The 230,686-nt window shown below is 33.2% G+C and carries 199 protein-coding genes, 5 tRNA genes and 1 pseudogene (2 of these 205 cut by a window edge); 101 read left to right on the forward strand and 104 right to left on the reverse strand.

Annotated features, from left to right (window positions below):
- Both ACT53I_RS01910 and ACT53I_RS01915 read left to right on the forward strand, forming a co-directional pair.
- Positions 1–1,198 carry the 3' portion of a hydroxymethylglutaryl-CoA synthase family protein gene (locus ACT53I_RS01910; protein ID WP_476079363.1) on the forward strand. Its footprint begins 128 nt before the window's first position, so the window shows 1,198 of its 1,326 coding nt (coding positions 129–1,326); the start codon falls outside the window, past its left edge; its stop codon occupies positions 1,196–1,198.
- A 96-nt stretch (positions 1,199–1,294) separates the two neighbouring features.
- Positions 1,295–5,740 (forward strand): T9SS type B sorting domain-containing protein, encoded by a 4,446-nt coding sequence (locus tag ACT53I_RS01915; RefSeq protein WP_476078199.1) that lies wholly within the window; start codon positions 1,295–1,297, stop codon positions 5,738–5,740.
- Between the two features lie 47 nt (positions 5,741–5,787).
- On the opposite strand, the gene ACT53I_RS01920 is transcribed toward ACT53I_RS01915, so the two are convergent.
- Positions 5,788–7,461 carry a glutamine--tRNA ligase/YqeY domain fusion protein gene (locus ACT53I_RS01920; protein WP_476079364.1) on the reverse strand — a complete coding sequence of 558 codons (1,674 nt, stop codon included), beginning with the start codon at positions 7,459–7,461 and terminating at the stop codon, positions 5,788–5,790.
- 200 nt (positions 7,462–7,661) lie between these two features.
- Between ACT53I_RS01920 and ACT53I_RS01925 the strand changes: the two genes are divergently transcribed.
- The 6 genes from ACT53I_RS01925 (at position 7,662) to ACT53I_RS01950 (ending at position 12,521) form a co-directional block, all read left to right on the forward strand.
- Entirely contained in the window at positions 7,662–8,195 is a 534-nt protein-coding gene (locus ACT53I_RS01925; RefSeq protein WP_476078200.1) for a hypothetical protein, read from the forward strand.
- Positions 8,196–8,384: 189 nt separating this feature from the next.
- Positions 8,385–9,014 carry a response regulator gene (locus tag ACT53I_RS01930; RefSeq protein WP_274779769.1) on the forward strand — a complete coding sequence of 210 codons (630 nt, stop codon included), beginning with the start codon at positions 8,385–8,387 and terminating at the stop codon, positions 9,012–9,014.
- A 21-nt stretch (positions 9,015–9,035) separates the two neighbouring features.
- On the forward strand, positions 9,036–9,857 hold the full coding sequence (locus tag ACT53I_RS01935; RefSeq protein WP_476078201.1) for a hypothetical protein: 822 nt from the start codon (positions 9,036–9,038) through the stop codon (positions 9,855–9,857).
- A gap of 59 nt (positions 9,858–9,916) precedes the next feature.
- Positions 9,917–10,543, forward strand: coding sequence for a hypothetical protein (locus ACT53I_RS01940; RefSeq protein ID WP_476078202.1), 627 nt, complete (start codon positions 9,917–9,919; stop codon positions 10,541–10,543).
- A 3-nt stretch (positions 10,544–10,546) separates the two neighbouring features.
- On the forward strand, positions 10,547–11,338 hold the full coding sequence (locus tag ACT53I_RS01945; protein ID WP_476078203.1) for a sensor histidine kinase: 792 nt from the start codon (positions 10,547–10,549) through the stop codon (positions 11,336–11,338).
- 334 nt (positions 11,339–11,672) lie between these two features.
- Complete coding sequence (locus tag ACT53I_RS01950; RefSeq protein ID WP_476078204.1) at positions 11,673–12,521, forward strand: hypothetical protein; 849 nt, start codon at positions 11,673–11,675, stop codon at positions 12,519–12,521.
- Between the two features lie 132 nt (positions 12,522–12,653).
- Here the strand turns inward: ACT53I_RS01950 and ACT53I_RS01955 are convergent, their stop codons facing one another.
- The 3 genes from ACT53I_RS01955 to fbp form a co-directional block, all read right to left on the reverse strand.
- A complete protein-coding gene (locus ACT53I_RS01955) occupies positions 12,654–13,718 on the reverse strand; it encodes an o-succinylbenzoate synthase (protein ID WP_476078205.1) in 1,065 nt (354 codons plus the stop codon).
- Complete coding sequence (locus ACT53I_RS01960) at positions 13,719–13,892, reverse strand: PLDc N-terminal domain-containing protein (RefSeq protein ID WP_476079365.1); 174 nt, start codon at positions 13,890–13,892, stop codon at positions 13,719–13,721.
- Positions 13,893–14,025: 133 nt separating this feature from the next.
- The gene (fbp, locus tag ACT53I_RS01965) at positions 14,026–15,042 is read right to left on the reverse strand and encodes a class 1 fructose-bisphosphatase (RefSeq protein ID WP_476079366.1); all 1,017 of its coding nucleotides are present in this window, start codon (positions 15,040–15,042) and stop codon (positions 14,026–14,028) included.
- Positions 15,043–15,169: 127 nt separating this feature from the next.
- Between fbp and ACT53I_RS01970 the strand changes: the two genes are divergently transcribed.
- From ACT53I_RS01970 to ACT53I_RS01990, 5 genes are all read left to right on the forward strand, one after another.
- The gene (locus tag ACT53I_RS01970) at positions 15,170–16,408 is read left to right on the forward strand and encodes an aspartate kinase (protein ID WP_371463051.1); all 1,239 of its coding nucleotides are present in this window, start codon (positions 15,170–15,172) and stop codon (positions 16,406–16,408) included.
- Between the two features lie 6 nt (positions 16,409–16,414).
- A complete protein-coding gene (locus tag ACT53I_RS01975; RefSeq protein WP_476078206.1) occupies positions 16,415–18,229 on the forward strand; it encodes a lysophospholipid acyltransferase family protein in 1,815 nt (604 codons plus the stop codon).
- A 123-nt stretch (positions 18,230–18,352) separates the two neighbouring features.
- A tRNA-Phe gene (locus ACT53I_RS01980) sits at positions 18,353–18,425 on the forward strand.
- A 544-nt stretch (positions 18,426–18,969) separates the two neighbouring features.
- Positions 18,970–20,946, forward strand: coding sequence for a DUF2075 domain-containing protein (locus ACT53I_RS01985; protein WP_476078207.1), 1,977 nt, complete (start codon positions 18,970–18,972; stop codon positions 20,944–20,946).
- A gap of 30 nt (positions 20,947–20,976) precedes the next feature.
- Positions 20,977–21,624 (forward strand): DUF6266 family protein, encoded by a 648-nt coding sequence (locus ACT53I_RS01990; RefSeq protein ID WP_476078208.1) that lies wholly within the window; start codon positions 20,977–20,979, stop codon positions 21,622–21,624.
- 12 nt (positions 21,625–21,636) lie between these two features.
- Here the strand turns inward: ACT53I_RS01990 and ACT53I_RS01995 are convergent, their stop codons facing one another.
- Both ACT53I_RS01995 and ACT53I_RS02000 read right to left on the reverse strand, forming a co-directional pair.
- Positions 21,637–23,856 (reverse strand): cation-translocating P-type ATPase, encoded by a 2,220-nt coding sequence (locus ACT53I_RS01995; protein ID WP_476079367.1) that lies wholly within the window; start codon positions 23,854–23,856, stop codon positions 21,637–21,639.
- On the reverse strand, positions 23,754–24,110 hold the full coding sequence (locus ACT53I_RS02000; protein ID WP_476078209.1) for a cation-transporting P-type ATPase: 357 nt from the start codon (positions 24,108–24,110) through the stop codon (positions 23,754–23,756). The genes ACT53I_RS01995 and ACT53I_RS02000 overlap by 103 nt, the downstream gene beginning before the upstream one ends.
- Positions 24,111–24,387: 277 nt before the next feature.
- Between ACT53I_RS02000 and ACT53I_RS02005 the strand changes: the two genes are divergently transcribed.
- The 3 genes from ACT53I_RS02005 to ACT53I_RS02015 are packed head-to-tail and all read left to right on the forward strand — an operon-like array spanning position 24,388 to position 26,339.
- Positions 24,388–25,560, forward strand: a complete 1,173-nt coding sequence (locus ACT53I_RS02005) for a thioredoxin family protein (protein ID WP_476078210.1) — start codon at positions 24,388–24,390, stop codon at positions 25,558–25,560.
- 4 nt (positions 25,561–25,564) lie between these two features.
- Positions 25,565–26,131: a DUF3575 domain-containing protein gene (locus ACT53I_RS02010; protein WP_476078211.1), complete on the forward strand. Its 567-nt coding sequence runs from the start codon at positions 25,565–25,567 to the stop codon at positions 26,129–26,131.
- A 1-nt stretch (position 26,132) separates the two neighbouring features.
- Positions 26,133–26,339 (forward strand): hypothetical protein, encoded by a 207-nt coding sequence (locus ACT53I_RS02015; RefSeq protein WP_213189641.1) that lies wholly within the window; start codon positions 26,133–26,135, stop codon positions 26,337–26,339.
- Between the two features lies 1 nt (position 26,340).
- On the opposite strand, the gene ACT53I_RS02020 is transcribed toward ACT53I_RS02015, so the two are convergent.
- Complete coding sequence (locus ACT53I_RS02020) at positions 26,341–27,126, reverse strand: sulfite exporter TauE/SafE family protein (RefSeq protein WP_476078212.1); 786 nt, start codon at positions 27,124–27,126, stop codon at positions 26,341–26,343.
- Between the two features lie 10 nt (positions 27,127–27,136).
- On the reverse strand, positions 27,137–28,396 hold the full coding sequence (locus ACT53I_RS02025) for an exo-beta-N-acetylmuramidase NamZ family protein (RefSeq protein ID WP_476078213.1): 1,260 nt from the start codon (positions 28,394–28,396) through the stop codon (positions 27,137–27,139).
- Between the two features lie 6 nt (positions 28,397–28,402).
- On the opposite strand from ACT53I_RS02025, the gene ACT53I_RS02030 reads away from it, so the two are divergent.
- Together ACT53I_RS02030 and ACT53I_RS02035 are read left to right on the forward strand one after the other, a co-directional pair.
- Positions 28,403–29,632, forward strand: a complete 1,230-nt coding sequence (locus tag ACT53I_RS02030; protein ID WP_476078214.1) for an ABC transporter permease — start codon at positions 28,403–28,405, stop codon at positions 29,630–29,632.
- A 98-nt stretch (positions 29,633–29,730) separates the two neighbouring features.
- A complete protein-coding gene (locus ACT53I_RS02035) occupies positions 29,731–30,714 on the forward strand; it encodes a PLP-dependent cysteine synthase family protein (RefSeq protein WP_476078215.1) in 984 nt (327 codons plus the stop codon).
- 72 nt (positions 30,715–30,786) lie between these two features.
- On the opposite strand, the gene ACT53I_RS02040 is transcribed toward ACT53I_RS02035, so the two are convergent.
- From ACT53I_RS02040 to ACT53I_RS02090, 11 genes are all read right to left on the reverse strand, one after another.
- Positions 30,787–31,428: a DUF2202 domain-containing protein gene (locus tag ACT53I_RS02040; RefSeq protein ID WP_476078216.1), complete on the reverse strand. Its 642-nt coding sequence runs from the start codon at positions 31,426–31,428 to the stop codon at positions 30,787–30,789.
- Between the two features lie 45 nt (positions 31,429–31,473).
- The gene (locus ACT53I_RS02045; protein ID WP_476078217.1) at positions 31,474–31,839 is read right to left on the reverse strand and encodes a hypothetical protein; all 366 of its coding nucleotides are present in this window, start codon (positions 31,837–31,839) and stop codon (positions 31,474–31,476) included.
- An 8-nt stretch (positions 31,840–31,847) separates the two neighbouring features.
- Positions 31,848–32,513, reverse strand: coding sequence for a DUF2202 domain-containing protein (locus tag ACT53I_RS02050; protein ID WP_476078218.1), 666 nt, complete (start codon positions 32,511–32,513; stop codon positions 31,848–31,850).
- A 139-nt stretch (positions 32,514–32,652) separates the two neighbouring features.
- The gene (locus tag ACT53I_RS02055; protein WP_476078219.1) at positions 32,653–33,246 is read right to left on the reverse strand and encodes a DUF2202 domain-containing protein; all 594 of its coding nucleotides are present in this window, start codon (positions 33,244–33,246) and stop codon (positions 32,653–32,655) included.
- Position 33,247: 1 nt separating this feature from the next.
- Complete coding sequence (locus tag ACT53I_RS02060) at positions 33,248–34,600, reverse strand: glycosyltransferase family protein (RefSeq protein ID WP_476078220.1); 1,353 nt, start codon at positions 34,598–34,600, stop codon at positions 33,248–33,250.
- A gap of 44 nt (positions 34,601–34,644) precedes the next feature.
- Positions 34,645–35,313, reverse strand: coding sequence for a hypothetical protein (locus ACT53I_RS02065; protein ID WP_476078221.1), 669 nt, complete (start codon positions 35,311–35,313; stop codon positions 34,645–34,647).
- A gap of 52 nt (positions 35,314–35,365) precedes the next feature.
- Positions 35,366–37,933 carry a YfhO family protein gene (locus ACT53I_RS02070; RefSeq protein WP_476078222.1) on the reverse strand — a complete coding sequence of 856 codons (2,568 nt, stop codon included), beginning with the start codon at positions 37,931–37,933 and terminating at the stop codon, positions 35,366–35,368.
- Positions 37,934–38,044: 111 nt separating this feature from the next.
- Complete coding sequence (locus ACT53I_RS02075) at positions 38,045–38,278, reverse strand: hypothetical protein (protein ID WP_185097657.1); 234 nt, start codon at positions 38,276–38,278, stop codon at positions 38,045–38,047.
- Between the two features lie 3 nt (positions 38,279–38,281).
- A complete protein-coding gene (locus ACT53I_RS02080) occupies positions 38,282–39,334 on the reverse strand; it encodes a DUF6263 family protein (RefSeq protein ID WP_476078223.1) in 1,053 nt (350 codons plus the stop codon).
- A 246-nt stretch (positions 39,335–39,580) separates the two neighbouring features.
- Positions 39,581–40,309, reverse strand: coding sequence for a 23S rRNA (guanosine(2251)-2'-O)-methyltransferase RlmB (gene rlmB, locus ACT53I_RS02085; protein ID WP_476079368.1), 729 nt, complete (start codon positions 40,307–40,309; stop codon positions 39,581–39,583).
- Between the two features lie 284 nt (positions 40,310–40,593).
- The gene (locus tag ACT53I_RS02090; protein WP_069797034.1) at positions 40,594–41,064 is read right to left on the reverse strand and encodes a DinB family protein; all 471 of its coding nucleotides are present in this window, start codon (positions 41,062–41,064) and stop codon (positions 40,594–40,596) included.
- Positions 41,065–41,354: 290 nt separating this feature from the next.
- On the opposite strand from ACT53I_RS02090, the gene ACT53I_RS02095 reads away from it, so the two are divergent.
- The 9 genes from ACT53I_RS02095 to ACT53I_RS02135 all read left to right on the forward strand — a co-directional run bounded on the left by ACT53I_RS02095 (position 41,355) and on the right by ACT53I_RS02135 (position 49,823).
- Positions 41,355–42,359 carry an AAA family ATPase gene (locus ACT53I_RS02095; RefSeq protein WP_213195561.1) on the forward strand — a complete coding sequence of 335 codons (1,005 nt, stop codon included), beginning with the start codon at positions 41,355–41,357 and terminating at the stop codon, positions 42,357–42,359.
- Positions 42,360–42,433: 74 nt separating this feature from the next.
- Positions 42,434–43,297 carry a DUF58 domain-containing protein gene (locus ACT53I_RS02100; RefSeq protein WP_476078225.1) on the forward strand — a complete coding sequence of 288 codons (864 nt, stop codon included), beginning with the start codon at positions 42,434–42,436 and terminating at the stop codon, positions 43,295–43,297.
- 121 nt (positions 43,298–43,418) lie between these two features.
- On the forward strand, positions 43,419–44,318 hold the full coding sequence (locus ACT53I_RS02105) for a BatD family protein (protein ID WP_476079369.1): 900 nt from the start codon (positions 43,419–43,421) through the stop codon (positions 44,316–44,318).
- A gap of 1 nt (position 44,319) precedes the next feature.
- A complete protein-coding gene (locus ACT53I_RS02110; protein ID WP_476078226.1) occupies positions 44,320–45,303 on the forward strand; it encodes a VWA domain-containing protein in 984 nt (327 codons plus the stop codon).
- A 9-nt stretch (positions 45,304–45,312) separates the two neighbouring features.
- Entirely contained in the window at positions 45,313–46,320 is a 1,008-nt protein-coding gene (locus ACT53I_RS02115; RefSeq protein ID WP_476078227.1) for a vWA domain-containing protein, read from the forward strand.
- Between the two features lie 122 nt (positions 46,321–46,442).
- Positions 46,443–47,234: a tetratricopeptide repeat protein gene (locus tag ACT53I_RS02120; RefSeq protein ID WP_476078228.1), complete on the forward strand. Its 792-nt coding sequence runs from the start codon at positions 46,443–46,445 to the stop codon at positions 47,232–47,234.
- A 3-nt stretch (positions 47,235–47,237) separates the two neighbouring features.
- Positions 47,238–48,950 carry a BatD family protein gene (locus tag ACT53I_RS02125; RefSeq protein WP_476078229.1) on the forward strand — a complete coding sequence of 571 codons (1,713 nt, stop codon included), beginning with the start codon at positions 47,238–47,240 and terminating at the stop codon, positions 48,948–48,950.
- A 45-nt stretch (positions 48,951–48,995) separates the two neighbouring features.
- On the forward strand, positions 48,996–49,592 hold the full coding sequence (locus tag ACT53I_RS02130; protein WP_374449645.1) for a MarC family protein: 597 nt from the start codon (positions 48,996–48,998) through the stop codon (positions 49,590–49,592).
- Positions 49,593–49,625: 33 nt separating this feature from the next.
- Complete coding sequence (locus ACT53I_RS02135; RefSeq protein ID WP_069797026.1) at positions 49,626–49,823, forward strand: hypothetical protein; 198 nt, start codon at positions 49,626–49,628, stop codon at positions 49,821–49,823.
- Between the two features lie 30 nt (positions 49,824–49,853).
- On the opposite strand, the gene ACT53I_RS02140 is transcribed toward ACT53I_RS02135, so the two are convergent.
- From ACT53I_RS02140 to ACT53I_RS02165, 6 genes are all read right to left on the reverse strand, one after another.
- Positions 49,854–50,822 carry a chorismate-binding protein gene (locus ACT53I_RS02140; RefSeq protein WP_476078230.1) on the reverse strand — a complete coding sequence of 323 codons (969 nt, stop codon included), beginning with the start codon at positions 50,820–50,822 and terminating at the stop codon, positions 49,854–49,856.
- The gene (locus ACT53I_RS02145) at positions 50,822–51,247 is read right to left on the reverse strand and encodes a PaaI family thioesterase (RefSeq protein WP_476079370.1); all 426 of its coding nucleotides are present in this window, start codon (positions 51,245–51,247) and stop codon (positions 50,822–50,824) included. Before ACT53I_RS02145 ends, ACT53I_RS02140 begins: the two co-directional genes overlap by 1 nt.
- A 21-nt stretch (positions 51,248–51,268) precedes the next feature.
- Positions 51,269–51,835: a 1-acyl-sn-glycerol-3-phosphate acyltransferase gene (locus ACT53I_RS02150; protein WP_371487475.1), complete on the reverse strand. Its 567-nt coding sequence runs from the start codon at positions 51,833–51,835 to the stop codon at positions 51,269–51,271.
- Between the two features lie 344 nt (positions 51,836–52,179).
- Positions 52,180–53,919: a PspC domain-containing protein gene (locus ACT53I_RS02155; RefSeq protein ID WP_476078231.1), complete on the reverse strand. Its 1,740-nt coding sequence runs from the start codon at positions 53,917–53,919 to the stop codon at positions 52,180–52,182.
- Between the two features lie 10 nt (positions 53,920–53,929).
- Positions 53,930–54,259, reverse strand: a complete 330-nt coding sequence (locus ACT53I_RS02160; protein WP_069797022.1) for a PadR family transcriptional regulator — start codon at positions 54,257–54,259, stop codon at positions 53,930–53,932.
- 128 nt (positions 54,260–54,387) lie between these two features.
- Entirely contained in the window at positions 54,388–54,666 is a 279-nt protein-coding gene (locus tag ACT53I_RS02165) for a PspC domain-containing protein (RefSeq protein WP_476078232.1), read from the reverse strand.
- Positions 54,667–54,942: 276 nt separating this feature from the next.
- On the opposite strand from ACT53I_RS02165, the gene ACT53I_RS02170 reads away from it, so the two are divergent.
- From ACT53I_RS02170 to ACT53I_RS02185, 4 genes are all read left to right on the forward strand, one after another.
- Positions 54,943–56,583, forward strand: coding sequence for a CoA-disulfide reductase (locus ACT53I_RS02170; protein ID WP_476078233.1), 1,641 nt, complete (start codon positions 54,943–54,945; stop codon positions 56,581–56,583).
- Positions 56,584–56,820: 237 nt separating this feature from the next.
- The gene (locus ACT53I_RS02175; RefSeq protein WP_476078234.1) at positions 56,821–58,455 is read left to right on the forward strand and encodes an NAD(P)-binding protein; all 1,635 of its coding nucleotides are present in this window, start codon (positions 56,821–56,823) and stop codon (positions 58,453–58,455) included.
- A gap of 13 nt (positions 58,456–58,468) precedes the next feature.
- Positions 58,469–62,044, forward strand: a complete 3,576-nt coding sequence (nifJ, locus tag ACT53I_RS02180; protein WP_476078235.1) for a pyruvate:ferredoxin (flavodoxin) oxidoreductase — start codon at positions 58,469–58,471, stop codon at positions 62,042–62,044.
- Positions 62,045–62,132: 88 nt separating this feature from the next.
- A complete protein-coding gene (locus ACT53I_RS02185) occupies positions 62,133–62,729 on the forward strand; it encodes a hypothetical protein (protein ID WP_476078236.1) in 597 nt (198 codons plus the stop codon).
- A gap of 61 nt (positions 62,730–62,790) precedes the next feature.
- On the opposite strand, the gene ACT53I_RS02190 is transcribed toward ACT53I_RS02185, so the two are convergent.
- The 3 genes from ACT53I_RS02190 to sqr form a co-directional block, all read right to left on the reverse strand.
- The gene (locus tag ACT53I_RS02190; protein WP_069797016.1) at positions 62,791–63,309 is read right to left on the reverse strand and encodes a DsrE/DsrF/DrsH-like family protein; all 519 of its coding nucleotides are present in this window, start codon (positions 63,307–63,309) and stop codon (positions 62,791–62,793) included.
- 105 nt (positions 63,310–63,414) lie between these two features.
- Complete coding sequence (locus ACT53I_RS02195; RefSeq protein ID WP_069797015.1) at positions 63,415–63,723, reverse strand: TusE/DsrC/DsvC family sulfur relay protein; 309 nt, start codon at positions 63,721–63,723, stop codon at positions 63,415–63,417.
- Positions 63,724–63,802: 79 nt separating this feature from the next.
- Positions 63,803–65,050 (reverse strand): type III sulfide quinone reductase, selenoprotein subtype, encoded by a 1,248-nt coding sequence (sqr, locus tag ACT53I_RS02200; RefSeq protein WP_371462477.1) that lies wholly within the window; start codon positions 65,048–65,050, stop codon positions 63,803–63,805.
- 168 nt (positions 65,051–65,218) lie between these two features.
- Between sqr and ACT53I_RS02205 the strand changes: the two genes are divergently transcribed.
- Together ACT53I_RS02205 and ACT53I_RS02210 are read left to right on the forward strand one after the other, a co-directional pair.
- Positions 65,219–65,806, forward strand: coding sequence for an HD domain-containing protein (locus tag ACT53I_RS02205; protein WP_371462480.1), 588 nt, complete (start codon positions 65,219–65,221; stop codon positions 65,804–65,806).
- Positions 65,807–65,867: 61 nt separating this feature from the next.
- A complete protein-coding gene (locus tag ACT53I_RS02210; protein WP_476078237.1) occupies positions 65,868–66,815 on the forward strand; it encodes an isopenicillin N synthase family dioxygenase in 948 nt (315 codons plus the stop codon).
- A 152-nt stretch (positions 66,816–66,967) separates the two neighbouring features.
- On the opposite strand, the gene ACT53I_RS02215 is transcribed toward ACT53I_RS02210, so the two are convergent.
- On the reverse strand, positions 66,968–68,164 hold the full coding sequence (locus ACT53I_RS02215) for an MFS transporter (protein WP_476078238.1): 1,197 nt from the start codon (positions 68,162–68,164) through the stop codon (positions 66,968–66,970).
- Positions 68,165–68,248: 84 nt separating this feature from the next.
- Positions 68,249–70,399 (reverse strand): endonuclease MutS2, encoded by a 2,151-nt coding sequence (locus tag ACT53I_RS02220; RefSeq protein WP_476078239.1) that lies wholly within the window; start codon positions 70,397–70,399, stop codon positions 68,249–68,251.
- Positions 70,400–70,483: 84 nt separating this feature from the next.
- Here ACT53I_RS02220 and ACT53I_RS02225 point away from each other — a divergent pair, with 84 nt between their 5' ends.
- Positions 70,484–71,173, forward strand: a complete 690-nt coding sequence (locus tag ACT53I_RS02225) for a hypothetical protein (RefSeq protein WP_476078240.1) — start codon at positions 70,484–70,486, stop codon at positions 71,171–71,173.
- Positions 71,174–71,226: 53 nt separating this feature from the next.
- Positions 71,227–71,874 (forward strand): annotated as a pseudogene (locus tag ACT53I_RS02230) (uracil-DNA glycosylase); the annotation flags it as partial.
- Between the two features lies 1 nt (position 71,875).
- On the opposite strand, the gene ACT53I_RS02235 reads toward ACT53I_RS02230, so the two are convergent.
- Together ACT53I_RS02235 and ACT53I_RS02240 are read right to left on the reverse strand one after the other, a co-directional pair.
- The gene (locus ACT53I_RS02235; protein WP_476078241.1) at positions 71,876–72,355 is read right to left on the reverse strand and encodes a hypothetical protein; all 480 of its coding nucleotides are present in this window, start codon (positions 72,353–72,355) and stop codon (positions 71,876–71,878) included.
- A gap of 3 nt (positions 72,356–72,358) precedes the next feature.
- On the reverse strand, positions 72,359–72,844 hold the full coding sequence (locus ACT53I_RS02240) for a DUF456 domain-containing protein (RefSeq protein ID WP_476078242.1): 486 nt from the start codon (positions 72,842–72,844) through the stop codon (positions 72,359–72,361).
- A gap of 178 nt (positions 72,845–73,022) precedes the next feature.
- Between ACT53I_RS02240 and ACT53I_RS02245 the strand changes: the two genes are divergently transcribed.
- The 4 genes from ACT53I_RS02245 to ACT53I_RS02260 all read left to right on the forward strand — a co-directional run bounded on the left by ACT53I_RS02245 (position 73,023) and on the right by ACT53I_RS02260 (position 76,555).
- Positions 73,023–74,162: a mechanosensitive ion channel family protein gene (locus tag ACT53I_RS02245; protein ID WP_476078243.1), complete on the forward strand. Its 1,140-nt coding sequence runs from the start codon at positions 73,023–73,025 to the stop codon at positions 74,160–74,162.
- 87 nt (positions 74,163–74,249) lie between these two features.
- The gene (locus ACT53I_RS02250; RefSeq protein WP_476078244.1) at positions 74,250–74,969 is read left to right on the forward strand and encodes a pyridoxine 5'-phosphate synthase; all 720 of its coding nucleotides are present in this window, start codon (positions 74,250–74,252) and stop codon (positions 74,967–74,969) included.
- Between the two features lie 43 nt (positions 74,970–75,012).
- Positions 75,013–75,669 (forward strand): hypothetical protein, encoded by a 657-nt coding sequence (locus ACT53I_RS02255; protein WP_476078245.1) that lies wholly within the window; start codon positions 75,013–75,015, stop codon positions 75,667–75,669.
- A gap of 112 nt (positions 75,670–75,781) precedes the next feature.
- Positions 75,782–76,555 (forward strand): alpha/beta fold hydrolase, encoded by a 774-nt coding sequence (locus ACT53I_RS02260; RefSeq protein WP_476078246.1) that lies wholly within the window; start codon positions 75,782–75,784, stop codon positions 76,553–76,555.
- Here ACT53I_RS02260 and ACT53I_RS02265 read toward each other — a convergent pair.
- Complete coding sequence (locus tag ACT53I_RS02265; protein ID WP_476078247.1) at positions 76,552–78,222, reverse strand: ArnT family glycosyltransferase; 1,671 nt, start codon at positions 78,220–78,222, stop codon at positions 76,552–76,554. The two genes, ACT53I_RS02260 and ACT53I_RS02265, sit on opposite strands and share 4 nt — an antisense overlap.
- Positions 78,223–78,307: 85 nt before the next feature.
- On the opposite strand from ACT53I_RS02265, the gene ACT53I_RS02270 reads away from it, so the two are divergent.
- The 5 genes from ACT53I_RS02270 (at position 78,308) to ACT53I_RS02290 (ending at position 82,703) form a co-directional block, all read left to right on the forward strand.
- Positions 78,308–79,321 (forward strand): NAD-dependent epimerase/dehydratase family protein, encoded by a 1,014-nt coding sequence (locus ACT53I_RS02270; RefSeq protein ID WP_476078248.1) that lies wholly within the window; start codon positions 78,308–78,310, stop codon positions 79,319–79,321.
- A gap of 120 nt (positions 79,322–79,441) precedes the next feature.
- Positions 79,442–80,488: a diphosphomevalonate decarboxylase gene (locus tag ACT53I_RS02275; protein WP_476078249.1), complete on the forward strand. Its 1,047-nt coding sequence runs from the start codon at positions 79,442–79,444 to the stop codon at positions 80,486–80,488.
- A gap of 117 nt (positions 80,489–80,605) precedes the next feature.
- Complete coding sequence (locus tag ACT53I_RS02280) at positions 80,606–81,634, forward strand: LLM class flavin-dependent oxidoreductase (protein ID WP_476078250.1); 1,029 nt, start codon at positions 80,606–80,608, stop codon at positions 81,632–81,634.
- 10 nt (positions 81,635–81,644) lie between these two features.
- Positions 81,645–82,022 carry an SMU1112c/YaeR family gloxylase I-like metalloprotein gene (gene gloA2 / locus ACT53I_RS02285; protein ID WP_476078251.1) on the forward strand — a complete coding sequence of 126 codons (378 nt, stop codon included), beginning with the start codon at positions 81,645–81,647 and terminating at the stop codon, positions 82,020–82,022.
- Positions 82,023–82,274: 252 nt separating this feature from the next.
- Positions 82,275–82,703 (forward strand): nuclear transport factor 2 family protein, encoded by a 429-nt coding sequence (locus tag ACT53I_RS02290; protein WP_476078252.1) that lies wholly within the window; start codon positions 82,275–82,277, stop codon positions 82,701–82,703.
- Here the strand turns inward: ACT53I_RS02290 and ACT53I_RS02295 are convergent.
- Positions 82,700–83,794, reverse strand: a complete 1,095-nt coding sequence (locus ACT53I_RS02295) for an endonuclease/exonuclease/phosphatase family protein (RefSeq protein ID WP_476078253.1) — start codon at positions 83,792–83,794, stop codon at positions 82,700–82,702. The two genes, ACT53I_RS02290 and ACT53I_RS02295, sit on opposite strands and share 4 nt — an antisense overlap.
- 85 nt (positions 83,795–83,879) lie before the next feature.
- Here ACT53I_RS02295 and ACT53I_RS02300 point away from each other — a divergent pair, with 85 nt between their 5' ends.
- Positions 83,880–84,989, forward strand: a complete 1,110-nt coding sequence (locus tag ACT53I_RS02300; RefSeq protein ID WP_476078254.1) for a 5-(carboxyamino)imidazole ribonucleotide synthase — start codon at positions 83,880–83,882, stop codon at positions 84,987–84,989.
- Positions 84,990–85,054: 65 nt separating this feature from the next.
- Here the strand turns inward: ACT53I_RS02300 and ACT53I_RS02305 are convergent, their stop codons facing one another.
- Positions 85,055–85,987, reverse strand: a complete 933-nt coding sequence (locus ACT53I_RS02305; protein ID WP_476078255.1) for a DMT family transporter — start codon at positions 85,985–85,987, stop codon at positions 85,055–85,057.
- Positions 85,988–86,071: 84 nt separating this feature from the next.
- Between ACT53I_RS02305 and purE the strand changes: the two genes are divergently transcribed.
- A complete protein-coding gene (gene purE, locus ACT53I_RS02310; RefSeq protein ID WP_476078256.1) occupies positions 86,072–86,572 on the forward strand; it encodes a 5-(carboxyamino)imidazole ribonucleotide mutase in 501 nt (166 codons plus the stop codon).
- Between the two features lie 175 nt (positions 86,573–86,747).
- Here purE and ACT53I_RS02315 read toward each other — a convergent pair whose 3' ends face one another.
- The 10 genes from ACT53I_RS02315 to ACT53I_RS02360 form a co-directional block, all read right to left on the reverse strand.
- Positions 86,748–87,299, reverse strand: coding sequence for a hypothetical protein (locus tag ACT53I_RS02315; RefSeq protein WP_476078257.1), 552 nt, complete (start codon positions 87,297–87,299; stop codon positions 86,748–86,750).
- Between the two features lie 134 nt (positions 87,300–87,433).
- Positions 87,434–88,258, reverse strand: a complete 825-nt coding sequence (locus ACT53I_RS02320) for an alpha/beta hydrolase (protein ID WP_476078258.1) — start codon at positions 88,256–88,258, stop codon at positions 87,434–87,436.
- Between the two features lie 6 nt (positions 88,259–88,264).
- Positions 88,265–89,107, reverse strand: a complete 843-nt coding sequence (locus ACT53I_RS02325) for a prephenate dehydrogenase (protein ID WP_476078259.1) — start codon at positions 89,105–89,107, stop codon at positions 88,265–88,267.
- A 14-nt stretch (positions 89,108–89,121) separates the two neighbouring features.
- A complete protein-coding gene (locus ACT53I_RS02330; RefSeq protein WP_104793433.1) occupies positions 89,122–89,358 on the reverse strand; it encodes a hypothetical protein in 237 nt (78 codons plus the stop codon).
- 6 nt (positions 89,359–89,364) lie between these two features.
- Entirely contained in the window at positions 89,365–89,736 is a 372-nt protein-coding gene (locus tag ACT53I_RS02335; RefSeq protein WP_476078260.1) for a hypothetical protein, read from the reverse strand.
- 30 nt (positions 89,737–89,766) lie between these two features.
- Positions 89,767–90,957 carry an alanine dehydrogenase gene (locus ACT53I_RS02340; protein WP_213195601.1) on the reverse strand — a complete coding sequence of 397 codons (1,191 nt, stop codon included), beginning with the start codon at positions 90,955–90,957 and terminating at the stop codon, positions 89,767–89,769.
- Between the two features lie 83 nt (positions 90,958–91,040).
- The gene (gene tsaE, locus ACT53I_RS02345; protein WP_476078261.1) at positions 91,041–91,454 is read right to left on the reverse strand and encodes a tRNA (adenosine(37)-N6)-threonylcarbamoyltransferase complex ATPase subunit type 1 TsaE; all 414 of its coding nucleotides are present in this window, start codon (positions 91,452–91,454) and stop codon (positions 91,041–91,043) included.
- A 109-nt stretch (positions 91,455–91,563) separates the two neighbouring features.
- Positions 91,564–92,013, reverse strand: a complete 450-nt coding sequence (locus ACT53I_RS02350; RefSeq protein WP_476078262.1) for a hypothetical protein — start codon at positions 92,011–92,013, stop codon at positions 91,564–91,566.
- 100 nt (positions 92,014–92,113) lie between these two features.
- A complete protein-coding gene (gene porX / locus ACT53I_RS02355; protein ID WP_476078263.1) occupies positions 92,114–93,655 on the reverse strand; it encodes a T9SS response regulator signal transducer PorX in 1,542 nt (513 codons plus the stop codon).
- A 456-nt stretch (positions 93,656–94,111) separates the two neighbouring features.
- A complete protein-coding gene (locus tag ACT53I_RS02360) occupies positions 94,112–96,640 on the reverse strand; it encodes an AAA family ATPase (RefSeq protein ID WP_476078264.1) in 2,529 nt (842 codons plus the stop codon).
- Positions 96,641–97,230: 590 nt separating this feature from the next.
- Between ACT53I_RS02360 and ACT53I_RS02365 the strand changes: the two genes are divergently transcribed.
- The 8 genes from ACT53I_RS02365 to ACT53I_RS02400 all read left to right on the forward strand — a co-directional run bounded on the left by ACT53I_RS02365 (position 97,231) and on the right by ACT53I_RS02400 (position 104,938).
- Positions 97,231–98,445, forward strand: coding sequence for an HD domain-containing protein (locus ACT53I_RS02365; protein WP_069798092.1), 1,215 nt, complete (start codon positions 97,231–97,233; stop codon positions 98,443–98,445).
- A 58-nt stretch (positions 98,446–98,503) separates the two neighbouring features.
- Positions 98,504–99,538 (forward strand): UDP-3-O-(3-hydroxymyristoyl)glucosamine N-acyltransferase, encoded by a 1,035-nt coding sequence (gene lpxD, locus ACT53I_RS02370; protein ID WP_476078265.1) that lies wholly within the window; start codon positions 98,504–98,506, stop codon positions 99,536–99,538.
- On the forward strand, positions 99,531–100,931 hold the full coding sequence (locus ACT53I_RS02375; protein ID WP_104793443.1) for a bifunctional UDP-3-O-[3-hydroxymyristoyl] N-acetylglucosamine deacetylase/3-hydroxyacyl-ACP dehydratase: 1,401 nt from the start codon (positions 99,531–99,533) through the stop codon (positions 100,929–100,931). Before lpxD ends, ACT53I_RS02375 begins: the two co-directional genes overlap by 8 nt.
- The gene (gene lpxA, locus ACT53I_RS02380; protein ID WP_104793444.1) at positions 100,928–101,716 is read left to right on the forward strand and encodes an acyl-ACP--UDP-N-acetylglucosamine O-acyltransferase; all 789 of its coding nucleotides are present in this window, start codon (positions 100,928–100,930) and stop codon (positions 101,714–101,716) included. Before ACT53I_RS02375 ends, lpxA begins: the two co-directional genes overlap by 4 nt.
- 29 nt (positions 101,717–101,745) lie before the next feature.
- Positions 101,746–102,309, forward strand: a complete 564-nt coding sequence (efp, locus tag ACT53I_RS02385) for an elongation factor P (protein WP_069798084.1) — start codon at positions 101,746–101,748, stop codon at positions 102,307–102,309.
- A gap of 71 nt (positions 102,310–102,380) precedes the next feature.
- Complete coding sequence (locus tag ACT53I_RS02390) at positions 102,381–103,283, forward strand: UDP-3-O-(3-hydroxymyristoyl)glucosamine N-acyltransferase (protein ID WP_476078266.1); 903 nt, start codon at positions 102,381–102,383, stop codon at positions 103,281–103,283.
- Between the two features lie 59 nt (positions 103,284–103,342).
- Positions 103,343–104,215: a succinate--CoA ligase subunit alpha gene (gene sucD / locus ACT53I_RS02395; RefSeq protein ID WP_069798080.1), complete on the forward strand. Its 873-nt coding sequence runs from the start codon at positions 103,343–103,345 to the stop codon at positions 104,213–104,215.
- A 78-nt stretch (positions 104,216–104,293) separates the two neighbouring features.
- Complete coding sequence (locus tag ACT53I_RS02400) at positions 104,294–104,938, forward strand: outer membrane beta-barrel protein (protein ID WP_476078267.1); 645 nt, start codon at positions 104,294–104,296, stop codon at positions 104,936–104,938.
- 59 nt (positions 104,939–104,997) lie between these two features.
- Here the strand turns inward: ACT53I_RS02400 and ACT53I_RS02405 are convergent, their stop codons facing one another.
- The 13 genes from ACT53I_RS02405 to proS form a co-directional block, all read right to left on the reverse strand.
- Positions 104,998–105,363, reverse strand: a complete 366-nt coding sequence (locus ACT53I_RS02405) for a DUF1304 domain-containing protein (RefSeq protein WP_476078268.1) — start codon at positions 105,361–105,363, stop codon at positions 104,998–105,000.
- A 20-nt stretch (positions 105,364–105,383) separates the two neighbouring features.
- A complete protein-coding gene (locus tag ACT53I_RS02410) occupies positions 105,384–107,216 on the reverse strand; it encodes a hypothetical protein (protein WP_476078269.1) in 1,833 nt (610 codons plus the stop codon).
- 167 nt (positions 107,217–107,383) lie between these two features.
- Entirely contained in the window at positions 107,384–108,700 is a 1,317-nt protein-coding gene (locus tag ACT53I_RS02415; RefSeq protein WP_476078270.1) for an ABC transporter permease, read from the reverse strand.
- Between the two features lie 21 nt (positions 108,701–108,721).
- Positions 108,722–109,639: an ABC transporter ATP-binding protein gene (locus tag ACT53I_RS02420; RefSeq protein ID WP_476078271.1), complete on the reverse strand. Its 918-nt coding sequence runs from the start codon at positions 109,637–109,639 to the stop codon at positions 108,722–108,724.
- 277 nt (positions 109,640–109,916) lie between these two features.
- On the reverse strand, positions 109,917–110,915 hold the full coding sequence (locus ACT53I_RS02425; protein WP_476078272.1) for an isoaspartyl peptidase/L-asparaginase family protein: 999 nt from the start codon (positions 110,913–110,915) through the stop codon (positions 109,917–109,919).
- A gap of 56 nt (positions 110,916–110,971) precedes the next feature.
- On the reverse strand, positions 110,972–111,571 hold the full coding sequence (locus tag ACT53I_RS02430; RefSeq protein WP_476078273.1) for a hypothetical protein: 600 nt from the start codon (positions 111,569–111,571) through the stop codon (positions 110,972–110,974).
- Between the two features lie 89 nt (positions 111,572–111,660).
- Complete coding sequence (gene dnaJ, locus ACT53I_RS02435) at positions 111,661–112,788, reverse strand: molecular chaperone DnaJ (protein ID WP_476078274.1); 1,128 nt, start codon at positions 112,786–112,788, stop codon at positions 111,661–111,663.
- A 1-nt stretch (position 112,789) separates the two neighbouring features.
- Positions 112,790–113,041, reverse strand: coding sequence for a hypothetical protein (locus ACT53I_RS02440; protein WP_476078275.1), 252 nt, complete (start codon positions 113,039–113,041; stop codon positions 112,790–112,792).
- Position 113,042: 1 nt separating this feature from the next.
- Positions 113,043–113,582: a nucleotide exchange factor GrpE gene (locus tag ACT53I_RS02445; protein WP_104792404.1), complete on the reverse strand. Its 540-nt coding sequence runs from the start codon at positions 113,580–113,582 to the stop codon at positions 113,043–113,045.
- A 90-nt stretch (positions 113,583–113,672) separates the two neighbouring features.
- Positions 113,673–114,410, reverse strand: a complete 738-nt coding sequence (locus tag ACT53I_RS02450; RefSeq protein WP_476078276.1) for a transporter — start codon at positions 114,408–114,410, stop codon at positions 113,673–113,675.
- A complete protein-coding gene (locus ACT53I_RS02455; RefSeq protein ID WP_476078277.1) occupies positions 114,410–115,729 on the reverse strand; it encodes an Nramp family divalent metal transporter in 1,320 nt (439 codons plus the stop codon). Before ACT53I_RS02455 ends, ACT53I_RS02450 begins: the two co-directional genes overlap by 1 nt.
- Positions 115,730–115,845: 116 nt before the next feature.
- Positions 115,846–117,078 carry a DUF937 domain-containing protein gene (locus ACT53I_RS02460; RefSeq protein ID WP_476078278.1) on the reverse strand — a complete coding sequence of 411 codons (1,233 nt, stop codon included), beginning with the start codon at positions 117,076–117,078 and terminating at the stop codon, positions 115,846–115,848.
- Positions 117,079–117,181: 103 nt separating this feature from the next.
- Positions 117,182–118,657, reverse strand: a complete 1,476-nt coding sequence (gene proS, locus ACT53I_RS02465) for a proline--tRNA ligase (protein ID WP_371463184.1) — start codon at positions 118,655–118,657, stop codon at positions 117,182–117,184.
- Positions 118,658–118,799: 142 nt separating this feature from the next.
- Between proS and ACT53I_RS02470 the strand changes: the two genes are divergently transcribed.
- Complete coding sequence (locus ACT53I_RS02470; protein ID WP_476078279.1) at positions 118,800–119,765, forward strand: hypothetical protein; 966 nt, start codon at positions 118,800–118,802, stop codon at positions 119,763–119,765.
- A gap of 29 nt (positions 119,766–119,794) precedes the next feature.
- Positions 119,795–121,186 (forward strand): OmpP1/FadL family transporter, encoded by a 1,392-nt coding sequence (locus ACT53I_RS02475; protein ID WP_476078280.1) that lies wholly within the window; start codon positions 119,795–119,797, stop codon positions 121,184–121,186.
- A gap of 73 nt (positions 121,187–121,259) precedes the next feature.
- On the opposite strand, the gene ACT53I_RS02480 is transcribed toward ACT53I_RS02475, so the two are convergent.
- From ACT53I_RS02480 to ACT53I_RS02495, 4 genes are all read right to left on the reverse strand, one after another.
- Entirely contained in the window at positions 121,260–121,952 is a 693-nt protein-coding gene (locus tag ACT53I_RS02480; protein WP_104792412.1) for a ZIP family metal transporter, read from the reverse strand.
- Between the two features lie 49 nt (positions 121,953–122,001).
- Complete coding sequence (locus ACT53I_RS02485) at positions 122,002–122,757, reverse strand: class I SAM-dependent DNA methyltransferase (RefSeq protein ID WP_476078281.1); 756 nt, start codon at positions 122,755–122,757, stop codon at positions 122,002–122,004.
- Between the two features lie 97 nt (positions 122,758–122,854).
- Positions 122,855–123,853 carry an adenosine deaminase gene (locus tag ACT53I_RS02490; RefSeq protein WP_476078282.1) on the reverse strand — a complete coding sequence of 333 codons (999 nt, stop codon included), beginning with the start codon at positions 123,851–123,853 and terminating at the stop codon, positions 122,855–122,857.
- A 68-nt stretch (positions 123,854–123,921) separates the two neighbouring features.
- Positions 123,922–124,926, reverse strand: coding sequence for a glycosyltransferase family 2 protein (locus ACT53I_RS02495; RefSeq protein WP_476078283.1), 1,005 nt, complete (start codon positions 124,924–124,926; stop codon positions 123,922–123,924).
- Positions 124,927–124,994: 68 nt separating this feature from the next.
- Between ACT53I_RS02495 and folP the strand changes: the two genes are divergently transcribed.
- Positions 124,995–125,840, forward strand: coding sequence for a dihydropteroate synthase (gene folP, locus ACT53I_RS02500; RefSeq protein WP_476078284.1), 846 nt, complete (start codon positions 124,995–124,997; stop codon positions 125,838–125,840).
- A 29-nt stretch (positions 125,841–125,869) separates the two neighbouring features.
- Here the strand turns inward: folP and ACT53I_RS02505 are convergent, their stop codons facing one another.
- The 5 genes from ACT53I_RS02505 to dnaG all read right to left on the reverse strand — a co-directional run bounded on the left by ACT53I_RS02505 (position 125,870) and on the right by dnaG (position 131,053).
- A complete protein-coding gene (locus ACT53I_RS02505) occupies positions 125,870–126,259 on the reverse strand; it encodes a four helix bundle protein (protein ID WP_213195645.1) in 390 nt (129 codons plus the stop codon).
- Positions 126,260–126,321: 62 nt separating this feature from the next.
- Positions 126,322–127,791, reverse strand: a complete 1,470-nt coding sequence (locus ACT53I_RS02510) for a M28 family metallopeptidase (RefSeq protein WP_476078285.1) — start codon at positions 127,789–127,791, stop codon at positions 126,322–126,324.
- A 115-nt stretch (positions 127,792–127,906) separates the two neighbouring features.
- Complete coding sequence (locus tag ACT53I_RS02515) at positions 127,907–128,143, reverse strand: hypothetical protein (protein WP_476078286.1); 237 nt, start codon at positions 128,141–128,143, stop codon at positions 127,907–127,909.
- 246 nt (positions 128,144–128,389) lie between these two features.
- Entirely contained in the window at positions 128,390–129,064 is a 675-nt protein-coding gene (clpP, locus tag ACT53I_RS02520) for an ATP-dependent Clp endopeptidase proteolytic subunit ClpP (protein ID WP_069798035.1), read from the reverse strand.
- A 72-nt stretch (positions 129,065–129,136) separates the two neighbouring features.
- Positions 129,137–131,053 carry a DNA primase gene (gene dnaG, locus ACT53I_RS02525; RefSeq protein WP_476078287.1) on the reverse strand — a complete coding sequence of 639 codons (1,917 nt, stop codon included), beginning with the start codon at positions 131,051–131,053 and terminating at the stop codon, positions 129,137–129,139.
- A 120-nt stretch (positions 131,054–131,173) separates the two neighbouring features.
- Between dnaG and ACT53I_RS02530 the strand changes: the two genes are divergently transcribed.
- Both ACT53I_RS02530 and ACT53I_RS02535 read left to right on the forward strand, forming a co-directional pair.
- Positions 131,174–131,806 carry a VTT domain-containing protein gene (locus ACT53I_RS02530; RefSeq protein ID WP_476078288.1) on the forward strand — a complete coding sequence of 211 codons (633 nt, stop codon included), beginning with the start codon at positions 131,174–131,176 and terminating at the stop codon, positions 131,804–131,806.
- Between the two features lie 5 nt (positions 131,807–131,811).
- Positions 131,812–132,471 (forward strand): DedA family protein, encoded by a 660-nt coding sequence (locus tag ACT53I_RS02535; RefSeq protein WP_476078289.1) that lies wholly within the window; start codon positions 131,812–131,814, stop codon positions 132,469–132,471.
- Between the two features lie 26 nt (positions 132,472–132,497).
- Here ACT53I_RS02535 and prfB read toward each other — a convergent pair whose 3' ends face one another.
- Positions 132,498–133,610 carry a peptide chain release factor 2 gene (prfB, locus tag ACT53I_RS02540; protein WP_476078290.1) on the reverse strand — a complete coding sequence of 371 codons (1,113 nt, stop codon included), beginning with the start codon at positions 133,608–133,610 and terminating at the stop codon, positions 132,498–132,500.
- An 86-nt stretch (positions 133,611–133,696) separates the two neighbouring features.
- Between prfB and ACT53I_RS02545 the strand changes: the two genes are divergently transcribed.
- Positions 133,697–134,164 (forward strand): thermonuclease family protein, encoded by a 468-nt coding sequence (locus tag ACT53I_RS02545; protein WP_476078291.1) that lies wholly within the window; start codon positions 133,697–133,699, stop codon positions 134,162–134,164.
- 19 nt (positions 134,165–134,183) lie between these two features.
- On the opposite strand, the gene ACT53I_RS02550 is transcribed toward ACT53I_RS02545, so the two are convergent.
- The 15 genes from ACT53I_RS02550 to ACT53I_RS02620 form a co-directional block, all read right to left on the reverse strand.
- Positions 134,184–136,637 carry a DUF5686 family protein gene (locus ACT53I_RS02550; protein ID WP_476078292.1) on the reverse strand — a complete coding sequence of 818 codons (2,454 nt, stop codon included), beginning with the start codon at positions 136,635–136,637 and terminating at the stop codon, positions 134,184–134,186.
- A 129-nt stretch (positions 136,638–136,766) separates the two neighbouring features.
- Positions 136,767–139,424, reverse strand: coding sequence for an alanine--tRNA ligase (alaS, locus tag ACT53I_RS02555; RefSeq protein ID WP_476078293.1), 2,658 nt, complete (start codon positions 139,422–139,424; stop codon positions 136,767–136,769).
- A 106-nt stretch (positions 139,425–139,530) separates the two neighbouring features.
- A complete protein-coding gene (locus tag ACT53I_RS02560) occupies positions 139,531–140,160 on the reverse strand; it encodes a hypothetical protein (RefSeq protein WP_476078294.1) in 630 nt (209 codons plus the stop codon).
- 99 nt (positions 140,161–140,259) lie between these two features.
- Positions 140,260–141,087 carry a 50S ribosomal protein L11 methyltransferase gene (prmA, locus tag ACT53I_RS02565; RefSeq protein WP_476078295.1) on the reverse strand — a complete coding sequence of 276 codons (828 nt, stop codon included), beginning with the start codon at positions 141,085–141,087 and terminating at the stop codon, positions 140,260–140,262.
- A 431-nt stretch (positions 141,088–141,518) separates the two neighbouring features.
- Positions 141,519–142,280 carry a triose-phosphate isomerase gene (gene tpiA, locus ACT53I_RS02570; RefSeq protein ID WP_424305848.1) on the reverse strand — a complete coding sequence of 254 codons (762 nt, stop codon included), beginning with the start codon at positions 142,278–142,280 and terminating at the stop codon, positions 141,519–141,521.
- 202 nt (positions 142,281–142,482) lie between these two features.
- Positions 142,483–142,830 carry a TerB family tellurite resistance protein gene (locus tag ACT53I_RS02575; RefSeq protein ID WP_476078296.1) on the reverse strand — a complete coding sequence of 116 codons (348 nt, stop codon included), beginning with the start codon at positions 142,828–142,830 and terminating at the stop codon, positions 142,483–142,485.
- Positions 142,831–142,847: 17 nt separating this feature from the next.
- Entirely contained in the window at positions 142,848–143,972 is a 1,125-nt protein-coding gene (locus ACT53I_RS02580; RefSeq protein WP_476078297.1) for a BT_3928 family protein, read from the reverse strand.
- A gap of 39 nt (positions 143,973–144,011) precedes the next feature.
- Complete coding sequence (locus ACT53I_RS02585) at positions 144,012–144,557, reverse strand: DUF1599 domain-containing protein (protein ID WP_476078298.1); 546 nt, start codon at positions 144,555–144,557, stop codon at positions 144,012–144,014.
- A gap of 133 nt (positions 144,558–144,690) precedes the next feature.
- Positions 144,691–145,851 carry a THUMP domain-containing class I SAM-dependent RNA methyltransferase gene (locus tag ACT53I_RS02590; protein ID WP_476078299.1) on the reverse strand — a complete coding sequence of 387 codons (1,161 nt, stop codon included), beginning with the start codon at positions 145,849–145,851 and terminating at the stop codon, positions 144,691–144,693.
- A 1-nt stretch (position 145,852) separates the two neighbouring features.
- Positions 145,853–147,199, reverse strand: coding sequence for an AAA family ATPase (locus ACT53I_RS02595; RefSeq protein ID WP_476078300.1), 1,347 nt, complete (start codon positions 147,197–147,199; stop codon positions 145,853–145,855).
- A 41-nt stretch (positions 147,200–147,240) separates the two neighbouring features.
- Positions 147,241–148,455, reverse strand: a complete 1,215-nt coding sequence (locus ACT53I_RS02600; protein WP_476078301.1) for a glycosyltransferase — start codon at positions 148,453–148,455, stop codon at positions 147,241–147,243.
- Positions 148,456–148,580: 125 nt separating this feature from the next.
- Positions 148,581–148,835, reverse strand: coding sequence for a GIY-YIG nuclease family protein (locus ACT53I_RS02605; RefSeq protein ID WP_476078302.1), 255 nt, complete (start codon positions 148,833–148,835; stop codon positions 148,581–148,583).
- 181 nt (positions 148,836–149,016) lie between these two features.
- Positions 149,017–149,090: transfer RNA gene (locus tag ACT53I_RS02610), tRNA-Arg, on the reverse strand.
- A 106-nt stretch (positions 149,091–149,196) separates the two neighbouring features.
- A tRNA-Pro gene (locus tag ACT53I_RS02615) sits at positions 149,197–149,271 on the reverse strand.
- A 13-nt stretch (positions 149,272–149,284) separates the two neighbouring features.
- A tRNA-Ser gene (locus tag ACT53I_RS02620) sits at positions 149,285–149,369 on the reverse strand.
- A 133-nt stretch (positions 149,370–149,502) separates the two neighbouring features.
- Between ACT53I_RS02620 and ACT53I_RS02625 the strand changes: the two genes are divergently transcribed.
- Both ACT53I_RS02625 and ACT53I_RS02630 read left to right on the forward strand, forming a co-directional pair.
- The gene (locus ACT53I_RS02625; RefSeq protein ID WP_476078303.1) at positions 149,503–150,504 is read left to right on the forward strand and encodes an N-acetylmuramoyl-L-alanine amidase; all 1,002 of its coding nucleotides are present in this window, start codon (positions 149,503–149,505) and stop codon (positions 150,502–150,504) included.
- A gap of 18 nt (positions 150,505–150,522) precedes the next feature.
- Entirely contained in the window at positions 150,523–153,393 is a 2,871-nt protein-coding gene (locus ACT53I_RS02630) for a M16 family metallopeptidase (protein WP_476078304.1), read from the forward strand.
- Positions 153,394–153,598: 205 nt separating this feature from the next.
- Here the strand turns inward: ACT53I_RS02630 and ACT53I_RS02635 are convergent, their stop codons facing one another.
- Complete coding sequence (locus ACT53I_RS02635; RefSeq protein ID WP_476078305.1) at positions 153,599–155,737, reverse strand: S46 family peptidase; 2,139 nt, start codon at positions 155,735–155,737, stop codon at positions 153,599–153,601.
- A 147-nt stretch (positions 155,738–155,884) separates the two neighbouring features.
- Between ACT53I_RS02635 and ACT53I_RS02640 the strand changes: the two genes are divergently transcribed.
- Positions 155,885–156,361, forward strand: a complete 477-nt coding sequence (locus tag ACT53I_RS02640) for a hypothetical protein (protein WP_476078306.1) — start codon at positions 155,885–155,887, stop codon at positions 156,359–156,361.
- Positions 156,362–156,437: 76 nt separating this feature from the next.
- Here the strand turns inward: ACT53I_RS02640 and ACT53I_RS02645 are convergent, their stop codons facing one another.
- Positions 156,438–158,003 (reverse strand): SulP family inorganic anion transporter, encoded by a 1,566-nt coding sequence (locus ACT53I_RS02645; RefSeq protein ID WP_476078307.1) that lies wholly within the window; start codon positions 158,001–158,003, stop codon positions 156,438–156,440.
- A 353-nt stretch (positions 158,004–158,356) separates the two neighbouring features.
- Between ACT53I_RS02645 and ACT53I_RS02650 the strand changes: the two genes are divergently transcribed.
- Together ACT53I_RS02650 and ACT53I_RS02655 are read left to right on the forward strand one after the other, a co-directional pair.
- The gene (locus tag ACT53I_RS02650) at positions 158,357–158,536 is read left to right on the forward strand and encodes a hypothetical protein (protein WP_476078308.1); all 180 of its coding nucleotides are present in this window, start codon (positions 158,357–158,359) and stop codon (positions 158,534–158,536) included.
- 7 nt (positions 158,537–158,543) lie between these two features.
- Positions 158,544–158,972 (forward strand): hypothetical protein, encoded by a 429-nt coding sequence (locus tag ACT53I_RS02655; RefSeq protein ID WP_476078309.1) that lies wholly within the window; start codon positions 158,544–158,546, stop codon positions 158,970–158,972.
- A 320-nt stretch (positions 158,973–159,292) separates the two neighbouring features.
- On the opposite strand, the gene ligA is transcribed toward ACT53I_RS02655, so the two are convergent.
- Entirely contained in the window at positions 159,293–161,299 is a 2,007-nt protein-coding gene (ligA, locus tag ACT53I_RS02660) for an NAD-dependent DNA ligase LigA (protein ID WP_476078310.1), read from the reverse strand.
- A gap of 252 nt (positions 161,300–161,551) precedes the next feature.
- Between ligA and ACT53I_RS02665 the strand changes: the two genes are divergently transcribed.
- The 4 genes from ACT53I_RS02665 (at position 161,552) to bglX (ending at position 167,295) form a co-directional block, all read left to right on the forward strand.
- Entirely contained in the window at positions 161,552–162,331 is a 780-nt protein-coding gene (locus ACT53I_RS02665) for a hypothetical protein (protein WP_476078311.1), read from the forward strand.
- Positions 162,332–162,535: 204 nt separating this feature from the next.
- Entirely contained in the window at positions 162,536–163,636 is a 1,101-nt protein-coding gene (locus ACT53I_RS02670) for an SGNH/GDSL hydrolase family protein (RefSeq protein WP_476078312.1), read from the forward strand.
- Complete coding sequence (locus ACT53I_RS02675; RefSeq protein ID WP_476078313.1) at positions 163,629–164,999, forward strand: sialate O-acetylesterase; 1,371 nt, start codon at positions 163,629–163,631, stop codon at positions 164,997–164,999. The genes ACT53I_RS02670 and ACT53I_RS02675 overlap by 8 nt, the downstream gene beginning before the upstream one ends.
- 10 nt (positions 165,000–165,009) lie before the next feature.
- Positions 165,010–167,295: a beta-glucosidase BglX gene (bglX, locus tag ACT53I_RS02680; RefSeq protein WP_476078314.1), complete on the forward strand. Its 2,286-nt coding sequence runs from the start codon at positions 165,010–165,012 to the stop codon at positions 167,293–167,295.
- 86 nt (positions 167,296–167,381) lie between these two features.
- On the opposite strand, the gene ACT53I_RS02685 is transcribed toward bglX, so the two are convergent.
- The 7 genes from ACT53I_RS02685 to ACT53I_RS02715 all read right to left on the reverse strand — a co-directional run bounded on the left by ACT53I_RS02685 (position 167,382) and on the right by ACT53I_RS02715 (position 175,975).
- The gene (locus ACT53I_RS02685) at positions 167,382–168,674 is read right to left on the reverse strand and encodes a glycoside hydrolase 5 family protein (RefSeq protein ID WP_476078315.1); all 1,293 of its coding nucleotides are present in this window, start codon (positions 168,672–168,674) and stop codon (positions 167,382–167,384) included.
- Positions 168,675–168,683: 9 nt separating this feature from the next.
- Positions 168,684–169,886, reverse strand: coding sequence for a glycoside hydrolase family 26 protein (locus ACT53I_RS02690; protein WP_476078316.1), 1,203 nt, complete (start codon positions 169,884–169,886; stop codon positions 168,684–168,686).
- Positions 169,887–169,889: 3 nt separating this feature from the next.
- On the reverse strand, positions 169,890–170,921 hold the full coding sequence (locus ACT53I_RS02695; RefSeq protein WP_476078317.1) for a carbohydrate binding domain-containing protein: 1,032 nt from the start codon (positions 170,919–170,921) through the stop codon (positions 169,890–169,892).
- Positions 170,922–170,935: 14 nt separating this feature from the next.
- Positions 170,936–172,120 (reverse strand): AGE family epimerase/isomerase, encoded by a 1,185-nt coding sequence (locus ACT53I_RS02700; RefSeq protein ID WP_476078318.1) that lies wholly within the window; start codon positions 172,118–172,120, stop codon positions 170,936–170,938.
- A 62-nt stretch (positions 172,121–172,182) separates the two neighbouring features.
- Entirely contained in the window at positions 172,183–173,376 is a 1,194-nt protein-coding gene (locus ACT53I_RS02705) for a glycoside hydrolase family 130 protein (RefSeq protein WP_476078319.1), read from the reverse strand.
- Positions 173,377–173,405: 29 nt separating this feature from the next.
- Positions 173,406–174,827 (reverse strand): MFS transporter, encoded by a 1,422-nt coding sequence (locus ACT53I_RS02710; protein WP_476078320.1) that lies wholly within the window; start codon positions 174,825–174,827, stop codon positions 173,406–173,408.
- Positions 174,827–175,975: a glycoside hydrolase family 26 protein gene (locus ACT53I_RS02715; RefSeq protein WP_476078321.1), complete on the reverse strand. Its 1,149-nt coding sequence runs from the start codon at positions 175,973–175,975 to the stop codon at positions 174,827–174,829. Before ACT53I_RS02715 ends, ACT53I_RS02710 begins: the two co-directional genes overlap by 1 nt.
- Positions 175,976–176,171: 196 nt before the next feature.
- On the opposite strand from ACT53I_RS02715, the gene ACT53I_RS02720 reads away from it, so the two are divergent.
- The 6 genes from ACT53I_RS02720 to ACT53I_RS02745 all read left to right on the forward strand — a co-directional run bounded on the left by ACT53I_RS02720 (position 176,172) and on the right by ACT53I_RS02745 (position 185,160).
- Positions 176,172–177,050, forward strand: coding sequence for a helix-turn-helix domain-containing protein (locus ACT53I_RS02720; protein ID WP_371486230.1), 879 nt, complete (start codon positions 176,172–176,174; stop codon positions 177,048–177,050).
- Between the two features lie 225 nt (positions 177,051–177,275).
- A complete protein-coding gene (locus ACT53I_RS02725; protein WP_476078322.1) occupies positions 177,276–180,242 on the forward strand; it encodes a SusC/RagA family TonB-linked outer membrane protein in 2,967 nt (988 codons plus the stop codon).
- Between the two features lie 12 nt (positions 180,243–180,254).
- Positions 180,255–181,847, forward strand: a complete 1,593-nt coding sequence (locus ACT53I_RS02730) for a RagB/SusD family nutrient uptake outer membrane protein (RefSeq protein WP_476078323.1) — start codon at positions 180,255–180,257, stop codon at positions 181,845–181,847.
- An 11-nt stretch (positions 181,848–181,858) separates the two neighbouring features.
- Entirely contained in the window at positions 181,859–182,911 is a 1,053-nt protein-coding gene (locus ACT53I_RS02735) for an IPT/TIG domain-containing protein (RefSeq protein WP_476078324.1), read from the forward strand.
- A gap of 66 nt (positions 182,912–182,977) precedes the next feature.
- Positions 182,978–184,201 (forward strand): glycoside hydrolase family 27 protein, encoded by a 1,224-nt coding sequence (locus ACT53I_RS02740; protein ID WP_476078325.1) that lies wholly within the window; start codon positions 182,978–182,980, stop codon positions 184,199–184,201.
- Entirely contained in the window at positions 184,198–185,160 is a 963-nt protein-coding gene (locus ACT53I_RS02745) for a glycoside hydrolase family 5 protein (RefSeq protein WP_476078326.1), read from the forward strand. Before ACT53I_RS02740 ends, ACT53I_RS02745 begins: the two co-directional genes overlap by 4 nt.
- A gap of 36 nt (positions 185,161–185,196) precedes the next feature.
- Here the strand turns inward: ACT53I_RS02745 and ACT53I_RS02750 are convergent, their stop codons facing one another.
- Positions 185,197–185,541: a phosphomannose isomerase type II C-terminal cupin domain gene (locus ACT53I_RS02750; protein WP_476078327.1), complete on the reverse strand. Its 345-nt coding sequence runs from the start codon at positions 185,539–185,541 to the stop codon at positions 185,197–185,199.
- Between the two features lie 282 nt (positions 185,542–185,823).
- On the opposite strand from ACT53I_RS02750, the gene ACT53I_RS02755 reads away from it, so the two are divergent.
- Together ACT53I_RS02755 and ACT53I_RS02760 are read left to right on the forward strand one after the other, a co-directional pair.
- Positions 185,824–186,234 (forward strand): hypothetical protein, encoded by a 411-nt coding sequence (locus ACT53I_RS02755; RefSeq protein ID WP_476078328.1) that lies wholly within the window; start codon positions 185,824–185,826, stop codon positions 186,232–186,234.
- 394 nt (positions 186,235–186,628) lie between these two features.
- Complete coding sequence (locus tag ACT53I_RS02760; RefSeq protein WP_476079371.1) at positions 186,629–187,969, forward strand: ammonium transporter; 1,341 nt, start codon at positions 186,629–186,631, stop codon at positions 187,967–187,969.
- Positions 187,970–188,088: 119 nt separating this feature from the next.
- Here the strand turns inward: ACT53I_RS02760 and ACT53I_RS02765 are convergent, their stop codons facing one another.
- The 3 genes from ACT53I_RS02765 to ACT53I_RS02775 form a co-directional block, all read right to left on the reverse strand.
- Positions 188,089–188,664, reverse strand: a complete 576-nt coding sequence (locus ACT53I_RS02765) for a Crp/Fnr family transcriptional regulator (protein ID WP_476078329.1) — start codon at positions 188,662–188,664, stop codon at positions 188,089–188,091.
- 4 nt (positions 188,665–188,668) lie between these two features.
- Positions 188,669–190,747 carry an alpha-ketoacid dehydrogenase subunit alpha/beta gene (locus tag ACT53I_RS02770; RefSeq protein WP_476078330.1) on the reverse strand — a complete coding sequence of 693 codons (2,079 nt, stop codon included), beginning with the start codon at positions 190,745–190,747 and terminating at the stop codon, positions 188,669–188,671.
- Positions 190,748–190,847: 100 nt separating this feature from the next.
- Entirely contained in the window at positions 190,848–192,947 is a 2,100-nt protein-coding gene (locus tag ACT53I_RS02775; protein WP_476078331.1) for a S8 family peptidase, read from the reverse strand.
- A 126-nt stretch (positions 192,948–193,073) separates the two neighbouring features.
- Here ACT53I_RS02775 and dnaE point away from each other — a divergent pair, with 126 nt between their 5' ends.
- From dnaE to ACT53I_RS02815, 8 genes are all read left to right on the forward strand, one after another.
- Positions 193,074–197,678: a DNA polymerase III subunit alpha gene (gene dnaE / locus ACT53I_RS02780; RefSeq protein ID WP_476078332.1), complete on the forward strand. Its 4,605-nt coding sequence runs from the start codon at positions 193,074–193,076 to the stop codon at positions 197,676–197,678.
- A gap of 121 nt (positions 197,679–197,799) precedes the next feature.
- Positions 197,800–198,414 carry a TetR/AcrR family transcriptional regulator gene (locus ACT53I_RS02785; RefSeq protein WP_476078333.1) on the forward strand — a complete coding sequence of 205 codons (615 nt, stop codon included), beginning with the start codon at positions 197,800–197,802 and terminating at the stop codon, positions 198,412–198,414.
- The gene (locus ACT53I_RS02790; RefSeq protein ID WP_476078334.1) at positions 198,398–199,699 is read left to right on the forward strand and encodes a TolC family protein; all 1,302 of its coding nucleotides are present in this window, start codon (positions 198,398–198,400) and stop codon (positions 199,697–199,699) included. The genes ACT53I_RS02785 and ACT53I_RS02790 overlap by 17 nt, the downstream gene beginning before the upstream one ends.
- 42 nt (positions 199,700–199,741) lie before the next feature.
- Positions 199,742–200,983, forward strand: a complete 1,242-nt coding sequence (locus ACT53I_RS02795) for an efflux RND transporter periplasmic adaptor subunit (RefSeq protein ID WP_476078335.1) — start codon at positions 199,742–199,744, stop codon at positions 200,981–200,983.
- Positions 200,984–201,056: 73 nt separating this feature from the next.
- Positions 201,057–204,542, forward strand: a complete 3,486-nt coding sequence (locus tag ACT53I_RS02800; RefSeq protein WP_476078336.1) for an efflux RND transporter permease subunit — start codon at positions 201,057–201,059, stop codon at positions 204,540–204,542.
- A 155-nt stretch (positions 204,543–204,697) separates the two neighbouring features.
- Positions 204,698–205,576 (forward strand): hypothetical protein, encoded by an 879-nt coding sequence (locus tag ACT53I_RS02805; protein WP_476078337.1) that lies wholly within the window; start codon positions 204,698–204,700, stop codon positions 205,574–205,576.
- A gap of 159 nt (positions 205,577–205,735) precedes the next feature.
- Positions 205,736–206,530, forward strand: a complete 795-nt coding sequence (locus ACT53I_RS02810) for a threonine/serine exporter family protein (RefSeq protein ID WP_476078338.1) — start codon at positions 205,736–205,738, stop codon at positions 206,528–206,530.
- Between the two features lies 1 nt (position 206,531).
- Entirely contained in the window at positions 206,532–207,044 is a 513-nt protein-coding gene (locus tag ACT53I_RS02815) for a threonine/serine exporter family protein (protein WP_104792783.1), read from the forward strand.
- Here the strand turns inward: ACT53I_RS02815 and ACT53I_RS02820 are convergent.
- Together ACT53I_RS02820 and ACT53I_RS02825 are read right to left on the reverse strand one after the other, a co-directional pair.
- Positions 207,041–207,751 carry an ABC transporter ATP-binding protein gene (locus tag ACT53I_RS02820; RefSeq protein ID WP_476078339.1) on the reverse strand — a complete coding sequence of 237 codons (711 nt, stop codon included), beginning with the start codon at positions 207,749–207,751 and terminating at the stop codon, positions 207,041–207,043. The genes ACT53I_RS02815 and ACT53I_RS02820 overlap by 4 nt on opposite strands.
- 145 nt (positions 207,752–207,896) lie before the next feature.
- A tRNA-Arg gene (locus ACT53I_RS02825) sits at positions 207,897–207,970 on the reverse strand.
- Between the two features lie 45 nt (positions 207,971–208,015).
- On the opposite strand from ACT53I_RS02825, the gene ACT53I_RS02830 reads away from it, so the two are divergent.
- The 3 genes from ACT53I_RS02830 to ACT53I_RS02840 are packed head-to-tail and all read left to right on the forward strand — an operon-like array spanning position 208,016 to position 211,793.
- Complete coding sequence (locus ACT53I_RS02830) at positions 208,016–209,062, forward strand: ABC transporter substrate-binding protein (RefSeq protein WP_476078340.1); 1,047 nt, start codon at positions 208,016–208,018, stop codon at positions 209,060–209,062.
- Positions 209,063–209,107: 45 nt separating this feature from the next.
- Complete coding sequence (gene mtgA, locus ACT53I_RS02835; protein ID WP_104792454.1) at positions 209,108–209,752, forward strand: monofunctional biosynthetic peptidoglycan transglycosylase; 645 nt, start codon at positions 209,108–209,110, stop codon at positions 209,750–209,752.
- Between the two features lie 13 nt (positions 209,753–209,765).
- Positions 209,766–211,793, forward strand: a complete 2,028-nt coding sequence (locus ACT53I_RS02840; protein ID WP_476078341.1) for a recombinase — start codon at positions 209,766–209,768, stop codon at positions 211,791–211,793.
- Here the strand turns inward: ACT53I_RS02840 and ACT53I_RS02845 are convergent.
- From ACT53I_RS02845 to ACT53I_RS02860, 4 genes are read right to left on the reverse strand one after another with little or no spacing between them, the layout of a single operon-like run.
- Positions 211,771–212,061 carry a hypothetical protein gene (locus ACT53I_RS02845; RefSeq protein WP_104792456.1) on the reverse strand — a complete coding sequence of 97 codons (291 nt, stop codon included), beginning with the start codon at positions 212,059–212,061 and terminating at the stop codon, positions 211,771–211,773. The genes ACT53I_RS02840 and ACT53I_RS02845 overlap by 23 nt on opposite strands.
- Before the next feature lie 59 nt (positions 212,062–212,120).
- Positions 212,121–212,555 (reverse strand): hypothetical protein, encoded by a 435-nt coding sequence (locus ACT53I_RS02850; protein WP_476078342.1) that lies wholly within the window; start codon positions 212,553–212,555, stop codon positions 212,121–212,123.
- 41 nt (positions 212,556–212,596) lie between these two features.
- The gene (gene recF / locus ACT53I_RS02855; protein ID WP_476078343.1) at positions 212,597–213,676 is read right to left on the reverse strand and encodes a DNA replication/repair protein RecF; all 1,080 of its coding nucleotides are present in this window, start codon (positions 213,674–213,676) and stop codon (positions 212,597–212,599) included.
- 9 nt (positions 213,677–213,685) lie between these two features.
- On the reverse strand, positions 213,686–214,426 hold the full coding sequence (locus tag ACT53I_RS02860; RefSeq protein ID WP_476078344.1) for a UbiA prenyltransferase family protein: 741 nt from the start codon (positions 214,424–214,426) through the stop codon (positions 213,686–213,688).
- A gap of 112 nt (positions 214,427–214,538) precedes the next feature.
- Here ACT53I_RS02860 and ACT53I_RS02865 point away from each other — a divergent pair, with 112 nt between their 5' ends.
- The 13 genes from ACT53I_RS02865 to ACT53I_RS02925 all read left to right on the forward strand — a co-directional run bounded on the left by ACT53I_RS02865 (position 214,539) and on the right by ACT53I_RS02925 (position 229,901).
- Positions 214,539–220,526, forward strand: coding sequence for an alpha-2-macroglobulin family protein (locus ACT53I_RS02865; protein ID WP_476078345.1), 5,988 nt, complete (start codon positions 214,539–214,541; stop codon positions 220,524–220,526).
- Positions 220,527–220,652: 126 nt separating this feature from the next.
- Positions 220,653–222,059 carry a TolC family protein gene (locus ACT53I_RS02870; protein ID WP_476078346.1) on the forward strand — a complete coding sequence of 469 codons (1,407 nt, stop codon included), beginning with the start codon at positions 220,653–220,655 and terminating at the stop codon, positions 222,057–222,059.
- 36 nt (positions 222,060–222,095) lie between these two features.
- Positions 222,096–223,055: an HlyD family secretion protein gene (locus ACT53I_RS02875; RefSeq protein WP_476078347.1), complete on the forward strand. Its 960-nt coding sequence runs from the start codon at positions 222,096–222,098 to the stop codon at positions 223,053–223,055.
- 23 nt (positions 223,056–223,078) lie between these two features.
- On the forward strand, positions 223,079–224,275 hold the full coding sequence (locus ACT53I_RS02880) for an ABC transporter permease (RefSeq protein WP_476078348.1): 1,197 nt from the start codon (positions 223,079–223,081) through the stop codon (positions 224,273–224,275).
- 91 nt (positions 224,276–224,366) lie between these two features.
- The gene (locus ACT53I_RS02885) at positions 224,367–224,927 is read left to right on the forward strand and encodes a Crp/Fnr family transcriptional regulator (protein ID WP_424305924.1); all 561 of its coding nucleotides are present in this window, start codon (positions 224,367–224,369) and stop codon (positions 224,925–224,927) included.
- Positions 224,928–225,034: 107 nt separating this feature from the next.
- The gene (locus ACT53I_RS02890) at positions 225,035–225,490 is read left to right on the forward strand and encodes a DUF1569 domain-containing protein (RefSeq protein ID WP_476078349.1); all 456 of its coding nucleotides are present in this window, start codon (positions 225,035–225,037) and stop codon (positions 225,488–225,490) included.
- A gap of 2 nt (positions 225,491–225,492) precedes the next feature.
- Positions 225,493–225,945 (forward strand): VOC family protein, encoded by a 453-nt coding sequence (locus ACT53I_RS02895; protein WP_476078350.1) that lies wholly within the window; start codon positions 225,493–225,495, stop codon positions 225,943–225,945.
- Positions 225,946–226,006: 61 nt separating this feature from the next.
- Entirely contained in the window at positions 226,007–226,453 is a 447-nt protein-coding gene (locus ACT53I_RS02900) for a VOC family protein (protein ID WP_476078351.1), read from the forward strand.
- A 61-nt stretch (positions 226,454–226,514) separates the two neighbouring features.
- Positions 226,515–226,937 (forward strand): SRPBCC family protein, encoded by a 423-nt coding sequence (locus ACT53I_RS02905; protein WP_476078352.1) that lies wholly within the window; start codon positions 226,515–226,517, stop codon positions 226,935–226,937.
- Positions 226,938–227,020: 83 nt separating this feature from the next.
- The gene (locus tag ACT53I_RS02910) at positions 227,021–228,040 is read left to right on the forward strand and encodes a glutaminyl-peptide cyclotransferase (RefSeq protein WP_476078353.1); all 1,020 of its coding nucleotides are present in this window, start codon (positions 227,021–227,023) and stop codon (positions 228,038–228,040) included.
- A 59-nt stretch (positions 228,041–228,099) separates the two neighbouring features.
- Positions 228,100–228,861, forward strand: coding sequence for a hypothetical protein (locus ACT53I_RS02915; protein WP_476078354.1), 762 nt, complete (start codon positions 228,100–228,102; stop codon positions 228,859–228,861).
- Positions 228,862–228,866: 5 nt separating this feature from the next.
- Complete coding sequence (locus ACT53I_RS02920; RefSeq protein WP_274779466.1) at positions 228,867–229,481, forward strand: deoxynucleoside kinase; 615 nt, start codon at positions 228,867–228,869, stop codon at positions 229,479–229,481.
- 78 nt (positions 229,482–229,559) lie between these two features.
- Complete coding sequence (locus ACT53I_RS02925; protein WP_476078355.1) at positions 229,560–229,901, forward strand: ArsC/Spx/MgsR family protein; 342 nt, start codon at positions 229,560–229,562, stop codon at positions 229,899–229,901.
- 52 nt (positions 229,902–229,953) lie between these two features.
- Here ACT53I_RS02925 and ACT53I_RS02930 read toward each other — a convergent pair whose 3' ends face one another.
- A protein-coding gene (locus ACT53I_RS02930) for a TIGR01777 family oxidoreductase (protein WP_476078356.1) crosses the window boundary here: on the reverse strand, positions 229,954–230,686 show its 3' portion. The gene runs 167 nt beyond the window's last position; only the last 733 of its 900 coding nucleotides appear in the window; its start codon lies beyond the right edge, outside the window; its stop codon occupies positions 229,954–229,956.

Consider the following 230,686-nt stretch of genomic DNA (forward strand, 5'->3'; position numbering starts at 1 on the left):
TTTTCCCGATGTACACGAAGACGCTGCCACTTTTGCCGCAGAAGCACTTTTAAAACTCATACAAGATTATAAAATAAACCCCAAAGAAATTTCTAGAATTTATTTAGGAACAGAATCTTCGCTAGATGCTGCAAAACCTACTGCTACTTATGCCATGCAAATGGTAGAAAAAGAACTAGAAAAAGAATTTGGAGTGAGATGTTTCAAAAATTGTGACGTAGTAGATATGACTTTTGCGTGTGTAGGTGCTGTAGATGCGTTGCATAATTCTCTTGATTTTGTAAGAGCAAATCCTGAGAAAAAAGCCATTGTAATTGCTTCTGATTATGCGAAATATGAATTGGCTTCTACTGGAGAATATACGCAAGGTGGTGGTGCAGTTGCAGTTTTGGTATCGGCAAATCCTACATTGTTGGAAATTGAAAATAAATTTGGAGTCGCTACAGAAAGTGTTTTTGATTTCTTTAAACCAAGAAGAGAAACGACTAAAAATTTGGTACAGAATTTACCAGACAGTTTCGCCGAAAAAGTAGAAATTTTTACAGATGAACCTGTTTTTGATGGTCAATATTCTAATCAATGTTACCAAGATAGAATTAGAGAAGCCTACCAACATTACAAAGAAGAAAGTGGAAGAGAAAAGCCTTATGAAAATTGGCGATTTCTGATTTTCCACCTTCCTTATGCATTCCACGGGAAGCGATTATTTACTGAAATTTTTGGCTTAGAAAACGGAATGAATGCCACCACTTCTGAAGATATAAAAGCCATCGCTCAAACCGATGAATATAAAAATTTAGTTGCCGAAAAAATAGAAATTACGCAACGTGCAAGTTCAGAAATTGGGAATATGTACACCGCTTCTATTTTTATGGCATTGCTTTCTGCTTTCCAAGTTTCTTATGGAAATGGGGAAGAATTAGCAGGAAAAGAACTAGGGTTTTTAGCCTACGGAAGCGGAAGTAAATCTAAAGTTTTTGCTGGGAAAATAGGGCGCGAATGGAAATCTGTGGTAGAAAAATGGAATATTTTTGAAGTGCTGAATCAGCGCAGAGCAATAGATTTTGATACGTATGAAAATCTCCACCGAAAAAAACTCAATACTTCTGTAAATCCAGATTGGAAAGGATTTGGATTGGTAAAAGTAGAAAAAGAAAGCCCAGTTTTAGTGGGAGCAAGATATTACGAAAGAAGATAAAAATGAGCCGAGAATTTTCTCGGCTTTTTTTACGCAAAATATTGTAGTAGATATTTCGTTATATTTTTTTAAATTTGATAGGAATAAAAAGTGAAAATGAGACTGAATAAGATTTTACTATTCTTATTGGTGTTATTACCTTATGCAGTAATAAAATCTCAGTCATGTCCATCGATTAAAGATGCTTTAGGAAATTCTGATGTTACTATTACTTGTAGCTATCCGCTCAATTCTTCAAAATGTTTTCCGCTGAATATTACTTTTCCTGATATTAGAGATACCAATCAATATTCGGTTTCTGCCATCCCTTTTCCAGCAATTGATACCAATACAGGAACGGTTTTAGGCTATAAAGACGATGAATATTTAGCTAAAATAGCTTTTAATGATGCTTCTATTTTTGGAAATAAGCCTTTTTCTTTTAATTATTATGGCGAAAATGTACAGTCTTTAATCATCAGTAGTAATGGTTTTGTAAGTTTCAATGAAAACTATTCAGTTGGTGATTACAGTGCTGCAGATATTACAGGAAAACAAATTCCCAATACCTATTTGCCTACAAAATCTATTTTTGGAGTATATCAAGATTTAGATTTTACAGACAGAGTAGGAAATGTAAGTTATCGAGTAGAAGGTGTTTCGCCATGTAGAAAATTAATTATCAATTTTAACAACGGAGAAATTACCAGAACTACACAGAGAAGCACTACGCAGATTGTGTTATATGAATTGACGAATGAAATAGATGTTTATGTTGCAGAAAAACCTTTGCCAGATGTTTCAGCGACGGTTAGAGAATCACTTATTGGGATTAATAATGCTTCAGGAAACGGAATTGCGCCCATTAATAGAAATACAGGAATTTGGTCAGCTACTCAAGAAGCCTACAGATTTTCACCTTCGGGAAATGTTATCAAACCACAACGTATTATTTGGAGCGGTTCTGCTACACAAGCTTTACCTACTGCTTTTAATACTAATTATAGTTCAATAGATTTATGTTCCGTGCAGAACGAAACTATTACTGCTACTGCTTATTATACGCTTTCTAATGGTGTAGTGATTACGCATTCAGATGATATTCGGATTACTTTTGATCCGAGTTATCCTCAAGCCAAAGATTTTGTAAAACCAGTTTGTAATTCTTCTACGAATATTTTTTATCAAGCAGATATTAATCCAGATTTAACCATTCATGGCGCAGCAATTTCTCCATTTGTTTTTAAATATTATCTCGATGGAGCCGATGCTTTTGCTGGAAATGCTAATTTTTTAGATGCTAGTTTGCCTTTAGATGTTACGCAGAAATATTTTGTACGAGTAGAAAGCGCTACCAATTCAAGTTGTTTTACCATTTCTAATTTAAGTTTTTTATTGCTCAATAATATTTTGCTCAAAAACACGGTAGAAATTTGTGATGTCAATAATGATGGGATGGAGAGAAATTTTCAGTTGTCTAGATTAAATTGTCAATTATTTGATGCCAATTTTGCAGGATCAGTAAGTTTTACCATAGACAATAATCATGCAGAAGTAACCAGTGCAGACCTCACTTCGGCTTCTAAAATTTATGTAAAATATAACACAGCTCAATGTGGTACACAGATTTTTGGACCGATTTCTGTAGTTTTTACTAGTGCTCCAACATTGGTTTCTACGCCAGTTCAGATGAATTCTATTCATGAAATTTGTGATATTATTTCTAGCAACAATCCTATTTATATTGAGCCTTTCGAATGGGAAAAAGAACTTAAAAATCGGGGAATTGTCTTTTCTAATGACCCAAATATTTTTAAAATTAGCGTTTTTGAAACAGAAGAAAATGCTTTACAAAATGTAAATCCTTTAGATTTTATCAGAGAAGGTCAAGAGTTGCAAGATTACACTTATGATTTGTTTGCGAGAATAGAATATCAACAAACAGATGCTTGTAAAGGAACTTGTTTTTCGGTACTGAAATTTACTGTTAAAGTGATTTTTGACAGAATTGTTTTAAATGTAAATGATGCAGATACTGATGTTGTCCCAGATTCTCCAACGGTTTATGATACCGAAGATGCGGATATTTATCTCTGCGAAAAAAATAGAGATGAACTCGTGAATTTGAAAAATGATGCAGATGCAGTCATCAAAGTGATTACACCTACTTCTGGAATCACTCAAACTTTTCATGATAATACGAGTACAGCTAATGATGTAACCAATTCTGGATTGACTACCGCAGAATTAGACCAAATCTTACCAGATAACATCACCACGAAAGAATTTTTTGTAAGATATTTGGTTCACGACAGTTGTTATGTGGTAAAAAAATTAAATTATCATATTCTCAAACCTATTGCAGAGAAGAAAAAGCTATTTGTCTGTGCCACCAATAGTCCTGGAAATGCAAATATTACGTTAAGCAATTATGATATAGAAATTTTGGGAACACAGTGGAATCAAAATCCGAAGCCTACTGTTACGTATTACAGTGATGCAGCACTTATCAATGTGATTACTACGCTTAATGTTACCAATACTCCCGTTTCTGTTTACGCCGTGATTAATTCTGCTTTAGCGCCTTCTTGCTCTAATGTGGAAGAAATTACGTTTCAATTGTCAGAAATTCAAGGAATAATTACGGATAATTTGGTTGTCAGTTTGAAGTGTGACCATTTTAACAATAATGAAGAAAAAGTAAAACTAACCGATTATTATTCACAGTTTTTTAATGGAAACTTAGCCAATTATAAATTCGAGTGGTTTAGAAATTATTTCCCAGTTTCTGGCGTGTTTAATTCACTGATTGCAGACCCGTCTCAACCGATTACCATTACTGGAAATACCACTTTTTATCTCAGAATTTCTACTTTAGATGGAAGCAGTTGTCTTAAAAAAGTAGAATTGCGTTTTGTGTTTGATTTTTCAGCGTATACTCAAGTGAAGTTAGCCCCATCTACCACCATTTTGAGATGTGATGCGACTGGAACGCAAACCATGAGTTTTGATTTAAGAGAAGCGATTCCTAAACTATACGAAAATCAAGGAAATCCTAATTTTGCAGATTTTATAAGAGAAGTTCGATTTTTTGAAAATCAAAATGACGCTTTTGACATTGCGAATACTAATTATTTAAGCGATGCAGACGTGCAAAATTATTTATTACCAGCTACCACACCTTTTAAAACAATTTATGCAAGATATCAATCCATCAATGGTTGTTTTTATGTGGGCGAAGTTGTTTTGAAAATTATTGGAAATATAAAATTTAATGTCATTGAAGATATTTCAGTATGTGATGATAATTTAGATGGAGTTTACACTTTTAATCTTATAGATTGGCTCAATCGTTTGAATACCGATGCTAATCTCGATAATGATATTCTCACCAATTCTGAAGCAGCACAATATGCAACTTATACCTTTTATGAAAATGGAGTAGCGCTTACTTCCGCTCAAGCGATGAATTATACCATTAATAATGCTCAACCAAATATTACTTTGAAAGCAGTAATTAATGGAAATTGCGAAGAGTCTACGACGGTTAATTTCGTGTTGCAACCTTTTGTAAATAAAGGAAGTTTTACGCTTTCAGTTTGTGATACTGCAAATGATGGCAAAGAAACCATTAATATTACCGTTTTTGAAAATCAATTAAAAACTAGTGATGAAACTTTCGAATATTATCTTTCTTTCTCTGATTTAAAAGCTGGTTCCACAAAGAAAATCGGGAATCCAAATGCTTATTCGTTTAACGAAAATTCAGGAATTTTTAAATTTTTTGTCAAAATTATTTCAAGTACAACTTGTCCGAATTATGCGGAAATTAATTTGGTTTTAAATAAAGTTCCAGCATTTGATATAGCGAATTTCTGGATTTGCCCGAAAGATGTTTTACCGTTTTTACAACCAGATTTTTCTTCTTATCCTTTTAATTTAGTCGCTTATGAATGGAAAAACGCTGCTGGAACAGTTATTTCTAGCAGTAATGCGGTTATTAATTTAGCCGCGGGTAAATATACACTTACCATTACAGATGATAAAGGCTGCTCTTTTACGGATGAATTTGAAGTGCTAGAAAAGGAAATTCCTGTCATCACAAAATTAGAAACCAATGGAAATGATTATACTGTAATTGCGACAGGAAGTAAGAAAATTTTATATTCTATAGACGGAATTTCTTGGCAAGAAAGCAATCTTTTTACCAATTTACCGAAAGGAAAAGTTACTTTTTATGTTAGATTTGAAGATGATAACTGCATCGGCGAAACTAAGGATGGTTTGGTTCTTCAATTTCCTAATTCTTTTACTCCAAATGGTGACGGAATTAATGATGTTTGGATGATTACAGACGTAGCGTTTTTCGGTGCAGAGAAAAGTGTTTTGAGTATTTATGACCGCTACGGAAATTTGGTTTTCAGACAAGATAAATCAGGGATTTTGAGTTGGGATGGATTGTCTAATGGCAGAAAATTACCTACAGCTTCTTATTGGTTTCACATTGCGTTACCAGATGGTAGAGATTTTAAAGGTTGGGTTCTCCTCAAAAATAGAAATTAAAAAAAGCTTCACGATGGTGAAGCTTTTTTCTTTATAACTTAAAATTTTTAATCAATTTTAAAACTGTCTTTCAGCGTAACCGTTCTGTTGAAGATTAATTGGTCTGCTGTAGAATCTTTATCAGGAGTAAAATAACCAATTCTTTGGAACTGATAATGGTCTCCTACTTTTGCGTTTTTAAGGCTTGGTTCAGCAAAACCTTGAACTTTTTTCAGAGAATCTTTATTCACGAATTCCATGAAATCTGTTTCTTTTTCAGCATCTGGTTGTTCGTGAGTAAATAATCTGTCATAGATTCTTACTTCAATCGGTAAAGCATGTTTTGCAGAAACCCAGTGAAGCGTTCCTTTTACTTTTCTCATACTTGCCTCAGTTCCGCTTCCAGATTTAGATTCTTCATCATAAGTAGCGTAAATAGTGGTAATCTCCCCATTTTCATCTTTTTCTACTCTGTTCGCTTTGATAATGTAAGCAGATTTTAGTCTTACTTCTCCACCAATGGTTAATCTGAAGAACTTTTTCGGTGCTTCTTCCATGAAATCTTCTCTTTCGATGTAAAGCTCTCTGCTGAAAGGTACTTCTCTAGTTCCTGCATTTTCATCTTCAGGATTATTCTCTGTTTCTAGCCATTCTTCGTTATCCTCAGGATAATTTTCGATGATGAGTTTTACTGGATTTACCACAGACATTACTCTGGTAGAAACTTTGTTGAGGTCTTCTCTTACACAGAATTCTAGCAACTGAATATTGATGAGGTTTTCGCGTTTTGCAACGCCCACTCTGTCAATAAATTCTCTGATGGCTTTTGGAGTGTAACCCAATCTTCTCATACCGGAAATAGTAGGCATTCTAGGGTCATCCCAGCCTGTTACTACGCCTTCTGCTACTAATCTTTGTAATTTACGTTTAGAAGTTACCATGTAAGTAACGTTCATTCTCGCAAATTCTCTTTGTTTATTTCTTACTTTTCCATCTTCATAGACTTGGTCTAAATACCAATCATAAAGAGGTCTGTGATTTTCGAATTCTAATGAACAAAGGGAATGTGAAATTTGCTCTAAATAATCAGATTCACCATGAGCCCAATCGTACATAGGATAGATTTTCCATTTTTCACCAGTTCTGTGGTGTGGTCTTTTCAGAATTCTGTACATAACAGGGTCACGCATGTTCATATTCGGCGAAGTCATGTCTATTTTAGCTCTTAGAGACATTGTGCCTTCTTCGAACTCTCCGTTTTTCATTCTTTCGAATAAATCTAGAGATTCTTCTATAGGTCTATTTCTGTATGGAGATTCTATTCCTGCTTCGGTAGGATTTTTTCTTTGTTCTGTAATTACTTCAGAAGGCTGTTCATCTACATAGGCTTTTCCTTGTTTAATCATTTCTACAGCCCAATCATACAACTGCTGGAAGTAATCAGAAGCGTATAACTCTTGGTCGTATTTGAAGCCAAGCCATTTAATATCTTCTTTGATGGCATCTACGAATTCTTGCTCTTCTTTTTCAGGATTAGTGTCGTCAAATCTTAAATTAACAGGAGCACCATATTTTTCTCCTAAACCGAAGTTGATGCAAATCGCTTTGGTATGTCCTACGTGTAAATAACCATTAGGTTCTGGTGGAAATCTAAAACGCAATTTAGATTTATCTAAACCATTTTCTAAATCATTTTCGATGATTTGTTCAATAAAATTGAGCGGTTTTTTTTCTTCTTCCATAATCAGTTCTTGAATCATGCAAATTTAAGAAAAATTAAATTCTTATTTAAATTTAAAAATATTCTAATAATCGATTATGTTAATAAATATTTATATAAAAAGTGTTAAAATTTTGATTTCATGATAATTTTCATGTAAGAAAAAAATATGATATTGAAAAATTATATATATTTGAACCAATAATCTAAAAAGAAAGAAAAATGAAAAACATTATTACTATTTTAGGAATTTCTATTTTAGGAATTCTTACTTCTTGTACAACAGACAGAACTGAATCAGGTCTTGGTTTAGAAAAATCAACAGGAATTACTGATGGAACAGGCTCAGATGGAGAAATTTTCTCTACTCCAGCATTTGCAGGACAGACCATAGAAGTAGGCAAAGTTTCAGCCACTATGGATTCAGAATACTTAAATATTACATATACTTTGACTGGGGATTGGTATCTTTCTGAAACTCACCTTTGGGTAGGGCAGTGTGATCAGTTACCTGTGAATTCTCAAGGAAATCCTGTAATTGGAAGTTTCCCGTATCAAACTACTCATGATGGGAATATTACTACTTATACTTATCAAGTCCCATTATCTTCATTGCCAGAAGGAGGGTATTGTATTTCTGCACATGCTATTGTAGTGAGAAAAGTAGATGGAGTAGTGGTGCAAAAAGAAACAATGTTTGCTTATGGTACTGATTTCGAGGGGAAAAGATGGGGATGGTATTACCAGTATCAATAATTCAAAATAAATAGTATATCTCTACTAAATTGGAAATAATAAATCACATTTTTTAAAAAATGTGATTTATTTTTATTTTGTATTGAAAAAAAGAGTATTTTTATTTACACAAACTTAGTTACACAAAAGTGTAATTGGTTGTTACAATATTTCTATTGAAATTTGTAATTAACAAACGATGAAAATATTATGTCAATCTCAGTAGCTATCGTAGAAGACGAGAAGCATTACAACAATGCGCTCAAAAAGATAATTGATTACGATGCCGATTTGCATTGTGTAGGTCAATTTTATTCTGGTAAAGCAGCTCTTGTTTCCTTACAAGAGATTCACCCCGATGTGGTTTTAATGGATATTAAACTTCCTGATATGAGCGGGATAGAAGTCATCGCCCAAATATTAGATACATTGCCTGCTACTCGATTTATGATGTGTACGAGTTTTGAAGATGACTTGCACATTTATGAAGCGCTAAAAGTAGGAGCCACAGGTTATCTAATAAAAGGAGAAAGCATGGATAAGATTATTGCCTCTATTAAAGATGCCTATAAAGGCGGTGCTCCGATGAGTTTCGGGGTGGCAAAAAGAGTTCTGCAATATTTTAGAGAAGAAAAAACCAATTTCAATAATCATCTGAATGAACTTTCTAAAACAGAGCATGATATTCTGGATCTTTTAGCGAAAGGTCATCTTTATAAGGAAATAGCAGATATAAAAGAAGTTACACTAGATACTGTAAAAAAACATGTAGGAAATATCTATAAAAAGCTACATGTAAATAATAAAGTAGAAGCCATAAACCTGTTTAAAAATCAATAATTAATAACTAAAAATCGAATTATGAAAAAGAAGACTACTCTCTCTTTATTAGGGTATATTGTAGTATTTTTCTTGTTGTTTTCCTGTGGAGACAAGAAAAATTTGTCTAAAGAAGATTTACTATTGGCGCATGTACCTATGCCAGTAAAATTAGATTCTGCAATGAGACACAGTTTTGATACCGTAACGTATAAAATCCTTAAAAGACTGAATCCTAAAAATGTAAAATCATTTAAAGTAAGCAAAGAAAATTATTTAAAAATGATTGATCAAATTCCTGTGAATGCAGACAGAGTAGCATTCAGTTTTGTTCAATTTAATAAGGTGAAGTTCCCGAATAAATACCAAGAATTAACTAAATTTGATGGTTCCCTTTATTTGTTGTATTATTATATGGATAAATCTGGCAATAATGTAGGGAATAAAGCTTATGCAATGCTAGATGTAAATAACATAGTGGAAGTTTCTGAGGCTGATTACCAAATCATGGAAAATGATTATATCCAAAATATTAAACCTCAAATAGATGCAGTAGTACAAGGTGCTCAAGGAAATACGCTAAGAGTAAAAATTACCAAAGATGAATTGTTAGCTTACAAAAATAAAGTAACAGCTAAGGCAAATGTCAAAAATTTTAAAATTACACTTGCACAGTGGGTAAATTATGAAACCTTGCTCACCTCAACCGAAGCTAATATTTTGAGGAAAAAATTAAAATTGTATAATGATGAAAGTGTTGGTCAAATGACTTTTATTACAGACTGTCAAAACGCTCAAGGGAGTGATGTAGAAAGTTTGTCTGGTTTTGATTTGAATACTTTTTGTCCTAATGATTGCCCATAATGTTGATATTGATAGATAAAATTTTAGATTATACGTATGACATTGTTGTGGCCATAGCAATGATATACTCTATTTATTTATGGGTGAAAAAAGGATATACTGCCAAACAAAAATATTTTTTCCTCTATTTAGTGGCGGTATTTATTGTAGATGTTTTAGGGCTTGTATTTATAAGAAAAGCTTTTAAGATTCATCAGACTTATTTGTTTTTCCCATTTATCATATTTTCCATACTGTATTTCAGATATTTTTATATCCAAGATTATAAAACAAAGAAGGACCATTATTTTTTAAATGCTATTGCGGCTATTTCTGTAGGAATGTCATTATATTTCCAATTTTCTATTGGTTTCCCAAAATTCAATAATAATGTATTTCTCATGATGATTCTGTTTTTCTTATTAGCGAGTTTACAGTGGTTTTTATACATTATTAGATTTGTAGATGAGCAGAATATCACAGTAAAACAATCATTTTGGGTAAGTTTTGCTCTACTTTTTTGGAGTATTTTTGCTTTGTTCAGAATGTATCTTGGAACATGGTTATATAATTATAATCAAGATATTTTTAATGTGATTAATTTTTTATTTAGTATTTGTAATATCATGATGTATTCCTTTTTTATAAAAGGTTTAAGATGTGTAGATTATAATGTTTTACGTACGTTTAACTCCTTTAAAAAATAAATTTTGACTCAAATTCTACCAGACCCAGTATTATTGGTACTTATTTTTGCAATCATTATTTTATTAATGTTTGTAGGGTTTATTATTTTGGTAGTGATGGTGTACAAAAAAAAACAAGCAGCATTCATTAATGAAAAACTGCTTCAGGAGATAGAACATCGTAACGTAATTCTTGAAAAAGAATTAGAAATTCAGAAAAAAATTCAAGAAGAAAGAGAGAGAATCTCTCACGATATGCATGATGATTTGGGTGCAGGAATTTCAGCGCTGAAACTTCAAGCAGAATTTTTAAAACAAAAAGTGGGAGAACAGCATCTCAAAGAAGATATAGATGATTTACTTAAGACTTCAGAAGAAATGAACCTCTCGATGCGAGAAATGCTTTGGAGCCTTAATTCTAGTAATGACAATCTGGGAAATTTTATGCAATATGTATCGCTATATGCTGAGAATTTTTTCAAGAAAACAGATGTTAAAATCAATATTACCAGAAAAGTAGAACTTCCTGATACTAAATTGAATGCAGAAATCAGAAGAAATTTCTTCCTCTGTGCTAAAGAAGCGCTAAATAATGTCTATAAACACAGTAAAGCTCAAAATGTAGATATTCTTTTTACATTAAAAGATCAACGTTTCACCATGGAGATTATAGACGATGGAGTAGGATTAGGAGAGAGTTTAACTTCAGGAAATGGTCTTAATAATATGCAGCGCAGAATTCAAAATTTATGTGGAAATTACACCATTAAACCAAGTGAAAAAGGACTGCATTTAGTCTTTGAAATAAAATTGTGATATTACACAAAAGTGTAATTGACTTGTTTTGCATGGTTCACTACTTTTGTCACGGTAAAAACAATCATGAAAACATTCTAGAAACACAAGTGAAAAAAACTAACAACCAAACGTCTTAGCAATAAGGCGTTTTTTTATGTGTTTAGCATGATTTTTGTACTAATAAATATGAATTCTTATTTCTATATTTTTAATTAACACTATTGTATAGCAAAGAATTCATTTTAGCTTCTGTCTTTAGCAGAAGCTTTTTTTGGTTTTATGACAATTATCACGGTCAATAAAAAAAAAGCTACAAGCAATAATCCTAACTTTGAATAGTAAAACAATAAAAATGAAAAAATTATATTTTCTTTTTTTAATTTTTGTTGTACAAATCAGTTTTGCACAAGATTTTTTTTATAAAAAAGACGCTTCATCTATTCCCATTGTAGGCGAAGAATCCCTTGTGATTTTTGAAAAGCCTCCCGTAAATAAATACGAAGAATTAAATGCTGAAAAAAGCATTGGTCCTAGCTTTCTTCGTTTTTTCGATACCAATCTTAATACGTTTGTGAATTTAAGCTACAAAATCATTAAAAATCAAATTGATAGAGATGTGCTTAAGTATACCGATTCCTTTTCTGCAAAAAGAACCTACCTTTTTGACCAAAGAATTCCTGCTTTTAAAGTGAAAAGAGAAATCGTTACCAAAAATCAAAAGGAAAGATTAACAGCATTCTCCGCACAATTTATTCCTGAAATCGTAAAAGGAAATGCATTGGTGTATCAACTTCACCATATAGAATGCAATGCAAGTGGTGCTAAAGTCTGGGAAAAAACCAATTTCAATAATTACGAAATCAAAATTAATATCGCTTATCAATCTGGAGGAAAAAAAGAAATCTTCGCTTTCCAAAATGTAAAAGTTCCGCTCGTGGAAATAGGAAATGCAGAGCAATTTAATGTTTTGGATGAGAATAATGACTATAAATACATTACCGATTTCTTCGTTATTCCAGATGATTTTGTTTTGTTAGAAGTTTTTATAAGTGTTCAGGAAACCAGCGCTTCAAAAGTGAAAGCAGATAAAGTTCAAAGGCTTAAAAATGAATATTCAGATGATTCTAAACAAATCGTAGATAAATTGATAAAATATTTAAGAGATAATAAAAAATTACAGAAAGAAGGCAGTCCTGACTAAAATGAAAAACGCTAAGAGGAAATTACTATTAATCATTAAAAAATGGATAGATGAACTTTTCATAGATACAGTTTAATCTTTCCATGACTATTAAAACTACTATGTAGAAACCTTGAAAATTATTTCAAGGTTTTATTTTTTATGCCACATTTGGTCGCCTTCTAATTGCAAATGAGTTTCAAAATTATTCGTGAAAAGTGCGCCTGTTCCCAATCCTTGAGGTAAAGGATTTTTCTTGGTGTAAGTGTACTGGCAAATCGCGTTCAAACCAATATTGCTTTCTAAAGCAGAAGTACTCCACCAATTGATTCCTAAACTTTCTGCAAGGACAATCCATTCATCAGAACCCGAAAATCCGCCCACTAAAGCTGGTTTTAGAATAATGTATTGTGGTTTAATGGTTTCTAAAAGTTTCTTTTTTTCTTCAAAATCGATTACGCCGATAAGTTCCTCATCTAAAGCAATAGGAGTAGGTGTTTCTGCGCATAATTTAGCCATGTCATTCCAAGGAACAAAGCAATCCGTTGAATTTATTTCATCTGTTTCTTGGCTCTTTTTAGTTTTTACTTGGCTCTTTTTTATCGGTTGTTCAATCGAATGAATTCCTAAATCAGCCAATTCTTGTAAAACAATTCTAGCTTCTTCATAAGAAAAAGCACCATTCGCATCTACTCTGAGTTCCAATTGTTCTTTCGGGAATTTTTCTCTGAGTTTTTTGATGATTTCTTTTTCAGATTTCCAATCTACCCCGATTTTTAATTTGATGCAGTCAAAACCTTTTGCTAATTTTTCTTCAATTTGAGATTGCATAAAATCTGCATTTCCCATCCAGATGAGTCCATTGATTTTTATAGAATCTTTACCATCAGTAAAATCACTCGGAAAATACAAATCTTCGCCATGCTGAAGGTTAAGAAGCGCTTGTTCTAACCCAAAAATAATAGAAGGATAATGCAGTAGTTCTTTTTTTAAAACTTCAAAATCCGAATTGATGTTTTCGCAAAGCCAAGTGAGTTTTTCTTCATAATCAGGTACATCATCATAGCTCAGTCCTCTGAAAATGGCACATTCGCCAATTCCTTTTTTATCATTTTCAGAAATTTCTAAAAGATAAGTTTCCTTAGTGGTAAGAACTCCTCTAGAAGTTCCACTTGCTTGTTTAAAGATGAGGTTATGTTGGGTAAATTGAGCGTTCATTTAATTTGCTTTTTGTTGGCCTCCAAAAATAAAATACAGAATAGAGCCTAAAACGGGCAACAAAAGTACAATTAAAACCCAAATAATTTTATTTGTTGAATCCTTAAAGTTGCTTTTTAAAATGTCAATAATGGCAAAAATCCATAAAACAGAAGGTAAAAGAATAATGAACAAAATGAAAGCCAAGTGCAGAATAGACAAGGACAAAAAAGTGAGAATCATGATGGTATTTTGATATAAAAATAATAAAAAAATCGTAAAATCAAGAGAGACTTTACGATTTTATAATAAGCAATTTTATAAATTTCTAAGGTTTTAAAGCTTTTGCCATAAATTCTTCAGCTTTGGTTACCATTGCAGCACTTCCGCAGAAGAAAGGTACTCTTTGGTGCAATTCTGTAGGTTCTATTTCCAGAATTCTTCTGTAGCCATCACTCGCTTTTCCGCCAGCTTGTTCTGCCAATAATGCCATTGGATTGCATTCGTATAATAGTCTAAGTTTTCCTTTTGGAGATTGTGAGGTTGAAGGATAGATGTAAATTCCACCTTTAATCATATTTCTGTGAAAATCTGAAACCAATGAACCAATATATCTAGAAGTATAAGGTCTGTCTCCTTCTTCTAACTGACAATATTTAATGTAATCTTTCACACCTTGAGGAAATTTAATGTAATTTCCTTCGTTAATGGAATAAATTTTACCCGTAGTTGGGAATTTCATATTCGGGTGAGAAAGGTAATATGTACCGATAGAAGGGTCTAAAGTGAATCCATTCACACCATTTCCTGTGGTGTAAACAATCATAGTAGAACTTCCGTAAACTACATAACCAGCTGCTACTTGTTTTACGCCTTTTTGTAAAAAATCTTTGAGTTGAACAGGTGTTCCAGGCTCCGTAACACGTCTGTAGATAGAGAAAATGGTTCCTACTGAAACATTTACATCAATATTAGATGAACCATCTAAAGGATCTATTAAAACCACATATTTATTAAGGTGAGCGTTACTTGTCGCTCTAATTTCTATAAAATCATCACTTTCTTCAGATGCAATTCCGCAGACTACTTCACGCTGAGAAAGTGCTTCTATAAAAAGATTGTTGGCTAAAACATCTAGTTTTTGTTGGTCTTCACCTTGTACATTCTGGTTTCCGGCATGACCGATGATTTCTGCGATTCCCGCCTTGTTTACTTCTCTATTCACTACTTTAGAAGCCAATCTAATGGCACTCAAAAGTCTAGAGAGTTCCCCTGTGGAATATTTAAAATCGTCTTGTTTGTCAATGATAAATTCACCTAAAGTTTGAAAAGTTTGTTCAGACATTTTTTTGGTATTTGCTTGTTTGTAAATTTCGTAATTTTTAGTCATATTTCCCAAAAAATATTCAATTGATTCATATGGAAATAATTTAATAAATTTGAAGGTTTGAATTGATTTTAGATAAAAGAAGATGAAAATTTTTAAATTCGGAGGAGCATCAGTAAAAGATGCAGAGAGTGTAAAGAATGTAGCGAAAGTGTTAAACTCGCAAGGTTTCGAAAAATGCCTATTAGTAGTTTCTGCCATGGGAAAAACTACCAACGCATTAGAAAAAGTAGTAGAATACTATTTTAAGAAGGAAGATTACCAAAATGAAGTAGAAAAAATAAAACAATCTCACTTAGAAATTACCAAAGGTCTTTTTGCCGAAAATCATAAAATTTTTGGTGAAGTAGCTTTGTTTTTTGATGATTTAGAAGCTTTTTTGAGAAGAAATAAATCGCCAAATTACAATTTTGTGTATGATCAAGTGGTGAGTTGTGGGGAAATGATTTCGTCTAAAATTCTCAGTGAGTATCTTAATGACATAAACTTTAGCAATGCTTGGCTAGATGCTAGAGATTACATTAAAACAGACGACACGTACAGAGAAGGCGTAGTAAACTGGCAAGAAACCGAAAAGAATATTAGCGGTCTAGACCAGAATCAATCGTATGTTACACAAGGTTTCATCGGTTCAGAAGCCAATAACTTCACCGTAACTTTAGGAAGAGAAGGTTCAGATTACTCTGCGGCGATTTTTGCCTATTGTTTAAATGCTGAAGCCATGACCATTTGGAAAGATGTTCCAGGTGTGATGACAGGTGACCCTAGAAAATTTGAAAACGTAACCTTGCTTTCTAATATTTCTTACGAAGAAGCGATAGAAATGGCATATTATGGAGCTTCGGTAATTCACCCGAAAACCTTACAACCGCTGAAACAAAAGCATATTCCTTTTTATGTGAAATCTTTTGTAGAGCCAGAAAAACCAGGAACCAAAGTAGGAAATTCTGATGTCAACCAAAGCGAAGAAAGTTATATCCTAAAAGAAAATCAAGTATTAATGAATATTTCTACGAGAGACTTTTCTTTCATTGCAGAAGACCACATCAGTCAGATTTTTAATCTTTTGGCAAAACATAAAATCAAAGTTTCTATGATGCAGAACTCTGCGATTTCTTTGGCGCTTTGTCTGGAAGATAAATTCGGGAAAATTGATGAGGTTAATCAATCCTTGACTCAACAATTCAGCACGGATGTTGTGAAAAATGTTTCATTATACACTGTAAGAAATGCCAATATGGACGAGCTTTCTAATTTCTATGCTGACAAAAAAATCCTTTTAGAACAAATTTCAAAAAACACAGTACAAATCGTTACGCAATAACCAAACATGAGCCTCATTTCTAAACAAGATTTTATCAAAGCAGCAGGATTGCAGAAATTCGGATTTATTAAAAGTCCGATTGCTTCTACCATTATGGGACTTACCAAATTGAATGATGTCAATAGATTGTATGACAGCATAAAACACCATGAAGGAGTAGCTTTTTTTGATGCTTTTCTCAAAAAATTAGAAATCCAATACGTAGCCTTCGAAGAAGATTTGGCTAAAATCCCTAAAACAGGACCTTTCATTTTGGTAGCCAATCATCCTCTAGGAGCGATTGATGGAATTCTGATGTGTAAAATCCTTACAGAAATTAGGCCTGATTTTAAAATCATGGGTAATTTTCTTTTGCAGAAAATAGAGCCTATGAAAGATTATGTGATTCCTGTGAATCCTTTTGAAACCAGAAAAGAAGCATACAGCAGTATTTCTGGAATGCGTGATACATTGAAACACCTTCAGGAAGGCGGTTGTATCGGTATTTTTCCTGCGGGAGAAGTGTCTAATCGTAACAATGTTTTTGATGAAGTTCTGGATAAAGAATGGGAAATTCCAGCGCTTAAATTGATAAAAAAAGCAAAGGTTCCAGTGGTGCCTATGTATTTTCATACCAAGAATTCGAGCAAGTTTTATAGCATTGCCAAAATTCATGCAGATTTACAAACGCTCTTGCTTCCGTCTGAAATGATGAAGAAAAGAGACAAACCGATTAGAATTAGAATAGGAAAGCCTGTTTCGCCAAAAATTCAAGAAGAACATGAATCGGTAAAAGAATTAGGCGATTTCTTGAGAAAGAAAGTCTACATGATGAAATCTTATTATGAAAGGAGAAAATCTATTGCAGCGCTTTTTAAACTGTCTAATTTGCCGATTAAATTTCCGCTTAAATCAGGTCAAGAAGTGATTCAGAATATCATAGACGAAACGCCTCATGAAGACATTTTAAAGGATATAGAAAATCTTAAAAAGAAAGATAAACTCTTATTCTCCAACTCTAATTACGAAGTGTATTTCACCGAATATGACGAAATTCCTTCGATGATGAGAGAAATCGGAAGACAGCGTGAGTTAACCTTCCGAGCAATAGGAGAGGGAACCAATCTGCCTTTTGATTTAGATGAGTATGATAAGCATTACCATCACCTCATTCTTTGGGATAATAGTGCTCAAAAAATTGCGGGAGCTTATAGAATGGCATTAGGAGCTCAAGTCATGAAGAAATTCGGAATTAGCGGCTTTTATACGAGTTCATTGTTTGAATTTGACCAAGAAATTCAACCTTTCTTTAGAAAAGTGATAGAAATGGGTCGTGCTTATGTAAATTTGGAATATCAGCAAAAACCATTGCCACTATTCTTGTTGTGGAGAGGAATTGTGCATGTTTGCCTCAAAAATCCTGAACATAAATTCTTAATGGGTGGAGTGAGCATCAGTAATAAATTCTCAGATTTTTCTAAGTCTTTGATGATTGAATTTATGCGTTCGCATTATTATGATTCTGTGGTGGCGCAATACGTGCATCCTAAAAACGATTTTAAGGTAAAACTTAAGGTAAAGGAAAAACACCTCTTTTTCGAAGGTTTAGACAATGATTTGAACAAGTTTGATAAACTCATTGATGATTTAGAGCCAGAAATGAGAATGCCGGTTTTAATAAAAAAATATATCAAGCAAAATGCTAAGGTTATCGCATTTAATGTAGACCCTAATTTCAATGATGCGATAGATGGACTCATGTATATCAGAATAAGCGACCTTCCAGAAAGTACGATTAAGCCCGTTTTAGAAGAAATGAGCGAACAATTAAAAGAAAGTTAAAAAAAAATGAACTTGAAAATCAAGGAGTTCAAAAAAAAATGTAAAATTCTTTTGAAAAGACTTGCGTCATATAGATAAAGTGCTTACTTTTGCACCACTTTAACACAGTGATGAAACAAAAAAGGTTTCTTAGCTCAGTTGGTAGAGCAACGGATTGAAAATCCGTGTGTCCCTGGTTCGATTCCTGGAGAAACCACAAACCGCTTCTTTCGAGAGGCGGTTTTTGTTTTTTATAGACTTAAGAAAGCTTCTTTTTTTTAATTTCCCCATTATTATTTATTCTAAGTTTTTGGTATTGTCTTGTCTTTGTCAACCACAAAGCGATTACAAGTTTTAGCGCCCGAAAGTTTTATCCAAGAACTAAAAGCAGAGGTAGAAATCATGCTGAAAAATTTTTCTGTGTAAGCACTGTTTTTAACTCCATATCTTCGAGTCAAAGTTGGGTGAAATTCGGGTTTTCTGTGGGGTTTGTTCGTGGTTTGTTCGTGTTTCCTTCGAATCAGCCTCGGAAAAGTACCATAAATTACGAACAAACCACGAACAAACCTAAAACTTGAGTAGAACTTGACCTTAACTTGATTGGGAGAAAAATGATGGGGTTTTATGATTTTTATTGCAATACGTTTTTCCGTAATGATGTTTGAAAATGAATTGATATATTTGTTTGAACTAATCAATGAAAACTTTAATTAAAAGAACATTATCTTTTCTTTTTAGATTCAAAACTCTTAACCTATTTTATGCTGAATTACTATTATTCTGATACAATTTCTGATTTTCTTGAGAAATCAACTGAAACTATTATTGGCGAAATTTCTGTTAATGGAAGATTGGGTCATATTCATACTGAATTATACGCTTGGGAATTTCAAATAAGTCTTTTAAAAGATATTTTAAAAGATTTTAAGGGGCATTTATTTTTTGAATTTTCGATTCCAAGAATGGGTAGAAGAGTAGATTGTATATTAATTATCAAGAATATTGTTTTTGTAATAGAGTTTAAGGTAGGTGAAAAGGAATTTTTAAATCATAATATTGAACAAGTTTGGGACTATGCTTTAGATTTGAAAAATTTTCACAAACCGAGTCATGAGCTTTTACTTGTTCCAATTTTAGTTGCAACCCATTCTAAAAAAATTCCTTTAGAAGTAGTTTTTACAAGTCATAATGATAATTTAACCAATCCAATAAGAACTAATGCCGAAAATCTGGAATTAACAATTCAAGAGGTCATCAATTTTTATCAATCTACAGAAGAAATTAATCCTAATGAATATTTAAAAGGAAGTTATTCTCCTACTCCAACGATTATTGAAGCGGCAATAAGTTTATATAATAATCATAATGTAGAAGCAATAACCAGAAATGATGCTGATGCTGTAAATTTAAATTATACTTCAAATTATATTTCTGAAACAATAGATTATGCTAAACAAAACAATAAAAAAGTAATTTGTTTTGTTTCGGGTGTTCCTGGCGCTGGAAAAACTTTAGTTGGATTGAAAGTAGCAACTGAACACTTAGATAAAGAGAAGGGAAATACAAGTGTTTTTCTATCGGGAAATAAGCCTTTGGTAGATATTTTACAGGAAGCATTAGCACGAGATAAAATTGTGCAGGAGAAATTAAAAGGCAATAAAATAACCAAAAAAAGTGCAAGAGAAAGTGTAAAAGCTTTTATTCAAATCATTCACCATTATCGTGATGAATATTTGAGAGATCCTAAAGCTCCTTATGATCATGTTGCTATTTTTGATGAAGCTCAAAGAGCTTGGACTAAAGAGCAAACTGTAAAATTCATGCATCAAAAGAAAGGAATTGCTAATTTTCAATATTCTGAACCAGAGTTTTTAATTTCTTGTTTAGATAGACATGAAGACTGGGCTGTAATTGTATGTTTAGTAGGTGGTGGCCAAGAAATTAATACGGGAGAAGCTGGTATTTCTGAATGGCTTTCAGCGGTTAAAAATAAATTTGAAGATTGGGAAACAAGAATTTCCCCTAATTTGATTGATACCGAATACAACGCGCAAGAATCAATAAAAGAATTAGAATTAACTAATAAAGTTGTTTTTGATGATAAATTACATTTGTCTGTTTCCATGCGTTCTTTTAGAGCAGAATATTTGTCAAAGTTTGTCAAAGAGATTTTAGATTTTGATGAGAATGCAAAAGAAACTTTAAAAAAATTAAATGGTAAATATCCTGTTGTAATTACTAGAGATGTAGAAAAAGCTAAAAAATGGCTTAAGGAGAAAGCTAGAGGAAGCGAAAGGTATGGTATTGTCGTTTCTTCACAAGCTTATAGATTAAAACCATTAGCAATAGATGTGAAAACTCCAATTAATCACGTCAATTGGTTTTTGGATGATAAGGATAATATTCGTTCATCTTATTTTTTAGAAGATGTAGCAACGGAATTTCAAGTGCAAGGTTTAGAATTGGATTGGGTTTGTGTGACTTGGGATGCAGATTTAAGATACTCTAACGAAGGTTGGAAAACATATTCTTTTGTGGGGAACAAATGGCAAAATATTCATAAAAGTATAAGAAAAAAGTATCTTATTAATGCTTACAGAGTATTACTTACTAGAGCAAGACAAGGGATGATTATTGTTGTTCCCGAAGGAAATATAGATGATCATACAAGACAACCGGATTTTTATAGTCCTACATTTAATTATTTAAAAAGTTTAGGAATTGAAATTGTAGAATAAAAATAAATGATACCCAAAAACTAACCAACCATGGCCATTGCAAAAGACGGAATTCTAGGAGGCTTTTCTGGGAAAGTAGGCAATATTGTAGGACTTACTTTAAATGGGGTTCCTATTATGCGAGCCGCTCCCAAAGCTTCTCAAAAACCACCCACAGAAAAACAACGCTTGCAGAGACTGAAGTTTTCTCTAGCGATAGAATTTACCAAGCCTTTTCTAGAAATTACCCAACAGTTCTTTAACCAAAGTGCTTTTTCGGGGGAGAGAAGAAATCTTTTGATTTCTTATACGTTGCAAAATGTCATTCAGGTGCAAGATGATGAGTTTACGCTGCTTTGGAACAAGTTTTTAGTTTCTAGTGGAGATTTAAGCGGTTTTCATCACTTAGGCGTTACACTACAAGATGATGCGCTGCATCTTACTTGGCAAGACAATAGTTCACAAGGATTTGCGCAACCCAATGATGAGGTGCATCTTCTCCTAGTGAGCGAAAACCTAGAGCAGGTAGATTTTTTAGAAAATATCGCCCATAGAACTAATACACAAGTTACGGTTCCTTTGCCAGATTGGACGGTAGAACATCCTGCCCATTTCTATATTTTTATGAGCAATACTGCACGCAATCAATCGTGCAATAGTTTTTATCTCGGGAAGCTAGAGCAGGGTTTATTTCGCTAAGCTTTTATCTGTTTACAATGGGTGTTTTAATTTCAATAGTTTAATCATTTCTAAGATAAATAAAAGACTTACCGCTCCTATGATAGAAGTAATAAAATGTTGATGACCAGGATATTCAAAACTGAAAATCTTTTGCAGCATTGGGTTTCCGATGGTGAGAAATAACAAGGTAAAGGCAATTGTAGAAATAATCACCAAAGCTTTATTGTTCTCTAAAATCACTGAAACAAAATTTCTAGTATCAGATAAAGAAGTGAGAATGAGAAATACATTTCCTAAAATTAGTGAAGAAAATGTGATGGCTCTCACCGCGTTATCAGAGTGCTCTTCTTTTAGAGAAAGAAAATAAACCACTACTACCATTGCGAGGAGTAAAAATCCTTTCACTAGGCTAAAAGCAATTTTTCGCCAACCGAAAAAGAGTTCATCTGGATCTCTTGGCGGTCGGTTCATAATGCCTCTTTCTTCTTGTTCAGATTCAAAAGCGATAGAACAAACGGGGTCGATAATCAATTCCATAAAAACAATATGCATCGGCATCAGTAGAATAGGCAGTGAAGAATAAAAAGCAGGCAATAATACCAAACCAATAATCGGAACGTGAATAGCGAGAATATAAGACATGGCTTTTTGAAGATTGTCAAAAATTCTTCTTCCAGAACGAATGGCGTAAACAATAGACGCAAAGTTATCATCCAATAAAACCAAGGAAGATGCTTCTCTGGCTACATCTGTTCCTTTCATTCCCATTGCAATTCCTATGTCAGCAGCTTTCAGCGCAGGAGCATCATTTACACCGTCTCCAGTCATCGCCACCACTTCTCCATTGGCTTTTAAGGCTTTAATGATTTGGAGTTTTTGTTCGGGAACAATTCTTGCGAAAAGATGGGTAGTTTTTATTTTCTCTTTTAGCTCTGCATCACTCATATTTTGGAGTTCAGCACCCGTTAAAACTTGGTCATTGTGCTGTAAACCAATTTGATTGGCAATACTTTTGGCAGTGGCAGGAAAATCTCCCGTAATCATAATCACTTTAATTCCTGCTTTGTTGCATTCGCTGATGGCTTCTGGAACTTCTTCACGAATCGGGTCTTCAAAAGCAACTAATCCGCTAAAAATAAAAGGAAATTCTTCTTGTTTTTCGGGAAGTTCATCAGAAGTTATTTCACAATGAGCTGCAGCAAGAACTCTATAACCACTTTCTGCCAATTGGTGAACCAATTGAGTATAACGAGCGTTTTCTTCTTCAGAAAAATGGCACAATTGGAAAATCGCTTCAGGAGCACCTTTGCAATACGCATGACTTTGTGGATGGTTTTTAGATTTCATCACGCGAGTCATGGCAAATAATTCTTTGCTGAGTGGATATTCTTTTACCAAATCTAACTCCTCTTTTGTGAGATGCAACCTGCTGATTTCATTGCCAATCGCTTTTTCCATTGGGTCAATCGAATGACGCTGAGAAGCGTGAACTAAAACCGTTAAAACCTCTTGAATATTTTCTAAAGAATGTTTAAAATCTTTCTTGTAATAGAATTTTTCGCCTGAGTAAAGCGCAGCAACTTCCATTTTGTTTTGGGTAATGGTTCCTGTTTTATCACTGCATAATATGGTGGCAGAACCAAGTGTTTCTATAGCAGAAGGTTTACGGGTTAAAACATTATTTTTGGATAATCGCCAAGCTCCTAATGCTAAAAAAATAGTCAATACTACAGGAAATTCTTCAGGTAAAATAGACATAGCAGAAGCCAGACCATTCAGTAAAGAATTAAGGAAATTACCTCTCGTGAGGTAAAAAGCCAGAATCACGCCAATACTGATGGCGATTCCCATAAGAAACAGACTTCTAATGAGTCTTTTCATCTCTTTTTGCAGTCGGGTGCTTTCTTGTTCTATATTTTGTAGCGAAACGCCAATTTTTCCGAATTGTGTTTCGGAACCAGTATGCGTCACTTTTGCTTTGCCTTTTCCTTGTACGATGAGTGTTCCGCTGAAAACATGAGCTTCTTTTTCTTCGGTTTTAATCACCGGAACAGATTCGCCAGTTAATAAAGATTCGTCTATGGTAAGGTGTTGACTTTCCAATAAAATAGCATCTGCAGGAACTCGGTCTCCTTCATTTAAAATCACTACATCTTCTGGAACGACTTCTCTTCCGGAAATTCTAATTTCTTGCCCATCACGAACACCAAAGCTCGTGGAGAAGACAATTGTCTCAATGCTTCTAAAGATTTTTCGGTTTTTCTGTGTTGATAAAAAGTGATGAAAATAATGACGAAAACCCAACACAACAGAATCATTCCTTCGGTATAATCTCCCAATAAAACATAGACGAGACCACAAAACATAAGTAAGATAAACATGGGCTCTTGAATCACTTCTAGGGCAATTTGCCAAACGTTTTTCGGTTTTGCAGAAGGGAGTTCATTGAAGCCGAATTGTTTCAAAAGTTCTGCTGCTTTTTTTTGAGAAATTCCTTGTGTCATGGCATTTCCTTTTTAAGATGAGAATAAATCACGGGAAAAAATGGCTGATTTTAATTGGTTTTTAATCAGTCTTTTATTCAGTTAAAGTTAAGAAAATTTTATGATGAGAAAAAGGTTTTAGAGCTGATATATAAGAGGTGATGTTTTATCTATTCTTTCAGAATTTATATTTCGGAAAAATGCCTAATTATAGAGATTTTAAATTGGTATTATTTTGGTTATTAATTTTTTGTTCCCTCAAAAAATTTTATCTTCGTAGCTCAATTTTTAAATGATAATGAAAAAAATTATACCGTTCCTTTTCTTGTTGATTTCTACCATGCTTTTTTCTCAAGATGGAATAAAATTCGGAAAACAGTCTTTTGCTAAAACCTTAGAACAAGCCAAAAAAGAAAATAAACTCATTTTTTTAGATGCTTTTGCTTCATGGTGTGGTCCGTGTAAATTGTTAGACAAAAATGTATTTCCTAAAAAAGAAGTGGGAGATTATTTCAATGCCAATTTCCTGAACCTTCACATTGACATGGAAAAAGGAGAAGGAATAGAAATTGCAAAAAAATACAGCATTTATTCTTATCCTACATTGCTATTCATAAATGGAGATGGAAAAGTGGTCTACAAAGCTGCAGGTTATATGAGTCCGCAAGAACTCATCAGTATTGCCAAAGAAGCCGTGAATCCAGAAAATACTTTAGAAAATAAAATAGCGAAGTTTGAAGCGGGAGAAAAAGACCCAGAATTTTTAATGGGATTGATTAAAAATACGTATGCAACTGATTTTTCATTGGCTCAAAAAGTGGCTACCCGTTATTTCCAGACGAGAACAGACGCTACTTATTCTAAAGAAGAAGCAGGAATGTTGCTGTTTTTCACCAAAACCATAGATGATGATTTGTATAAAATCTTCACGGCAAAAAAGGCAGAACTTTCTACGCAAATTCCAGAAAGTTATTTGGCGGAATATGATAAGCAACTCAAACTGAACACGGTTTTACAAAAATCTTTCGATGCCAATACGCAAAGCATTAATGAATCCACTTTTTTAGCTGAAGGAACAAAAATTTATGGTGAAAAAGAAGCAAAACAACTTTTGAATAAGATCAATATGGATTTATTTTTTACTCAAAAAAAATATGATGATTACGCAAAATCTGCATTGAATTATTATCAAAATCCAAAAGATTTTGCCACCGATGAACTCAATAATGTCGCTTGGAATTTTTACCTCTACGTTACAGATAATACTTTGTTGACTCAAGTGACGCAATTGTGTTTAGAAGGTATTAAAAAAGAAGAAAATAGCCAGAATACAGATACATTAGCCAATATTTATTATAAATTGGGAGATAATAAAAATGCTAAACTTTGGGCGAAAAAATCTATCGAAATTGCTAAAGCGAAAGGAGATGAATACGCATCAACTGAAGAATTATTAAAAAAGATAAAGTAAAACGATGGCGTTTAAAAAAAATTTCTTCCTCGTTTTCATGAGTTTATTTGTTCATCATAATGCTCAAACTTATGTAAAAGTCAATGGTTTCACTTTGCCTGCTCTGATGTTAAATGCAGGAATAGAAACGAAACTTACAGATAAAACCACTTTTCAAGCAGATGTTTTTATTTCTCCTTGGAAATCTGTTTTTGGAAATAGAATGCTTTTTGCTATTGGTACTTTAGAATATCGTTATTATTTTACCGAAAGTTTTAAAAATTGGTATGTGGCTGCTAATACAGGAGTAGCGATTTATAGAATGCAAAAGTATAACCATCTTAATTTGGGAATTCATCAAGAAGGGTATTCTATACTTTTAGGCGGAACTGTAGGTTATGTAGTGAAAGTGAATGATAAAATTAATTTAGATATCTTTTTAGGAGGAGGAAACGCTCAGTCTTTTTATAGGTCTTATTATAATGCTTTCCCAGACATAAGAGCAGACAAAGAAGAAGGTGCTTCCATCAACAGAAGTGGAGAATGGATTCCTTATAAAGGTGGCGTAATGATTTCTTATCAAATTAAATAATATGGAAATAAAAAGTGTAAAATTTTTAGTGGTTTTGGTGATTACTTTCGTCATCGTGTTTTTGATGAATTACATTGGGAATACACAACCAGACAAATTACAAAGTGCTTTACTAAACGGACTTGGCGGAATGGTGGGACTTACCATCGGGATGATGATTTATAACCGAAGTAAAAATGACCAATCAGGCCCGCAACATTTCGATTAAATTAAGTCCAAAAAACTTCTTTGCTGTATCGTAAAATCATCAGCATTACGATAATTAAAAATACAATTCTGATAAATCCATTGCCTTTTTTAAAGGCAATTTTTGTTCCTAGAAAGTTTCCTAAAACATTGAAAACAGCCATTAAAATAGCCAGTTCTAACAAATAATTTCCGTGGTTCACGAAAACCAAAAGCGCAGAAATATTGGTGATGCAGTTCACCACTTTAGCATAAGCAGAAGCCGAAAGAAAATCAAATCCTAAAATCACCACGAAAGCCAAAACAAAGAAACTTCCTGTTCCCGGTCCGAAAAACCCATCGTAGAAACCAATCACTGCTCCAATCAAAGCTCCGAAAATCATCTTTTTGGTGGTGCTTAAATCTTTGGTCGCAACATTTCCTAAATCTTTTTTGATGAAAGTATAAATCGCAATCGCAATCAGAATAATTAAAATTAAAGGTTTTAATGCTTCAGAATCCAAGTAACTCACTGTTCTCGCTCCCAAAAACGAAAACAAGAAGGAAAAAAGCGAGATAGAAAGCAAAACTTTCCAGTTGAAGCGTATTCTTTTGGCATATTGTACCGCTGCAATGCTGGTTCCAGAAAGCGCGGCGATTTTATTGGTTCCAAAAAGTGTAGGCAATGCCAATTGAGGAAACTGAATCAACAAAGCGGGCAATTGTATCAAACCACCACCGCCAACTATTGCATCTAAAAACCCCGCAATAAAGGCAAATGCAGCTAAAAAGAATAGCGTGTAAAGACTGTAATCAGAGAAAAAATCCATTTACAATTGACTAGTTTTCGTAGAGAATATATTTGCGACGGATTTTCTCGAAGTTTTCTAAATCTTTTTGCCAAGATTTTCTAATTTCTACTTCTGGAGTTCCCGAAATAATTTGTTTGCGCAATTCATCTGTTCCTGCCAAAGTATCAAACCAAAGGTTTTTTAAGAAGAAATCTTGAGCTTTTTTGTCAAAATTTTGATATGCATCAATAACGAAACTTAAATCTAATTTTCTTTTAATTTCTGGGAATTGGCGCAAATCTTTTCCAAAGCATATTTTACCATTCAAGAAAGGATCTTTTGCACCTGAAGTTGGTTTCGGAGTGAAAGAAAATTCCTGATTTTTTAACCAAGGACTTCCATACACTTGAAAAGGAAAATCTGTTCCTCTTCCTACAGAAACCTGCGTTCCTTCGAAGAAACAAAGACTAGGATAGAGGTTGATGGATTGATCATTGGGTAAATTAGGTGAAGGTTTTTCAGAAATAGGATATCTTTTATTTTTATGATAATTCAGCATTGGGATGAGCGTATATTTTACTTGTACTGCATTTTTCATCCATTTTTCGCCATTTACCATTTTTCCGTATTCGCCAATCGTTAATCCATATACTACAGGAACTTTGTGCAATCCTACGAAACTAGTCCATTTTTCTTTTAAAACAGGTCCGTCTGTATAACCATCATGAGGATTCGGGCGGTCAAGAACAATGATTTCTTTACCATTTTCTGCGGCAGCTTCCATTACGTAAGTGAGTGTAGAAATGTACGTGTAAAATCTTACACCCACATCTTGAATGTCAAAAAGTACAATATCTACGCCTTGTAATTGTTCAGGTTTTGGTTTTTTATTGTCGCCGTAAAGCGAAATAATTGGCAAACCTGTTTTGGTGTCAATTCCGTTTTTGACATGTTCACCAGCATCAGCAGTTCCACGGAAACCGTGTTCTGGTGCGAAAATATGTTTGATTTTGATATTATTTTGAACCAAAAAATCTACCAAATGGGTTTTGTCTGCTAATAAACTCGTTTGATTGGCAACTATTGCAACAGTTTTATTTTTCAGAAGTGGCAAATAGAGTTCTGGTCTGTCTGCAGCGTTTTTAAAACAGTTTTCTTCTTTATTTTTTGGTTTTTCTAAAGCAATTTCTGCAGTTTTTACAGGTTCTGGAGTGGGATTTGCATTGTTTTTTTGAGTGCTACATCTTTGTAACCCAAAAATCATTAGCATAATAAGAACTAAATCTTTAATTTTGACACTTAAATTCATTTGATTTTGAAATTTCCAATATATTTTTCTAAAAAAATAGCGTTCTCCAAAGATAACAAAAATAATCTTTCACGCGTGATTGTCTTTATCGGAAGGCTTTCTGTAGCGCTGGGAATTATTGTTTCATTGGTGACGGTTTCTACAGGTTTAGGCTCCAAAAAAGCCATTAAAAATCGTATGGCAGATTTTGTGGGACACATTTCTGTGAAATCTACCAAAAGCAATTCCTCTTATAATTCTTCGGTACTTCACAAAGAAGGATTAAATGTAAAAGGTATTCAAAATCTTCTGGACGTTTCTAACACGCAATCTTATGCTACGGTTTCTGGGATTCTGAGAACCGAAGAAAACTTTGCAGGCGTTATTCTAAAAGGTGTTGCCAAAGATTTTGATGCAGAGCGTTTTCAGAGTTTTATGGTAGCTGGAGAAGTTCCAAAATTTACCGAAGAAGGCTATAACAATCAAGTTATTCTTTCTGATAAAATTGCCAATGATTTGCATTTAAAACCCAAAGACAGCATTGTAGCGATTTTTTCTAAAGAAGACCAACAACCCATTTACAGAAAATTTGAAATTTCTGGAATTTATAAAACAGACATCAAAATGATAGATGATTTGTTTATCATCGGCGATATTAATCACGTGAGAAAAATTCAAGATATGGCAAAAACGGAAGTGGGAGGAATTGATATTTTCTTGAAAGACAGTGATGATATAGATGCTGTTTATCCGACAATTGAAAAGCTAATAGGTTACAAAAATTACGCTGAAAAAGCGACGGATAAATATCCTCAAATCGTAGATTGGATTAATATTTTTGATACCAACATCGGACTGATTATCACGATTATGCTGATTGTAGTAGTTATTAATATCATTATGGTTTTGCTTATTCTCATAATTGAGCGCACCAATTCTATTGGGATGCTCAAAACATTGGGTGCAACCAACGGACAAATTCGAGCGATTTTCATCAACTATACTCTGCTGATTATGATTCCTGGATTAATTATGGGGAATGTAATCGGTTTAGGATTTTTGGTGCTTCAAAAAATCTTCGGATTTATCAAACTCAATCCAGAGAATTACTATGTAAGCACGGTTCCTGTAGATTTAAACCCTGTTTACATTTTGGGAATTTCTGTTGGGATTTTGGCGATTTCTGCATTCGCTCTTATTTTGCCAAGTTATCTGATTTCTAAAATTTCTCCTGTAAAAGCGATTAAGTATAATTAATTATTTTCTAAAATTTAATCAATAGTTAAAGGTCAGGTTTTAATTTTTGGTCATTTTCTAAAAATAAAAATCGTATTTTTGCGGCTCAAATTTTTACAATGAACTACGCAAAAAATATTTTAGAAACGATAGGAAATACACCGCTGGTAAAGCTAAACAAAGTTTTAGGAGAAGATTTTCCTGCATTGGTTTTAGCGAAAGTAGAAACCTTCAATCCTGGGAATTCTGTAAAAGACAGAATGGCACTTAAAATGATTGAGGATGCTGAAAAAGACGGTCGTCTGAAACCTGGAGGAACCATCATCGAAGGAACTTCTGGAAATACAGGAATGGGATTGGCTTTAGCAGCAATTATTAAAGGTTACAAGTGTATTTTCGTGACTAATTCTAAACAATCAAAAGAAAAAGCAGATATTTTACGTGCTTTAGGTGCAGAAGTGGTGATTTGTCCTACTGCTGTAAAACCTACCGATCCACGTTCTTATTACCAAACTGCAAAAAGATTAACCGAAGAAACTGAAAACGCTTGGTATGTAAACCAATATGATAATCTTTCTAACAGAGCAGCGCATTATGAATCTACGGCACCAGAAATTTGGGAACAAACTGAAGGGAAATTGACTCATTTTGTAGTAGGAGCAGGAACTGGAGGCACGATTACAGGTTGCGGAACTTTTTTCAAAGAAAAAAGTAAAGACATCAAAGTCATTGGTGTTGATACTTATGGTTCTATTTTGAAAGAAATTCATGAAACGGGTGAAATTCACTTAGAAAATGCTTACACTTATATTACAGAAGGAATTGGCGAAGATATTTTGCCTGAAAACTATGACATGTCTGTGATAGACCATTTCGAGAAAGTTACCGATAAAGATGGTGCGATTTATGCAAGAAAATTAGCTAAAGAAGAAGGAATTTTCTGTGGTTATTCTGCAGGAAGTGCGATTGCTGCGATTAAGCAAATGCAAGATCAATTTACCAAAGATGATATCATAGTAGTTTTGCTTCATGACCACGGCTCTAGATATGTAGGAAAAATCTACAATGATGACTGGATGAAAGAAATGGGTTGGCTAGATTAATAAGAAATAATCTATTCAAAATAAATAAAATCGGGAAGAGCAATCTTCCCGATTGTTCATATCAAATCAAAATTAATTTCCACAATTTTCATTTGGCGAATGAATGATAGCGTCATAATCTGCCTGTGAAATAAACTGAGGAACATAAATTACATTTTGGAGTTTTAAGGCACTAGAAAATGCTCTGAGATGATTTCTAGAACTACACATTAAATTACTGTACACTTTTAATATTAAAGTATTTGTAGTAGTCTTGCTTAAATTTTTCAAGTCATTAATGTCTACATCTTCTATGGTTGCTCCTACTTTTAATGCTTCTATAGCACTGTTGTTTCCTTGCAGAATAAGTTGGTTATAAAGATTTTGTAAATCTTGATTTTGAAATTGACCAACTGCTAATTTAGGATAATCAATTTTATATTTTATAAGAAGATTTTCTACGGCATTCATGTGTGACTGTTCACTTTTCTGAATGTTTTCAAACTCTACCAATTGCCATTTCTGATACAAATATAAATAAGTGTCTCTTGCCATTTTTTCTTCTTCATACATAAAAAGTAAGTTGCTTTTTTCATCAGTATTTATCGAAGGAATTATGGTTCCAATATTACGTGTTTCATCATTTAGAGAAATATTATCGCTATCATTTCTGCTGCATTGAGTTAAACTCAAGAAAGCGACAACTATAGTTAGGCTTTTTATAAATGTTTTCATTTTATAAATGTTTAAAAATTAAATAGTATTGTAAATTTTTTAATGTTATAATTTCCACATCGGAGGATGAAAAAACTTAACATAAAATTTTTGAGGGGAAAAAGAACATTTATTTGTAATTAGATGGTTATCAATGTTTTCAATAAATTCTCTAATTTCAAATTCAAAAATTTTGTTAGTCACAAATAAATCTAATAATTTTAATTTAAGAACTTCATTATCAGTGTTATGTTCTGTTTTTGCCAGTTCTTTTTTGATATAACATATTCCATTACATAACAATTCAGGACGATTTTTATTTATACAAAGTACTGTAGTAATGTATTTATAATTAATCATATAATCAATTATTGGTAAGAATGAACGAACCGAAATAGTTATGATTAATAGTATGGAAATGATTGCTTTCACTTTTTTATTTATAATTTATTCATGCAATTTCCTCTTCCTCTATTTCCTCTACCTTTTCCTTGATTTTGGCATTGCATACCATTTTGAAGACCACATTGTTCATGTTCTGCATTGATGATTTTTTCGTAATCATTTTTAGAAATATACTGAGGAACATAATTGGCATTTCTCATTTCTAAATTACGTGAAAAGGCTCTCAAATGATTTCTAGAAGCACATTCTAGAAATTTGTAAACATTGGCGATGTCTTGGTTTTGAGTTTCTTTGGTTAATCTTTGCAAGTCGTAAATATCTACATCTTCTATCGTTGCTCCTGCTTTTAAAGCTTCAATTTCTGAAACTTTTCCTTTTGTAGTAAGTTCATTGTATAATTTTTGAAGATTTTGATTTTTAAATTTTCCTTCAGGAAGAATTTCGTAAGAAATTTTATTTTGGTCTAAAAGTTCTTGTACTTTTTGCATATGCACTTTTTCACTTTCCTTGATATTGGCAAAAGGTCTAGTTTCCCAATTTGAATACAAAAAAGTGTACACATCATGTGCTAATTTTTCTTCTTCTAGCATGAAAAGGAGAGAAGAAGCATCTGTTTCTTTAGTGTTTTTAGAAGTGTAATTGGTGAAAATTACCATTCCAAAAATCACAAGAATAACTAAGGTGAAAGATTTGGATTTCATTTCTGTGAGATTTTTATATTAGACAAAAATTACAACAGAAAGTTAAGTCGAATCTTGATTAAAATGAATGTAAAGTGCTATTAATCAATAAATTTTACCATTATTGGATGAAAATTTACCAATGAGAAAATAAAGAATTTTAGTCGTATTTTATGCTGCAATAATTCACAGAACCATTCACAACATTTTTAAATTTTTTGCCCGAAATGTATTGATGGGTGTATTTTTCGCCTTTTTCTCTCAATGCTCTGTAATAAACAAAAAGATGATTTTTAGTGCCGCATTCTATACCATTTGCCGCTTCTCTAATGCTTGGTTTTTGGCTGTTTTTTCTTACGACATAGAGGTCATTGAGATTTAGCTCTTCTATTTTTATAGCAGTTTTCAGCGCCGAAGTTTCATCTATCGCCTCCGAAAGTAGTTGATTTTTAAGGTTTTCTGTTTCTTCTAAACTTTCATTTTCTAGAACGGTGATATTCTGTTTTTCAAGAATGTTTTTCCAAATTTCAATATGTTTTTGCTTTCTTTTGGCAATATTTCCGAAAAGATTATTTTGATATTGTGCATAAAAATTTTCGTAAACTTCTTTTGCAATTTTCTCTTTGCCAATGAGTTGCGTAATTGTAGTGATTTCTTTTTCAGAAAGCTGAGATGTAGTTCTAGCTGTTCTCGGTTGCATCAATGAACACGAAACTAAAAATAGCGAAAGTAAAAAAGCAAATACAAATTTCATTTTAAAACCATTTATTCATTAAATCGACAAGTTTCTGAGTCAAATTTTTTCTAGAAAATTGCTCAATGTTTACAGCGTTTTTGTTCAGCGTTCCAGATTTCCAATTTTCGTAAGATTCTAAAATAAATTTCTTTAGATTTTCTTTTTCCTCGTAGCCAAAATGTTTTCCAGCTTTGGTTTCGTTCAAGATTTTTTCTACATCAGCATCTTTTGGACCGAAAGAAAGAATGGTTTTTCCCGTTGCTAAATACTCGAAAATTTTCCCTGGAATAATCCCTTTTGAAGATTCTTGAGGGAAATTAGTCATCAATAAAACCGTTGAATCTTGCATGTGTTTTAAGGCAACATCATGTGTTTGATAACCCAAATTGGTTAAGTTATTTTTAAGAGCTGAACTTTCTATTTTTTGTAATATTTTATCGTCTAATCTTCCTACAAATTTCAGTTGAAAATCGTTTTTGAAGTCTGCATTTTCTTGAACTAAATCATTTAAAGTTTCCCACAGAATTTCAGGATTTCTGAGTTGTTCTAAAACACCAATGTAACTTAATGTGAATTTTTCTGTAAAGTCGTTAAGTTGCGAAGTCGTTAAGTCGTTTTTATTATCAACCGATTCTACAAATTCACGAATCTGCGACTTTACTTCAGAGTCAAATCCATTCGTAATGCAAAAAGCATTTGCGCCTTTTTTTCTGAAATTTTCAGCATCGGTATAACTTGTTGCCAAGGTAATATCTGCATTTTTGAACACTTCAGATTCTAATTTTCTATGCTTTTTATCGGCAATTTTAGTTAGTTTCAAGTGTTTGTAATACGAAATTTCAGTCCATGGATCACGGAAATCTGCAATCCATTTTAAGTCTGGAAAAATTTTCTTTAAACCTAACCCAATCAAGTGCAACGAATGTGGTGGGCCAGTTGTCACCAAAACATCATAGTTATTGGCTTTTAGGTATTTTTCTAAAAACTCTACAGAAGGTTTCACCCAAAAAACACGTGCATCTGGAATAAAGAAATTGCCACGAACAAAAATCGAAAGTTTGGCTTTCCAAGATTGATTTTCGCCTACATCAAACTGTCCCGCTTTGAATTTTTTATTGTCTTTCCCAAATTTTTCTGCCAATTGATAAGGTTCCCAAATTTTGGTTTTAATCATTTTCAGATTTTTGGGAACATCTTTCTGCAAAGTTTCATCTACAATAGGATAACTCGGGTTCTCTGGAATAAAAACCGTAGGTTCCCAACCGAAATCTGGTAAATATTTTACAAATTTTAACCAACGCTGAACTCCTGGTCCTCCAGCTGGAGGCCAGTAATAAGAGATGATTAATATTTTTTTTGTTTCAGGTTTCATTTTTTGTAGGGACAAGTCGAGACTTGTCTAAAAATCATAGATTTTTATAAAATAGTTTCGTGGTGAATTTTTGATTTTTCAATATCTAGAGAATCAGAAAAAATTTCTTTAATGATGTCTTTTACTTCTTTTGGATTGTAAGTTTCAGGATTTCTTCTTGAGTTTTTATAGTTTTTAATTTTAAGAGTAGTAGTTAGCTCTCTTAAATTTTTGAATAAAAAATTATTCTTTTTCATTTCTTCAGATAAAATTTTCCCAATCACTAAAAAAAATAATCCGTAGAAAAAATTTGTAAACAAAAAGTAAATCGAAGTTATAAAAATTATAGTTAAGATAATGAATTGTTCTTTACTGAATGTTAAAATTTGGTTTTCTAATTTTAGTGATCTTTTTAATTTTTCGATTTCATTGTTCCTTTTATTTTTGGGAAAAATCTCAGTTAATTTAGTGTTTAAATTGATTTTACTATAAGGAATTTTAAATTCTTCTACTAAAATTTTTCTTAAATTATAAAAGGTTTGTTGAGAAGTACAATCACTAATTTCAATTCCTTGAATTTTATCTAGAACTAATTTTTCAAATTCACCATAAGTTTTTACTTTTTCAAAATCTTTTTCATCGAATTTTATATGAAAAGTTTTTTCAATAGTAATAATTACTTCGTCAATGTCCAGTGAATCGTAGCTTGATAAAATTCCTTTTTCTTTTTTCATAAATATAAATTTATGTCAATTTAATTTAGAGAAGTATTTTTGAGAAAAATATCTAAACAGATTCTTCACTGCGCTTTGCTTCGCTCAGAATGACAGAATATTTATTTTTATACAACCAAAATATCCCTGCCAAAGAAAGCGATACAAACAATCCAAAAGCAATTAAGGAAATGGTTTTTCCTTTGGCTATCACTTCTGGTTCGAATATCATTTTTACCGTGTGAGTTCCTGCTGGAACGTAAACAGCTCTCAATAAATAATCAGCTTTGATATATGGAACTTCTTTTTCGTCTACAAACATTTTCCAACCTTTTGGATAATAAATTTCTGAAAAAACAGCCAATTGTGGAGTTTTAGACTGTGTTTTATATTCTAATTCATCGGCTTGATATTTCGTTAAATTTACAAAGGCAGTAGAATCAGTTGCTAAAGTTTTTCCTTCGAAATATTTTTTATCATCCTTCGAAATAACCGCCGTTTTTTTAGAATCTATATTTCCTATTTCATCTATTTCTTCATTAGGCGTATTCACAAATTTAATATCAGAAACCAGCCAAGCATTTCCATTCGCATTCGGATTGATTTGAACTTGAGGTTGTTCCAAAGTTCCACCAACTACATATTTGGTGTTCAATAAATTGAGAATTTGCTGAATTTGAGCAGACTTCACACTATCTTCAGCATAGAAATAATGATTGATTAAATCGTCATACCTTCTCAATTTCACAGCGTGATAACCACCAACAGAAGCTTTGTAATAAGAAGTATTGGTTTCATTAAAAGGTCCTAAAAGTTGGTTGAAAATTCTATAATGTGTTTTATCTTTTTCAGTGATTTCTTCTAAAGTTTTATTCATATTTGCTCTAGAAAGCAAATCATTTAAAAGAGGATTTTCGCCTGCTTTTCCAGCTAAATAATCTGAATTTTCGGTCACAAATGGAGTTTGTGCAAAAGCTTTATCTACAAAATTATCGCTGTTTAAATAGCGTTTGTTCACAGACCATAAATCAAATAAACTTACCAATCCTATAATGATTAAAGCAATGTTTTGAGATAATTTTTTCTTCAATGCAAAATAAAGTGCTAAAGCAGTGATTGAAACATAAATCATGGCTTTAATGGCATCTATTCTAAACATCGTGAAACGTTCGCCAACCAGATAATCTAATAAATATGGAGGCAAATAGGCGGTTTCGTTTGAAGTAGCAAATCCGAGTAAACTTTTCCCGAAAATTACCAATAATAAAGTAATTCCGAGTACAGAAGCACTTCCGTAAACTAAAACTTTTTGTTTGTATTCTTCGGTAAGTTTTTCGTCATTGAAAAATCTGTATAATCCAATAATTGCGATCAATGGGAACAATAATTCTACAACAACTAAGATAGAACTTGGTGCTCTAAATTTATCGTAAAACGGAACAAATTTGATGAATAATTCAGACAACGGCATGAAATTACTTCCCCAAGCTAAAAGCACAGAAAGTACAGATGCGCCTAAAATCCAATAACGGTATTTTTTCCACCCGAAGAAAAATCCTAAAATGGCTAAAAATACCACGATAGCTCCTTGATAAGCTGGTCCAGATGTTCCTGGTTGGTCTCCCCAATAGGTTAAACTTCCTCCAAATCCTTTAGAAATTTGGTCATATTCTTCTTGAGAGGTTACATTTTCTTGTACTAATTCTTGAACTTTTTTCATCATCTCATCTGAACCTTCTTCATCGCTTGCTCCTCCCATTGCTCTTGGAATGAATAAGTTCAAAGTTTCTAGTTTTCCATAGCTCCAGTTCAGAATTTCTTGTTTTTTCATTCCGTCATTATCTGCAGCATTGTGCTCAGATTTCAGAATTTGTTTTCCACGAACGGTTTCTTTCACATATTCAGAATTGGCAAGAAGTCTCTGACTGTTCATTCCAATTCCAAGAATCATCGCCAAAGCCAAAATTCCCGAAGAAATGAAAAAATGTTTCCATGGTGTTTTTCCTGTAGCTGCTCTTACCAACTCAGACAAGAATAAAAATCCTAATGCCAAGAAAAGGTAATACGTCATTTGTGGATGGTTTGCAGCAATTTGCAATCCCATGAAAAGTGCAGTGACAATAAAGCCAAGAATATATTTTTTACGAATATAGACGAGTGAAATTCCCGCTAAAAGTGGTGCGAAATAAGTTAAAGTGGCAACTTTACCATTATGACCAGCTGCGATGATGATGTAGAAATACGTGGAAAGTCCAAAAAAAGTGGCGCCTAACAAAGCATATTTCCAATTTTTAGTGGCAACATAACCGAGTAAGAAAAATCCAGCAAAAAGCAGAAAAATAAAATTCGCAGGTTTTGGCAAAAAGTTCAGCGTGTCATCTATTTTTTTGATGATATCACCTCTAAACTGCGAACCCGACTGATAAGTAGGCATTCCGCCAAACATCGCATCACTCCAATAAGTTTCTTTGCCGTTTTCGGCTCTGTAGTCTAGTAGTTCTTTTGCGCCACCTTTGTATTGTACAATGTCATGTTGCAAAAGTTGTTTCCCAGAAATTATAGGACTGTTGTAAACTAAAGCTAAAACTACAAAAATCGCCAATGAAATGACGATGTAAAGAATGTTTTTATTTTTCAGCATATTTTGCAAAAATTAATTTATTTCATTTTTTCTCGGAATAAATTCCAAATTGTTTTTGAATTTTTATAGGACACTTTACCTCTACCTCTACCTCTACCTCTACCTTTACCTTTACCTCTGATTTTTCTCCTCTACTTCTTCATATTCCACAGTTTCTGCATCCCATTTTACTTGCTCTTTAGTAGGTTTTGCAGGTTTGGGCGAAACGTTTTCTCTGTTTCTAGGATTAAGACTAGGGAAATTTTTATAAAATTGATTAAAGAATATCCTTTTCAAAATATTCCAAACAAAGAATATAATGATGGTTGCTAAAACTAATTCGAATAAATATTTAACCAGTGCCATTTTTTAAAATTTATAACTAGGATTGATTGTAACTAAAGAGTTGGTCTTTTTAGACATGCTTTGAGATTGTTTTCCGTCGCTCAAACTTTCTTTTTCTGTAGTGTTCATTTGGATTTTAGAGCCTAGAATCCAACCAGAATTGGCGTCTATTTTTATGGTTCCCGTTTGTACACCTTCTATGCTTACAGAATGCGTCATTCCGTTTTTAGACTGTGTTTTTGCTTTTCTAGGGATTCCTCCTTTTATGGTAATTTCTGCAATTCCGTCTTCTACTTTTGCTAGAGTATAAGTGGTATTTATTTTTACACTTCCATCTGGAGTTACATTGTCAGACTGTGTCCATGTTCCGCCTAATTTTACGCCTTTTGCTGGAAGAATATTTAGGTTTTTTCCAAATTGTTCTTTTAAAAATTTCTCGTTGAAACTCAATTTAAATCCTTCCATGAAATTTTTAAGTTGAGCAGCATCTTTAATCACCGAAGCAGCCGCATCATTGGTTTTTTTATAAATAGGTTCAAAACCTTTAATCGAAAGAATTTTCCCAGTTTTGTCCATGGTAATTTTTAATTTATTACCTGTTTGTGCTTTTTGTACCGCCCACATAAATTTTTGTTGAGCATCTTCAGGAGCGTTTCCTTTCGTATCTATCGCTTGGGTTTTTCCTTGAGAAGTTGCAGACATTCTTTTCCCAACCAGCGTCATAGAAATTTCGTAGTTTCCTTTTGCATCGATATTATCTACGGTAAACGTCATTTCGTCTGTAGATTCATTCGTTCCAGAAATATTTTGTTTCCCGTCAGAAAGCGTTTGCACATCTCTTTGGTAAGTGCTGAAAGGATACGTTTTTCCTTTTTCTAATTTAAAAGTTGCGTGGTAAACACCTAAAGAATCTTTAATGGCAGGATTTTCTACTTTTGCCGTTTCTTTATCTTCCACAGGAACTTCTACAGTGATGGTTTTTCCAGTTTTAGGGTCAACTTTGGTTACGGTTTTTGTTTCTTTTTGACATGAAACGATTGCTATTGAAAGCAGCGCAATTGCTGTAATTTTTTTCATTGATTTTAATTATTTTGTATCATTTGAAGCAAGAATCTTGCCTTTTTATTCACTTTTAGTCCTGCTTTCGCGACTCGCTTTTTTGTTTTTTTATCATATTGATCAGAGTGGAAACATCTGAAAAAAACAAAAAGAGCTCAAACACATCGCTCAAACCCAACGAAGTGGTTCGACGATTTTAAGGAGTCAATCAGGGCTATAATTCACGGTTTGGTTTTTTTAGGAATTTTTGAAAATTCTTTATTTCTACAATTCTCCTATCATTTTCTGTCTTACTGCTTCATAAAGAATCGCTCCACAAGCTACAGAAACGTTCAGTGATTGTGTTTTTCCAGTGATTGGCAATTTTATTTTTTCATCAGCATGATGCATTACTTCTTTAGAAATTCCTGTTTCTTCATTTCCCATTACGATAGCGCAAGGTTCAGAAAAATGAGCGTCATAAATCATTTTTTCTGCCTTTTCAGTGGCTGCAAAAACGGTAACTCCTGACTGCTGAAGAAAATCTACTACATGAGCCAAATTATTTTCTTTGCAGATTTTTACATTGTAAAGCGCTCCCGCCGAAGTTTTAATGGCGTCAGAATTGATAGGAGCAGCTCCTTTGTCTGGAATTACAATTGCGTCTATTCCTACACATTCTGCAGTTCTGGCGATGGCTCCGAAATTTCTTACGTCTGTTAAACGGTCTAAAATCAATAAAAACGGAACTTTTCCTTCCTCAAAAATCTGTGGCAACAAATCCTCGATTTTATAGAACGGAATTTCTGAGATAAATGCTACTACACCTTGGTGATTTTTTCTCGTAAAACGATTCAGTTTTTCTATTGGAACCGTGTTAGGTCTGATGTTGTGTTTTTTCAGTAATTTTTTTAATTCTGAATAAATCTCACCTTGTAAACCGCCTTGCACAAAAATTTTGTCAATGGTTTTTCCAGCTTCTATCGCTTCCATTACAGGTCTCAAACCGAAAATGAAATCTTCTTTTTCGTTTTTAGATTCGTTATCTGAATTTCGATTGTTCTCAAAACGAGGTTTTCTATCGAAATTTTTTGGACCAAAACTTCTTCTCTCGCCTGAGTTATATTTTTTATTAAATTCTCCCAATTTTTTGATTTTTAAATTTGAATTCTATTTGTGTCGTTCCTACGGAACTCAAAATGATATTTTTCTACTGTATTCTACAAACTTTTTGCTCTCACAGAGCAAGATTTAAATTTTGCCTTTACCTTTACCTTAACCTTAACCTTAACCTTAACCTAAAACTGTTCTCCAGCTAAAGCACGTTTTTGAGCCATTGCGTATCCAAAATGTAAACTTTCGTGCATATTGTTGAAAATAATTGCATCTTGAATATTTTTTAAATCAATTCCAAAACTTGTAGAATAAGCGGTGTAATCTGGGAAAAAATCATCATCATAATCTTTCATCAGAATTTTAGAAGTCTCGATAAGTAGGAAACCTAAATCTTCCACTTCAGATTCAGAAACATCCAGATTAGGAAGAGTGCCTTTTTTGTAAGTATCTACCCAATATTTGTCTATTCTAAAAGGATTTCCGCTTAAATAATAACACAAAAGTTGCTGAGTAGCTACGCAATGTGCAATATTCCAATAAATATTATTGTTAAAACCATCTGGAATGGTCAACAAGTCTTTGTGAGACGTATTTTGTAGAATATTCAGAAGGTTTTTTCTTACTGCTCTATGATTTTGAAAATGAGTATTCATTTAAAATTGATTTTAATCTCCAAAAATACTGAAATTGAACGGAAGATGGAAGATGGAAGATGGAAGTTTTTTATAAAATATTCTTAAAGTTTTTTTGTTGTTTTAATTTATTGAAAATCAATATTTTAATGATTGTTTTTGTGCGGAAAAAGATTGTCAATTTTTTAACTTCTGACTTCTGACTTCCGACTTCTATCTTTTTTTAACAAACTTTAACCAAAATTTGGCATTAATTGTGTTGCCAATTCCTTGAAAATCGTGAAATTTACAGTCTAATTTTTCAAAAAATTATGCAAGAACTTAATCAAGCCGAAGATATTAAACAACTCACCGAAAAAGTAAAAGAACAGAACGTTTACTTTTCACTTTTGAAAAAGGAAATTAACAGAGCAATTATCGGACAAGAATACATGGTAGATAGACTTTTGATTGGTCTGCTAGGAAATGGTCACGTTTTGCTGGAAGGTGTTCCTGGTTTGGCAAAAACTTTAGCCATCAAAACCCTTTCAGAAGCGGTTCATGGAGCGTTTTCTAGAATTCAGTTTACGCCAGATTTATTGCCTGCAGACGTTATCGGTACGCAAATTTATAATGTGAAAGAAAACGATTTTTCCATTAAAAAAGGTCCTGTTTTTGCAAATTTTGTTTTGGCGGATGAAATCAACCGTGCTCCTGCAAAAGTGCAATCTGCACTTTTGGAAGTGATGCAAGAAAAACAAGTGACGATTGGTGATGAAACCATGAAATTGCCAACACCTTTTTTGGTTTTAGCAACTCAAAACCCAATTGACCAAGAAGGAACTTATCTTTTGCCAGAAGCACAAACTGACCGTTTTATGCTGAAATGCAAAATTGATTATCCAGAGTTTGAAGAAGAAAGACAAGTCATGAGAATGGTTTCTACTTCGGATATTCCTCAAATAAAACCAGTGATTTCTTTGGAGCAAATTGTGGAAGCTAAAAAAATCATCAATCAAATTTATCTAGACGAAAAAATAGAAAAATACATTCTTGATATGGTTTTTGCGACCAGATTTCCAGAGAAATATGGACTTTCTGAACTGAAAAATTACATCAGTTTCGGGGCTTCACCTAGAGCTTCTATTAATCTAGCGATTGCTTCACGAGCTTATGCTTTCTTGAAAGGTAGAGCTTTTGTAATTCCTGAAGACGTGAAAGCGATTGCAAAAGATGTTTTGCGTCACAGAATTGGTCTCAGCTTCGAAGCGGAAGCAGAAGATGTAGATGCAGACGCAATTGTAGATAAAATTTTAGGGAAAGTTCAAGCGCCGTAATTTAGTTGTCAGTTAATAGTTGTTGGTTGATTGTAATTTCTGACAACTATCAACCGATAACCAACAACCATATTATGCAGATTAAAGATATTGTAAAAAAAGTAAAACAAATAGAAATCCGTACTAGAAAAAGAACGGAAAATACTTTGATGGGGCAATATCACAGTGCTTTTAAAGGTCAAGGAATGGCTTTTGCAGAAGTTCGTCCGTATCAATTTGGAGATGATATTCGCAGAATTGATTGGAACAAAACCGCACGTTTCAAAGAGCCTTATGTAAAGGTGATGGAAGAAGAACGTGAACTCACCATGATGATTTTGGTAGATATTTCTGCTTCCATGAATTATGGAACAAAAATTCAACTGAAACGTGAATTGGTAGCAGAAATTTCGGCAAGTTTAGGATTTTCGGCGGCAGGAAATAATGATAAAGTGGGGCTTATTTTGTTTGCGGATAAAGTATATAAAGTCATTCCGCCACAGAAAGGCAGAAAACATATTTTAGCCATAATTTCCACGATTTTGACCGCAGATTATATGCAGGCAGAAACCAATATAGATGCGGCTTTAGAATATATGATGCATGTTTTCAAAAAGAAATCTCTAGCGTTTCTTTTTTCTGATTTCGCTGATGAGTTTGACGAAAAATTATTGAAAATCGCTTCCAAAAAACATCAATTATTAGGCTTGAGAGTTTTTGATGAAAAAGACAATGAAATTCCAGATGTAGGTTATGCTTTCTTCAGAGATATAGAAACAGGAAAACAAATTTGGGTAAATACGTCTAACCAAAGATGGCGTTACAATTATGCAGAAGCTCAGAAACAAAAAATAAGACACCTGAGAGAAGCTTTTGAGAAAAGTTCTGCAAGTTTTGTAGAAGTGAAAGCAGAGGAAGATTATACCAAGGTTTTGTATAATTATTTTCAGAAAAAATAGAAAATAGCAATTAATGAAGAAAAATTTTTTAAAAATTTTCAATCAATATATAGACAGACAACTCGATAAAGTTTCGCCAAATCTGAAAAGGTTTAAATGGCCTTTTGTTGCTTTTGGAGTGATTAAAAAATTGGCTTTGTTGTTTGTTTTTGTTGCTCAATGTTTTTCTGCGCAGACGCTTTCTTCTAATTTATCTAAAGAAAAAATTGCGCTAGGCGAAAAAGCAACCTTTCGAGTAACCATCAATGGTTTAGAAGGAAAAGATGTGATTTCTAAACCTAAAAATGAACTCTTGCCTTTTCATTTAGAAGAAACAAAAGACGAAATCAATAAAACTTACGATCAATACACCAGAACTATAGAGTTTCAGGTTTTTGAAGAAGGGAAATTTACCATTCCAGAACTTGAATTTTCTATAAATGGAACGGAATCCATCAAAACGATTCCCTATGAAATCACGGTTTATAATCCTGTAAATGCAGATGATCAAATCAACGATATAATGAATAATAAGCAAGTTGATTTGGGTTTCAGCGATTATTGGGAAATGTACAAATGGTATATTTTAGGAGGTTTGGTGATTTTTACTTCCCTGTTTTTATTTTTAAGTTTCTTTAAAAATGGCGTTTTCAGAAATTCAGGAAAAGAGAAAAGTCCGATTCATAAAACATTGCAAGATCTAAAAAATCTAGAAAAGAAGAAATACGCAGAAAAAGGCAATTACAGAATGTTTTATGTAGAATTGATAGACATAACAAGAGCTTTTTTGGTAAAACAATATCACATTCCTGCAGATGTTTTACTGACCGATGATTTAATCGATGTGATGAAACATACCAATAAAATTTCGCCTGAGAATGAAAAAATAGTGGAGGAGGTTTTTCTAAGAGGAGATTTGGTGAAATTTGCCAAAATACTTCCGAATCAAGAATTGATGGAGCGTGATTTTATAGATATTTACGAATTTGTAGAGCGTTCGGTTACAGATATTGAAGCAGAACATTTAAGAGAAGTGCATTAAGATGAATTTTCAGATAGATAGTCCATATTTTTTATTGCTCTTTTTGCTTTTTATTCCGCTTTTGATAAGGGATTTTAGCAAGAAGAAAAATTCGGGAATCAATGTTCCGACTACCCGAAATATGTCTGTAGCAGGAAGTTTTTCTTGGGTTCAAAAATTTTTACAATTTTCTAAATACATCATTCTTTCTACGCTGATTATTGCTATGGCAAGGCCTAGAACTTACACCATTTTTAGCGATAGAGACGAAACCAAAGGCATTGATATTTTCTTAGCGATTGACATTTCGCCCAGTATGTTGGCCAAAGATTTAGAGCCTGATAGAATTACAGCTTTGAAAAAAATAGCAACGGATTTTGTCAAAAAAAGGGAAGGCGATAGAATAGGAATTGTGGAATATTGGGGAGAAGGAATTACAAAAGTTCCACTCACTTCTGACCATCAAGTGGTTTTAGATGAAATTAGAGACATGAGTCCGAGTGAAGAACTTACAGGAACAGCAATTGGAGAAGGACTTTCTGTAGCAGTAAATCATTTGAAAGACAGTAAGTCAAAGTCTAAAATCATTATTTTAATGACTGATGGTGTAAATACGGTTCCGAATGCGATGCCACCACAATTTGCAGGCGAATTGGCAAAATCTTACGGAATTAAAGTGTACACGATAGGAATCGGAACGAATGGTTTCGCATTATTTCCGCAGATTACATCTTTTGGAATACAATTTTTCGAGCAAGAAGTGCAGATTGATGAAGCTACGCTTTCTGAAATTGCGACTTTAACAGGTGGAAAATATTACAGAGCCACTTCTAATACTAGTTTAGAAAATGTATATAACGAGATTAATTCTTTAGAAAAATCGAAAATTAAAACCAATAAAATTTACAATTACGAAGAATATTTCAGGGTTTTTCTTTGGATTGCCTTGGTGTTTTTATTGATAGATGCAGTTTTAAGATGGAGAATTTTCAGGATTTTTAATTAAAAAATAGAAATGAATTTTAGTCTAGGAAATATTTGGTATTTATTGTTGTTATTGCTTTTGCCAGTAATAGCGTGGCTTCTTTTTGGTTTCAAAAAATGGAAATCAGAAAGGAGAAATATTTTTGCTGAAACTCAATTTCAAGAAGATTTGTTTCCAAAAAATTATCAATTTTCTAAATTTTTCCCAGTTTTATATTTGTTGGCTTTTGTGTTTTTGATTTTAGCAATGGTAGATTTTCTAGGAGGAAAAGAAGAGATGAAAATCCAACAAAAAGTAAATTCTGTGATTTTTTTGCTAGATGTTTCTAACTCTATGAACGCGCAAGATGTGCAACCTTCTCGATTAGAACAAGCCAAAAACATTTTGATTAATACCATACAAAATTTGGGCGATGACAAAGTAGGAATCGTAGTTTTTGCAGGAGATGCACAATCTATAATGCCTTTGACTACAGATTATTCTGCTGCCGAAACGTATATTGGAGCGATAGAAACCACTACGATTGGGAAACAAGGGACAGATTTTCTAAAAGCAATAGAAGTAGCCACAGAAAAATTTAAAAATGTTCCGAAAGGTGCTAGAAAAATCGTTTTAATTAGCGATGGCGAAGATAATGAAGGAAATGACAAAGCGGCGATAGATGAAGCATTGAGACAAGGAATAACCATCAATTCCGTAGGAATAGGAAAAGAAGATGGAGCGCCAATTCCTATTTATGAATTTGGGCAATTAATGGGTTACAAAACTGATATTCTCGGCGAGACAATTATTACCAAAAGACAAACGGAAGCATTGATGTCTCTCGCTTTTGATACTAACGGAGAATATGTAGACGGAAATGATATGGAAGGAGCAGTCAATAAAATTGTTTTGCAACTCAGAAACCAAAAAGGAGCTACTGAAACATTGGTAAATACACAATCTGCGGTGCATTATTACCCATGGTTTTTGGGCGTTTCGCTTTTTATATTTGTCATTATTTTTCTTTTTAATCCTAAAAAAGATTTCAATTTTTAAAAATGAAAACTTTAGAAAACGCAAAACCTTGAATTTTAGTCTCAAAAAACTATTTTTTATCAATTATTTAACATTTTTAGGATTTAATTTTAACAATTAAAGCGATATTTTTGTACCAACAAATGTTGAGAAAGTTTTTTGTACATATTAGCTTATTTTTTCTTGGTCTAATTGCCGTTAAGGCCCAAGAAAGTTTAAACACCCTAATCTTCAGAGGAAACCGAAGCTTCGACAAACAAAAGTATGGCGAAGCTACTTCCACATTTTCGGAAGCGGTGAAAAAAAATGAAAAAGATTTTGGTGCGCATTATAATTTGGGCAATTCTTTGTATAAAATAAAAAAGTACGATGAAGCGATTGCCGAATATCAAAAAGCTCAAAAAAACACCAATAATAAAGATGAAAAAGCAGCTTCTTATTACAACGAAGGAAATGCTCATCTTCAAAATGGTGATGGCGAAAAAGCAGTCAATGCTTATAAGAATGCTTTGAAATTCGATCCAGATAATGAAGCGATTTTAAAAAATTTACAAATTGCAAAGAAGAAGCAAAAGCAAAAAGACAATAAACAAAATCAACAAAACCAACAACAAAATCAACAAAATAACCAAAATAAAAACCAAGATAATAATCAAAATCAGCAAGGAGATCAAAATCAAGAAAATAAAAATAACAATACCAAAAATCAACCGAACGGTAATATAGGTGACCAAAATAAAGGAAAAGGAAATCAAGGAGCGGAAAAACAAAATCAGAAAAACGAACCGCAAAATCCTAATGACCCAAATAAAATTCCTAAAGATTTGCAAAAATTAATTCTGCAAAGAAGTGCAAATCAAGAAAGAGAAACCGCTAAAAAGTTACTCAATAAAAATGGTTACTATTCACCAGAAAGCAATACAAAAGACTGGTAATTAATGCAAAAAATTCTCAACATATTATTTTTTGTAATGTCTGCAATTTCTTACGGACAAGTTACCGTTTTGACTGATGTCAACACCAAAGAACCGAAGCAAAATGAACCCGTTGTTCTCACCATTGTACAAGAAGTGGTAGGCGAAAACATGGAACAGCAGAGTCCGCTTCGTCTTCCTGATTTATCAAAATTCGATATTGTAGGAAGTGCTTCCGAACAAAATACATTCATTGACCAAAAAAGAGGAATTAGAGTAAACCAAATCATTTATCAATTATATCTTCAGCCAAAAGTTACGGGAAAAGTGAAAATAGGCTCGGCTTTACTTACCGTAAATGGTAAAATCTATAAGTCTGAACCTTTTGACATTCTGGTGAAAGAAACGTCACGAGCTGAAACAGAATATCTTTCTAAAGACGTTTATCTGAATGTAGAAGTTCAAGATAAGGAAGTTTATGAAAATCAGCCAACTGTAGCGGTTTTAAGAGCTTATAGCAAGAATTATGATAACTTCAGAAAGTTAGAAAATATAAAATTTCCGCAACAGAATAATGCGAGAATTAAGCCTATCAGTTACAAAAAACAAGACATAGAAAATGTAAATGGCGAAATGGCTTCGCAAGTGATTGCTATGTTTATTATTTTCCCAGAAGAAGCGGGTAATGTAGAAATAGAGCCAGTTTCGGCAATGGTGAAAACTCCAGAAATCAGTAAAATTGTTTCGAATAAGGTTAAAATTAATGTAAAAACTTTGCCGAAAGATTCTCCAGAGAATTTTAAAAATGCGGTAGGTAAATTTCATGTTTCCATTAAAGAAATTGCAAAAACAGAACCTCTGGAAGTAAACAAACCGATTGACGTTTTGGTGAAAATTTCTGGTTTAGGAAATTTAGACGAAGATAAATTGCCGAAATTAATAGAATCTAAAGATTATACTTTTTTCAAACCTCAGATTATAAGCAAATTATCTACCAATAAAGAAGGAGTGAAAGGTTCAATTACTGCAAAATATGTGGTGATTCCTAAGCATGAAGGGAAAATCAATATTTCTACTGAACCATTTTCGTTTTTCAATCCAGAACTGAATCAGTACATTGATTTGGGTGTGAAAAGTATTGTGTTGAATGTCCTAAATTCAGCTCAAATTGCAGCGCAGAAATCAACTATTGATATTGTGGATGATTATACTGCCAATGTTTTAAATAGCGTTCCTTTACCTGTTATTGAAAAAGAAAAACATACACAGTCTTACCGTTTTAATTTTAAAAATTTATTTTCTGGTTTGGCAGTTCTTGTAATGGGAACTTTCCTTTTCTTCTTGTGGATTAGACCTAAGAAAAAAGCTCTAGTTACTGTTGAAAATAAACCCATTACTACCATTAGAGAAGAAGAAGAAAAAATTAAAAATCTTCTAAAACCAGGCTTTGAAGCTAATTTAGAATATCTGAAAACGCTTTTGTCTAACAGAGACTATTCAGCATTTTTTGCTACTTATGAAGAGTTGCAACAAGATGCAGAACAGCATATTCAGCAAAAATTTGGAATGGGATTGAAAGCTTTTTTAGAAAATTACAAAGGTTCTCAGTTCACCGAAGATTTTAGAAATCTAGAACAACAAATTTCAATAGAAAAATACTCGCCTATTCATGACGACTACCATTTAGAAGAGCTTTACAATTCCATAGCTGCGATATATACTGAAATTATGGAATAATAAAAGTATTTCATACTTTTGTGAAAATAATAAAAAAATCACACTATGTTAGAATCGTTTTCTTTTAAAGAAACCTTGACTTGTTTTATGGTTTTGTTTGCAGTAATCGATATTTTAGGTTCTGTTCCTATTATTGTTTCTCTTAGAAAGCAATTCGGGCATATTGATGCAGAAAGAGCGTCGATTGTTTCAGGAGTATTGATGATTGTTTTTCTTTTTGTAGGAAAAGAAATGCTAAAATTCATCGGGATAGACGTGAATTCGTTTGCGATTGCAGGTGCTTTGGTTATTTTTATTATTGCTTTGGAAATGATTTTGGGAATAGAAATTCACAAAGTAGAAAATGTGAAGGCAGCTTCTATCGTTCCGATTGCGTTTCCTTTAGTAGCAGGAGCTGGAACACTAACTACAACGTTATCACTTCGTGCAGAATTTCATGTAGTGAATATTATTTTAGGGATTTTGCTCAATACCATTTTGGTTTACATCGTACTAAAATCTGCCAATTTCTTAGAAGAAAAAATAGGAGATGCTACGCTGATGATTTTCAAAAAAGTTTTTGGAATTATCCTTTTAGCGATTTCTATTAAATTATTTACCGCTAACTTTGCGCAGTTATTTTCTACTTACGTACAATTTTAAAATTATCAATATTAAATCATAAATCTCATACCAATGACAACGTTTTACAAAGTTTTTTTAGTGCTTTTTATTATATTTTTAGGAGTTAATCTTTATGCAATCGACTGGAATTTAGGTTTTATGCATTCAGAAAACAATAAATTCTTATTCTCTATAGTCGCATCTATTATAGGAATTTTAGTTACTCTGGTTATGAACACTTGGAAAAAACTTTCGCAGAAAAATAGTTAATGAAAAATCCGCTTCTAGAAGCGGATTTTTTTATTGTAAATGATGAAGAATAGCTTGAGATTTCAGTTCGGTTTCTCGCCATTCTTTTTCTGGCGAAGAAAGTGCCGTAATTCCGCCACCTGCAAAAGCGATTACTTGATTTTTGTAAATTTTTGCACATCTAAGATTCACAAAGTAATAAATTTCTTCCTCGGTTTCTATTTTAATGTAACCTGCGTAAAATTCACGGTTATATTGTTCGATTTCTATAATTTTTTCTTTGCAAAAATCTTTTGGAATTCCACAAACTGCAGGAGTAGGGTGGAGTTCTTCAATTAATTCTTCAAGCCTATTATCTCCAATTTTTGCAGTGAAATCAGTTCTGAGATGCTTAATATTCCCCGAAATATGATTGTATGTTTCACTCTGTGCAATTTCAACAGCATATTTTTTTAAAATTTCAGAAATATAATGGGTAACAGGTTTTTGTTCTTCGATTTCTTTCTCGCTCCATTCTTCATCTACGGGAAGTGTTCCTGCCAAACTCATGGTGAAAAACTCATGTGTTTTTTTATTGAATTTTCCTAAAATTTCTGGTGTTGCACCGATCCAAATTTCTTCATCAGTAATGAGAAGATAACAAAGTGTATTGGGATATTTTTTGCAAAGCAGTTGGTAGGTTTCTTCTAAATTGATGGAAGAAATTTCTTTAGCAATAGGTCTAGAAATAACCAATTTTGGCAAGTTATTTTGCTTGATGATTTCAATCGCTTTGTCTAATTTTTGGAGATATTCTTCATGCTGAGGAATATTTAGTTCAGCATTCATTTCAGGAAAATTTTCTACCTCAAAAAAGGAAGATTCGAGTTCTTCTGAAGTACAAACTTCTAGATTTTCTGCTTGTAAATGAATGGTTTTCCCATTGGTAAAAGGAAAAAAAGAAGCCACATTTCTTGCAGCTTCATGATGATGTATTAGGATAAATTTTTCGTCAAAAGGTAATCTGAAAATAGCTTTCATTACTTTTCTATTTTTCGGTTAATCACCATGTTTGTCATCGTAGAATGACACAGTAAACTTCCGTTTTCGTCTTTTATTTCTATTTCCAGAAAATGGAGGGTTTGTCCTTTTCTAATCATTCTAGCCGTTCCTGTAACGGTTCCTTCGGTTTTACTTTTCAGGTGATTAGAATTGATATTGGTTCCTACAGCAGCTTTTCCTTCTTGAGCTACCAAAATATTAGAAAGACATGAGCCTAAACTTTCTGCAAATGCAATATTAGCGCCACCATGTAATAAACCTAATGGCTGATGAACTCTAGAATTTACGGGCATAGTTCCTACCAAATAATCGTCTCCCAAATCGGTGAAAACGATTTCTAAAGTTTCCATTAAAGTGTTTTTATTCCAAAGGTTGAGCTGTGCTAATTTTTCTTCGTTGGTCATCATAAAAATTCAACTTTTAGATTAGTAGATTTTTGGATTCCACTTTTCTGGATATTTTGGAGTAATTTTTTTGTAATATTCTTGTAATTCTTCCATGATGCTTTCGTAGCTTCTGGTCTGAATGTCTTCAACAGAAATTTGTTTACCTAAATGAATACTTTTGGTTTTAAAATCTCCAGCAGCAATAACGATAGGAACGTTTGATTCTTTTGCCATATGATAGAATCCTTTTCTCCATTTGTTAACAAGACTTCTGGTTCCTTCTGGTGTAATTACTAAGCTGAAATCATCTTTGGCAAATTCATTTTTTACAAAATTTACCAAGTCATTTCTTTGGCTTCTATCGATTCCAACTCCGCCCAATGCTTTTACAATAAAACCGTACCAAGCCTTTGTGTGAGCATCTTTTATGATAACTTTTAGTTTCTTGTCCAGAACCCAATAAGCTAGATTTCCTAGAATGTATTCATCATTAGCAGTGTGTGGAGCTACTACTAAAACGCAACGGTCTAAATTACTTGCGGGACCTTCTAACACAATCTTCCAACCCCAAACCCAAAGGATAAACTTTGCGATAATTTTCTTAATAAATTTCATATTTTTCTCTTTAAAAAACAAAACAAGTAACCCTAGCAAAAAGGTTACTTGCAAATATAATTATTTTATAGATTATAATCTTTCTAAAATAGACTGCTGATGAACTCCATTATTTTCATCACGATTTCTAAGACAAATTGTATCATAATTTCAAGTGTTTTTTGTTTGTTTTATGTGAGTTTCATTCACTTAGCGAAGGTATTAATTATTTTTAATTTTAAAATATTTTAAATGTTAAAATTTTATAAAATATCTTTTCACTTCGGCTACTTAGTTTCTAGTGTAGGGTTGCGGAAGTTTCTGTTGTTATCATCAGCAACCCAACTAAACTAGAACTATTTATTTTTGGTGTTAATTTCTATTTTAGAATCGCCATCTTTAATTGAAATATTAAGGTCTTTTAAATTTTCTAAATCTTTCAGACTGTTAATATTTTTGACGTCTTTTTCTAAAATGCTGTCTGCAACTTTTTTAGGATATTTTTTTCCGTTGATAATTACACTGTCAGCATTTTCAGAATCGTATTCTATTGTAGTTCCGTTGATATTGATTTTATTTTTTTCGTTAATGATATCTCCATTTTCATTGTTGTTATTTTCATCGTCATCATCTATTCCGTTTGCATTAAGGTCACCGTTTACATTAAGATGTTCGTTTCCTTTTGCAACTTTCATATCTTTCGGAACCACCAATTCATAATCTACACTGTAATGTCTGAATCTGTATTGGTAAGGATAACTTACGAAATTTGGTAATAAAATTTTGTTGCCTACCACTTCTACAGGAACATTAAGTTCTAGAGGTTTGTTATAACCTTCCGCATATTTTTTAATGATGAGGTAAGGCTGAGTAATATTAGCATTTCTTACGACTTCTACGTTTGGATAATCTTCTTCGAAAACCATTTTCTTGTCAGAGAAAATATCATCATCATAAGCAGTATAATTCGCTGGAATGTTTACTTGTTTTTTGTCAATGATAAGGCTATCAGTTGGCTGAACATTGATAGAAATATTTTCGGTTTCTTCTTTGTCGCCTTTATAAGACATATCTATTTTTGCCATGTTTACTCCGAAATAAGTTCCTAAAAGCACAATTGCTAAGAATAAACCACCCAATACATATCCTAAATTTCTTAATTTAGTTTTAGGAGATAATAATTTGATGCTTATTAAGCTGAAAAGAACTGCTGGAAATAATGTTCCGAGTACAATGAGTGAAGAAAGGATATATTTCATTCCGCCATCGTCAAACAAGAAATTCATTTTGCTTACACCAGGAAAATCTGGATTTCCAAATAAATTGAAAAAGAAGAATAAACCGATGATTGCTCCAAGTGCTAAGAAAGCGAAAATAGCACCGAAAAGAACTCTTAAAACGTTTAGCAATCCGCTACCAGCATAAGTTACTACAGGTTTAGCTTCATTGTACATTTCACCCACTTTTGCAGTAGATTCATTGGCAAATTTTACGATATTGCTAGATTCTTCTTTTAAATTGTCAAAATTCAAGGGTTTACCTTTCATTTTAAGAAAATCTGCTGCAGTTTCTGCTTTTGGAAGGATAATCCAAAATACTAAATATAAGAATACGATGAGGGTAGTAGAGATTCCAGCGGTGAACAGTCCTAAAAATGCAACACCAAACCAAATAACTCTCATCCAAGTTACGTCCATCCCGAAATAAGCAGCCAGACCAGAGCAAACACCTGCTAATTTCATATTTTCTGGATCACGGAACAGTTGTTTTTGCTGTGCCGAAGAAAATGAAGGTCTTGATTTTTTATTGGCAGTTTTATCAGAAAAATAAGCTTCTTCTTGTTCTTCTATTACTTCTGGTTTACCAATTTGGGCAATTACTTTTTCTATATCATCATCATTTACCACTTCTCTTTTTCCCATGTTATCTTTTAGAATTTCTACAATTCTAATTTCGATATCATGCATAATTTCGTCTGCTTCTGATTCCTCTAGAGAACTTCTCAGTGCAGCGAGGTAGTCACTCAGTTTTATGTATGCGTGTTCTTCTATTACGAAAGAAAAACCAGCAAGTCCTATTGATAATGTTTTGTTCATAGTTTAGTTTTTATGATGTTTTGGTGATTTGGTTTACAGATTCTGTTAATTCATTCCAAGTATTTTGTAATTCTGCTAAAAAGGTTTTTCCTTTTTCAGTGATTTGGTAGTATTTTCTTGGCGGTCCACTGGTAGATTCTTCCCATCTGTAAGCAAGAAATTCTCCATTTTTCAATCTTGTAAGTAGCGGATAAAGAGTTCCTTCTACTACATCTAGCTTTCCTTTTTTGAGTTCGTCTATTAAATCAGAAACATACATTTCTTTATTATTGATAAGGCTCAAAATACAGAACTCTAGAATTCCTTTTCGCATTTGCGCTTTGGTATTTTCTGTGTTCATGTTTTTTAGTTATTAGTGGTTTTTATAATTTGTTATAACATTCATTTCACGAATTTTTTTCTGTTGAACAAAAATAGGTATTTTTTAGTAATATGCAATGCAAAGTAGTAATGCAAAAAAATATATTACTATTTTCTTTCTTCGAAATAGTGAATCGTTCTCGTTTTTGGTAAAAGTAACCAAAGTAAAAAATAGACAAATACGACCATAAACGTAGAAATTCCCGCCGAAAATATTCCGAAGAATGCCAGTAAGAACCATGCAACTCTTACTAAAGAGACATCTATCCCGAAATATCTTCCAAGTCCTGAACAAACCCCAGCGATTCTTCTATTGTCTCCATCGCGAGTTAGTTTTGCTCTACAACCAGTGTAAAATTGGTTTTCATTTTGTTGATAAGTTTTCATTTTAATGATTTTTGTGATTTTCTTATGCAAAGATATATATAAAATTTAGTATTATGCAATACAAAGTAGTAAATTTTTTTTAATTATTTAGTTAAGTCATTGATAGTCAGTTATAAAAATTTCAAGTGTAAATTTTAATAATTTTTGTTTTTGACAAAAATCACGTTTTCATTGTAACATCTGTTACCGAAATTGGTGAAAACCAACCGTAATTTTGCAGTATCAATTTTGTTTCACTTTAGAAATGAAGTTTTTTAATCCATTAAAGATTTATAGATGAAAATACTAATAGTAGGAGGAGTTGCAGGAGGCGCAACAGCAGCAACCAGATTGAGAAGACTCTCAGAAGAAAACGAAGTTATAATTTTTGAAAAAGGACAATATGTAAGCTTTGCGAATTGTGGTTTGCCTTATCATATTAGCGGAACGATTGACAAGAGAGATGCTCTTTTATTACAAACCCCCGAATCCCTAAAAGAAAGATACAACTTAGATGTAAGAGTTTTTACAGAAGTTTTATCTATTTATACAGTCGATAAAAAAGTTTCAGTAAAAAATTTACAAACAGGCGAAATTTACTTAGAAAGCTATGATAAATTATTGCTTTCTCCAGGTGCAGAACCTATAAAACCTCCTTTTGAAGGAATTGATTCTGATAAAATTTATACGCTCAGAAATATTCCTGATATGGATAAAATTGTAGCAAAAACCAAAAATGCTCAGAATTTTGTAGTTGTTGGCGGTGGTTTCATTGGTTTGGAAGTTGCCGAAAACTTGATTGAAGCTGGAAAGTCTGTGAAATTGGTAGAATTGGGCAATCAAGTAATGGCGCCTGTAGATTTTGATATTGCCAGTTTCGTTCACGAAAAAGCAAAACAAAAAGGGCTTGAATTGTTGTTAAACGTTGGCGTAGAAAAATTTAACGATAAAGGCGAAACCATAGAAGTATTCTTAAACAATGGAACTTCTGTAGAAACGGATGCTGTAATTCTCGCAATCGGAGTAAAACCAGAAACCAAATTAGCAGAAGAAGCAGGTTTGGAAATTGGTGAAACTCGTGGAATTTTGGTGAACGAATTTATGCAAACCTCTAATCCTGATATTTATGCAGTGGGAGACGCAATAGAAGTAGCGCATTACATCAACAATAAAAAAGTGTTGATTCCTTTAGCTTGGCCAGCAAACAGACAAGGTAGAATAGTAGCTGACAATATCGTTCTAGGAAATCAATACAAATATACAGGAAGTTTGGGTTCATCAATTTTGAAATTTTTTGAATTTTCTGTAGCTTCCACTGGTTTGAATGAAAAAACTTTGAAAAAATTCGGAATTCCTTATAAAACTGCCATTGTAACTCGCGGTCATCACGCGGGTTATTATCCTGGCGCTAAAAATATGGTTCTAAAAGTTATTTTCGATGAAAATGGTAAAATTTTCGGAGCGCAGGCTGTTGGCGAAGCTGGAGTTGATAAAAGAATTGATGTCATTGCAACGGCAATCAAAGGAAATCTCACGGTTTATGATTTACCAGAAATTGAAATTACTTATGCTCCGCCTTTTAACTCGGCGAAAGATCCTGTAAATATTGCTGGTTATGCTGCAGAAAATATTTTGAAAGGAGATTTAGAAATGGTGAATTATGATGAATTTTGGGATTTTGTCAAAGAGAATGATGCGGTAATTTTAGATGTAAGAACTTCAAAAGAATTTTCAGGAGGAGCAATTGAAGGAGCAATTAATATTAACGTAGATGATTTACGAGCAAATCTCGAAAAATTAGATAAGAATAAAACGTATGCCATTTATTGCCAAGTTGGTTTGCGAGGTTATTTAGCGAATAGAATTATGAGAAATAACGGTTTCCGAGCCGTGAACTTAAACGGAGGGTATAATCTTTGGTCAAAAGTTCAATCATAGTAATAGTTTTTTGTTAACAAGAAGGCTTCAATTTTTATTGGAGCCTTTTTTGTTTTCAATAATTGTTCAATAATAATATGATTTTAATCAGAAATCTCCAAAACATGACAAAAGTATGCTTATAAAACTCAAAGTTCTTATGCTTTAATTAATAATTTTGTTAATTGAACTTTTGTGACCAATCTTTTCTAAAAGTCACTTTTTATAAATGTAGATAACATCAAATAAACACATAAAATGAGTTTTATTAAAACGGATTTAACCAAACTTGCAAACCTTAATAAAAGCAAGGGAACTGGTTCTATTAGGAAAAGCAAACCAGAATACGTTGATTTTTTTCCACCTTGTAATAACGCTTGTCCAGCTGGCGAAAATATTCAGGCTTGGCTTTCTCTAGCTCAAGAAGGAAAAATAGAAGACGCTTGGAGAAAATTGACCGAGCAAAATCCTATGGCTGCAATTCATGGGAGAGTTTGTTATCATCCTTGCGAAAATTCTTGCAACAGAAAAGATTTAGATTCTTCGGTGAGCATTCACGCGGTAGAAAGATTCTTAGGAGACGAAGCATTAAAAAATAATTGGCAATTTTATCCCCCAAAAACACTTACCGGTAAGAAAATTATGATTGTAGGTGCAGGTCCTTCTGGACTTTCGGCGGCATATCATCTTAGAAAATTAGGCCACGAAGTCACTATTTTCGAAGCTGGCCCAGTTGCTGGTGGAATGATGAACTTTGGGATTCCTGCGTACAGAATGCCTAGAAATATTCTTCAAGCTGAAATTAAAAGAATTGAAAATTTCGGAGTAAAGATTGTCCTCAATTATAAAGTTCAAGATATTCTCCAAGAAAAAGAAAATGGTGGTTTCGATGCGGTTTTTGTAGCTATTGGAGCTCATTTAGCCAAAAAAGTAAATATTCCAGCACAAGAAGCGAGTAAAATTTTAGATGCCGTTTCTTTCTTGAAAGAAGCAGATGAAAATAGTGAGAATAAACCACTTTTAGGAAGAAGAGTTGCGATTTATGGTGGTGGAAATACCGCAATGGATGCAGCGAGAACTGCGAAAAGATTAGGTGCAGATGAAGCCATGATTATTTACAGAAGAGACCGTGAACATATGCCTGCTCACGAATTTGAAGCAGATGAAGCTTTAAGCGAGGGGGTAAAAATCCATTGGTTGAGCACCATTAAAAATATGGAAACTTCTTCTATCACCGTTGAAAAAATGCAAGTGGTTAATGGAAAAGCCGTTCCAACTGGTGAATACGAAACTTTGGAAGCAGATTCATTAATTCTAGCTCTTGGCCAAGAAGCAGATACAGATTTCTTAAAACATATTGAAGGAATTACCTTCAAAGAGGATGGAACAACCGTTGAAGTAAATCCGTCAATGATGACAGGTTATCCCGGAATTTTTGCAGGAGGAGATATGGTTCCTAGTGAAAGAACGGTAACGATTGCAACGGGACACGGTAAAAAAGCAGCCAGAAATATTGATGCTTGGCTTAGAAATACCACTTACGAAAAATCAGCCAACAATCCTTTAGTTACCATCGAAAAACTACAAATTTGGTTCAAAACAGATGCTGAAAAGAAAGCACAACAACATTTAGAAATTGAGAAAGCAGTAGAAACTTTTGATGAAATTGTTGCAGGTTATACTACTGAAGAAGCAGTTTACGAAGCACAACGTTGTCTCTCTTGCGGAAATTGTTTCGAGTGTGATAGTTGTTATGGAGCGTGTCCGGAAGGTGCGATTTCCAAAAACGGAAAAGGAGAAGGTTACACCATCAATTACGATTTGTGTACAGGTTGTGGCGTTTGCGCAGAACAATGTCCATGTCACGCTTTAGATATGGTTTTAGAACATTAATCAATTGAAAAAAATGAAAAATCAAAATAAAATAATAGCAACCATCGACGGCAACGAAGCTGCTGCGTACATCGCGTACAGAGTAAACGAAGTTTGTGCCATTTATCCTATTACGCCATCTTCTACTATGGCAGAATTGGCAGACGAATGGGCGTCTAAAGGAATTAAAAATATCTGGGGAAACGTTCCCGAAATTATAGAAATGCAAAGTGAAGGGGGTGCTGCTGGTACAGTTCACGGTTCGCTTCAAGCTGGTGCTTTAACAACAACTTTTACCGCATCTCAAGGGTTAATGTTGATGCTTCCAAATATGTACAAAATTGCAGGAGAACTTACGAGTGCAGTTTTTCATGTGGCAGCACGTTCTTTGGCAGCACAAGCTTTGTCGATTTTTGGTGATCATCAAGATGTAATGGCGGCTAGAACTACTGGTTTTGCAATGCTTTCTTCTGCAAGTGTTCAAGAAGCGCATGATATGGCGCTCATTGCACAAGCTACCACTTTGAGAGCGAGAATTCCCTTTATTCATTTCTTTGACGGTTTCAGAACGTCTCACGAAGTGAACAAGATTAATCTTTTAAATGACGACCAAATCCGTGCAATGATAGATGATGAATTGGTGATTGCACATAGAAATAGAAGCCTAAATCCTGATAAACCTTTCGTAAGAGGAACTGCTCAGAATCCTGATGTTTATTTCCAAGGAAGAGAAACTTCTAATCCTTTTTATGCTAAAATTCCTACCATTTTAAAGGAAGAAATGAAGAAATTCTCTGAAATTTCGTGTAGAAATTATGCTCCTGTTACATATTACGGACATCCAGAAGCAGAAAATGTTATCGTAATTATGGGTTCTGGAGTAGAAACCGTGATTCCAACTTCAGAATTTTTGAATAAAAATGGAGAAAAAACAGGTGTTCTTAAAATCTCGTTGTTCAGACCATTTCCTAATGAAGATTTCATTTCGGTTTTACCAAAATCTGTGAAAAAAATTGCCGTTTTAGATAGAACCAAAGAGCCAGGAAGCAATGGTGAACCGATGTATCAAGACGTTTTGGTTTGCCTTACAGAAGCACTTACGAATGGAACTTTAGATAAAATGCCTAAAATTATTGGTGGTAGATACGGACTTTCGTCTAAAGAATTTACTCCAGCAATGGTAAAAGCGGTTTATGATAATTTAAAAACTGAAAATTCTAAAAACCATTTTACGGTAGGGATTACAGATGATGTAAGTTTTACCAGTATCAATGTAGATTATAGTTTCAAATTAGATGATTCTGGATGGAACCAAGCTCTATTTTTCGGTTTGGGAGCTGATGGAACTGTAGGTGCAAATAAAAACTCTATTAAGATTATAGGCGAAAATACAGAACTTTCAGCGCAAGGATATTTCGTTTATGATTCTAAAAAATCTGGAGCGAAAACCGTTTCTCACCTTCGTTTTGGGCACGAACCGATTGAAGCGCCTTATTTAATTTCAAAAGCAGATTTCATCGCTTGTCATTTCTTCAAATTTTTAGAAAATGAAGATATGCTCAGTTTTGCTAAAAATGGAGCGAAATTTTTATTGAATTCACCTTATTCTAAAGATGAAGTTTGGGATAAATTGCCTTACCAAGTTCAGCAACAATTGATTGAAAAAAATATTAGATTTTTTGTGATAGATGCCAATGAAGTTGCCGAAAATACAGGAATGCGAGGCAGAATTAATACCATTATGCAAACGTGTTTTTTCAAACTTTCAGGAGTTTTGCCAGAGGAAGAAGCCATCAAACAAATCAAAAAAGCGATTGAAAAAACGTATATCAAAAAAGGTCAAGCTGTAGTAAACAAAAACTTTGAAGCGGTAGACCAAACTTTGGCGAATTTGTTTGAAGTTAAAATTCCAACTGCGGTAACTGTCGAAAAAGGAGAGGAGCAAACTGTTGACGAAAATGCACCAGATTTTGTGAAAAATATCACCTACAAAATGATGATTGGCAAAGGTGATGATTTACCTGTAAGTGCTATTCCTGCTGATGGAACTTATCCTAATGGAACTACAAAATGGGAAAAACGTAATATTTCTGAAAAAGTAGCCCATTGGAATTCAGACATCTGTATTCAGTGTGGTAATTGTAGTTTTGTTTGTCCTCATTCTGTCATTCGTTCTAAATTTTATCACAAAGATTTATTGACTGAAGTTCCAGAAGGTTTCCAATCTGCACCAATTAATGCAAGAGGTTTCCCTGAAACCAAGTTCACGCTTCAGGTTTATGAAGAAGATTGTACTGGTTGTAAATTATGCTACGAAGCTTGTCCGGTTATCGACCAAGAAAATGAAGAATTGCGTGCGATTAATATTTTACCAAAAAATCCAGACCTTAAAAAACATAGAAAAGTGATTTCTTATTTCGAGAAATTACCAATTCACGATAAAAATATGGTGAATTATTCCACAGTTCACGGCGTACAATTCTTAGAACCAATGTTCGAGTTTTCTGGAGCTTGTGCAGGTTGTGGAGAAACACCTTACATTAAAGTGCTCACTCAACTTTTCGGTGATAGATTAATGGTAGCCAATGCAACGGGTTGTTCATCAATCTACGGAGGAAATTTACCAACTACACCTTGGAGTTCTAATTCTAAAGGAAAAGGACCAGCTTGGAGCAATTCTCTCTTTGAAGATAATGCCGAATTTGGTTTGGGAATGAGACTTTCTGCGGATAAGCAATTGCAAATGGCTCATTATTACGCCGAAAAATTAAAACCAGAATTGGGCGAAGATTTCATCAATGAAATTATCCATGCACCACAAAAATTAGAAAGTCAAATCATCAAACAAAGAGAAAGAGTAGAAATTCTAAAAAATAGATTGCAATTTTCTGAAAATCCAGATGCGAAACATCTTTATTCTCTTGCAGACCACTTGGTTCATCGTGCTGTCTGGCTCATTGGTGGTGATGGTTGGGCTTATGATATAGGAAGTGGAGGTTTAGACCATGCACTTTCTACAGGTAGAAATATCAATGTTTTGGTTTTAGATACTGAGGTTTACAGTAATACAGGAGGACAAAGTTCTAAAGCTACGCCAACTGCTGCTTCTGCGAAATTTGCAACTGCAGGAAAACGTGTTGGCAAAAAAGATTTGGCGATGCAAGCCATTTCTTACGGAAATGTTTACGTAGCAACTGTTGCGATGGGAGCAAATCCTCAACAAACATTATTGGCGATGCGTGAAGCAGAAGCTTATGACGGACCTTCATTAATTCTAGCGTACAGTCATTGTATTGCACACGGAATTGATATGGAAAAAGGTTTGAATCAACAAAAAATGGCGGTTTCTAGTGGTTATTGGCCATTGATTAGATTCAATCCTGTGTTGAGAAAAAACAATAAAAATCCGTTTATCTTAGATTCTATTCGTCCTACAATTCCGTTTGAAGAATATGCGTACAACGAATTGCGTTACCGAGTTCTAAAACAAACGCAACCGCAAGATGCAGAACATTTAATGCAATTAGCACAAGAAATTGTAGATTTAAGATGGAAAACGTACGAAGATATGGCTTCACTCGGAGCTGAAAACTTCCAACCGACTTTTTAATTGAAAGTTGAAAATTGAAAATGAAAACCTTGCTGAATTTCAAAATCAGTAAGGTTTTTTTTAATAAATTTGATATAAATAAATTTAAATGAAAAATCTAATAACCACATTTTTTCTTTTTCTTGGAATCGTTGCTTTTTCACAGGAAAAAACCTTTGATACTGTTTCTCAGCAATTAAAAAATTCATCTAAAATTGATAATAGCGATAAAAAAGTAGCTAATCTTTTGCAAAGATTTTATACCGAAGCATTACAGTCTGACAAAGGCGAGTTAAGTAATGATACTCCTGAAATAATTAATAAAACTTTTGAGGATAATAATTTAAAAAATGGATATATACTTTTTGTATTTTTCATGTATCAAGATTATATTTCTAAAACAGCAGCGATAGGTAAACCTACAAACTCAAAATATCAGGTTCAAGTGATGGATTTTTTATACAAAGAGAGTAAGGAGATTTGGGATAGAGTTCCTGCAATTATTTATATTTATGGATATGAAGCCCTTGAAAATGATAATAAAATAGAAGAATCTACAAAAATGATTTCCGAAGGATTGAAAGAGTATCCTGATTCTGTTCCTTTAAAGGTTTATCAGTACCTTAAAACAAAAGATCAACTTTTGAAAGAGGATTTAATTAAAAATCATGCTAACCATTGGATGGTTTTGCAATATAAACTTTAATGCAAACAAAAAATCCCTACCGAGAAATTGGTGGGGATTTTTTCAACACAAAAGTTTTTATTTAGATAAAAATAATTTGAGTGCCTTCTCCAGCTGCTCTTGCGTAGAAATCTCCTACAGTTAATATGCCTTCCACTTCTGGAGTTAAGTCTTCTTCTTTTAAATCAAACATTTCAAAAGCCAATTTACAAACCCAAAGTCTGCAACCAGAAGCGGATAAAATTTCTATAAATTCATCAATTGGCGGAATATCTAATTTTTCCATTTTAGATTTCATCATTTTGGTAGCGAGAGCTTCCATTCCTGGTAAACCTCCCAACATGGTAGGCATGTGCATTGCAGGATTTCCTACAGTAGCCACGTGAATGTCTTTTAGTCTGTCTTTAATTACAGCATCTAGTCCGAAGAAAGTAAAGAAAATTTCTGCTTCCATACCTTCCATTCTCGCTCCGTTTGCCAAAATAAAACCTGCGTAAACACTTTCTAAAGTTCCTTTAGAAATGATTACCATTACTTTTTCTATAGGTTTTAGAGATTTATCTAAATCTGCTAATGGATTTTTTAATAATGTAGTTTCCATATTTTTTGTTTTATTTATTGAGGGATTAGGTTTGAGGGATTAGGTTTTTAGTATTTGAAAAAAAATCAATTTACTAATCCCTTCATCCTAATTCCTAAATCCTTTTTAAATACAAGATTTTGGTTTAGAAATTCCTGCCAATCTACTAGAGATTTTTAGAGGTCCTTTTGGGAATAATTCATAGAATTCTTTAATGTCTACTACACCAGATTTTCCTACGCCTCTTATGGTTAATGCTACATCTTTTTTCTGTTGGTCTCTTAAATATTCTAACACGTCGAAATGTCTGTTTCCTAGTTCTAAACCGTCTTCTTTAGCCATTTCTTTAGCTACTTCGTGATTCCATTGGTTCATGTCTGTAAGGTATCCCTCGTCGTTTACATTGATTGTAAAACCTGCATAAGTTTTTTCCATTTTGATAATATTTTTTTGTTAATTTTTTTGAAATTTTAGAAATTCACCGTTCACAGTTCAGCGAATTCATTAATCACTTTTATACTGTTTCCTTGTCAAATTTCTTTCCTGCTCTGCTCATAGTAGGCGTTACGAAAGGTATTTTTCTGGCTGGGAGAAGCATATTCCAATATACCCATTTGAAAGCCATTTTTCCGAAGTGGTTAAAAGCACTTTCTTCTAATAAATTAAGTGGACCGATTCCAGCAAATGGGAATTTTCCTTTTAATGGTTCTACGTCATAATTGAAATCTATGAGTAATGCTTTTCCTTTTCCCGTTTCTATGAAACAATTGGCGTGACCGTCAAATTCTGGATTAAGTGGTTTTCCTTCTATATATTTTAGAATATTTTCAGTAAGAATTTCGGCTTCGAAATGCGCTACAGAACCAGCTTTAGAAGCAGGAACATTCGTAGCATCACCGATTACGAAAATGTTTTCTTTTACTTTACTTTGTAAGGTATTTTTATCAGTAGGAACGTAGTTTAGATCATCTCCAAAACCAGAACGAAGAATACATTCGTCTCCCATATTGGTTGGAATGGTAACTAATAAATCAAAATCTACCACTTCGCCACCGTAATCGAACATTTTTCCGTTTTCTCCTTCTATATGTTCTACTGCGAAATCTGGAACAATTTTTATATTTTTTTCCTCTAATAAATAATTGAGCGTTTCAGTAGTTTTAGGCTTTGTAAATGCGCCAGAAAGTGGAGTAACGTAAGAAATTTCTACTTTGTCTCTCATTCCTTTTTTGGTGAAGTAATCATCTGCTAAAAAAGCAAATTCTAGCGGAGCAACAGGACATTTTATTGGCATTTCTGTAATGTGAACTACTAACTTTCCTCCTGGCCAAGTTTCTAATTTTTTAGCCAAAGCACAACTTCCCTCAAAAGTATAGAAATCGAAAATATTTTTTTGCCAAGTGTCTCCTTTCATTCCCGGAACTTCTTCTGGAGCGATTTTACAACCTGTAGCAATGATGAGAATGTCATATTTTACATTTCTTCCGTTTTCTAAAATAACGGTATCTGTATCTTTATCTATTCTGTCGATTTTTTCACGAATAAGTTGAATTCCTTTTGGTAAAAATTCATCAATCGTTCTTTTTACATCTTCTGGTTGATAGGTTCCAAAAGGAATAAATAAAAATCCTGGCTGATAGTAATGAGACTTAAATTGGTCTACCAAAGTAATTTGCCAATCTTTTTTATTCAGTTTTTTTACTAGGTGATTCGCCATCATGGTTCCGGCGGTTCCTGCTCCTAAGATTACTAAGTTTTTCATATTTTTAACTTTGCAAGAATGAGTAATTCTTAATTTTCTTGTACAAAGTTACATCAGCGCAAAATGGACTTGTGTAACTTATATTACACAACCTCAATGACTTTTGTCATTAAAATCGAAATAAAATCCGTTATTTTTATTTGACTTAAATTTGTAAAAAATTAGAAAATGTACTTAGAAAAAGAGATAGAGTTCATCCTTACTTTAGACCAACTCAAAAATGTAATCCGTAGAAATTTTAATCATGACAATTCTAGAAGAGAAAATACAGCAGAACATTCATGGCAAGTGATTGTTTTTGCACAGATACTTTTTCCCTATGCTCGAAACAAAGAAAAAATAGATTTAGGAAGAGTAATTAAAATGCTTTCTATACATGATGTGGTAGAAATAGATGCAGGAGATACATTTTTCTATGATGAAAAAGCAAATGAAGGGAAATTCGAGCGTGAACTGGCTTCTGCTGAAAGAATTTTCGGGATTTTGGCAGAACCTATGAAATCAGAATTTATGAACCTTTGGTTAGAATTCGAAGCTGGGGAAACAGAAACCGCCATTTTTGCAAGTGCTGTAGACAGAATGATTCCTTTTGTGATGAATTGTTTTAACAATGGTTTGAGTTGGATAGAAGCAGGAGTAGAGTTCGAGAAGGTGCAAAAAATGCTTCGCCCGAGAATAGAATTGGCTTCAGAAGATATGCTTGACACCTTTGATGTGTTGATTAGAAAGGCTTTTGACGAAGGAAAACTTTTATAGCACTTATTCAATAAATTTCTTTATTTTCGCATCCCGGAGATTAACGATTAATTATTTAAAAATGAATAAAATTCCTAGCGTAGACTTACGCGATTTTCTTTCGGGAGACGAAACAAGAAAACAAAAATTTGTAAACGAAATTGGTAAAGCATACGAAGAAATAGGATTCGTAGCGCTTAAAGGTCATTTCTTAGACCAAAATTTAGTAGACCAATTGTACGCCGAAATCAAAAACTTCTTTAGCCTTCCTGTAGAAGTAAAATCAAAATACGAAATTCCTGGAATTGGCGGTCAAAGAGGTTATGTAGGCTTCGGAAAAGAAACTGCAAAAGGATTCAAAAAGGCTGATTTAAAAGAGTTTTGGCATTTCGGACAATATTTACCAGAAGGTTCTAAATATTTAGCAGAATATCCAGAAAATGTAGAAGTTGCAGAAGCGCCAGAATTTAACAAAGTAGGAAAAGAAGCCTATAAAATGTTAGAAAAAACTGGAATTTATGTATTGAGAGCTTTAGCAATATATGTAGGCTTAGATGAGTTTTATTTCGATAAATTCGTAGCAGAAGGAAACAGTATTCTTAGACCAATTCACTATCCACCAATTACGGAAGAGCCAAAAGATGCAGTAAGAGCAGCAGCTCATGGTGATATCAATTTAATCACTCTTTTAATGGGAGCTCACGGAAAAGGTTTACAAGTGAGAGACCACGAAGGAAATTGGGTAGATGCGATTGCGCAACCAGACGAATTGATGATAAATGTAGGCGATATGCTTTCTAGACACACCAATAATAAACTGAAGTCTACGATTCACCAAGTGGTAAATCCAGAGAGAGAATTATGGGGGACTTCTAGATATTCTATTCCGTTTTTCATGCATCCAGTAAGCGAAATGCCGTTAAACTGTTTAGAAAATTGTATTGACGAAGACCATCCTAAATTATACGAAGACACCACTGCTGGAGAATTCCTGCACGAAAGGTTAGTAGAATTAGGATTGATTAAATAAAATTTAATAAAATCTTAGATTTAAAAAGATGAAGCGTTCGCTTAAAAACGAATTAATTCGTTAAACTTTGCTCACTAAAATAATGAGCAAGTTTTTATTAAATCTTTGCGTTTCAAAAAAATAAATAATAAAATTTAAAAATCGAATCTTTTTTAAGGTTCGATTTTTTCTTTTTTAAAAACAAAAATCAAATAAATGATTCCGAAGATTACAGTCAGAAAAACTAAGAAAATTCGCCAATCTAATTTCTGTAAAATCACTCCGCTGAAACTTCCTAAAGCACTTGCGCCAATGTAATAAAGCAGCAAATAAAACGCAATCGTTACCGTTCTTTTTTCTTTTGAAAAATTCCCCACTGATTTACTGCAAACGGTATGCGCTACAAAAAAACTATACGTGAAAACGGCTAATCCTACAATCACAGCTATCGTATTTTGCAGGAAAAAGAAGAGAATTCCTAGAATTCCTACTAAACTCATGGTTTTTAAAACATTTTCAGAATTTTTGAGTTTTCTTTCCCAAAAACTGACATTCATAGAACCAAAAACGCCAGAAATATAAAGCACGTAAACATAAGAAATCCAACTTCTGGAAATGTTAAATGGTGCTTTGACCAAGAAAAAAGCCATGTAATTGTACAAACTTACAAACGTTCCTAGCAAAAGAAATCCTGTAATGTAATAAGGCAGTAATTTTGGGTGAGTAATGAGCTTGAAATTCGGTTCTATTAAAGTTTTAAAAGATTCTTTCTTTGGTTTGAAGTTTTGTGATTTTGGAGCGAGTATAAAAAATAAAATCGCAAAAATAAGACACCAAATTCCAATAAATTCTGAAGCAAATTGCCAAGATTTATAATGCGAAACCTGAGATGAAATCACTCTTCCTATCATTCCTCCCACTGCATTTCCTGCAATGTAAAATCCTGTAATTCTCAATTTTCTGTTTTCTGAAACTTCTTCTGCGATGTAAGCCAAACAAACCGAAGTAGCACCCGAAAGCAAAAATCCTTTCAAGAAATTAAGCGCAATTAATACGTTGAAATTTTCAGAAAATGAAGAGGTAAAAGCTAAAACTGCTGATGCAAATAAACAATATCCGATGACTTTTTTTCGGCTGTATCGGTCTGCTACGAAAGTGGAAGTAATTAAACCAAGAGCCATTCCAAAAGTCGCCGAAGAAACCGCAAAACTGCTTTTGGCTTTATTGATTTTGAAATATTCTACCAAATCAGGAAGCAACGCTTGATAATAATACAACAATCCAAAACATGATAATCCCGCCAAAAATACTGCAATAGCAATTTGTAAATCACGATTTTTGATGGTGTTTGATTTCATATTAATGTTCATGCAGATTTTAGTAATCATGCATATTATTGGAAAAATTAATCTGCCCAATTCGCTTAATCAGCGAGAGTTTTCAATTTTTCATTATTAAATTCTCTCCAGTTCGTCTTTGGAAATTTGCGTTTTAAAAAGTCCGTAATTCACGGTAACTTTTCCGTTTTTGTGAATGGTTTCTATGGTTCCCACAGAAGTAGAACCTGCAATACGAACTCGTTGACCAACTTTCATCCAAACGGCGCGTTCTTTTTGCGTTTTTTCTTCCAATTTTTGGTTGGTTTCTGCAATTTGAACTTGTATATTTTCCTTCTTGAGTTGTTGTTCTACTTTTCGTTTGGTAACTTTCAGTTTCTCAGATTCTGCTTTGTCTGAACCCAATTTTCGGAATTTTTCCTGCTCCAGAATTTTCACAAAATCTTTTACGATATCTTTTCTTGATTTTCCTTTCAGATAACCATCAATAAAGGCTTCTATCTTATTTCCGAACTGTAATTTTCGGTGTTCTTCTTCATATAATTTTTGGAAATTATACAGTTTTTGTTGAAGTTGCTCATTCAGTTTTTGCAGATTTTCGCGTTTATCTTCTACCGATTCTTTTTGCTCGACAAGGTTGGATTTCAGTTTTTCAACCTCAAATTTTTCTTGTTGCAATTTCACGATGGTTTTATCGAGATTTACCACGTCTTTTTCTACTTTAGAACGAGCATTTTTAATGATAAATCTTGGAATTCTATTTTTTTCTGCCACTTCAAAAGTGAAAGAACTTCCAGCTTGTCCCACTTCTAATTTGTACAAAGGTTCCAATGAATATTCATCGAAAAGCATCGCAGCATTTGTTGCATTGGGCAATTGTTCTACCACCAATTTAATGTTGGTGTAATGCGTGGTAATAATCGCGAAAGATTTTTTTTCGTAGAAAAATTCCAGAAAACTTTCTGCTAAAGCGCCACCTAATTCTGGATCAGAACCCGTCCCAAATTCATCAATCAAAAGCAAGGTGTTATCATCTGCTTCACGAATAATTCCAGACATTTTTTTAAGGCGAGAACTATACGTAGAAAGATGGTTTTCAATGGATTGATTGTCACCAATATCCGTTCTAATTTTTTCAAAAAAGAACATTTCAGATTTCGGATGAACAGGAACCAGAATTCCACTCTGAATCATCAGTTGAAGCAAACCAACGGTTTTCAGTGTGATGGATTTTCCACCAGCATTTGGTCCAGAAATACAGAGAATTCGGTTATGCTCTGTCAAAGTCAATGTTTGCGGATAGATTTCCTTTTTTTCTTCTCGGTTTCTCAATAAAAGTAACGGGTGAAATGCGTTGACCAATCTCATAGTTTTATGACGATTGATTTTGGGCAAAACGCCGCCAATTTTTTCTGCAAATTTGGCTTTTGCTCTGGTGATATCTAAATCGAAAATATATTTTTGATATTCTTCTAATTCTGGAGCAAAAATGGCAATTTCTGCCGTGAGTTTTCGCAGAATTTTATCCACTTCTTTCTTTTCTTCTTCTTCCGCTTCACGAAGTTTAAAGTAATGTCTAGAGACACTTTCTGGCTGAATGTAGGTGATAGAACCTGTTTTAGAAACGCCTAAAACTCTACCGGGAACACGTTTTTTGAAGCCAGATTTTACTGCCAAAACTCTTTGGTCATCAATCACGGTTTCTTTAATTTCATCTAAAAAATCGGTGGAGGAAAGATGAGAAAGTGTTTTGCTGAAATTCTCTTGAATATGTTTTTTGGCGTGCTGAATTTCGGTTCTCAAAGATTTTAAAATGGGTGAAGCTTCAGATTTTACTTCACCAAAACGATTAAAAACTTTGTCGATTTTATCTACAATTTCCTTCTTGAAATCCAATTGCATCACTTCTTCCAGCAAAATAGGGAAGGTTTCGGCAAGTATAGGAAAGAATTTCTGCAATTTCCCGATTTGTTCCGTTAGGTTTTTAATCTTGATAAAAGCAGCGTTTTCTAACCTGAAATTTTCGATATGCATCACCTTCAGTTCTGCTTCTATATCTTCATATTCACTAAACGGAATTGCGTTTGAACTCTCATAACTTGTGAGATATTCGGCAGTTTTTTTCAAAGTAATTTCTGCTTCATCTATTTTTAAAAGTTTGAGATGAAGGATTTTTTCTGCCACTTTTGGCGAATACGCATAAGGAGAAATTTCCGCGAGCAATTTCGGGAATTCTAATTCTTGTAAATTTTCTTTGGTTACTTGCACAATGCAAAGATAATGTAAAGTCGTTGAATTGTAAAGTTGTAAAATCGTTCCGATGATTTTTGTAAATTTGAGGAAATGGATTTTATGAAAAAACTAATAACAATTTTCACTGTTTTAAGTTTGATTTCTTGTAAAAAGGAAGTTCCAAAAACTGAAATAAAAAAAGAAAAAGTACCAGAAACAAAAGTTTGGGTAAGTAAAAATCAAAAATTTTTAGACCAATTTAAAACTGTAGATTTTGATACGCTTAAAGTATATTCTGGAGAAGAAATTTATAATGAAAATTTCGAATTTTTCGGGAAGAAAATTGATAGTTCAGATGTGAAATTATTTCCAAAACAATATAATGCTTTTGATAATGGCAAAGTAGAAACCTATGCAGTTTATAAGTTCAATATTGATGAGAATAATTTAGGTTTAATTGCTAGAACTCCTTCTGAATATTGGCCAACATCTTTGAAATTTTTTGTTTACAACAAAAGCCAAGAAAGAATTATAGATTTTACAGAAATTGCTGAAAGTTGGGGAGATGCAGGTGATCGTCTCATCAAAAAATCGTGGATTTATAAAGATAAAAATAATCAACTGAATTGCTTTCTTTGGTTGTATTATGCGCACGATGATAGCATGGACATAGATAATGAAACGCCAAGTTTTATGGAAAATTATTACTTTCTATTACAATTCAATAATGGAAAATTAGACACGATTAGTAAAAATAATGAACAATTAGAAAAACAATTTTCTAAAATTATTAAGAAAGAAAGTTTGTAGTTTTTTGCAAAAAAAATGCAACTTTACAACCCAACAAATTCACAACTTTACAACAAAACATGACTTGGACAGAAATTCTTGCCTCAATAAAAAATACAGAATATTTTGAAACGCTTTGGCAAAAAGTGAAAAATGAATATGCTACCACAAAATGTTTTCCGCCAAAAAATCAGATTTTCCGAGCGATTGAACTTACGCCTTTTGATGAGGTAGAAGTGGTAATTATTGGTCAAGATCCGTATCATAATGATTTTCAGGCAAATGGTTTGTGTTTTTCGGTTTCTGATTTGGTAAAAGCGCCACCTTCTTTGAAGAATATTTTTACAGAACTGAAAGACGATTTGGGAATTGTAAAAACCAGTAACGAACTGGATTCTTGGGCAAGACAAGGTGTTTTATTGCTCAATGCTACGCTTACCGTTCGTGCGCATGAACCCAATTCTCACAAAGATTTAGGCTGGGAAAAATTCACAGATTTTATCATCAAAGAAATTTCTGAGAAGAAAGAAAATGTGGTTTTTGTTTTGTGGGGCGCTTTTGCACAAAAAAAAGCTTCGCTCATAGATGAAACGAAGCATTTTATTATTCAGTCGGCGCATCCATCTCCGTTTTCGGTGTACAGAGGTTTTTACGGAAGCAGACCTTTTTCTAAAATTAATGAATATCTGATTTCTAAAAATAAGAAACCGATTAACTGGTAAATTATTCTACTTTAATATCTACCACATATTTTCCTTTCAGTTTTTCAAAGTTTACTTCTGTAGAATTGGCAGGATAAAAATTAACAAGCGTGTATTTGTGACCATTAAAAACGAAAGAATTTTTAAGGTTTTTTCCAGCATCATCTATCGTAGAAACGATGAATTTTCTAGGTCTAGAATGCACACTCATCACTTCTATTTCTGCAGAAGCATAACCTGCCCAAACACAACGAGCGTTCATCGGACATCTGTTGTCTTCGGTCACTTTATTGAAGGTGATGTTTACTTTTTCTTTTTCTAAAAAGATATTTTGTTTTTCGATCAAACGAGTAACGCCAGATTCTGGTTTTTCTGTAGGATAGGTAGAATTTACTTCTTGAGAGCTGGTTACAGGCATTTTCATTTCTGTAGATTTTTGTTGGCAAGTGCATTGAGTTACCACAAAGGTAGCTGCTGCTAATATTAAGAATTTAGTGTTCATATTTTAAGAATTGAAGATATTTATAATTACTACCAAAAACATTGCCAATCCTACCATAAGATTAAAACCTGTTCCGTAGATAAAGCCAATGAAAGCAGCTTTGGTCGCTTTGAGTGCTTTTTGTTTATCATTTCTGTCATGCAAAAGTTCGCCTAAGAAAACACCTAATAACATGCCAATTAAAAAACCAAGTGGAGGAAAAAATAAACCTACAATCGTCCCGATAAAACCTCCGTATTTTCCGTAATTGCTGCCGCCATATTTCTCGGTGGTTTTGATGGGAATAATGTAATTAAGCACCAATGAGATGAGTGTTAAAATCCCAAAAATGACAATATACCAAATAGAAAAATCTGGATTTGCGCCGTATTTGTAAAGAATTAATCCTACAAAACTCACAGCTAATCCTGGTAAAACAGGCAAGAAAGTTCCTAGAATTCCTATTCCTATGATGATAAGTGAGACAATGGTAATAATATTTTGCTCCATAAATCCTTAATTAGTTTGGTTAAAAGTAATAAATAAAAGCAAATTCCCAATGATATTTTTTATTTTTGCGTAAATTTCTAATATGGGATTTCTAAAAAGTTTTAGTGAGCAGATTCATTTTTTTGTGAAAGAAAATTTCACAGATAGCCTTATTTTACCCTTTCAAATTGGGTTAAAAATGCTATTGCTCTTTGCGTTTTTTTTCGTGATTGACATTCTTTTGAGATTGATTATTACTCTCATCTCTAGAATTTTGGTCAAAATTTCTAATAATGAATTTTTAAAATTTGCCTACAAAGCTAAGGTTCAAAACTCTATTGCACATTTATTTTCATTAGCATTTTGTTTTTGGCTCATAGATGATATTTTTTGGCGTCATCCTAAAAGTTTTACTTTTTTTGAAAGGCTATTAATGTTTGGACAAGTTTTAGTTTTTGCAATGCTTACTTACAGAATTGTTAAAACTTTTGAGGCCTATTATACACACAAAGAAGATCGATACAGGATTACAGCAATTAAAGCAATTTCTGAAAGTTTAAGAATTTTTGGAATGGTCATTTTCGCCATTATCGGAATTTTTGTAATTTTTGGAATTAGTCTCAATACGGTAATTACCTTTTTAGGAGCAATTACAGCCGTTATTCTATTGGTGTTTAGAGATACCATTTTGGGATTTGTAACAGGAATTCACGTTTCTACTTCTAAAAATATGAAAGTTGGTGACTGGATTGGAATTCCGAAGTATAATATTGAAGGAAATATTCAAGATATCAACTTATTGACGACAAAAATTGTCAATTTTGACAAAACCATTTCCACGATTCCTACCTATGATTTGCTTTCTACGGAAATCAGAAATCACCAAGTAATGTACGAAGGAAGCAGCCGAAGAATTAAGCGTTCGATTTATTTTAATATCAAGTCTTTCAAATTTGTGGATGATGAATTTTATGAAAAAGTAAAAGACATCAACTTGATTTCTGAATATATGGATAGAAAACTCCGCGAAATTGCAGAAAGTAAGAAGAATATTCCACATGCTGAAAGAATTATCAATGGTCAACAGTTAACCAACATCGGACTTTTTAGAAATTATGTGTTGAATTACCTCAAAAATAATCCAAAAGTAGATCAAGACGAAATTGTTTTGGTTCGTCAGTTAGAAATTTCACCTCAAGGAATGCCTTTAGAAATTTATTGTTTTGCCAACAAAGCAGAATTGGTAGATTACGAAAGAATTCAGGCAGATATTTTTGACCATATTCTTACCGCAGCACAAGAATTTGACCTTGAAATCATGCAAATAAGTAAAGCATAATATAAAATTTTAGAAATAGGATTATAGAAGTGGGACGAATTTTGTCAAAATCTAAAATCTAAAATCTAAAATCTAAAATCTAAAATAATGACAAAATTATCAGTAAATATCAATAAAATAGCGACCATCAGAAATGCAAGAGGCGCAGAAACTCCTAGTGTAACCGAAGCGGCGATTAAAATTCAGGAATTTGGCGGACAAGGAATTACCATTCATCCAAGACCAGACGAAAGACATATCACTAGAAAAGATGTGTACGATTTGAAACCTTTGGTGTATACAGAATTTAATATTGAAGGGAATCCTCATCGTCCGTTTATTGATATGGTTTTAGAAGTAAAACCAGAGCAAGTTACCTTGGTCCCAGATGCAGATGATGCCATCACTTCTAATGCAGGTTGGGATTGTGAGAAAAATCTAGATTTTTTAAAATCGGTGATTGCAGAATTTAAAAATGCAGGAATTAGAACGTCTATTTTCCTTGACCCAAATCCTGCAATGGTAAAATTTGCGGCAGAAACTGGAACAGACAGAATAGAATTGTATACAGAAGCTTACGCCAAAAATTACGAAACCAACAAAGAAGCTGCCATAAAACCTTATTATGAAACAGCTGTAGAAGCTACAAAATACGGTTTAGGAATCAATGCAGGTCACGATTTGAGTCTTGATAATTTAAAATATTTCGCCGACAATATTCCTAATTTATTGGAAGTTTCTATTGGTCACGCTTTAATTTCTGAAGCATTGTATTTAGGTTTAGAAAACACCATTCAAGCGTATTTGAAAAGGTTAGCGAAGTGGTAATTTAATTGAAAATTGAAAACCAAAAAAGCAGCGAAAAATTAAAATGAAAAAACCATTAATACTTTTCATTCTTTTTTTTGTTCAATTTTATTTTGGGCAAAAAATTGTTTTGTATGAAGGAAAAGAACAAACCATTTTTATTGATAACATAAACAATTCTGAATTTAAAAATAAAAGAGCTGATTTTTCTTTTGATGAATTTGATAAACAAGCCTATCAATATTCTTTGGAAAGTATTAAAAAGAATAATATCATTCTAAATAAATTTGATGCTAAGGATTTGCCAAAAAGATGGATTGAGTTGTTTCAATATAAAGGAAAATTTTACACTTATTATTATTGTGATTTTTGTGGAGATTATAGATTAGAGTTTAGGAAGAATATGCTTTTAGAAACAACATGTGAAGGTCCTAACATAATTTCTATAAATTTATTAAAAAAAGAAAATTCCAAAACTTTTACATTTGAAAGAATAAATGAATTGAATGATAAAAGAAAGGTAATTATCCATATTATTGATAAAGAAAAAGGAATTGCTGTTTTTGAATCTGAAATTAATGGTGAAGTTTCATATAAATTAATGTTAGATGTTACAAAAATAAATCAGTATCCAATGATAGTGAATGATTGTAAATCAAAACAAAGTGAATTTAGAGATTTTGAAGAACCAGACTTTAAAAAACTTTTAAACCAAAATTAAAAATCTGCTGAATCAGCCTAATCAGCAAGAAAAAATTAGATTCTAAAAATAGATTTTCCTTTGCAAGCTTTAGAAAAATAAGAAAACTCTGCGCATTTTGCGTGAATAAAATATGCAAATATTACATTCAAAAATATACGGACAAGAAAAAAACGGAACGCCATTGCTCGTTTTTCATGGACTTTTCGGGATGCTAGATAATTGGGGAAGTTTCGGAAAAGAGTTTGGAGAATTGTTTCCAACTCATTTGATTGATTTAAGAAATCACGGGAAAAGTTTCCATTCAGACGAGATGAATCATCAAGTTTTGGCAGATGATATTCTCAATTATATGAATTTTCATGGCATCGAAAAAGCCAATCTTCTCGGGCATTCTCTCGGTGGAAAAGCCGTGATGACTTTTGCGATTTCTTATCCTGAAAAAGTAGAAAAACTCATCGTAGCAGATATCGCTCCAAAAGCGTATCCTCCACATCATCAAGGAATTATCAAAGCTCTTCAATCGGTAAATTTCGATGAAGTAAAATCAAGACAAGACGTGGAAAACGTTTTATCTCAGTACATTCCAGAAAAATTTGTGATTCAGTTTTTGACTAAAAACTTGTATTGGACGGAAGATAAAAAACTCAATTGGCGTTTTAACATCAATACTTTGGCAGAAAAATACAATGATTTCGTTGCCAATGCAATAAAATTTGGAAAATTCGAGGGCGAAACTTTGTTTTTAGCGGGTGCAAAATCTCATTATATCCTTCCGCAAGATGAATTATTGATGCGCCAACAGTTCCCGAAATATCAATTGGTTTCTATTGCTAATGCAGGACACTGGCTTCAAGCCGAAAACCCAAAAGATTTTAATCAAGCGGTAAAAGAGTTTTTAACTTAATTCACCGTTGCTTTTACAAATTTCGAATTATAAGCATTCCCCAAAATACAATTGGTGGTAATGCCGAAATTGTAATCGCCAACTTTTAGGTTTTGCGTGTTGATTTTAATCTGAGTTTTGAAACTTTCGCCAGGTTTTAAAACGGTTGGCATTTTTTCAATTTCTGTAGGAATATCGGTTGTTTCTCTGTGCGCCAAAAATACAGCAGTAATGGTCACTGGAATTTCAGGATGATTGAAATCAACAGCATTTTTGGTAGGATTATAAATCGTAATCGGAATAATTTGATTGTTTTTGAGCTGTTCGGAAGGAAGCTCAAATTCTATTTTTAATCGATTAGGCGTTTGGAAATGTTCTACATAAAAACCATTGAAATTAATATTGTTTTCATCAATGATTTTTTGAGATTTTGGAGTGTTTGGTTTTTCTACAAAGACTCTTTTTCCAAAGTAGTTTTGTTCTCTTTGCCAAATGTCAAATTGTGTTTTTTTCACATTTAAAGAACCTAGAGTAGAAGATTCATTTCCCGTAAAATAGTTGTACAAAGAAGTCGATTGGAATGAACCGGTAAATAAAACGGGAGTTTTTCCTATTTTTTCAGCTAAAGCTTTGTACTTCTGTTCTTTACCTGTAAATTCTAGTTTTTTTGGTAAAAGATCTGTGAGCAATAAAACTCTGGTGGTGAAAACCAAAACCAATGAACCTAAAACGATAGTGCGCACATATTTTTGCCAAGATGGTTTTTCTTTGATAAATTGTAAAAATAAAATCACCATAGGAATAGAGGCAATAACTGTCCAGTGTGGTTCTACATGTCCTCTAAGACTGGTTAAAGCAAAGAAAATCAAGAAACCTACACATACAAAATAATAGGCTTTTTCTTGAAGATTTTGGTATTTATTTTTAAAAAGTAAAATCACAAAAGGAATTAAAATAAACGGATTGAAAACCGCAAACTGATTCGGTAAATATTCTAGGAAATATTTGATTTTAAACTTTTCTGAACGGTCTACTAAATGATATTGAAACGTAGGAAAATCATGCTCAATATGCCACATTAAATGCGGAATCATCAATAGAGAAGTTACAATTCCTGCAAGATAAATGTAAGGTTTGGTAAGCATTTTTAAGTTAGAAATTACCACAAAAAACACCAATAAAACCGCTTGATATTTACTGTAAAAAAGCAATGCTACAGAAATTCCTAATAAAACTGCGTTCCAGAAGTTTTGTTTTTCGGTAAATCTTTGGTATAAAATAAAAAATACTGTCCCGAAAAATAATAGAGGAACATCTGGCGTGGTGATAAATGAATAAGCATTCATCATGACTAAACCTAGCGATAGAATGATAAATTCATTTACATAAGAGGCTTTGTCTTGAGGCAAAAGGTATTTCCAGATCAGGAATAAATTTCCAGAAAATAATAAAACGGTTAAAAATCTTACTCCCAGATTTCCATCAAAAAAAAGTTGAGAAATCTTAATCACCAATGCTACCATCGGTGGATGGTCATAATATCCCCAGTCTAAATCTCTTGCATATTGGTAATAATAGGCTTCGTCTAAAGTGATTTCCGTAAAATATGCCTGTAAAAGATTCACCAATGTGATGAGAATTAAAAAGAAATAAAATTTTTTATATGGATTTTTGAGGATTTCAGACATATCTTTTGCTTTTTGCAAAAATAACAAACTTTATCATCTAAATAGCAAACTTAAAATTCTTTAAATTTCTATATTTGCATAAGTTATGATATTAGTTACAGGTGCAACAGGAATTCTCGGAAGAGTAATCGTTTTAGAACTGCTAAAACGTGGCAAAACAGTACGCGCTACAAAAAGAAAATCCAGCAATCTGCAGGAGGTTAGAAAATCATTTCAATTTTATACAGAAACTCCTGATGAATATTTTGATTCCATAGAATGGATAGAAGTAGATTTTGAAGATATTCATTCGCTACAAAACGCCTTAAATGGAGTAGAAGAGGTTTATCATTGCGCCGCTAAAGTGAGTTTTCATCCTAAAGATGAAAAAAAAATGTATCAAACTAATATTGAAGGCACAAAACAACTTCTGTTTGCTTGTCAAAATTCTTCGGTGAAGAAATTCCTTTTTGTAAGTTCTATTGCGGTTTTAGATGGATTGAATGAAAACGGAGAATTAGACGAAAGTTCTGATTTTAATCCGAAAATCGACCATTCTGCGTATGCAATTTCTAAACATTTTTCGGAAATGGAAGTTTGGCGTGCATCAGCAGAAGGTTTAAACACGGTAATTGTAAATCCAGGAATTATCATTGGTAGCGGAAATTGGAAAGAAAGCAGCGGAACTTTATTCAAGGAATTAGGAGAGAATGCCTATACATTTTCTGGAGGAACTTCTTACGTGGATGTTCGAGATGTGGCTCAGATTTCCATTGAATTGATGGAAAAAAAATTTTTCGGTGAAAGATTTATCTTAATTTCTGAAAATAAGAAATACCAAGACGTTGCCAATTCTATCAAACAAAAATTAGGAAAACAAGCAGTAAAACTCGTTCCAAATGGTTTGTTGAAAACGGGAGTTTTCTTAAATTCAATTTTAGGCTGGCTTATTTCTCCACTGAAAATGGCGAATAAAGTAAACGTACAATCGGTTACCGAATTCAATAAAATATCAAATAAAAAAATCAAAGAAAAGCTCAATTATCAGTTCATTCCATTGGAAGAAAGTTTAGCTTTTCATTTAGAAAATTATTTAAAGAGAAAGGAAGTAGGGAGTTAGAAGCTGGAAGTTTGAAAATCTTTGATTTTCAACTTTGTCTAACTTTGCAAATTCGCTTTAGCGAATTCTTAAAATATTTTCAAAGAATTATAAAAAAATCTTTGCGTTTTAAAAAAAAATATGGAAAATCAATTTTTAGGAAATCAACATTTCAATATATCAAATCAAGTGGTTTCGGCAATTTGTCCGTCAAATATTGCTTTAATCAAATATTGGGGAAAATACGCCAACCAAATTCCTGCAAATCCTAGTATTTCATATACTTTGAATCATTGCAATACCCAAACTTCAATGGAGTTTTTGGCAAATGAGCCTTTTTCTGTTCAGACTTTTTTGGCAGGAAATGAAGAAGTGAAATTTGCAGAAAAAATCGAGAAATATTTTAAAAATATTGAACAATATTTGCCTTGGATTCTCAAAGGGAAATACGTTATTAAAACCGAAAATACATTTCCGCACAGTTCAGGAATTGCAAGTTCGGCTTCTGGTTTTGGAGCCATTGCAAGTTGCTTGATGGAATTGGATAAAGTATTTACCAACACGGAAATTGATGTAAAGAAAACTTCATTTTTAGCGCGTTTAGGAAGCGGAAGTGCTTGCAGAAGTTTGTATAACGGTCTTGTAGTTTGGGGGAAAACGGATGAAGTGGAAGGAAGTTCTGATTTATACGCAGTAAAATATCCTGATGAAGAAATTCATCCGATTTTTAAAAATTTCAATGACTGGGTTTTACTAATTCACGAAGGCGAAAAATCGGTAAGTTCTACCGTTGGTCACGGTTTGATGAATACCAATCCGTATGCAGAAAGACGTTTCCAAGAAGCGAAAGAGAATTTTGTTCCATTAAAAGAGATTTTAAAAACAGGAAATCTTGAGAAATTTATTACGTTGGTAGAACACGAAGCATTGACGCTTCATGCGATGATGATGATGAGCGAACCGGCTTTTATTTTGATGAAAACAGGAACGTTGGAAGTCATTAATAAACTTTGGAGTTTCCGTAAAGAAACAGGGCATCCATTATTTTTTACGCTTGATGCTGGTGCAAATGTTCACTTGCTTTTCCCAGAAAACGAAAGCACAAGAGCTATAAAAGATTTTATCTCTGCAGAATTATTGCCTCATACCCAAAAAGGTGGAGTAGTAAAAGATGTGATGAGGTTTTAAATCAATAGGAACGGGCTTTAGCCCGTTTTTTAATTTAGAAATAAATTCAAAACATTTCTTACCTTACATCAATTCATTCGCTTCTTAGAAATGCTAATTTTGAAGAAAATTTAGAAAATGAAAAAATTCGAAATAGGAGTTGGAATGTTTGGCGATTTGGCTTTCGATAAAGAAACCCGAAAATTTGCCGATCCTCAACAAAAATTACAGGAAATTTTAGCGGAAATAAAACTCGCAGATGAGTTAGGAATTGATGTATTTGCTTTGGGCGAACATCACCGACCAGATTATGTGGTTTCTTCCCCAGAAATGGTGCTTTCTGCAGCTGCTTCTATCACTAAAAATATCAAGTTAATGAGCGCGGTTACTGTTTTAAGTTCAGCAGAACCCGTAAAAGTGTATCAAGATTTTTCTACTTTGGATTTAATTTCTGGTGGAAGAGCCGAAATTGGCGTAGGTAGAGGAAGTTTCATTGAATCTTTTCCGCTTTTTGGTTATGATTTAGATGATTATCACGAACTTTTTGAAGAAAAATTAGATTTATTACTTAAAATAAATACTCAAGAAAAGGTAACTTGGAAGGGTAAACTTCGTGCTCCTATGGAAAATCAAACGGTTTATCCTAGAGCGACGAACAACGGAAAATTGCCAGTTTGGATTGCAGTTGGAGGAACTCCAGAATCTGTGGTAAGAGCTGCTAGATTAGGTTTGCCGTTAATCGTGGCAATTATTGGTGGTTTGCCAAGACAATTTAAGCCATTAATTGATTTTTATAAAAAAGAATATCTGAAACACGGTCATAATCCAGAGGAAATGCAAATCGGGATTCATTCTCACACTTTAGTCAGCGAAGATCCTGAAGTTATTGATGGATATTTTGAAAATTATGCCGCTCAAATGGATAGAATTGGCAGTTCCAGAGGTTGGGCTCCTTATACTAAAATGCAGTACGAAGGCGGCAGAAGCAAAGAAGGCGCTCTATTTATTGGAAATTCTGATGAGGTAGCCGAAAAAATCAATACTGTGAAAGAAATGTTTGGCTTAACCAGATATATCGCTCACATGGATGTTGGTGCGCCAAATCACGAGGTGATGATGAAAAGTATAGAATTATTCGGAACGAAAGTTGCTGAAAAAGTAAGATAATTTTAAAGTCATGAAAATACATCATATTGCCATTATCTGTTCTGATTATCAGGTTTCTAAAAGGTTTTACACAGAAATTTTAGGACTGAATATCATCAGAGAAGTTTACCGAGAAGAAAGACAATCTTACAAGCTAGATTTGGCGATTGGTGATGATTATGTCATTGAATTATTTTCTTTTCCGAATCCACCAAAAAGACCTTCTAGGCCAGAAAGTTGTGGCTTAAGACATTTGGCTTTTGCAGTAGAAAATGTAGAAGAAAAACGAACAGAACTATTGCAAAAAGGAATCGATTGTGAAGAAATTAGAATAGATGAATTTACAGAGAAAAAATTCTTTTTCATTGCTGATCCAGATGATTTACCTTTAGAATTTTACGAAATGTAACTTTTCAAAATATCAAAAGACTTATTTATTGAATTTTTAAGAAATTTTTGTGAGTTTTGAACAAATATTTCTGAAACGCAAAGTTTTATTTTAACAGCAATCAAACAAAGAAAGCAAAGTTTTTTCGCTTTGCGAATTTTTAAGCGTACGCTTCAAGCGAATTATTTCGCTTCTTTGCTTACTTAAAATGGATTTAATTTTTTTTATCTTCTTTGCGTTTATTTAAAAGTAATATTTAATAATTTTTTTGATATGAAAAAAATCTTCTTTTTATTGATTTCCAGTTTTTCTTTTGCTCAAAATACATCAGAAAAAGAAATCATAAAACCTATTGAAAATCTTTTTCAAGCAATGAAATCTGCAGATTCTCTTGGAGTGAAAAACGCTTTTTCTGGTTCTGCAATTATGCAGACTTTTGGGAAAAATCAAGAAATAAGAACAGATAAAGTAGAAGATTTTGCCAAACAAGTTGGCGCATCTCAAGCTGGCGATTTAGACGAAAGATTCACTATTTCTAAAATTTTGGTTGATGGAAATATGGCTTCGGTTTGGGTTCCGTATCAGTTTTATTATAAAGGTAATTTTTCGCATTGTGGGGTCAATAGTTTTCAACTCGCGAAAATCAATAATGAATGGAAAATTCAATATATCATTGATACTAGAAGAAAAAAATGTGATTAGATTTTATCTTCTGTAGCGACTTCCTCTCGGTTGTCGCTTTTTTCTTTTTTGCCTTCTTCAATCAGTTGGTTTACTTCGTGAATCTCGCCATCTTCTAAAGTTTTAATTTCCTCTTTTTGTTCATTATTTTCTCGGTCAATAAAAAAACTGAATCCCAATGGAAAATGGTCTGAACCAATGCTAGGATAAGTGAAAATTTCTTTCACAAAAATCTCTTTGCTGTGATACAATAAATCAAGCGGAACTCTGAAAAACCAATGTTTAGCATGAAAAGTGGCGAAAATTCCTCTTCCAATTCTCGCATCTATGAGTTCGCTGGTTTTTCTAAATAATTGCGAAGAATATGCCCAAGCTACATTATTGAAATCTCCCGAAACCAAAACGGGAATTTTATGACTTTTCACTTTTTTAGCAATGCTTAATAAATCGCCATCTCTTTCTTTAGACGTTTTTTCTTCAGTAGGACTTGGTGGAGGAGGATGAACACCAAAAAATACAAATTCATATCCATCTTTGGTTTTTAATTTTGCTTCAATACTAGGCAAATCATCGGCAACAAAATAATGCGTTTTTACTTCTAGAATTTCCAATTTTGAGTAAAAATGCATTCCGTAAGTGTTTTCTAAAGTCACTTTTTCAGAAAATGGATAATCTTTTTCTACTACTCGCATTGCTTTTTCCCAATCCGAGTTACTCTCCATCGTAATGAAAAAATCGGGTTGTTCTTTCGCAATTAAATCAATTAATTTTTGAAATTGAGTATTGAATTGATAAACATTTACAGCAATTCCTCTCACCAATTCTGAAGTGTGTTTTGGTCTGCGATGGTCTTTGTTTTTATAAAATTTAGTAAATCGAATAAGGGTAAAAATATGATAAATGATAAATCCTAATTGTAAAATTTGTAAAACAAAAAGTAAGGTTTCTCCTTTTGCCCAAAACCAAGAAATCCCAAAAAGAATGACTTGTAAAATGGTGATTTGAAGCATCAAAAATTCAGGAACTCTAAAAATCCAATGCTGGTTTTTACTGAACGGTAAAACGCTCAATATCAAAAGAATGATTGAGAGAAAACAGAGAAGTTCTATCATTTGCCTTTAAAGTTTATGCTAAATTATTCATTTTCCGTATTTTTACGCAGTAAATCTGAAAATCTAATAAAATAAAAAGTAAATTATGAAAATTGGAATTCTTGGTGGAGGCCAACTCGGAAGAATGTTCATTCAAAATGCATTAAACTACGACGATGAATTTCACGTTTTAGACCCCAACTCTGATTGTTCTTGTGCTTATATTTCACATTTTTCTCAAGGAAATTTTAATAATTATGAAGATGTTTTGGCTTTCGGTCAAGATAAAGATGTGATTTCCATAGAAATAGAACATGTGAATGTAGATGCACTTTTCGAATTGGAAAAACAAGGGAAAAAAGTGATTCCCAATGCGGAAATCATCAAAACCATCCAACAAAAAATTCTACAAAAAGAGTTTTATAAAAAACACAATATTCCAAGTCCTGATTTTGAAATAATGGACGGAACTTCAGACGAAATTAAGATTGAATTTCCTTTCGTTCAAAAACTAAATACTGGAGGTTACGACGGAAAAGGAGTGCAAATCATCAAAAATGCCGATGACTTAAAAAAACTTTGGACAGAAGATTCGGTTTTAGAAAATTTGGTGGATATCGACAAAGAACTTTCCATTATCATTGCCAAAAACGAAAATGGAGAAACCAAAACTTTTCCCGTAACAGAAATGGTGGCCGATGAAAAACTGAATTTGTTGGATTTCAATATTTGTCCTGCCGATATTTCATCAGAAGTTCAATCTCAAATTGATGCCATTGCAGAAAAATTCATCAAAGCAGCCAATTCTGCTGGACTTTTTGCCATCGAATTATTCCTTGATAAAAACGGAAAAGTTTGGGTAAATGAAACAGCGCCAAGATTACATAATTCTGGTCATCAAACGCAAGAAGGAAACGCGAATTCTCAGTTCGAGCAATTTTATAGAACTTTGAAAAATCTTCCTTTAGCAGATACAGATGCTTTTGGATTTTCAGGAATGCTGAATTTGGTTGGTGAACAAAACTACAGCGGAAAAGTAAAATATGAAGGTTTAGAAGAGGTTTTGAAACTTCCAAAAGCCTATGTTCATCTCTACGGAAAAACAGAAACCAAACCGGGTAGAAAAATGGGACACATCAATGTTTTAGCCAATTCCAGAGAAGAATTACTAGAAAAACTGAATCATATTAAAACTTTGGTAAGAGTGATTGCTTAAGTGGGAGAGTTGTAGAATGGGAGAGTGGGAGAGTTGTAGAGAGGGAGACTTTTAAACTTTCGTCATTAATCTTCGGACTTCAGACTTCTGGCTTCCGAGTTTTTAAACATTTCCTTTTTTAGGTTCATAATAAAGACTCCAGAAATAATAAGAATAGCCGCAAAAATAAATTTTGTGGTTATTTTTTCATCTAAAATCAGCCAACCTAAGAAAATGGCGATAATCGTATTCACGTAATTCAGCATTGAAATTTGTGATGGATTTACCCTTTTTAGTGCATAGAGAAACGCATAATAAGTAATCACCGAACCAAAAACGCCCAAATAAACTACGTAAGCAAAAGATTTTGCACTCCATTTTTCGAAGTCATAATTTTTGGTAAAAGTAAAGGCAAAAATAAGTTGCAGAATTCCAGCAAAAGCAAATTGGTAGAATAAATTCAATAAAATATTATCAGAATGAATCGTGATTTTTTTGGTGAAAAGTGTTCCAGAAGCCCAACCTAAAATCCCGATGAATAAAACAATAAGTCCCAATCTGTAATCAGGATTCAGCAACTCTTGTAAACCATCAGAAAAAATGAGCAAAACGCCACTAAAACCTAAAATTAATCCTAAAACAGATTTCAGTTTAAATTGTTCTAAACCAATGAGAACACTTCCCAGAAATACAATGATCGGCGAAGTAGCAGTAAGAACAGAAGCGAGGCTGCTATTAATGTGTTTCTCGGCAATGGTTGTCATTCCGTTTGCGATGATAATCATGAGCGTAGAAAGAATGATTTGAGTTTTCAGATTTTTCAAACCAATCCATTTCAGTTGTTTTTTATAGACCAAAAAACCTAACAATAAAAGTGCAGCAATGCTTTGTCTGATTCCGGTAACAAACCAAGGTGGTATGGTTTCTACAGCAACTCTAATTCCTAAATAAGTAGTTCCCCAAACTATTGCAACCGTAAGAATGGCTAAAATAAGTTTGAAATCTTTTTCTGTGTTCATAATGATTTTCGCTGTACGAAGATATTCAATTCTAGCGTAAAAAACGATATTTTTTTCTATCTTTGAAGGAGTAAAAATGTAAAAATGGTTTCAATTATCATGGGCAGTCAGAGCGATTTGCCAATTATGCAACAAGCTGCTGATTTTTTAAAATCTTTAGAAATCCCTTACGAACTTACCGTAGTTTCTGCACACAGAACACCAGAACGCATGTTTGATTTTGCAAAATCTGCCAAAAACAGAGGTGTAAAAGTCATAATTGCAGGAGCAGGAGGTGCTGCACATTTACCAGGAATGGTGGCGAGTTGTACTACTTTGCCAGTGATTGGCGTGCCTATTTTGTCGTCTAATTCTATTGATGGTTGGGATTCTGTATTGTCTATTCTGCAAATGCCTGCAGGAATTCCTGTGGCAACTGTTGCTTTGAATGGTGCTACCAATGCTGGAATTTTAGCCGCTAAAATTCTAGGAAGTTCAGACGAAGAAATTTCTACAAAATTGGAAATTTATCAATTGAGCCTAAAAGAAAAAGTACTTTCTACCATCGAAGAAATCAAAAAAGAACACCCGAATTCTTACGATTAGGAGCAAAACGTTTTTTGCTTCTTTTCACTTTCAGTCCTGCTTTCGCAACTCGCTTTTTTGTTTTTTTAGATTCTTCGACTCCGCTCAGAATGACAAAAAAAACAAAAAGAGCTCAAACAAATTGCTCAATCAGGGCTAGGATTTTGGTTTAGTTTCTGGAATAAAACTAAATAAATCATCGCTTTCTAATTTTTGACTTGTGATTTTTTTTCTCTTCGTATTTAGACTTAATTATGAATAATATTGGAAATGAAAAATATAAAATTAGAATAATTAAAATAAATATTGCATCACCTCGTTCCTTCTTGTTATAAATTTCTTTATTGATAATAATTTTGTTTCCTTTCTCTAATTGAATGATATCAATTGTGTTTTGTGTTTTCTTAATTCCCTCATTATATATTTTTACGTGGTCATTTTCATTTAATTGTGAAAGTAAGTTAGTATATTCCATTGTGTCTTTAGAGAAGAAAGAATATAAATTATTGTCGTTTTTTAATTTTACATAAAGAACTTTAGTTTTAGTTGGAAACGGAAATGAACGATAACTTTTACCTTGGTAAATCTTTTCTGTAAATCCAATAATATGAATATTTCCAGATGAAAGATTAAATTCGGATTTATTTTTTCTGATATTATTTATTTGAATGTTCAATAAAAAAATTAGTATTACAGGTAATATACTTGAAATAATAATCCATTTTGAATATTCTAAAAATTTTTTCATGTAAGTATTTTTGTAATGTCTAAATATTGCCTTTTGAAATTCTAAATCTATATTCCTACGGAAATCGAAGATTCGACGAAGTCAATGACAAAGAAGCTGTTAAAAAAAATCTGCGAAATCTGCGGGAAATAAATCTAATCCAACCACAAAACAGCTCCTTCAAATTCTCTGCGCCAATAGAGTTCGTTGTGTTTTCCGTCTTCGTCTATTTTTAGGAAAATATTTTTAGATTTTACATTTTTAGATTTCAGATTTTCAATGACACGCTGGGTTTGCGCTACCATATCTTCATCTTCATGTTTTCCTTGGACAAAGTAATATTTCTGATGCTTTAAATTGACTTTAGAATGGGTAATAAATGCATTCAAATCTTCAGCATTAAACCAAAAAGCTGAAGAAAAAGCCAACACTTTCCCGAAAGTTTCAGGATATTTCACCGCGGCATAAACAGAAATCAGCGCTCCGAGTGAACTTCCACCAATCGTGGTAAATTTTCGTTGAGGTTTTGTTCTGTAATTTTTATCGATGTAAGGTTTCAGTGTTTCCACGATAAATTTCACGTAGTTTTCGCCATTTCCACCGCCATATTTTGCATTTTTGAAAGGAGAGAGTTCTTCAATTCGTTTTTCGCCACCGTTATCTATTCCTACTACAATTACAGATTTTCCGGTTTTTTCGAAAATTTTGTTCAGTGTTTCATCTACTTGCCATTCACCAGCGTAAGAAGTAGCATCATCAAAGAGATTCTGGGCATCTTGAAGGTAAATTACTTCATATTTTTTGTAAGAAGTTTCGTAATCTTTAGGCAAATAAATCCAAATTCTTCGTGTGGTTTTAAGTTGAGGAACGTCGAAATTTTCAGAAATAATCTTCACATTTTCTGTCGCAGAGCTTTTTCTTTCTTGACTCCATAAAAAAGTACAACTGAGGATAAGCAGAAAGCGAAAGAAATTTTTCATGACGAATTATTTTAAGATGCCTCGGATTTTATTGGCGTTTTTGATGAGTTCTTCCAGAAGTTCAAAATTTTCTTTTTCTAGAGCAGACTTGAATTTTCTGAGCTGTGTAATGTGTTCATTTAGAACGTCTAACACATTTTCTTTGTTTTGTTTAAAGATAGGAACCCACATTTCTGGATGAGATTTTGCCAAACGAACTGTGCTCGAAAAACCAGAACTCGCCAATTGGAAAATGGTATCTTCTTCTCGTTCTTTTTCTAAAACCGTGTTTGCCAAAGCATAAGAAGTGATGTGTGAAATGTGAGAAATGTACGCAGTGTGAACGTCATGAGCGTCTGCATTCATGTAAATCAGGTGCATTTCTAGATTTTTGGCGATATTTTCTACCAATGCTAATGCGTCTTGGTCAGAATCTTCACGGTCGCAAATTACGGCCGCTCTTCCTGCGAAACTTTCTTTCTGAGCGGCTTTAGGGCCAGAATTTTCAGTTCCCCACATTGGGTGAAACGCTACAAATCTTTTTCGGTTCGGATGATTTTTAATGGCTTCTACAATTCCAGATTTGGTAGAACCTGTATCCATTACCGTTTGTTTATCGGTAATTAAATCTAGAACTTGTGGTAAAATTTTAACCGTAGCATCTACTGGAATAGCGGTGATGATAAGGTCTGCGTTTTTAATGCTGTTTTCAAAATTTTCGAAACGGTCTATAATTCCTAATTCTTGGGCTTCTTGAAGGTGAATTTCTGATTTGTCAATTCCTGTAAATTCTGCTCCGAAATTTTTTTCGCGGAGTTTTAAGGCGATAGAACCACCAATTAAACCTACACCAATAATAGCAATCTTCATTTTGAAATTAATTTTTAGAGTTCTTTTTCCTTTTGTTTGATTTGATTAGAAATATTCAGAATATTAATAAAATTGGGTATTAACGTAGCCACTGCTACTGCAATAAAGGTCGCAAAAGATTTTCCGTTGTAATACATCATGCTGAGTACAATAATCCAAAGAATAACTAATCCTAAAAAGATTCCTAAGAAAACTTTTTGTAGTTTTTTTAATTGGGGAACACTCAGGTCTGTGTATTTTTTCTTTTGCATAAGTTGTTATTTTAGTTTTTTAAGACTGATGAAATGGGCATTTTCTTTACATTTTTCAAAAGTAATTTCATAGGTAGGATTTCCTTCTGGAGCGGTAAGTAAATAACTTGGACAAGGTTTTTTCTGTGCATCGCTCATATCAAAGTTAATTTCTCCTTTAGTAATAATGCTGTCTTTCAGAAATTTTTCGTCAATTTTCAAGGTTTTCATTTCTCCTTGAAAAGCTTCAGAATACGTAAAATCTTTCGATAAAGTTTCGGCAATTACTCTAGAATTGGGAAGATAACCGCTACAACTTACCCCTTTTTTGTTCAAAATAAAGAATACAATTAGTAATCCTGGAATTAACCCGATGAAAAAGAATTTCAGTTTTCTCATTGAATATGATGTAAAAAGTAAGTTGAAAATTTAAAAAATTAAAAGGTTGATGTCATGATAAGTAAGGTCGAATTTGTCGCAAATCACTTTTTTGGTATGTCTGCCTTTATACATGTAAAGCGATTGTTTCATTTCGTTTCTTTTCAAAAGCATATTTTCGAAACCACCTTCTTCGTCATAATTCAAGAGATAACTTAGGAAGAAATTAGAAATTGCTTTCGTAGTGGTTCTAGGCATTCTAGAAGATAAATTAGGTAATCCACAGTGAAGAATTTCGTGTTTAATGATGACAGGATTTTCGTGAGTGGTTACTTCTGTGGTTTCTATACAACCGCCATAATCTATCGTTAAATCTATAATTACAGAGCCTTTTTTCATAGCTTTTACCATATCTTCTGTCACTACATAAGGCATATTGAGTCTAGGTAATGCACCAATTACTACATCAGCTCTTCTCAATGCTTTTTTTAATTCTTTCGGGTCTATAATTGAAGTTGGGACTCTACTGTCTATAAGTGTATGTAATCTTCTTAATTTAGATAAAGAATTATCAAAAACTCTTACACTTGCACCTAAACCGATGGCTGCTTTCGTCGCAAATTCTCCTACAATTCCAGCTCCGAGAACTACTACTTCTGTAGGGCGAACTCCAGTAATTCCGCCAAGCATTAAGCCATTGGATTTAGCCAATAATTCTGATGCGTACAAAATGGAAATTCCACCTGCGATTTCGCCAATCAATCTGATAAGTGACAACTGGCGGTATTCATCCATAATGAATTCAAAAGCGATGGCGTTTACCTTTTTTTCTGCTAATTTTTTAAAATAATCTTTGTCTCTTAAGTTAATTTGAAGTGCAGAAACCAAATAAGCATTTGGTTTTAGAAATTCCATTTCTTCTTCTGTTGGTGGATTGATTTTAAGAACCAAATCCTGTCCGTACACTTCAGCTTGACTGGTTGTAATCTGAGCTCCTGCTTCAGAAAACTGTAAATCGGTGAAAAAAGAACCTTCACCAGCGCCAGCTTCTAAAATAATATCATGACCATGTTCTACCAAAACTTGTACTGCATCTGGAGTAATACACAGTCTTTTTTCGTGTAAACAGGTTTCTTTTGGGATACCAATACTAAATTTTTTCCCTTTTTTGAGAACCTCTAATTTTTCCTCTTTAGGAATGAGTTGTTCTTCAGTAAAAGGTGTAAATATGGTAGAACTCATTGTTTTAAATTTTAATCTACAAAGATAGCGAAAAATGGGATAGGTAAAACCCTAGAAATTATGGATTCTTTCTAAGGAAAATTTTAGTTGAAAACAATTTCTCTATAATCACCATGATTGGTAATTGTCATTTCGTGGTGAGGTAAATCTGCCAATTCTTCTTCGTAGATTTCTGGCCATTCAATAATGCAGAGAAAAGCATTGTCTAGATATTCTTCAATCCCGAAATCATAGGCTTCTTCTATTTTTTTGAGTCGATAAAGATCAAAGTGAAAAACTTTTCCTTTTGGTGAATGATACTCATTTACGATAGCATAAGTAGGAGAGGAAACTTCATCTGTACTTCCTAAATTCTTCATTAAAAACTGAGAGAATGTGGTTTTACCAGCGCCTAAGTTTCCTTTGAGCAAAAGAATATTGTGTTTTAAATTGGGCAAAATTTCATTTACTACTTTTTGCCAATCTTCAATTTTTTCTATGTGGAATGTTTGAGACATGTTTTTTGAAAATTTTTTCAAAAATACGGAATTGTGGAGAAATTTTAACGTTTTAAATGATTTCAATGATGTTTACATTATTTCTGAAAAAATGTTTTAAATACTTCAATTAGTATTGCAATGACACTAAATGAAAACCCCAATATTGCAAATAATTTTGTTCTTTTATAATCTTTAAGTGTTTTTTTGCAAGTTCTAAATCAATTTTTGACTTTTCGTATTCTATTTCTTCTTTTGAATTTATGTATTCTTCATACTTGAAATGTCCACCTCGTTTTTTTGCTTCTCTACCTTTTTCTGTTAAAATATATTGAATCTGAGATTGAGGATGATAATCAATATATCCAAGCTTAATTAAAGCTGTTTGAATTTCACTCGAAATACTTGAAATTTTTGGACTTTTCAGTTCAGGTTCTATATTTTTATAAAATTTGTATGTTTGAAAATAATCAAAATCTGGAAATAATAGTATTAATTGGTCAATATATTCGTAAATCTTTTTTTCTTCTTCTTCATCAGAAAAATATATAATTTTTTGTGAAGGAATTAATGCAGCCATTTTAGTTTAGGTTTTAGTCTAAACAAAATTAATCAAAAAAAGCGGAAAAAATCAATTGATTTTTTCCGCTCCATGCCTAAGTATAATAAACTATGAAAAACTACTTAGGTTCTAAAATACTGATAGGTATAATGATTTCTTCAAGTGAAATTCCGCCGTGTTGATAGGTGTCTTTGTAATAATTGACAAAGTGGTTGTAATTTTTTGGATACGCTAAAAAGATGTTGTTTTTTGCGAAAATATATTTGCTGCTCAGATTTCCTTTGGGTAAAAATAATTTCTCTGGATTGGTAATTGCCCAAACATCTTTTTCGTCATAAGTGAGCGATTTTCCTGTTTTATAACGGATATTGGTGCTGGTTTCTCTATCGCCAACTACCTGAGAAGGTTTTTTTACATAAACCATTCCGTGGTCTGTAGTAATCACCAATTTGAAACCTTGTTCCGCTGCGAGTTTGATGATTTTTAAGATAGAAGAATTTTCAAACCAATTTACCGTAAGGCTTCTGAAAGTTTTATCATCTCTAATCAATTGGTCTACAATATGATTGTCTGTTTTGGCATGCGAAAGAATATCTATGAAATTATAGACAATCACCAGTAAATCATTGTTTTTGTGTTGGTTAAAATCATCTAAAATCTTGCGTTCAAAATCTGCATTCAGAACTTTCAAATATTTCATGGATTTGTTTTGTAGTCCAATTCTTTTCATTTGGTCTTCTAAAAATTCACGCTCATGCTCATTTTTATTGCCTTCTTCATTATCATTAAACCATTTGTCTGGAAAGCGTTTTTCGATTTCTGAAGGCATTAAACCTGCGAAAAATGAATTTCTGGCGTATTGAGTAGCAGTAGGTAAAATGCTGAAATATTCGTCTTCTGAAACCTTGTTGTAAAACCTTGCGAAAAGCGGTTCTATTACTTTCCATTGGTCATATCTCAAATTATCAACCATCAGAAGTAAAACTTTGTCTTTTTCTAAAACGGGTTTTACTTTTTCCTTAAAAGCAGTGTGAGACATAATCGGTTTTTCGTTGCTGTGAAGCCATTCTTCGTAATTTTTTTCTATAAATTTAGAAAACTGAATGTTGGCTTCTTCTTTTTGAGATTGTAATAAATCTGCAAACTCATTGTCAAAAACTTTATCGAATTTTATTTCCCAATTCAAGATTTTCTTATAATATTCTGCCCATTCTTGATAAGTGTTTACATAGCTGAGTTCCATCGAAAGATTACGAAAACCTTGTTGATACTCTAATTTGGTTTTTTGCTCTACCAAATCGTCTTCTTGAAGATTTTTCTTCAGCGAAAGCAAAACCTGATTGGGATTTACCGGTTTTAGAATATAATCAGAAATCTGCGAACCGATGGCTTGTTCCATGATGTGTTCTTCTTCGTTTTTGGTCACCATCACGATTTTTATAGAAGAATCTAAATCTTTAAGCATGGGAATGGCTTCCAAACCAGAAATTCCGGGCATGTTTTCGTCTAAAAGCGCCAATTGAAACTTTTCGTTTTCTATCAATTCCAGAGCTTCGTTCACGTTATTTACAGGTGTTACGGTATAGCCTTTGTTTTCTAGAAAAACGATATGGGGTTTGAGTAAATCTACTTCATCATCAATCCAAATTATTTTTGACATAAATTATTTTTTAGTTTAAAGTAAAGAAAGAGGTTGAAACTTCTAGCTTTAAAATTATCTCTCCCAAAAATACGCCAAAACTGTCTTAAATATTATATAAAATAATTGGAATATGGTTAAAAATCTGTTAAACTGAAACTGAGTCTTGAGTTTATTGATGTAGCTGAGGTTCTTTTATACCTTGAGAAATTAAAATTGTTTTATTCATTTCAAAATGAGCTTTTTCCTTTCATTTAAGTGTTTTTTATAAAAACAACCTTTCAAAGCATCAATAACTCATTTTTAAGCACCGAAATTTTAGAATTTTGTACATGAACTAAAAAATAAACATTCTTTAAATCTGGTTTATGAGTTTATCGAAGAATAAACGAGGTTGAAATTTTATGTTTTTGAAAACTATTTTCTAAAAATGGTAGTTGTGCAACAGTTACTCCTGTTAGCCGCAGTTATATTTTATTATTTTCGAGCATTAAAATCACTTAACCACTTTATTAAATTATCAATATCTATTTCTATTTCGTTTGGTTCAGGAATTTCAACTGGTGCTTCATCTGGCTGACTATGTTCGAAATAAGAATATCTTGTCATAAAATCATTTATTAAATTGCAATCTTCGATTTCAATTTTGGCTAAATTTTGAACTTTTCCCATTGTGTTTACAGACCTTCTGTATCTTTGCACCACATCCGCTAAAAAGTCAATCTCAACGATTCGTTCAATTAAGATTCTAATATCACTACATATAGATTTTCCAAATGGATAATATGTTTCGCTTCCTTCCTCATTAAAAATTTTTTTAGCTTTTGCCAATCTATCATTTTTGATATAGTTAAGTGCAGGTAAAGTTTTTTTTGCAAATAGTGGAGTTTCTCCAATTTCTCCAGAACCCCAATTTTCACTTCTAATACCTAAAATTTGTATTAAGTTTGAATCGCACTTATCGTTAAGTTGTCCTAGTAAACTTAGTCTGTGGGTAAAAATTATTACTTGTCTACTTTTACTCAATTCTACAAGTCTTTCTACAACTTTTTCTTCAAATTTTTGATCTAATGAAGATATTGGATCGTCAAAAACGAAGGGATTATTATTGTTACTACCAGTTACGTCTGCTAAAAATGAAGCAAGAGCAACAATACGATGTTCACCTTCACTCAAAATTTCAGACAATTTGTTTCCGCTTATACCTTTTAATTTTAAGGAATGAGTAATATTACCTCTGGATGCTCGTTCCTTAACAAGTTCTACTTTAATTTTATTTGCTTTTAGCAAACCTAATTCAATATTAAATCTTTTTACATATTCTTCAGTAATTACTAATTCTGAAATTTCACTTGCTTTAGTTGTAATAGAACGAGTATTACATTGTGATATCCAACTGTCATAATTAGAGATTTTACCTAATCTCTCAATTTCTTTTAATATATGGTCTTTTTGTTCTGAACACCATTTTTGTGCACGTAATTCTAATAAATCACTTGATGCCTTTATTCTATCAAATTGTTGTACATCTTGTTCATATTGTTTTGATGACTTATCATAGTTGGTAGATATGGATTTTAAAATGTTTAAGTTATCCGATATGAATTTATAATCAATAGTATATTCTATATTTTGCTTAATTGAATTTGTTAAGTTTTGAATTTGCTCCCAAATATTAATTAGACAATTGAGCCATTCTTCATTTAAATTTGCTGCATTACATTGCGTAAGTAATGTTTCTTTAGTTAGGCTAATTGGAAGTTTACTTATTTTTTCTGAATAAAGTTTTTCTGCTAAAACGGCTTCGCTTTCAATTTCACTTTTTATAAAAGACTCAAATGACGTTAACCTTTGTTTAGCTTCCTCATTTAATGTTTGATGGCATAATACACATTTTGAGTCATCATCCACCTTTGGAAAGCTTGAATTTGAATAAGCTTCTTGATTAGAATAATTTCTAGCAGATTCCCATAAAGCCTTCCAAACTTTACTTCCAACTCCTTTTAAATCAGATTTATTTGCGATTATAAGTGAGCTTTCATTAGAGATTTTTCGTTTGTTTATTGCATCATTTTTCAAAGTACTTAATTCTTTGATAGAATTTTCATTAATAAGGTTTAACGCATCTGAAATTTCTTTAATGATTTTGTCAACTTCTATTTTTCGTTTTTTTAAATCGTCTGCAGTTTTTTTAGGGTCACTCTCCTTCAATCTATTTTCTAGGTTCTTCCTTAATTCATCCTTTGCTTCATTCCAAATTAATATAGAAGTAAGATTTTCAGCTGTATTGTCTTTATTTAAATTATTATAAAGTTTTGCGGCTTCTGTATTTTGAAATTCAAATGGAATAGTTGGCATCACTTTAGTAAATGATACTTTCTCTTGTTCAAGTTTTTCCTGTATTACAGAAAAGTAATAAGATAATGTGGAAAATATTTTCATTACACCTGGTACATATGTAACTGAATTAGCTTCATCTATATAAATATTACCAGTTGATGTATCAAAAACATCAATAGATTTTAAATCACTAATTGGATCGCTATTAATTATCCAATCAATTTGTTGTTCAATATTATCAGTTAAAAAGGTTATTTTACATTTTCCATCAGGATTTGGATTAAAAACATTAGGTTTTAAATTTAAAGCTCTTGGCTTGCCACTTATTTTCTTGATAATTTTGGTATAACCAGATTTCCCCGAACCATTTGATCCATATATCACTATTAAATTTTTATCTTTTTCAAATTTTAATGGATTTCTTGGTGCAAGGTTTTCAATATTTTGTATTGAATCAACAGATATTAATTTAACATGTTTTTCAGTTTCAAAATTTAAAATTTGAGGAAATTCTTTTGGAGTGAATGGTAAATCAGATTTTAAGATTTCAATGATTTCTTTAATATCATCATCTTCTATATTTTTTGATAGAATTCTGTAAGCTAATTCGGTTTGCCACCCTCGTAATTTATGTAACCATTCCAAAATGTTTTGATGTACATCCATAGTTGAATTCTGGTAAATTTATATTATAAGTTTTTTTTTGAATAATTGCGGCTAAAGGTTCTGCGGATTTGCGAACTTCCACGAAGGAAGTTTACTTCCGTTCGTGGGATTTTGCACACCACCAAATATACAAAAGTATTTTTGATGCTCAAAAGCTTAATTAAAATCATCACCCTACCCAAAGCAATGTCAAAGGAAAGTCAAAGGAAAGGGTAATGAATGTCTGCCTGTACTTTACTTGTAGGATTTTTTACAAAAGAGCAGAGAAAATAAAATTTCAGGTCAAAAAAAGAAGTCAGATGAGGGTTTGGTTTTACTCAAGTGGCAGTTTTGTTCGAGTCTTGTTCGGAAAAAGTACTCTTTTTCCGAAGCTGATTCGAAGCTGATTCGAACTTGATTCGAACAAATGTCTCAAAAAAGACAAAAAAAGGCGAAATAATTACAGCTAATTGATGCGTAGTTATACCTAAAAACGTATTTTATTTTTTGTCACAGAAGAAGTCGTAAAGCATAAGATGAATTAAAAATCTGTTAAACTAAATTTCCGTAAATTTGAAAAATCATTTATCAATCATCATTTATCTATTCAAATGAGCACCAATAAACTCAAAATTATCAATGACCCAGTTCATGGTTTTATAAAAATTCCTTACGAAATTTTGTATGATGTGTTAGAACATCGTTATTTTCAGAGATTGCGCAGAATTTCTCAAACAGGATTGTTGAGTTTAGTTTTTCCGGGAGCTACCCATACCAGATTTCATCATGCTTTAGGTGCAATGCACTTGATGTTCACGGCGCTAGAAACCTTGAAACTGAAAAATGTAAAAATTTCAGACGAAGAAGAAAAAGCGGCGCTTCTCGCTATTTTATTGCACGATGTAGGTCATGGTCCGTATTCTCACGCTTTAGAAAGTCTTTTGATGGAAGATTGGCACCACGAGAAACTTTCGATTTTATTGATGAAAAAATTGAATGATGAGTTTAACGGTGAATTAGATTTGGCGATAGAAATGTTCCAAGGAAAATATCATCGTAAATTCTTTAACCAATTGATTACTTCTCAGTTAGATGTCGATAGGTTAGATTATTTGAAGCGAGACAGTTTCTTTACAGGAGTTTCAGAAGGAAGTGTGAACACACAGAGAATTATTTCGATGATGAATGTAAAAGATGATGAACTTCTGATTGATGAAAAAGGAGTTTATTCCATTGAAAATTTCCTTACGGCAAGAATGTTTATGTATTGGCAGGTTTACTATCATAAAACTTCTGCTTTGGCAGAACATCTTTTGGTGAAAATTTTGAGCAGAGCAAAACAGCTCATTTCTGAAGGAAAACAAGTGGAAGCTTATGGAAATTTAAAATATTTCTTGTACAAAACTGATTTCGAAAAAGCGACAGAAGAAGATGTGAATCGTTTTACACAATTAGATGATACAGATGTGCTGAGCGCGATAAAAACTTGGCAAAATGCCGATGATTTTGTGTTGAGTTATTTTTGTAAAGCGGTGGTTCAGAGAAAATTCCCAAAAACTGTTTTTTCTTCTCAAAAATTTGAAGAATCAGAAATTTTAGAAAAAATAGAAAGAGCTAATCAGAAATTTGGCATCGAAAATGGTGATCAGTTGGTGGAGCAAATCAGCAGAACTTTGCTTCCTTATGATAATCAAAAACAGCCGATTTTTTTGCTAAAAAGAGACGGAAGAAAGATAAAGTTGGAAGACGCAGAAACCCAAATTCTATCGGCGCATATCAATCAGCCAACCACCAAAAACATTCTGTTTTTCCCTAGAGAAATTTAAGTTTTCAAAAAACTAAAAATTGTATGAGTGTAATAAGATTTTCGTATCTTTGCACGATATGGAATTTACTGCAGCTCAAATTGCAAGTTTTATCAATGGAAAAATCTTGGGAGACGAAAATGCCTCAATTACAGGTGTTTCGCCTATAGAGAATGCGCAAAATGGTCAACTCTCTTTTGTTTCTCAAGAAAAATTTGCAGAATTTATTTCACTTTCAGAAGCCTCTGTGATCATTGTTTCTGAAAAATTTGTTAAAGAAGAAAACTATAAACCTACACTTATTGTAGTAGAAGACGCTTATTTGGCTTTTCAGGTTTTAATGAATCTCTATCAACAGATGAGAGAGGAAAAAAAATCAGGAATTGAACAACCTTCTACCATTGCAGACAGCGCAACAATAGGCGAGAATGTCTATATCGGAGCACATTCTTATATCTCAGATAAATCAAAAATCGGTAACGGAACACAGATTTTTCCTCAAGTTTACATCGGAAAAAATGTAAAAATTGGCGAAAACTCTATTATTTATAGCGGTGCTAGAATTTATGATTACTGTGTGATTGGTGATAATTGCATCATTCATTCTAATACAGTGGTAGGTAGTGATGGTTTCGGTTTTCAGCCTACGAAAGATGGCTATCAAAAAATTCCACAATTAGGAAATGTGGTCATAGAAAATAATGTAGAAATAGGTTCTAATTGTAGTATAGACAGAGGAACTATTGGTTCTACTGTTATTGGCGAAGGAACTAAAATAGATAATCTGATTCAGATTGCTCATAACGTAAAAATTGGTAAAAATAACGTTATCGCAGCACAAGCTGGTATTGCTGGTTCTACCGTTATTGGAGATTGGAATATGATTGGCGGACAAACTGGTGTTGCTGGTCATCTCAAAATAGGTAACCAGATTAGAGTACAAGCTCAGAGCGGAATAAATAGAGATGTACAAGACGGCGAAACACTCTTTGGAACACCTGCTTTCAACGCTGGTGATTACAGAAGAAGCTATGTACTTTTCAGAAAATTCCCTGAAATTGTTGAACGAATAAATAATCTAGAAAAAAACTCAAAAGAAAATACTAATGAGTGAAAAACAGAAGACTTTAGGTAAAGAAGTATCACTTTCTGGGATTGGACTTCACACAGGAAGACAAGTAAACCTTACCATGAAACCTGCTAAAGAAAATACAGGTTTTGTATTTGTAAGAACAGACTTAGAAGGTCATCCTCAAGTAGAAGCAGATGTAAATTATGTAACGACTACAGAAAGAGGTACTACGTTAGAAAAATTAGGTGTTAAAATCCATACTTGCGAACATTTATTAGCTGCTTTAGTAGGAATGGATATTGATAATGCTATCTTAGAAATGAACAGTGCAGAACCACCAATTATGGATGGTTCTTCTAAATTTTTCGTAGAAGCAATAGAAGAAGCTGGAGTGGTAGAACAAGAGCAAAATAGAGAATATTTAGTCATCAAAGAAGTGATGAACTATGTAGACCCTAATACAGGCTCAGAAATTACCATTATTCCTTCTGAAAACTACGAAATTACTACAATGGTAGATTTCGGGACTAAAATTTTAGGAACTCAGAATGCTTCTCTTAAAAATATTACAGATTTTAAAAAAGAAATATCTTCGGCGAGAACTTTCAGTTTCTTACACGAACTAGAAATGCTTTTAGACAGTGGTCTTATTAAAGGAGGCGATATTTCTAACGCTATTGTTTATGTAGACAAAGAATTAACTCCTGAAACCGCTGAAAAACTTAAAAAAGCTTTCGGAAAAGAAGAAGTTACCATCAGACCAAATGGTATTTTAGATAATCTTACCCTTAATTATCCTAATGAAGCAGCGCGTCATAAATTGCTAGATGTAATCGGCGATTTAGCTTTAACGGGAGTGAAAATTAAAGGAAAAGTAATTGCTACTAAACCTGGACATTTCGTGAATACACAATTTGCGAAAAAACTGAATAGACAGTGGAAATTACAAAAAAAGAAAAACGTGCCAGATTTTGATTTAAAAGCAGAACCTGTTTTTGATATTAACGGGATTATGCGTCTTTTACCGCATAGACCACCATTTTTATTGATTGATAAAATTTTAGAATTATCAGATTCTCATGTGGTAGGTCTTAAAAATGTTTCGATGAATGAACCTTTCTTTGTAGGTCATTTTCCTAAAGAACCAGTAATGCCTGGTGTTTTACAAATCGAAGCGATGGCTCAAGCTGGAGGTATTTTAGTCTTGGCAAATGTTCCAGACCCAGAAAATTATTCCACTTATTTTGTTAAAATAGATAAGGTAAAGTTCAAGAAAAAAGTAATTCCTGGAGATACTCTTATTTTTAAAATAGAACTAATAGAACCTATAAGAAGAGGCATTGTTCATATGCAAGGTTACGGTTACGTAGGAGACAGCGTAGTAGTAGAAGCAGAATTGATGGCTCAAGTTGCTAAAACCAAATTAGACTCATGATTCATCAATTAGCCGCTGTTGACAGACGTGCCAAAATTGGCAAAGATGTTACCATAGAACCTTTTACCACCATTGCTGCAGATGTAGAAATAGGAGAAGGAACTTGGATTGGTCCCAATGTTACCATTATGGATGGTGCAAGAATTGGTAAAAACTGTAGAATTTTTCCCGGAACGGTAATTTCTGCAATTCCACAAGATTTGAAATTTGATGGGGAACAAACATTGACCATTATTGGAGATAATACTACCATCAGAGAATGTGTAACCATCAACAGGGGAACCAAAGCATTAGGCTATACCAAAGTAGGGAATGATTGTCTTATCATGGCTACTTCTCACATCGCTCATGACTGTGTTCTAGGAAACCATGTCATCATTGTAAACGGTTGCGGAATTGCAGGACACGTAGAAATAGGAGATTTCACTGTAATGGGAGGTCTTTCTGCGGTGCACCAATTTGGTAAAATCGGGAAACATGTGATGATTTCTGGAGGAACATTGGTAAGAAAAGATATTCCACCTTATGTAAAAGTAGCGAGAGAACCTATGTCTTATGCAGGAATTAATTCTGTGGGATTAAGAAGAAGAGGTTTCAGTAATGATAGAATTTTCGAAATTCAAAAAATCTACAAATACCTTTTTCAATCTAAAATGAATGTTTCTCAGGCAACAAGATTCATCGAAAACGAAATGCCACCTACAGAAGAAAGAGACGAGATTTTAGAATTTATTAAAAATTCACCTCGAGGAATTGTAAAAGGATACGGAACAGGAAAAGAATAAAAACATATTTAAAAAAATAATAAATATTAATGGCAACAAGTAATGATATTAAAAAAGGTCTTTGTATAGAATTCAGCAATGACATTTATAAAGTAATCGAATTTTTACACGTAAAACCAGGAAAAGGTCCTGCTTTCGTAAGAACTAAACTTAAATCTGTAACCAATGGAAAAGTAATTGATAATACTTTTTCTGCAGGTCATAAAATTGATGAGGTAAAAGTAATTACTCGTAAATTTCAATATTTATATGATGATGAGAATGGTTTCCATTTCATGAATAACGAAGATTTCTCTCAAATGTATTTGAACAAAGAAATGATTGAAAACGCTCAATTCATGAAAGCTGGTGAAGAAGTAACCATCATTATGAAAGAAGCAGATGAAACTCCACTTTCAGCCGAAATTCCACCAACTGTTTATCTAGAAGTAATAGAAGCTGATCCAGGTGTAAAAGGAAACACAGCAACGAATGCACTTAAAAACGCAATCGTAGAAACTGGCGCTAGAGTTTTGGTTCCACTTTTCATAGAAGCTGGCGACAAAATTAAAGTAAACACAGAAGACGGTTCTTACCTAGAAAGAGTAAAATAATTTGAGAAGTGGGAAACGAGTTGCGGGTTTTTCTCGTATCTCGTATCTCGTATCTCGTATCTCTATAAAATATGACTTTCAAATCTCCACAAACCCTTAAAACCATTGCCGAACTCATCGGTGCGAAATATGTAGGCGACGAAAATTTTCAAATTTTTGGAACCAATGAAATTCATCGCGTAAAAAAAGGAGAAATAGTCTTTGTCAACCATCCTAAATATTATGACAAAGCACTTCATTCCGAAGCTACCATTATTTTGATAGATAAAGAAGTTGCTTGTCCAGAAGGAAAAGCACTTTTGGTCTCTGATGATCCTTTCAGAGACTTTAATAAAATCAATGATCATTTTACCGGCATTCAAACCTTTGAAACCACAGGGAATAATCTTTCCGTTGGAGAAAATTGTAAAATTCACCCTTCTGTAATCATCGGAAATGATGTCACGATTGGGGATAACTGTATGATTTTCCCGAATGTAGTTATTGGTGACAGAACGGTTATTGGCAATAATTGTATCATTCAGGCAGGAACCGTTTTAGGAGGTGATGCGTTCTATTACAACAAAAATGCGGAAGGTTACAGAAAAATGCTTTCCGTAGGAAATGTGATTTTAGAAGATGATGTAGAAATCGGAGTAAACTGCTGTATAGACCGCGGTGTTACAGATTCTACCATCATCAAAAAAGGCTCAAAACTCGATAATTTAATCCAAATAGGTCATGATACTGTACTTGGCGAAAGAACTTTAGTAGCTTCTGGAGCTATGATTGCTGGCTGTTGTATCATAGAAGATGATGTACAAGTTTGGGGACAAGTGGGTATGGCTTCTGGCAAAAGAGTAGGAAAAGGTGCAGTGCTTTTAGGTAAAACTGGAGTGAACAGAGACTTAGAAGGAGGCAAAACTTATTTCGGTAGCTTAGCCGAAGAATTTAGAGAATATCTAAAAAAAGAAGTCAAATTAAAAAATTTATAGGTCTTTACTTTGTGTGAAATCATAAAAATAGTATTTTTACAAAAATTAAAAAATAAATCATGTCAGTATTAGTAAATAAAGATTCAAAGGTAATCGTACAAGGATTTACAGGAAACGAAGGAACTTTCCACGCAACTCAAATGATTGAATACGGAACCAACGTAGTAGGTGGTGTAACTCCAGGAAAAGGAGGAACTGAACATCTTGGTAAGCCAGTTTTCAACACCGTTGCAGACGCAGTTGCTAAAGCAGGAGCTAATGTTTCTATTATTTTTGTACCACCTGCATTTGCTGCAGATGCTGTAATGGAAGCTGCAGAAGCTGGAATTAAAGTAATCGTTTGTATTACAGAAGGAATTCCGGTAGCTGATATGGTAAAAGTAAAAGAATATATTAAAGACAAAGGTGCTAGATTAATCGGTCCTAACTGCCCTGGAATTATTACTTCAGACGAAGCTAAAATTGGTATTATGCCAGGTTTCGTTTTCAAAAAAGGTAGAGTAGGTATTGTTTCTAAATCAGGTACTTTAACTTATGAAGCTGCAGACCAAGTGGTAAGAGCTGGTTTCGGTGTTTCTACAGCAATTGGTATTGGTGGTGACCCAATCATTGGAACAACTACTAAAGAAGCTTTAGAATTATTCATCAACGACCCAGAAACTGATGCAGTAGTGATGATTGGTGAAATTGGTGGTTCTCTAGAAGCTGAAGCAGCAAGATGGTACAGAGATTCTGGTTCTAAAAAACCAGTAGTAGGTTTCATCGCTGGTCAAACTGCTCCTAAAGGTAGAACAATGGGACACGCTGGTGCAATTGTAGGTGGTGCAGAAGATACAGCTCAAGCAAAAATGCAAATCATGGAAGAATGCGGAATCAACGTAGTAGCTTCTCCTGCTGATATCGGTAAAACTATTGCTAAAGTATTAGGATAAATTATTATCTTTGATATTACAAATATTTTAAACTTCATAATAATTTTTATTATGAAGTTTTTATTTAAATAAAACACAATGAAAACAAATGTTAACACTTGGCTTCAGAAATTATTCATCATTTCAGCAGGCTTTATTTTTACCCCCATTTTTTCGCAGGTAGATTTTTCTTCAACTAGATTTGGTCTCATTGCAGGACCTACCTATTCAAGAGTCCAAAATGCACATAATCCTTCTTCTGCTAGAATTTCGTTTTATGGAGGAGCATTGGCAATCATTCCCATTGGAGGAGATGACATGTTTTATTTGCAGCCACAAGTAGAATATTTAAGCGCTGGTGAAAAAGGGGATGGAGAAACCGTTTACGCTAATAATTATCTGAGTGTTCCTGTTTATTTTAAAGCTTATTTTTCTGAAGCAGAATCAGAATTTTTTGGCCAATTAGGACCTAGATTCGGTTTTTTACTTAGTCAAAAAGTGGAAAATCCTTCCAGAAGTATCTATAATGTAGAAGAATTTGGTAAAGCAGCAGCTTTTGATTTAGCCATTTCTGCAGGTTTAGGATTTAGCTACAAAAGAAAATTAGAAATTGTAGGAAGATTTGATTTTGGAGTAAGCAATAATTTACCAGATTTAATGGGGAAAGAACCACAAGATGGCGCTACCAATTCTACGAAAAGACAACACGTTTTAAGCGCAGGAATTACCTATATTTTTGATTAAAACTAAAAATTTAAAATATTAAATAAACCTCAAGAAACATTTCTTGAGGTTTTTTGTTTTTATCTTAAAAGTACAAAAGTCAAAGCTAAAATCGCTGGTAATGCTTGTACAAAAAAGATTTTTCTAGAAGCAGAAAGCGCACCATAAATTCCCGCCACAATGACGCATCCCAAAAAGAACAGTTGAATATTCTTTTGCCATTCTGGATTTTCTATAAAAAAGCTCCAAATTAAACCTGCTGCCAAAAAACCATTATACAAACCTTGATTGGCGGCTAATTTTTTGGTAGGTTTAAAGAGTTCATTTGGCAAAGAACCTTTAAAAGTTTTCTTGCCCAAAGTTTCCCAAGCAAACATCTCCATATATAAAATGTAAAGATGTTCTAGGGCTACTAATGTGACTAAAATGGTTGAGAGGATTTGCATATATTATTTTATATTTTATATTATTGCCAGTCAATTTCTAAAAGTAAATTCATTATTTTAGGACTGTCACAGCATTTTTTATTTAGATTTTTTTGTATGTATGAATAACAATACTCAAAATCAGATTCTAAATCTCTAAATAACTCTTCTATTGAAGAGTATTTTTTAGTTATTTCTGTATGAAGAATTATATAATATAAGAATTTACCAATGTACCATTCTAGATGAATCCATAAATTAGTATATTCATTGATATAGTCACCAGAGTGAACAATTTGATTTCTATGAAGATAAATTCTTTGAAGTTGAAACTCAATTGATTCTTTTGATGAATTAATTCTATTATAAACAGATTCAAGTTTGCCTTCTAAAATGGGTCTCATAGTTTGCATATATTCATATGCTAATAAATTAGAAATACTATTAAATTGTTTAAATTTTTCTAGAAAATCATTTTTTAGCCATTCAATCCAAATTAACATATCTTCTCCACGATTATTTTTTGGTAATGATGTTATGCCAATAGAGTTAAAGCATCCTCTGTTCACAGTATTAACGACAGCAATTCTTTTAATAAGATATTGTATATCTCTTGTATATGCTCCAAAACTAAAAGTTTTACTAAAAATATCTCTAACATTTTCAATATCAGATTTATGAGTTCGATAAGGTAAAATACTTTCAATTGATGTCCATAAAAGTGATAAAGAATTTTCTATTGATTTAGATCCAAGTGCTAAATTATAGTAATAAAGAGCTTTTTTTAGTTGTTCATTTTTAATAAAATCAATTGATGATTCATCATTAAATGCAATAGATTTATTATCAACAAGAGATAGAAAAACTGTACTTTTTCTTGAAGTAACACTAATTGGGTCACCACTAATAACAATATTTTTAAAAAATTTATGCTTAGAGCCTGTTTTTCTCCAATAGCTATTTTTAAAGAAATTCGTAAATATATTTAAAGATTTTCTGTCTTTATTAACTACAATGTCTTTTAATAATTCATCATATTGATTCCTAACAAATGAAACTGGATCGATATTAGAAGTTTCATAATAAATTACTTCGTCTCTATGTCCAAAAGATTTAGGATGTTCAAATTCATGATTGAAATCTGTTGCCTTTCTTATATCTCCAAATCCTTTCTTATATATTACATTTTTAATGTCTTCATTGTCAGTTTGATTGTTACCAATAAATACAATGATTTCATACAAGTCGTCAGAGTTGTTAAAGAAATCTAAAAACTTGTCAAGATTTATATATACTTTAGACTGAATCCAATTTCTTAAAACTTCATTTAGTGTACTTATACTATAACCTTGATAAAGTAAATAAGGAATTATTATATCAACTAAATTTGAAATTTTATCTGTCAATCTTTCTACCTTAATATTTTCCTTAAAGTCAATGTTTTTTAATTCTAATATAATATTCTTTAGATAATTTTTTTCTAATTGTAAAGAAAATTTCTTTAAGTGATGTAGTAAATTATCTATTTTGTCTAAACTGTCATTTTTGAAATTCTCGTCTTCATTAAATTCGATGATATATTTTTTTAAATCAGAAAAATATTTTTCAATAATGATGTCATTTACAATATTTTGTTTTATATAATTTGATTTAGCCTCTTTAAATATTACAATCAAAGTCTTTAGAGTTCTAATCCTTTTCTTACTTAATTCAGCAAGTCTAATTAATTCTTTTAACTGAGTAAATCCATTAATTGTTCGGTGCTTTTTTGAGATAGTTTCATCATAATCACACCTTTGAATAATTCTTTCAATAAGAAACCTTTCTAATTTTGTTGATTTGTAATACCAAGAAGAATTTTTTGGAACCCACATTTTTCTATTTAGTTATGGTTAATTTAGTTTTTTATATTTTAAAATTTTATAACTACAAAAAATCAATTTAAGCGTTATTAATTTATTACTAATATAACAAAAAAATCGTCACATCACTGCAACGATTTTATAATTTATAACTCATCACTCATCACTCATCACTGAGTTTAACTTGTTCTAATCCATTTCCAAAGTTCTTTAAAAGTGGCTTTGTTGCCGTACATTAGAATTCCTACTCTATAAATTTTGGCAGCCAAATACACCATTCCTAGCGTAGAAATCACCAATAAGAAAATAGAAAGTGCAATTTGCCAAACAGGAACGCCAAAAGGAATTCTCGCAATCATCGCCACTGGTGAAGTAAGCGGAATTATAGATAACCAAAAAGCCATCGGTCCTTCTGGATTATTGATTAAACCAAAACTTCCATACATTCCCAGCATCAATGGTAAAATACCAATCATCGTAAATTGTTGGGTTTCTGTTTCATTGTCTACGGCAGAACCAATCGCTGCATACATAGAACTGTAAAAAATGTAGCCCAACAAAAAGAAAACGATGAACACAAAAATGATAATTCCGAAATTCATGTCTAACAGAGAATGAGAAATTTCTGCGAAAACGCTTTGAATATCTAATTTATCCAACGGAATCTCTTCTTGCTGAGGAAGATTTCCAGAAATTTTAGAAAAACCTTGGTTAAAGAAAATAGCTCCTAAAATGGTCATGGTAATCCAAATCGCAAATTGAGTTAAAGCGACCAATGTTACGCCTAGAATTTTGCCCATCATGAGCTCAAAAGGTTTTACAGAAGAGATGATGATTTCTACCACTCTGTTGTTTTTTTCCTCTAAAACACTGCGCATTACACGAACTCCGTAGATGATGATGAACATAAAAGTCACGTACATTAATCCCATACTCAAACCAGATTTTACCCCAAAAGCAAGTGTGCTATCTTGTTTGTTATTGTCCACCACATTTTTGGTATTGATTTCGAAATTTTTATCAATATTTTCTATTTGAGCTTCTGTAAGTCCCAGATTTTTGATTTTTTCTTTTTTAATCACTTCAGACATCGAAAAAGCGATGTTTTGCTTCACATCAAAACCGATATTTTTATTGACCAAAAGTTGTGTTTGTTTTTGTAAATTTTCAAAATTTTGGTCTTGCAATTTGGGAATAATAAGCAGTCCATCTACATTGTCAACCATTTCTGGAAGCGTAGTGGTCAATGCTTGTTCTGTAGATTCTGGCAAATAAATAAACTTCACATCTTTTGGCGTTTTCATATTTTGTTGAAACACACCACTTTTATCGATGACATTAAAAGTATATTCGGTTTCATTCGCCTTGAGCATAAAAGCAATTAAAGCACCAAAACCTATCAATAGAATTGGGGCTAAAAGCGTGAGAATGATAAAAGATTTCTTTTTAACCTGTGTTAAAAATTCTCTTTTGGTTATGATGAAGATATTTTTCATTTTTGTTACTGTAGGATGAAATTATTGTCCGTTCATAGAAGTTACCGCAGTGATAAAAACTTCATTCATGCTCGGAATTTTTTCGTCAAAACTTCTGATTTTTCCTGCTTTCATTAGATCATTGAGCAGAAGATTTTGGTCTTCATTGTAGTTTAAGTCAAATGAAATTAAACCATGTTGGTCATGAGTATTGACAAGTTTATACTGATTTTTCAGCATTTCTAAATTTTCAGAATTTACATCAGACAAAACTACGTTGAATAGATTTTGCTTGAATTTTTCTCTTACTTCAAAGACTTTTCCGTCTAGAATTTTTCTGGATTTATTGATGAGAGCCACACTATCGCAAAGTTCTTCTACACTTTCCATCCGGTGAGTAGAGAGAATGATGGTGGTTCCTTGTTCTTTCAATTGAAGAATTTGGTCTTTTACTAAATTTGCATTCACTGGGTCAAATCCAGAAAATGGTTCATCGAGAATTAATAGTTTTGGTTGATGTAAAACCGTCACCACAAACTGAATTTTCTGCGCCATTCCTTTAGAAAGTTCAGAGAGTTTTTTGTTCCACCATTGGTCAATTTCTAAACGGTCAAACCAATATTTTGCTTGAGATAGTGCATCTTGCTTTTTCATTCCTTTGAGCGCTCCGAAATAGAGAATTTGGTCGCCAACTGTCATGTTTTTGTACAATCCTCTTTCTTCCGGCATATAACCGATGTCTTTGATATGATGAGGATTTAGTTTTTCCCCATTAATGAAAACTTCGCCAGAATCTGCTTGTGTAATTTGGTTGATAATTCTGATGAAAGTGGTTTTTCCAGCTCCATTTGGACCGAGAAGTCCATAAACAGTAGCTTTTGGAACGTGTATGCTGAAATCTTGCAAGGCAATTTTTTTTCCAGCACTATATGTTTTGGTAACGTGATTTGCTTGTAGCATTATAGTTTAAATTCTAAAGAATTAGTTGCGAAATTACGGAATTGTTACGAGATAAAAGAAGTTTTAAGAGCAATACTAATAATACAATTATTTGTTTCATATGCTCTGTCGTTCCTACGGAACTTTATTTGTTTTGGTATTAATTTTACTACAAACGTTTCGTTCCTACGGAACTCACTTTTTAAATTTTAAAAAAATTAAATTACTTTAATGAAAAATATTTAAAATTTAAATCTTCCATCATCCTACATCCTACATCCTACATCCTACATCCAACTTATTTATAAATCTCCACTTCTATTTCTCCATCTTCTGTAATGGCACCTCTGTACATACCAGAAGTGTTAAATGGCATAGCGATATTTCCGTTTTTGTCTAGCGCAATTAAACCACCATCACCACCCATTTTTTCGATTTCGTCTATGGTTTCTTGTGCTGCTGTTTTCACATCTTTATTCAAATATTGAATTTTTGCTGCGATGGTTCTTGCTGCAGTAGAACGAATGAAAAATTCTCCCCAACCTGTTGCAGAAATTCCTACATTTTCATCAGCATAAGTTCCCGCACCAATAATCGGTGCATCGCCAATTCTTCCATATTTTTTGTTGGTCATTCCTCCAGTAGAAGTTCCTGCTGTCAGATTCCCAAATTGGTCAAGAGCAACGCAACCTACGGTTCCAAATTTCTGGTCAATGATGAAATAATCAGGTTTTGAATTTTCTGCCTTTGGATTTTTTAATTTTTCTAATTCTTTTGCTTTTTGAAGGGATTTCCAACGGTTTTCTGTCCAGAAATATTTAGGATTTACGATTTCTAAACCTTGTAATTTAGCAAATTGTTCCGCACCGTTACCAGAAAGCATCACGTGTTCTGATTTTTCCATTACCGCAATCGCTGCTTTTATAGGATTTTTGATGATGTGAACTCCTGCGATGGAACCTGCTTTTTTATCTTTTCCATTCATAATAGCGGCGTCGAGTTCATTCTTTCCATCATGCGTGAAAACCGCTCCTTTTCCAGCGTTAAACAATGGAGAATCTTCCATTACTACGATGGCTGCTTCTACCGCTTCCACGGAAGTTTTACCGTTTTTAATTTCTGCATAAGCTTTTTGAAGCGCTTCGGTGAGTTTTTCTAAATATTCTTCTTCTAACTCGGGAGACATTTTTTCTCTGATGATGGTTCCTGCACCACCGTGAATAACGACTACGTATTTTTTTTGAGCCATTAGAAATAAAGAAAAGAACAACCCGAAGAGTAACGCTAATTTTTTCATGTTGAGAGATAATTTCGTGTGGCTCAAATTTAGAAAAAATTAAGCACTATTTGTGATTAATCAGCATTTTTAAATAGACTGTATTGAAATAATTCTCGGTCTACTTTTTTCTTCCAAGCTTCTTGTTTTGGATTTTTTTGGAAGAGAATTTTTTGCCCAATTTTAATGTAATAATCCTGATTATCTGCGTCAAATTGGTTGGAAGCTTTTTCTTTCATTACATTCCAATGCTGGATTTTCTTTCGGTAAATAGAAATATTAGTTATGTTTTTTTGTCGGAGACTTTCTACGGATTTTCTCATTTTTCGAGCATACAATTCGGTGAGGTCAAAATGAATTTGCTCATGTTGTAAAACATAATCGTTTTTGAGAAGCATCCAAGATTCATTAGGGTCAAAATACGTTTTAATAGAAAAGTCAGGAACCGAATTTTTATTTCTTTGAAATGATGAATATTCTATTCTAATGGCACTTATTGCGCCTAAAAATTGCTGTCGATTTACTTTTATCGTGTCTTTATTGTCAGCTTTAAAATCTTGAATTTTCAATTTTTTATTTTCTTGCCAAAGAATAAAATCATCTTTCACAAAAGAAAAACTCATGAGCGAAATAAAGCCAATGAAAAAGAATATATTTTTGAGGATTTGGTTTTTCATACTGTTTATTAAACAATTTTTTTGCCAAAATAGTATGAAAAAAATCCAACTGAATTATCAGTTGGATTTTTGTATTTATCCCTAAATTTTTAAGAGAACATGTCTCTTACTTTGTCAAAAAATGATTTTTCTTTTCCAGAAGGTTCTGCTTGCATTTGACCGGTTTTCATTTGCGTTTCGAAAAACTCTTTTTGTTCTGGAGTAAGTTTTTGCGGTGTCCAAACGTTTACATGAACAAACATATCGCCTTTTCCGTAAGAATCAATGCTTGGTAAACCTTTTCCTGCCAATCTTAGAATTTTGCCAGATTGTGTTCCTGCATCAATTTTAATTTTAACTTTTCCACCTACGGTATTAATTTCTTTAGAAGTTCCCAAAGCAGCTTCGGCAAAAGAAATATAAAGTTCTTGGTGTAGATTATCGCCTTCACGTTTTATAGTAGCATCTTGTTCTTCTTCGATGACCACTAATAAATCTCCAGGAATTCCACCAAAAGGAGCGTCATTACCTTTTCCACGAACGTTTAATTGAATTCCGTCTCTTGCTCCTGCTGGAATTTTGATAGAAACTTCTTCTTCTGATTTGATGAGTCCTTCAGAATTAGCTCCTGCAGGAATTTTATCTGCAATTTTACCTAAACCGTTACATGTTCCACAAGTGGTTTGCGTTTGCATTTGACCGAACATGGTGTTCATTATTTTAATCTGAACTCCGCTTCCGTTACAAGTGGTACACGTTTTAGAAGTAGCACCTTCCGCTACTTTCATTCTTTTTACTTTTATGGTTTTAGTGGTGCCATTCACCATTTCGTCGAGATTTAATCTAATTCTAACTCTCAAGTTAGAACCTTTGATTTGATGGCTTCTTCCGCCACCACCAAAACCGCCGCCACCGAAATGTCCGCCGAAAATATCTCCAAATTGTGAGAAAATATCTTCCATGTTCATTCCGCCACCGCCGAAACCGCCACCATAACCACCACCTGCAGCTCCGCCAACTCCAGCATGACCGAATTGGTCATAACGAGCTTTTTTATCGGCATCGCTTAATACTTCGTAAGCTTCTGCAGCTTCTTTAAATTTTTCTTCTGCAGATTTATCTCCCGGATTTTTGTCTGGGTGATATTTGATGGCCAATTTACGGTAAGCCTTTTTGATTTCGTCTGCGCTGGCTGATTTTGATACGCCTAATATTTCGTAATAATCTCTTTTTGGCATTTTATATTTTTTTTATGTATACTTGAATTCGGTTAGCTTGATTATCTATATTTAAACCAAAATCAAGTACTTTGTAAGTTTCAGTTTCAGACTTATTATTAATTTTTTTCCCAATTTCTATACTATTAAGAAATTCTAAAGTAATATCTAAATCATTCTCTTCTTCTTTAAAATCACTATGATATAATGTTATCTCTGTATCAACTGAAATAAATTCAATTTGAAATCTCTTTTGTTGTGAAAATATTTTCATGTTAGTTTCCTGTAACTACTTTTGCAAATCTAATTACTCTATCGTGTAACTGATAACCCGTTTCTACTACATCTACAATTTTTCCTTTTAATTCCTCAGATGGAGCAGGAATAGAGGTAATTGCTTCATGGAAATCTACGTTAAACTCATCACCAGCATTTACTTCTACCGTTTTTAGACCTTTGTCTGATAATGTGTTTTTGAATTTTTGATAAATCAATTCTACGCCTTTTAAGTCTGATTCATTGCCGCTTTTTGCAATTTCTTTGATGGCTCTTTCGAAATCATCTAATACAGAAAGCATAGCAATCATCATTTCGGTATTTGCATATTGTGCAAACTCCATTTTTTCTTTTAAGGTTCTTCTTTTATAATTTTCAAACTCTGCATACAAACGAATGTAACGGTCTTTTTCTTCTGCCAAAAGTTCTTCTGCAGTAGGTTGTTCTGTCACACTTTCTGTAGTGTTTTGTTCGTTTTGTAGATTTTCTTGACCTTCTTTATTTAAATTTTCTTCGTGTAGTTCTTTGTTTTCGCTCATTTCATTAGAATTTTCTACTGCAATATTTCAAAGATTTTGCCAAAGAGCAGTTTAGGAAAAATTGGCAGAATTTTGTAAAAGCAGAAATCTTTACTGCTGTAACTTCAATCGATAAGAAAGTCCAAAAGAAAAGAAATATTTAGCGGAAATTTCCGAAAGTCCAATTCCCGAAGATGTGTCGAATATAAAATTGTCATTGATTAAATAAGTGAAACCACCATTTAATCTTGTATCTGCGGTTTGATTTGGAGAAACAAAACCATAAATTTCTACGAAATAATTCAGTTTAGGCGAAATGCTTTTTCCGAGAGCTAAAGTATAGAGATAGGTTTCGTGTAAATCTTCGTTCCAAAACATTCCCAAATTGTAACCCAAAGAAGTTTTGGGATTGAGATTATTTTGAAAAGTAAAACGAAATGCTGGAGTTATGGTTTTTCTTTGAAGAACTTCACTTTTTCTGACTTCTGCTTTGCCAATAAAAGAAACTTTTGGGAAAATTCCTTTTTCTTCTAAAAGACTGGTTTTGAAACCTAAACTTACGGGTTGTAGCTCATAAACACTAGATGATGGAGTAGTAGAAAGCGAGAATTCTGTAATCACTCTTAGTTCAACTTTGTCATTGAATCCATATTTCCAAAGAATAGTGGGGAGATGAAAATGATTGTTTTCTCGGTTTGTTTTTTCAAACATAAATCCCATTTCTGTTTGTAGATAATTTTGGGGAACTACATATACAGATTCTGTTTGGTCTGGACGATCCAATTGTATGGTTTCTTGAGCTTGCAGGAAATTGGCGAAAAGAACCGTTGTTATTACTTTTTTCATCATTACGAAGTAAAAGTTTGATACAGTAAGTAAAGATTTAGAACAACGATGATGATGGAAATAATCCAAGCAAGAGTTTTCAAAGCTGGTCTATTCACAAATTCTCCCATTTTTAGCTTATCATTTGTAAACATGACTAAAGGAATTACCGCAAAACTGAGTTGCATCGATAAAATCACTTGACTTAAAACCAATAAATCGGTAGTACCTTTTTCACCATAAATAATAGCGATAATAAACGCTGGAACGATTGCTAAAAGTCTGGTGATTAATCTTCTGAGCCAAGGTTTTAATTTAAGATTTAGGAATCCTTCCATCACGATTTGTCCCGCTAATGTTCCTGTGAGTGTAGAGTTTTGTCCTGAAGCTAATAACGCTACTGCAAATAAAATACTGGCTAAACTGGTTCCCAAAATTGGCGAAAGTAATTTGTAGGCATCATGAATATCTGCTACATCTTTGTAACCAGAATAATGGAAAGTGGCCGCCGAAACAATTAAAATGGCTGCATTGATAAAAAAGGCGAAAAGCAACGAAACAGTACTGTCAATGGTTGCGAATTTTATCGCCATTTTTTTTCCTTCAGAAGTTCTAGGATAAGCTCTGGTTTGTACTAAACTGCTGTGTAAATATAAATTATGAGGCATAACTGTCGCGCCTAAAATTCCAATTGCGATGTACAACATGGATGGATTAAAAATAATTTCTTTCTTCGGAAGTAGGTTGCTTAAAATAGGCATAATTTCTGGTTGACTTACCAAGATTTCGTATAAGAAACAAGCGAAAATGACGAAAATAAGTCCTGCTACAAAACTTTCGAGCCATCTAAAACCTTTGGATTGAAGCATCAAAATAAGCAAAACATCAATTCCTGTAATTAAAATCCCAACAGGAAGCGGAATTCCAAAAAGTAAATTCAAAGCAATTGCTGAACCGATAACTTCTGCTAAATCACAAGCAATAATGGCAATTTCGCATAAAACCCATAAAATAAAATTCACCGTCGGCGAAAAATGGTCTCTGCAAGCTTGTGCTAAGTCTCTTTCTGCTGCAATTCCTAGTTTTAAAGATAAATGTTGAAGGATAATTGCAAAAATATTGGATAAAAGAATGACGGATAATAAAGTATAACCAAATTGTGAACCTCCTGCAATATCGGTTGCCCAATTTCCTGGGTCCATATAACCTACAGCTACCATCAAACCAGGACCTGCAAATGCAAAAAGTTTCTTCCAGAAACTGCCATCAGTAGGAATGTGAATAGAAGCAAAAGATTCTGATAAGGAGTTTTGGTCATTATTTCTTCTCCAAGGTTTTTTCATAAATGTTAGATTAGTCTAACAAAATTAGTTAAATATTTCTCATTCTGAAAATAAATATAAAAAAAACGCTTAGAAAATTTTCTAAGCGACTATTATTGAGGGAATTATTTTATAAATTATTTGGTGAATCTTAATGCTATTTTTCTGTCGATGGCTTTTTCTTCATCAGTTGCAGTAGCAGGTAAAGTAGCAAATTTACTTCCGTAACCTTCTGCATTTACAATTTGTTTTTCTAAGCCAGCTTTAGTCAATTCATTTTTTATAAAGTCTGCTCTTGCTTGAGAAAGTGCTAAATTTTCAGTTTCTGTTCCAGATTTATCAGTGTAAGCACCGATTTTAATTTTTACTTCGGGATACGCTTTTAAAATTTTAATAAGATTAGCAATTTGTTCTGTTCCAGATGTTAATTGGTCTGATTTCCCAGAAGCAAAAGTTACTTGGTCAAATTCATACCAAGTAGATTTTAACGCATCGTCATCTTTAGCATTTTTATAATTTTCTGCTTTTAAAAATGTAATCATTCTATCTTCTAAACCATCAGAAACCACTTGTAGAGAATTTCCTTTGAACTCAATTTTTTTCTGAGCATCAGATAAAGAATCAGCTGGAATAAGTTCTGGAATTATGGTTACGTTTTCTGTTGCTGTTTTGGTTTTAAGAACTTCTTTTTGAGCTAATTGGTTCCATAAAAACCAAGCAACGATGCCAAAAATGAGTAAGGGAAGAAGCCATCTCCAGAAGGAACTTTTTTCTGAGTTTTCTTGATTTAAGATTTTAACTTCTTCTTTAGTTTTATGAGTAATTAGAGCAGAAGTTTCAACCGGGATTTCTGTATTTTTTTCTAGTAAATTTTCTAAACCTAATTGTTCTAAAGACATTCCTGCAGGTAATAAAGCGGGAATTAAGCATCTGTTTTCGGCTAATTTTGAAAGAATTCCTTGGTCATCTAACCCGTTTTCATGTGCACATTTTTTTATTCCTTGGAGTGTAGCAGCAGTTGCAATTTTTAAAAGATTTTCAGCTGAAGATTTATTGATGTTAGCATACTCAGAGACATGAGAAAGAATATATTTACCTTGTTCTCCTAAAATTTTTGAAATAATATTCTCTATTTCTGGACTATTTTCTGCTTTTTCGAGTAAATTTTCAGAGAAATCGAGAGATGAAGTTTCAAGAAGTGCGTTGATGACATCATCTTGTTTAGAATTTTGGGCAAAAACTCCTAAAACCGCTGGAAAAAGACTTCCTAAAGCTTTTGAAACATTTGATTCGCTTTCTCCTAACTGAATAGCGGCTTCGGAAATTAATTCGGGGTTTAATGGGTGTTTTATAAGGTCAATGAGTGACATGGTGTTGGTATAAAAAATTAACGAAGTTAAAGTTAAAAATTTTTTCCTTTACTTCGTTAATTCTTAAAAAATATGATGAGAAATTAATCTTCTCTTTGAAATCTTAATATGCCTTTGCAAAAAGAACTCTTTTGGTAGAAGGTTTTCCTGTAATCAAAGAAATTCCTTGCTCTTCTTCTGCATCTAGAGGAATACATCTAATGGTAGCTTTGGTTTCTTCTTTTATTTGCTCTTCTTCTTCAGCAGTTCCGTCCCAATGTGCAGCAATGAAACCTCCTTTTTCTTCTAACACTTTTTTGAATTCTTCGTAAGAATCTACTTTGGTAATATGTTCGTTTCTATACGTTTCAGCTTTTTTGTAGATATCATTTTGAACGGTAACCAATAGCTCTTCAATGTAATCTTCGATATTTTCTAACGAACGAACTTCTTTGGTTAAGTTGTCTCTTCTTGCGATTTCTACTGTTTTATTTTCTAAATCTCTAGCACCCATTGCAATTCTTAATGGAACTCCTTTCAATTCGTATTCTGCAAATTTCCAGCCTGGTTTGTATTCTGTTCTGTCGTCATATTTTACAGAAATTCCTTTTGCTTTTAATTTGTCAAAAATGTCATTAGCTACCACAGAAATTTCAGCCAATTGATCTTCTCCTTTGAAAATAGGAACTATTACCACTTGAATTGGAGCCAATTTAGGAGGGAGTACCAAACCAAAATCATCTGAATGTGTCATGATTAATGCACCCATCAATCTGGTAGAAACGCCCCAAGAAGTAGCCCAAGCAAATTCTTGTTTTCCTTCTCTATTGGTGAATTTCACATCAAAAGCTTTAGCAAAATTCTGTCCTAAGAAGTGAGAAGTTCCAGCTTGAAGTGCTTTTCCGTCTTGCATCATCGCTTCAATACAATAGGTTTCATCTGCACCTGCAAATCTTTCAGTAGGTGTTTTAAAACCTTTGATTACAGGAATCGCCATGAAATTTTCTACCACATCAGCATAAACTTCTAGCATTTTTTCAGTCTCTTCGATGGCTTCATCTCTAGTTGCGTGTGCAGTGTGACCTTCTTGCCAAAGAAACTCAGAAGTTCTTAAGAAAAGTCTGGTTCTCATTTCCCAACGAACAACATTTGCCCATTGATTGATGAGAATTGGTAAATCTCTATATGATTGAATCCAAGATTTATAAGTGTTCCAAATAATCGCTTCAGAAGTTGGACGAACAATCAGTTCTTCTTCTAATTTTGCTTCTGGGTCTACGATTAATTTATGAGGATTATTAGGGTCTGTTTTTAGTCTGTAGTGGGTTACTACAGCACATTCTTTGGCAAATCCTTCTGCATTTTTTTCTTCAGCTTCGAATAAGCTTTTCGGGACAAAGAGTGGGAAGTAAGCGTTTTGGTGACCAGTTTCTTTGAATTTTTTGTCTAGTTCTGCTTGAATTTTTTCCCAAATTGCATAACCGTAGGGTTTAATCACCATGCTTCCTCTTACACCTGAGTTTTCAGCAAGGTCTGCTTTTACTACAAGTTCGTTATACCATTTGCTATAATCTTCACTCCTTGTTGTTAATTTTGCCATTTTTTATTAAAATTTAACTTTTTAATTTTGAGAATATCTAATGTTATATTGTATTTTTGATGAAAAATATAAATACCGAGTATATTGGTATAATTTTGGTATTAATATTTTGCAAAGATAAATAAACTTAATTACATCTATCATGAAAAATTCTACTTATAAAAACTTATCAGAAATTCTTAGAACAAAAGGTGTTCTAGGGGTTGCAGCTGGTTTGCTTTTGGTTTCATGTGGCTCTCAAATGGGAGGTTACACAGAAACTGATGGGGTGTATTATGACCCTAATAAAGATGTGATACCAGAAGGTATTGTAATGCCAGAACCTAATCAAGTGGATGAAGTATATGCTTATGAGTCTGATTCTGCTAGTATTATAGAGCAAAATCAACAAAATCAAGCGGCTCAAAAAAACAAATATCAAACTTGGAACGGAACAGAATCTGACTGGGGAACTTACGCAGGAACAGAACAAAACATCTATTATAATAATTATAATACTTGGGGTTGGAATCCTTACGGATATTATTCGCCTTATTACGGTTGGGGAAATGGCTGGAATATAGGAATTGGTTTCGGTTGGAATAACTGGGGTTGGAACAATTGGGGCTGGAATCCTTATTGGGATCCTTACTTTGGTTATGGAGGTTACGGTTATTATAATCCTTGGTATGGATATTATTCTCCTTATTATGGAGGTTACTATGGATATAATCCTTACTATTATGGAGGTTATTATTATCCAAGAAATAATTATAAAAGAAGTGGAGCTGATGCCATTACCAGAGGAAATGGTTTCCAAAATTCTAATAACAGAAGTTTTAACAATAGAATGAATACCAATAATTCTAATAACTCTGGATTTAGAACTACACCACCTAGAAATACTAATCCAAATATGACTCAACCACCGCAAAATTCTAATCCTTCAAGATTTAGAAGTGCTCCAAGACAAGAGCCAAGACAATACGAAGCTCCAAGACAAGAGCCTAGAAGAAATGACTGGGGAGGAAGTTCTAATTCTGGCGGCGGTTTCAGATCAGGTGGTTCATCTAATTCTAGCGGAAGCTCAAGTTCTGGCGGAGGTTTCAGATCAGGAGGTTTTAGATAAGAAATAATAAACTATAATTTTTTGAAAAAATGTTTAAAAAATCTTTAACAATATTAAGTATTGCATCTGCATTTTATCTTCAAGCGCAAGATGTAACGATTATCAGAAATTCTGTAGATGTTTATTCAGCCAATCCATTAACAGGCTCTGCTAAATTTAATGCAATGGCAGGTTCTATGGGTGCTTTAGGAGGAGATCTTTCTGCAATCAATACCAATCCTGCAAGTGTAGGAGTTTTCATCACAGGAAATATCAGTGGAACTTTAGCGGTTAATAATTCTAAAACCACATCTTCTTTTTCTAATGCTGCAAACTCATATAAATTAAACAATGCAGATATAGGTCAATTAGGTGGAGTAGCCGTTTTTGAAACCAGTGGAAACACACCGTGGAAATTTGTAAATTTTGGAGTGAATTACACTAATCAAAATTTAGAAGAATACATAGAAACACCAGCGAATTCTAGCTATAAATTTCAAGATAGCAATTTGGTTGATACCAATGGAAATCCTGTTACAGGAACTTTTACTTCTCTAGGTCATGCTTATGACAGAACCGGAAATCTTACCAACATGAACATCGCTTTTGGTGGAAATTATGATAATAAATTCTATGTGGGAGGTTCCCTTAATTTCAAAGGAGCTACGATTGAGCAATACGATTCTTCTAGGCTTTCACTAGATGTAGATAATAATAACAGCTACGTTTTAAATAAACAAGGAACGCCTTATACTGAAGATTCTAATGGATTCTCGGTTTCTGCCGGTATTATTGGAAAAATTAATAATAATATACGATTAGGAGCGTCTATTGAATCACCAACTTGGTGGACTCAATACAGAACCTACAGCGAAGTAAACGAAGATAATTTAGGGTATTACTTTGATTATTATGATGAAGACAGAAAATTCACTTCTCCTATGAAAGCGACTTTGAGTGGAGCTTTTGTAATGAATAAGAATTTCGCACTAAACGTAGACTATTCACTAGGTTTAACAAAACCAAAATATAAAGTTCAAGGTCCTGCAGAAACTCAACTGAATGATTTCTTCCAATCTGAGTACAAAAACTTATCAGAACTTAGAGTAGGAGGTGAATACCGTTATAACAACTTCAGATTAAGAGGTGGTTACGGAATTTCTAATTCACCATTTGAGAAGAGAGCAAATTTTGATGATTTGTATGTAGGAAAAAGAGAAACTTTAGGGGTAGGATTCGGATTTGATTTTAAATCATTCTATATTGATGCAGCTTACAATAAAATTACCACCAATTCTACCAATGTTTACGGAGATGGTAATTATTACAGTTTAGCGAATAACGGAGATGTAGAATTCTTCACGAATAATCCTAATACATTTACTTCTAAATTAGAAGATGTTAAGAACAATGTAACGCTTACATTGGGCTGGAAATTCTAAAAAACTTTCCTTTTAAAACATAAAAAAAACTCCCGAAATTTCGGGAGTTTTTGTTTTATTTGAAGTCTATTTTTTAATGATGAGCGTGAAACAAATGATTTACTAAAGCTAGTCCAACTCCAGCAATCACTAAAAAAAGTTTTTGCCAATCCATTTTGTGATTTTTATTGCTTTCGAAAATAATTACTGATGAGATATGTAAGAAAATTCCGCCAACTAATGCCAAGAAATAAGGTTGCCATTCTGGATTAAAATAATCGCCAAAAACCATTCCTAATGGTGATGCCAATGCAAATAAGGCAATAATAAACCAAGAAAAAATATTGTTTTTTTCTCTCAATAAAAATGTTCCGAGAATAAATGAAATTGGTAAATTATGGAACACAATTCCCAATAAATAAGGAGAAGTTACATCTGTAATATTGGCTAAAGGAATTCCTTCTAAAAACGCATGAACAAACATTCCTGCCATCAAAGCAATAGGCAGAATATTTTTTTCTTCGTGGTGATGATGAAAATGCCCATGTTCAAAACCTTTGGTAAGGCTTTCTAAAATCATTTGCAATAAAACGCCACCAATAATCCAAATTCCAATATTGTGGTCATCTGCTTCATAGACTTCTGGAAAAACTTCGCTTACACAAACCGTAATCAAAAAACCAGCACTTAGAATCAGTAAATTTTTAGCAAAAGATTGGCTCTTTCCGAAATATTTCCCCAGAAAAACACCAATGATAACGCTTAAGATCAATAGAATAATAATCATGTTCTTTGCTTTTTGGCTTTCAGCAAAACGCTTTCAGCTTTTATAAATTTTAATTTTTAACTCTGAACTGGAAAATACATCTCGGTGAAGTTTCTCTTTCAAAATCTTCTAACTGATAATTTCCCCAGATTTTTACCGCTTCAAAACCGAAACTTTCGGCGATGTTTTTTATTTCTTCTAAAGTATGAAGTTTTACTTTTTCGAAATAATGAAAGGACTCTCCTTTATCTTCAAAGAAAATATCTTTGATGATATGGTTTTGTTCTATTCTTTTTTTGATGAGAAAATCTATTCCATCTTTGGTAACAGTAGTTTCATCAACCAAAGTATTTTTTACAAATTTTTCATTGAGAAAATCCAAAACGAAAATTCCATCGTTCTGTAAAACATTTTTCACCGAAGAAAATACTTTTCTGTCATCTTCATCATCATCAAAATACCCAAAACTGGTGAATAAATTGAAAACTGCATTTACTTTTTCAGAAGAAACATTGGGGTAAAGTTCATATCTCATGTCGTGAACTTTAAACGCCAATTTTGGACTTTCATCAGCCGAAGTTTCAAACTGTTTATTGTGTTCTATGCTTTCCTCGGACAAATCTACTCCTAAAACTCCATAGCCTAATTGTTGCAAAAAAACAGAATGTCTGCCTTTGCCACAAGCTAAATCAATGATTTTGGAATCTTTAGAAAGTTGTAAATCTTGGGTAAGATTTCTAATGAAATTTTCTGCTTCTACAAAATCTCTGTCTTTGTAGAGAATATGATAATAAGGTGTGTTAAACCATTCTTTGAACCAACTCATATTGCAAATTTATCAAAAACTTTATCATTTACTAGAAAAAAAATCCAACGAAAAGTTTCGCTGGAATTTTTATATCAGATTTTATGAAATATTTTTCTTAATTCTCATGAACCAATTGCAAGTATTTCTTTTTAGTTTCTTCGTCTAAGAATGAATACTCAAATGAATTACTGACCAATGTTTTTACATCTTCTAATGATAAGCTTAGAGCTTCAATAATTTCGGTGTAATTTTTAGTTATATAACCTCCAAAATAAGCCGGATCATCAGAATTTACCGTAGCTTTTATTCCTAAATCAAGCATTTTTTTAATCGGATGCTGTTTCAAATCATCTACCACTCGAAGAGCAGTGTTAGAAAGCGGACAAACCGTTAAAGCCATTTTGTTTTCCACTAAATAATTCACCAATTTTTCATCCGTTAAACTATTATTTCCGTGGTCTATTCTATCGATTTTTAATAAATCTAGCGCTTCCCAAACATATTCTGCAGGTCCTTCTTCACCAGCATGAGCTACAATTTTATAACCTTCTTTCACTGAAGCTGCAAAAACTTTTTGAAATTTAGAAGGTGGATTTCCTTTCTCCGAAGAATCTAATCCTACCGCTTTAATCAAATGTTTATAAGGCAATGATTGCTCTAAAGTTTCGAAAGCGTCTTCTTCTGATAAATGTCTTAAATAGCTCATAATCAAATAAGAAGTAATCCCGAAATTTTTCTCTGCATCATCTTGAGCTCTCTTAATTCCAGAAATTACCGTTTCAAAAGAAACACCTCTTTTGGTATGGGTTTGAGGATCAAACATAATTTCGGTATGCACTACGTTTTCTTCTGCACAATGCTTGAAATAAGCCATAGTCAAATCATAGAAATCTTGTTCGTAGAGCAAAACACTTGCTCCTGCGTAATAAATATCTAGAAAATCTTGAAGACAGTTAAATTGATACGCTTTTTTTACTTCTTCCACACTGTTGTAGGGAATTTTAACCTGATTTCTTTGAGCGATTTCAAACATCAATTCTGGTTCGAAACTTCCTTCGATATGCAAGTGTAATTCTGCTTTTGGAACTTTTTTAATATAAGAGATAATATCCATACTTTAATTTTTAAAAAGGGAATCAAAGGTAGGGATAAAAATTTTAGAATCCGAAGAAGTGTCAAAAATCATTTTTGATGAAAATGTTTCGGGAATGCATCTTCTGGTTTCATTTTCAATACATTGAGCTTAACCCAAGATTCTAAAAATCCGTAACCGTAAGAAAACATCTGAATGTAAGTGGTAATAATCGCTTGTGCAGCAATAGCAATGTTTTTAGTCAAATACAAAGCATGTAGAAAAATGACCAAAGTATAAAAACCGTAACATGCCAAAACAAAACCTTTTTGTAAAAGGAAATATTCTAAAATTCCAGCAACATAACCCAATAAAAACAAAGTAGGAAACCAAAAAGTAGGTTTCACATAATCAGGATGTCTCTGGTTCAGAATAGGTCTCGCACAACCAAATTGATACACTTGTTTAGAGAATTTTCCTAAATCGGTTCTGCGTTTGTGATAAACGCCAATATCGTCAAAGAAAGCAGTTTGGTAACCGTTTTCCCAAATGGTCATCGATAAATCTGGATCTTCGCCGATTCGCATTTCAGAGAAACCTCCAATTTTTAGGAAAATTTCTTTATTTACGCCCATATTAAAGCTTCTTGGCTGAAATCTGGTCACTGCTTTTTTGCTTCCTCTAATTCCGCCAGTTGTGAAAACCGAAGTCATAGAGTAGGAGATGGCTTTTTGTAAAATATTGAAACCTTTATGTGCTTTATCTGCACCACCAAAGGCTGCACAATCTGTTTTTTCTAGATTTTTTTTTATGTTTTCTATGTAATCTTTTTCTACAATGACGTCAGAATCTACAAAAACCAACCAATCATTTTTGGCACGATTTGCTCCGTAATTTCTAGATAAACCAGGTCCAGAATTCTGTTTTTTGAAATATTGAATATTCAACATTTCTTTAAAAGTTTCCACAGTAGGCAATAAATCTACGAACGAACCATCATCTACAATGATGACTTCAAAATCTTTATCGGTTTGAGCAATAAGAGAGTTCAAAAGCTCGAATAATTCGTCTTTTCTATTGAAAATTGCGACTACAATGGAAATGGTTTTTTGCATTCAACAAAAATAGTGGTTTCAAACGTATTTGAATAAATTTAGACCAAGAAATTCTATAAATTTGCAAAATGAATATTCCTGCATCAAGCATTCAACATACTAACTTTTCTATCAATTGCAATGGTAGATTAGTAAATTTAAACACTCCCAAAATTATGGGAATTCTTAATCTTACTCCAGATTCTTTTTCGGATGGTGGAAAGTTTAATAACGAAAAATCAGCACTTCTTCATGCTGAAAAATTACTTAAAGATGGAGCTGATTTTATAGACATTGGTGCACAATCTACTCGTCCGAATGCGGAATATCTCTCTGCAGAAGAAGAAATAAGAAGAATTGGTAATGTTATTTCTTTAATTAAAAAAGAATTTCCAGAAGCTTTGATTTCTATTGATACTTTTTATGCGGAAGTGGTAAAATTTGGTTATAATGAAGGAATGGATGTGGTGAATGATATTTCTGGAGGCTATTTTGATGAAAATTTATTGCCAACAGTTGCCGAGACTAGACTTCCGTATATTTTGATGCACAGCAATACTTCTTATGCTACCATGCACGAAAAAATTCACTACGATGATATTACCATGAGTGTGAATTATTATTTTTCGGAAAAAGTAAATCAGTTACAAAAATTGGGAATTCATGATATTATTTTAGACCCAGGTTTTGGTTTTGGAAAAACGGTGGAAGATCAGTATAAAATGATTGAAGAAGTAGAGCATTTAGGTTTTGGAAGATTTCCACTTTTGATAGGGATTTCTAGAAAATCTTTCATTTATAAACCGCTGAATAAAAAACCACTTGAAATTGGCGAAGAAACTCAAAAGCTTCACAGAAAAGTTCTAGAAAAAGGTGCAAAAATTTTGAGAGTTCATGATGTAGCTGAAACGAAAAATTTATTGGGAGAGTTGTAGAGTTGTAGAATGGGAGAGTTGTAGAGTTTTTATTCTTTTGAGTTAAAATTTGTCCATTTTTCTACATTATTAATCATATAAATGAGCAATGCAATAATTTCATCATACTTTTCATTAAAATATTTGAACTTTTCTTCTTCAATATAATTACACTGATAAGAAAATTCTAACCAAGTTTGGGTTTCTCTTGCTTCTCCTTCTGCATCTGTTAATTTTGAGACAAATGATTTAGGGTATCTTCTTTTTCCCCAAGCTTCAGAAATATTTGCGGAAACAGAACGAGAAGAGCGTCTAATTTGATCAGTTAATGAATATTTTTCTTCACTCGGAAATTGGAAAGAAATTTTATAAATTTCCATAGCAACCTCAAAAGACTTTTGATAGACTATAAGATCAGTGTGATATTTAATAATTGCCATTAAAATTATCTTTAGTTTGAAACTCTACAACTCTCTCACTCTACAACTCTCCCATTCAGAAATTATCTTTCTAATTTAAAATCTGGAATTAATTTTGGTCTTTCTGGTTCGTTAGCTACTTTCCAAGAAGTTCTGTACATCCATTCCGTCATTTTATATAATTTTTTGAAATTAATATTTTCTGATTCATCTTGTGGAGTGTGGTATTGATGGTGGAGAACGCTGGTGAAAAATAGTGCAGGAATTCCTGCTTTAGCATAAGGAAGATGATCGCTTCTAAAGTAGAAATATTCTGGATGTTCTGGCAAATCCCAAGCTTTCAAAAATTTGAATTTCGTACTTTCGTTATTTGCGTCAAGAGCCATTTTTACCAATTCTTCAGAATTTTTATGAGGAGCTTCGCTACCCAAAAGTGCTGCTTCGTTGTTGTCATTTCTTCCAATCATATCTCCGTTTAGCACAGCAACAATACTTTCTTTTGGGACAACTGGATGTGCAGCATGCCAACGAGAACCTAGCAATCCTCTTTCTTCAGCGCCATGAATCACGAATAAAATACTGCGTTTAGATGGCTGTTTGCTATAAGCTCTTGCTATTGCCAACATTGCTACGCAAGTACTTGCATTATCATCTGCACCATTGTAAATCGTGTCATTTTTTACAGGATGACGAATGCCATCATGATCTTGATGGCCGCTCAAAAGAACATATTCTTTTTTCAATTGAGGGTCTGTTCCTTCTATTTTTCCGATGATGTTTACGGATGGATATTTATACGTTTCGGTTTGAATATTTAAAGAAATTTCAGGATTGTTTTTCACCCAATTTTCGTTTTCTTGTTTAATCCAAAAAACGGGAATTCCTACATCTACTTTTTCTCTCAGTCCTTCTACACCGTAAGTTCCTCTGGTCATTTGTGGTAAAACTTCTACCCAACTTTTATCTGAAATATCATCTGTGATGAAGATAATTCCTTTTGCGCCAAGTTGAGAAATGGTTTTGTAATATTTAGTTCTGATGAAACCAGGATATCTTCTTTCAAAAAGAGTCATTTCTTTAGATACGTTGAGGTCTGAAGCTTTCAGAGCTACTACCTTTCCTGCAATATTTTTAGAGGCCAAATCTTGAGGTTCTATTTTTCCTAAATACAAAACTGGAGCGGTAAAATTATTATCGGTAACATCTTGCACCAAAATATCTTTCCAAATTTTGAGGTTTTTGTCTCCAATTTTTACAGAACTCTGCGGTGAAACCTGATGACGATACATGTCAAAAAACTGGAAAAAAGTTCCGTTATCACCTGCTGGTTTCATTCCTGCAGCTTTCATTTTATCTGCAAACCACATCGAAACTTTCAGTTCGTCTAAAGTTCCTGCTTCTCTTCCCCAAAATTGGTCTGCCGCCATTTGGTACATATCAGTTTTTAAATCTTTTTCTGTAATAGCAGAAACCAAAGGTTTTTTGTAAGATTGAGCGTTGAAAAGATTAAGCGATAGAATACTTAATACTAGAAAGAATTTTTTTAAATTCATAACCGAAAGTTTTCACGAATTTAGAGAATTAATTTTGAATTTACATTCCGTAGGAATGATATATGTGTAGAAAATAAATGGTAAAAAAAGGGCGCTCCGTAGGAGCGCTATCTTTTTAATTCAAATTAGAGATTTTATCTGCGTATTCTTTAGCAAAGGTTTTTCGGTCTTCTTCTAATTTTTCTAAATTTGGGGGAAGAATGTAATTGAAAAGTATTTTTTCGTCTTCGTCTAAAAAGATGATTTCTTTTTCTTCTCCGTCTATCATTTGGGAGAAAATTTCCCACATAGAAGTGTCTTTCAGTTTTATAAATTCAAAAAAATCTTTGGTTTTTATTTGGATAACTTTCATTTTGGGTAAAATCTTAAATTTTTGGTAAAAATAGTGAATTTGTAACGAAGTCTCGCAATAAGGATGGCAGTGTAAATCCCGCAGTCTCGTCTGAAAGACGAGACGAGGAATTGCAACGGACAGCCTGGTTTTGCAAATTTTTGAAATGGATTTTGCGATGGATAATTTGCAAAAATTGGCATAAAAAAATAAAAAGAACGCACTAAAAAGCACGTTCTCTATATTTTTAAAAATTTCTAGAAAATTTTATTTTTTCTCTAAAACTTCGTCTACCATTCCGTATTCTTTGGCTTCGTAAGAAGTCATCCAATAATCACGGTCTGATGCTTTTTCTACCCATTCGTAAGACTGTCCAGAATGTGCAGAAATAATGTCATACAACTCTTTTTTAAGCTTTAGCATCTCTCTTAGGTTGATTTCCATATCACTTGCCACACCTTGAGCGCCACCACTTGGCTGGTGAATCATCACTCTAGAATGTTTAAGCGCAGAACGTTTTCCTTTTTCACCAGCAACTAATAAAACAGCGCCCATACTTGCAGCCATACCTGTACAAATAGTAGCTACATCTGGTTTGATGATTTGCATGGTGTCATAAATTCCTAAACCCGCGTAAACGCTTCCACCAGGAGAGTTGATGTAAATCTGAATGTCTTTAGAAGGGTCTGAACTTTCTAAAAATAATAACTGAGCGGTTACAATATTGGCAACTTGGTCATCAATCCCAGTTCCTAAGAAGATGATTCTATCCATCATGAGACGAGAGAAAACGTCCATTTGAGCTACGTTCATTCTACGTTCTTCCATGATGTAAGGTGTAAGATTGGTTGGGTTAAAAATTCCCATGTATTGGTCAGTTGCTAATCCGCTATTTCCTAAATGTTTTACAGAGAAATCTCTGAATTCTTTTTTAATATCCATGTGTAATGTTTTGATTCATTATGATGAGTTACAGGCAAAGTCTATTCCTTTTTTACAAATTTAGCCAAAGTGTCACAAAATTCTAAATAAATTTTCGTCTATTTTATTTTTGAGTTTTGTGAGGTTGATAATTTTTAGATAGGTTTCTTCTGAATTTTCATCTGAAATTTGTTTTTTTAAATCGTTAATGATTTTTACCACAAATTCTCTTTTATGTCTTATAATGACATCTTTTACGATTTTGTCTACCAATTCTTCTTCTTTGCTGAAGTAGATATTGTGTTTTTCCCAATTGCTGGTTTCATGAGCGTTAATTAATGCATCTGCAGTTTTTGTCACCACTTCTTCATCCATGAAAGTTTTAAAGAAATCACTGGAGCGAAGTTCATTTTGCTGAATTCCTGCTTTTATTTCTTCAATAATTCTTTGATTCAAAGGAGAAATCGGTTGATATTGGTCCTCTTCTAAATGATTGATGATTTCTTCAATAACTGTGGTTTCGTAATTTTCGTTGTCTGGCGTTTTTCTGAACAGTTTAAATTGACCAAATTTCAACATGAGTTCTACCAATTTTTCTTCTAAAACCAAAAGAGGATTGATGGTTTCTGTAAATTCTTGAACTTTTTCAAGTTTTACAACGTTTGCTTCTCTTTTTTCGGCAGGCTTTTGCTGTTGAACCACTTGTTTCTGAACGCCAAGTTCGTTAAAAAGTGATTGCTCCGAAAGTCCGAATTGGGTAGAAACTTGTTTTAGGTAAACCTCTTGTTTTAAAGCATTAGAAACGAAACCAATAGATTTTACTATGTCTCTAATCGCTTCCGCTTTTTTGATAGGATCGTTATTGGCTTCTTTTAAAAGAATTTCGGCTTTGAAATCAATGAAATCTTTCGCTTGATTTTTAATGAAATCTTCTACAAAATCTCTAGGATTTTTTCTAGCAAAACTATCAGGGTCATCGCCATCAGGAAATAATACCACACGAATATTCATTCCTTCAGAAAGCAACATGTCTATACTTCTGAAACTGGCTTTAATTCCTGCAGCATCGCCGTCAAAAAGTATGGTTACGTTTTCGGTGAGACGTTTGATGAGTTTAATTTGTTCCGTTGTAAGCGCAGTTCCCGAACTTGCTACTACGTTTTCAATTCCGCTTTGGTGAAGCGAAATCACATCCATATAACCTTCTACCAATAAACATAAATTTTCTCTGGAAATGGCTTGTTTACTTTGGTTTAAGCCATAGAGAACATTAGATTTATGGTAAATTTCGGTTTCTGGCGAATTGAGATATTTGGCAATTTTTACATTTGATTTCAGAATTCTCGCTCCGAAACCTAAAACTCTTCCCGAAAAACTATGAATAGGGAAAATCACACGTTCGCGGAATCTGTCAATTCCTGATGGTGAATTTTCTGGGAAAATAGAAATTCCAGATTTTTCTAAAATTTCTTTTTCATAACCTTTTGCTAAAGCGTATTCTGTAAAAGCATTTTTCTTTTCAGGAGAATAGCCTAATTGAAATTTTTTGATGATATCATCATGCAGTTCACGTTCCTTGAAATAAGAGAGTGCAATGGTTTTTCCTTCTTCGGTTTCCCAAAGGTTTTCTTGGAAAAAAGTATTGGCAACTTCATGAACTTTGTAAAGAATTTCTCTTTCGGATTGAGCTTTTTTCTGCTCTTCAGAATATTCTACCTGGTCTTCTTCTATTTCTATGCCGTACTTTTTGGCAGCATGTCTCAGCGCTTCAGGATAGGTAAATCCTTCGATTTCCATAAGGAAAGTGATGGCAGTTCCACCTTTTCCAGAGGAGAAGTCCTTCCAAATTTGTTTGCTGGGAGAAACCACGAAACTCGGCGTTTTTTCTTCATGAAACGGACTCAAGCCCTTGAAATTAGTGCCTGCACGTTTTAACTGAACATATTCACCGATAATTTCTTCTACTCGAATCGTAGAGAAAATTTTATCTATGGTCTTCTGAGAAATCATTTTGTAAAATTACAAAAATAAGTTAAGCTTTTTTAATGGCTTTTTGTTGATTTTTTTAGAATTCTTTAACAAAGGTTTTTGTTTTTAAATATTATCTTTGTCGTCATATAAATTAACTGAATGGAATTATTACAATTTATCCTAGATTTTTTAGGAAATCCCTTATTAGTGCTTACCGAAATTATTAGAGACTATGGCATTTATATTTACTTATTTTTATTTTTAGTGATTTTCGTAGAAACTGGTGTGGTAGTAATGCCATTTTTACCTGGAGATTCTCTACTTTTTGCAGTAGGTTTAATTGCTTCTACAACAGGTCAAATTGATATTTATACCATTATACCATTATTGGTTTTAGCAGCACTTTTAGGAGATAATGTCAATTATTTTATCGGTAGAAAATTCGGGGATTTTATTCAGTCTAAAGAAAGAATACTCTTTTTAAAGAAATCTCACATAGAAGACACCGAGAAATATTTTGCAGAAAATGGCGGAAAAACAGTTATTCTAGCAAGATTTATCCCAATTGTGAGAACCATCGCTCCTTTCGTAGCAGGAGCGGGAGAAATGAAGTACAGAACTTATTTATTGTACTGTATTACTGGTGCTTTTATTTGGGTGACTTCTATTACCTTGCTTGGATATTTTCTAGGAAATATTGAGTGGGTTAAATTAAATTTTGAAAAATTTGTTTTAGGAATTGTGTTTATTTCAGTTTTACCTATTATCTTTAAAGCAATTAAAAGAAAATAGCATAGATGTTAGAAAGCATTTGGAGTTTCCTCTTAGATTTTGTTTCCAAGCCTGATCAGGTACTTTTAGCGATTATCGAAAAGTATCATAATTGGGTGTATGTTTTCTTGTTCTTAATCATTTTTGCTGAAACTGGTCTTATCATTGCTTCTTTTCTCATGCCATTTTTACCGGGTGATGCATTGATATTTACCATAGGTTTATTGGCTCAAGAAGGTTCTCTTAATATTTATTTGGTAATTCCTTTACTTATTTTCGCAGCGATTTTAGGAGATAATTTAAACTATTACGTGGGAAAACGTTTTGGTGATTATATCATGAACAGCGAAAAAGATTTTTTCATTAAGAAAAAACATCTAGAAAAAGCCAAAGATTTTTTTGATAGAAATGGAAAAAATTCAATCATTATTGCCCGTTTTGTTCCAGTAATTAGAACAATTGTTCCATTTTTGTGTGGTTCTACCAAAGTGAAATATTCTACTTTTCTAAGTTTTAGTATGATTGGAGCTGTTCTTTGGGTAGGTGTAATAGGATTGTTAGGCTATAATTTGGGAAGAATACAATGGGTAAAAGATAATTTAGACTATATGATTTGGGGAATTATAATTTTGGCGAATATTCCGCTCATCAAACAATTATTATTTTCAAAGAAAAAGGAAGTTTAAAATTTTAAACTTCCTTTTTTTATTATTTATAAATCAAAATCATCATCCGTAACTGCTGTTCCTTCATTCATTAAAAACGCTTTGAGGAAAGGAGTTAAATTACCATTCATTACGCCATCTACATCAGAAGTTTCATAGCCAGAACGAACGTCTTTTACTAATTTATACGGGTGCATTACATAGTTTCTAATTTGGCTTCCCCATTCAATTTTCATTTTATTGGCTTCGATTTCATTTCTAGCTTTCATTCTTTCTTCCAATTCCATTTCATAGAGACGAGATTTTAAGAGTTGCATTGCTTTTTCCTTATTTTGAAGCTGAGAACGAGATTCAGAATTTTCAATAATAATTCCAGTAGGAGCGTGACGAAGACGTACTGCAGTTTCTACCTTGTTTACGTTTTGTCCACCAGCTCCAGAAGCTCTCATGGTTTCAAAACTAATATCTGCAGGATTAATATTGATTTCTATAGAATCATCCACCAAAGGATAAACATACACCGAAACGAAACTGGTATGACGTTTTGCATTAGAATCAAACGGCGAAATTCTCACCAAACGATGAACTCCATTTTCACCTTTCAAATATCCGAAAGCATATTCTCCGTCAATTTCTAAGGTTACGGTTTTTACACCAGCTACATCGCCTTCTTGATAATTCAGTTCACGAATTTTATAGCCTTGTTTTTCGCTCCACATTTGATACATTCTCATGAGCATAGAAGCCCAATCGCACGATTCTGTACCACCAGCTCCTGCTGTAATTTGTAGCACGGCAGAAAGTTCATCGCCTTCATTAGAAAGCATGTTTTTGAACTCTAGATTTTCTATTTTTTCAACCAATTGAGGGAATTGCTCATCTAATTCTTGTTCAGAATCAGCATCTTCTTTGGCAAATTCTACCAAAACTTGTAAATCTTCAAATTGCGTATGAATTTCTTCATATTCTTCCACCCATTTTTTCTTAGAACGCAGTTGTTTTAGGAAGCCTTCCGCTTCTTTTGGGTTGTCCCAAAATTCTGGAGCAGCCGTTTTTTCGTCATCGTTGATGATTTCTAGTTTCTTCTTTTCAATTTGAAGAAATTTATGCAAATCTTCGATGCGTTTTTGTGTATCTTTAAGTTGGTCTGTTGTAATCAAAACTAAAATCTTTAGATGTGCAAAAATAAGGTTTTATTTAGATTGTATGCCACTGTTTTTATTTTTAAAATTTTTAGTTTTGTGGAATGAAAACTCAACTCATTTTCCTTTTTACTTTTCTTTTTTTCTTAGCTCAAGCTCAATTACAAGAAAATACTTGGTACAAAGTTTCTAAAATTACCGATGGTGATACTTTTTACGTTACTTCTTCATCAGAAAAATATAAAATCAGATTAATTGGTATTGATGCGCCTGAAACTAGAAACGTTGGCGTGAAAGTTCGTAAAGAATATTTCGGAGCAGAAGCTAAAATTTTCGTAACCCAACTTTTAAAAAACAAAAAGGTGAAACTGACTTTTGATGTTCAAAAAACAGACAGATACGGAAGAGTTTTAGCTTATGTTTACCTCGAAAATGGAATTTTTCTCAACCAATATTTGGTAGAAAAAGGTTACGCCGTAGTTTCTACTTTTCCGCCGAATGTGAAATTCGTAGAAAAATTTACCCAAGCAGAACGAAACGCCCGAAAGCTAAAACTCGGAATGTGGAAATGATTATTGAACCTGTTTTTCTCTAAAAACCACTTAATTTAATCTGAATTCCGTAATTGTCATTGAAATTTGAGGTTTGGTAATATCCTAATCGATAGAAAAATCCTACATCAAATCCTCTTCCTAAAAATCGGTTCCAAACTGCACCAACTTCTTGATAAGGATGGTCTAAAACTTTAAAATCAAACTGATGATTTTCTGGATTTTTAAAACCACCAATCGCTGAATGATAGGCTAATTTTATCGTAGAAACTCTATTTCCGAAGGTCTTAAACTGAAAAGGTAATTCCTGAGAGAAATGAAGCGCAGCAAATTGATCTACATAAAAACTTCCTGATGGCATCGTCACAAAACTGAAAGTAGAAGGCGTATTGATTTTAGAAAAAAGACTTGTAGAAAAAGCGTTGAGGTCTCCTACAATTTCAAAATTCTTCCAAATAGGAGCGCTTCCCGAAGAAATTCCTCCAGAAATTTTAATTTGAGAGGTTCCCATTTTAGACTTGAATTGATGAATGGCAAAAGCATCTAAACGATTGTAATCTAATTTTCCGCCCAAAATTTCAAAACCTTTTTCGAAATTCACATAAAACTGAGGATAACCTTTTTGATACGTCAGTTTTCCAGAAGGAGTCATCAGATTTTTATCTTTTGGCGCATATTTTAGTGATAGAGTAGTGCTGAAATTCTGAAAATCATTGGCGAAGTTTTGGTATTGATAATCAAATAGCGCATTTTGTTTTTCTCGGGTTAAAGCCAATTTTGCACTCAAAGAATTGCTCACATCATACAAGAACGATGCGCCAAATTGTTGATTTCTGTAAAAATGGTCATTGTAAATATCCAAGTTAAATTCATTGAATTTCATGGAACTATCCCAAAAAGTTTTGTTGATTCTTCCAGCCGCAAAAATATCATCTGAATAATGAACTCTAAAAACTGACGTTCTTTTGCTAGAAAGTTTGGTGTCCAAACCGATTCCGTATTTCCAACGATGGTCTTTGAAGCCATAACCCACATAAAAATCGGGTGAAAAAGTTTTAGAAAATTTCTCATTCAGTTTTACGCCGATTCCTAATCTTAACGATTCATATTTATTGAGTTCAAAGAATTTTAAAACATCAAAATCAAGCATTTTATAGCGGATATTTCCCTTCAATAAATTGGTGATGAGGCTCACTCTTTTTTCAACATCTGCTTTTTTGACTAAAGTGTCTATTTTTTGATAAGTTGCACTTTCTCTTGCCGATAAAGAATCTGTTCTGTATTGGGAAAGCAAGCTTCCATCAGCATTTTTTACCTCTAAAGAATAGCCGGAAAAATCACTTTTTTGTTGAGTAATATTGGTTTCGAAATCAAAATATTGGTTTTTGACATACAGAAAATTACCAAATTTTTTGGTTTTGAACTTTTGTTTTTCGTCTTTTTTTACACTGTCTTTTTTAGCTGTTTCAAAACGAGAGTCGCCCATTTTTACTTTAAGATTTTCAGAAACCAAAAACCATTTATTGTTAATAGGCTTCCAAGTGATGGTTCCGCTTCCTTCGTTTCGTTTTTTACTGCTGGTTTCCAGTTTTTTTAAGGCATAATTTTCTGCATCAATGTAAATTTTACCATTGTATTTTCTCGGATTTTGCTTCAATTTATTGGTGATTTCTTTGAATTTAATCACATAAGTTTTTCTATTGTCAATTTCAATAGTGTCTGAAAGATAATAACGATAAATGTTGCGATTTTCTGGACTCAACTGTCTCGGAATACGATTGAGATAAGAAATATTCAATGCCAAAGCTTCATAAATCGGATTTGGGAATCCAGACATTCTGCTGTCTAAAATATTGGTTTTGTCGCCGTATTTTTGAGAAAATTGATGTTCTGTAGCTTTTTCCCAAAGAAAGAACTGACTTTCCTTGGTTGCATTTACGAAATCTTCGCCCAGAAGTGAATCTTTCTTTTCTTTGTCTTTTTGCTTGAACGTTCTTTTTTCAATTTTTGCTAGAGAATCTGTTCTTTTGGCGAGAAAATTTTGATAATCTGCGATAGAATCTTGGTCTACATCAATCGAAATTTTACTGTATGATTTGAATTGATAAGAATCTAACGCTTTTGGACTGTTTTTTTTGTAATTTTTATTGAATTCGTCTAGAATTTTCAGAGCTTTTGCGTCACTTTTATCGGTGAGAATAACTTTGTCAATATTTCCCGTTTTTTCTTTACTTGGCGTCAAAGAAACTTTCATTTCTTTTTGTACGTTCACTTCTTTATCTTCAAAATTATTGGCAAAAATTTCTACTTTTTTACATTTGGTTTTGAAAGTTAATTTCCCATTTGCATCTGTTTTTCCAAGCAAATCATCATCACAATATACGGCAGCATTGTACACCGCTTTTTGATTTTTAGCATTGATAACTTGAAGTTGATTTTGAGAAAAATATAAAGTAAAAAAAGAGAGAAATAGCGCCGATAAAGTTTGTTTCATTTGGTTTTTTCTAATAAGACAAAACTAGGGATTAAAATGTTACACAAACGCTCCTAAAATCACAAATTTTTATTAAAAAACCCTCTCAATTTTCTTGAAAGGGTTAAAATATTTTAAATTTTTGTAAAATTAAATTTCCATTGCTTTATTCAAAGCATTTTCAATTCCTGCAAGGTTTTTTCCACCAGCAGTTGCGAAACCTGGGTTTCCACCACCACCACCTTGGATTTCTTTTGCAAGTTCTTTTACAATGTTTCCAGCGTGATAATTTGCTTCTAAATCAGCAGAAACGCCAACCGTAATCATTGGTTTTTCGCCTGCGTCAGAAATCACAATTGTTACAGAATTTGGAATTTCTTTTTTCAATTGGAAGACAATATCTTTTACAGAACCAGTGTCTAAAGAAGTGCGTTTTACCAATAATTGCTTGTCTCCTTTTTGTACGAAAGCGTTTTTCCAATCGTTAATTTCGCCTTTTGCTTTTTCTTTTTTCAAAGCTTCAACTTCAGTTTTTAGAGCTGCGTTTTCTTCTAACAATTTTTCGATAGATTTTACTAAATCTTTAGATTTTAACAATGCAGAAACTTCTTTCAGTTGGTTTTCTAAATTTTTGAAATATTCCGTTGCTTTATCACCAGAAATTGCTTCTATTCTTCTAATTCCAGCAGCAGTAGAACTTTCTGCAACCAATTTGAAATGCCCAATTTCGCCAGTAGATTTTACGTGTGTTCCACCACATAATTCTCTAGAACTTCCGAATTGAATCATTCTTACATTGTCACCATATTTTTCCCCGAAAAGTGCCATCGCTCCTTTGTCTAACGCTTCCTGAATTGGGATATTTCTGAATTCCTGTAATGGAATGTTTTCCTTGATTTTGGCATTTACTTTTTCCTCAACCAAAGCTAATTCTTCTTCGTTCATTTTAGAAAAATGCGAGAAGTCAAAACGCAAATATTCTGGACCTACATAAGAACCTTTTTGTTCTACGTGTGTTCCCAAAACGTCTCTCAAAGCTTCGTGTAACAAGTGTGTTACAGAGTGATTCGCTTGAGTGTTTTTTCTGTCTGCGGTATTTACTTCTGCGTAGAAAAGCGCTCCTGCATCTTTTGGCAATTCTTTTACCAAAGAAATGATAAGGTTATTTTCTTTTTTAGTTTCTAAAACTTCTAAAATTTCAGTAGAATTTTCTCTGTCAAAAGCAGCAGGATTAGAAAGGTCAAAACCTTCTGCATAACTTGGGATAAGAATTCCTTTGTCACCAACTTGACCACCACCTTCAGGATAGAAAGGCGTTTTATTCAGTACAATTTGGAAAAATTCTCCATCTTTATTTTCTACTTTTCTATATCTTGTAATGTAAGTTTCAGAAGAAGTTTGGTCATAACCTACGAAAGTTTCTGGTTTTTCTTCTAAAATTACCCAGTCATAAACTTTTTGCGCCGATGATTTTTTAGAACGTTCTTTTTGCTTGCGCATTTCCTCCTTAAAACCTTCTTTATCAATAGTTAATCCTTTTTCTTCGGCAATAATTCTTGTCAAATCATCAGGAAAGCCATAAGTATCATATAATTCAAAAACTTCTGCACTTGGTAATACTTTTTTTGTTTCAGAAATAGTTTGTTGAATCAATTTTTCAACTCTAATCAAACCACTTTCGATGGTTTTCAAGAAAGAATTTTCTTCTTCTTTAATCACTTCGGTTACCAATTTTTCTTGCTTCACGATTTCTGGGAAGAAAGCTCCCATTTGATTTTTAAGAACAGCCACCAATTCATATAAGAAAGGCTCTTTCATATCTAAAAATCTGTAAGAATATGAAATCGCTCTTCTCAAAATTCTTCTGATAACATAACCAGCACCACCATTAGAAGGCAACTGACCGTCTGCAATAGCAAAAGCAACCGCACGAATGTGGTCTACCACAACTCTAATCGCAATATCTTTTTCGTTTTCTAAAATTCCTTCATATTTTTTGCCAGAAAGTTCTTCTACTTTTGCAATCAACGGAGTGAAAACATCGGTGTCATAATTAGATTTTTTACCTTGCAACGCCATACAAAGTCTCTCAAATCCCATTCCTGTATCTACATGTTGCGCAGGAAGTTTTTCTAGAGTTCCATCAGCTTTTCTGTTGAACTCCATGAATACGTTATTCCAAATTTCTACAACTTGAGGATGATCTTGGTTAATCAACTGAACTCCCGGAGTTTTTGCTTTTTCTGCTTCAGAACGTAGGTCTACGTGAATTTCTGAACAAGGTCCACAAGGTCCAGATTCGCCCATTTCCCAGAAATTATCTTTCTTGTTTCCATTGATAATTCTGTCTTCTGAAATGTGTGCTTTCCAGAAATCATAAGCAGCTTGGTCGCGTTCTAAATTTTCTGAAGCATCTCCTTCAAAAATGGTTACATATAAGTTTTCTTTTGGAATTTTATAAACTTCTGTCAATAATTCCCAAGCAAAATCGATGGCTTCTTTTTTGAAATAATCTCCAAAACTCCAGTTTCCCAACATTTCGAACATGGTGTGGTGATACGTATCACGACCTACATCGTCCAAATCATTGTGTTTTCCAGAAACTCTCAAACATTTTTGAGTATCGGCAATTCTAGGTGCTTTTGGTTCTTTGTAGCCAAGGAAATAGTCCTTAAACTGAGTCATTCCAGAGTTGGAAAACATCAGAGTAGGGTCATCTTTCAGCACAATTGGAGCAGAAGGAACAATTAAGTGTCCTTTGCTTTTGAAAAAATCTAAAAACTGTTGGCGTATTTCTTGTGAAGTCATATTGATAATGCTTTCTATATATGTTTTTGTAAAGACGCAAATTTAATGATTTTTAGTGGAATTTTTTTAATAATTTGAAGGGTGTGTTTCTAAAGAATACAAAAACTTAAATAGATTTCCTTACTAAGCTTAAAATAGAAACATTCAATAGAATAAGATATCCGAAAATAATATAATAAGCTGGTTTGGGAAGTTTTCCAAATTCTGAAAATTGATATGTGATTTTTTCAAAAAGTGTAGGTTCGTAAAATACAGCAACTGTATCATCACAAAGATAACAAGGTTCTTCAATTTTATTAGGATCTTTATAAATATGTACTGCAAATAAATGCCCAGTTTTATCTAAATCTAAACCGAATTGGTATTGTTTCGCTTTTTCAAAATCATTTAAAATAGAAATTAAATCATCATAAGAATTGTCATTACCAATAATAAATTCAATTCCAGTTTCTTTTTGATTTCGTTTTTGTAGTTTTTTTATTTCTGAAACGTAATAATTTGAGTTTTTTCTTGCAGTATTTGGCTGAACCACAATTTTTTTATAATTCCAATTTCTGTAATATTCGAAATCCATTCCTGTGATTTTTTCATTAGGTTCAAGTTTTTTAGAAAGTCCAAAATCCATAACATTTGGAGTAGGCTCTTTCAATTTTTGACTTCCATAAAACCAAAAAATAAGAGGAATAAGAATGGCGCTTATTAAACCGGGAACATAATAAATTTTTTGAAGTTTCATGTTTTAGTTTTTTTTAGGAATACAAAAAGTAAGCCTTTTATTTCAAAACTAAAATTAATAAAAAAACGCTCAAATTCATTTGAACGTTTTTCTTAAAATTTATTTTTCTAAAAGTAAACTGCACCATTCTTCGCGCTGTTGTTTGTTTTTGAGTTTAAGACCTTGTTCTGTACAAACTTCCAAAATATCTGCAACATCAAAGAAACATAAGCCAGAAAGCAATAATTCGCTGCCTTCGTTCATGTCTTTTACGTAAGTTGGGATGTCTGAAATCAAGATATTTCTGTTGATATTTGCTAAGATAATGTCAAATTTTTCTTTGCCTAAATTTTCGGCAGTTCCCAGTTCTATTCTGAGTTCTACGTTGTTTCTCTCAGCGTTTTCTTTAGAATTTTCAACAGACCATTCGTCAATGTCAATCGCCAGAACATCTTTTGCGCCTTTCATTTTGGCATAAATGGCAAGAACGGAAGTTCCGCAACCCATATCCAAAACTTTTTTGTCTTGGAAATCCATTTCCAGCATTTGTTGAATCATTAAATGCGTAGTTGGATGATGCCCAGTTCCGAAAGACATTTTTGGTTGAATGATGATTTCTTCCATTGTTGGATTTGATTCATGAAATTCTGCACGAATCAGAACTTTGTCTTCTACATTAATCGGAGAGAAGTTTTTTTCCCATTCTTCGTTCCAGTTGATGTTCGGCATTTCTTGGAAGGTGTAAGAAATTTTTACATTTTCATTGTTGAAAATTTCTAGGGTTTTGAAATTCTCTTCGTTGACCAAATCCGTTGGAATATATGCTAAAATACCTTCTAGCTCTTCGGTGAAACTGTCAAAACCTATTTCAATAAGTTCTGCCATTAAGATTTCGTTCCAAGGTTCAAGTGGTTGTATTTTGAAGTTGAATTCTGTATAGTTTTGCATGTGTTGCGTGTTAGATGTTTTTTAAATTCCGTGCAAATTTAGTGAATTTTATGGCGCGAGCGAAGCGAGCGTCGATTGTTTTCAAAGAAGAGAACGTTTTCTGTTCCAGTTTTTTTTGTCATTCCGTAGGAATCTATACCTATTTTTATATTGATAATTTAGATTCCTACGGAATGACAAACATTGTTGTTGATTTTTGAAGATTAATTTAAAGCAAAATTTTAAAAAAAGTGAAAAGAAAAATTGCCCGTGAATTTTAGCCACGATTGTAGCATTGTTTGAGCTTTTTTTAAATTTTTTTGAGAAAAATTTTTAAAAAGCGAGTGCGAAAAGCGTGTCTGAAAGTGAAAAAAATCCAAAACGTGCGCTACAAAAAAAGCCGAGAATAATTCCCGACTTTTACTTTTTACTTGGTTATTTTTACTTGGCTCTTATTGATTAAAACCTTCAATAATTTTAGAAAAATCTTCTAATTTTAACGCAGCTCCACCAATTAAACCACCGTCAATATCGGGTTGAGAGAAAATTTCTTTCGCATTATCTGGTTTTACCGAACCTCCGTAAAGAATAGAAATTTCATCCGCAACTTCTTGTCCGTATTTAGCAGCGATAAGACTTCTGATGTGTGCGTGGATTTCTTGTGCTTGTTCTGGAGAAGCAGTTTCACCAGTTCCAATTGCCCAAACTGGTTCGTAAGCGATTACCACTTTTTTAATTTCTTCAGCAGAAAGCGTGAAAAGAGCAGTTTCTGTTTGGTTTTTCACCACTTCAAGATGTTGACCAGCTTTTCTTTGTTCTAAAGTTTCTCCGTTGCAATAAATAGGAGTTAACCCTTTATCTAAAGCCAATTTCACTTTTCTGTTGCAGTGAGAATCTGTTTCACCATGGTATTGTCTTCTTTCGCTGTGACCAATGATAGAACCGTCTGCTTCGATAGATTGTAACATATCTGCAGAAATTTCACCCGTGTAAGCGCCACTTTCGTATTCGCTCATGTCTTGTGAAAAAACGCCTACTTCGTTATTTTCGAAAATATCTCTTGCCATCATTAAGTACAATGAAGGCGGTGCAATCCACACTTCGCAGTTGGTGGCATTTGCTTTTTTATAATCTAATAATTGAGCCATTAATTGTTGAGCATCAATTACATTTTTGTTCATTTTCCAGTTTCCTGCTACAATGTTTTTTCTCATTTCTATAAAGTATTGAGGTTAAATTTTAAATTTTTGCAAATTTCTGAATTTTTAAAGATTAACAGAAATATTATGGTATGAATTGAATCAGTTTTAATGAATTTTTTTCGTAGATTTTATTGATTTTCGGAGATTTACTTAAAATAAATCTAGAATCTAATTACCAACTACCAACTACCAATTACCAATTACCAATTATCAATTACATTTTCCAAATGGTTTTCATCAAAGAGTAGAAATCATGCTCTCTGTCTGAAACGTTGGTGTCTGCTTTGATGAGTCTTTTTGCAAATTGTTTAAATTCTTTACGTTCTTTTTCGGTAGAATCGTCTAGAAAACAATGTGCCTGAAACTCAAAATGGTCTTTCCAATCGCTAGGTTGAAGTGCAGAAATCACTTCTAACTCGTTATCTAAATTCACATGGAACGGAAATTCTTCTTCTAGATATTCTCTGATGACTTTTTCTTCGCCTGCATGAAATTTATAATCTACAGCCGAAAGAATCATCAATAAATGATATCCTGCGATGGATTTGTTGGTTTTTCTCATAAAATGTTTTTTTTAGTTTATTCTTTTGGAATAACTTGATTCATGTACTCAATTAGACTTTTCTTTTCTACAATTTTTCCGTTTTCTAGAATCAAAACAAAAGGATTGCTTCTTGCAATAGTTTTGATGGCAGTTCCGTCCATTGTTAAACTTTTCACCTTTTTAAAAAATGATTTTTGAGTTGAAACGCCATAAAATTCTGATTTTGGATTTAATTCTTTATAATTGAAAATGAAATCTTCAATTCCGTATTCAAGAAAATTTTTATCATTTTCTTTTATTTTTTCTGGTGCGTATGAAAAGAAAATAACAACTTTTGGTAAATGAAGAATTTGGTCGGTCAAATCATTTTCGTTTTCATCTTCTAATTTAAATTTATCGATAGAAGACTGATAGCCTTGCTTCACCAAAACAGACACTTCTTTTCCTTTTTGAATTTGCCAAGGCGTTCCTTCTTCCCAATATTCTTTTTGGTTCACAAAATCATCTTGTCCTACCACTTTTTCTTCGCCAGTTTTGGTATTTTTCATGGTGTAAGAAGTTTTGTATTCTGAAGGATTAGCCGCGATTTTTTGTTTCTCAAGATTTAAATCGGTTCCAATTTTATAATCTCTGAAATCAATCAAAGGTTCGTGTGCAATTCCGTAGTAAATGATGAAAGCAGAAATTAAAATTCCAATCCCAAGAAATGGCATTTTTAGAAATCCATTTTCGTTATGTAATGTCTCTGATTTTTTATTTAAAATCCATAAAATAAGTAAACCGAAAAGCAACGTAATGTCTTTCCAGAAGCTTTGCCAAGGTGTGAATTTTATCGCATCTCCAAAACAACCGCAATCTGTAACTTTGTTATAATAAGCCGAATAAAACGTGAGAAATGCAAAGAAAACGCACAATGCAATTAATGAAATGAGTGTGCATTTTAGCTTCATTTTCAACAAAAGCATTAGTCCTAAAATCAACTCTAATGCTACTACGAAAATTGCAATTTCTAAAGTGAAATTCTGTAAAAAAGTCAAATTAAAAACGTCTGGCGAAAAATATTCTTCGAGTTTAAAAGAAAAACCTTTTACGTCTATCGCTTTCACAAAGCCAGATGCAATGAAAATAACGGCAATAATGTATCTTAAAATTCTTTTCATTTGATTTTTGTTTTTTTTAGGCTGAGCGGAGTCGAAACCTTATTTTTTTTCTTCCGAAAACTTTATGAGACAGAAAACTGCATAATTCAGCATGTCATAATAATTAGCGTCTAAACCTTCTGAAACCAAAGTTTTTCCCTGATTGTCTTCAATTTGTTTCGTGCGAAGAACTTTTTGATAAATTAAATCGGTGATAGATGAAATTCTCATTTCGCGCCAAGCTTCACCATAATCGTGGTTTTTACGAAGCATTAAATCTTTTGCTTTTTGAGCGTAATCATCATATAATTTCAGAATTTCGGTTCTGTCTTCGTCTAAATTTTCAGAAAAACCTTTCTCCAACTGAATTAAACCAATAATAGAGTAGTTCACAATCGCAATAAACTCATCTTCTTCGTGTTCATCTACCATTTTTACGTCTGTCATCTGTAAAGTACGGATTCTATTGACTTTTATATAAATTTGATCGGTAATAGAACTCGGTCTTAAAACACGCCAAGCTGCACCATAATCTTGTAATTTTTTAGAAAATAAATCACGACATTGACTAATGACTTCGCTAAATTGTAAAGCTGTATTTTGCATGGAATTTTTTGAAAAATTGATGTGTAAAGATAAGGATTTACCTCAAAAAAAGAAATTTATTAATTTTGTTTCTCTCGCAAATTTTGCAGATTAAGCAGATTAAATCAGCTAAATTGGCTTAATCTGCGAGATGTTATTTCTCCAATTTATGAATCTTCTTCGTTCCTTCATACATTTCGTATTGCAAGAAACGGCATTCTAATTTTCCGTTGAACAATTTTATTTTTCTGGAAGGTCTTAAACCTACATTTTTCACACCTTCCAAATCAGAAGAAATCATCCAAGCCAAAGTATTTGGATATTTTTGTTTAAAAGTATCGCCAATTTTCTTGTAAAAATCGGGTTGGTTAATCGCAATTCTCTCATCATAAGGTGGATTGAAAACCATCAACAATGGGAACATATCTTTTTCAGATTCAAAGAAATTCTGTTTTTTTACTTCAATTACATCTTCCATTTCGGCGGCTTCTATGTTGATTCTCGCAGCATTCAGCATTCTTGCATCAATATCGTAACCTACGATTTTTCCTGTAAATTCCTTAATTCTGTTGATTCTAAATTCTTTGATTTTTGCAAACAATTCAGTATCATAATTTTTCCAATTTTGGAAAGCGAATTTCTTTCTGAAAATTTGCGCTGGTAAATCCATTGCGAGCATCGCTGCTTCTATCAAAAGTGTTCCACTTCCGCACATTGGATCAAGGAAATTTCCTTTTCCGTCCCAACCAGCCAATTGCAACATTCCCGAAGCTAAGACTTCATTAATCGGCGCTTCTCCTTGTTCTTTTCGGTAACCACGTTTAAATAAAGGATCTCCAGAAGAATCTAAAGAAATCGTTACCAATTCTCTGTCGATATGAAGGTGAAATTTAATATCAGGATTTTTAGGGTCTACATCTGGTCTGCGTCTTTCTTTCATCACGAAATAATCACAAATTGCATCTTTCATTTTCAAGGCTACAAATTGTGAATGCGTGAACGTTTCAGAATAAACCGTAGAATCTATGGCAAAACTTTGGTCTACACTCATCACGGTTTCCCAAGGAAAATCGAAAACTTTATCGTAAAATTTATTTTCGTTCCATGCTTTGAAAGTTGCAATAGGAACCAAGATTTTGACAGCGGTTCTCGCAGAATAATTGATTTTGTATAGAAAACCAAGGTCGCCTTCACAGTTTACAGCGCGGTTTTTAACCTCTACTTTTCTTCCACCTAACTTTTTAATTTCTTCGGCAAGAACTTCTTCTAAACCAAAAAATGTTTTTATCTGAATTTTTAAATTTTCTGTATCCATTTTAATCTTCTTCTACGTTGAAACCTATTTTTCTGTGTGGTTTTTCTTTAATAATATAAGCTTGAAATTCTTTTTTCATGGCTTCAATTCTCGCTGCAAAGACATCATAATCATTGGCTGAAACTTCTCTGATGAACTGCTGAACTTCGTTTAAATATTCATCGGTCAATTTACTGGCGCATTCTATGAAACTGGCTTCTAGAATTGATTTTTCAATTTTGCAAGCATGAGTTTTCTTACGCAAATATACATTTCTGAGACGTTTTTTTACACTTTGGGTGAAATCAATCATCATAGTATTGCTAAAGAGTTTCATGCGTTTTGCATAGTCACTCCAATATGGTTTTTTGTCTGCGCCATTGTGTTTTAAAATTTTCATCAAAATGGCGTCTTCAGATAAGTTGAGCGTCATGTATTGCATAATCATTTGTGCTCTTTCATCTTCATTAGGTGGGAAAACTGGAATTTTTATATCAAATCTTCCTGGTGCAAAAACCTCGTTATCTATTCCAGCCAAATTATTAGCGGCAACTACCATCAATAACTCTTCGTTTACAAATTTATGAATCGAATGAAGAATAATGTCTTTGGTAGATTTGTTTTCTGAAAAAATGCTGTCGTCAATGGGTTTTTCTTGAGCAATTTCGTGGAAGTTTTCTAAAAATAGCAAGACTTTATCTTCCTTCATCATTGCCGTTAAGTAATCATTGAAATCACTTCTTTTTCCGTTGATAAAACTGGTTCTCAAATAAGAATTCATGACTTCCTTGAACTCATAATTGATGATTTCTGCGATTTTTCTTGCCCAAAAAATTTTTCCACTTCCTTGTGGACCATATAAAATGATTCCAGCAGGTTTTTGGATGCCCCAATCTTTGGTCTGAGTCTCATCAATAAACGGATTCAGCATTTCTGTGATGTAGAAATATAAATCTCTATAGCCAATGAAATCTCGCTGAGTTAATGAGGTTAAATGCCCGAAATAGTCATAAACGAAACTGTAATTCCCTCCCAATTTATTGTCTATGCCGAAACTAGAAACCGATGATTTATACAAGCCGTTTTCGAATAAATTGGGTTTATTTTTTTTAATAATTGCTTCTACTTTTTCTACGGGCTGTTGGATTTCTGAAGCAATTTGAGTAGAAGATTTTTCCTCTACTAAGTCTTTTTCGTATTTCTTCAAAAACTTAACGTTTTCTCTAGCGAATTTGGCAAAATCATCCTTTACTTCAAGATTTGGAAAAAGACATTCTGAAAGGTCTAAATCAAAATCCTCGATGAAGTTTTTAAGAGATTCTGTGGTAACTCCCAATTCTTGAGCTAATTCTGTGATTTTTTGCGGCATATTTTCACTTTAATGCGTAAAAATACGGAAATTTTGTGGGATTATTTTTTGTTCTTTTCTTCAATCCACTTACTCAGGTACTTAGTGCTTTGTAACGTGTGATGTTGAAGAATTTGACCTAAAAAATTTTGGTTTCTGTGTGATTCTAAATTCTCAGAAATTTCTTGAATTTTATGAATAAAATTGGGCTCAAAAAGTTCTTTTTTGAATCTGTTTTCTATAATGTTGAAGCCATTTTCTTGGGATTTTTGCCAAATATTTTCGTCCTGATAGAGTAGAACTGCTTTTTCTACAAATTCTGTTTCGTTATCGGTAATAAAACCATTCCAGTCAAGGTTTCCATGCATCGCTTCTGCACCAACTGCGGAAGTAACATTGGGTAATCCAAATTGCATGCTTTCGAGCAATTTACCTTTGATTCCAGCTCCAAAAGGAATGGGTGCAAGTAAAACTTTTGCTTGGTTAAAAACATATTCCACATTTTCGGCTCTTCCTTTGATGATGAAACCTTCTTTTTCATTATGCAACTGAAAGACTTTTTCACTTGCGTAAGCACCATAAATTTGAATTTCGGCTTCTGGAAGTTGGTTTTTGATGTCTTTCCAAAGTTTTTTCAACTGAAGAACCGTTTGCCAATTCGGTTCGTGCAAAAAATTACCGATGCTGATAAAGTTCTTTCTTTCGGAAAAAGAAGTTTCAGGGTTTTTAACCTCTCCAAAAAGTGGAATGTAAAAGAGAATATTCTCATCAATTCTAAACTTTTCGATGAGTAAATTTATCTCAAATTCAGAAATAATGAGGGATAAGTCACATCTTAAAATGGAAGCTATTTCACGTTTGAAAACATCATTGATTAAATCTGAGTTTTCTAAAAATTTATTTTGTCTAAAAGCTTTTTCTCTGGCGTTTCTTAGGAAATGTAAATCCTCAGTGTCAAGAATTTTTACGGCATTCGGAACTTGCTCTGAAACCCTCCACCCGAATTGTTCTTCGGTAGTGAATCTGTCAAAAACAACTATATCTGGATTTAGATTTTTGATGAGTTCATCAAAACTGCTGTCATTGAGTAAAATGTTTTGAAACTGAATGTTTTTAGAGCTTAAGTCAAAACTATTTTCTGAAATAGTAGCGGTGGAAAGAAATGTAATTTGATAATTTTGAGTTAAGAATAAATCCATCAATTGAATCATTCTAGAACCGGCAGCTGTAGAATTAGGCTCTGGAAAAACCTTGCCAATAATTACCAAATTTTTCATGGTTCAAAAATATTGAAAACTAAGCTGATATAAAACAAAAAAGAGAAACCATTTCTGATTTTTAGTTCGTGAGCGTAATTTTTATTTTGAATTGAGACCGTTCCGATTTAGAAAATCGGAATGCTCTATTCAGTTGAGTTTTCAATTAATTTTTTGATTTTGATTTTACTTTTCCAAGATTTTATTTCTAATTCTCTTTTGTAGGCATCAGATTTATTTTCAAAAACCTCAGAGTAAATAATTTTCCAGTCTTTGACTTTAGAAGTGTAGCCTTTATGATCAGACAAGTGTTTTCGTAATCTTTCATCAAGGCTTTCGCAAGTATGACCGATGTAGAATTTGTCTAAAGATTCAGAATAAAGAATATAAGTAAAACACATGAAGTAAATATAAACAAAAAAGAGAAACTATTACTAATTTCTCTTTGATGAGTGTTTAATGGATTAATAATTTTTGACCGTCCCGATTTTCTAAATCGGGATTCTTTATCTAGCAGAGATTTTGGTTATTTTTTGATTTAAGAACAAAAAAAAAGAGAAATCATTTTTGATTTCTCTTTCGTGAGCGCGTCAGGATTCGAACCTGAGACCGTCTGCTTAGAAGGCAGATGCTCTATCCAGCTGAGCTACGCACCCGAAGTTTTTAAAAAGGTTTCTCTCGAGACCGTTCCGATTAAAATCGGAATGCTCAATTTAGCTGAGCTACGAACCTTAATTTTCTTAAAATTTTCGATTTTTTTTGTCGGGGTGGCAGGATTCGAACCTGCGACCTCCTGGTCCCAAACCAGGCGCGATGACCGGACTACGCTACACCCCGAATTTCTTGGTTGCGGAGGGTAAGGGATTCGAACCCTTGCGACCCTTGCGAGTCGACAGTTTAGCAAACTGCTCCGTTAACCACTCCGGCAACCCTCCTTGCAAATTCTTTTAAGAACTTCTCTTCCGTAATTGCGAGTGCAAATATAGGACAGTTTTCCTTAATAACCAAAAAAAAATTGCTAAAAATTTTCGTATTTTTGAATAAATAATCTTTTAAAAAATCAATAAAATGCGTAATTCATTATATTTCATAGGTTTAGCATCTTTAATTATTTCTTGCGGATCGCAAAAAGAAATTGCAAAACCTAATAATTTACCTCAGCCCACGACATCTACGATACCAAAACCTCCCAAACCGGAGATAAAACATGATGTACATGGCGACTATTTTACAGTAAATATAGCCGACCCAACTAAAAATGATAATACCATCAGTTATGGATCTTTGGTAGGAGCAAAACCAGAAGGTTATAAAGTAACCAGAAATCATTTTCCTGCCATTGCACAAAATTTCAGACAGAAATATGTGATTTTACATTACACAGCTTTGGATCATGATAAATCTGTGAGGGTTTTAACAACTCAAGCCGTAAGTTCTCACTATTTGGTGAATGATTCTACCGATATAGAAATTTATCAATTGGTAGACGAAAATAAAAGGTCTTATCACGCAGGAATCAGTTCATGGAGAAAAGATGCAACGCTTAATGATACTTCTATTGGTATAGAAATCGTGAATGAAGGTTTTAAAGTAGTTGACGGAAAAAGAGTTTTCGTTCCGTTTCCAGAGCATCAAGTGAAAAAAGTAGCAGCTTTGGTACAAGATATTATTGCTCGTTATCAGATTCCACCTACGAATGTTTTAGCGCATTCTGATATTGCGCCAACTCGCAAACAAGACCCCGGTCCATTATTTCCTTGGAAAAAATTATATGACGAATACGGAATAGGAATGTGGTATGATGATGCTACAGTTCAAAGTTTCCAATCTCAAATCATTCCAGAAGAATTTAATTCAAAAATCAATGAGATGGCTTTTGTGATGAAAGTACAGATTGCCCTAAAACAATTTGGCTATGGAATTACAGAAACAGGAGTTTGGGATGATGCTACAAAGAAAACTATTGAGGCTTTCCAATATCATTTTAGACCACAAAATTACGATGGAAAAATAGATATAGAAACGTGGGCAATTTTACAAGCTCTCATTCAGAAATATCCGAATAAATAATTAAGAAATAAGAAATTAATGCAGACGAAATTAGTATTAAAAACTAAAAATTTTACAGATAAAAACGGGTACACTTATCAACAAGTAGAAGGAGATGAAACGGGTGTAAGAATTTACAAATTAAACAATGGATTAACGGTTTATTTGGCTCAAAATGACGATGCTCCTAGAATCCAAACCTATATTCCAGTAAGAACAGGAAGCAATAATGATCCATCAGACAATACAGGATTGGCGCATTATTTAGAGCATATGATGTTCAAAGGAACGAGCAAATTAGGAACGTTGGATTGGGAGAAAGAAAAAGTATTATTAGACCAAATTTTTGATTTGTACGAACTGCACAAATCCGAGCAAAATCCAGAAAAAAAGAAAGAAATTTATAGAAAAATAGACGAAATTTCTCAAGAAGCCAGTCAATATGCGATTGCCAATGAATATGATAAAGTCATTTCTTCTCTTGGCGCTACAGGAACCAATGCTCACACTTGGTTAGACGAAACCGTCTATAAAAATAACATTCCAAATAATGAATTGGAAAAATGGCTCAAAATAGAAAAAGAGCGCTTTTCTGGTTTGGTTTTAAGGCTTTTTCATACTGAGTTAGAATCGGTTTACGAAGAATTTAATCGTGCACAAGATAACGATGTGAGGTTGGTAAATTATGCACTCATGGAAGCCCTTTTTCCGAAACATCCTAATGGTCAACAAACCACTTTGGGGAAATCTGAGCATTTGAAAAATCCTTCTATGAAGGCTATTCATCAATATTTCAATGATTTTTATGTGCCTAATAATATGGCGATGGTTTTGGTTGGAGATTTAGATTTTGAAGAAACCATTCTTTTGGTGGATCAATATTTTGGAAAATTTGAGTACAAAGAACTTCCGAAGAAAGAAAAAATTATAGAAGAACCTCAAACTGAAATTGTAGAAAGAATTGTAAAAAGTCCTTCTGCGCCTAGATTAAACATCGCTTGGAGAACAGATTCTTATGGAACAAAAGAAGAGCATTTGGCAGAAATGGTGGCTCAAATTCTCTCCAATTCTGGCGAAGCAGGTTTGCTAGATTTAAATATCAACCAAAAACATAAAGCACTCAGAAGTTATGCTTATGAACTCGGTTTTAAGCAATACGGATTGTTCTCGCTCATGATTGTTCCGAAGGAAAATCAATCTTTAGAAGAGGCAGAACAACTGCTTTTGGCAGAGATAGAAAAAGTGAAAAATGGTGATTTCCCAGATTGGTTAATTCCTGCGATTATCAATGATATGAAATTGCAGAAAATCAGAAATCTGGAAACTGCAGATGGTTTAGCAACAGCGCTTTACGGAATTTATATCAATGACAGAACTTGGGAAGAAGAACTTTCGGAAATTGAGAAATTTGAGAAAATTACCAAGCAAGAAGTGGTAGATTTTGCACAAAAATTCTTCCAAAAAAATTATGTGATCGTCAAAAAACTGCGTGGCGAAAACGAAAATCTTATTCGAGTAGAAAATCCGGGAATTACTCCTGTTAAAATCAATAGAGAAGCACAATCTGAGTTTTTGACCGAAATTCTTCACCAAAAATCTTCAGAAATTACTCCGAAATTCATTGATTACAAAAATATGATTGAGGAAACTCAAATTGGAGATAAAAAAATCAGTTTTGTCAAAAATAAGTACAATCACATTGCGCAGTTGCATTTGATTTATAAAATCGGAACAGACCATGATAAAGAGCTTTTCTTAGCGGTGCAAGTTTTGCAATATTTGGGAACTTCTCGTTTTTCGGCGGATCAATTAAGTCAAGAGTTTTTCAAATTGGGAATCAGCAATGATTTCAAAACGTATGACGACCAAATGATTATTTCGCTTACTGGTTTTGAGGAAAATCTAATCAAAGGTTTTGAACTTTTAAAACATTGGATTACCGAAGTAAAACCAGATGATGAAGTCTATGAAAGTACGATAGAATTGATTTTAGAAAGCAGAAATGTTGCTAAAAAAGACAAATCAAGAATCATGACGGCATTAAGTCATTATGCTAAATTTGGTGAAAATTCTAGATTCAGAGATGTAATTCCTGAAGAAAAATTGAGAGCGATTAAAATTGAAAATCTCACAGAAAAAGTGAAAAGCTTGACTCAATTGCCTTATGAAATTTTCTTCTACGGTAAAGATTTTGATGGGTTCAAGGAAAAAATTCAGCCGTTGTTAGAAAAAGCAACACTCACCATTCCAAAGCCGAAAATTTATCAAGAATTGGAAACGCAAGGAAAAGTTTTCTTTACCCATTATGATATGGTACAAATGGAAATGAGTAAAATTGGTAGGGCTTCTCAACTGAACACCGAAAACTATGGGAAAATCAATGTTTTTAATGAATATTTTGGCAGAGGTTTGTCGTCTATAGTTTTTCAAGAACTCAGAGAAAGTAAGAGTTTAGCGTATTCTGCGTATGTAAATTACTCTACTGCTACTTATTTGGATAGACATAATTACGTGGTAAGTTACATTGGTACACAAGCCAATAAATTGCATTTAGCAGTAGAGGCGATGGCGGATTTAATGCAAGATTTGCCTCAAATTCCTACGCAATTTAATAATGCTAAAAATTCTGCGCTGAAACAAATTGCTTCTACCCGAATTACCAGAACCAATATTTTCTTTAATTTTTTAAATCTTAAAAAAATAGGAATAGATTATGATATTAGAGAAAAAATTTACCACGAAATAGAAAATCTACAGTTAGAAGATTTAACTCAATTTTACAATCAAGAAATAAAACCCATCTCTTATAACGTTGCGATAATGGGCAAAAAAGAAAATTTAGACCATTCTGCGATTGAAAACTTAGGAGATTTTCAAGAACTGAGTTTAGAAGAAATTTTTGGATATTAAAACTGAAAATATTATAAAATCAGGTAGTTATAGTGTAACAATTACAAAATTTAATAGACTTACCTTTGTATAACTCTACAGAGGTAAGAGTAAATTTCATCATTTGTGTTTGGCCTCAGAAGAAATTCTGAGGCTTTTTTTATGTTTAGATTATACAAAAAGAACGCACCTTTTGGCGCGTTCTTACTAAAATATTTATCGAAAATTATTTCACAATTTTCATTTCGTCTAATAACCATCTTGCTCCAGCAAATTTATCGATGATAAATAAAATATACTTGGTCTGAACCATAATATTTCTGCTGAATCTAGGGTCAAAATTAATGTCACTCATCGTACCTTCCCATTGTCTGTCAAAATTTAAACCGATAAGGTTTCCTTTTTTGTCAAGAGCTGGACTTCCTGAGTTTCCACCAGTGGTGTGATTGGTTGCGGTAAATGCTAATGGAATTTTTCCTGCAGCATTTTTATAATCGCCATAATCTTTGGTGTTGTACAACTGAATTAATTTTTGTGGAACATCAAATTCATAATCTCCCGGAACATATTTTTCCATTACACCATCTAAAGTGGTTTCATAGTGGTAAGAAATCGCATCTGCAGGATTAGAACCTTTCACTTTTCCGTAAGTTACTCTGAGTGTAGAATTCGCATCTGGGAAAAATTTTCTTTCGGTATCTGTAGCCATCATTTGCGCTAAATATTTCTTTTGCAAAGCGTCTATTTTGCTTTGTAAACCTACATATTGAGCATCTGCTTTAGTTACATAAGTTTCTCTCATTTTGGTTAAAGTCTGATAAATAGGGTCAGCTTTCAGAGTTTTTACCAATTCTGGAAGATTTGAGAAAACTTGGTCAATATTAGAATAAACGGTAGCTCCGTTTACCGAATTTCTACCTGAAATCACAGAATTTCTGCTCCAGTTTTCAAGAACTTGAAGATTTTGGTTCACATCTTTGAATTGAGCAAAACCTTCTGGTAAAAAGTCTGGTGCGGTTTTATTTGCATATAAAGCCAAAAGTTTAGCGGTTACTTTAGCATCTAATTCTCCGTCATAATCTTTGTAGAATCCAGAAAGTCTGTTTTTGAATCCTTGAACTGCTTTGTTATCTACTTTCCCCGCTTCATAATTTTGTACAAAAGCATAAAACTGATTTGCCAACGTTAATGTTTCAGCATTTCTTAGAATTTCGCTGTAATAAGCATTGTTCAAAGCATAAGGTGCTTGTTGGTCATACAGTTTTTTAAATTCATCTAGAGACGTTTTAATTTCTGAATTTTTAGCCACTAAAGAACTTTCATAAGCTTGTTTTTTGGCAACAGCGTTTGATTTTTTAAGACCTTTTGTTTCGCCAATCCATTTTTTCCAATAATTGGCAACTGAAGCGTATTTAGAAGCATATTTAATTCTGGTAGCATCATCTGCACGCATTTTTTCGTCAAGAGTTTTCAGAGCGATGTCTCTTACTTCAATTCTCGCAGGATTGGTATCTGTGATGATTTTTTCAATCGCTACACTTGGCAAATATTCATTGGTTCTACCCGGAAATCCGAAAACGAAAGTGAAATCATTTTCTTTAATGTCTTTTACAGAAATCGGTAAGAAATGTTTTGGCGTAAAAGGAATGTTGTCCTTAGAATATTCCGCTGGTTTGTTGTTTTTGTCAGCATAAATTCTAAACATAGAAAAATCACCAGTATGTCTTGGCCAAACCCAGTTATCCGTATCAGAACCGAATTTACCAATGCTTTGTGGTGGAGCTCCTACTAATCTGATGTCTTTATAGGTTTCTACTACAAATGCGTAATATTTATTACCTGCAAACATAGGTCTTACAATAATACTTTGATAAGATTCTATTTTTTGAGATTTCTTGTAAGCGTCTATATTTTCATTGATTTTTTTAGTCAATTCTGCTCCGCTTAATGATGAAGTATTGCCTAAAATATCTTGAGTAATTTCTTTAATATCTGTAACGAAATCTACGGTAACGCCAGGATTTGGCAATTCTTCGCCCATGTTTTTTGCCCAAAATCCATTGGTCAATAAATCATTTTCTACGGTAGAATGGCTTTGGATGTTATCATAACCGCAGTGATGATTGGTCAATAATAAACCTTTCGGTGAAATAATTTCTGCGGTACAACCTCCGTCAAACTGAACTACAGCGTCTTTAATACTCGGTTTTTCAGTGTTCCAAATGTCTTGGGCTTTGATTTTCATTCCCAGAGATTTCATCTCTTTTTCATTAATTTCAGTAGGAATCCACATTCCTCCGTATTGCTGACCAAAAAAAGCAGCAGCCTGAAATAATGTCGCTATAATAAACGTTTTCTTAAGCATTAATTCATATTTTTAAAATGAGTGCCTAAAATTAATCAAAAAATATCATCATCTCACAATTTTGAAAGCATTTAACATAATTGTATAAAACATTTGGAAACGTGTCCATCTATCTTTGCCTTAACCAAATCACAAAATTTTTACAAAATGACTACACATCACACCGAAGATAGATTACAGCATTATGAATTTGACCAATATACAGTAACCACCAATTTTGCAACTTATGAAGATGCGGTAAATTATGCTAATGAACACCAAGGTGAATTGGTAGAAGTAGGTTTTACAGATGGTTCTGATAATCCTACACCCAATGATTTGGCGAAGTTGGTAGAAAGTAAAAAACCTTTTAAGGTAGAATTACCTGATCATCCCAATTATAGAGTGCTTTATTCTGATGCAGAAGGATTTCAAGAAATGGCAGACCAAATTCTTTTTGACATGAAAAAAGCAGAAAATGATATGTTGCCAGAAGATATTTTGTCTGACCAAAATATTGCACCAGGAGATAGAATTATTATCACAGATGAAAGCGGTGTAAATACCGTAACGACTAGAGAAAGAATAAAGTTTTTAATGCGAGGAAATGTTTACGAACTTGCCGTAAAAACAAATAACATTTAAACAGACAAATTTACTTCATATTTTCAGTATTTGATTTTTAGACAGACAGTAAGCCTTCAGTTTTTGGAGGCTTTTTTTAGTGAGAAATCGCTGCAGTTTCTACGGTTTCTATATTAATCATTTGAAGCTGAATGTGTCTGTCATGTGCTTTATTTTTGAAATCTGAAATAATTTCTAAAACATCATGGTCTATGAAATGAATTTCGGAGCCGTCAATAGTTAATTGGGAATAAGCAGGAACTTTATCCAAAGCATTTTTAATCTTTACTTTATTGATGAAGGTTACATTGCTGTGAAGTTTCAATTTATATTGGTTAATCCCTTGAAAATGCGTTTTTTCTATGTCGTAGTTTTCTTTGAAATTTTCTTTGATGATGTAATAAATAGAAATCAATAAACCGATAGAAACTCCAATGAGTAAGTCTGTTACAAGAATAATAATAATGGTGGCGATAAATGGTATAAACTGTTTTAAACCGAGTTTAAAGAGGTGTTTATAAATCTCCACTCTCGTAAGTCCAAAACCTGTAATAATCAAAATAGCAGATAAAGAAGCGTATGGAATCATGTTAATGAAAAACGGAATCAGCAATACAGAGAGTAATAAAAATATTCCATGCATGAAGGCTGAAACTTTAGTTTTTGCGCCAGCTTCTATATTTGCAGAACCTCTTACAACTACTGCAGTAAGAGGAATTGCGCCTACAAGTCCACAAAGGAAATTACCAATTCCTTGTGCAATCAATTCACGATTTACAGGGGTTATTCTGTTGTGGCGGTCGAGTTTATCCATCGCTTCAATACAAAGCAAAGTCTCTAGCGTGGCCAAAATTCCTATGAGAATCCCGTCTTTCCAAATTTCTTGATTGCTCAGAATTTTAGAAAATTCAGGGAATTTAATTTCTGCAAACATATTTTCTGGAATATTCACTAATTGATTAGGTTTCAAAGCATAAGAAGAACCGAAATAATTCATTAAAAAATTGATAAATATTCCAAAAATAACCACCAAAAGTGGAGCAGGAATCTTATTGAATTTTTGAAACTGTGGTTTTTTCATCAGAATTAAAATCACTAAAGAAATTACAGAAATAAAAACCGCACCTCTGGTAATATGAGAATTAAATTCAACTAAGTTTCCTAAGAAATTTTTAGAAGTGAAGATTTGTACAAAACCACTCGTCCAAAAATCGGGTTGATTATAACCTAAAGCCAATGGAATTTGTTTAGAAATCAAGATGATTCCTATAGCAGCCATCATTCCTTTAATCACAGAACTTGGGAAATAACTGGCAAAAACGCCCAGTTTTAAAACGCCTAATAAAATTTGAAAAAGTCCAGCAATAATTACCGCCAATAAAAAGGTTTGAAAATCTCCTAGACTGATGATAGAAACGGCGACAACCGTGGTGAGACCTGCAGCAGGACCAGAAACAGCTAAATCTGAACCACTCAGAACTCCTACTACAATTCCACCGATAATTCCTGATAAAATACCCGAATAAAGTGGCGCTCCAGAAGCTAATGCAACACCTAAACACAAGGGAAGTGCAACTAGAAAAACCGTGAGACCTGCTGATAAATCGTGTCTCTTAAACATTAACCAATAATACTTAAACGTTCTATCAAGATGCAAATCCATTTTTTCTAAATTTTAATACAAATTTATGAAAATTTAAAACTTTGCCCGGAGAAAGTTATAAAATGTTAATTCTGTATAAAATCAAGAAAATATTATAAAATACTAAGCGCTTGTTTAATCTAATTTTGTACTGTAAAATCATGCTTAGTTTTAATCACATACTGCAACTGTTTATTCTGGCGATACCTATTGCTTGTATCGCTTGGACAGTCACGCATGAAGAAATTTTCAAAGAACCGCGAGAATATTGTCAAAAAAGAGTAGAAAACGCAACTTCACTCTCGGAGAAAAAGTTTTTTTATCTCTTTACCTGTGAGTATTGTTTTAGTCATTATGTGACGATATTTTTCTTGTTGATCACAAATTTCACCTTGTTCTTTGAAGATTGGCGAGGATATCTCATTGCAGGATTTTCATTGGTTTGGATAGCCAATATTTACATGAGCTTATTTGGTTTCTTGAGACAAAACCTAAAAGCCGAAAAAATAGAAGCAAAAATTAAAAATATTGAGTATAACGATTTAAAAAATTAAAAATTAAATGCACTACGGGAAAAAAATATTAGAATTTATGGTAGGAAATTTCAAAATCTACACTGGTTTTGGAAACTACAAACAAGCAGAAGAGTTTGCCCAAAAAACCAATGGCGAACTCACAGAGATTGTATATCATGATGGAAAAATAGAGCCAGAATTTTCAGATAAAGCCAAATTAGTAGAAAAGAAAATGCCGTTCAATGTAGAACTTTCAGAGGATTACACGGTTTTTTATTCTAATGATGAGTTTTTTGAAAAATACACTCCTGCCGAACATGAACAAAATTATGAGTGCGAAAATCAGAATACACTCAATGCTCAAAACGTGATTATTTTTAATGGAGATTATCATAATTCTCCTTGTTTAAAAGAAAGATTAAAGAAACTTGCTAATTCTCATTTTTATGAATTAGCCGTTAAAGTTTCCATTTAAAAGCAAAAGCTCAAGAATTGTCTTGAGCTTTTTTATTTATTTTCAAAAGACAATTAATTGTTGAATTTTAAAAACGCAAAATTTTTCACAGTTAAAAATAAAATCAAAGGAAGCAAAGAGTAAATTCGCTAGCGAATTCAAAAAGCATACGCTTCATGGCGAATAAATTTCGCCGACTTTGCTTGCTTGAAAGATTAAGTAAAATAAAAAATCTTTGCGATTGAAGAATATTGAACAACATCTTTGAAGTTGCTTAGTGCTCTCAAAAACACAAACACATCAACTGTTCTTCGTGAACTTTGTGATAGAAAATATAAGCTTTAACTTTCAATCAAATCCAAAAACTGTTGTTCATCTAAAATCGTAATCGTACCGATGTCTTGTGCTTTTTTGAGTTTGCTTCCCGCTTTTTCTCCAACAACCAGATAGTTGAGGTTTTTAGATACTGCCGAAATGTTTTTTCCGCCATGCTTTTCTACCATTTCTTCGGCTTGTTCACGCGTGAAAAGTGAAAGTTTTCCTGTGAAAAGAAATGTTTTACCTTCTAAGACAGTACTCAAAACTTCTGTGGTATTTTCGCCTTTTTCCAGTTGTACGCCATAACTTCTCAATCGTTCTATCATCTCCCAATTTTCGGGATTTTGAAGATAAGAAACGATGCTTTCCGCAATTTTAGAACCAATGTCTTCTACTTGGCAAAGTTCTTCTTCTGTGGCATTTTTTAAATCATCAATGCTTGGGAAATTCTTCGCTAGTTTTTTGGCAACCGTTTCTCCAACGTGTTTGATGCCAATTCCGTACAATACTTTTTCGTAAGGAATTTGTTTAGATTTTTCTACGCCGTCAATGATATTTTGGGCAGATTTTTCCGCCATTCTTTCCAGCGGAAGCAATTGCTCTTTGCGCAAAGTGTAAAAATCTGCAATGTTGGTCAGTAAACCTTCTCGGTAGAGTTGTTCTATGGTTTCGCTGCCTAAATTTTCTATATTCAAAGCTTTTCTGGAAACGTAATGAATCATTTTTCCCACAACTTGTGGTGGACAATGCGTTTCATTAGGGCAAAAATGAGCAGCCTGATCTTCTAAACGAATCAGCTCACTGCCACATTCTGGACAATGTGTTGCATACTGAACTTCTATAGCAAAAACATTTCGTTTTCCTACATTTACGCCTACAATTTTCGGAATAATTTCTCCGCCTTTTTCTACATATACGAAATCTCCTACATGCAAATCCAGTTTTTTGATAATATCTTCGTTGTGCAGAGAAGCGCGTTTTACAATGGTTCCAGCCAATAGAACGGGGGCCAAATTCGCAACAGGTGTTACTGCGCCAGTTCTTCCCACTTGATAATCGATGCTGAGTAATTCTGTTTCTACTTTTTCAGCTTTAAATTTATAAGCCATTGCAAAACGTGGAGATTTTGCGGTGTAACCCAATAATTGCTGTTGTCTCAGGGAATTTACTTTGATCACAATTCCGTCAATGTCGAAATTGAGTTTCTTGCGTTTCTCGTCCCAGAAATTGATGAAATCTTGTACTTCTTGTATGTTTTTACAGAGTTTGGCGTTTTCAGAAATTTTGAAACCCCAGGTTTTTGCCTGTTGTAGCAGTTCGAAATGTGTTTCCGCAGGATTATTTTCGCTTACAAATTGGTAGAGTACCGCCGAAAGATTTCTCTTTCTCACTTCACCAGAATCTTGCAGTTTTAAACTTCCAGAAGCGGTGTTTCTAGGGTTCATAAAAGCATCATAACCTTCTGCTAATCGTTCTTCATTGATTTTGTTGAAGTTGTTGTGCGTAAGATAAATTTCGCCACGCATGTAAAATCTTTCTGGAAAATTTCCCTGCAACTGAAGCGGAATATCTTTGATGGTCTTCACATTGGCAGTGATTTCGTCGCCTTGGAAACCATCACCTCTGGTTACGGCTTGAGAAAGCTTGCCGTTTTCAAACAAAATGGAAATAGAAGCACCGTCATATTTCAGTTCGGCGACAAATTCTATGTCTTCGGTTTCTAAAATTTTAGAAATTCTAGTGTGCCAATCCTGTAAATCATTGAAATCATAAGAGTTATCCAAAGAATACATTCTGAACTGATGCTGAATTGTAGGGAAGTTTTTGGTGATTTCTCCACCTACTCTCAAAGTAGGAGAATGCGGGTCATAAAACTCTGGGTGCGCTGCTTCTAGTTCTTGCAGCTCCTTGAGTTTGGCATCAAATTCAAAATCAGAAATCGTAGGCTCATCTAACACATAATAATTGTAATTATGCTGATGCAGTTCTTCTCTTAATTCTTCTATTCTTTGTAGGATATGTTCAGGCATTTTCTGTAGAAAGATTTTAGCAAAAATAACTAAAATAGTTGGAAACTGGGTTACCGAAAAGAGTAATGATTTTGCTATTAATTATGAATATATTGCATTAAAAAAATGATTAAATTTGTTGAAAACTAAACTTGAAAACCTCAAATAAAAATACAAATACTTGCAATACTTTAAACAGAGTAGGATATTATTAGTCTCTTTTTCAATTAAGCTTTTTTTATTTGAGAGTTAGTAGAAAACTTACCAAAAATTATGCTAAATCTTGATGCAATAAGAAAATTAATAAATGATTCCCAAATCGAAAAAGAAGGTTTGGGAAAAATTATTAATCCAATCATAGATAAATATAATTTGTCTCAAAAAGAGCGCTTGGAAGTATGTCAAATTGGAAAATTTGTCTATAAAATTGATAGCGAGATTAATATTATTGATAAACCTGAACCACCAAGACCTGACTTTATAATAGAATATAAATCAAAGCTTGTAGGTTTAGAACATACGAGAATATTTACTAAAAATGCCGATAATTACAATCGTACAAAATCTATAATAGATTATTCAGAAACCATATATAAAAAAATGTTTCCAGAAGATAAAGTTTATGGAATTATATCAGTAAATAATGATAATCTTGAATATAAACAGAATGAGAAAAAAGCAATTGCAACCGAAATTGCTAATTATGTTAACTGTGTTAAAAATCAAATTAAAGTTGAAAAGCCAAAATATATTGAGGATGTTAGAACAACAATTCATTCTAAGATAAGTTTTTCTTACAAAGAGAAGAATTGGGAAGCAGAATATTTACCAAAAGAGCGTTTAGAAGAAGCCATTAGAAATAAAGAAGAAAAGCTTTCAATTTACCAAAAAGACGAAAAAGAGATTTCGGAATATTGGTTAGTACTCTTAATAGGTTCTCTTTCGTCGGCGTCATATGAATTAAATGAAAATGAAAATTATAAAATGGATTCTAAGTTTAACAGAGTGTATTTGATGGCGGATATTGATGCAACAATTGTTAGAATAAAATAAACCCCGCTCTCCAAAAATTCCACTCCGTGTCTTTAAAATATACAAGCACAGCAATCTACGCTGTGCTTTTTTATGTAGTCTAAAATCTTCCACAGTTGATAATATTCTATCATTACTACAATAATTTTTGATTATATTTTGATAGAATTGTATTAAAGCAAAAGCAGATGTTTTCGTAGCTTTACTTCATTAAAATCGTAGACTATGAAATGGTTTAAATATTGTGCTTTCCTTTTGTTTTTTAATGTTTTGGCGAGTTGTCAATCTCAACAAAAACTTACAGAAAAAGTACCTTATTTCACTTCGGGGAGAATCGATAAAATAAGCAATTCAGAAATTAAATTAATCAGTCCGGGAGCAGTGTTTGCTTTTCAGTTTTCTGGAGACCAAGTGCAAATCAAGATGAAGAATAGTCCGTTTCAAGGCTATTACAACTATGTTTCCGTAGCTATTGACGGAATGTATCTAGGAAGATATGCCATCAAAAACGCTCAAGAACTTCCTTATACTTTTCAAGCCAAAGATTCCACCAAAAAATCACATTGGATAGAAATTTACAAAGCTACAGAAGCAGCGATGGGAGAAGTGGTGCTCAATATTGCAGACCTTAACACCATTCCTGTTCAGCTTCCTGCTCAGAAAAAAATAGAATGGATAGGAGATTCCATCACTTGTGGTTTTGGAAATGACGAATCTGATTTGCCTTGTGGAGAAGGACAGTGGTTTGACCAGCACAATGCTTATTTTGCCTATGGTCCTCTACTTTCTAGAAAATTAAATGCTCAGTTTTTGTTGAGTTCTGTCTCTGGTTATGGTATGTACAGAAATTGGAACGCAGAACCGGGAGAAGAAGATAATTTACCAGAAGTGTATGATTATTTGTACCTAAGAAAGTCAGAAAAAGCAGTTTTTAAAAATGATTTTCAACCTGATTTGGTGAGTATTTGTTTAGGAACCAATGATTTATCTGATGGCGATGGTAAAAAATCTAGACAACCTTTTAACAGAAGTGCGTATGTGAAAAATTATATCCAACTGGTTCAAAAAATTTATCAGAAATATCCTCATACAAAAGTTGTGTTGCTCAACAGTCCTATGGTGAGTGGTGAAAAAAATCTTCTTTTGGTGGAATGTTTAAAAGAAGTGCAACAATTTTTCGCAAAAGATGAAAACCATCGTCCCATTGAAATATTTCAGTTTACGGCAGTTACACCGAGAGGTTGTGGTTACCATCCGAGTATAGAAGACCATAAACAGATGGCTTCACAATTAGAAAACACCTTCAAAAGACTTCTTTATGAATAAAATAGTTTCATTTTTATTTTTCACTTTGGGAATGTATGCTTCTGCCAATGTTCATTTGCCTGCTATTTTTGCAGACCACATGGTTTTGCAGAGAAACGCAACGGTGAACATTTGGGGGCATGCAGAACCCAACGAAGAAATTACCTTAACCGCTGATTTTTTAGACCGAGAATATAAAGTAAAAGCCAATAGCGAAGCCAAATTTTCTATCGCTTTTCCTACACCTAAAGAAGGTGGACCTTATACCATAAAACTTAAAGGCTATAATGAGGTTATCTTAAAAGATGTTCTCCTCGGCGAAGTTTGGCTCATGTCTGGTCAATCAAACATGGAAATGAGCGCAGCTTGGGGAATACAAAACGGAGAGGAAGAAGCCGCAAAAGCCCAAGAACCGAACATTAGGTTTTTTAAAGTGAATAAATCTTCTGCAGATTTTCCACAGCAAGAAATAGTGGGCAATTGGAGTGTTTGTACTCCAGAAACCATGAAACAACACAGTGCTGTAGGTTATTTTTTTGCGCAGAGATTGCACAAAATGCTCGATGGAGTTCCCGTTGCCATTATTATTTCAGCGTGGGGAGGAACTGCCGCCGAATTATGGACACCAGAACAAGTATTTATAGAAAATCCAGAATTAAAGGAGAGTTTTCAGAAATTTCCGCCATCAGAATATTATCCTATCAAAACGGCAGCAGCCTATAATGCCATGATTGCACCTATCAATTCGTATAAAATTGCAGGAGCAGCTTGGTATCAAGGAGAAACCAATACAGGGAATTTTACAACTTACGAAAAATTGCTCACCGAAATGATTGCGTCATGGAGAACAGCAAGACAAGAAGAGTTTCCTTTTTACATCATTCAGATTGCGCCTTATTCTTATTGGGAAGACAGTGGTGCAAGAATTAGAAATATCCAAAGAAAAGTAGCGCAGAAAACCCCAAAAAGTGGATTGATTATGACGGCAGATGTTTCTACTCCTGATGATATTCACCCCAAAAATAAAAAACCTGTCGGCGAAAGATTAGCCAATTTGGTTTTGAAAAATGAATACGGAAAACATTTGGGATTGGTCAATGCGCCCAATCCTGAACGCGTAGTTTTTGAAGGTCAAAAAGCAGTAGTTTTTTTACAAAATGCGGAAGGTTTACATTTTAAAAATTCGAGTTCACCTCAATTTGAATTGGCAGGAATAGACGGAAAATATTATCCTGCAAAAGCCGTGATTAAAAATAATACCATCGAAATAAAATCTGCACAGGTAAAACAGCCGATTTCTGTAAGGTATGCATGGAAAAATACTGCAATGCCTGATATTTTTAATCAAGTTCAATTGCCTTTAACTACCTTTGAAGTAAAATAAAAAATTAAGTATGAAAATAACACATAAATTATTGAAATTACTCTGTATGGCAGCCATTTTTAATATAAATGCTCAAGATAAATCTTATCTAGACAAGAAAAAACCAATAGAAGAGCGCATAAACATTCTTATGAAACAGATGACCTTAGAAGAAAAAGTAGGTCAGATGAACCAATATAATGGATTTTGGGATGTTACAGGTCCTGCTCCAACTGGTGGAACCGCCGAAGAAAAATATAAAAATATTAAGAAAGGATTGGTAGGTTCTATGCTTTCTGTGAGAGGCGTAAAAGAAGTAAAAGCCGTTCAAAAAATTGCAGTAGAAGAAACTCGATTAGGAATTCCATTGATTATAGGATTTGATGTGATTCATGGATACAAAACCCTAAGTCCGATTCCACTTGCTGAATCTTCAAGTTGGGATATGAAAGCCATCGAAAAATCTGCAGAAGTTGCAGCATCTGAAGCAGCAGCATCTGGTATCAACTGGACTTTCGGACCGATGATGGATATTTCCAGAGATGCAAGATGGGGTAGAGTAATGGAAGGAGCAGGAGAAGATCCTTATTTAGGCGCTCAAGTTGCTGTAGCAAGAGTAAAAGGTTTTCAAGGAGACAATACTTTTCGTTCGCCTTTAAGAATTGCGGCTACTGCGAAACATTTTGCCGCTTATGGATTTGTAGATGCCGGTTTAGAATATAGTGCTTCAGAAGTGAATCGAAATATTTTATACAATCAAGTTTTGCCTCCGTTCAAAGCGGCGGTAGATACAGGAATCAGAAGTATCATGACATCTTTTAACACTATTGATGGTATTCCTGCAACAGCGAATCAAATGCTTCTAAGAGAAACGCTTAAAAATAAATGGAGATTTAATGGATTTGTAGTTTCTGACTGGGCTTCTATAAGAGAAATGATTTATTGGGGCTATTCTCCAGACGAAAAATCTGCTGCAAAAAGTGCTGTAGATGCAGGAACTGACATGGATATGGAAGGCGGAATTTTTGTGCCTCATCTTGTGTCTTTGGTGCAAAATGGTCAAGTAAAAGAATCGCTGGTAGATGATGCGGTAAGAAGAATTCTTCGTGTGAAATTTGAACTAGGACTTTTTGATGATCCTTATCGTTTTTTAGATGAAAAAAGAGAAAAAGAAGTAATAGGAAGTAAAGCCAATCGTGACGCTGTTTTAGATATGGCTAAAAAATCTATTGTTTTGTTGAAAAACGAAAAACAATTGCTTCCTCTGGAAAAAGAAGGTCAAAAAATATTGTTATTGGGAGATTTAGCAGCGAGTAAAAACTCACCGTTAGGAAGTTGGAGAATTGCTTCAGACAATAATACAGCGGTTTCGGTTTTAGAAGGCATGCAAAAATATAAAGGCAATAGTTTAAAATACGAAAAAGGAATTGCCTTAACTCAAGAAGAACCTACTTTTCTTACCGAAGTTCAATACAATACCACCAATAGAGAAGGATTAGAAACTGCAAAACAGGCGGCTAAAGATGCAGATGTAATTGTGATGGTTTTAGGAGAACATGGTTTTTCATCTGGTGAAGCCAGAAGCAGAACGCAAATAGATTTGCCGGGATTACAACAAGAATTTTTAGAAGAAATTTATAAAATCAATCCTAATATTGTTTTGGTGCTCAATAACGGAAGACCATTGGCTATTTCTTGGGCAGCAGAAAATATTCCTGCAATTGTAGAAGCTTGGCAATTGGGTACAGAAACAGGAAATGCAGTTGCTCAAGTGCTTTTCGGAGATTATAATCCTAGCGGAAAACTGACGATGAGTTTCCCTAGAAATGTGGGGCAAATTCCTATTTATTACAACCATTACAGCACGGGTAGATTTACCAATAAAGATGGAAATGTTTTCTGGAGCCATTATTCAGATGTAGATAAAACGCCACTTTATCCTTTCGGTTATGGATTGAGTTATTCTAAATTTGAATACAGCGCACCGAAAGTGAACAAAAAAACTTTTGCAAAAGGAGAAAAAGTAGAAGTGACGGTAACGGTGAAAAATACTGGAATCTATGCAGGAAAAGAAGTGGTTCAATTGTACGTAAAAGATGATTTTGCAAGTGTAGTAAGACCTGTAAAAGAATTGAAAGGTTTTGAAATGGTAGATTTACAACCGAACGAAAGCAAAACGCTAACCTTTAGCTTAGGAGAAAAAGAATTAGGATTCTACAACCAAGACGGAAAATTTGTAGTAGAACCCGGAACTTTCAAAATAATGATTGGCGGAAATTCTGCCGATGTACAAGAACTCAGTATAGAGTTATTATAGTTTTTTTCATTTGTGTTTTCATAGGAAACGCGCAAAACCGAAAGGTTTTGCGCGTTTCATTTTAAAAATATATTGTATGAATAAAGTTATTTGGTTTTGAATATTTTATTGTATTTCTTGATGAGTTGTAAGGTTTCTTTATCCGTAGAAAATACAGAATTTAATCCTTGAGGTTCTTGTGGTGGATCTGCGGTAAAATCATCTCCTATATTCCATTTTCCATTGGTTGGATTGTTTTTTCCTATTCCTCCATATCCCCAAAAATTAAGCGCAGTAAATGGCAATTGATGGTCAATAGAATATTTCATTTTTTCAAAAATAAATTGATAGTACAGATTTCTATTGGCTACAGAAGCTTTCTTATCTAGACTTTCTTTCTCTCTAGGATATCCAAACTCTTCTAAAACCAAAGGTTTATTGAGTTTTTGAGCCACTTGAATATGTTCTTCTATGTAGGTGTTGGTGTTTTTGATAGCGATTTGAGTAGAATTTTTTTCATCTTTCACATCATACCAAGTCCAGTTTTTTGGCCAAATATGCATGGTTAAATAATCAATATTGGGATTATTGTGCGTTCTTTCAAAAGCTTCAATATCGTTATTAGAACCTGCTTTTCCTTCGGAACCAGTGGTGACGAGATGGTTTTGGTCTAATTTTTTAATTTCAGAAGTTACATCATTGAGCCATTTTGTAAATGCTGGTTCATTAGGTACATTCCAAATTCTAGGTTCATTGGCAACTTGCCAAGCCATGATGGTAGGGTCTTCTGTATATTTTATTTCGCTGATGCTGTTTTTTCGGTTAAGCACTACATTAATGTGTTTTAAGAAGGCTTCTTTACAAGGTTCACACTGATGAAATTGTGCAGTGTATTCCATAAATTGAGGCCAAGAATAAGGTCCTAAATTAGGATTAGGAACTGTTCCATAACCATTCCATTCTAGATATTTTGCCATTCCGCCACTCCATTCCCAATTATTGGTAAGATAGAGTACTGCGTCCATGTTTCTTTTCTTCATTTCATCGAGCAAAAAATCTAAGCCAATCCATAGATTTTCATCATAAATACCTTGTTGAGGTTGAACTGCTGGTGTTACCGTATAATCTTGGTCTCCACCTTCAGCGCTTGCTAAAATCCTAAGATTGGTTATTCCCAGAGATTTAAGTTCATCTAGTTCTTTGATGAGTCTTTCTCGGTCACCGTTTTCTCTTCCGAGCATGGCTCCATACCAATAATTAGCACCAATGTAATGGTATGGTTTTTTATTTTTAATGAATTGAGTGTTTTCTATTTTAATGAATTCTTGGGCGTTACAATTGCTGAATAAAGGCAAAGTAAAGACCAATAAACTCTTGATGATTGTTCTACGGTGAATCATGGTAAATTTTTATGGAAATTTATATAAATTTTTTAATTGATGTTGCATTACGATTTTATTTTTGAGCGCAAAGCTTTGAAAATCCGCAACGTTGCTTGTTCCGGGAGTGGGGACATAATAACCACTACTGGTATTCGTCCAAAACATAACATACGCAATTTGGACATTATTATTGTTGATGGCGTCAAAAAGGTACGTAGAAAACCAATTTGGAATGGCAGGTGTAGTAGATGTTACTCTATAACCAGTTTCTGTAAGTGCTGCAATTTTATGTTTAGCAATAGCAGCGTCTGATAAATATTTTAATTTGGTGTTGGCTGCATTCGCTCCAGAAGTTCCTTTATTGTCGAAATCTCCATAATTATCCATGCCGAGAATGTCTACATATTGGTCTCCTGGATATCTAGAAAAATAACTATTGGCGCTTCCGTAAGAATTATCAGGCGAAAAAGCGTAGAGAATATTGTGTACATTTTTAGAATCTCGCAGATATTCTACGGTAAATCTATAGGCACTGATGTATTCTTCTGGTGTACAATAAGATGCTCCCCACCAAAACCAATTGCCATCAAACTCATGAAAAGGTCTGAAAATAATAGGAATTAATGTTCCATTGCTGTCTTTTAATTGAGAAACAATTTGTGCAACCTTGTCTAGTTTTGTTTTATACCAATTATGGAATTTTCCGCCAGGAAGAATGCTTTTAAATGCGTCTGCTTTTTCTGCAGCGGTCATGTTACTGGTATAGAAGCTATTTTCGTGATAGGGTTCTCTAAGATGCCAAGAAAAAGTATTGATGATTCCTTTAGCGTAAGCTTCTTTAGTATCTACAATAATTTTATTTTCTTGCTGTACAAACCAATTGTTAGAAGGATTGTCCTTGTCGGTAATAAACATGAAATCTGAGCCTAAAATTCCTGGGTCATTTCCAGTGGTTTTCTTCATGTCCGAAAATCCAGAAGTTTGGTAAAATGAGTTGAAAGCATCTTGCTGACCAATTACCGTTTTGGTTTTTCCTAAATTTCTAAGATTATAGAATAATGCTGCAGTTTCTGTGGTAGCATTTTTGTCTACCATGTAAGTTTTTACATTTTGTGGAGTTACCACATCTGTTTCAACTGGTGGAGTAGGTGTAGGTTTTGTTGGCTCTTCTCGGCTACAAGAAAAAATGAAAAAAAGTAAATTCAGAATGATTAAAACTTTGGTTTTCATCTTTTAAGGATTAAATTTTACTTGAATGTCATCCGCATAAAGAATTCCTGTCGCAAAACCTATAGCAATCATAATTCTTGTTCTTTGAGTATTTTGAGGAAGAGTAAAAGTTTTAGAATAAAGTTGCCAATCTGTAGTTCCTATTACGAAAGCGATGCTTTCATCTTGAGCAGTTTTATTTTTACCATCGCTGGTAAATTCTACATTTAGCAATCCGTTATTCCAAGGATTTTCGCCTTGTATAATGTTTTCTGATTTTAGCCAACCAGAAATGGTGATGGTTTTTGCATTGCTGGGAACACTAAATTCTTGGTCTATTCCTTCCCAATTTTTGGTTTCAGAAATAATTTTTGCAGCAGAGTTTCCTTCTTTTTTTAGGTCATTACTTATAGAAAAGTTACCTCGCCAAGAAGTTTTTCCATTTTCAAAATTTCCGTTGTTAAAGGTTTTCGTTAGAGTATTTTGAGCAGGATTTGGAGTGTTTTGTAATGAAATTGCTTCTTTCTTCTTGATATCTTCGTCTACTATTTTTTCGTAGTCTTCTTTAGAAATCGGGATGATTTTTATATCGTCAAAAAGAAACGAACCAGTACATTCTGAAAGGGCAATCATTAATCTTCCAGAGCGCGAATTTTCCGTAGGAATTATTTTTTTCACAAGTTGCCAGTTGGTAGTGCCTTCTAATTCTACGATATTTTGATTTTTGCCCGCCATTTCTAGAACTATAACAGCCTTATTCCAGTTATTTTTCCCTTTTTCTACCGCATCAGCTTTTACCCAAGCAGAAATTTCTATAGCTGGAGTATTTTTAGGAATTATAAATTCTTGGTCTATTCCTTTCCAAGAAGGAGAGGTGTATTCATAAATATTGCCACTTTTACTTCCTATTTTTTTTACATAAGGATTGATGGTTAAAACATTTTCTCCACGCCAAGACATGGCATCTGATTCGAAACTACCATTTTTGATGAGGTTTTTTTGACCAAAAAACGTTGAAAAGCTTAAAAAAGCTAAAATAAGGCTGAACTTTTTCATTATAATTTCTGTTTTTAAAGACGTTTTATGAGTTCTATACAAGCTCTGGAATTGTGATAAGGGCATTTCCAAAGTCCTGCTTTGTCTTTAAGAATGGGGGTGTAATCTTCTCTGATTCCCCAAATCCATTCTCCTTTTCTGTGGTCTATGATGTATTTTTCTACAAACTCGAAATTCTTTTCTGTGATGGTTAGAAATTCTTCATTTTGGGTAAGTTGCCACGCATTTATCATTCCTATCCATAACTCAGCTTGAGGCCACCAATGTTTCTCGGCGATGAGTTTTTTTTCTTTAGGATCAAATTCATACCAAAGTCCACCATCTTCGGCAATGCCTTCTTTGGTGCTTTCGGCAAAATGGACAGCATGTTTTTTATAGATTTCTATCAAATTTTGATCTTCAATGGCTTCTGCACACCATTGTAGCAACCAAGCAGCTTCTATATCATGTCCGTAAGAAATTACATCTTCTTTTTCTATCCAATTTTCATCAAAAAAGAGCTTCAGATGATTCTTGGTTTTGTCAATAAAATGAAGGTCTACAATTTCTAGAATTTCCTTGATGGCTTCTTTCAATTTTTGATTAGGCCAAACCAAATAAAGATTAGCATACGCTTCTACAATGTGTAAATGCGTATTCATGGTTTTCTTTTCGTTAGCGTCTTTTTCGCTTAATCTTAAATCTTCTATTTCTTCCCAATTTCTGGTAAAAGCTTCTAAATAGCCTCTTTTTTTGGTGTCTCTACTGTGTAATTCTATTTGATAGAAGAGATTTTGAGCCATTTCTAGAGCTTCTTCATTTTTATAAATTTTATAAAATTCAGACAATCCATAAATGGTAAAAGCAAGAGCGTAAATTTGGTTTTTGGTGTCTTTTGGAGCGCCATTATGATAGAGTGTCCAAAAAATTCCGCCAAATTCTTTGTCATAAAAATAATTTTTGATGTAAAAGAAAGCTCTTTTGGCGAGATTGAGATATTCTGGATTTTTGGTTAAATCATAAGCTGCTGAAAAAGTCCAAAGAATTCTGGCATTTAATACAGAGCCTTTATCTGCTAAAATATTTTTAGAATCCAGATGGTTAATTTCTCCTATAAAACCACCATTTCTCTCATCGAGCATATTTTTAGCCCAATATTCTAAAATATTTTGAAGTTCTTTTTCAGCTTTATTTTTGAGGTGAAGAATTCTATTTTCCACGCGAATTTAATTTAGGGTAAAAACCTCACGCATTTCTTTGTGAGGTTTTCGGGAATTTAAAGTTATAATTGTGAGATTTTATTTTTGTCTATCAGTTTTATAATTCTCTGTACCGAAGCATAGGTGGTAAAATCATCTTCAGGCGTTTGAGTTACATAATCTACCAATCGCGCTATATCTGAAACTGCTACATGCATTCTGGTATCCGAAGAAGCGTAATAAATATACACTTTGCCATCTTGGTCAGCAATCCAACCGTTAGAGAAAAGCACATTAGATACATCGCCTATTCTTTCTTGATCTTCTGGAGCCATAAAATGACCTGCTGGAACATGCGTAACTTTAGAAATATCTTCTAAATCTGTCATAAACATATACAAAGTGTAACGCAAACCTGCAGCGGTGTTTCTCACTCCATGAGCAAGATGAAGCCAGCCTTTTTCAGTTTTAATAGGAGCGGGACCTAATCCATTTTTTAGTTCGTAAATGGTGTGGTAATTTTTTCCAAAAATTATTTTTTCGTCTTGTACTACAGGATTGGTCATGTCTTCTATGAATCCAAGACCAATTCCACCGCCGTTTCCAACATCTATAAAACCATCTTGAGGTCTGGTGTAGATTGCGTATTTTCCATTCACAAATTCAGGATGGAGCACCACATTTCTTTGTTGGCCAGAGTTTGAAACCAAATCAGGAAGTCTTTCGAAATGAATTAAATCTTTCGTTCTTACAATTCCAGCATTGGCAATTGCAGAACTGGTGTCGCCTTTTGGAGCATTTGGATCTTTTCTTTCGGTGCAAAAAATACCGTAAATCCAACCGTCTTCGTGTTTTACCAATCTCATGTCGTAAGCATTGGTGTCTGGATTCCCTTCGATTTGAGGAATGACACAAGGTTTTTCCCAAAATTTAAAATGATCTATTCCGTTTTCACTTTCTGCGATAGCGAAGAACGATTTTCTATCATTTCCTTCTACTCTTACACAAAGAATATATTTGTCATTAAATTGAATGGCTCCTGCATTAAAAGCTGCATTGTAGCCAATTCTCTCTAAAAGCAGCGGATTTTCTTTTTCGTTAAAATCATATCGCCAGTCGAGTGGAATATGTTTGGCTGTAACTACAGGATTAGAATATCTTGTAAAAATACCGTTAGATACTTCATTTTTTGGGCTGTTAGGTTTCTCGATGAGGGTTTGGTATTCTTGTTCGAGTTCTTTTTTTCTTTTTAAGAAAACATCTTTAGCATTCATCATAATCATCATTTTATCAATATTAATTGTAATTATTTGGTTCTTCTGGAGTTAAGTTCTTCAGAAATTTCTTTAACTTTTTTGTCAGATAGAGGATAAAACATCATCCCTATAAAAGCGATAACACAGCAGATTGCAGGAAGTATACTGATCATAAGTTTCTCTCCGAAAATGGTTTCTGGATTTTGAGTAATGGCATCTGGAGCGTAATTAAACCAAGCAAGAATCCATCCACTTAAAGCAGCACCAAGAGCCCAGCCTAATTTTTGAGACATAGAAGAAGAAGAGAAAATAAGACCTGTAGCTCGTCTTCCGGTAAGGAGTTCTTGATGGTCTACAATATCTGCAAACATAGACCAGAGTAATGGTAAAACATATCCTGCAAAAAGAGAAACTAAAAATTGTAAACTAAGAATCCATAGGATGTTATTAGGAATAATGTAGAAAAATGAACTTAGTACTCCTGCGATAAGAATGGCAATCATATAGGTTTTTTTCTTTCCGTATTTTGCAGAAATGCTAGGAGCTAACATTACGCCTATTAAATTGGCAGCTTGACCTACGAGGAAATAAATGGTAGTCATATCCCAGCCTGTTCCCGTCATTTTATAATTGAATTTCACATAATCTCTGAAATAATAGATGGCCACACTATCTCTTACTGCATTAAAAAGGAGTGCAGCTAATCCTGTAGCCACTAAAATCCACCAAGGTGCATTGTGAAATAAATTTTTAAGGTCTGTTTTTATAGAAGCATTTTCTTCGCTTTCGATTTGCTGTACTCTTTCTTTAGTCCAACTGAAACACAATAAGAATAGAATAACGCAAATGATTCCTATGCTTCCTACTCCCATTACCCAACCAATTACAGACGTACTCACGGTAGATTCTGCTGCGCTGGTTACTTGATTTACCTTTTCCGTGTCAAATGTTTTTGCAAAAAAATCAATTAAAGGTTGTAGCAACATAAACGTTACGAAACTTCCAATAAATGCAAATGACATTCTGTAAGAAGAAAGTTGATTTCTTTCTTTGGGGTCTGCAGAAATAGCACCGAGTAAAGAAGCGTAAGGAACATTAATCATAGAATAAACAATCATCATCAGCGAATAAGTGACGTATGCATAGATGAGTTTGTTGCCTTCGCTTAAATCTGGAGCGTAAAAGGTAAAAACACCCATTACAGCAAAAGGAATGGCGAACCAAAGCAAATAAGGACGATATTTTCCCCATTTTGTTGTGGTTCTGTCTGCTGCAATTCCTACAAAGACATCAAAAAAGGAGTCCCAGAGTCTTGCAATCAGAAACATGGTTCCTGCAGCTGCAGCGGTAATGCCAAATACATCTGTGTAGAAAAATAAGGAGTACATTCCAAATATTTTCCAGAACATAGAAGAAGCAGCATCTCCGAAACCGTATGCTATTTTTTCTTTAAGTTTTATTTTTTCGACCATTATTTGTAAATATTTTCTTGAGTAATATCTTTTTGAAAGAATGTTTTCGGATTGTTATAAAATTCTATAAAATCCTTTTCACTGAGTTGTCCTTTATAAGGAGCATAGTAATGCATTTTCTTTTCTTGCTCTTGCCATCCATGATTTCTCCACAGTAAGACGAAAGAAATTTTATAATTTCCGATGGCTTCGGTAAGAGTTTTTGTCCACCAATTTTCATAAGGAATCTGTTCATATCCAGTTTCGGCAATCGCCATAGGTTTTTGATGTTCTACCGCTACTTCATTCATTATTTTCAGTTGGTTTTGCACTTCTGTGATAAAGGAAGAATCAGTTACAGGATTCGTGTATTGGTATTTGTCAAAACTCAAAACATCTACCACATCATCACCTGGGTAATATTCTAGAAATTCTTCCTTAGATTTGAAATCAGCAGTATTGTATACAATGATGAGGTTGTTGAGTTTTTTAGTTTCTCTAAGATAATGAATGGTAAATCTCCAAATTTCTTTAAATTCTTGAGGTGAAGCATTGTTTTTACACCACCAGAACCAATTTCCGGTCAATTCATGGAAAGGTCTGTATAAAATGGGGATTTTTTTGCCGTCAGAACCTTTAAGATTGCCTAAAAATTGTGCAGCTTCATCTAGCCAAGACAGATATAATTGGTGTTTTTCGCCGTTCGGAAGGATAGAACGCAGGGAACCTGGAGTGGTATCCCAAGAATTTTTCATCGTTAAAGGATTATCCATATGCCAACTGATGGTAGAAACTCCGCCTCGGTCATAGATTTCTTTAATCCAGTTCTTCATTTTTTTAAAAGGGACTCCATCTATATTATTAGATTTTTGATGCTCTATTCCTCCTAAATCCCAACCATATAAAGCAGGGTAATCTCCTGTTACGTCTTTTATATCACTTCTGCCTTCTTCATATCTCCATTTTACACCGTAAGCTAAATCATCTTGATGACCAAATAAAAATCCTTTTTCCTGAAGTAGAATAAGGTTTTGATATAAATTTTCGGTTTCTGGAGTGGCATTTTTATCAGAAAGTGAATGGTGTTTTTTTTCTGGTGACTGCGCATAACAAGAGACTACCCATAGCAATAGGGAGACCCATAATATATTTGGAATGTAAAATTTCATACTCTAAAAATAGAATTTTAAAATTAATAACAAAAAAAAAGATTGTTTGAAAAATTAATAAATAACATGATTTTTATTATGTTAACAAATTCGGAAGAATCTCTATTTTTGTTAATACAAATTTAACTGATGTTTTTTTTAAGTTGATAATACTATTTTATCATAATTATATTATATAATTGCAAAAAATATTGATATGAAAAATGAGAATAATTTTTTCAGAGAAATTCCACCTTTAACTAGTAGTGATAGTTTTTTGGTTTTTGATAGAGTAAAAGACAAGTTTGATTTTCCTATTCACTTTCATCCAGAATATGAAATAAATTTCATCGAAAATGGAAAGGGCGTTAGAAGAATTGTAGGAGATCATATAGAAGAAATAGATGATTTAGAGCTGGTTTTAGTAGGTCCTAATCTTTATCACGCATGGGAAACTCATAAGTGCAAACAAAAAAAAGTGCATGAAATTACCATACAGTTTGAAGAAAATCTTTTTGAAGATAGTTTGCTTTCTAGGCGTATCATGAGGCCGATACGTGATATGTTCAACAGATCTTCTCATGGGATTTTGTTCTCTAGAGCCACTACGGAATATCTGGCGCAAAGAATTTGTAATCTTTCTAGATTAGATGGGATGGATTATTTTTTAGAAATTTTGTCCATACTTCATGATATGGCTACTTCTAGAAATCAGAGGATACTTTCCACGTATACAGTAGATTATGATACTTTCGAAGATGATGATAGAATGAAAATTGTCTATGATTATATTCAAAAGAATTATGCTAATAAAATAACATTAGAAGAAGTTTCTAAAGTAGCATTGATGAGTCCGGTTTCTTTTAATAGGTTCATAAAAAAGAGAACTAATAAGACCTTTGTGAATTATGTAAATGATGTAAGAATAGGTTATGCAGCTAGAAATTTGGTAGAAAAAGACCTAAGTATCTCAGAAATTGCATTTAAATGTGGTTTTAATAATATTGCCAATTTTAATAGAATTTTTAAAAGCGTCAAAGGCGTTACACCTAGCGTATACAGAGAAGAATTTAACGGAATTAAGAGGATATTATAGGGTTGGTTTTATGATATTATTTTGTCAAAATTAATTTATTAAATGATACTTTTTAACATGAAAAATATCATCAGCGAAAATAATAGTAACAAATGATAAAATAATATTAACAAAAATTTCACATTCCTAATAAATTTGTTTTGTTAAAAAACATAAAGTTTTATTGATAATTTCAAAATTTGAAAAAGGTCAATAAATAGAAAAATTAAACCAACACTTTTTATCATGAAGAGTTTTCTTTATTACCTAAATCCAAGTAACAGGGGCAAAACAAGTATCGCTGCACTGTTTCTATTGGGAGCATTTACGTGTGTTGATGCGCAACAGAGCACCAATCGAGATTCTCTCAAAACCAAATCTATAGACGAAGTAGTTGTAATAGGCTACGGTACTCAAAAAAGAAAAGATGTCAATTCATCTATTTCATCAATCAAGTCATCTGATATTCAGTCACTAAAACAAGTAAACGTAGACCAAATGTTGCAAGGGAAACTTGCAGGGGTAGTAGTTACGAATGGTAACGGACAACCAGGTGCAGCTGCTTCAATTAGAGTAAGAGGAACTACCTCTCTTAATGGAGTTAATGAACCTCTATATATTATAGATGGTATTCCTATTTCTGGAGACGCCAGTGGTAGAGCAACCAGTGGAAGACCTGTTGCGGGAAGCGATTTTTCTTCTACAGGTGGTGGTGGGAACAATACGGTTTCTCCTATTTCTTTCTTAAATCCTAATGATATAGAATCTGTAGACGTATTAAAAGATGCTTCTGCAGTGGCTATTTATGGAGCAAGAGGTGCAAATGGTGTCATCATTATTACCACTAAATCTGGTAAAAAAGGAATGGGTAAAATTTCTTACGATGGTTCTACCAATATTACCCAAATTCCTAAATATTTAGATGTAATGAATCTGCAACAATATGCAGCGCATCAAAATAATTTGGCATTACTCTTCAATACACAATTAAGACCAGAGTTTTCTCATCCTGAACTTCTTGGGCTTGGAACAGATTGGCAAAATGAAATTTTCCAAATCGGTTTTGGGCAATCTCACCAATTAAGTTTTTCTGGAGGTAAAGAAGGAACCAATTATTATCTATCTGGAAACTTTATGGACCAGACAGGGAATATTTTAGACACCGGTATGAAAAGATATACCTTCAGAGCAAATGTAGATGCTAAAGTAAAACCTTGGTTAAAAGTAGGAACAAATTTATCTACGGGGATTACCAATGAAAACTTTACAGTTAATCAAAGTTTCGGAGGGTTAATTACCAATATGCTTCTTCAAGGGCCAGATATGCCAGTAAGAAATTTAGATGGTACTTTTGCTTCGCCACCACAAAATCAAAACGTAAACTACTTTAATCCAGTTGCGGAAGCGCTAGAAAGAGAAAATAAATTGATTAGAAAAAATTTCTTAGGAAGTGTTTTCGGGGAAGCCAATTTACTAAAAGGATTAAAATATAGAGTAGAATTATCTGCCAATACAGAGTTTACAGAATATACAGATTTCTATCCTTCTTATGATAGAGGAACTCAGTTTAATTTAACTGCAGATTTATTCGAAAGAAGACAAAATTGGTATTCTACCAATATTCAAAACTTGCTTACATACGATTTAAATATCAATAAACATAAAATTACCGCACTTGTTGGTCAAGAAGCCAATGATTCTCATTGGGAAGGTCTTTTAGCAGAAGCGCATGGTTTTAAATTTAATGATATTCATAACATTTCTATGTCAGATGCAGACAGCAGAACCGTTACAGGATATAAAGGCAGCCAAGCGCTTTCTTCTTTATTTGGACGTTTGATTTACGATTTTGATAATAAATATAGCGTTACCGCTTCTATCAGAAGAGATCAATCTTCTAAATTTGAACCAGCTATCGACGGAAAACAAGTAGGATATTTCCCATCAGTTTCTGTTTCATGGAAAGTGAGTAGCGAAAAATTCATGGAAAGTGTTAAAGATTATATCTCTTTACTTAAAATTAGAGCAGGATATGGTGAAACAGGGAACCAACAAATTCCGAACGGAAGATATGCGGCAAACCTTACTCAGTATTTTCTTCCAGGAAACATCCCAAATCCTAATTTAACTTGGGAAAGCATGAAACAAACAGATATTGGTTTAGATTTTACTTTATTCAATCATTTCAATGTCAATTTTGATGTTTACAAAAAGCTATCAGATAATTTCTTATTCCAATATCCATTACCAGATTATTTAACAGGTGGTTCATCTTGGAATGGTGGTATTGATTCTCCTTATTTCAATATGGGACAAGTAGAGAATAGAGGTTTTGATTTAACCATGTCTTATGGAACGAAAAATGACGAAGGTTTCAACTGGAATTCTACATTGGTAATGTCTCATAACCAAAACAAATTGCTTAATATTATAAATGGAGTTACGCTCACCGAACAAGCAAATATGAATGGTTATCAACCATATGTAGTTTCTAATACAATTGTAGGTTCTGCTATTGGTACATATTGGGGATTCAAAACAGATGGTTTGTTTACCAGTCTAGACCAACTTAATAATGCGCCAATTCAGTTTGGACAATCTGTAGGAACGGCTCCTGGTCAAACGTATCTAGGTGATGTGAAATATGTAGACGTGAACAGAGATGGTAAAATTACCATGGATGATGCTACAATCATCGGTGATCCAAATCCAGATTTAACCATTGGTTTCACTAATAGTTTCAGTTATAAGAATTTTGATTTGTCTATCTTCTTAAATGGAGTTGTAGGTAATGATGTAATGAACTTAACCAGAAGAAATGGTTTAGAAAACTCTATGTTATACAAAAATCAATTGGTAGAAGCAGCAAATTATTGGACTGAAGATCGTCCTAATTCAGATATTCCTCGTCCGATTAACAGTAGTAGTAATCCAAACATCTTGATTTCTGATAGATTCGTAGAAAAAGGAGATTTCCTTAGAATTCAGAACGTTACTTTAGGATATACTTTCTCGCCAGAAGCTTTAGAAGCTATTAAAATGACCAAAGTGAGAATTTATGGTACAGTACAGAATCTCTATACTTTTACCAATTATACAGGCTATGATCCAGAAATTGGATTATTTAATCAGAATCCATTGCTAAACGGAATAGATAATGGTAGATATCCTATGCCAAGAACGTTTTCTTTAGGGGTAAACTTAGAATTTTAAAAAAAGAGTAAAATGAAAATTTATAAATTTAATTCGGTAAAAAAAATATTGTTCTTTGCAATACTTACCGCAGGATTAAGTTCTTGTTCTAACGAATTTACAACAAGACCTTCAGAGGATTCTATTACTGCAGATTCTTACTATAAGACTAATGAACAAGTGGCAAGTTGTACAGATGCATTGTATAACAGAACTTGGTTCCAGTTTCACAATAAGTTTTTCTTTGCCATTTCAGAAGTAGGTTCTGGTAATATGTATACCAATTCTTCAGATGTTAATGCTATGCGTAATTTCTCTATCAATGGTTCAGACCCTGAACTTAATAACGGATGGCAGTCACTTTGGGCAAATGTAGCACAAGCTAATTACTTAATTAATAACCTTAAAATTAGAGTAGCGCCTGCAGTAAGTCAAGAAGTGGTGAACAATGCGCTTGGTGAAGCGTATTTTATGAGAGCTACTGCTTATTTTTATTTGGTGAGATTATGGGGGCCTGTTCCAATTATTGAAAACAATTTAGACCATGTTTCTAGCCCACAATTGAATACCAATAGAGTAGAAGATGTATATGAACTTATCAGAAGAGATTATGTAAAAGCATCAGAATTACTTTATTCTAAAACAAGAGGAAGCGCTTATGCAAGCAATGTTAAAGTTTCTAAAGGCTCTGCAAAAGCCATGTTGGCCAAAGTATATCTCTATATGAAAGATTATCCTAAAGCTAAAGCAGCCGCAGAAGAAGTAATCAATAGCGGAGAATTTAAACTCTTAGGAGGAAGTGCTTTGCCTAATAAATCTTTCGGAGATTTATTTACCTACGCAGGAAATAACAATGAAGAATCTATCTTCGCTTTGCAGTGGAAAGGGGATGGTAACTATGGTTCTGCTAGCAATTGCAATACGCAATTCGGGATCAGTAATGGTAGTATTTCTACTTCTAATGCAACTTACGGTGGTGTTTTTGGGCCTTCTCAAGATATTTTAAATCTGTATTCATCTTCAGATGTCAGAAGAAAAGAAACCATTATGTTGCCAGGAGATGTTTATCCAAGTATTAAAGCTAAAATTGGCTCCAATTACGGGCCACTTGTAGTTCCTGCTGCTGATTTAATTGGTGGTCAAGGTGCAGGTGCAGCTATTAAAAAATATTGTCTTGGTGTAGTAAACGGAGATGTTACAGGACCAGCTGATGGTTGGGCTATGATGAATAACAATACTTATATCATGAGATATGCAGAATTATTGCTGATTCATGCAGAAGCGGTTTTAGCAGGCGGTTCTAGTACAGCAGATGCTTCAGCGCTTAAATCTCTAAATGCAGTAAGAAATAGAGCTGGATTAAACAGTGTTTCTTCATTCACTTTTGATGATTTATTCACTGAGAGAAGAAAAGAACTAGCGTTCGAAGGAGATTATTGGTTTGATTTAGGTAGACTTCCTAGAGCTAAAGCAATTGCAATCATGTCTGCTCAAAACAGAGGAAATATGTGGGGCGCTGAGTATTTTACACCAGACGATGCAGATTTTTCTTTGCCATATCCTACCAATGATGTGATTAAAAATCCTAAATTATTAGAGGCTCCGGTTCCTTATGTTTTTAAATAAAATAAATTCACATGAAAAATTTAAATATCAATAGATTATTCTGGACATTATTCCTTTCTGTTTTTGCAATAATCAGTTTGTCATCATGTAGAGATGATAGCTCAGATGATTCTAAAGCAGGACCTCCAGTAATCGAAAAAATTACAGGTTCATTAGACGGTGAAGGTAAGCCTGTAGACTTAACGCCTATTACACAAGCGCAAGCCAATAATACCGTAATTATCCACGGTTCTGGGTTTAAAACCTTGCAACACGTATATTTTAACGGGACAGAATCTGCTTTCAATCCAAATTTTGTTACTGATAATGTAATCGTAGTAAATATCAATGAGAGTACACCTTATGCTAATGCAAGTAATAAACTGAAATTAGTAACCGCTTTTGGTGAGGTAGTGTATGATTTCACTGTAGCGCCACCTTCTCCAGAAATCAGCAGTTATAATTCTATTAATGCACAAGCTGGAGAAACCTTCAAGATTTACGGTAAATATTTCTTAAATCCAGAAGTAAAAGTAGGAACGGCTACTGCGACTATTGTCTCTTCTACGCTTACAGAAATTGTAGCGACTATGCCAGCAAATGCCAATGATAAATATGTTTCTGTAACTACCATTTCAGGAACTTCTACAGCGGCTCAAGCAGTAGGTTCAGCGCTATATGATGACGAAATTCAAGGAGATGCAGGTCACTGGACTTGGAGCGGAACGCCTATCATTACAGATTTTGCAGATGATACTTTCCAAGGTAAAAAAGCCATGAAAATAGCTTTCGGAGGTTGGGATGGTGCAGATTTCAAATTCAATTCTAGAAATGTTTCTCAGTACAAAGCATTCAGAATTAGAGTGAAAAGTACTGTAGATAATTCTTCAGCAAGTCTTAAAATGGTTTTCGGTGGTTGGGCTTTCCAAATCGTAAAACCAGTTACTACAGGTTGGACGTACATAGAAATTCCTTTCTCAGAAATTGGTAATCCTACTACTTTTGACCAAATTACCTTCCAAGAATCTGGTAATTTTGGTGGAAACACACTTCTTATCGATGATATGGGATTTGTATTAAAATAATGAAGTATAAGAATTAATAATTATTCCTAAGAACCCTCATTTGTAGGGTTCTTTTTGTAAAAATTCATGAAAACAAAAATTTTAAATATTGCTGCTCTGCTTCTTTGCCTTGGTTTAGGAGCGCAGAAATTTCAAGGAGTTGCTAATACACCACCGATGGGTTGGAATTCTTGGAATACTTTCGAAGTTAATATCAATGAAGAATTGGTAAAGCAAACCGCAGATATTATCGTTTCTTCTGGAATGAAAGATGCGGGTTATCAATACATTGTGTTAGATGACGGTTGGATGGTAAAAGATCATCGTGATGAGAACGGAAATCTTATTCCAGATCCTGTGAAATTCCCAAGTGGAATGAAAGCGCTCATTGATTATGTACATGCTAAAGGTTTGAAATTCGGGTTGTACAATTGTGCAGGAACCAATACTTGCGCAGGTTATCCCGGAACCAGAGGTTACGAATATCAAGATGCTAAATTTTACGCGAGTTTAGGCATAGATTTTCTGAAATACGATTGGTGTTTTACAGAAGGGATTAATGCTAAAGAAGCCTACACTACCATGAGCAAAGCCTTAAAAACTGCTGGGAAACCTATCGTTTTCTCCATTTGTGAATGGGGAGACAATCAACCGTGGAATTGGGCAACACCTGTGGGAAATCTTTGGAGAATTTCTGGAGATATTTACCCTTGTTTTGATTGTGAATACAAGCACGAAGAAGGAAATTGGTCTTCTTGGGGTGTTCTTAAAATTTTAGAAATGAGAAAAGACATTCGTAAATTTTCAGGACCTGACCATTGGAATGATTTTGACATGATGGAAGTAGGAAACGGAATGACTTTAACAGAGGATAAGTCGCATTTTACGCTTTGGTCTATGATGGCGTCTCCGCTTTTTGCAGGAAATGATTTAAGAAGCATGAAGCCAGAAACTTTGAAAATTTTGACCAATAAAGAAATGATTGCCATCAATCAAGATGTTTTGGGGATTCAAGGGTTTAAATATCAGTCAGAAAATGGAGTGGAAGTTTGGGTAAAACCTTTAGCTGATGATAATTGGGCAATGGTTTTCTTAAACCGAACAGAAAAATCTCAAAAAATTAAATTTGATTGGAAAAAGCACATCATAGAAGACTTAGATTTCAAATTTACCCTAAACTTAACTCAACAAACCTATACTTTAAGAGACCTTTGGGAACATAAAGATTTAGGAAAAACCAATAGAATTTTTGAAAAAGAATTGACTTCTCATAATGTAGTTGCACTAAAACTGACAAAAGTTAAAAAATGAAAAAAATAATCTATTTCATGACATTGGCATTGCTCACTTCCTGCGGAACTTCTTTTGTAGGAAAACACGGCCAAATTTCGGTAAAAGGAACACAATTGGTAGACAAAAACCAAAAACACGTCATGCTCCGTGGAATGAGTTTCGGTTGGCACAGTATGTGGCCTAGATTTTATAATAAATCTGCCGTTTCTTGGCTCAAAAAAGATTTTCATGCCAATGTAGTTCGTGCTGCATTAGGTGTAGAACATGGCGAATTCGGCAATTACATGAAAGATAAAAAATTTGCCAAAGAAAAAATTTACGCCGTGATTGACGGAGCCATAAAAAACAACATTTATGTAATTGTAGATTGGCACAGTCATAACATCAATTTGAATGAAGCCAAAGAGTTTTTCGATGAGGTTTCTCAGAAATATGGCAAATATCCGCATGTTATCTACGAAGTCTTTAATGAACCAGACTACGAAACTTGGGCAGAAGTAAAAGCCTATTCTGAAGAAATTATAAAAGTCATCAGAAAAAATGATCCTGATAATATTATTTTAATCGGTTCTCCTTCTTGGGATCAAGATGTGCATCTTCCTGCAAAAGATCCTATTACCATAGATCAAAATCTCATGTACACCATGCATTTTTATGCAGCTACGCACGAAAAATGGTTGAGAGATAGAACGGATGAAGCGCTGAAAAGCGGTTTGCCGATTTTCGTTTCAGAAAGTGCAGGAATGGAAGCTTCTGGAGATGGAAAAATGAATTACCAATCTTGGCAAGAATACATTTCTTGGATGGAAGAACGCGGAATAAGTTGGGTAGTTTGGTCGGTTTCAGACAAAGATGAAACTTGCTCTATACTTAAAAAATCTGCTCATTCCGAAGGAAATTGGAAAGCTGAGGATTTAAAAGAATCTGGCCAGAAAACCCGAGAGTACCTAAGGTTTTACAATAAAGGTAAAGACTAATAAAAAATCCCGAATTTGATTCGGGATTTTTATTTTTTAGTTTCTGTCATAATCATCTTCTATTCTTACGATGTCATCTTCGCCGAAGTACGTTCCAGTTTGCACTTCTATAAAGATAAGCGTGTCTTCTCCCACATTTTCTACACGGTGTTTTGCTGTAAGTGAAATAAGCGCTGTTTCGCCGTAATGGTAGATTTTATCTTCGCCATCTAAAGTAATTTTTGCAGTTCCTTGAATAATCGTCCAAGCTTCCTGACGGTGATGATGGTATTGATAAGACAATCTTTGACCAGATTTTACCTCTATTCTTTTCATTTTAAAATGGGGTTCATCAAATAATACAAAGTATTTTCCCCAAGGTCTTTCTCCGATTTCGTTCATTTCTTTTTTTAGGTAAAATTACGCTTTATTGCGCCTCTATTTTTCTACTATTTTTTCAATTTACGGTATTAAATTTTTAGTTGATGGAGTGGAATAGCAGAATGGAAAACAATTTTTTTAAGATATCAATTTCTACCATTCTAATTCACTGATTTTATTTAAATTTGTTAGAAACTAATAAGCTGAAACTCAAATAACGAAACAAACAATAGTTTACAAAAGGATTACTTAGTTATAATTATACCTAGATTTTTTGTTCGTTATTTTTCATTTTCAAAATTTATGATAAAGTTAGAAGATTTAAAAGAGGAAGAGATATTGGAGAATCATGTTTGGAAATATCTAATAGTTGAAAATATTGAATATATTCAAAAATCCAATAGAACAGAAATTTCTGAAAACTCAGAGGAAAGTTATATAGTTTTAACTCACTTTCATTTTAAAAATGGTCAAAAATATAATGGTTATTGTTCGCCACAAGACACAAGTGGAATTGACTATATTCAGCCCGTTCTTTTTACTGATAAGGGACAATTTGCATTTTATAAAGAAAATTGGTCAGAAAAAGAAATAATAGAGGTTTTATCTTTTTTAGAATTAAGCATTAATGAAATTTTTCCTATTCAATATGAAACGAAAATAATGTGTGATGGAAAATTTTATATTGGAAATATTGAATTGCCGACCTTCTAGATGTAATAATCCGTAAGTTAATAAAATAACCCTGTCATTCTGAACGAAGCGTAGCATAGTGAAGAATCTCTACATCAAGAAAAAGATTTTTCGCTTCATTCTTCCGCTCAAAATGACAAAATGTTTTCTTAGTTTTTTTTGATCCAAGATCTTCCAGATTTCTAATCCGTGAGCCTATAAATAAAAGCACAGCAATCTACGCTGTGCTTTTTTATGTAAATCAAGAAATAAATGGTAAAAATATTCTTATGTGTTATTTTTATAGGGGTAAAGGAGAATGAAACTATGTAAATTTAAAATATTTATATAAAAATATATGGGTTGTTTTTCAAAAAATATATTTTTTTAAATAAAATGTTTACATTTGTAGGGGTTAAAACAGAAAAATATGTTATTGAAAGTAGAAAAACGTTGGGTTATTGCTTTTATCATCACAGCGATAGTAGCAATGGTAAGTTTATTCTGGCCAACTCAGTTGCCAGATGCTAGTTCGGGAGTTTTTTTAGAAGAAAATAATTTAGTAGGAGCAGATATTGCTTGGTTATTGGCTTCATCGGGTTTAGTCCTTCTCATGACGCCGGGTTTATCTTTCTTCTATGGCGGAATGGTGGGCAAAAAAAATGTAATTTCTACCATGTTGCAGAGTTTTATTGCACTGGGAGTCATTAGTTTGGTTTGGGTAGTGGTTGGTTTTTCGCTCTCTTTCGGAGATTCTCTAGGATTTTATATTGGCAAAGAACATTACGGAATTATAGGCAATCCTTTTAGTTTTACTTTTTTTAACCAAGTAGGCGTTTTGCCACATTCTAAAATGGCTCCTACTGTTCCTTTCATCCTTTTTGCATTGTTCCAAATGAAATTTGCAGTGATTACTCCTGCCATTATCACAGGAAGTTTTGCTGAGAGAGTAAGATTTGTAAGTTACCTTTTATTTATCGTACTGTTTTCACTGTTCATTTATGCACCTTTGGCTCACATGGTTTGGAGCGGAGACGGATTCTTGGTTAAATTCTTTGGGATTAAAGATTTCGCGGGTGGAACTGTAGTACACATGAGTGCTGGTTTTGCAGCTTTAGCAGGCGCTTTGATGATTGGGAAAAGAAAAAATGATCACCATGAACCTTCCAATATTACTTATGTGATTTTAGGAACAGGAATGTTGTGGTTTGGTTGGTTCGGATTTAATTCGGGTTCTGCTTTAGCAGCTAATGCAACTGCAGCTATGGCTTTTGGAACTACAACTATTGCTTCCGCTTCAGCGATGATGACTTGGATATTTTTCGACAGAATTAATGGAAGAAAGATTTCAGCATTAGGAGCGTGTATTGGAGCGGTAGTAGGATTGGTGGCGATTACACCAGGTTGTGGTTACGTAAGCATTGCAGAAAGTATATTTATCGGTTTTATTTCGGCAATTGTTTCTAATATGGCTGTCAACTGGAAAAAACTGAAAAGCGTAGATGATACGTTAGATGTTTTTGCCTGTCACGGAATCGGAGGAATTATGGGAATGATACTCACCGCTATTTTTGCTAGAGGCGAAAATGCCAGTCTTCTGCATGGTGGAGTAGGCGTTTTTGCACATCACATGACTGCGCTACTTTTGGTTTCTGTGTTTACCTTTTTTGGAGCTTTGGTCATTTATAAAATTACAGATTTTATTATTCCACTTCGAGTAGAGGAAACCTCCGAAGAGTTAGGATTGGATATTTCGCAACACAATGAATCTATATAAAACTAAGAAAGCCTTCTGTTTGTACAGAAGGCTTTCTTGTAAAGGATTATTTTTCAGTCATTTGTGTTTCTCCTTTCTGCAAAAGTAAATGATTAATATAAAATAAAAATTAACAAATGTTAATTTTCTAATCTTTTTTTAATTCTGCTCAAAGAAACTGGGGTGATTCCCAGAAATGACGCTAAATATTTATCAGGAATTCTTTCGCATAGATCAGGACGAGTCTCCAATAAATGTTGGAATCTTTCTTCTGGAGTATACAAAATAAAACTTTCTAATCTTTCATACATTCTATTCAGTAATTTTTTGCTCGCCATAATTCTGAGCTTTAATAGGCCAACATTTCTTTTGCTTAATTCCTCGAATTTTTGAAAATTGATTTCAAAAATTTCTGTTTCTTCCATGGCGCACCAAGTCAGTTTAGAAGGTTTATGGTTAAAGAAACTTTCTGGGTCTGCTCCAAATTCTTTTTCCCAACGAAAGAAAATGGTTTTTTCTTCGCCATCATCAGTATTGTAGTAACCTCTTACTAATCCTTTTTTGATGAAAAAAAACTTGTTATAAAAGGTGCCTTCTTCTATAAAGACTTCATTTTTCTTGAGTTTTTTTCTATTTACCAATCCGAAAATACTGATAAGTTCTGTTTTAGGAATGTCTTTAAAAAAATCGAGTAAAAAATTATCTGATATGTCCATAATGTTAGTTTTGGAGAAGCTCATTTATTCTAAGGCTTAGTTTTTCTGCATTGGGAAGCATTTCTTTTTCTAAAATCAAATTGATAGGAACAGCAGGTAAATCCAGTGAACCCATGATTTCTACTGCTGCGTCAAGGTATTTAAAGCAATTTTTGGAAATTCTTGCCCCGAAAGCTTCCATCATGGAGTTGTTGAGTGCTTCTTCCGTTAAAAGAATACATTTCCCGTGTAATTTAACCCTTTCAAAAACCAATTCTTCATCTATTGGTTTGATGGTTCTCAAATCTATGATTTCTACTCTTCCTTCAAAATTTTTAGCGGCTTCTTTGGCCCAATAAACACCCATTCCATAAGTAACGACCACTAGAGTTCGACCTTTCTGTATTTCTTCTTCATTGGCAAATTTTACAATATTGGCTTTCCCGAAAGGTAAAATATAATCTTCTGCAGGTTCTACGGTTTTTGCGTCTTCAGTTCCCGGAACTTTACTCCAATAAAGACCTTTGTGTTCTAAGAAAATGACAGGATTTGGGTCGTAAAAAGCAGCTTTAAACAAGCCTTTAAAATCTGCAGCATTACTTGGATAAGCGATTTTAATTCCTTTGATTTGAGCTAACATGGTTTCTACGCTTCCGCTGTGATAAGGACCGCCACCTCCATAAGCTCCAATTGGAACTCGGATGATGCTCGAAACAGGATATTTTCCGTTGCTGAGGTAGCAAGATTTAGAAACTTCTGTCACCAATTGATTGATTCCTGGATAAATATAATCGGCAAATTGTACCTCTACAATAGGTTTAAGACCTACTGCGCTCATTCCTACAGTAGAACCAATGATGTATGCCTCTTGAATGGCAGTATTGAAAACTCTTTTATTTCCAAATTTTTGTTGAAGCGTTACCGCTTCTCTGAAAACTCCCCCAATTCTTCCGCCTACATCTTGACCGTAAAGTAATGCTTCAGGATGTTTGTGCATCAATTCTTGTATGGCATGAATTCCTGCATCTACCATTGGGATTTTTTCTCCATTTTCTGGAATTCTAGTTCCTTTTTCTTCTGTGATAGGAGTAGGAGCGTAAACATGCTCTTTTATGGTTTCAGGTTTTGGGTCTGGAGCGAGTATAGCTTTGTTAAAGTCTTCTTCTATTTGTTTTCTGGCTTCAATTTCTATTTGAGATAAGGTCTCTTCGTTAAAACCTTCTTCTAATAAATATTTTTTGAGAATAATTCCCGGGTCTTTTGCTCTATGTTTGGCTAAATCTGCTTCGTCACGATAAAATTCTCTTCTTACACCAGAAGTATGATGCCCAATCAATACGGTTTTAGCGCAAACTAAAAGAGGTTTTCTTTCTTCTCTTACAAAATGTACCGCTTTTTGCATCTGAATGAAACTTTCTACAAAATCAGTTCCATCAATTCTCATTCTATTTAGCCCTACGAAACCAGCTGCATAATCATAAGCATCAGAAGTTCTGGCTTCTTCTTTAGTTACGCTGATTCCCCATTCATTATCTTGAACTAAAAAGATAATGGGAAGTTGATGAAGTGCTGCAAATTGAAAAGCTTCGGCTACTTCTCCTTCTGTAACGGAATTATCACCTAAACTACAAATGACAACAGGATTTTTTTCAAAATTTTGAAGTTTAAAATCTTCAATATATCTTATTCCTTGGGCAATACCAGTGGTTGGAATGGCTTGCATTCCTGTAGCAGAACTTTGATGAATGATTTTTGGAAGTCCTTCTAATTTACTGGATGGATGCGAATAATAAGAACGACCTCCAGAAAATGGGTCTTCTGCTTTTGCTAATAATTGAAGCATTAATTGATAAGGAGTGAAGCCTATTCCCAATAATAAAGATTCGTCTCTGTAATAAGGAGATACCCAATCTTCTTTGGATAATTGATAAGCAGTAGCCAATTGTATGGCTTCGTGGCCTCTGGAAGTACTGTGTACGTACTTGCAAATATTTCTGTTTTCTTCGTAAATATCGGCCATTGATTTTGCCAGCATCATTTGATTATAAGCTTTGAGCAAAATCTCTTTTGAAATAATTTCTTTTGTTGTAAAGTCAGATTCCATAGAAAACAAATATAAGCATTCTCACTTTTTGTTGAAAATAAAAAACGCTAACTCGTAAAGTTAGCGTTTTCAATGATTTAGAAGTTTTTATGACTCAAAATTATTCTTTAATAAACTTGTGAGAGCTTACATTTTTATCAGTCTTCACATTGATAATGTAAGTTCCTTTTGGTAATTGGCTTACATCAATGGTTTGGAAACTTTTTGCTTCTGTTTTTAGAACTGATTTTCCTGATAAGTCAAAAATATCTATTGTTTTAGCACCTTTTGGAATGAGTACGTTTACAATATCTTTAGTTTTGGTAGGATAAACAGTTACTAATTTCTCTTTTGAATTTTCGGAGGTTTGTAAAGATGCAGAAGAATCAAAACCTGTAATGATGATAGCGTAATTTTGAGAAGAAATATTTTGGTTGTTGTCTACTAAATTTCCTTTGTGAGAAACTTCTAATCTATACATTCTACCAGCAATTGGACTTGGAATAATAATTTGTTCTACATTATCAACAGTGTTATCACCTTGTGTAGCAGGTGTCATAGGATTGCTAATATCTAATTTCCAAGGGTAATAAATGGTATTGGTTACGGTATCTATAATTCTCAGGTCAAAGTCGTTAATAATCATAGAAGAATGATTATTTTGAAGTTCGTAATCTGTAGAAAAAGGAGTTGCAGCTGGGTCTATCCATGATATTGTTGCTTTTAATGGCTCTCCAGATTTAGCAGTTACTGTTTTAGTAAATTTAGCCCCAGAGTTTAATACATTTCTTTCAAAAAATGCTTTATTGTCTTTTTTGTCTATAAGAAGTTGAGCTGCTTTTGTGGCATCCGCAAATCCCCAACCATACCATACATCAGGTCCAGGATTTCCTGCTTCATTTGCAGTATGGGTTAATAAAGCTTTCATTTCATCTGCTTTAAAAATGAAGCTGTTATTGTTGTATAACGTTCTATTTATCTCTGTTAAAGCTCCAGCAATTCCAGTAACTATTGGCGCGGAATATGATGTTCCGTTTCCACCTAATCCATAAGTGTTATAAGTGGTTGCGTTTGAGTAGCTTGCAAGTGCCATAGTGCTTCCTACTGCTGAAATGTCAGGTTTTATCGCTCCATCTTTTCTAGGTCCTGCACTACTGTAGCTTGCTTTGGCTACATCATTGGAAGTGGTATATTGGTAATCAGCAGTGGTTAATTGGTTAGTTGCACCAACGACTATAATATTTTTTGCTAAAGATCCTTCACCTATGCAGTTGTACCCTTGGCTACAATTTGCGGCGGGAATTACATCTGCTGCGTCAAATGGAACATAAGTATTGGATAAATTATCATATTTAAATTTTGGAAGAGAAGTATTTTGGCTAGGATGGGTCCCATAATAATTTCCAGCAGATTTGATGACGATTTGATTGGGATTTGTATAAACAATTTCATCAAAACTTTTATCTCTCAAACTGTAAGCTCCAGAATAAGTATCTTCAGTATTTAATTCATAATTAGCAACCCAATAAAAGCCTTTAGTAGTGTAAATAGAAAATGGAGTGGACACATAGTTCCATCCTACATTTACACCATAAGAATGATTGGAGATATTAGCATTTGAAGCAGCAAGTTTTTGATAATTATTTCCTTTTGTAGTATTGTTAAAGCTATAGCTGTCAATCATTACATTAGTTAGTACGCCTTTTGCTCCAGAAGTTCCATATGGATTAGAAAAATCTCCTATCCCAATTGCTCCAATGATTCCAGCAACGTTTGTTGCATGACTTGCATAGGCTATTTCTCCATTTTCTTGATCAAAGATTCTGTTTCCTCCATTAGTTGGTCCTCCAAATTCGTTATGTTTTTCGAAAACTCTGCCTCCATCCATTACTAGAATTTTCTGACCGCTGCCATTGATCGAAATATTATTTAAACCAGTGAGGGTTCCATTTTGTAAGGAAAGAATATTGGCGCTTTTATTGGCACGCATATCTTCAGATTCCCAAAAAAGAGGAATGTTGCCTGCAAATCCAGCATGAGTGGAAATAATTTCTTTTAATTGACTCTTTGAAAATTTTTGAGAAGAATTTTTCAGAAAAGAGGAAAGCCTATTATTATTTTCTATTCTATCCTTAGCTAAAATAGAGTTTAATCTTGTGTTTTGTCCGTAATAATTGTTGATTAGTAAAAGACAAGTTAAAATAAATATATTTTTTTTCATAATAATTCGTAGTTTTTGCAAAGATATAAATTGTTAAGACTCTAATTTTGTTAGTCAATAGAAATTATAAATAAATATATATTTTTTAATTTTTTTTCGATTAAATTTGAACAAATTTTCTAAAGAATGTACTTGATTTTTGATACGGAAACTACAGGTTTACCCCAAAACTTTAACGCACCCATCTCAGATTCAGATAATTGGCCAAGAATGGTGCAGATTGCGTGGCAATTGCATGATGATGAAGGTAAATTGATTGAAAATCAGGATTATATCATTAAGCCTGAAGGTTATGATATTCCTTTTAACGCGACCAGAATTCACGGGATTTCTACCAAAATGGCCAAAGAAGAAGGAAAGGATTTGGCATGGGTTTTAGAAGAATTTAAAAAAGCATTAGAGAAGACAAAAGTTGGTGTTGGTCACAATATTGATTTTGATTATAAAATTGTAGGCGCAGAGTTTTTTAGAAAAGAAATCGAAAATAATCTTCAAGAAATTCCCAAAGCTGATACCATGGAATTGGGAACTGATTTCTGTGCTTTGCCAGGAGGAAGAGGAGGAAGGTTTAAATCTCCAAAATTAGGCGAGCTTTTTGAAAAATTATACGGTTACCAGTTTGATGAAGCACACAATGCTGCTGCAGACGTAAATGCAACGGCTCAGATTTTCTTCGAAATGGCGAGACAACGCATTATTCCTGCAGAGAAAATGCTTTGGAGTGATGAGCAATTCCAAAATTTTCAGAAAATTTGGAGTGAGCCGATTAAACCTTTTGATATTGTCATCAGAAGGCAAGTTGCAGATTCTAAGAAGAAGAAATCTACTGTAGATTTTGGCGATACCAAGGAAGTAGAAATTGGCGATTATTTCCATTTTCATAATCATACCATTTATTCTACACTTGCCGCGACTTCTCATTTTAATGAATTGATAAAAGTAGCTGCCGAAAACGATTTTAAGGCAGTTGGAATGGTAGATTTAGGAAATTTGATGGGCGCTTTCAAGTTTGTTTCTGAAGTTGAAAAATACAATGGAGATATTAAGAAAAAGAAAGCCGAAGCCGAAGAAAAAGGCGAAGAATTTACTAAAATACCTTTGGTTCCAGTTTTGGGTTGTGAATTTTATCTCTCAGAAAGACCAGAGCAAAAACAATTTACCAAAGATGATCCAGATAGAAGAACAAACATGGTTCTTTTGGCGAAAAATTTTCAAGGATATAAAAATCTAGCAAAACTTTCGAGTTTAGGTTATACCAACGGCTATTATGCTGGTGTACCAAGGATTTCTAAGAAACAAATTGCCGAATATAAAGAAAATCTTATTGCTGTTACAGCAGGGATTTACGGAGATGTTCCAAATGCGATTTTGAACTTCGGGGAACAAAAAGGAGAGGAAGTTTTTCTTTGGTGGAAAGAGCAGTTTGGAGACGATTTCTATGTGCAAATTCAGAATCATGACATTGAAGAAGAAGAGCACTTAAACGAAGTTTTATTAGAATTAGCCGATAAACATGATGTGAAAATTTTAGCACAGAATGAAACTTTTTACACCAAAAAAGAAGATGCTAAAATTCAAGATATTATTACCTGTATCAAAGACGGAGAAAGAGTTTCTACGCCTATTGGTAAAGGTTTTGGGAAACGAAAAGGTTTAGCTAATGACCATTATTTTGTGCAAAATGCAGAAGAATTGAAACAAACTTTTCGTCAGTTTCCTGATGCTTTCGAAGCATACACAGACTTTTTACAAAAATTTGAACCTTATACTTTAAAGCGTGATGTTTTGCTTCCGAAATTTGATATTCCCGAAGAATTTCAAAGTGATGAAGACGAAAAAGACGGGGGAAAACGTGGCGAAAATGCCTATTTAAGACATCTGACTTACGAAGGTGCTAGAAAAAAATATGATGAAATCACGCCAGAAATTGCTGAACGTTTAGACTTTGAGCTAGAAGTAATTGCAAATACAGGTTATCCGGGTTATTTCTTGATTGTTCAGGATTTCTGTAACGAAGCCCGTAAAATGGGTGTTTCAGTTGGGCCTGGTCGTGGTTCTGCTGCAGGTTCTGCCGTTGCATATTGTATCGGAATTACCAATGTAGATCCGATTAAATACGATTTACTATTTGAGCGTTTCTTGAATCCAGAACGTATTTCGATGCCCGATATTGATATCGATTTTGATGATGAAGGAAGAGATGCCATCATAAAATGGGTAATTGAAAAATACGGACAAATGAACGTGGCGCAGATTATTACGTATTCTGTTCTCGGCGGAAAATCCGCGATTAAAGATGCGGGAAGAGTTTTGGATGTTTCGATTCCTGATACGAATGCGATTGCGAAATTAATTCCTGAAACTCCGGGAATGAATATTGCAAAAGCACTCAATAAACCAGAAAAATTAAAACCAGAAGATAAACCTTTAGCCGAAGAAATGAAGGCGATTTTGGCAAATCCTAATGATTCCAGACATCAGGTTTTGGCTTCGGCACAGAAAATGGAAGGTTGCATCAGAAATACTGGAATTCATGCTTGTGGAGTGATTATTACGCCAGAAGATATTTCAAATTTAGTTCCGATTTCTATTGCGGCAAAAGATGCAGGAATTTTGGTTTCTCAGTTTGATAACTCTGTGGCAGAAAGTGCTGGTTTGTTGAAAATGGACTTTTTAGGTTTAAGGACTTTAACCATCATTAAAGATGCAATAAAACTCATTAAACAACGTCACGGAATTGAAATCAATACAGATGAAATTCCACTTGATGATAAAAAAACCTACGAACTTTTCAAAGAAGGAAGAACGATTGGGATTTTCCAGTATGAAAGTGCGGGAATGCAAAAATACATGCGCGAACTGAAACCTACGGTTTTTGCGGATTTAATTGCGATGAACGCTTTGTACAGACCTGGACCGATTAAATATATCCCAAATTTCATCAACAGAAAACACGGTTTAGAAGAAATTGTTTACGACTTACCAGAAACCGAAGAATACTTAAAAGAAACCTACGGAATTACGGTTTATCAGGAGCAGGTAATGTTGCTTTCTCAGAAATTGGCAAATTTTACCAAAGGTGAAGCCGATACGTTGAGAAAAGCAATGGGGAAAAAACAGAAAGACGTTCTGGATAAAATGTACCCGAAATTTCTAGAAGGCGGTAAGAAAAATAATCTGGATGAGGTAAAACTCAATAAAATCTGGAAAGACTGGGAAGCGTTTGCAGAATATGCTTTTAATAAATCTCACTCCACTTGTTATGCCTTAATTGCGTACCACACTGCTTATCTAAAAGCCAATTATCCTGCGGAATATATGGCGAGTGTGATGAGTAATAACATTAACAACACCAAGCAGATTACCCTTTTTATGGAAGATTGTAGAACGATTGGGGTAGATGTTTTAGGGCCAGATGTTAATGAATCTCAGTTTCAGTTTGCGGTGAACGAAAAAGGTCAAATCAGATTTGGTTTGGGAGCGATTAAAGGAATGGGAGAAGCGCCTTCTGAAGCGATTTATATGGAAAGACAAAACGGTAGATTCAAAGATATTTATGATTTTTTTGAAAGAATGCCTTCATCGCAAGTCAATAAAAGAGTGGTAGAAAGTTTGGTGATTGCGGGAGCTTTTGACGAATTAGATTCTTATCACAGAGCGCAATATTTCGATGTGGACAATGCAGGAAGAACCAATATAGAAAAGCTTTTGCGTTACGGACAATCTTTCCAAGATAATAAAAACTCAGTGGAAAATTCACTTTTTGCAGATTTTGCAGATGAAGTTCAGATAGAAAGACCAAAACTTTTGCCTTGTGCAGAATGGCAAAATATGCATAAACTCAATCGTGAGAAGGAAATCATCGGGTTCTATCTTTCGGCGCATCCTTTAGATGAATATAGGTTCCAGTACAAGTTTATCAACGGAGAGTTTTCTAAAAATTTCGTTTTAGAAGATAATAAAAAAGAAGAAATTGCTCCTAATGATTTGTCTGCCAAGATTTTAGATGAAGAGACAGATGAAGATGAAGTGATGGATTTAAGTTTAGAAGTTTCAGAAGATGAAGAATTAGTAGAAGAATCTTCTGCGAAAAAAGCTGAACCAAAAGGAAATTTCAATTTCTTGAATTTAGACGAAATTGATGCGTTCAAAGAGCAATTATTTCCTGCAGGAAGTCTATTTGAACCAGCAAAAGATTGGAAAGAAAGACAAAAACAGTTCGAAAATGCTAGAGAATACACGGTTTCTGGCTTGATTACCGAAATGATTTTGCGAGATGGAAAAAATTCTGGAGAAAAGATTTGTTTCTTGACTTTAGAAGATTATACAGGAAGTTACAGTTTCAGATTAGGCGATAGAGATTATATGAAACTGCGAGAAAAAATTGCAAAAGACCGATTTGTGATTGTAAAAATGAAGTTCACACAAGGAAGCGAAGGAAGAGTTTTTACCAATGTTACAGATATTATGGATTTGAAAGACGCTTTCGAAAAGTATGCAAAATCGCTGTCACTGATTATTCCTGTAAATGAACTAAATAAAACAGATATAGAATTTTTCAAAACGCAATTGTTGGCTGAAAAAGGAGAACATAAATTGAATGTTTTTCTTCAGAATCCATTAGACAATACGTTTGTAGAAGCTAGAGCGATGCAACAGAGTATTAATATTAATAATCAATTGCTTGAAAAAATTCATGAATTTGGAAAATTTGAAATTTATTTAAATTAATATAAACCGAGATTTAGTCTCGGTTTTTTTTGTGATTGATTTTATCTAAAACGATATAGATAAAAACTTGGAAACTTTTTTTGTTTTTTAGTTTCCGTTTTCTATCTTTGCACCTGTAATTATGAAAAATACAAGATGTACATTAGATAGATTGTTTGATATGTTTCGTACTCACGGTGCGAAAACACTTACAATGGATGATATTGCAAGAGAGTTTTGTATTTCTAAGAAAACCCTTTATCAAAAGTATAAAAACAAAGAAGAATTACTAACCGAAGTTCTAGAGCATATTTCTAATAAGGCGATTGAAGAAGTAGAAGCCGTAAGAAAAAATCATCAGTGTCCTATAGAAATCATGTTTATTTCTGGAACGAGAATAGACGATGCTACAAGTCAGGAAAAAAATGCGTTTGTGTTACAATTGATAAAATATTATCCGGAAGTATTTCATCAGCATCAGAAATCAATATCAATCAAAATTGAAGAAATTTTAAAGCAGAATTTCGAGAGAGGAGTAGAATTAGGATATTACAGAACAGATATTCCTACTGATTTATTTATTAAATTTTTGACCACATTATTATTTTCTGTAGATGTTTCTCCGCTATTTGAAGATATTAAAGATAAAAAATACATTTCCACCGGAATTAAGTTTTTTTATTTAAACGCCATCGTAACAGAAAAAGGACAACAACGACTAAAAGAATTAAAAACAAAGTATGAAGAATTGGATTAAAATCTTCGCGCTCACCGCATTTTCTACGCAAATGTATGCTCAGAAAAACCTCACAATAGATGAGGCAGTTTCTTATGCGCTAGAAAATAACGTCAACGTAAAAAAAGCAAAAATTGATCAAACCATTGCGCAGCAAAAAGTAAAAGAAACGGTAGGTATTGGTTTACCACAAGTGAGTGGACAAGCAAAATACACGAATTATATAAAAATTCCTGTAATGTTTGTTACTTTTCCTGGTAGTACAGAAGTTTCTGAGTTTCCTATGGCTCAAAAACAGAATATTAATACGGGAATTACAGTTTCTCAGCTCCTTTTCAATGGTTCTTACATTGTAGGATTAGAAAGTGCAAAAACGTATAAGGAAACCGCTTCTTTAATTGAAGAAAAAACAGAAATTTCTATCAAAGAAGCAGTGATGATGACTTATGCTGGAGTTTTAGCGACTGAAGAAAATATTAAGACTTTAGAAGAAAATAAAAGAGTTCTAGAGAAAAATCTTAATGATACAAGACAAGTTTACAAAACGGGTCTTACAGAATTACAGAGTGTAGAGCAGTTAGAATATTCTTATAAAAACCTTTCTACAGTAATTGAAAATCTTAAGAGAACTAAAAATAAACTGAATAACGGTTTAAAATATTTGATTGGATTTCCTTTAGAAGAAAAATTAGAACTTACTTCTACATTTGATGAAGTTTTAGATAAAAATAAGCAATTAATTGCAAGAGAAAGCTATGATTTTAGCAATCACATTGACTTAAAACTAAAACAAAATCAAGTAAGAGTAAATCAGTTGTTATTAAAATTAGAAAAATCTAAAGCTTTACCAAGTTTATCTACCTTCTTTTCTACAAATGCCAACGCATTAGGAAGCAGCTTAGATGATTTAAGATGGAATCATCCTACACTTTGGGGGATTCAGTTAGATGTTCCAATCTTCAGTGGTTTACAAAGACATTGGCAAACAGAACAGGCAAAACTAAATTTAGTTAAAGCACAATTAGATAAAGAAGATGCCGAAAAACAACTGCAAAGCGAATATTATCAAAAAGCAACAGACTACGAAAACGCTCTAGCTTCTTATAATACAGCAGAAGATTTGGTAAAACTTTCTTCTGAAATCTACAGAAAACAAAATGTAAAATTTAAAGAAGGTCTGGGTACAAGTTTTGAGCTTTCGCAAGCAGAAAACCAATTGTATGAGGCTCAAACTAAATATTATCAAGCCGCTATAGAATTAATTCAAGCAAAAGTTCAACTAGACAAAGCAAAAGGAATTCTATAATCTTTATTAAATTATTTTTCAAAAAATTTGAAAACTACTATTATGAAAAAAATATTTTTACCCATCTTATTATCTTTAGCAGTAATTTCTTGTAAAAAAGAAAATACAGATGACACTTTAGCAGACCTTATCGCTAAAAAAGACGTAAAAGGTTTGCAAGCTTATCGTGATCAACAGCAAAAAAGAGTAGACAGCATTAATGCTTTAATGGAAAATGTAGACCAGAATTTGTCGACTTTTGGCGTAAACCAAACTCAGGGTTTTGTTTCTATCTTGCCATTAGAACTTACTAATTTTGCTCACTATATAGAACTTCAAGGAAATGTTACCACAGACCAAGATGTAGCAGTTCAGCCACAAATGCCAGGAACTTTAACATTGTATGTTCGTCAAGGTCAATATGTAGGTGCTGGTCAAGTCATTGGTAGAGTAGCAGATGGTGGTTTGGCAGACCAATTAAAACAAGCACAAATTCAAGTTTCTGCAGTAAACGCTCAATTACAACAAGTGAAATCTGCTTCTGAATTGGCAAAAATCACTTACGAAAAACAAGCTTCTCTTTGGAAACAAAAAATCGGTTCAGAAATTCAGTTTTTACAAGCTAAAACCAATTATGAATCTAGCGTAAAACAAGTTTCGGCGGTGCAAAGTCAAGTGGCAGCCACTCAAAAAGCTGCAGACGCAGTAGCAGCTACACTTAGCAAAACAGCAATTAGAGCTCCATTTTCTGGTGTGATAGACGAAGTAATGCAACAAACAGGACAGGTGGTTTCTCCAGGAATGCCCATTGTGAAGTTGATTAACCTTACAGCAATGAGAGTAGAAGCCAAAGTTCCAGAAACTTACCTTTCCAACGTTAAAGCGGGAACTTCTGTTATTGTAGATTTCCCAATGTTGAAGAAAACGGTAAATTCTAGAGTAAGATTAACTTCTAATTTTATTAACCCAGCGAATAGAACTTTTACCATTCAAGTTCCGATTTCTAACCAAGGTGGAATTATTAAACCAAACCTTTTGGCTAAAGTAAAAATTGAAGATTATTTTAATCCAAATGCGATTGTAGTACCATCTCAGTACATTTATGAAGATGCTGCTTATAAATCTTTTGTTTTCGTAGCGAAAAATGTAAACGGAAACCAAGGAGTGGCTAAAAAAGTATTCATTACTAAAGGTGAAAAATCTGAAAACTCTATAGAAATTAAGAGCGGATTAAACAAAGGTGATGTCTTAATTACCGATGGTTCTAAAACTTTAGTAGACGGACAAAAAATTAAAATTCAGTAATAAAGTGCCAAGTAAAAAGTAAAAAGAGTCAAGTATAAAACTTGAATTCTGAAAACTTGAAACAAATAAATATATGAGTTCAAATAATAATCATAAAAAAGAATTTTTCTTCTCAAGCTGGGCTGTAGATAATAGAGTAACTGTTTATTTGCTTACTTTTATCATCGTAGTTCTAGGTATAGTTGCTTATTTTTCTATGCCAAGAGAATCTTTTCCAGAAGTAGTAGAAAATAAGGTTTACATTTCATCTGTTTATCCAGGGAACTCGGCTGAAGATGTAGAGAAACTGATTACCAAAAAATTAGAAGATAAATTTAAGAACGTTTCTGGCGTGATTAAAGTAACTTCTAATTCATTTCAGGATTACTGTTTAATTATCGTAGAATTTGATGATAAAACACCGCTTCAAGAAGCAAAACTGAGAATTAAAGACAAAGTAGACGAAGCAAAAGGAAGTCAAGATTGGCCTAATCTAGACAGTGGTTCTAAGGTAGAACCTTCCGTTTTTGACTTAAATATTGCCGAAGAATTTCCGATTCTAAATATTAACGTAAAAGGAAATTATCCGAAACAAACCCTCAAAAAATACGCAGAACAGTTAGAAGATGACATGGAAGATATTCCAGAAATCAAAGATGCGGTAATTTTAGGAGTAGACGAAAACGAAGTAGAAGTAGCACTTGATTTGTATAAAATGAATGCTGCTCAAGTAAGTTTTGATAACGTTATCGGAGCGATTAAAAACGAGAATATTACCATTTCTGGAGGGAACCTTACTACAGATGGTTATAGAAATAATGTAAGAATTAAAGGTCAAGTGGTTTCGCCAAGTGAAATCAATGATTTCGTGGTGAAAGAAGGCGTGAAAATTTCAGATATTGCCACGGTTTCCTTTAAAGAAAAAGAAAAAACAACTTACGCTAGAGAAATGGGGCAAGATGTAGTGATGATTAACCTGAAAAAACGTTCGGGTTCTAACATGATTGATGCTATAGAACAAGCCAACGAAAAAATAGAAAAAGCGAAGGAAACCTACATTCCGAAAGATGTAAATATTACCACTACTTCAGACCAATCTACGCAAGTAGAGCATCAGGTAAATGAATTAGCCAATCACATTATTATTGGTATTCTTTTGGTAATGGGAGTTTTAAGTTTCTCGATGGGAATGAAAAATTCACTTTTCGTAGGAACTGCAATTCCACTTTCTATGTTGATTGCATTTGCCATTCTTCATGCGATGGGAATTACCCTGAATACCATGGTACTTTTTGCAATGGTAATGGGATTAGGAATGTTGGTAGATGACGGAATTGTGGTGGTAGATAATGTTTACGCCAATATGGAGAAAGGACTTTCTAGAAGTTTAGCATCTAAATACGGTATTGGCGAAATTGCTTTCCCAGTAATTTCTTCTACATTAACTACTCTTGCAGCTTTCTTCCCGATGTTATTCTGGCCAGGAATTATGGGTAATTTCATGAAATATTTCCCAATTACAATTTCTGTAACCTTATCAGCATCATTATTTGTAGCGATGATTATCAACGCATCGATGACTGGTGGAAGTATGACGTTGAAAGACGAAAATTTAACCACAGAAACCAATAAAAAACTCACCGTAATTTTCGGAGGAATAGGTTTATTAGGACTTATTTTAGGAATTTTTGTAGGAAAAGCATATTTTGCTTTGGCTACCCTTTCAGTTTTGGCAATTGCAGCGATTTGGTTGTACAAAAATTATTTCTTTGGAAAAATTGTACATTTCCAAGAGACTTTCTTCCCAGATTTAGAGCTGAAATACCAAGATTTCTTAAGAAAATTGTTAGACGGTAAACCGAAAAAAGCGTTAATGTATGTAGTAGGTTTATTGGTGGCTTCATTCGTGATTATGGGAATTTCTTTTGCTACAAAATGGACAAAAGTATTGTTCTTCCCAGATTCTATGCCGAAGCAAATGTATGTTTACATGGATTTCCCACAAGGAACAGACATTGGCAAAACCAATCAAGCCACAAAAGTGATTGAAAAAAGCATCTTGAATACCATTTCTAAGTTTAAAGACAAAAAAACTGGAGAAAATTTCTTGATAGAAAGTATGGTGACTCAAGTAGGAAAAGGTGCTGTGAATCCGCAAGTAGATGCAGGTTCACAAGCAGAAACGCCTCATAAATCTAAAATTACCATCAATTTTGTGGAGTTTGCAGACAGAAGAGGAGTAGATACCAAAGAAGTTTTAGAAGAAATTAGAACTACAGTTCCTCAAATTGCAGGAGCAAATATTACCGTAGAGCAACAAGCTTCTGGTCCGCCAGTTGGTTATCCTATTTCTATCGAATTAAAAGGTGATGATTACAACCAATTGATTGATGAATCTCAGAGATTAATTGCTTTCATCAATTCTAAAAACATTCCAGGAATTGAAAAACTTCAGGCAGACGTAAATAAAGATTCTCCAGAGTTGATTATTGACATTGATAGAGAAGTTGCAGGTAATATGGGTGTTTCTACCGCTTATACTGGTATTACACTGAGAAGAGCCATGTTTGGTCAAGAGATTTCTACTTTCAAGGACATTAAAGATGATTATCAAATCGCAGTAAGATTACAGGAAGATCAACGTAAAAATCAGAGTGCGTTATTTAACCAACCGATTACTTTCCAAAATAATAAAGGACAGTTGTTGCAAATCCCAATTTCTACTTTTGCTAGATTTAATGAAGAAAAAACCTTCAGCAAAATCAAGAGAAAAGACAATACCAGAACCATTATGGTCTATTCTAACATCACAAAGGATGCTAATGCCAATGAAATTGTGCAGAAGCTGAGACAAGATATGAAGAATTACCAATTACCAGATGGTGTAACCTTCAAATTTGCTGGTGAGCAAGAAGAGCAAGGTAAAAACCAAAACTTCCTTTTCATGGCGCTATTTTTAGCAATGAGTTTGGTAACTGGTATTATTGTATTCCAGTTTAACTCATTATCTAAAACATTCATCATTATGACGACCATTTTGTTGAGTTTTAGTGGAGTGTTCTTAGGATTAACAGTCTTTAAGATGGATTTCGTAATCTTAATGACCATGATGGGAATTATTTCTCTTGCTGGTGTGGTAGTGAAGAATGGTATTGTACTGATGGACTTCTTCGTGCTGAGATTAGACGAAAAAATCGCTGAAAAAGGTGTAGAAACGCATGATGATTTGACTATTGAAGAAGTAAAAGAAGTGATTATAGAATCTGGTAAAGCGAGATTAAGACCGGTATTATTAACCGCAACTACTGCAGTTTTAGGACTTATTCCATTAGCAATCGGACTTAACTTTGATATTTGGAGTTTCCTTACTACGCTTAATCCACATCTTTCTATTGGTGGTGATAACGTAGCGTTCTGGGGGCCACTTGCTTGGACGATTATTTTTGGTCTGACTTTTGCAACGTTTTTAACATTGCTTATGGTGCCAGTAATGTTCTACTTGGTGAGTAAGCTAAAAATAAGAAGAAGAGCTAAAAAATTAGAAAAATTGAGATTGAAAGATAATTTGAGTAACGCTTAGTTGCTTTAATTACACTATTCATAGTTTTGTTTTAATAGTTTATTTTGAGAATTCCCGCCAATTTATTTGGTGGGAATTTTTTTTGAAAATACGTAGAATGTAGTATTTTAATTGTTAGTAAATGAGGGTAACTTTAAGGTACAAAAAACACAAAGATGAAAACAAAACTCTACATGTTTATAATGGGAGTGTTTTCCATTATTCTCACATTCTCACAGGTAGGAATTAACACTACAGAGCCTCATGAATCTTCAGTACTTCATCTCAATTCTAGTGATAAAGGTTTTCTTTTACCTTACTTTAATATTACAGATTTGAATCTTAAGTCACCCGTAATTTCCCCAACTATTGCAGAGGGTTTACTTGCTTATAATACCAATACAACTACAGGAAAAGGAATTTATTATTGGGATGGTACCAAATGGTCTGGATTAGGTCAAGTGAATTTCACAAATATTTACAATAGTGTGATTAAACCACTTAATGCAGTACTAAATGATATGGATACTTTTCCATTTACTCCTGTTCCAATACCTTTAGTTGCTCCTCCTTCTCCTGGACTAAGACGATTTGATTGCGATTACTCTGCTCCAGGTGATGATATTATTATCAATAATCCATTGTCTGGTGCTCCAAACAATTTTGTGATTTGGGATAATGTTAATAAGAGAATTAATGTTCCACAGCAGTTATTAGGATATTCTATTACCATTAACATATCATTAAAATATCCAGAAGTAACTTCTAATGCTAATGCTTCTCGTTTTGTAGCTTATACAGGGAATGCAGTAGTAAATACTGCGAATGGAACCTATGTTGGAGGAAGAAAAATTAAAGATCTGATGTTTAGACAAACCAAAACAAGTAGTTTTCCTTATGTAAGAGACGAATTGGTACTTTCACCAATAGTCGTTACACAAGAAATCATAGACCATGGTATCATTCTTTATTTAGGAAGTGGTGATAACTCGCCGATATCCTTTTATGAACCAGTTCTTACCATAGACTATGGTGTAGTTAATATTACATTATAAAAATCATTATAATAAAAAAAACAACTCTTTGAATACGCTATTGATTTAGCAGAATAGTTGCAATGAAAATTGCAACTGTTTTTTTATGATATAAAATAGGTTTAAATTTTAATCTTTTCGTTTTAGGAATTCCTAACTTTGCGCAGTAAAAACTTAAAGATGAAATCAGAAATGTTGCAAGAGAAACCTTTAATCGAAAAATATAATGATTTACTCTTAGATATAGGCTCTACATTGATGGTTGCAGGTGCGCATTGTGGTAGAATAGACCGAAATATAAAACGTATTGCAGATGTTTTCGGGGTAGATATAGAAATCTTTTATTCTTTCAATGGAATTATTCTCACCACTAAAATGAGAAACAACCCTTCGGAAACCGCTACTCATTATAAAAGATTACCAAGTCATGGTGTACATTTCGGGATTCTCAACGAAATAAGTTTGCTTTCTTGGAAGGTAGTGAGTGATCATTTAAACTATCAACATGTGAAAAGAGAGTTTGAAAAAATTAAAAAACTTTCTCATCATAAACGAATTCAAATTGTTCTAGGAGTAGGAATTGCTTGTGCATCTCTTTGTATTTTAGCCAAAGGAGATTTTATAGATGCCACTTTTGCATTTTTTGCTTCTATGCTAGGAATACTTGCGAGACAAGAAATTTCAAAAAGAAAATTTAATGTAATGTTAGCGATTAGTGGTGGAGCATTTGTTACCAGTTTTATTGCTTCCATTAATGTTTTTTATGGAATAGGAGCGCTCCCCGAAAAAGCATTGGCTACTTCAGTACTGTATTTGGTTCCGGGTGTTCAATTGGTGAATGCCGTTATAGATTTAATCGAAGGATACGTTGCAACAGCTATTGCAAGAGGTTTTTATTCTGGATTTCTCTTATTGTGTATTGCTGCAGGAATGGCTTTGAGCATTCTTATTTTTGGAATTAATAATTTTTACTAAAATGGATTTTTTTCTACTGATCATAAAAGATTTTAGCTTCGCATTTTGTGTAGCCATTGGTTTTGGAAGTTTGTTTAACACTCCAAACAGAGTTTTATTAATCGCAGGATTATTAGGTGGTTTAGGTCACGCTTTGCGTTTTACTTTGTACGAAGGAGTTGGTTTAGGGTTAATAACTTCTACACTTTCCGGAACAGTGCTTATTGGTTTATTGGGAATTGTTTTGGCGCATAGAGTTCACACTCCGCCTATTGTTTTTACCATGCCAGCTTGTATTACCATGATTCCCGGAATGTACGCCTACAAAACCATGTTGGGTTTCATTCGATTGACAGACGAAAGCGGATTAGTCAGAAATCCTCAAGATTTAGACAATACTTTTCACAATTTGGTTCTTACCGCTTCTTTATTGTTTTGTTTGGCAGTCGGAATTTCCATCAGTGTATTGCTTTTCAGACAGTCGAGTGTGAAAATGCTGAAATTTGCACACAAAAGAAAAATAGAAAACGATTAGTCCTCTATTTTTACGCTGGTATAATGAGCAAAAGCTTCTTCTAAATTATTGAATTTTCCTTTGAAATCTGCAATATCAGCATCTTGAATAATGTTTCCTTGATGAATCAAAATCACTCTAGTACAGAGTGCTTCTACTTCTTGCATAATGTGAGTAGAGAGAATTACGGTTTTTTCTTTGCCAATTTCTTTAATTACATTTCTAATTTCTAGAATTTGATTTGGGTCAAGACCATTGGTAGGTTCATCTAGAATCAATAAATCTGGAGCATGAAGAATCGCTTGAGCTAAGCCAACACGCTGTTTGTATCCTTTCGATAACTGAGAAATTTTCTTTGATTTTTCGGGAGTAATGCCTACTAAATCTATGATTTCATCTACTTTTTCTTTAGGAATTTGATGAATATCTGCCACGAATTGCAAATATTCTTTCACATACATTTCCAAATAAAGTGGATTATTTTCTGGCAAAAAACCAATGTTTTTCTTTACTTCTGTTTCGTTTTCGGTAATGTTTTTTCCATCAAAAATAATTTCTCCTTCCTCTATTTTTAGAGCACCCACAATAGATTTCATCAAGGTAGATTTTCCTGCACCATTCGGTCCTAGAAGTCCTATGATTTCATTTTTGTGAATATCTAAATTGATGTTGTGAAGCGCTGTTTGTTCGCCAAATTTTTTTGTAAGATTTTTGATTTCTAAAGACATAAGTAATCCGTAATAAGAAATAGTAATTTGTTAACGCAAAAATAGAGATAATATTTTGAAAATAGAGTTCCGTAAGAACGATTGATTTTATAAAATTGGAATTTATTCCAAAAAGAAAATCCCAAGAAATTTCTTGGGATTTTTGTGACCTCGACAGGATTCAAACCTGTAACCTTCTGAGCCGTAATCAGATGCGCTATTCAGTTGCGCCACGAGGCCGAAATTCGGTTTGCAAATATAATGCTTTTTTGCTTTCTTTGAAGAATGAAATCATATTTTTTTGCTTTTTTTGCGTTATTGATGGTAATTTCTTGTAAAAAAGAAACTTATCAATTGTCTACAGATTCGATTGTTATTTCTAAAAACATTCAGTTCAAAGAAAATAGCGATTTTTTACTCTTAAAATCAGGAAAACATCAGTATAAAATTCCGCATTCTAAATTGCCGTACCAAAAAATTATGTTGCTCAACGCAAGTTTGGTAGGATACATTACAGAATTAGGTGAAGAAAAGAAAATTATTGGCGTTTCCAGTCCAGAATATATTTTTTCAGAGAAAATACAGAAAAGAATCCAAGAAAATAAAATTCAAAACATCGGAAACGAACAGAAATACAACGTAGAAAAAATCATCGCGTATCAACCAGATGCTATTTTCACCAATTATGTTGCCAGTTTCGAGAATACTTATGAAGTTTTAAAGAAAAACGGAATAGAAATTATCTTTATTGATGAATATTTAGAAGAGAAACCTTTAGAAAAAGCAAAAATAATAGATGTTTTCGGTAAACTTCTCGGTAAAGAAAAAGAAGCATTAGAAAAATATGCAGAAATTGAAAAAAATTATAATTCGTATAAGAATTTAGCAGCAAAATCTATGAATAAATCGCAAGTTTTAACCAATGAAATCTACGGAAATCAATGGTTTGTAGCAGGTGGAAACTCTCAAATCGCACATTTTATCAAGGATGCAAATGCCCAATATATTTTTGGAGATAATTCTGAATCTAAATCTACCCCGAAAAGTTTCGAAGAAGTCTTTTCTAGAGCCGAAAACGCAGAATTTTGGGTAAATGTAGGAAATCATAAAAACAAGAAAGATTTACTCCAAATCAATCCTAATTATGCGAAGATGAAAGTCTACCAAAAAGGCGATATTTACACGATTTCTGGTAGAGAAAAAGGCTCTGCCAATGATTATTTCGAAAGTGGAGTGGTGAGAGCAGATTTAGTTTTGAAAGACTATATTAAAATTTTTCATCCAGAGATTTTTCCAAAAGATTCATTATTGTATATGAAAAAACTGAATTAGTCGTTATTTTTGCAACTTAAATCAACTATTATAGATTACATTTTTATGTGGAAATTTATTAAAAAACTATTTTATACCATTGCCATCATCAGCATTTTTTCTATTATTTGGGGAAGATTTTTTAATCCTATTATTACCATTACGCAAATAGAAGGTTTGGTGAAATATCAAAAACTAGACAGAGATTACATCAGCTTTGATGAAATGGGAAAAAACGTAAAAAAGGCTGTCATTGCTAGCGAAGATCAGAATTTTTACAGACATAATGGTTTTGATTTTCAAGCCATCCAAAAAGCATTTGCCGATAATCAAAAAGGAAAAAAATTAAAAGGAGGAAGTACCATTTCTCAACAAACCGCTAAAAATGTCTTCCTTTGGAACGGTAGAAGTTATGTGAGAAAAGGTCTGGAAGCTATTTTCACCTTTATCATAGAAAAAGTTTGGAGCAAAGACATTATTTTAGAACGCTACCTTAATTCCATAGAAATGGGACAAGGTGTTTTCGGGGTAGAAGCAGCAAGTCACTACTACTTTGGGAAATCTTCGGCAGATTTAACCAAGTCAGAAGCAGCTTGGATTGCAGTTTGTCTTCCAAATCCTAAAAAATATGACCCGAAAAATCCGAGTTCTTATCTTTCTAGAAAACATTCTTGGGTGATGAGACAAATGAATTACGTAAATTTGGAGTAAATAAAGACAATTCGTGAGGTTTCAATTCAATACATCGCAAAGTTCAGCAGAGATTCTTGATAAATATTTTTCTATCAAGAACGAAACGCGTGATTTAAAACCTCTTACAGAGCTTTTTCATTCTTTACAAAAAGAAAATTTCTCTGAGTTTTTAACTTTTCTTAAAGAACACGAAGAAATAAGACAAAACTTGGTGTATTACATCAATACTGTCTTTATGGGAAGAGCTTTTAACCTTTCTCTTACCGAAGCCAATATTCTTTCAGAAGACGCATTTTTTCCGGAATTAAGAAAAAGAATTTTGTCAAAATTTCTACCACCAGTAGAAGATGATAATAATATTTCTAACGTCATCTCAAACGTTTTTTTCAGAGATAATGCTGATTTTAAATTCATCAAAAAAGTTTCTAGACAAGAATCTGATGAACTTTTCAGAATGTTAGAAATCGACCGTATGATTCTACAGCCAAAAGTAAAAAAAGAACTTCTTTTTTCGATGAATATTTTGGCGTGGAGAGCTATTGGAAACGCTTTAGATGTAGATGTGCTGAAAATGGCTCCAGAATATAAAAATTTCGACAATCCATTTTTGGCATTACAAGATGAGCTAGACATTCTTATCAGCGATTTCAAAAAGAATCAAGCCATCGTTCTTACCTCTAAAGACAGTCATTATAAGCAAATTAAAATTTATCTTCAACAATGTTTCGCTTTTATCAGCAAAGCGTTCAAAAATGCTTCTAAATACGGAATTTCTGGTAAAACCAATCAGTCTTTACTAAAAATTCGTCAACAATTACAGCGCATTTCAGAAATTTTAGAACTTCTAGTCATTGATGATGAAAAAGACGTGATAAGAAAGTCTAAAAATTTGGTTATCAATATTTTAGATTATAAATCTCACCGTAATAACATCCGAGATTTATTCAATGATAGCACCACATTGCTTTCGCATCTCATTACTACACATACCGCAGAAACAGGAACCAATTACATTACGACTTCGCCAAAAGAATATCTTAAAATGTTCAAAAAAGCAAGTGGTGGCGGAATTATAGTAGGTGCGCTTTGTGTCATAAAAATGCTATATGCTTATGTTCCAGGTAGTGAATTTTACCACGCATTTTTATACTCTTTTAATTATGCGATGGGTTTCATTATGATTTATTTAATGAATTTCACGCTGGCTACAAAACAACCAGCCATGACTGCTGCAACGATGGCTAAAGTGCTTTCTGAAGGAAAAAATAATTCTAAAAATTATCTAGATTTTGCCCATTTGGTTTCCAAATTATTCAGGAGTCAGTTCATTGCGTTTGTAGGAAATGTATTGCTGAGTTTCCCGATTGCTTTGGCCATTATTTATGGTTTAGAAATTCTTTTCGGACAGAATTTTGCAATTGAAAAATCTTCCACTCTGCTCAAAGATTTAGACCCATTTCATTCTAAAGCCTTATTACATGCCGCTTTAGCGGGAGTTTATCTTTTCATTTCGGGGATTATTGCAGGGAATGTAGGAAACACCTCTGTTTTTTATAAAATACCAGAGAGAATTGCCAAAAATCCTTATATCCATTACCTTTTCGGAAGAAATTTTGCCGAAAATCTTTCACAATATTATTCTAATAATTGGGCGGGAATTATGTCTAACCTTTGGTTAGGGATTTTCTTAGGTTCTACAGCCACCATTGGTAAGTTTTTTGGACTGGATTTAGATATTCGTCACATTACTTTTGCGGCAGGAAATTTTGCATTAGGATTGTACGGAAAAGAATTTTCAATCGATAACCAAACGTTTATCATTGCTTTTGTAACGGTGTTTTTAATTGGATTCTTAAACTTTATTGTAAGCTTTGGATTGTCTATGTTTCTAGCATTCCGTTCTAGAAAAGTGAACTTTGGTGAGGTGAGAAACCTTAACCGAAGTATCATTAAATATTTCTTCAAAAATCCGCTGATTTTCTTTTTCCCAATTCGTTCTGTGTTAGACGAAAGAGCCAAAAAATTAATTTCAGACACTACAAAACATACACATCCATAAATTGGTCGGCGCCAAATTCTTCTTGAAATTTCTTGAGAAAAAATGACTTTTTCATTCTAAAATCATTTCTGAAAAGTGGAGATTTTATTCTGATTTCTAGAATTTTTTCATTCAGATTTACACTTTCTATTTCTTTGAAAAAAGCCTCATCTAAATAGCTTTTTAAAAAATCCTTGACTTGTAAAGCCAATAATTTATCCTCAAAACCATACAACTTGGCAAAACTTTTCACCAATTCAGAACTTTGATATTCTCTTTTCTTTTTCATGTTAGTGTTAGGAGATTCTATTTTGTGTCATTTTGAGCGCAGCGAACAATCTATTGAAATTACAATTGAATTTCGTGAATGAAAATAGTGTTTGTTTTTGGGTTCCAAAAAAACTCTGAACTGCCTTTTATATAAATTTCTGAAGATTTATCAGGTTTAAACCAATGAGGCTGTTTTATAATTTCTTCGTTTTTATTTTTAAAGAATTTTTCTTCAATATCATTGTTTAAAGAGGATTTGAAATCTTCTAACTGATTGTTATTTTTAAAATCGTTCCACCAAGTTTCTGAAGATTTTATTTCAGCATATACTTCGTATTCTTTACTCCAATGTGCCGATTCCCAATATTTTCCGTTTACTAGTTTTATGTCTTTTGGAAGCTCAGAACCTGTCCATAATTCAAAAATTTCTTTTGGATTTTCTGAATTAACTTCGATACAACTTGAAAATATTATTGTGAAAACTAAAAATAATAAGAGTTTTAAATGTTTCATGGTTTAGTTATTTTCTTTTATTTAGAATCTAGTATCTAACATCAGATTTGAAAAATCTTACTTTCCTCATTAATCCTTTTCACCACAGATTCTGTTCGTTCTCTGTGTGTGTCTGTAATGAAAATCTGTCCAAAATTCTGCTGGTTCACCAATTCTATCAACTGAGAAACTCTATTGTCATCTAATTTATCAAAAATATCATCCAAAAGAAGAATAGGATTTTTATTTGTGATGTCTTTAATTCTTTTGATTTGAGCCAATTTCAGAGCGATGAGGAAGGATTTTTGTTGACCTTGACTTCCGAATTTTTTAATCAAATTTTCGTTCATTTCGAAGCGCAAATCATCCTTATGGATTCCTCGTGAAGTATAAGTGAGAACCCTGTCTTTTTCGAGGTTTTCGCTTAAGATTTCTTCGAAATTTTGTTCATTCAAATTACTTTCATAAATCACGGTAACTTTTTCGTTTCCTTTTGAAATAATCTCATAGAAATGTTGAATTGTTGGCAAAATAGAGGCTACAAAACGTTGTCTTTTTTCAAAAATTTGAGTTCCAAATTTGGTCAAAGGTTCGTTGTATATTTCTAGAGAATCGAGGTCGAAAGTTCTGTTTTTAGCAAAATATTTGAGCAATGCATTTCTTTGTTGAAGCGTTTTTTGGTATTGAATCAAAGCAAAAAGATAATCAGAATCGGTCTGAGAAATCATCGCATCTAGAAATTTCCTTCTGCTTTCGCTGCCGTCAGAAATAAGGTTTGCATCATAAGGAGAAATCATCACACTGGGCAAAAAACCAATGTGGTCGGCAATTCTTTCGTAGGTTTTATCATTTTTTTTAATGATTTTTTTACCTTCTTTGGGCAATTGCACTTTGATGATGTCATTTTTTTCTTCTCCTTGAATTTCTGCTTCTATCGCAAAAAAATCACTTTCGTGTAAAATGTTTTGAGCATCAAGATTTCCCAGAAAACTTTTTGCCATCGAAAGATAATGAAGTGCATCCAGAATATTGGTTTTTCCAGCGCCGTTATTTCCCACGAAACAATTGATTTCTGGCGAAAAATCGAATGATTTTTCACTGTGATTTTTGAAATTGAATATTTTCAGATTTTTGATGATCATGTAGCAAAATTACTTCAATAAAACGAGAATTAAAAACGGGATTAAGCTCAAACTTTCCATTAAAAAAGAATAATACCAATCTTCACGTTTTTGATGAGAAAAATAAATTAAGATAGAGGCAAAGGTAAAGGTTAAGAACAGCGAAATTGCAAATTCAAATTTCATAAAATATATTGTCAAAACTGAACTCAAACATAAAAAAATATAACTCAAATATTTGGTGTTTTGAATGCCGATTTTCATAGGTAAAGTCGTAAAATCATCTCTTTTTAAATCTCTAATTTCAAATGGAAAAGTAATGGCAGAAGTATAGAAAAAAATAATAAAAAACCACGCCCAATTCATCTCTTTCAGAGGAAACCAGACCAAACTCAGCGCCCAAATAAATCCCACATAAAAAGTTTTGACCAAAGAAAATTGTCGAAGATTAATGTTCAAAAAATCTGCGTTGTAAATAAAACCAAGAATTAAAACAATCAGCCATTTCAAATAAAAATTCAGGTCAAAATATTTCAAAAGAATGGAACTGATAAGAACAAATCCTAAAATATTCCAAATTTTTGCAAATTTTCTTTTGTGATAAACAGTAAAATAATATCCGTTCCAAAATGTAAGGAAAAGGATGAATGCTAAAGAGTTTTGGTAAGATTCTTGCTCTTGCAAGATGAAAACTCCTAATAGCGTTGCGCACAGAGAAACATAAATCTGCGATTTTAGTAGAATATTTTTTAGTAAATTTATAACGTTCATTAAGCAAATATAAAAACACTTTGTCATTCTGAATGAAGCAAAGCGAAATGAAGAATCTATTTTTGATTTTTCGTGACATTTTATTCTAATGCAATAAAAATCTTTTTTGATTATGAAAAAACTAACCCAAATCTTCATTTTACTATTCCTTATTTGGAATATTACTCCTATGAAAGCTCAAAAATACTATGACCAACAATGGAAGAAAATTTCTGAAAACTATAAGAAAGGAACTTATAAATCTAATCTTCCGCTCATTTTAGACATTCAGAAACGTGCAATTTCAGAAGACAATGCTATTCAATTGATTAAATCTTTGAAAGCGGAATTAAGCGTGATAGACCTTACCGAAGATGATACTCAAAATGATACCGCTTCTCAATTTTTCAAAAAATTACAATCTTTTGACCAAAAATTAAAAGGCGAACAAAAATTGGTTTTTCAAGTATTGTTGGGAGACTTTTTTCAAGATTATTACGATGAAAATCAATGGAAAATTAACCAAAGAACGAGTGTAAATACTGGCGAAAAGCAAGATTTTTCTCAAATCGAAACTTGGAGCAAATTAGATTTTAAAAATTATTTTGCCCAACATTTTTCTGAAATTTCTAAGCAAGATGCAGCGTTACAAAAAATCACGATTTCAAAATATGCAGAGATTTTTGATGAAGTAGAAGATATCGTTTATTTTCCTAGTTTCTTTGATTATAAATCAATGCAATATGTTGATTATCTTCAAAGTAATTATTATTTTACTAAAAATGAACTGAAAGAAAATCAGCCTAAAATTTTAGGAATTTATGATGCGTTGATTGCTAAAAATTCTGGAAATGCGCAATTGTACTTCAAGCATCAAAAACTGAATGACGATTGTGCTTTTACCAACTGTAAAAACAAACAAGAACAATTAATTTCTCTTTATAATTCTGCAACAGAAGGCGATTATAAAGTTTTAATCGCTCAAGAAATTATTTCCAGTCTTCAAGGAGAACAAAAATTTGATGAAGCGCTTTCTTGGATTGAAAAAGTGAAAAAAGCCAATCCGAAATCTAAATTTTTAGAAAACATCAAAAATCAGGAAAATCAAATCAAACAGCCTTTTGTCAATATAAAATTTGAAACGTCCACTTTGCCGAATCAACCGATTCATTTGATTGCAGAATACAAAAATACTTCACAGTTTTCGTTCAATATCTATGAAGTGAAATCTGATTATCAAGGCTTTTTGAAGTATATTTATAATTCTTGGAACAAAGATTATTTTTCTCAACTCAAGAAAACTTTGGTAAAAAAAGAAACTTTTCCTTTGAAAAATTTCAAAGATTACGCTTCTCATAAAACGTCGCTGGAAATTGCGCCACTTCCTTCGGGAATTTACGTGGGAGAATATTTGGTAGATGGCAATGTTCAAGACCATTTTTACTTTATTGCCACTAATTCTAGAATTATTTTTAAGAATAAATCAGACCAACAAATTTTCGAAAACGAATTGCAATTGGTGCTCAGAAATAATGGGAAAATTTTGCCAAAAGAAAACTTAGAGTTTTATGAATATGTTGCTCAACAAAATATAGAAAAATCTGCGGGAGTTACAGATGCTAAAGCTGGTTTCAAAATTCCAGAAAATGATAAAAAACGCTATTATCGCTATGTTTTGGTGCGTCAACCTTCTACCAATGATGTGAATCTTTTGCAAGTCTATGGCAATCAGTATGATACCTCTTTTAACACTAGAAATGAAGTAGAACAAGCGCAAATTTTCTTAGACAGAGCGATTTACAGACCTGGACAAACTGTTTATTTTAAAGTGATTGGAACCGCTTTTAGCAGTGAAACCAACAAAGAGAAAGTAACGCCAAAAGTGAAGTTGAATATCACTTTGAAAGATACAAATGGCGAAGAAATTTCTACGCAAACTTTAACGACCAATGAATTTGGTTCTGTGAACGGAAGTTTTACGCTTCCGCAAGGAAAACTGAACGGACAATTTTCTATAGAAGTTGATAATGACGATGATGAAGTCACAGATTATGTGATGGATGGCTATAAAAGTTTCAGAGTGGAGGAATATAAACGTCCGAAATTTGAAGTGAGTTTTGAACCGGTAAAACAAGAATATCAGTACGGACAAACCATTGAATTGCAAGGAAAAGCGATGATGTTTTCGGGAGTTCCGCTCAGTAATGCTACCGTAAATTATGAAATCAAAAAACAGAATATTCGTTGGAGATATTTCTGGTGGTATCCTCGTGGAAATGATAACGAGAACTCAATTCTTGGCGAAGTAAAAACTAATGATAAAGGTGAATTTACCATAAAAATTGACCTCAAAAAAGATGAAACTTTAGAAGGAATACAGATTGATAATTATCAAATTAATGCTTCTGTTACGGATATTAATGGTGAAACGCAATCTGACCAAACCAATCTAAAAGTGGCTTCGGTTTCGCATTATATTTCACTTTCAGATGCTAAAGAAAATTATTTTACGGATGAAAATGTTAATGTGAAAGTTGAAACTAAAAATTACAACGACCAGATTTTAAAGAAAAGTTACACCGCAAAATTGTCAAAATTATCACCTCAAGAAAGAGTCTTTAGAACCAATTTTGAAAATGAAATTCAGAATGCCCCTTTCTTTAGCAAAGAAGTTTTTGTGCAAAAATTCCCTCATGATTATTTTGATAAATCTGAGAAAGAAAATAGAATAGAAAAAGTAATTTTTGAAAAAACTCCAGATTCTAAAATTATTAGAATGACAAGTGTTAATTCTGAACTAATTAATCAGCAAGGAACTGCAACTGACTTTGAAATAGGGAAACTTCCGACTGGAAAATATAAACTCGAACTCTTTAACATCGAAGGAAAAGATACCATTAAAACCGAGAAAATTTTTGAAGTTTTTGACAAAGTTAAACTTTCTGAAAATCAAAAGCCTTTCTTAAAAGTAATTCCTGTAAAATCTGAATACAACAGAACTGAAAAGGCGAAATTCTACGTTTATTCAGCCATTCCAGATGCTATGGTCAATGTATATGTTCAAAACGGTGATGGGAAAACACAGTTTGAGCAATTGCCGATTAAAAACGGAATTTTAGTTTACGAAGTTCCACTTCCGAAAGATATTAGCATAGAAAATCTGAATGTTCAGTTTCAAATGATTGCTTTCAATGATGTGCAAACTGTTTCGCAAGATGTAAAAATTTCTTCGGATAAAAAGCCTTTGAAAATAGAATTGGTAACGTTTAGAGATAAATTACAACCGAATTCCAAAGAAAAATGGAGTGTGAAAATTTCTGGCGATGCCAAAGAAAAAGTAACTGCCGAAGTTCTAGCAAATATGTATGATAAATCTTTAGACCAATTTGCGGTAAATACTTATTCTTGGCAAAGTCTTTACAGCAAACCTTACTGGATTTCTCAATACGGCATCAATGAAAGTTTAGACCAAAAATATTACAATAAAAGACTGAAATATTTTAATAATTTCGGTGTTAATAGACCGGATTTTGATTGGTTTGATGGTTCAATAATAACCGATAAATTGCAAGGAAGAACTCCTGGACTTCAGGTTTCTTCAGCGGTTCCTGGTGCAAATAAAGAAATAAAAATTAGAGGAATGGCTTCAATGAAGGCAGAAGCTGTAACAGATTCAGTAAAAACTAAGAATATTGAAGAAGTAGTAACAGTAGCATATGGAAGGAAAAAAGAAAATTTAGAAAATATAAAAGTTCGTCAGAATCTGAACGAAACCGCATTTTTCTATCCAAATTTAATGACGGATAAAAACGGAAATGTATCGTTTGAATTTACATCTCCAGAAGCTCTTACACAATGGAAATTGATGTTTCTAGCTCATACCAAAGATGCGCAAGTTGCCACTTTAGAAAAAACGGTGGTTACGCAAAAAGAATTTTCAGTAACACCAAATTATCCTAGATTTTTGAGAGAAGGTGATGAATTGGTTTTCAAATCAAAATTGAGCAACTTAACGAATTCGCAATTCAACGGTTTTGCACAATTACAAATATTAGACGCTTTCACCAATGAAGATATTACTGAAAAATTTGGAATTAACCAGTTAAATGCAGCTGCTGGTTACAACGTAGAACAATCATTTACACTCAATGCAAATGGAAGCACAACCGTTCAATGGAATGTAAAAGTTCCGAATGGTGTTTCTTCTATTATCATTAAAAATGTTGCCACTTCGACTTCGCTCAGTGGACAAGGAAAATTTTCTGATGGCGAACAAAAAGCAATAGCGGTTCTTCCAAACAGAATGTTGGTAACAGATGCAGTTCCGGTTTTTGTGAAAGAAGGACAAACCAAGACCTTTGTTTTAGAGAATTTGAAAAATAATCAATCTAAAACGGCAACCAATGTTTCCAATACTTTAGAATTGACGACCAATCCAATTTGGGAAGTGATTTTTGCGTTGCCAAGTCTTAAAAATGACAATAATCTTTCTGCTGATGTGGTTTTCAATAAATGGTTTGCCGATGTTTTGGCGTCTGAAATTTTTAAAGCCAACCCGAAAATGAAAACCGTTTTTGATGAATATCAAGCCAAAGGTTTGCTCAATTCAAATTTGGAGAAAAACCAAGAATTGAAACAATTATTGCTAGAAGAAACACCTTGGGTTTTAGATTCTAAAAACGAAACCGAACAAATGCAGAAACTGGCTCGTTTATTTGATGCCAATAATATGAGAAATTCCATCAATGATGATTGGAGCGAATTGAAAAAACTGCAAAATCCTGATGGAGGTTTTTCTTGGTACGCTGGTTATCCAAGTTCTTACTACAATTCATTGTATATTTTGAAAAATTTAGGCAGAATTAATGAATGGTTGAAAGGAAATTTGGCAGATTATCAATCTTCTGAACAAAAAGAAATGGTGGCGAATTTGGTGAAATTTGTGGATAATGAAGTGAGCAGATATTTCGATGTAAAGGCGGTTGCTGAGCGTAGTCGAAGCAATGTTTGGAGTAATTATGCGCTGGATTATCTGGACACTCGTCATTATTGGGAAAAAGAATATCCACTAAAAGGTGATGTCAAGAAAATGAAAGATTTAGTCATTTCAAAAGCTAAAACAGCTAAAATTACTGACTTCACTTTCTTTGGTTTACATAGGGCTGCGTTACTTTTTGATGCGTATCAATTGAAAGACGTTTCTAAAAAATTGATGATTTATCTTAAAGAAACTTCCGTACAAAGCGAAACGCAAGGTGTTTATTGGAAACAAAATCTCAACGATTGGGGTTGGTATTCCTCAAAAACCGTAAATCACGCTGGTGCTTTGGAAGCTTTCAATAAATTGACTACCGACCAAAATTTTGTAGAAGAAATGAAAATTTGGCTGATTACGCAGAAAGAAGTTTCCAATTGGGATACTTCTAGAAGTACTGCCGAAGTGATTTACACGATTCTCAATTCTGGAAAATCTTGGACGTCCGCTGAATCTGATAAAGCCACCATAATTTGGGGAGGAAAAGATTTGGTAAATCCTGATACAAAAGCAACTGGTTATGTGAAATCAGCGGTAAATTCAGATAAAATAGATAAAAATTTAGCTACAGTAACCATTACAAAACCAGGAGCTGGAATTGTTCAAGGTGGTTTATTCTGGCAATATTATGAAGATTTAGATAAGATAAAATCTTCGGAAAGTTATATTTCTATTACCAAAGAATTGTACAAAAAAGTGAAAACCGTAAATGGTGAAGAATTGCAGAAAATTACGGGAAATGCTCCTCTTAAAATCGGGGATAAAGTAACGGTAAGAATGATTCTGAACACCGATAGAAATATGGAATTTATTCATCTGAAAGATATGAGAGCGGCAGGTTTTGAACCAGTTGACGTACTTTCTGGCTATCAATGGAAGAATAATTTGGGCTATTATCAAGTCACCAAAGATGCTTCTTCCAATTTCTACATAGAATATATGCCGAAAGGAAAATACGTTTTTGAGTATGATTATATTTGTAATGCAGCGGGAACGTTCAGCAACGGAATTACCACGATGCAGAACTATTATGCTCCGCAAATGAACGCCCATACACAAGGAACGAAAGTTTCGATTCAAGAATAATTGAAAGTTGAAAATTGAAAATGAAAACGCCCACAAATTTTTTGTGGGCGATTTTATTTTTTGACAAATGTCAAAGGAATATTTTTTCAATCGTCGCAACTTTGCATCTGTAAACAAACATTAAAAATGAAAAACTATAAAACATTAATTTTTACAGCAATGATGGGCTTTCCTTTGTCCTTCTCTGCGCAAACTGCTCCTTCATTCAAGGAATTGGTAGAGGCAGCGATGAGTAAAGATGCTGCCATAGAACAACAAAACTTAGAGTCTAAAGCAAATGGATTAGACCAACAAAAATTAAAAGACATTTTCTTACCCAAAGTTGAAATTTCAGGAAAAGGTGAATATTTAAATGCTACGGCAAAATTCCTTTCACCAGAAATTGCCATTCCTGCGATTAAACCTATTTTTCCGGGTGCGGTTTTTCCAGAAGGAACTTTTGACAATAATTTTACTTTGTCGGGTTTTGATGCAGCCGCAAAAGTTGAAGCAAAAGCGCTTCTTTATTCTGGCGGAAAAGTAAAATATCTTAAACAAGCTTTGACCGAGAAAAATAATGCGACTCAAGCTTTACAAGTCAAAAATCAAGACGAAGTCATTACTCAAATTTCTAAAGCTTATGATCAATTTGCACTTGTAATAGAATCTAAAAAAGTTTTAGATGAAAGCAAAAAACGTCTCGATGCCAATAAAAAAACAGCAGAAAAAGCTTTAGGTTATGGCTTAATCACTCCTTATGATTACAAAAAAATAGAATTGGCACAAGCTACTTTGGATTCTAAAATGGTAGAATACGAAGGCAAAAAAGAGTTGCTGATTACGCAACTCAATGTTTTAACGGGAATTGACAAAGAGAGAATTGCTCTCATCCATCCTGATTTAGAAAAAATAGATTATTTGATTACCAATGAAACCATCGAAAATAGAGCAGAATTGAAAGCTTTGGATTTTGGGATTAAAGCCATTGATGCCAAAATAAAAGCAGAAAAAACGTGGTGGATTCCTAAGGTTCAAGCCATGACATCGCTTTCTTATATGGGATTTTATAATACCAATCTTTCTTCATCTAAAGAATTAATGCCGGGAACTGGTGCAAAGTTAGATTATGACTTGACCAATCTTAATTTATTGCCGATTTTTCAAGCGGGAATTGGTTTTAAATGGGATGTTTTTGATGGGAATGAAGGAAAATATGAAGTAGAAAAAGCAAAAATAGAAAGAGAGATTTTAGAAAGTAAAAAATCTGATGCCGAAAGAAAATTACAACTCAATTTAGCCAATAATCAAACCAATTATAACATCGCAAATGCGCAAGTCGACTTAAAAGCTAAGGCGAAACAAATTGCTAAAAATGCAATGACACAAGCCGAAAAAGAATTCAGATATGGTTTGATTAAATCTACTCAATTGATAGAAGCAGAAAACGATTTAGAAAACGCAGAATTAGAATATCAAACTGCTGTTTTCAACCAAAGAAGAGCAGCGGTAGAACTGATGAAATCTACTCAAAATTTAAACTTAGAAAAACTATAAAACGATAAACATTAATCAATTAAATATTTTAATCCAATGAAAAACTATATTGTAAAATCTTTATTTTTAGTAACCTTACTTTCTCTTGGAGCTTGTAAAAACGAAACTCCACAACAATTAACCGAAGGAAAAACTAAAAAAGAAATTGTTTCTTTTGCACCAAAAGTTACCGGTAGAATTTTAAAAATTTATGTAGAAGAAGGACAAACGGTAAAAGCAGGAGATACACTCGCAATGTTAGACGTGCCCGAAGTTACAGCGAAAATTGCTCAAGCAAAAGGAGCAACTGCTGCAGCAACTGCACAAGCACAAATGGCAAAAAACGGCGCAACTGCAGACCAACTTCGTCAGTTAAAAGCCAAACAAAAAGGTTTAGCAGAACAATATGAATATGCTCAAAAATCTTTTAAAAGAGCACAAAACATGTACAAAGACAGTTTGCTTTCTCCACAAAATTATGATGAGGCTTTCGCAAAATTACAAGGCGCAAAAGCTCAATATGATGCAGTAAATGCAGAATTGCACGATGTAGAAATCGGTACAAGATTAGAAAAAATAGAAATGGCAATTGGTCAAGAAAATCAAGCGAGAGGCGTTCTTCAAGAAGCTAATGTTGCCTATTCTGAAAGATATATTATCGCAACCAATGATATGGAAATAGAAACCATTTCTCTGAATGTTGGCGAGTTAGCAACTGCTGGTTATGCGTTATTTAACGGCTATATTCCGAACTCTACTTATTTCCGTTTTACCATTCCAGAAAGTAAAATTTCTAAATATCAAAAAGGAATGACCGTGAATATGAAATCTACTTACGGAAATCAAGAGTTTTCGGGGAAAATAGTTTCTATCAAACAATTGACAAAATATGCTGATATTACCACAGCTTTCCCAGATTATCAACCAGAAGATGCGGTTTACGAAATTAAAGTAATTCCTACAGACAGAGCAAAAGTGAATAATATTTTGGTGAATTCTAGCGTAACTTTAAAATAATCTTGACTTAAAAATTTACAAAAATGAAACAGTTAAGATACCTTTTAAAAAGAGAGTTTCATTTGTTCTTCACGAACAAGACCATACTTTCTGTATTTTTTATTGCACCCATTTTCTATGCGCTTTTATTAGGTTTTACCTACGAAAAGGGAAAAGTGACAGACATTCCAGTGATTGTAATTAATCATGACCAAACTCCTTTGTCTAATCAAATTGTTGACATGTTAGATGATAATCAAACGCTGAAAGTGCTAAATTATGTAGAAGAACCAGCGATTTTGAAAGATGAGGTCATCAAAACAGAAGCAGGAGCAGTAGTGATTATTCCTGAGCGTTTTGAGGCGAATATGCTGCAAAAGAAATATCCAGAAATTAACGTTTATCTCAATACTTCGAATGTGTTGACCGCTAATTTTGCTTCAAAAGCGATTCAATTAACCTTGGGAACTTTTTCAGCAGGTGCAGAAATGAAAGCTTTGCAGAAAAAAGGAATGAATGCAGACCAAGCAAAAGCCAATATAGAACCTTATAAAGCCAATTATATTACACTTTTTAATACCACGAGTAATTACTTAATTTTCATGTGGCCAGCAATGATGGCTGTGGTTTTACAGCAAGTCATTCTTTTGGCAATGGCAGTTACTTTTTCCGAGGAATTTAAAAGAGATTCTTTCATAAAAGATTTTGCAGGGAAACACAAATATGCAATTTTGGTAATGGCGATTAAATGTTTACCCGTTTGGATTTTTTCCAATTTAAATATTTTATTCTTTTACTTGTGTAGCTTGTATTTTAAAATTCCAGCTCCTGAAAACGCTATGAATTTCTTTTTGATAACTGCAATTTTTGTAGTAGCAGCAACCAATTTAGGCGTTTTGGTAAGTATTTTAGTTCCAGATGCGCTCAAAGCAACTCAGATTTTAATGGTAATTGCTTCTCCTGCGTTCATCATTAGTGGATTTACTTGGCCAAATTATGCGATGCCAGATTTCATTACTTATTTCACTAAAATTATTCCTTTAACACCATATTTAGAAGCTTTGAAAATTATGGTTGTAGAAAAAGGTTCAGATTTTTTAACCAAAAAATATTTCTGGCACTTATTTATTTTAGGTTGGGTTTATTTCCTTTTAGGCTGGATTGCATTGAAAATCAAAATCAAAATGCTGTTCAAAGAATATCATCTCTCTGAAGATTATGACGACCAGAGGTTCGTTTAATCCATATAGTTTTTTTATTAATGTTTATTCGAAGGCGTTTCAGTTTACTGAAACGCCTTTTTTGTGTAATTTTGCCAGAAATTTAGTTTTCATGAAATTAATTCAAGAACTTAATAAGCACATTAAGGTAGATGCAGAAATAGAGCGTTTTTTAAATGAAGAATGTGAAACGAAAGTCTTTGAAAAAGGTGAAATATTGAGCAAGCAGAATCAATACAATCATACTGTTTTCTTTGTAGATGAAGGTTTGCTAAGAATGTTTTACTACGAAAACGGAAAAGATATCACTACCAATTTTTATTCTGAAGGAAAGATTACCGCTAATATTGATACCCTCTTTAAGAACCAACCTACTCGAAATAACATAGAAACTTTAGAAAAATCGATAATTACCACTTGTAATTTCAATAAATTAGAGGAATTATGTTCGGTTTCGCTTACTGCGGCAAATTTCAGCAGATATATTCTAGGAAACTTAATGATAGAGATGTCTCACAGAATTTCTTCGCTGCAATATATGACGGCAAAAGAAAAGTACATTCAACTTTTAGAAGAAAATCCTAATATCATTCTCAGAGCTCCACTCGGAATGATTGCCTCATATTTAGGTATTTCCCAAGAGACTTTAAGCCGCATCAGAAGTGATATTTAAGGTCAAAAACGATTTTTGTTTTCTAAATTTTATCATATTTTTAAGATTCTTTTGGTAGGCGTTTTAGAAATTTCAATTAACTTTGAGATTCTTTAAAAATAAAATCCATGCAAAACGTTTTTGATGCAAAAGATGCGCAAGAGTACATCAATAGAATCAATAATTTAACACCAGAAACCCAAAGAAAATGGGGTAAAATGAGTGTAGACCAAGTTTTAGCACATTTAAATGTAGCCTATGACCTAACTTTTACGCCTGAAAAATTTCCAAAGCCTAATTTTATTGCTAAATTTTTACTTTCGAAATTTGTAAAACCTAAAATCACCAACGAAATTCCTTATAAACAGAGTTTGCCAACAAGTCCAGTTTTTATCATTGCAGATGAAAGAAACTTTGAAGAAGAAAAAGCCAAATTAATTGGAAATATTCAGCGTGTGCAACAATTGGGAAGAGAAGCTTTCGAAGGAAAAGAAAACATTAATTTCGGGAAAATGACGGCTCAAGGTTGGAATAATATGTTTGCGAAACATCTCAATCACCATTTAGAGCAATTTGGAGTTTAAACATGAAAAAAATATTATTTAGTTTTCTGTTGCTTTCGCAATTAGCTTTTGCTCAAGAAAATAATACTTCAAATCAAAATAATATGGAATTAGGAGCATTTTCAATAAGTCTTAAAGTAAAAGATATTAAAAAGTCTGTTGAATTTTACGAAAAACTGGGTTTCACTTACAAAGCTGGAAATATTGACCAGAATTGGATTGTTCTAAAAAACGGAAGTACAGTTATTGGGCTTTTCCAAGGATATATAGAAGAGAATACGCTTACTTTTAATCCAGGTTGGGACCAATCATCATCAGAAGTTAATCCTTTTACTGATGTAAGAGAAATTCAGAAAAAATTGAAAGAAAAGGGAGTGAAAGTTGACAGAGAGGCAAATGAAACCACAAAAGGACCTGAATACATCGTCTTAACAGACCCTGACGGAAATTCTATTTTAATAGACCAACATAGATAAAAAAGGGAAAGTAAATTCTATTTTAATAATTTTTTAAACCCAATCTACAAATATTAATACTATGGCTACAGCAAACATTTATCTTACTTTTGATGGAGAATGCGAAGCGGCATTCACGTTTTATCAATCGGTTTTAGGAGGAGAAATTCCTATGTGGAACAGATTCGGCGAAATGCCTCCACAAGAAGGAATGCCACCACTTTCTGAAGAACATAAAAACAGAATCATGCACGTTACACTTCCTATTTCTACAGAAACTGTTTTGATGGGAAGCGATTCTATGCCAGGAATTCATAAGAATACCAAAGGAAATAATTTTGCAATTTCACTCAATGCACAATCTAGAGCTGAAGCAGAAAAATTATTTAACGGACTTTCAGAAGGAGGAAATGTAACGATGCCATTACAAGATACTTTTTGGGGAGCATATTTCGGAATGTGGGAAGACAGGTTTGGTATTCAATGGATGGTGAACTATGATGACCCTGATAAAATTCAGCAACATTAATCAAGATATTTTTTGTAAATTCGAGTATAAATAATTGTTCAATCTTAAAAATGATAACGCTATGCACGATAATGTTAAAATCAGCGTAAAAGTAAACGCACCAATAGAAAAAGTTTGGGATGCGATTACGAATAGAGAACAGATGAAAGAATGGTATTTTAATATACCAGACTTCGAATTGAAAGAGCATGCCGCTTTTAATTTCTTTGAAGGAAAAGATAAAAAATTACACCATCACTGCGAAATCGTAGAGATTATTCCTCAGAAAAAATTAAAACATTCTTGGACATATCCTGATTACACCCATGATAAAACGTTAGTAAAATGGGAACTTCAACCAGAAAGCAACGGAACGCTGGTTACTCTTACACACAAAGGTTTAGAAAACTTTGATCATCTTGGCGCTGATTTTAAGAAAGAAAATTTCCAAAACGGTTGGGACGAAATCCTAAACAAAGCTTTGAAAAATTTTGTTGAAAATTAAAAATTCTTAAAATTTATTAAATATTAGGCATCATTCTTATAGAGTGGTGCTTTTTTTGTAATTTTGAACTAAATAATTTAAGAATGAAAAAAACACTTTTCGTAAGTATATTTGCCCTATTTTTATTGACTTCATGTAATAAAGACAAAGAGATTTTAGACGCTCTTAATACCTATAATACAGAAATGGAAACCAAAGGTTATCATTTCGGGGACAAAATAAACCTACCCAAAGAAGTTACCGAAAACGCAGAAAGCATCAGCATCAGTTTTGGAGACAAAGAAACAAGCGATTTAGTAGTAGATCCAGCATTTTTTACTTTAGGAGATAATGCAGTAACCATCAATATTACCAGAGATGGAAAAGTGCTGAGTCAAGATGCTACCATAAATGTTTTCGCCAAAAATCCAGAAGCGCAATTGACTTATGAAATCGTAGCAGAATATCCTCATGATAAGGCTAATTTTGTACAAGGATTTCAGTTAGAAGGAAACACCATTTATGAAAGTGATGGACAAACCGGACAATCTAAAATTTTAAAATATACCTTAGGTCAAACCAATGCTACAACTTTTACAGCACAACCAGCAGATGTTTTCTCTGAAGGAAGCACGATTGTAGGAAACAAAGTGTATCAACTGACTTGGCAAAATAAAAAAGGTTTTATTTATGATAAATCATCGCTTAAACTTTTGTCAGAATTTCCTTATCCTAATGTAATGGGAGAAGGTTGGGGTTTAACGTATGATGGTAAAAATCTTATCGCTTCAGACGGAACTAAAAATCTATATTTCTTAGATGTAAATGATCCTTCTAAAATGGTAAAATACATCTCTGTAGCTGGAAATACTGAAGTGTATGACAGTATTAATGAATTAGAATATCACGACAATTCTATTTACGCTAATGTTTGGCAAAAACCGTATATTCTAAAAATTAATCCAAAATCTGGAGAAGTAGTGGCAAAAATAGATTTCTCAGAAATTGTGAAAAAACACAACACAGGAACAGATGATGTTCTAAACGGAATTGCCTTCAAAGGGCAAAATATGCTTGTTACTGGAAAAAATTGGGACAAAATTTATGAAGTAAAAATAAAGTAAATTTCATACTGAAAGTTTCTGGTTTTTTCTTGACAATACATTTTATAAACACAAATGCCATGAAACGATTATCACTTATTTTTACATTTGTTTGTGCTGCACTTTTTGCACAAAAAGAATTCCCTATTATCATAAAAGATAGTATTAGAGATGTTCTTATAGACGATTATGAGAACATTTATGTGTATCGCAACAGCGATTTGAGTATCCTGAAATATGATTCTCTTGGTCATAAAAAAGCACAAGTTATGTTTCCGCAACCGTTTAAAATACAATCGGTTGAAAATCCTCTGAATATTTTTTTATTCTCAGAAAACGGACAAGAAATTAAAATTCTAGACCAGAATCTTAATGAAATTCAGTACCTTAATTTATACCAAAAATTCGGACATGTAAAAGTGGTTTATTCGCAAGATTTACAGTTTATTTGGGTGTTAGATTCAGCTCGAAAGCAATTGATACAGTACAATTATCGAGAGGATAAGATTATCAATATCTTTCCTTTTGATATGGATTTGAGTACTGTGGTAGATTTTATAGTGTATCAAAATCAATTATACTTACTTAGAGAAAAATGTTTCAGTGTTTATGAACTCAAAGGTGCCCAGAAATATTCTATCGACATAGAAAATGGTAAAAGATTAAGACGCGTAAATGATAAAATTTACGTGATAGAACAAAATACCATTTCACTCTACACACCAGCTCAATTATTCTATCCTGTATTTTCTAAAGAAAATTTTATCATTGTGGAAAAAAACAGCAATCATTTTTTGGCTTTGATAGAAGACAAACTTTATCTTTACGGAATAGAAAAATAGAATCGATGCATATTGCTGTTACTGGAAACATAGGCGCGGGAAAAACTACTCTAACTACCATGTTGTCAAAACATTATGGTTGGGATGCGCAATTTGAAGATGTAGATCATAACCCATATTTAGAAGACTTTTACGAAGACATGAGCAAATGGAGTTTTGCGCTCCAAATCTATTTCTTAGGAAGCAGATTTCGTCAGGTAAAAGAAATTAGAGAAAGTGGTAAAAATATAGTTCAAGACAGAACCATCTACGAAGATGCTTATATTTTTGCGGAAAACTTAAATGATATGGGCTTGCTTACCGAAAGAGATTTTAACAATTATTCTTCGGTGTTTCATCTGATGAAATCCTTTGTTTCGGCACCAGATTTGCTTATTTATTTAAAGTCAGATGTTCCTAATTTAGTAAAGAAAATCTACAAAAGAGGAAGAGATTATGAAGCCAGCATTAGCATAGAATATTTATCTAAACTGAACGAAAAATACGAAAAATGGATTTCTAATTACAAAGAAGGAAAACTATTGGTAATAGAAGTAGATGATTTAGATTTTGTAGAAAGACCAGAAGATTTCGGGTATATTTTAGAGAAAATAGAAGCAGAATTGCACGGACTTTTTTAAGCAGTAGCGTTGTAGAATGATTGAGAATTAGAGAACATTGATAAAAATTCATCATTAAACATCTAATATCCAAAATTTATGATTACCATCTTACATAATAATCGCTGCGGAAAATCTAGAGTTGCCTTACAGTATTTAGAATCTAAAGGTGTGGCATTTGAAGTAAGAAATTACTTAGAAAACCCATTGTCTGAAGTAGAAATAGAAGATTTATTATCTAAACTTGATACTTCAATACATAACATTATCAGAAAAAATGAAGACTTGTGGAAAGAAAATTTCTCAGAAACTACCTATTCTGATAGTGGTTTAGTTTCTATCCTAGCGAATTATCCTAAACTTTTGCAAAGACCTATTGTAATTAAAGACAACAAGGCAATTATCGCCAGAGATATAGAAAAGTTAGAAAAATTTTTATAAAATAAACAAAAAAGCGAACTCGAAAGAGTTCGCTTTTTTGATTTTAAGTTTTTTATTTGTTGATTAAATCTTCTAAAGCATGATTTAAATTTGAGTATTTAAAAGTAAATCCTGTTGATTTTATTTTCTCGTTAGAAGCTCTGCTTCCTTCTAAAACAATAGAAGACATTTCTCCCATAATCAGTTTCATCATAAATGCTGGAACAGGAATAGGCAAGAAAAATTTATTTGATTTTTGAGCTATATTTTTCATGAAAGTTTCATTGGTCACCATTTCATCTGCTACCGCGTTGTAACTTCCATTGTATTGAGGGTTTTCTATCGCTTCTACATACATATTCGCCAAATCTTCTATGTGAATCCAGTTCATCCATTGTTTTCCTTTTCCTACAGGTGAAGCCAAGTTGAAATCTGTTAATTTTTTCAATGGAACAAAACTTCCGCCTTCTTTTGCCAAAACCATTGCTGTTCTTAGACAAACCACACGTTCTGAAATCTCAGAAAATTGATAAGCAGATTTTTCCCAATCCACTGAAAGTTCTGCCAAAAAATCTAGTTTTTTGATGGGCGAATTTTCAGTGAGAATTTCATCACTCGTAAAAGTTCCGTAATAATTAATTCCAGAAGCTGAGATGAAACTTTTTAGTTTGATTTGATGCTTTTCGCAGTAAGATTTGAGAAGATTTGCAGCATTAATTCTTGAGCTGTAAAGTTCTTTTTTGTATTCTTTTGTCCATCTTTTGGCAATGGTTGCACCCGCTAAATGAATGATGGCTTCTATGTTT

This window comes from Cloacibacterium sp. DMC96 (genome assembly GCF_056313765.1).

Coding starts and splice junctions, on each gene's coding strand:
- ACT53I_RS01915 (WP_476078199.1), top strand. CDS start 1,295: ATGAGACTGAATAAGATTTTACTATTCTTATTGGTGTTATTACCTTAT.
- ACT53I_RS01920 (WP_476079364.1), bottom strand. CDS start 7,461: ATGGAAGAAGAAAAAAAACCGCTCAATTTTATTGAACAAATCATCGAA.
- ACT53I_RS01925 (WP_476078200.1), top strand. CDS start 7,662: ATGAAAAACATTATTACTATTTTAGGAATTTCTATTTTAGGAATTCTT.
- ACT53I_RS01930 (WP_274779769.1), top strand. CDS start 8,385: ATGTCAATCTCAGTAGCTATCGTAGAAGACGAGAAGCATTACAACAAT.
- ACT53I_RS01935 (WP_476078201.1), top strand. CDS start 9,036: ATGAAAAAGAAGACTACTCTCTCTTTATTAGGGTATATTGTAGTATTT.
- ACT53I_RS01940 (WP_476078202.1), top strand. CDS start 9,917: ATGATATACTCTATTTATTTATGGGTGAAAAAAGGATATACTGCCAAA.
- ACT53I_RS01950 (WP_476078204.1), top strand. CDS start 11,673: ATGAAAAAATTATATTTTCTTTTTTTAATTTTTGTTGTACAAATCAGT.
- ACT53I_RS01955 (WP_476078205.1), bottom strand. CDS start 13,718: ATGAACGCTCAATTTACCCAACATAACCTCATCTTTAAACAAGCAAGT.
- fbp (WP_476079366.1), bottom strand. CDS start 15,042: ATGTCTGAACAAACTTTTCAAACTTTAGGTGAATTTATCATTGACAAA.
- ACT53I_RS01970 (WP_371463051.1), top strand. CDS start 15,170: ATGAAAATTTTTAAATTCGGAGGAGCATCAGTAAAAGATGCAGAGAGT.
- ACT53I_RS01975 (WP_476078206.1), top strand. CDS start 16,415: ATGAGCCTCATTTCTAAACAAGATTTTATCAAAGCAGCAGGATTGCAG.
- ACT53I_RS01985 (WP_476078207.1), top strand. CDS start 18,970: ATGCTGAATTACTATTATTCTGATACAATTTCTGATTTTCTTGAGAAA.
- ACT53I_RS01990 (WP_476078208.1), top strand. CDS start 20,977: ATGGCCATTGCAAAAGACGGAATTCTAGGAGGCTTTTCTGGGAAAGTA.
- ACT53I_RS02000 (WP_476078209.1), bottom strand. CDS start 24,110: ATGACACAAGGAATTTCTCAAAAAAAAGCAGCAGAACTTTTGAAACAA.
- ACT53I_RS02005 (WP_476078210.1), top strand. CDS start 24,388: ATGAAAAAAATTATACCGTTCCTTTTCTTGTTGATTTCTACCATGCTT.
- ACT53I_RS02010 (WP_476078211.1), top strand. CDS start 25,565: ATGGCGTTTAAAAAAAATTTCTTCCTCGTTTTCATGAGTTTATTTGTT.
- ACT53I_RS02015 (WP_213189641.1), top strand. CDS start 26,133: ATGGAAATAAAAAGTGTAAAATTTTTAGTGGTTTTGGTGATTACTTTC.
- ACT53I_RS02020 (WP_476078212.1), bottom strand. CDS start 27,126: ATGGATTTTTTCTCTGATTACAGTCTTTACACGCTATTCTTTTTAGCT.
- ACT53I_RS02025 (WP_476078213.1), bottom strand. CDS start 28,396: ATGAATTTAAGTGTCAAAATTAAAGATTTAGTTCTTATTATGCTAATG.
- ACT53I_RS02035 (WP_476078215.1), top strand. CDS start 29,731: ATGAACTACGCAAAAAATATTTTAGAAACGATAGGAAATACACCGCTG.
- ACT53I_RS02040 (WP_476078216.1), bottom strand. CDS start 31,428: ATGAAAACATTTATAAAAAGCCTAACTATAGTTGTCGCTTTCTTGAGT.
- ACT53I_RS02050 (WP_476078218.1), bottom strand. CDS start 32,513: ATGAAATCCAAATCTTTCACCTTAGTTATTCTTGTGATTTTTGGAATG.
- ACT53I_RS02055 (WP_476078219.1), bottom strand. CDS start 33,246: ATGAAATTTGTATTTGCTTTTTTACTTTCGCTATTTTTAGTTTCGTGT.
- ACT53I_RS02060 (WP_476078220.1), bottom strand. CDS start 34,600: ATGAAACCTGAAACAAAAAAAATATTAATCATCTCTTATTACTGGCCT.
- ACT53I_RS02065 (WP_476078221.1), bottom strand. CDS start 35,313: ATGAAAAAAGAAAAAGGAATTTTATCAAGCTACGATTCACTGGACATT.
- ACT53I_RS02070 (WP_476078222.1), bottom strand. CDS start 37,933: ATGCTGAAAAATAAAAACATTCTTTACATCGTCATTTCATTGGCGATT.
- ACT53I_RS02075 (WP_185097657.1), bottom strand. CDS start 38,278: ATGGCACTGGTTAAATATTTATTCGAATTAGTTTTAGCAACCATCATT.
- ACT53I_RS02080 (WP_476078223.1), bottom strand. CDS start 39,334: ATGAAAAAAATTACAGCAATTGCGCTGCTTTCAATAGCAATCGTTTCA.
- ACT53I_RS02090 (WP_069797034.1), bottom strand. CDS start 41,064: ATGAATACTCATTTTCAAAATCATAGAGCAGTAAGAAAAAACCTTCTG.
- ACT53I_RS02095 (WP_213195561.1), top strand. CDS start 41,355: ATGCAAGAACTTAATCAAGCCGAAGATATTAAACAACTCACCGAAAAA.
- ACT53I_RS02100 (WP_476078225.1), top strand. CDS start 42,434: ATGCAGATTAAAGATATTGTAAAAAAAGTAAAACAAATAGAAATCCGT.
- ACT53I_RS02110 (WP_476078226.1), top strand. CDS start 44,320: ATGAATTTTCAGATAGATAGTCCATATTTTTTATTGCTCTTTTTGCTT.
- ACT53I_RS02115 (WP_476078227.1), top strand. CDS start 45,313: ATGAATTTTAGTCTAGGAAATATTTGGTATTTATTGTTGTTATTGCTT.
- ACT53I_RS02120 (WP_476078228.1), top strand. CDS start 46,443: ATGTTGAGAAAGTTTTTTGTACATATTAGCTTATTTTTTCTTGGTCTA.
- ACT53I_RS02125 (WP_476078229.1), top strand. CDS start 47,238: ATGCAAAAAATTCTCAACATATTATTTTTTGTAATGTCTGCAATTTCT.
- ACT53I_RS02130 (WP_374449645.1), top strand. CDS start 48,996: ATGTTAGAATCGTTTTCTTTTAAAGAAACCTTGACTTGTTTTATGGTT.
- ACT53I_RS02135 (WP_069797026.1), top strand. CDS start 49,626: ATGACAACGTTTTACAAAGTTTTTTTAGTGCTTTTTATTATATTTTTA.
- ACT53I_RS02140 (WP_476078230.1), bottom strand. CDS start 50,822: ATGAAAGCTATTTTCAGATTACCTTTTGACGAAAAATTTATCCTAATA.
- ACT53I_RS02145 (WP_476079370.1), bottom strand. CDS start 51,247: ATGACCAACGAAGAAAAATTAGCACAGCTCAACCTTTGGAATAAAAAC.
- ACT53I_RS02155 (WP_476078231.1), bottom strand. CDS start 53,919: ATGAACAAAACATTATCAATAGGACTTGCTGGTTTTTCTTTCGTAATA.
- ACT53I_RS02160 (WP_069797022.1), bottom strand. CDS start 54,259: ATGAACACAGAAAATACCAAAGCGCAAATGCGAAAAGGAATTCTAGAG.
- ACT53I_RS02165 (WP_476078232.1), bottom strand. CDS start 54,666: ATGAAAACTTATCAACAAAATGAAAACCAATTTTACACTGGTTGTAGA.
- ACT53I_RS02170 (WP_476078233.1), top strand. CDS start 54,943: ATGAAAATACTAATAGTAGGAGGAGTTGCAGGAGGCGCAACAGCAGCA.
- ACT53I_RS02175 (WP_476078234.1), top strand. CDS start 56,821: ATGAGTTTTATTAAAACGGATTTAACCAAACTTGCAAACCTTAATAAA.
- nifJ (WP_476078235.1), top strand. CDS start 58,469: ATGAAAAATCAAAATAAAATAATAGCAACCATCGACGGCAACGAAGCT.
- ACT53I_RS02185 (WP_476078236.1), top strand. CDS start 62,133: ATGAAAAATCTAATAACCACATTTTTTCTTTTTCTTGGAATCGTTGCT.
- ACT53I_RS02190 (WP_069797016.1), bottom strand. CDS start 63,309: ATGGAAACTACATTATTAAAAAATCCATTAGCAGATTTAGATAAATCT.
- ACT53I_RS02195 (WP_069797015.1), bottom strand. CDS start 63,723: ATGGAAAAAACTTATGCAGGTTTTACAATCAATGTAAACGACGAGGGA.
- sqr (WP_371462477.1), bottom strand. CDS start 65,050: ATGAAAAACTTAGTAATCTTAGGAGCAGGAACCGCCGGAACCATGATG.
- ACT53I_RS02205 (WP_371462480.1), top strand. CDS start 65,219: ATGTACTTAGAAAAAGAGATAGAGTTCATCCTTACTTTAGACCAACTC.
- ACT53I_RS02210 (WP_476078237.1), top strand. CDS start 65,868: ATGAATAAAATTCCTAGCGTAGACTTACGCGATTTTCTTTCGGGAGAC.
- ACT53I_RS02215 (WP_476078238.1), bottom strand. CDS start 68,164: ATGAACATTAATATGAAATCAAACACCATCAAAAATCGTGATTTACAA.
- ACT53I_RS02225 (WP_476078240.1), top strand. CDS start 70,484: ATGAAAAAACTAATAACAATTTTCACTGTTTTAAGTTTGATTTCTTGT.
- ACT53I_RS02235 (WP_476078241.1), bottom strand. CDS start 72,355: ATGAACACTAAATTCTTAATATTAGCAGCAGCTACCTTTGTGGTAACT.
- ACT53I_RS02240 (WP_476078242.1), bottom strand. CDS start 72,844: ATGGAGCAAAATATTATTACCATTGTCTCACTTATCATCATAGGAATA.
- ACT53I_RS02245 (WP_476078243.1), top strand. CDS start 73,023: ATGCTATTGCTCTTTGCGTTTTTTTTCGTGATTGACATTCTTTTGAGA.
- ACT53I_RS02250 (WP_476078244.1), top strand. CDS start 74,250: ATGACAAAATTATCAGTAAATATCAATAAAATAGCGACCATCAGAAAT.
- ACT53I_RS02255 (WP_476078245.1), top strand. CDS start 75,013: ATGAAAAAACCATTAATACTTTTCATTCTTTTTTTTGTTCAATTTTAT.
- ACT53I_RS02260 (WP_476078246.1), top strand. CDS start 75,782: ATGCAAATATTACATTCAAAAATATACGGACAAGAAAAAAACGGAACG.
- ACT53I_RS02265 (WP_476078247.1), bottom strand. CDS start 78,222: ATGTCTGAAATCCTCAAAAATCCATATAAAAAATTTTATTTCTTTTTA.
- ACT53I_RS02270 (WP_476078248.1), top strand. CDS start 78,308: ATGATATTAGTTACAGGTGCAACAGGAATTCTCGGAAGAGTAATCGTT.
- ACT53I_RS02275 (WP_476078249.1), top strand. CDS start 79,442: ATGGAAAATCAATTTTTAGGAAATCAACATTTCAATATATCAAATCAA.
- ACT53I_RS02280 (WP_476078250.1), top strand. CDS start 80,606: ATGAAAAAATTCGAAATAGGAGTTGGAATGTTTGGCGATTTGGCTTTC.
- gloA2 (WP_476078251.1), top strand. CDS start 81,645: ATGAAAATACATCATATTGCCATTATCTGTTCTGATTATCAGGTTTCT.
- ACT53I_RS02290 (WP_476078252.1), top strand. CDS start 82,275: ATGAAAAAAATCTTCTTTTTATTGATTTCCAGTTTTTCTTTTGCTCAA.
- ACT53I_RS02295 (WP_476078253.1), bottom strand. CDS start 83,794: ATGATAGAACTTCTCTGTTTTCTCTCAATCATTCTTTTGATATTGAGC.
- ACT53I_RS02300 (WP_476078254.1), top strand. CDS start 83,880: ATGAAAATTGGAATTCTTGGTGGAGGCCAACTCGGAAGAATGTTCATT.
- ACT53I_RS02305 (WP_476078255.1), bottom strand. CDS start 85,987: ATGAACACAGAAAAAGATTTCAAACTTATTTTAGCCATTCTTACGGTT.
- purE (WP_476078256.1), top strand. CDS start 86,072: ATGGTTTCAATTATCATGGGCAGTCAGAGCGATTTGCCAATTATGCAA.
- ACT53I_RS02315 (WP_476078257.1), bottom strand. CDS start 87,299: ATGAAAAAATTTTTAGAATATTCAAAATGGATTATTATTTCAAGTATA.
- ACT53I_RS02320 (WP_476078258.1), bottom strand. CDS start 88,258: ATGAAAAATTTCTTTCGCTTTCTGCTTATCCTCAGTTGTACTTTTTTA.
- ACT53I_RS02325 (WP_476078259.1), bottom strand. CDS start 89,107: ATGAAGATTGCTATTATTGGTGTAGGTTTAATTGGTGGTTCTATCGCC.
- ACT53I_RS02330 (WP_104793433.1), bottom strand. CDS start 89,358: ATGCAAAAGAAAAAATACACAGACCTGAGTGTTCCCCAATTAAAAAAA.
- ACT53I_RS02335 (WP_476078260.1), bottom strand. CDS start 89,736: ATGAGAAAACTGAAATTCTTTTTCATCGGGTTAATTCCAGGATTACTA.
- ACT53I_RS02340 (WP_213195601.1), bottom strand. CDS start 90,957: ATGAGTTCTACCATATTTACACCTTTTACTGAAGAACAACTCATTCCT.
- tsaE (WP_476078261.1), bottom strand. CDS start 91,454: ATGTCTCAAACATTCCACATAGAAAAAATTGAAGATTGGCAAAAAGTA.
- ACT53I_RS02350 (WP_476078262.1), bottom strand. CDS start 92,013: ATGGCTGCATTAATTCCTTCACAAAAAATTATATATTTTTCTGATGAA.
- porX (WP_476078263.1), bottom strand. CDS start 93,655: ATGTCAAAAATAATTTGGATTGATGATGAAGTAGATTTACTCAAACCC.
- ACT53I_RS02360 (WP_476078264.1), bottom strand. CDS start 96,640: ATGGATGTACATCAAAACATTTTGGAATGGTTACATAAATTACGAGGG.
- ACT53I_RS02365 (WP_069798092.1), top strand. CDS start 97,231: ATGAGCACCAATAAACTCAAAATTATCAATGACCCAGTTCATGGTTTT.
- lpxD (WP_476078265.1), top strand. CDS start 98,504: ATGGAATTTACTGCAGCTCAAATTGCAAGTTTTATCAATGGAAAAATC.
- ACT53I_RS02375 (WP_104793443.1), top strand. CDS start 99,531: ATGAGTGAAAAACAGAAGACTTTAGGTAAAGAAGTATCACTTTCTGGG.
- lpxA (WP_104793444.1), top strand. CDS start 100,928: ATGATTCATCAATTAGCCGCTGTTGACAGACGTGCCAAAATTGGCAAA.
- efp (WP_069798084.1), top strand. CDS start 101,746: ATGGCAACAAGTAATGATATTAAAAAAGGTCTTTGTATAGAATTCAGC.
- ACT53I_RS02390 (WP_476078266.1), top strand. CDS start 102,381: ATGACTTTCAAATCTCCACAAACCCTTAAAACCATTGCCGAACTCATC.
- sucD (WP_069798080.1), top strand. CDS start 103,343: ATGTCAGTATTAGTAAATAAAGATTCAAAGGTAATCGTACAAGGATTT.
- ACT53I_RS02400 (WP_476078267.1), top strand. CDS start 104,294: ATGAAAACAAATGTTAACACTTGGCTTCAGAAATTATTCATCATTTCA.
- ACT53I_RS02405 (WP_476078268.1), bottom strand. CDS start 105,363: ATGCAAATCCTCTCAACCATTTTAGTCACATTAGTAGCCCTAGAACAT.
- ACT53I_RS02410 (WP_476078269.1), bottom strand. CDS start 107,216: ATGTGGGTTCCAAAAAATTCTTCTTGGTATTACAAATCAACAAAATTA.
- ACT53I_RS02415 (WP_476078270.1), bottom strand. CDS start 108,700: ATGAAAAATATCTTCATCATAACCAAAAGAGAATTTTTAACACAGGTT.
- ACT53I_RS02420 (WP_476078271.1), bottom strand. CDS start 109,639: ATGCTACAAGCAAATCACGTTACCAAAACATATAGTGCTGGAAAAAAA.
- ACT53I_RS02425 (WP_476078272.1), bottom strand. CDS start 110,915: ATGAAAAAATTAGCGTTACTCTTCGGGTTGTTCTTTTCTTTATTTCTA.
- ACT53I_RS02430 (WP_476078273.1), bottom strand. CDS start 111,571: ATGAAAAACCAAATCCTCAAAAATATATTCTTTTTCATTGGCTTTATT.
- dnaJ (WP_476078274.1), bottom strand. CDS start 112,788: ATGCCAAAAAGAGATTATTACGAAATATTAGGCGTATCAAAATCAGCC.
- ACT53I_RS02440 (WP_476078275.1), bottom strand. CDS start 113,041: ATGAAAATATTTTCACAACAAAAGAGATTTCAAATTGAATTTATTTCA.
- ACT53I_RS02445 (WP_104792404.1), bottom strand. CDS start 113,582: ATGAGCGAAAACAAAGAACTACACGAAGAAAATTTAAATAAAGAAGGT.
- ACT53I_RS02450 (WP_476078276.1), bottom strand. CDS start 114,410: ATGATGAAAAAAGTAATAACAACGGTTCTTTTCGCCAATTTCCTGCAA.
- ACT53I_RS02455 (WP_476078277.1), bottom strand. CDS start 115,729: ATGAAAAAACCTTGGAGAAGAAATAATGACCAAAACTCCTTATCAGAA.
- ACT53I_RS02460 (WP_476078278.1), bottom strand. CDS start 117,078: ATGTCACTCATTGACCTTATAAAACACCCATTAAACCCCGAATTAATT.
- proS (WP_371463184.1), bottom strand. CDS start 118,657: ATGGCAAAATTAACAACAAGGAGTGAAGATTATAGCAAATGGTATAAC.
- ACT53I_RS02470 (WP_476078279.1), top strand. CDS start 118,800: ATGAAAAATTCTACTTATAAAAACTTATCAGAAATTCTTAGAACAAAA.
- ACT53I_RS02475 (WP_476078280.1), top strand. CDS start 119,795: ATGTTTAAAAAATCTTTAACAATATTAAGTATTGCATCTGCATTTTAT.
- ACT53I_RS02480 (WP_104792412.1), bottom strand. CDS start 121,952: ATGATTATTATTCTATTGATCTTAAGCGTTATCATTGGTGTTTTTCTG.
- ACT53I_RS02485 (WP_476078281.1), bottom strand. CDS start 122,757: ATGAGTTGGTTCAAAGAATGGTTTAACACACCTTATTATCATATTCTC.
- ACT53I_RS02490 (WP_476078282.1), bottom strand. CDS start 123,853: ATGGATATTATCTCTTATATTAAAAAAGTTCCAAAAGCAGAATTACAC.
- ACT53I_RS02495 (WP_476078283.1), bottom strand. CDS start 124,926: ATGCAAAAAACCATTTCCATTGTAGTCGCAATTTTCAATAGAAAAGAC.
- folP (WP_476078284.1), top strand. CDS start 124,995: ATGAATATTCCTGCATCAAGCATTCAACATACTAACTTTTCTATCAAT.
- ACT53I_RS02505 (WP_213195645.1), bottom strand. CDS start 126,259: ATGGCAATTATTAAATATCACACTGATCTTATAGTCTATCAAAAGTCT.
- ACT53I_RS02510 (WP_476078285.1), bottom strand. CDS start 127,791: ATGAATTTAAAAAAATTCTTTCTAGTATTAAGTATTCTATCGCTTAAT.
- ACT53I_RS02515 (WP_476078286.1), bottom strand. CDS start 128,143: ATGAAAGTTATCCAAATAAAAACCAAAGATTTTTTTGAATTTATAAAA.
- clpP (WP_069798035.1), bottom strand. CDS start 129,064: ATGGATATTAAAAAAGAATTCAGAGATTTCTCTGTAAAACATTTAGGA.
- dnaG (WP_476078287.1), bottom strand. CDS start 131,053: ATGATTTCTCAGAAGACCATAGATAAAATTTTCTCTACGATTCGAGTA.
- ACT53I_RS02530 (WP_476078288.1), top strand. CDS start 131,174: ATGGAATTATTACAATTTATCCTAGATTTTTTAGGAAATCCCTTATTA.
- ACT53I_RS02535 (WP_476078289.1), top strand. CDS start 131,812: ATGTTAGAAAGCATTTGGAGTTTCCTCTTAGATTTTGTTTCCAAGCCT.
- ACT53I_RS02545 (WP_476078291.1), top strand. CDS start 133,697: ATGAAAACTCAACTCATTTTCCTTTTTACTTTTCTTTTTTTCTTAGCT.
- ACT53I_RS02550 (WP_476078292.1), bottom strand. CDS start 136,637: ATGAAACAAACTTTATCGGCGCTATTTCTCTCTTTTTTTACTTTATAT.
- alaS (WP_476078293.1), bottom strand. CDS start 139,424: ATGACTTCACAAGAAATACGCCAACAGTTTTTAGATTTTTTCAAAAGC.
- ACT53I_RS02560 (WP_476078294.1), bottom strand. CDS start 140,160: ATGAAACTTCAAAAAATTTATTATGTTCCCGGTTTAATAAGCGCCATT.
- prmA (WP_476078295.1), bottom strand. CDS start 141,087: ATGCAAAACTATACAGAATTCAACTTCAAAATACAACCACTTGAACCT.
- tpiA (WP_424305848.1), bottom strand. CDS start 142,280: ATGAGAAAAAACATTGTAGCAGGAAACTGGAAAATGAACAAAAATGTA.
- ACT53I_RS02575 (WP_476078296.1), bottom strand. CDS start 142,830: ATGAGAAAAACCAACAAATCCATCGCAGGATATCATTTATTGATGATT.
- ACT53I_RS02580 (WP_476078297.1), bottom strand. CDS start 143,972: ATGAAAAGAATTTTAAGATACATTATTGCCGTTATTTTCATTGCATCT.
- ACT53I_RS02585 (WP_476078298.1), bottom strand. CDS start 144,557: ATGCAAAATACAGCTTTACAATTTAGCGAAGTCATTAGTCAATGTCGT.
- ACT53I_RS02590 (WP_476078299.1), bottom strand. CDS start 145,851: ATGGATACAGAAAATTTAAAAATTCAGATAAAAACATTTTTTGGTTTA.
- ACT53I_RS02595 (WP_476078300.1), bottom strand. CDS start 147,199: ATGCCGCAAAAAATCACAGAATTAGCTCAAGAATTGGGAGTTACCACA.
- ACT53I_RS02600 (WP_476078301.1), bottom strand. CDS start 148,455: ATGAAAAATTTGGTAATTATTGGCAAGGTTTTTCCAGAGCCTAATTCT.
- ACT53I_RS02605 (WP_476078302.1), bottom strand. CDS start 148,835: ATGTGTTTTACTTATATTCTTTATTCTGAATCTTTAGACAAATTCTAC.
- ACT53I_RS02625 (WP_476078303.1), top strand. CDS start 149,503: ATGCGTAATTCATTATATTTCATAGGTTTAGCATCTTTAATTATTTCT.
- ACT53I_RS02630 (WP_476078304.1), top strand. CDS start 150,523: ATGCAGACGAAATTAGTATTAAAAACTAAAAATTTTACAGATAAAAAC.
- ACT53I_RS02635 (WP_476078305.1), bottom strand. CDS start 155,737: ATGCTTAAGAAAACGTTTATTATAGCGACATTATTTCAGGCTGCTGCT.
- ACT53I_RS02640 (WP_476078306.1), top strand. CDS start 155,885: ATGACTACACATCACACCGAAGATAGATTACAGCATTATGAATTTGAC.
- ACT53I_RS02645 (WP_476078307.1), bottom strand. CDS start 158,003: ATGGATTTGCATCTTGATAGAACGTTTAAGTATTATTGGTTAATGTTT.
- ACT53I_RS02655 (WP_476078309.1), top strand. CDS start 158,544: ATGCACTACGGGAAAAAAATATTAGAATTTATGGTAGGAAATTTCAAA.
- ligA (WP_476078310.1), bottom strand. CDS start 161,299: ATGCCTGAACATATCCTACAAAGAATAGAAGAATTAAGAGAAGAACTG.
- ACT53I_RS02665 (WP_476078311.1), top strand. CDS start 161,552: ATGCTAAATCTTGATGCAATAAGAAAATTAATAAATGATTCCCAAATC.
- ACT53I_RS02670 (WP_476078312.1), top strand. CDS start 162,536: ATGAAATGGTTTAAATATTGTGCTTTCCTTTTGTTTTTTAATGTTTTG.
- ACT53I_RS02675 (WP_476078313.1), top strand. CDS start 163,629: ATGAATAAAATAGTTTCATTTTTATTTTTCACTTTGGGAATGTATGCT.
- bglX (WP_476078314.1), top strand. CDS start 165,010: ATGAAAATAACACATAAATTATTGAAATTACTCTGTATGGCAGCCATT.
- ACT53I_RS02685 (WP_476078315.1), bottom strand. CDS start 168,674: ATGATTCACCGTAGAACAATCATCAAGAGTTTATTGGTCTTTACTTTG.
- ACT53I_RS02690 (WP_476078316.1), bottom strand. CDS start 169,886: ATGAAAACCAAAGTTTTAATCATTCTGAATTTACTTTTTTTCATTTTT.
- ACT53I_RS02695 (WP_476078317.1), bottom strand. CDS start 170,921: ATGAAAAAGTTCAGCCTTATTTTAGCTTTTTTAAGCTTTTCAACGTTT.
- ACT53I_RS02705 (WP_476078319.1), bottom strand. CDS start 173,376: ATGATGAATGCTAAAGATGTTTTCTTAAAAAGAAAAAAAGAACTCGAA.
- ACT53I_RS02710 (WP_476078320.1), bottom strand. CDS start 174,827: ATGGTCGAAAAAATAAAACTTAAAGAAAAAATAGCATACGGTTTCGGA.
- ACT53I_RS02715 (WP_476078321.1), bottom strand. CDS start 175,975: ATGAAATTTTACATTCCAAATATATTATGGGTCTCCCTATTGCTATGG.
- ACT53I_RS02720 (WP_371486230.1), top strand. CDS start 176,172: ATGAAAAATGAGAATAATTTTTTCAGAGAAATTCCACCTTTAACTAGT.
- ACT53I_RS02725 (WP_476078322.1), top strand. CDS start 177,276: ATGAAGAGTTTTCTTTATTACCTAAATCCAAGTAACAGGGGCAAAACA.
- ACT53I_RS02730 (WP_476078323.1), top strand. CDS start 180,255: ATGAAAATTTATAAATTTAATTCGGTAAAAAAAATATTGTTCTTTGCA.
- ACT53I_RS02735 (WP_476078324.1), top strand. CDS start 181,859: ATGAAAAATTTAAATATCAATAGATTATTCTGGACATTATTCCTTTCT.
- ACT53I_RS02740 (WP_476078325.1), top strand. CDS start 182,978: ATGAAAACAAAAATTTTAAATATTGCTGCTCTGCTTCTTTGCCTTGGT.
- ACT53I_RS02745 (WP_476078326.1), top strand. CDS start 184,198: ATGAAAAAAATAATCTATTTCATGACATTGGCATTGCTCACTTCCTGC.
- ACT53I_RS02750 (WP_476078327.1), bottom strand. CDS start 185,541: ATGAACGAAATCGGAGAAAGACCTTGGGGAAAATACTTTGTATTATTT.
- ACT53I_RS02755 (WP_476078328.1), top strand. CDS start 185,824: ATGATAAAGTTAGAAGATTTAAAAGAGGAAGAGATATTGGAGAATCAT.
- ACT53I_RS02765 (WP_476078329.1), bottom strand. CDS start 188,664: ATGGACATATCAGATAATTTTTTACTCGATTTTTTTAAAGACATTCCT.
- ACT53I_RS02770 (WP_476078330.1), bottom strand. CDS start 190,747: ATGGAATCTGACTTTACAACAAAAGAAATTATTTCAAAAGAGATTTTG.
- ACT53I_RS02775 (WP_476078331.1), bottom strand. CDS start 192,947: ATGAAAAAAAATATATTTATTTTAACTTGTCTTTTACTAATCAACAAT.
- dnaE (WP_476078332.1), top strand. CDS start 193,074: ATGTACTTGATTTTTGATACGGAAACTACAGGTTTACCCCAAAACTTT.
- ACT53I_RS02785 (WP_476078333.1), top strand. CDS start 197,800: ATGAAAAATACAAGATGTACATTAGATAGATTGTTTGATATGTTTCGT.
- ACT53I_RS02790 (WP_476078334.1), top strand. CDS start 198,398: ATGAAGAATTGGATTAAAATCTTCGCGCTCACCGCATTTTCTACGCAA.
- ACT53I_RS02795 (WP_476078335.1), top strand. CDS start 199,742: ATGAAAAAAATATTTTTACCCATCTTATTATCTTTAGCAGTAATTTCT.
- ACT53I_RS02800 (WP_476078336.1), top strand. CDS start 201,057: ATGAGTTCAAATAATAATCATAAAAAAGAATTTTTCTTCTCAAGCTGG.
- ACT53I_RS02805 (WP_476078337.1), top strand. CDS start 204,698: ATGAAAACAAAACTCTACATGTTTATAATGGGAGTGTTTTCCATTATT.
- ACT53I_RS02810 (WP_476078338.1), top strand. CDS start 205,736: ATGAAATCAGAAATGTTGCAAGAGAAACCTTTAATCGAAAAATATAAT.
- ACT53I_RS02815 (WP_104792783.1), top strand. CDS start 206,532: ATGGATTTTTTTCTACTGATCATAAAAGATTTTAGCTTCGCATTTTGT.
- ACT53I_RS02820 (WP_476078339.1), bottom strand. CDS start 207,751: ATGTCTTTAGAAATCAAAAATCTTACAAAAAAATTTGGCGAACAAACA.
- ACT53I_RS02830 (WP_476078340.1), top strand. CDS start 208,016: ATGAAATCATATTTTTTTGCTTTTTTTGCGTTATTGATGGTAATTTCT.
- mtgA (WP_104792454.1), top strand. CDS start 209,108: ATGTGGAAATTTATTAAAAAACTATTTTATACCATTGCCATCATCAGC.
- ACT53I_RS02845 (WP_104792456.1), bottom strand. CDS start 212,061: ATGAAAAAGAAAAGAGAATATCAAAGTTCTGAATTGGTGAAAAGTTTT.
- ACT53I_RS02850 (WP_476078342.1), bottom strand. CDS start 212,555: ATGAAACATTTAAAACTCTTATTATTTTTAGTTTTCACAATAATATTT.
- recF (WP_476078343.1), bottom strand. CDS start 213,676: ATGATCATCAAAAATCTGAAAATATTCAATTTCAAAAATCACAGTGAA.
- ACT53I_RS02860 (WP_476078344.1), bottom strand. CDS start 214,426: ATGAACGTTATAAATTTACTAAAAAATATTCTACTAAAATCGCAGATT.
- ACT53I_RS02865 (WP_476078345.1), top strand. CDS start 214,539: ATGAAAAAACTAACCCAAATCTTCATTTTACTATTCCTTATTTGGAAT.
- ACT53I_RS02870 (WP_476078346.1), top strand. CDS start 220,653: ATGAAAAACTATAAAACATTAATTTTTACAGCAATGATGGGCTTTCCT.
- ACT53I_RS02875 (WP_476078347.1), top strand. CDS start 222,096: ATGAAAAACTATATTGTAAAATCTTTATTTTTAGTAACCTTACTTTCT.
- ACT53I_RS02880 (WP_476078348.1), top strand. CDS start 223,079: ATGAAACAGTTAAGATACCTTTTAAAAAGAGAGTTTCATTTGTTCTTC.
- ACT53I_RS02885 (WP_424305924.1), top strand. CDS start 224,367: ATGAAATTAATTCAAGAACTTAATAAGCACATTAAGGTAGATGCAGAA.
- ACT53I_RS02890 (WP_476078349.1), top strand. CDS start 225,035: ATGCAAAACGTTTTTGATGCAAAAGATGCGCAAGAGTACATCAATAGA.
- ACT53I_RS02895 (WP_476078350.1), top strand. CDS start 225,493: ATGAAAAAAATATTATTTAGTTTTCTGTTGCTTTCGCAATTAGCTTTT.
- ACT53I_RS02900 (WP_476078351.1), top strand. CDS start 226,007: ATGGCTACAGCAAACATTTATCTTACTTTTGATGGAGAATGCGAAGCG.
- ACT53I_RS02905 (WP_476078352.1), top strand. CDS start 226,515: ATGCACGATAATGTTAAAATCAGCGTAAAAGTAAACGCACCAATAGAA.
- ACT53I_RS02910 (WP_476078353.1), top strand. CDS start 227,021: ATGAAAAAAACACTTTTCGTAAGTATATTTGCCCTATTTTTATTGACT.
- ACT53I_RS02915 (WP_476078354.1), top strand. CDS start 228,100: ATGAAACGATTATCACTTATTTTTACATTTGTTTGTGCTGCACTTTTT.
- ACT53I_RS02920 (WP_274779466.1), top strand. CDS start 228,867: ATGCATATTGCTGTTACTGGAAACATAGGCGCGGGAAAAACTACTCTA.
- ACT53I_RS02925 (WP_476078355.1), top strand. CDS start 229,560: ATGATTACCATCTTACATAATAATCGCTGCGGAAAATCTAGAGTTGCC.